Source organism: Tenacibaculum sp. SM2510, assembly GCF_057002845.1.
In genome coordinates, this window is the sequence record NZ_CP192703.1 from 173,015 (window position 1) to 403,700 (window position 230,686).

207 protein-coding genes, 2 tRNA genes, 2 other RNA genes, 2 pseudogenes and 1 riboswitch (1 of these 214 only partly in view) are annotated in these 230,686 nt (G+C 30.4%); of the genes and pseudogenes, 108 read left to right on the forward strand and 105 right to left on the reverse strand.

What is annotated here, in order from left to right; translation table 11 throughout:
• Together ACQ629_RS00695 and ACQ629_RS00700 are read left to right on the forward strand one after the other, a co-directional pair.
• Positions 1-655, forward strand: partial view of an AAA family ATPase gene (locus ACQ629_RS00695; RefSeq protein WP_483705966.1) — the 3' portion only. Its footprint begins 347 nt before the window's first position; the window shows 655 of its 1,002 coding nt (coding positions 348-1,002); its start codon lies beyond the left edge, outside the window; its stop codon occupies positions 653-655.
• Between the two features lie 2 nt (positions 656-657).
• On the forward strand, positions 658-1,989 hold the full coding sequence (locus tag ACQ629_RS00700; RefSeq protein ID WP_483707237.1) for a DUF58 domain-containing protein: 1,332 nt from the start codon (positions 658-660) through the stop codon (positions 1,987-1,989).
• A gap of 47 nt (positions 1,990-2,036) precedes the next feature.
• On the opposite strand, the gene ACQ629_RS00705 is transcribed toward ACQ629_RS00700, so the two are convergent.
• From ACQ629_RS00705 to ACQ629_RS00715, 3 genes are read right to left on the reverse strand one after another with little or no spacing between them, the layout of a single operon-like run.
• Positions 2,037-2,351, reverse strand: a complete 315-nt coding sequence (locus ACQ629_RS00705) for a CCC motif membrane protein (protein WP_483705968.1) — start codon at positions 2,349-2,351, stop codon at positions 2,037-2,039.
• An 18-nt stretch (positions 2,352-2,369) separates the two neighbouring features.
• Entirely contained in the window at positions 2,370-2,663 is a 294-nt protein-coding gene (locus ACQ629_RS00710; RefSeq protein WP_483705970.1) for a DUF2752 domain-containing protein, read from the reverse strand.
• 9 nt (positions 2,664-2,672) lie between these two features.
• Entirely contained in the window at positions 2,673-2,996 is a 324-nt protein-coding gene (locus ACQ629_RS00715) for a YbaB/EbfC family nucleoid-associated protein (protein WP_483705972.1), read from the reverse strand.
• Positions 2,997-3,072: 76 nt separating this feature from the next.
• Here ACQ629_RS00715 and ACQ629_RS00720 point away from each other — a divergent pair, with 76 nt between their 5' ends.
• From ACQ629_RS00720 to ACQ629_RS00730, 3 genes are all read left to right on the forward strand, one after another.
• Positions 3,073-5,235 (forward strand): S9 family peptidase, encoded by a 2,163-nt coding sequence (locus ACQ629_RS00720; protein WP_483705974.1) that lies wholly within the window; start codon positions 3,073-3,075, stop codon positions 5,233-5,235.
• Between the two features lie 115 nt (positions 5,236-5,350).
• Positions 5,351-6,349, forward strand: coding sequence for a cysteate synthase (gene capA, locus ACQ629_RS00725; protein WP_483705976.1), 999 nt, complete (start codon positions 5,351-5,353; stop codon positions 6,347-6,349).
• A gap of 19 nt (positions 6,350-6,368) precedes the next feature.
• Positions 6,369-7,046 (forward strand): class I SAM-dependent methyltransferase, encoded by a 678-nt coding sequence (locus ACQ629_RS00730; protein WP_483705978.1) that lies wholly within the window; start codon positions 6,369-6,371, stop codon positions 7,044-7,046.
• A 4-nt stretch (positions 7,047-7,050) separates the two neighbouring features.
• On the opposite strand, the gene ACQ629_RS00735 is transcribed toward ACQ629_RS00730, so the two are convergent.
• Together ACQ629_RS00735 and ACQ629_RS00740 are read right to left on the reverse strand one after the other, a co-directional pair.
• Entirely contained in the window at positions 7,051-8,124 is a 1,074-nt protein-coding gene (locus ACQ629_RS00735) for a serine hydrolase domain-containing protein (protein ID WP_483705980.1), read from the reverse strand.
• Positions 8,125-8,295: 171 nt separating this feature from the next.
• Positions 8,296-9,585, reverse strand: coding sequence for an exo-beta-N-acetylmuramidase NamZ family protein (locus ACQ629_RS00740; protein WP_483705982.1), 1,290 nt, complete (start codon positions 9,583-9,585; stop codon positions 8,296-8,298).
• Between the two features lie 139 nt (positions 9,586-9,724).
• Here ACQ629_RS00740 and ACQ629_RS00745 point away from each other — a divergent pair, with 139 nt between their 5' ends.
• Positions 9,725-10,960, forward strand: a complete 1,236-nt coding sequence (locus tag ACQ629_RS00745; RefSeq protein ID WP_483705984.1) for an ABC transporter permease — start codon at positions 9,725-9,727, stop codon at positions 10,958-10,960.
• 529 nt (positions 10,961-11,489) lie between these two features.
• Positions 11,490-12,851 (forward strand): pyridoxal-phosphate dependent enzyme, encoded by a 1,362-nt coding sequence (locus ACQ629_RS00750; protein ID WP_483705986.1) that lies wholly within the window; start codon positions 11,490-11,492, stop codon positions 12,849-12,851.
• 583 nt (positions 12,852-13,434) lie between these two features.
• Here the strand turns inward: ACQ629_RS00750 and lipA are convergent.
• The 4 genes from lipA to ACQ629_RS00770 form a co-directional block, all read right to left on the reverse strand.
• Positions 13,435-14,304, reverse strand: a complete 870-nt coding sequence (gene lipA, locus ACQ629_RS00755; protein ID WP_483705988.1) for a lipoyl synthase — start codon at positions 14,302-14,304, stop codon at positions 13,435-13,437.
• 40 nt (positions 14,305-14,344) lie between these two features.
• On the reverse strand, positions 14,345-15,565 hold the full coding sequence (locus tag ACQ629_RS00760; RefSeq protein WP_483705990.1) for an Nramp family divalent metal transporter: 1,221 nt from the start codon (positions 15,563-15,565) through the stop codon (positions 14,345-14,347).
• Between the two features lie 86 nt (positions 15,566-15,651).
• Positions 15,652-16,215 (reverse strand): RNA polymerase sigma factor, encoded by a 564-nt coding sequence (locus ACQ629_RS00765; RefSeq protein WP_483705992.1) that lies wholly within the window; start codon positions 16,213-16,215, stop codon positions 15,652-15,654.
• 108 nt (positions 16,216-16,323) lie between these two features.
• On the reverse strand, positions 16,324-16,530 hold the full coding sequence (locus tag ACQ629_RS00770) for a membrane or secreted protein (protein WP_483705994.1): 207 nt from the start codon (positions 16,528-16,530) through the stop codon (positions 16,324-16,326).
• Positions 16,531-16,716: 186 nt separating this feature from the next.
• Here ACQ629_RS00770 and ACQ629_RS00775 point away from each other — a divergent pair, with 186 nt between their 5' ends.
• From ACQ629_RS00775 to ACQ629_RS00795, 5 genes are read left to right on the forward strand one after another with little or no spacing between them, the layout of a single operon-like run.
• Positions 16,717-17,121: a sulfatase-like hydrolase/transferase gene (locus ACQ629_RS00775; RefSeq protein ID WP_483705996.1), complete on the forward strand. Its 405-nt coding sequence runs from the start codon at positions 16,717-16,719 to the stop codon at positions 17,119-17,121.
• Positions 17,012-17,893: a sulfatase-like hydrolase/transferase gene (locus ACQ629_RS00780; protein WP_483705998.1), complete on the forward strand. Its 882-nt coding sequence runs from the start codon at positions 17,012-17,014 to the stop codon at positions 17,891-17,893. The genes ACQ629_RS00775 and ACQ629_RS00780 overlap by 110 nt, the downstream gene beginning before the upstream one ends.
• Positions 17,894-17,922: 29 nt before the next feature.
• The gene (locus tag ACQ629_RS00785; protein ID WP_483706000.1) at positions 17,923-18,696 is read left to right on the forward strand and encodes a YHYH protein; all 774 of its coding nucleotides are present in this window, start codon (positions 17,923-17,925) and stop codon (positions 18,694-18,696) included.
• A gap of 4 nt (positions 18,697-18,700) precedes the next feature.
• Positions 18,701-19,309 carry a toxin-antitoxin system YwqK family antitoxin gene (locus tag ACQ629_RS00790; protein WP_483706002.1) on the forward strand — a complete coding sequence of 203 codons (609 nt, stop codon included), beginning with the start codon at positions 18,701-18,703 and terminating at the stop codon, positions 19,307-19,309.
• Entirely contained in the window at positions 19,293-19,982 is a 690-nt protein-coding gene (locus ACQ629_RS00795) for an SCO family protein (protein WP_483706004.1), read from the forward strand. Before ACQ629_RS00790 ends, ACQ629_RS00795 begins: the two co-directional genes overlap by 17 nt.
• On the opposite strand, the gene murB is transcribed toward ACQ629_RS00795, so the two are convergent.
• Entirely contained in the window at positions 19,979-20,986 is a 1,008-nt protein-coding gene (murB, locus tag ACQ629_RS00800; RefSeq protein WP_483706006.1) for a UDP-N-acetylmuramate dehydrogenase, read from the reverse strand. The genes ACQ629_RS00795 and murB overlap by 4 nt on opposite strands.
• A gap of 4 nt (positions 20,987-20,990) precedes the next feature.
• The gene (locus tag ACQ629_RS00805) at positions 20,991-22,181 is read right to left on the reverse strand and encodes a pyridoxal phosphate-dependent aminotransferase (protein ID WP_483706008.1); all 1,191 of its coding nucleotides are present in this window, start codon (positions 22,179-22,181) and stop codon (positions 20,991-20,993) included.
• A gap of 158 nt (positions 22,182-22,339) precedes the next feature.
• Here ACQ629_RS00805 and ACQ629_RS00810 point away from each other — a divergent pair, with 158 nt between their 5' ends.
• Positions 22,340-23,677: a retropepsin-like aspartic protease gene (locus ACQ629_RS00810; RefSeq protein ID WP_483706010.1), complete on the forward strand. Its 1,338-nt coding sequence runs from the start codon at positions 22,340-22,342 to the stop codon at positions 23,675-23,677.
• Positions 23,678-23,728: 51 nt separating this feature from the next.
• Here ACQ629_RS00810 and ACQ629_RS00815 read toward each other — a convergent pair whose 3' ends face one another.
• Positions 23,729-24,136: a DUF1573 domain-containing protein gene (locus ACQ629_RS00815; RefSeq protein WP_483706012.1), complete on the reverse strand. Its 408-nt coding sequence runs from the start codon at positions 24,134-24,136 to the stop codon at positions 23,729-23,731.
• A 185-nt stretch (positions 24,137-24,321) separates the two neighbouring features.
• On the opposite strand from ACQ629_RS00815, the gene ACQ629_RS00820 reads away from it, so the two are divergent.
• Positions 24,322-26,961 carry a valine--tRNA ligase gene (locus ACQ629_RS00820; RefSeq protein ID WP_483706014.1) on the forward strand — a complete coding sequence of 880 codons (2,640 nt, stop codon included), beginning with the start codon at positions 24,322-24,324 and terminating at the stop codon, positions 26,959-26,961.
• A 234-nt stretch (positions 26,962-27,195) separates the two neighbouring features.
• Positions 27,196-27,771, forward strand: coding sequence for a lysoplasmalogenase family protein (locus ACQ629_RS00825; RefSeq protein ID WP_483706016.1), 576 nt, complete (start codon positions 27,196-27,198; stop codon positions 27,769-27,771).
• Positions 27,772-27,808: 37 nt separating this feature from the next.
• On the opposite strand, the gene ACQ629_RS00830 is transcribed toward ACQ629_RS00825, so the two are convergent.
• From ACQ629_RS00830 to ACQ629_RS00845, 4 genes are all read right to left on the reverse strand, one after another.
• Complete coding sequence (locus ACQ629_RS00830; RefSeq protein ID WP_483706018.1) at positions 27,809-28,537, reverse strand: head GIN domain-containing protein; 729 nt, start codon at positions 28,535-28,537, stop codon at positions 27,809-27,811.
• 97 nt (positions 28,538-28,634) lie between these two features.
• Entirely contained in the window at positions 28,635-29,702 is a 1,068-nt protein-coding gene (locus ACQ629_RS00835) for a hypothetical protein (RefSeq protein WP_483706020.1), read from the reverse strand.
• Positions 29,689-30,219: a hypothetical protein gene (locus ACQ629_RS00840; protein WP_483706022.1), complete on the reverse strand. Its 531-nt coding sequence runs from the start codon at positions 30,217-30,219 to the stop codon at positions 29,689-29,691. Before ACQ629_RS00840 ends, ACQ629_RS00835 begins: the two co-directional genes overlap by 14 nt.
• The gene (locus ACQ629_RS00845; protein WP_483706024.1) at positions 30,209-30,775 is read right to left on the reverse strand and encodes an RNA polymerase sigma factor; all 567 of its coding nucleotides are present in this window, start codon (positions 30,773-30,775) and stop codon (positions 30,209-30,211) included. The genes ACQ629_RS00840 and ACQ629_RS00845 overlap by 11 nt, the downstream gene beginning before the upstream one ends.
• 197 nt (positions 30,776-30,972) lie before the next feature.
• Here ACQ629_RS00845 and ACQ629_RS00850 point away from each other — a divergent pair, with 197 nt between their 5' ends.
• From ACQ629_RS00850 to ACQ629_RS00880, 7 genes are all read left to right on the forward strand, one after another.
• Positions 30,973-31,830, forward strand: a complete 858-nt coding sequence (locus tag ACQ629_RS00850) for a hydroxymethylglutaryl-CoA lyase (RefSeq protein WP_483706026.1) — start codon at positions 30,973-30,975, stop codon at positions 31,828-31,830.
• A gap of 6 nt (positions 31,831-31,836) precedes the next feature.
• Entirely contained in the window at positions 31,837-32,640 is an 804-nt protein-coding gene (locus ACQ629_RS00855) for a hypothetical protein (RefSeq protein ID WP_483706028.1), read from the forward strand.
• Positions 32,641-32,673: 33 nt separating this feature from the next.
• A complete protein-coding gene (locus ACQ629_RS00860; protein WP_483706030.1) occupies positions 32,674-34,221 on the forward strand; it encodes a bifunctional metallophosphatase/5'-nucleotidase in 1,548 nt (515 codons plus the stop codon).
• Positions 34,222-34,370: 149 nt separating this feature from the next.
• Positions 34,371-35,537, forward strand: a complete 1,167-nt coding sequence (locus ACQ629_RS00865; RefSeq protein WP_483706032.1) for a hypothetical protein — start codon at positions 34,371-34,373, stop codon at positions 35,535-35,537.
• 104 nt (positions 35,538-35,641) lie between these two features.
• Positions 35,642-36,178 (forward strand): FMN-binding protein, encoded by a 537-nt coding sequence (locus tag ACQ629_RS00870; RefSeq protein ID WP_483706034.1) that lies wholly within the window; start codon positions 35,642-35,644, stop codon positions 36,176-36,178.
• Entirely contained in the window at positions 36,179-36,682 is a 504-nt protein-coding gene (locus ACQ629_RS00875; protein ID WP_483706036.1) for a hypothetical protein, read from the forward strand.
• A 45-nt stretch (positions 36,683-36,727) separates the two neighbouring features.
• Positions 36,728-37,309, forward strand: a complete 582-nt coding sequence (locus tag ACQ629_RS00880; RefSeq protein WP_483706038.1) for a methyltransferase domain-containing protein — start codon at positions 36,728-36,730, stop codon at positions 37,307-37,309.
• 15 nt (positions 37,310-37,324) lie between these two features.
• On the opposite strand, the gene ACQ629_RS00885 is transcribed toward ACQ629_RS00880, so the two are convergent.
• Positions 37,325-38,323, reverse strand: coding sequence for a metal-dependent hydrolase (locus ACQ629_RS00885; RefSeq protein WP_483706040.1), 999 nt, complete (start codon positions 38,321-38,323; stop codon positions 37,325-37,327).
• Positions 38,324-38,456: 133 nt separating this feature from the next.
• On the opposite strand from ACQ629_RS00885, the gene ACQ629_RS00890 reads away from it, so the two are divergent.
• The 9 genes from ACQ629_RS00890 to ACQ629_RS00930 all read left to right on the forward strand — a co-directional run bounded on the left by ACQ629_RS00890 (position 38,457) and on the right by ACQ629_RS00930 (position 52,161).
• Positions 38,457-39,764 (forward strand): TolC family protein, encoded by a 1,308-nt coding sequence (locus tag ACQ629_RS00890; RefSeq protein ID WP_483706042.1) that lies wholly within the window; start codon positions 38,457-38,459, stop codon positions 39,762-39,764.
• A 116-nt stretch (positions 39,765-39,880) separates the two neighbouring features.
• Positions 39,881-40,957, forward strand: coding sequence for an efflux RND transporter periplasmic adaptor subunit (locus tag ACQ629_RS00895; protein ID WP_483706044.1), 1,077 nt, complete (start codon positions 39,881-39,883; stop codon positions 40,955-40,957).
• 293 nt (positions 40,958-41,250) lie between these two features.
• Positions 41,251-44,445 (forward strand): efflux RND transporter permease subunit, encoded by a 3,195-nt coding sequence (locus ACQ629_RS00900; protein ID WP_483706046.1) that lies wholly within the window; start codon positions 41,251-41,253, stop codon positions 44,443-44,445.
• 15 nt (positions 44,446-44,460) lie between these two features.
• Positions 44,461-44,670: a YgaP family membrane protein gene (locus ACQ629_RS00905; RefSeq protein WP_483706048.1), complete on the forward strand. Its 210-nt coding sequence runs from the start codon at positions 44,461-44,463 to the stop codon at positions 44,668-44,670.
• Between the two features lie 224 nt (positions 44,671-44,894).
• On the forward strand, positions 44,895-46,370 hold the full coding sequence (guaB, locus tag ACQ629_RS00910) for an IMP dehydrogenase (protein ID WP_483706050.1): 1,476 nt from the start codon (positions 44,895-44,897) through the stop codon (positions 46,368-46,370).
• 136 nt (positions 46,371-46,506) lie between these two features.
• A complete protein-coding gene (locus ACQ629_RS00915) occupies positions 46,507-48,366 on the forward strand; it encodes a DNA topoisomerase IV subunit B (protein WP_483706052.1) in 1,860 nt (619 codons plus the stop codon).
• Between the two features lie 19 nt (positions 48,367-48,385).
• On the forward strand, positions 48,386-48,574 hold the full coding sequence (locus tag ACQ629_RS00920) for a hypothetical protein (RefSeq protein ID WP_483706054.1): 189 nt from the start codon (positions 48,386-48,388) through the stop codon (positions 48,572-48,574).
• A gap of 18 nt (positions 48,575-48,592) precedes the next feature.
• Entirely contained in the window at positions 48,593-51,307 is a 2,715-nt protein-coding gene (locus ACQ629_RS00925) for a DNA gyrase/topoisomerase IV subunit A (RefSeq protein WP_483706056.1), read from the forward strand.
• Entirely contained in the window at positions 51,307-52,161 is an 855-nt protein-coding gene (locus tag ACQ629_RS00930; RefSeq protein ID WP_483706058.1) for a mechanosensitive ion channel family protein, read from the forward strand. Before ACQ629_RS00925 ends, ACQ629_RS00930 begins: the two co-directional genes overlap by 1 nt.
• A gap of 114 nt (positions 52,162-52,275) precedes the next feature.
• Here the strand turns inward: ACQ629_RS00930 and ACQ629_RS00935 are convergent, their stop codons facing one another.
• Together ACQ629_RS00935 and ACQ629_RS00940 are read right to left on the reverse strand one after the other, a co-directional pair.
• A complete protein-coding gene (locus tag ACQ629_RS00935; protein ID WP_483706060.1) occupies positions 52,276-52,581 on the reverse strand; it encodes a DUF6787 family protein in 306 nt (101 codons plus the stop codon).
• 73 nt (positions 52,582-52,654) lie between these two features.
• On the reverse strand, positions 52,655-53,302 hold the full coding sequence (locus ACQ629_RS00940; RefSeq protein WP_483706062.1) for a DUF937 domain-containing protein: 648 nt from the start codon (positions 53,300-53,302) through the stop codon (positions 52,655-52,657).
• Between the two features lie 121 nt (positions 53,303-53,423).
• Between ACQ629_RS00940 and ACQ629_RS00945 the strand changes: the two genes are divergently transcribed.
• Complete coding sequence (locus tag ACQ629_RS00945) at positions 53,424-54,749, forward strand: dicarboxylate/amino acid:cation symporter (protein WP_483706064.1); 1,326 nt, start codon at positions 53,424-53,426, stop codon at positions 54,747-54,749.
• Between the two features lie 275 nt (positions 54,750-55,024).
• The gene (locus tag ACQ629_RS00950) at positions 55,025-55,864 is read left to right on the forward strand and encodes a sulfurtransferase (protein WP_483706066.1); all 840 of its coding nucleotides are present in this window, start codon (positions 55,025-55,027) and stop codon (positions 55,862-55,864) included.
• Between the two features lie 3 nt (positions 55,865-55,867).
• Here ACQ629_RS00950 and ACQ629_RS00955 read toward each other — a convergent pair whose 3' ends face one another.
• From ACQ629_RS00955 to ACQ629_RS00965, 3 genes are read right to left on the reverse strand one after another with little or no spacing between them, the layout of a single operon-like run.
• Positions 55,868-56,380: a DUF7935 family protein gene (locus ACQ629_RS00955; protein WP_483706068.1), complete on the reverse strand. Its 513-nt coding sequence runs from the start codon at positions 56,378-56,380 to the stop codon at positions 55,868-55,870.
• On the reverse strand, positions 56,370-57,083 hold the full coding sequence (locus ACQ629_RS00960; protein ID WP_483706070.1) for a DUF3307 domain-containing protein: 714 nt from the start codon (positions 57,081-57,083) through the stop codon (positions 56,370-56,372). The genes ACQ629_RS00955 and ACQ629_RS00960 overlap by 11 nt, the downstream gene beginning before the upstream one ends.
• A complete protein-coding gene (locus tag ACQ629_RS00965) occupies positions 57,080-57,694 on the reverse strand; it encodes a SatD family protein (protein WP_483706072.1) in 615 nt (204 codons plus the stop codon). The genes ACQ629_RS00960 and ACQ629_RS00965 overlap by 4 nt, the downstream gene beginning before the upstream one ends.
• A gap of 221 nt (positions 57,695-57,915) precedes the next feature.
• Between ACQ629_RS00965 and ACQ629_RS00970 the strand changes: the two genes are divergently transcribed.
• From ACQ629_RS00970 to ACQ629_RS00985, 4 genes are read left to right on the forward strand one after another with little or no spacing between them, the layout of a single operon-like run.
• Positions 57,916-60,249, forward strand: a complete 2,334-nt coding sequence (locus ACQ629_RS00970; RefSeq protein WP_483706074.1) for an ATP-dependent helicase — start codon at positions 57,916-57,918, stop codon at positions 60,247-60,249.
• 49 nt (positions 60,250-60,298) lie between these two features.
• Entirely contained in the window at positions 60,299-60,955 is a 657-nt protein-coding gene (locus tag ACQ629_RS00975) for a DUF4290 domain-containing protein (protein WP_483706076.1), read from the forward strand.
• Positions 60,956-62,269 (forward strand): UDP-N-acetylglucosamine 1-carboxyvinyltransferase, encoded by a 1,314-nt coding sequence (gene murA, locus ACQ629_RS00980; RefSeq protein ID WP_483706078.1) that lies wholly within the window; start codon positions 60,956-60,958, stop codon positions 62,267-62,269.
• A gap of 20 nt (positions 62,270-62,289) precedes the next feature.
• Positions 62,290-63,561 (forward strand): hypothetical protein, encoded by a 1,272-nt coding sequence (locus ACQ629_RS00985; protein WP_483706080.1) that lies wholly within the window; start codon positions 62,290-62,292, stop codon positions 63,559-63,561.
• A gap of 169 nt (positions 63,562-63,730) precedes the next feature.
• Here ACQ629_RS00985 and ACQ629_RS00990 read toward each other — a convergent pair whose 3' ends face one another.
• On the reverse strand, positions 63,731-63,925 hold the full coding sequence (locus ACQ629_RS00990; protein WP_483706082.1) for a hypothetical protein: 195 nt from the start codon (positions 63,923-63,925) through the stop codon (positions 63,731-63,733).
• A gap of 204 nt (positions 63,926-64,129) precedes the next feature.
• On the opposite strand from ACQ629_RS00990, the gene ACQ629_RS00995 reads away from it, so the two are divergent.
• From ACQ629_RS00995 to ACQ629_RS01025, 7 genes are all read left to right on the forward strand, one after another.
• Positions 64,130-64,681, forward strand: a complete 552-nt coding sequence (locus tag ACQ629_RS00995) for a nucleotide exchange factor GrpE (protein WP_483706084.1) — start codon at positions 64,130-64,132, stop codon at positions 64,679-64,681.
• Between the two features lie 101 nt (positions 64,682-64,782).
• Positions 64,783-65,916 carry a molecular chaperone DnaJ gene (gene dnaJ / locus ACQ629_RS01000; RefSeq protein WP_483706086.1) on the forward strand — a complete coding sequence of 378 codons (1,134 nt, stop codon included), beginning with the start codon at positions 64,783-64,785 and terminating at the stop codon, positions 65,914-65,916.
• Positions 65,917-66,148: 232 nt separating this feature from the next.
• An RNA gene (gene rnpB, locus ACQ629_RS01005) (RNase P RNA component class A) lies at positions 66,149-66,457 on the forward strand.
• Positions 66,458-66,780: 323 nt separating this feature from the next.
• On the forward strand, positions 66,781-69,558 hold the full coding sequence (locus ACQ629_RS01010; protein ID WP_483706088.1) for a bifunctional aconitate hydratase 2/2-methylisocitrate dehydratase: 2,778 nt from the start codon (positions 66,781-66,783) through the stop codon (positions 69,556-69,558).
• A 183-nt stretch (positions 69,559-69,741) separates the two neighbouring features.
• Positions 69,742-72,003, forward strand: coding sequence for an aconitate hydratase (locus ACQ629_RS01015; protein ID WP_483706090.1), 2,262 nt, complete (start codon positions 69,742-69,744; stop codon positions 72,001-72,003).
• Between the two features lie 64 nt (positions 72,004-72,067).
• On the forward strand, positions 72,068-72,751 hold the full coding sequence (locus ACQ629_RS01020) for a peptidoglycan DD-metalloendopeptidase family protein (RefSeq protein ID WP_483706093.1): 684 nt from the start codon (positions 72,068-72,070) through the stop codon (positions 72,749-72,751).
• Positions 72,741-73,208, forward strand: coding sequence for a DUF6495 family protein (locus ACQ629_RS01025; RefSeq protein WP_483706094.1), 468 nt, complete (start codon positions 72,741-72,743; stop codon positions 73,206-73,208). Before ACQ629_RS01020 ends, ACQ629_RS01025 begins: the two co-directional genes overlap by 11 nt.
• Here ACQ629_RS01025 and ACQ629_RS01030 read toward each other — a convergent pair.
• Positions 73,189-73,875, reverse strand: coding sequence for an SIR2 family NAD-dependent protein deacylase (locus ACQ629_RS01030; protein WP_483706095.1), 687 nt, complete (start codon positions 73,873-73,875; stop codon positions 73,189-73,191). The two genes, ACQ629_RS01025 and ACQ629_RS01030, sit on opposite strands and share 20 nt — an antisense overlap.
• A gap of 50 nt (positions 73,876-73,925) precedes the next feature.
• On the opposite strand from ACQ629_RS01030, the gene ACQ629_RS01035 reads away from it, so the two are divergent.
• Complete coding sequence (locus ACQ629_RS01035) at positions 73,926-74,600, forward strand: TrmH family RNA methyltransferase (RefSeq protein ID WP_483706096.1); 675 nt, start codon at positions 73,926-73,928, stop codon at positions 74,598-74,600.
• A gap of 130 nt (positions 74,601-74,730) precedes the next feature.
• Here the strand turns inward: ACQ629_RS01035 and ACQ629_RS01040 are convergent, their stop codons facing one another.
• Positions 74,731-77,040: a type IA DNA topoisomerase gene (locus ACQ629_RS01040; RefSeq protein ID WP_483706097.1), complete on the reverse strand. Its 2,310-nt coding sequence runs from the start codon at positions 77,038-77,040 to the stop codon at positions 74,731-74,733.
• Positions 77,041-77,152: 112 nt separating this feature from the next.
• Positions 77,153-78,238 (reverse strand): metallophosphoesterase, encoded by a 1,086-nt coding sequence (locus ACQ629_RS01045; protein ID WP_483706098.1) that lies wholly within the window; start codon positions 78,236-78,238, stop codon positions 77,153-77,155.
• Between the two features lie 461 nt (positions 78,239-78,699).
• Between ACQ629_RS01045 and ACQ629_RS01050 the strand changes: the two genes are divergently transcribed.
• Positions 78,700-79,767 (forward strand): methyltransferase, encoded by a 1,068-nt coding sequence (locus tag ACQ629_RS01050; protein ID WP_483706099.1) that lies wholly within the window; start codon positions 78,700-78,702, stop codon positions 79,765-79,767.
• Between the two features lie 104 nt (positions 79,768-79,871).
• Here ACQ629_RS01050 and ACQ629_RS01055 read toward each other — a convergent pair whose 3' ends face one another.
• The 4 genes from ACQ629_RS01055 to ACQ629_RS01070 form a co-directional block, all read right to left on the reverse strand.
• Positions 79,872-80,669: a TrmH family RNA methyltransferase gene (locus tag ACQ629_RS01055; RefSeq protein ID WP_483706100.1), complete on the reverse strand. Its 798-nt coding sequence runs from the start codon at positions 80,667-80,669 to the stop codon at positions 79,872-79,874.
• A 204-nt stretch (positions 80,670-80,873) separates the two neighbouring features.
• Positions 80,874-82,172 (reverse strand): amidohydrolase family protein, encoded by a 1,299-nt coding sequence (locus ACQ629_RS01060; RefSeq protein WP_483706101.1) that lies wholly within the window; start codon positions 82,170-82,172, stop codon positions 80,874-80,876.
• A 19-nt stretch (positions 82,173-82,191) separates the two neighbouring features.
• Positions 82,192-85,131 (reverse strand): amidohydrolase family protein, encoded by a 2,940-nt coding sequence (locus ACQ629_RS01065; protein WP_483706103.1) that lies wholly within the window; start codon positions 85,129-85,131, stop codon positions 82,192-82,194.
• Positions 85,132-85,208: 77 nt separating this feature from the next.
• Positions 85,209-86,267 carry a WD40/YVTN/BNR-like repeat-containing protein gene (locus tag ACQ629_RS01070; RefSeq protein ID WP_483706105.1) on the reverse strand — a complete coding sequence of 353 codons (1,059 nt, stop codon included), beginning with the start codon at positions 86,265-86,267 and terminating at the stop codon, positions 85,209-85,211.
• Positions 86,268-86,316: 49 nt separating this feature from the next.
• Here ACQ629_RS01070 and ACQ629_RS01075 point away from each other — a divergent pair, with 49 nt between their 5' ends.
• A complete protein-coding gene (locus ACQ629_RS01075) occupies positions 86,317-87,270 on the forward strand; it encodes a patatin-like phospholipase family protein (protein ID WP_483706107.1) in 954 nt (317 codons plus the stop codon).
• Between the two features lie 3 nt (positions 87,271-87,273).
• Positions 87,274-88,167: a DUF72 domain-containing protein gene (locus tag ACQ629_RS01080; protein ID WP_483706109.1), complete on the forward strand. Its 894-nt coding sequence runs from the start codon at positions 87,274-87,276 to the stop codon at positions 88,165-88,167.
• Between the two features lie 163 nt (positions 88,168-88,330).
• Here ACQ629_RS01080 and ACQ629_RS01085 read toward each other — a convergent pair whose 3' ends face one another.
• Both ACQ629_RS01085 and ACQ629_RS01090 read right to left on the reverse strand, forming a co-directional pair.
• Positions 88,331-88,903 carry an SMI1/KNR4 family protein gene (locus tag ACQ629_RS01085; protein WP_483706111.1) on the reverse strand — a complete coding sequence of 191 codons (573 nt, stop codon included), beginning with the start codon at positions 88,901-88,903 and terminating at the stop codon, positions 88,331-88,333.
• A gap of 211 nt (positions 88,904-89,114) precedes the next feature.
• The gene (locus ACQ629_RS01090; RefSeq protein ID WP_483706113.1) at positions 89,115-90,875 is read right to left on the reverse strand and encodes a DUF4209 domain-containing protein; all 1,761 of its coding nucleotides are present in this window, start codon (positions 90,873-90,875) and stop codon (positions 89,115-89,117) included.
• A 297-nt stretch (positions 90,876-91,172) separates the two neighbouring features.
• Between ACQ629_RS01090 and ACQ629_RS01095 the strand changes: the two are divergent.
• Positions 91,173-92,141 (forward strand): annotated as a pseudogene (locus ACQ629_RS01095) (IS110 family RNA-guided transposase).
• Between the two features lie 180 nt (positions 92,142-92,321).
• On the opposite strand, the gene ACQ629_RS01100 reads toward ACQ629_RS01095, so the two are convergent.
• The 9 genes from ACQ629_RS01100 to ACQ629_RS01140 form a co-directional block, all read right to left on the reverse strand.
• A complete protein-coding gene (locus tag ACQ629_RS01100) occupies positions 92,322-93,620 on the reverse strand; it encodes a hypothetical protein (RefSeq protein WP_483706115.1) in 1,299 nt (432 codons plus the stop codon).
• A gap of 589 nt (positions 93,621-94,209) precedes the next feature.
• Positions 94,210-94,599: a hypothetical protein gene (locus ACQ629_RS01105; RefSeq protein ID WP_483706117.1), complete on the reverse strand. Its 390-nt coding sequence runs from the start codon at positions 94,597-94,599 to the stop codon at positions 94,210-94,212.
• Positions 94,600-95,168: 569 nt separating this feature from the next.
• On the reverse strand, positions 95,169-98,249 hold the full coding sequence (locus ACQ629_RS01110) for an efflux RND transporter permease subunit (protein ID WP_483706119.1): 3,081 nt from the start codon (positions 98,247-98,249) through the stop codon (positions 95,169-95,171).
• A 12-nt stretch (positions 98,250-98,261) separates the two neighbouring features.
• A complete protein-coding gene (locus ACQ629_RS01115; RefSeq protein WP_483706121.1) occupies positions 98,262-99,746 on the reverse strand; it encodes an efflux RND transporter periplasmic adaptor subunit in 1,485 nt (494 codons plus the stop codon).
• A 9-nt stretch (positions 99,747-99,755) separates the two neighbouring features.
• Complete coding sequence (locus ACQ629_RS01120; RefSeq protein WP_483706123.1) at positions 99,756-100,283, reverse strand: hypothetical protein; 528 nt, start codon at positions 100,281-100,283, stop codon at positions 99,756-99,758.
• Positions 100,284-100,300: 17 nt separating this feature from the next.
• Positions 100,301-101,485 (reverse strand): TolC family protein, encoded by a 1,185-nt coding sequence (locus tag ACQ629_RS01125; RefSeq protein ID WP_483706125.1) that lies wholly within the window; start codon positions 101,483-101,485, stop codon positions 100,301-100,303.
• 72 nt (positions 101,486-101,557) lie between these two features.
• Positions 101,558-102,076, reverse strand: a complete 519-nt coding sequence (locus tag ACQ629_RS01130; RefSeq protein ID WP_483706127.1) for a hypothetical protein — start codon at positions 102,074-102,076, stop codon at positions 101,558-101,560.
• A 317-nt stretch (positions 102,077-102,393) separates the two neighbouring features.
• Positions 102,394-103,401: a hypothetical protein gene (locus ACQ629_RS01135; protein WP_483706128.1), complete on the reverse strand. Its 1,008-nt coding sequence runs from the start codon at positions 103,399-103,401 to the stop codon at positions 102,394-102,396.
• A gap of 541 nt (positions 103,402-103,942) precedes the next feature.
• Positions 103,943-105,397: a S41 family peptidase gene (locus ACQ629_RS01140; RefSeq protein WP_483706129.1), complete on the reverse strand. Its 1,455-nt coding sequence runs from the start codon at positions 105,395-105,397 to the stop codon at positions 103,943-103,945.
• Between the two features lie 159 nt (positions 105,398-105,556).
• Here ACQ629_RS01140 and ACQ629_RS01145 point away from each other — a divergent pair, with 159 nt between their 5' ends.
• The 8 genes from ACQ629_RS01145 to ACQ629_RS01180 all read left to right on the forward strand — a co-directional run bounded on the left by ACQ629_RS01145 (position 105,557) and on the right by ACQ629_RS01180 (position 112,570).
• Positions 105,557-106,066, forward strand: a complete 510-nt coding sequence (locus tag ACQ629_RS01145; RefSeq protein WP_483706130.1) for an RNA polymerase sigma factor — start codon at positions 105,557-105,559, stop codon at positions 106,064-106,066.
• Entirely contained in the window at positions 106,053-106,523 is a 471-nt protein-coding gene (locus ACQ629_RS01150) for a hypothetical protein (RefSeq protein ID WP_483706131.1), read from the forward strand. Before ACQ629_RS01145 ends, ACQ629_RS01150 begins: the two co-directional genes overlap by 14 nt.
• Positions 106,524-106,566: 43 nt before the next feature.
• Positions 106,567-107,091, forward strand: a complete 525-nt coding sequence (locus tag ACQ629_RS01155; RefSeq protein WP_483706132.1) for a DUF4252 domain-containing protein — start codon at positions 106,567-106,569, stop codon at positions 107,089-107,091.
• A 74-nt stretch (positions 107,092-107,165) separates the two neighbouring features.
• Positions 107,166-107,741, forward strand: coding sequence for a DUF4252 domain-containing protein (locus ACQ629_RS01160; protein ID WP_483706133.1), 576 nt, complete (start codon positions 107,166-107,168; stop codon positions 107,739-107,741).
• Positions 107,742-107,859: 118 nt separating this feature from the next.
• Positions 107,860-110,310 (forward strand): M1 family aminopeptidase, encoded by a 2,451-nt coding sequence (locus tag ACQ629_RS01165; protein WP_483706134.1) that lies wholly within the window; start codon positions 107,860-107,862, stop codon positions 110,308-110,310.
• Between the two features lie 59 nt (positions 110,311-110,369).
• The gene (locus tag ACQ629_RS01170; protein ID WP_483706135.1) at positions 110,370-111,548 is read left to right on the forward strand and encodes a hypothetical protein; all 1,179 of its coding nucleotides are present in this window, start codon (positions 110,370-110,372) and stop codon (positions 111,546-111,548) included.
• Positions 111,549-111,637: 89 nt separating this feature from the next.
• Positions 111,638-111,874, forward strand: coding sequence for a hypothetical protein (locus ACQ629_RS01175; protein ID WP_483706136.1), 237 nt, complete (start codon positions 111,638-111,640; stop codon positions 111,872-111,874).
• Between the two features lie 87 nt (positions 111,875-111,961).
• Positions 111,962-112,570, forward strand: coding sequence for an alpha-ketoglutarate-dependent dioxygenase AlkB family protein (locus ACQ629_RS01180; protein WP_483706137.1), 609 nt, complete (start codon positions 111,962-111,964; stop codon positions 112,568-112,570).
• A gap of 215 nt (positions 112,571-112,785) precedes the next feature.
• Here the strand turns inward: ACQ629_RS01180 and ACQ629_RS01185 are convergent, their stop codons facing one another.
• From ACQ629_RS01185 to ACQ629_RS01215, 7 genes are all read right to left on the reverse strand, one after another.
• Positions 112,786-113,448 (reverse strand): lysostaphin resistance A-like protein, encoded by a 663-nt coding sequence (locus tag ACQ629_RS01185; RefSeq protein WP_483706138.1) that lies wholly within the window; start codon positions 113,446-113,448, stop codon positions 112,786-112,788.
• 124 nt (positions 113,449-113,572) lie between these two features.
• Complete coding sequence (locus ACQ629_RS01190; RefSeq protein ID WP_483706139.1) at positions 113,573-114,409, reverse strand: LytR/AlgR family response regulator transcription factor; 837 nt, start codon at positions 114,407-114,409, stop codon at positions 113,573-113,575.
• A 144-nt stretch (positions 114,410-114,553) separates the two neighbouring features.
• Positions 114,554-115,669: an ABC transporter substrate-binding protein gene (locus tag ACQ629_RS01195; RefSeq protein WP_483706140.1), complete on the reverse strand. Its 1,116-nt coding sequence runs from the start codon at positions 115,667-115,669 to the stop codon at positions 114,554-114,556.
• A gap of 4 nt (positions 115,670-115,673) precedes the next feature.
• Positions 115,674-116,201 carry an alpha-ribazole phosphatase gene (cobC, locus tag ACQ629_RS01200; protein WP_483706141.1) on the reverse strand — a complete coding sequence of 176 codons (528 nt, stop codon included), beginning with the start codon at positions 116,199-116,201 and terminating at the stop codon, positions 115,674-115,676.
• The gene (locus ACQ629_RS01205) at positions 116,186-116,953 is read right to left on the reverse strand and encodes an adenosylcobinamide-GDP ribazoletransferase (protein WP_483706142.1); all 768 of its coding nucleotides are present in this window, start codon (positions 116,951-116,953) and stop codon (positions 116,186-116,188) included. The genes cobC and ACQ629_RS01205 overlap by 16 nt, the downstream gene beginning before the upstream one ends.
• Before the next feature lie 4 nt (positions 116,954-116,957).
• Entirely contained in the window at positions 116,958-117,998 is a 1,041-nt protein-coding gene (gene cobT, locus ACQ629_RS01210; protein WP_483706143.1) for a nicotinate-nucleotide--dimethylbenzimidazole phosphoribosyltransferase, read from the reverse strand.
• Positions 117,999-118,003: 5 nt separating this feature from the next.
• Positions 118,004-118,507 carry a bifunctional adenosylcobinamide kinase/adenosylcobinamide-phosphate guanylyltransferase gene (locus tag ACQ629_RS01215; protein WP_483706144.1) on the reverse strand — a complete coding sequence of 168 codons (504 nt, stop codon included), beginning with the start codon at positions 118,505-118,507 and terminating at the stop codon, positions 118,004-118,006.
• 98 nt (positions 118,508-118,605) lie between these two features.
• On the opposite strand from ACQ629_RS01215, the gene ACQ629_RS01220 reads away from it, so the two are divergent.
• The 3 genes from ACQ629_RS01220 to ACQ629_RS01230 all read left to right on the forward strand — a co-directional run bounded on the left by ACQ629_RS01220 (position 118,606) and on the right by ACQ629_RS01230 (position 122,734).
• Positions 118,606-119,544, forward strand: a complete 939-nt coding sequence (locus ACQ629_RS01220) for an ABC transporter substrate-binding protein (protein ID WP_483706145.1) — start codon at positions 118,606-118,608, stop codon at positions 119,542-119,544.
• 12 nt (positions 119,545-119,556) lie between these two features.
• Positions 119,557-119,755: riboswitch (cobalamin riboswitch) on the forward strand.
• Positions 119,756-119,787: 32 nt separating this feature from the next.
• Positions 119,788-121,659 carry a TonB-dependent receptor plug domain-containing protein gene (locus tag ACQ629_RS01225; RefSeq protein ID WP_483706146.1) on the forward strand — a complete coding sequence of 624 codons (1,872 nt, stop codon included), beginning with the start codon at positions 119,788-119,790 and terminating at the stop codon, positions 121,657-121,659.
• Positions 121,660-121,663: 4 nt separating this feature from the next.
• Entirely contained in the window at positions 121,664-122,734 is a 1,071-nt protein-coding gene (locus ACQ629_RS01230) for a YncE family protein (RefSeq protein ID WP_483706147.1), read from the forward strand.
• A gap of 124 nt (positions 122,735-122,858) precedes the next feature.
• On the opposite strand, the gene ACQ629_RS01235 is transcribed toward ACQ629_RS01230, so the two are convergent.
• A complete protein-coding gene (locus ACQ629_RS01235; RefSeq protein ID WP_483706148.1) occupies positions 122,859-123,272 on the reverse strand; it encodes a thiol-disulfide oxidoreductase DCC family protein in 414 nt (137 codons plus the stop codon).
• A 139-nt stretch (positions 123,273-123,411) separates the two neighbouring features.
• Here ACQ629_RS01235 and ACQ629_RS01240 point away from each other — a divergent pair, with 139 nt between their 5' ends.
• Genes ACQ629_RS01240 through ACQ629_RS01255 form a run of 4 tightly spaced genes read left to right on the forward strand, consistent with a single transcriptional unit; the run spans position 123,412 to position 127,704 of the window.
• Positions 123,412-124,101, forward strand: a complete 690-nt coding sequence (locus ACQ629_RS01240; RefSeq protein WP_483706149.1) for an ABC transporter ATP-binding protein — start codon at positions 123,412-123,414, stop codon at positions 124,099-124,101.
• Positions 124,102-124,103: 2 nt separating this feature from the next.
• Positions 124,104-125,333 carry an ABC transporter permease gene (locus tag ACQ629_RS01245; protein WP_483706150.1) on the forward strand — a complete coding sequence of 410 codons (1,230 nt, stop codon included), beginning with the start codon at positions 124,104-124,106 and terminating at the stop codon, positions 125,331-125,333.
• A 2-nt stretch (positions 125,334-125,335) separates the two neighbouring features.
• Positions 125,336-126,556: an ABC transporter permease gene (locus ACQ629_RS01250; protein ID WP_483706151.1), complete on the forward strand. Its 1,221-nt coding sequence runs from the start codon at positions 125,336-125,338 to the stop codon at positions 126,554-126,556.
• Between the two features lie 35 nt (positions 126,557-126,591).
• A complete protein-coding gene (locus ACQ629_RS01255) occupies positions 126,592-127,704 on the forward strand; it encodes an efflux RND transporter periplasmic adaptor subunit (protein WP_483706152.1) in 1,113 nt (370 codons plus the stop codon).
• A 69-nt stretch (positions 127,705-127,773) separates the two neighbouring features.
• Here ACQ629_RS01255 and gcvT read toward each other — a convergent pair whose 3' ends face one another.
• Positions 127,774-128,856: a glycine cleavage system aminomethyltransferase GcvT gene (gene gcvT, locus ACQ629_RS01260; RefSeq protein ID WP_483706153.1), complete on the reverse strand. Its 1,083-nt coding sequence runs from the start codon at positions 128,854-128,856 to the stop codon at positions 127,774-127,776.
• Between the two features lie 61 nt (positions 128,857-128,917).
• Positions 128,918-131,875 carry a hypothetical protein gene (locus tag ACQ629_RS01265; RefSeq protein ID WP_483706154.1) on the reverse strand — a complete coding sequence of 986 codons (2,958 nt, stop codon included), beginning with the start codon at positions 131,873-131,875 and terminating at the stop codon, positions 128,918-128,920.
• A gap of 198 nt (positions 131,876-132,073) precedes the next feature.
• On the opposite strand from ACQ629_RS01265, the gene ACQ629_RS01270 reads away from it, so the two are divergent.
• The 3 genes from ACQ629_RS01270 to ACQ629_RS01280 are packed head-to-tail and all read left to right on the forward strand — an operon-like array spanning position 132,074 to position 134,493.
• Entirely contained in the window at positions 132,074-133,699 is a 1,626-nt protein-coding gene (locus tag ACQ629_RS01270; RefSeq protein ID WP_483706155.1) for an aminopeptidase P N-terminal domain-containing protein, read from the forward strand.
• Positions 133,699-134,244 carry a TlpA family protein disulfide reductase gene (locus tag ACQ629_RS01275; RefSeq protein ID WP_483706156.1) on the forward strand — a complete coding sequence of 182 codons (546 nt, stop codon included), beginning with the start codon at positions 133,699-133,701 and terminating at the stop codon, positions 134,242-134,244. Before ACQ629_RS01270 ends, ACQ629_RS01275 begins: the two co-directional genes overlap by 1 nt.
• Positions 134,245-134,274: 30 nt before the next feature.
• A complete protein-coding gene (locus ACQ629_RS01280) occupies positions 134,275-134,493 on the forward strand; it encodes a VF530 family protein (RefSeq protein ID WP_218772605.1) in 219 nt (72 codons plus the stop codon).
• On the opposite strand, the gene ACQ629_RS01285 is transcribed toward ACQ629_RS01280, so the two are convergent.
• On the reverse strand, positions 134,486-135,343 hold the full coding sequence (locus tag ACQ629_RS01285) for an alpha/beta fold hydrolase (RefSeq protein WP_483706157.1): 858 nt from the start codon (positions 135,341-135,343) through the stop codon (positions 134,486-134,488). The two genes, ACQ629_RS01280 and ACQ629_RS01285, sit on opposite strands and share 8 nt — an antisense overlap.
• 168 nt (positions 135,344-135,511) lie before the next feature.
• Between ACQ629_RS01285 and priA the strand changes: the two genes are divergently transcribed.
• Positions 135,512-137,959: a replication restart helicase PriA gene (priA, locus tag ACQ629_RS01290; RefSeq protein ID WP_483706158.1), complete on the forward strand. Its 2,448-nt coding sequence runs from the start codon at positions 135,512-135,514 to the stop codon at positions 137,957-137,959.
• A 167-nt stretch (positions 137,960-138,126) separates the two neighbouring features.
• Here priA and ACQ629_RS01295 read toward each other — a convergent pair whose 3' ends face one another.
• Both ACQ629_RS01295 and ACQ629_RS01300 read right to left on the reverse strand, forming a co-directional pair.
• Entirely contained in the window at positions 138,127-139,155 is a 1,029-nt protein-coding gene (locus tag ACQ629_RS01295) for a hypothetical protein (protein WP_483706159.1), read from the reverse strand.
• A 457-nt stretch (positions 139,156-139,612) separates the two neighbouring features.
• A complete protein-coding gene (locus tag ACQ629_RS01300; protein WP_483706160.1) occupies positions 139,613-140,785 on the reverse strand; it encodes a metallophosphoesterase in 1,173 nt (390 codons plus the stop codon).
• A 205-nt stretch (positions 140,786-140,990) separates the two neighbouring features.
• On the opposite strand from ACQ629_RS01300, the gene ACQ629_RS01305 reads away from it, so the two are divergent.
• Together ACQ629_RS01305 and ACQ629_RS01310 are read left to right on the forward strand one after the other, a co-directional pair.
• A complete protein-coding gene (locus ACQ629_RS01305) occupies positions 140,991-141,803 on the forward strand; it encodes a sensor histidine kinase (RefSeq protein WP_483706161.1) in 813 nt (270 codons plus the stop codon).
• Positions 141,800-142,495: a LytR/AlgR family response regulator transcription factor gene (locus ACQ629_RS01310; protein ID WP_483706162.1), complete on the forward strand. Its 696-nt coding sequence runs from the start codon at positions 141,800-141,802 to the stop codon at positions 142,493-142,495. The genes ACQ629_RS01305 and ACQ629_RS01310 overlap by 4 nt, the downstream gene beginning before the upstream one ends.
• A 79-nt stretch (positions 142,496-142,574) precedes the next feature.
• On the opposite strand, the gene ACQ629_RS01315 is transcribed toward ACQ629_RS01310, so the two are convergent.
• From ACQ629_RS01315 to ruvX, 5 genes are all read right to left on the reverse strand, one after another.
• Positions 142,575-143,300, reverse strand: a complete 726-nt coding sequence (locus tag ACQ629_RS01315; RefSeq protein ID WP_483706163.1) for an SDR family NAD(P)-dependent oxidoreductase — start codon at positions 143,298-143,300, stop codon at positions 142,575-142,577.
• 464 nt (positions 143,301-143,764) lie between these two features.
• Entirely contained in the window at positions 143,765-144,544 is a 780-nt protein-coding gene (gene mazG, locus ACQ629_RS01320; RefSeq protein ID WP_483706164.1) for a nucleoside triphosphate pyrophosphohydrolase, read from the reverse strand.
• Positions 144,545-144,547: 3 nt separating this feature from the next.
• Positions 144,548-144,964, reverse strand: a complete 417-nt coding sequence (locus ACQ629_RS01325) for a DUF5606 family protein (RefSeq protein WP_483706165.1) — start codon at positions 144,962-144,964, stop codon at positions 144,548-144,550.
• 28 nt (positions 144,965-144,992) lie between these two features.
• Entirely contained in the window at positions 144,993-145,580 is a 588-nt protein-coding gene (gene def / locus ACQ629_RS01330; protein WP_483706166.1) for a peptide deformylase, read from the reverse strand.
• A gap of 54 nt (positions 145,581-145,634) precedes the next feature.
• Positions 145,635-146,045, reverse strand: coding sequence for a Holliday junction resolvase RuvX (gene ruvX / locus ACQ629_RS01335; RefSeq protein ID WP_483706167.1), 411 nt, complete (start codon positions 146,043-146,045; stop codon positions 145,635-145,637).
• A 117-nt stretch (positions 146,046-146,162) separates the two neighbouring features.
• On the opposite strand from ruvX, the gene ACQ629_RS01340 reads away from it, so the two are divergent.
• The 4 genes from ACQ629_RS01340 to ACQ629_RS01355 all read left to right on the forward strand — a co-directional run bounded on the left by ACQ629_RS01340 (position 146,163) and on the right by ACQ629_RS01355 (position 149,625).
• Positions 146,163-146,978: a 2,3,4,5-tetrahydropyridine-2,6-dicarboxylate N-succinyltransferase gene (locus ACQ629_RS01340; RefSeq protein WP_483706168.1), complete on the forward strand. Its 816-nt coding sequence runs from the start codon at positions 146,163-146,165 to the stop codon at positions 146,976-146,978.
• An 18-nt stretch (positions 146,979-146,996) separates the two neighbouring features.
• The gene (locus ACQ629_RS01345; protein WP_483706169.1) at positions 146,997-147,962 is read left to right on the forward strand and encodes a Stealth CR1 domain-containing protein; all 966 of its coding nucleotides are present in this window, start codon (positions 146,997-146,999) and stop codon (positions 147,960-147,962) included.
• Between the two features lie 87 nt (positions 147,963-148,049).
• Positions 148,050-149,063 carry a hypothetical protein gene (locus ACQ629_RS01350; protein ID WP_483706170.1) on the forward strand — a complete coding sequence of 338 codons (1,014 nt, stop codon included), beginning with the start codon at positions 148,050-148,052 and terminating at the stop codon, positions 149,061-149,063.
• A gap of 1 nt (position 149,064) precedes the next feature.
• Positions 149,065-149,625, forward strand: a complete 561-nt coding sequence (locus ACQ629_RS01355; protein WP_483706171.1) for an L-threonylcarbamoyladenylate synthase — start codon at positions 149,065-149,067, stop codon at positions 149,623-149,625.
• Position 149,626: 1 nt separating this feature from the next.
• Here the strand turns inward: ACQ629_RS01355 and pseI are convergent, their stop codons facing one another.
• The 5 genes from pseI to pseB are packed head-to-tail and all read right to left on the reverse strand — an operon-like array spanning position 149,627 to position 154,966.
• Complete coding sequence (gene pseI / locus ACQ629_RS01360; RefSeq protein ID WP_483706172.1) at positions 149,627-150,646, reverse strand: pseudaminic acid synthase; 1,020 nt, start codon at positions 150,644-150,646, stop codon at positions 149,627-149,629.
• A complete protein-coding gene (pseG, locus tag ACQ629_RS01365; RefSeq protein WP_483706173.1) occupies positions 150,643-152,103 on the reverse strand; it encodes a UDP-2,4-diacetamido-2,4,6-trideoxy-beta-L-altropyranose hydrolase in 1,461 nt (486 codons plus the stop codon). Before pseG ends, pseI begins: the two co-directional genes overlap by 4 nt.
• Positions 152,084-152,791 carry a pseudaminic acid cytidylyltransferase gene (gene pseF, locus ACQ629_RS01370; protein WP_483706174.1) on the reverse strand — a complete coding sequence of 236 codons (708 nt, stop codon included), beginning with the start codon at positions 152,789-152,791 and terminating at the stop codon, positions 152,084-152,086. Before pseF ends, pseG begins: the two co-directional genes overlap by 20 nt.
• Positions 152,784-153,932: a UDP-4-amino-4,6-dideoxy-N-acetyl-beta-L-altrosamine transaminase gene (pseC, locus tag ACQ629_RS01375; RefSeq protein WP_483706175.1), complete on the reverse strand. Its 1,149-nt coding sequence runs from the start codon at positions 153,930-153,932 to the stop codon at positions 152,784-152,786. Before pseC ends, pseF begins: the two co-directional genes overlap by 8 nt.
• A 2-nt stretch (positions 153,933-153,934) precedes the next feature.
• Positions 153,935-154,966: a UDP-N-acetylglucosamine 4,6-dehydratase (inverting) gene (pseB, locus tag ACQ629_RS01380; protein ID WP_483706176.1), complete on the reverse strand. Its 1,032-nt coding sequence runs from the start codon at positions 154,964-154,966 to the stop codon at positions 153,935-153,937.
• Positions 154,967-155,137: 171 nt separating this feature from the next.
• Between pseB and ACQ629_RS01385 the strand changes: the two genes are divergently transcribed.
• Positions 155,138-156,559 carry a CCA tRNA nucleotidyltransferase gene (locus ACQ629_RS01385; protein ID WP_483707141.1) on the forward strand — a complete coding sequence of 474 codons (1,422 nt, stop codon included), beginning with the start codon at positions 155,138-155,140 and terminating at the stop codon, positions 156,557-156,559.
• Positions 156,560-156,609: 50 nt separating this feature from the next.
• On the opposite strand, the gene ACQ629_RS01390 is transcribed toward ACQ629_RS01385, so the two are convergent.
• The 4 genes from ACQ629_RS01390 to ACQ629_RS01405 all read right to left on the reverse strand — a co-directional run bounded on the left by ACQ629_RS01390 (position 156,610) and on the right by ACQ629_RS01405 (position 161,742).
• A complete protein-coding gene (locus ACQ629_RS01390) occupies positions 156,610-158,442 on the reverse strand; it encodes an ABC transporter ATP-binding protein (protein ID WP_483706177.1) in 1,833 nt (610 codons plus the stop codon).
• Complete coding sequence (locus tag ACQ629_RS01395) at positions 158,443-160,152, reverse strand: phospho-sugar mutase (RefSeq protein WP_483706178.1); 1,710 nt, start codon at positions 160,150-160,152, stop codon at positions 158,443-158,445. It lies immediately after the preceding gene.
• A gap of 32 nt (positions 160,153-160,184) precedes the next feature.
• Positions 160,185-161,141 carry a glycosyltransferase family 2 protein gene (locus ACQ629_RS01400; RefSeq protein WP_483706179.1) on the reverse strand — a complete coding sequence of 319 codons (957 nt, stop codon included), beginning with the start codon at positions 161,139-161,141 and terminating at the stop codon, positions 160,185-160,187.
• A gap of 79 nt (positions 161,142-161,220) precedes the next feature.
• Positions 161,221-161,742, reverse strand: coding sequence for a DUF4199 domain-containing protein (locus tag ACQ629_RS01405; protein ID WP_483706180.1), 522 nt, complete (start codon positions 161,740-161,742; stop codon positions 161,221-161,223).
• 170 nt (positions 161,743-161,912) lie between these two features.
• Between ACQ629_RS01405 and ffs the strand changes: the two genes are divergently transcribed.
• Positions 161,913-162,011, forward strand: an RNA gene (gene ffs / locus ACQ629_RS01410) — signal recognition particle sRNA small type.
• Positions 162,012-162,108: 97 nt separating this feature from the next.
• Here the strand turns inward: ffs and xerA are convergent.
• Positions 162,109-163,026, reverse strand: a complete 918-nt coding sequence (gene xerA, locus ACQ629_RS01415) for a site-specific tyrosine recombinase/integron integrase (RefSeq protein ID WP_483706181.1) — start codon at positions 163,024-163,026, stop codon at positions 162,109-162,111.
• A 179-nt stretch (positions 163,027-163,205) separates the two neighbouring features.
• Here xerA and ACQ629_RS01420 point away from each other — a divergent pair, with 179 nt between their 5' ends.
• The 4 genes from ACQ629_RS01420 (at position 163,206) to aroQ (ending at position 165,655) form a co-directional block, all read left to right on the forward strand.
• Complete coding sequence (locus tag ACQ629_RS01420; RefSeq protein ID WP_483706182.1) at positions 163,206-163,727, forward strand: hypothetical protein; 522 nt, start codon at positions 163,206-163,208, stop codon at positions 163,725-163,727.
• A gap of 251 nt (positions 163,728-163,978) precedes the next feature.
• Entirely contained in the window at positions 163,979-164,479 is a 501-nt protein-coding gene (locus ACQ629_RS01425; RefSeq protein ID WP_483706183.1) for a hypothetical protein, read from the forward strand.
• A 129-nt stretch (positions 164,480-164,608) separates the two neighbouring features.
• Positions 164,609-165,139 (forward strand): DUF3575 domain-containing protein, encoded by a 531-nt coding sequence (locus ACQ629_RS01430; RefSeq protein ID WP_483706184.1) that lies wholly within the window; start codon positions 164,609-164,611, stop codon positions 165,137-165,139.
• Positions 165,140-165,238: 99 nt separating this feature from the next.
• Positions 165,239-165,655, forward strand: coding sequence for a type II 3-dehydroquinate dehydratase (gene aroQ / locus ACQ629_RS01435; RefSeq protein ID WP_483706185.1), 417 nt, complete (start codon positions 165,239-165,241; stop codon positions 165,653-165,655).
• On the opposite strand, the gene ACQ629_RS01440 is transcribed toward aroQ, so the two are convergent.
• Positions 165,632-166,735, reverse strand: coding sequence for a lipoprotein N-acyltransferase Lnb domain-containing protein (locus ACQ629_RS01440; RefSeq protein WP_483706186.1), 1,104 nt, complete (start codon positions 166,733-166,735; stop codon positions 165,632-165,634). The genes aroQ and ACQ629_RS01440 overlap by 24 nt on opposite strands.
• Positions 166,736-166,898: 163 nt before the next feature.
• Positions 166,899-167,876: a YheT family hydrolase gene (locus tag ACQ629_RS01445; RefSeq protein WP_483706187.1), complete on the reverse strand. Its 978-nt coding sequence runs from the start codon at positions 167,874-167,876 to the stop codon at positions 166,899-166,901.
• Positions 167,877-167,977: 101 nt separating this feature from the next.
• On the opposite strand from ACQ629_RS01445, the gene ACQ629_RS01450 reads away from it, so the two are divergent.
• Positions 167,978-168,712 (forward strand): CDP-alcohol phosphatidyltransferase family protein, encoded by a 735-nt coding sequence (locus ACQ629_RS01450; RefSeq protein ID WP_483706188.1) that lies wholly within the window; start codon positions 167,978-167,980, stop codon positions 168,710-168,712.
• A 66-nt stretch (positions 168,713-168,778) separates the two neighbouring features.
• Here the strand turns inward: ACQ629_RS01450 and lptB are convergent, their stop codons facing one another.
• The 4 genes from lptB to ACQ629_RS01470 all read right to left on the reverse strand — a co-directional run bounded on the left by lptB (position 168,779) and on the right by ACQ629_RS01470 (position 170,924).
• Positions 168,779-169,513, reverse strand: a complete 735-nt coding sequence (lptB, locus tag ACQ629_RS01455) for an LPS export ABC transporter ATP-binding protein (RefSeq protein WP_483706189.1) — start codon at positions 169,511-169,513, stop codon at positions 168,779-168,781.
• Between the two features lie 77 nt (positions 169,514-169,590).
• Positions 169,591-169,938, reverse strand: coding sequence for a carboxymuconolactone decarboxylase family protein (locus tag ACQ629_RS01460; RefSeq protein WP_483706190.1), 348 nt, complete (start codon positions 169,936-169,938; stop codon positions 169,591-169,593).
• Complete coding sequence (tatC, locus tag ACQ629_RS01465; protein WP_483706191.1) at positions 169,913-170,737, reverse strand: twin-arginine translocase subunit TatC; 825 nt, start codon at positions 170,735-170,737, stop codon at positions 169,913-169,915. Before tatC ends, ACQ629_RS01460 begins: the two co-directional genes overlap by 26 nt.
• A gap of 1 nt (position 170,738) precedes the next feature.
• On the reverse strand, positions 170,739-170,924 hold the full coding sequence (locus tag ACQ629_RS01470; protein ID WP_483706192.1) for a hypothetical protein: 186 nt from the start codon (positions 170,922-170,924) through the stop codon (positions 170,739-170,741).
• 142 nt (positions 170,925-171,066) lie between these two features.
• On the opposite strand from ACQ629_RS01470, the gene ACQ629_RS01475 reads away from it, so the two are divergent.
• Together ACQ629_RS01475 and ACQ629_RS01480 are read left to right on the forward strand one after the other, a co-directional pair.
• Positions 171,067-173,262: a RecQ family ATP-dependent DNA helicase gene (locus ACQ629_RS01475; RefSeq protein ID WP_483706193.1), complete on the forward strand. Its 2,196-nt coding sequence runs from the start codon at positions 171,067-171,069 to the stop codon at positions 173,260-173,262.
• Between the two features lie 12 nt (positions 173,263-173,274).
• Complete coding sequence (locus tag ACQ629_RS01480; protein WP_483706194.1) at positions 173,275-173,868, forward strand: YdeI/OmpD-associated family protein; 594 nt, start codon at positions 173,275-173,277, stop codon at positions 173,866-173,868.
• On the opposite strand, the gene ACQ629_RS01485 is transcribed toward ACQ629_RS01480, so the two are convergent.
• Genes ACQ629_RS01485 through porX form a run of 4 tightly spaced genes read right to left on the reverse strand, consistent with a single transcriptional unit; the run spans position 173,865 to position 177,477 of the window.
• On the reverse strand, positions 173,865-174,236 hold the full coding sequence (locus ACQ629_RS01485) for a DUF4258 domain-containing protein (protein WP_483706195.1): 372 nt from the start codon (positions 174,234-174,236) through the stop codon (positions 173,865-173,867). The two genes, ACQ629_RS01480 and ACQ629_RS01485, sit on opposite strands and share 4 nt — an antisense overlap.
• 39 nt (positions 174,237-174,275) lie before the next feature.
• Positions 174,276-175,472 (reverse strand): alanine dehydrogenase, encoded by a 1,197-nt coding sequence (locus ACQ629_RS01490; protein ID WP_483706196.1) that lies wholly within the window; start codon positions 175,470-175,472, stop codon positions 174,276-174,278.
• A gap of 5 nt (positions 175,473-175,477) precedes the next feature.
• On the reverse strand, positions 175,478-175,891 hold the full coding sequence (gene tsaE / locus ACQ629_RS01495) for a tRNA (adenosine(37)-N6)-threonylcarbamoyltransferase complex ATPase subunit type 1 TsaE (RefSeq protein WP_483706197.1): 414 nt from the start codon (positions 175,889-175,891) through the stop codon (positions 175,478-175,480).
• Between the two features lie 38 nt (positions 175,892-175,929).
• Positions 175,930-177,477, reverse strand: a complete 1,548-nt coding sequence (gene porX, locus ACQ629_RS01500; protein WP_483706198.1) for a T9SS response regulator signal transducer PorX — start codon at positions 177,475-177,477, stop codon at positions 175,930-175,932.
• A 150-nt stretch (positions 177,478-177,627) separates the two neighbouring features.
• Between porX and ACQ629_RS01505 the strand changes: the two genes are divergently transcribed.
• The 10 genes and pseudogenes from ACQ629_RS01505 to ACQ629_RS01550 all read left to right on the forward strand — a co-directional run.
• A complete protein-coding gene (locus ACQ629_RS01505; protein ID WP_483706199.1) occupies positions 177,628-178,866 on the forward strand; it encodes an HD domain-containing protein in 1,239 nt (412 codons plus the stop codon).
• Between the two features lie 56 nt (positions 178,867-178,922).
• Positions 178,923-179,963 (forward strand): UDP-3-O-(3-hydroxymyristoyl)glucosamine N-acyltransferase, encoded by a 1,041-nt coding sequence (gene lpxD / locus ACQ629_RS01510; RefSeq protein ID WP_483706200.1) that lies wholly within the window; start codon positions 178,923-178,925, stop codon positions 179,961-179,963.
• Positions 179,956-181,347 carry a bifunctional UDP-3-O-[3-hydroxymyristoyl] N-acetylglucosamine deacetylase/3-hydroxyacyl-ACP dehydratase gene (locus ACQ629_RS01515; RefSeq protein WP_483706201.1) on the forward strand — a complete coding sequence of 464 codons (1,392 nt, stop codon included), beginning with the start codon at positions 179,956-179,958 and terminating at the stop codon, positions 181,345-181,347. The genes lpxD and ACQ629_RS01515 overlap by 8 nt, the downstream gene beginning before the upstream one ends.
• Positions 181,348-181,351: 4 nt before the next feature.
• Positions 181,352-182,137, forward strand: a complete 786-nt coding sequence (gene lpxA, locus ACQ629_RS01520; protein ID WP_483706202.1) for an acyl-ACP--UDP-N-acetylglucosamine O-acyltransferase — start codon at positions 181,352-181,354, stop codon at positions 182,135-182,137.
• A 63-nt stretch (positions 182,138-182,200) separates the two neighbouring features.
• On the forward strand, positions 182,201-182,767 hold the full coding sequence (gene efp, locus ACQ629_RS01525) for an elongation factor P (RefSeq protein ID WP_315944901.1): 567 nt from the start codon (positions 182,201-182,203) through the stop codon (positions 182,765-182,767).
• A 36-nt stretch (positions 182,768-182,803) separates the two neighbouring features.
• Entirely contained in the window at positions 182,804-183,730 is a 927-nt protein-coding gene (locus ACQ629_RS01530; protein WP_483706203.1) for a UDP-3-O-(3-hydroxymyristoyl)glucosamine N-acyltransferase, read from the forward strand.
• Between the two features lie 65 nt (positions 183,731-183,795).
• Positions 183,796-184,674, forward strand: coding sequence for a succinate--CoA ligase subunit alpha (gene sucD, locus ACQ629_RS01535; protein WP_483706204.1), 879 nt, complete (start codon positions 183,796-183,798; stop codon positions 184,672-184,674).
• 115 nt (positions 184,675-184,789) lie between these two features.
• A complete protein-coding gene (gene fabG / locus ACQ629_RS01540; protein WP_483706205.1) occupies positions 184,790-185,536 on the forward strand; it encodes a 3-oxoacyl-[acyl-carrier-protein] reductase in 747 nt (248 codons plus the stop codon).
• 62 nt (positions 185,537-185,598) lie between these two features.
• Positions 185,599-186,315, forward strand: a complete 717-nt coding sequence (locus ACQ629_RS01545) for a hypothetical protein (protein ID WP_483706206.1) — start codon at positions 185,599-185,601, stop codon at positions 186,313-186,315.
• Between the two features lie 677 nt (positions 186,316-186,992).
• Positions 186,993-187,091: pseudogene (locus tag ACQ629_RS01550) on the forward strand (SDR family oxidoreductase); the annotation flags it as partial.
• A gap of 56 nt (positions 187,092-187,147) precedes the next feature.
• On the opposite strand, the gene ACQ629_RS01555 reads toward ACQ629_RS01550, so the two are convergent.
• The 3 genes from ACQ629_RS01555 to ACQ629_RS01565 form a co-directional block, all read right to left on the reverse strand.
• Complete coding sequence (locus ACQ629_RS01555; RefSeq protein ID WP_483706207.1) at positions 187,148-187,561, reverse strand: helix-turn-helix transcriptional regulator; 414 nt, start codon at positions 187,559-187,561, stop codon at positions 187,148-187,150.
• Positions 187,562-188,138: 577 nt separating this feature from the next.
• Entirely contained in the window at positions 188,139-189,467 is a 1,329-nt protein-coding gene (locus tag ACQ629_RS01560; RefSeq protein ID WP_483706208.1) for a sensor histidine kinase, read from the reverse strand.
• A 1-nt stretch (position 189,468) separates the two neighbouring features.
• On the reverse strand, positions 189,469-190,842 hold the full coding sequence (locus ACQ629_RS01565; protein WP_483706209.1) for a sigma-54-dependent transcriptional regulator: 1,374 nt from the start codon (positions 190,840-190,842) through the stop codon (positions 189,469-189,471).
• A 164-nt stretch (positions 190,843-191,006) separates the two neighbouring features.
• Between ACQ629_RS01565 and ACQ629_RS01570 the strand changes: the two genes are divergently transcribed.
• The 3 genes from ACQ629_RS01570 to ACQ629_RS01580 all read left to right on the forward strand — a co-directional run bounded on the left by ACQ629_RS01570 (position 191,007) and on the right by ACQ629_RS01580 (position 195,483).
• The gene (locus tag ACQ629_RS01570; protein ID WP_483706210.1) at positions 191,007-192,251 is read left to right on the forward strand and encodes an efflux RND transporter periplasmic adaptor subunit; all 1,245 of its coding nucleotides are present in this window, start codon (positions 191,007-191,009) and stop codon (positions 192,249-192,251) included.
• 86 nt (positions 192,252-192,337) lie between these two features.
• Entirely contained in the window at positions 192,338-193,039 is a 702-nt protein-coding gene (locus ACQ629_RS01575; protein ID WP_483706211.1) for an ABC transporter ATP-binding protein, read from the forward strand.
• Between the two features lie 17 nt (positions 193,040-193,056).
• On the forward strand, positions 193,057-195,483 hold the full coding sequence (locus ACQ629_RS01580; RefSeq protein ID WP_483706212.1) for an ABC transporter permease: 2,427 nt from the start codon (positions 193,057-193,059) through the stop codon (positions 195,481-195,483).
• A 480-nt stretch (positions 195,484-195,963) separates the two neighbouring features.
• Here ACQ629_RS01580 and ACQ629_RS01585 read toward each other — a convergent pair whose 3' ends face one another.
• The 5 genes from ACQ629_RS01585 to ACQ629_RS01605 all read right to left on the reverse strand — a co-directional run bounded on the left by ACQ629_RS01585 (position 195,964) and on the right by ACQ629_RS01605 (position 201,743).
• Complete coding sequence (locus ACQ629_RS01585; RefSeq protein ID WP_483706213.1) at positions 195,964-196,761, reverse strand: helix-turn-helix domain-containing protein; 798 nt, start codon at positions 196,759-196,761, stop codon at positions 195,964-195,966.
• 80 nt (positions 196,762-196,841) lie between these two features.
• On the reverse strand, positions 196,842-200,537 hold the full coding sequence (gene purL / locus ACQ629_RS01590; protein ID WP_483706214.1) for a phosphoribosylformylglycinamidine synthase: 3,696 nt from the start codon (positions 200,535-200,537) through the stop codon (positions 196,842-196,844).
• Positions 200,538-200,638: 101 nt separating this feature from the next.
• Positions 200,639-201,430, reverse strand: a complete 792-nt coding sequence (locus tag ACQ629_RS01595) for a carboxypeptidase-like regulatory domain-containing protein (RefSeq protein ID WP_483706215.1) — start codon at positions 201,428-201,430, stop codon at positions 200,639-200,641.
• A 118-nt stretch (positions 201,431-201,548) separates the two neighbouring features.
• Positions 201,549-201,632 (reverse strand) — tRNA-Leu (locus ACQ629_RS01600).
• 38 nt (positions 201,633-201,670) lie between these two features.
• Positions 201,671-201,743: transfer RNA gene (locus ACQ629_RS01605), tRNA-Lys, on the reverse strand.
• Positions 201,744-201,850: 107 nt separating this feature from the next.
• Between ACQ629_RS01605 and ACQ629_RS01610 the strand changes: the two genes are divergently transcribed.
• Entirely contained in the window at positions 201,851-202,369 is a 519-nt protein-coding gene (locus ACQ629_RS01610) for a shikimate kinase (protein WP_483706216.1), read from the forward strand.
• Here the strand turns inward: ACQ629_RS01610 and ACQ629_RS01615 are convergent.
• Positions 202,361-202,864 carry a phosphoribosyltransferase domain-containing protein gene (locus ACQ629_RS01615; RefSeq protein WP_275315561.1) on the reverse strand — a complete coding sequence of 168 codons (504 nt, stop codon included), beginning with the start codon at positions 202,862-202,864 and terminating at the stop codon, positions 202,361-202,363. The genes ACQ629_RS01610 and ACQ629_RS01615 overlap by 9 nt on opposite strands.
• A gap of 26 nt (positions 202,865-202,890) precedes the next feature.
• The gene (locus ACQ629_RS01620; protein ID WP_483706217.1) at positions 202,891-203,280 is read right to left on the reverse strand and encodes an RNA-binding S4 domain-containing protein; all 390 of its coding nucleotides are present in this window, start codon (positions 203,278-203,280) and stop codon (positions 202,891-202,893) included.
• A gap of 79 nt (positions 203,281-203,359) precedes the next feature.
• Between ACQ629_RS01620 and ACQ629_RS01625 the strand changes: the two genes are divergently transcribed.
• On the forward strand, positions 203,360-204,235 hold the full coding sequence (locus ACQ629_RS01625) for an FKBP-type peptidyl-prolyl cis-trans isomerase (protein WP_483706218.1): 876 nt from the start codon (positions 203,360-203,362) through the stop codon (positions 204,233-204,235).
• Between the two features lie 69 nt (positions 204,236-204,304).
• On the opposite strand, the gene ACQ629_RS01630 is transcribed toward ACQ629_RS01625, so the two are convergent.
• From ACQ629_RS01630 to clpB, 7 genes are all read right to left on the reverse strand, one after another.
• Entirely contained in the window at positions 204,305-204,919 is a 615-nt protein-coding gene (locus tag ACQ629_RS01630) for a porin family protein (protein ID WP_483706219.1), read from the reverse strand.
• 117 nt (positions 204,920-205,036) lie between these two features.
• Positions 205,037-205,987 (reverse strand): transketolase family protein, encoded by a 951-nt coding sequence (locus tag ACQ629_RS01635; protein WP_483706220.1) that lies wholly within the window; start codon positions 205,985-205,987, stop codon positions 205,037-205,039.
• A gap of 53 nt (positions 205,988-206,040) precedes the next feature.
• Positions 206,041-206,622 carry a Maf family nucleotide pyrophosphatase gene (locus ACQ629_RS01640; protein ID WP_483706221.1) on the reverse strand — a complete coding sequence of 194 codons (582 nt, stop codon included), beginning with the start codon at positions 206,620-206,622 and terminating at the stop codon, positions 206,041-206,043.
• The gene (locus ACQ629_RS01645; protein WP_483706222.1) at positions 206,612-207,508 is read right to left on the reverse strand and encodes a UbiA prenyltransferase family protein; all 897 of its coding nucleotides are present in this window, start codon (positions 207,506-207,508) and stop codon (positions 206,612-206,614) included. Before ACQ629_RS01645 ends, ACQ629_RS01640 begins: the two co-directional genes overlap by 11 nt.
• Positions 207,509-207,967 (reverse strand): SsrA-binding protein SmpB, encoded by a 459-nt coding sequence (gene smpB / locus ACQ629_RS01650; RefSeq protein WP_483706223.1) that lies wholly within the window; start codon positions 207,965-207,967, stop codon positions 207,509-207,511.
• A 58-nt stretch (positions 207,968-208,025) separates the two neighbouring features.
• Positions 208,026-208,538 carry a SixA phosphatase family protein gene (locus ACQ629_RS01655; protein ID WP_483706224.1) on the reverse strand — a complete coding sequence of 171 codons (513 nt, stop codon included), beginning with the start codon at positions 208,536-208,538 and terminating at the stop codon, positions 208,026-208,028.
• 89 nt (positions 208,539-208,627) lie between these two features.
• Positions 208,628-211,231, reverse strand: a complete 2,604-nt coding sequence (gene clpB, locus ACQ629_RS01660) for an ATP-dependent chaperone ClpB (protein WP_483706225.1) — start codon at positions 211,229-211,231, stop codon at positions 208,628-208,630.
• Positions 211,232-211,372: 141 nt separating this feature from the next.
• Between clpB and ytxJ the strand changes: the two genes are divergently transcribed.
• Both ytxJ and ACQ629_RS01670 read left to right on the forward strand, forming a co-directional pair.
• On the forward strand, positions 211,373-211,765 hold the full coding sequence (ytxJ, locus tag ACQ629_RS01665) for a bacillithiol system redox-active protein YtxJ (protein WP_483706226.1): 393 nt from the start codon (positions 211,373-211,375) through the stop codon (positions 211,763-211,765).
• Positions 211,766-211,845: 80 nt separating this feature from the next.
• Positions 211,846-213,402, forward strand: a complete 1,557-nt coding sequence (locus tag ACQ629_RS01670) for a DEAD/DEAH box helicase (RefSeq protein WP_483706227.1) — start codon at positions 211,846-211,848, stop codon at positions 213,400-213,402.
• A 70-nt stretch (positions 213,403-213,472) separates the two neighbouring features.
• Here the strand turns inward: ACQ629_RS01670 and fahA are convergent, their stop codons facing one another.
• Positions 213,473-214,753 (reverse strand): fumarylacetoacetase, encoded by a 1,281-nt coding sequence (gene fahA, locus ACQ629_RS01675; RefSeq protein WP_483706228.1) that lies wholly within the window; start codon positions 214,751-214,753, stop codon positions 213,473-213,475.
• Positions 214,754-214,954: 201 nt separating this feature from the next.
• Between fahA and glyA the strand changes: the two genes are divergently transcribed.
• Entirely contained in the window at positions 214,955-216,229 is a 1,275-nt protein-coding gene (glyA, locus tag ACQ629_RS01680) for a serine hydroxymethyltransferase (RefSeq protein ID WP_483706229.1), read from the forward strand.
• Positions 216,230-216,320: 91 nt separating this feature from the next.
• Here glyA and ACQ629_RS01685 read toward each other — a convergent pair whose 3' ends face one another.
• Positions 216,321-217,592, reverse strand: coding sequence for a DNA recombination protein RmuC (locus ACQ629_RS01685; RefSeq protein WP_483706230.1), 1,272 nt, complete (start codon positions 217,590-217,592; stop codon positions 216,321-216,323).
• A gap of 175 nt (positions 217,593-217,767) precedes the next feature.
• On the opposite strand from ACQ629_RS01685, the gene ACQ629_RS01690 reads away from it, so the two are divergent.
• From ACQ629_RS01690 to ACQ629_RS01710, 5 genes are all read left to right on the forward strand, one after another.
• Complete coding sequence (locus ACQ629_RS01690) at positions 217,768-218,319, forward strand: 1-acyl-sn-glycerol-3-phosphate acyltransferase (RefSeq protein WP_483706231.1); 552 nt, start codon at positions 217,768-217,770, stop codon at positions 218,317-218,319.
• 122 nt (positions 218,320-218,441) lie between these two features.
• Complete coding sequence (locus tag ACQ629_RS01695) at positions 218,442-219,776, forward strand: DEAD/DEAH box helicase (RefSeq protein ID WP_483706232.1); 1,335 nt, start codon at positions 218,442-218,444, stop codon at positions 219,774-219,776.
• A gap of 143 nt (positions 219,777-219,919) precedes the next feature.
• The gene (locus ACQ629_RS01700) at positions 219,920-220,111 is read left to right on the forward strand and encodes a cold-shock protein (RefSeq protein WP_218772531.1); all 192 of its coding nucleotides are present in this window, start codon (positions 219,920-219,922) and stop codon (positions 220,109-220,111) included.
• 253 nt (positions 220,112-220,364) lie between these two features.
• The gene (locus tag ACQ629_RS01705; protein ID WP_483706233.1) at positions 220,365-220,829 is read left to right on the forward strand and encodes a cold-shock protein; all 465 of its coding nucleotides are present in this window, start codon (positions 220,365-220,367) and stop codon (positions 220,827-220,829) included.
• Between the two features lie 333 nt (positions 220,830-221,162).
• Positions 221,163-222,698, forward strand: coding sequence for an SDR family NAD(P)-dependent oxidoreductase (locus ACQ629_RS01710; RefSeq protein WP_483706234.1), 1,536 nt, complete (start codon positions 221,163-221,165; stop codon positions 222,696-222,698).
• 62 nt (positions 222,699-222,760) lie between these two features.
• On the opposite strand, the gene ACQ629_RS01715 is transcribed toward ACQ629_RS01710, so the two are convergent.
• The 6 genes from ACQ629_RS01715 to ACQ629_RS01740 form a co-directional block, all read right to left on the reverse strand.
• Positions 222,761-223,567 (reverse strand): type 1 glutamine amidotransferase domain-containing protein, encoded by an 807-nt coding sequence (locus tag ACQ629_RS01715; RefSeq protein ID WP_483706235.1) that lies wholly within the window; start codon positions 223,565-223,567, stop codon positions 222,761-222,763.
• 11 nt (positions 223,568-223,578) lie between these two features.
• Positions 223,579-224,739 (reverse strand): iron-containing alcohol dehydrogenase, encoded by a 1,161-nt coding sequence (locus tag ACQ629_RS01720; RefSeq protein WP_483706236.1) that lies wholly within the window; start codon positions 224,737-224,739, stop codon positions 223,579-223,581.
• Between the two features lie 42 nt (positions 224,740-224,781).
• Entirely contained in the window at positions 224,782-225,414 is a 633-nt protein-coding gene (locus ACQ629_RS01725; RefSeq protein ID WP_483706237.1) for an NAD(P)H-dependent oxidoreductase, read from the reverse strand.
• Between the two features lie 6 nt (positions 225,415-225,420).
• Positions 225,421-226,083 carry an NAD(P)H-binding protein gene (locus ACQ629_RS01730; protein WP_483706238.1) on the reverse strand — a complete coding sequence of 221 codons (663 nt, stop codon included), beginning with the start codon at positions 226,081-226,083 and terminating at the stop codon, positions 225,421-225,423.
• A 1-nt stretch (position 226,084) separates the two neighbouring features.
• On the reverse strand, positions 226,085-226,669 hold the full coding sequence (locus ACQ629_RS01735; protein WP_483706239.1) for a TetR/AcrR family transcriptional regulator: 585 nt from the start codon (positions 226,667-226,669) through the stop codon (positions 226,085-226,087).
• Between the two features lie 446 nt (positions 226,670-227,115).
• Complete coding sequence (locus ACQ629_RS01740) at positions 227,116-227,727, reverse strand: DEAD/DEAH box helicase (RefSeq protein WP_483706240.1); 612 nt, start codon at positions 227,725-227,727, stop codon at positions 227,116-227,118.
• Between the two features lie 367 nt (positions 227,728-228,094).
• On the opposite strand from ACQ629_RS01740, the gene nfsB reads away from it, so the two are divergent.
• Positions 228,095-228,760, forward strand: coding sequence for an oxygen-insensitive NAD(P)H nitroreductase (gene nfsB / locus ACQ629_RS01745; RefSeq protein ID WP_483706241.1), 666 nt, complete (start codon positions 228,095-228,097; stop codon positions 228,758-228,760).
• A 240-nt stretch (positions 228,761-229,000) separates the two neighbouring features.
• The gene (locus tag ACQ629_RS01750) at positions 229,001-230,047 is read left to right on the forward strand and encodes a flavin monoamine oxidase family protein (RefSeq protein WP_483706242.1); all 1,047 of its coding nucleotides are present in this window, start codon (positions 229,001-229,003) and stop codon (positions 230,045-230,047) included.
• Between the two features lie 87 nt (positions 230,048-230,134).
• Here the strand turns inward: ACQ629_RS01750 and ACQ629_RS01755 are convergent, their stop codons facing one another.
• Positions 230,135-230,518 (reverse strand): winged helix-turn-helix transcriptional regulator, encoded by a 384-nt coding sequence (locus ACQ629_RS01755; protein ID WP_483706243.1) that lies wholly within the window; start codon positions 230,516-230,518, stop codon positions 230,135-230,137.
• Positions 230,519-230,686: the final 168 nt, after the last annotated feature.

The following is a 230,686-nucleotide window of genomic DNA, read 5'->3' on the forward strand; positions in this document are numbered from 1 at the left end:
TATCTTTTCAAATATTGTATTGATTGATGAGATAAACAGAGCGCCTGCAAAAACGCAAGCAGCCTTGTTTGAAGTGATGGAAGAAAAGCAAATTACGATGGATGGGGAACGTTATGTTATGAATCCGCCATTTATGGTTTTAGCAACTCAAAACCCGATAGAGCAGGAGGGAACTTATGCATTACCAGAAGCACAATTAGATCGTTTTTTATTCAAAATAAATGTTGGGTATCCGAATTTAGAAGAAGAAATTAAAATCATCACCGCTCATAATGACAGAAAAGGAGCATTGCCACAATCTAAAATTGAAGCAGTATTAACGGAAGCAGATTTATTAGAATACAGAAGCAAGGTTTTCGAGGTGTTGGTAGAAGAAAAAATTATAAAATACATTGCGCAATTAATTTCAAATACACGTAATAACGCTCATTTATATTTGGGAGGTTCACCAAGAGCAAGTATTGCTGTTTTAATGGCATCGAAAGCTTTTGCAGCAATTAACGGACGTGATTTTGTAATTCCTGAAGATGTAAAAAAGAGTATTCACCCAGTGTTGCGTCATAGGATTATGTTAACTCCCGAACGTGAAATGGAAGGGATGACAACAGACAAGGTTATCGATATAATTGTTCAATCAGTAGAAGTTCCGAGATAGTGATTAAATTTTTTAAATCCATATACATTCACAGTCGCTTTTTTAGTTATATAAGCGTGCTTTCGGCATTGTTTTTAGTATCGTTTTGGTTTCCTGTTATTTACAATGTAACATGGGTGTTGGTATGGTTGTTTTTAATAACGATGAGTATCGATATAGTTATTTTATATCGATTTAAAAACGGATTTTCATCAAAGCGCGTAGTTTCAGATAAATTATCAAATTCTGATGAAAATGAAATTGCAGTTACGTTAGAAAACAACTATCCTTTTCAGGTTTTTATTTCTTTGATTGATGAATTGCCAACGCAGTTTCAAAAGAGAGATTTCGATTACAAAACAACGTTGCAATCCGCAGAAAAATCAACCTTTACGTATAGTGTTCGCCCAGTAGAAAGAGGCGCTTATAAATTCGGAAATGTACATGTTTTTGTAGCATCAACCTTGCAACTATTTTCTAGAAGATATACTTTTTCAGACGATAAGGAAGTAAAAGTGTATCCGTCTTATATTCAGATGAAGAAATACGAGTTTTTGGCGATGCATAATAACTTAACGGAATTCGGAATGAAAAAAATCCGACGTATCGGTCAGACGATGGAATTTGAGCAAATTAAAAATTACATTCCTGGTGATGATGTGCGAAATGTAAACTGGAAAGCAACTGCTAAAAGAGGCGCCTTGATGGTAAACCAATATCAAGATGAAAAATCGCAACCTATTTATTCTATCATCGATTTAGGGCGTGTTATGAAAATGCCTTTCGAAGGATTGAGTTTATTAGATTATGCTATAAACTCGGCTTTAGCTTTTTCTAATATAGCATTATTAAAAAACGACAAAGCAGGAATGCTAACGTTTTCGAAGAGTGTAGAAAAAATTATAGCAGCGAGTAATAAAAAAACAAATTTATCGGTAATTAATGAAGAGTTGTACAATATTACAACCGACTTTACAGATGCTAATTTTGCTTTATTATATGCAACGATTAAAAGAAAAATTAACCAACGAAGTTTACTTATTTTATATACTAATTTCGAGCATATTTCAGCCTTAAAAAGACAGCTACCGTATTTAAAAGCAATCGCTAAAAAACATTTATTAGTTACGGTTTTCTTTGAAAATACAGAACTGGATAGTTTGATAAACGAAAATTCAGAAGATTTACAGAGTGTATATCACAAAACAATAGCTGAGAAATATGCATTTGAAAAACGTTTAATAGTAAAAGAATTAGAACGTAATAGTATTCATGCTATTTTAACCAAACCACAGCAATTATCGGTTAATGTGATTAATAAATACCTAGAGTTTAAGGCAAAAGGAATGATATAAAAAAAAGCGACCAATTTGGTCGCTTTTTTTATATAAGGCAGCTTTTATTAGGCTCCTTGTAATCCTTTATTGAATTGTTCCATTATAACATCCCAATCTGTAGTTGCTAAATTATAACCAGTCCAAACTAAATACACAGCATTAATAATTAACGCAACCATTGCAACAGTTTTAGCTGTTTTTATAGCCTTAGTTGTAGTAGCATTAAATTGATCAGGGTTTGCTTCAGCTTCCTTTAATTTATTGTTAGCCATAATAAAAGCAGGTGTTGCTAATAAAATACCTAAACCACCAACACAGCAACATAAGAAACTGATGACTGATAAAACGTAAATAGTAGTTGGTTTGAATTGTTTTTCCATAGTTTTTTTTAATAAAAGTTAAATTAGTTGATTCATTTTCACAAAGTAACTTATAACAATAATAAGCACATTAATAACAGCCAATATACTAATTATTTTTTGTGCACTTTTTACTTTGTAAAAGAAATTGATAATAATAAACCCAGCAAATAATAACAACGTATAAATAGCAGGATACATTTTAAAAGCGGCAATAAATTCGCCATGAATTAATAAACTTAAAGCACGTTGTATGCCACAACCTAAACAATCAACTCCGAAGAGCTTTTTATTTAAACAAGGCAACATATAATCTTCTAATTGTAAATACATGTTATTTATTTATTTAAACATATCCATTCCAGGAATATTTGGCATTCCGTCTTTGGCAGCAATTGCTAGTTCGTGTTCGTTAATATCACGCGCTCTTTTTAAAGCTTTATTTAATGTTAAAATTAAATAGTCTTCTAATTCTTCTTTATCTTCTAATAGAGATTCGTTAATCGAAATTGATTTTATTTCGCTATTAGCAGTTACTGTAATTTTTAAGTTTTCGTTGGCAGCAGCTTCATCAATTAAAACTGTGTTTAAGCGTTTTTTAGTTTCTTCTACTTTTTTTTGAGCATCTTTTAATTTACCCATCATTCCTGAAATATCTCCAAACATTTATCGTTATATTTTTTATTGATTACTAATCACAAAAATAGTATTTTCAAAAGAAAATTAACCAAACTAAATAAAAATGAAAAAATTAATGCTATCTGCTATAGCTTTTAGTCTTATTTTTGCTTCTTGCAAAAAACAAGAAATGAAGAAAGATATTATAGCTCCAGTTGCTGAAAAGCAAGCAACAACTTTAAAAAAACACGGAGACATACGTACTGATGATTATTTTTGGATGCGTTTAACAGATGCGCAAAAAAATGCGGATGTTAAAGACGAACAAACTCAAAAAGTATACGATTACTTAAATGCTGAGAACGCTTATTATGAAGAGCGTACCAAAGGAACAAAAGAGTTTCAGGAGCAGTTATTTGAAGAAATGAAAGGGCGTATAAAAGAAGATGACGAATCGGTACCTTATAAAAGCAACGGATATTTTTATATAACACGTTATGAAAAAGGACAACAATACCCTATTTATAGTCGTAAGAAGGATAACTTAGAGGCAGCGGAAGAAATTATGTTTAACGTAAATACCGAAGCTAAAGGATTCGATTATTTTCAGTTAGGCGGATTAAGTGTATCACTAGATAATACATTGGCAGCTTTTGCTACAGATACGGTAAGTCGTCGTCAGTATTTTATCAGAATTAAAAATTTAGATACAGGTAAGTTATATAAAGATATTATAGAAAATACTACAGGAGGAAGTGTTTGGGCAAACGATAATAAAACATTGTTTTATGCTAAAAAAGATCCTGTAACTTTAAGATCATCAAAAATATACAAGCATGTTTTAGGGTCGGATTCTGCGTTAGATGAATTAGTTTTTGAAGAAAAGGATGAAACTTTTGGTGCTTTTGTAACCAAAACTAAATCTAAAAAATATATTGTAGTAGGTTCTTACAGTACTGTTTCTACAGAATATCAGGTTTTAAATGCTGATAATCCGAAGGAAGAATTAAGAATGATTCAGCCTCGTGAGCGTGATTTAGAATATGATATTGCCCATTACGAAGATCATTTTTATATTAAAACCAATAAAGACGGAGCAACCAACTTTAAGTTGATGAAAACTCCTGAAGATAAAACAGAAAAAGAAAACTGGGTAGATGTAATTCCGCACAGAGAAGATACATTATTCGAAGATTTTTCAATTTTTAAAGACTATATCGTTTTAGAAGAAAGAAATAACGGGTTAAATAAAATTCGTATTAAACGTTGGGATAATACAGCAGATTATTATTTGCCTTTTGATGAAGAAACCTATTCGGCAGGTGTGTATGGAAACCCTGAATTTGATACCGATATTATTCGTTATTCATACAATTCGATGACGACTCCTAGTTCGGTGGTTGATTTTAATATGAAAGATCAATCAAAAGAAATTAAAAAAGAGCAAGAGGTTTTAGGAGGGAAGTTTGATAAGGACAATTATGTAAGTAAACGTATTTGGGTTACTGCTCGTGATGGTAAAAAAGTAGCATTATCAATCGTACATCATAAAGAAACGAAGTTAACAAAAGACACTCCGATATTACAATATGCATATGGTTCATACGGATATACTATTTCAGACGGATTCTCAACAACTCGTTTAAGTTTATTAGATAGAGGTTTCGTGTACGCTTTAGCACATATTAGAGGAAGTGAATACTTAGGACGTGAGTGGTATGAAGATGGAAAAATGTTAAACAAGAAAAATACATTTAACGATTTTGTTGATTGCTCGAAGTATTTAATTGATAAAGGGTATACATCTCCAGAACATTTATATGCCATGGGCGGATCTGCAGGTGGATTATTAATGGGAGCCATTGTTAATATGAATCCAGAATTGTACAACGGTATTATAGCAGCTGTACCATTTGTAGATGTAATTTCTACAATGATAGATGATACGATTCCGTTAACAACAGGTGAGTATGACGAATGGGGAAATCCGAACGACAAAGAATATTATGATTATATAAAATCATATTCTCCATACGATCAGGTAAAGGCTCAAAAATATCCGAATATGTTAATCACAACAGGTTTACACGATAGTCAAGTACAGTATTGGGAACCTGCAAAATGGATAGCGAAACTAAGAGATGTAAAAACAGATGATAATATGTTGTTTATGCATACTAATATGGAAGCTGGTCATGGAGGAGCATCTGGTAGATTTGATGCTTTAAAAGAAACAGCAGAAGAATATAGCTTCTTTTTAATGTTAGAAGGTAAGTTAGAAAAATAATTATATTTTTGCGCTCAATTGAGTGTAAGCGTCATTACAAGAGTAAAGAAGCAATCTCATAACTTAAGATTACTTCGTCATTTATTCTCGTAATGACGTTTTTTATTAGACAAAAATGGATAGAAATCAACATATTGCCAATAATATATTAGAATTAGTAGGTCAAACACCTTTAATTAAGTTAAATAGAATAACGAAAGATTTACCAGGTAGTTTTTACGCAAAAGTAGAAGCTTTTAACCCCGGGCAGTCTGCGAAAGACAGAATAGCATTGCATATTGTTGAAAATGCAGAAAAAAAGGGAATTCTTAAACCGGGTGATACTATTGTAGAAACCACTTCTGGTAATACAGGGTTTAGTTTAGCTATGATTGCTTTGGTAAAAGGTTACAAGTGTATTTTGGCTGTTAGTGATAAATCATCTCAAAATAAAATTGATGTTTTAAAAACAATGGGAGCAGAGGTGCATGTTTGCCCCGCTAACGTTGCAGCCGATGACGCTCGTTCGTATTATGAAGTAGCCAAAAGATTACACAAAGAGCATCCAGGTTCTATATACATCAATCAGTACTTTAATGAATTAAATATAGAAGCTCATTATAAAACTACAGGACCAGAAATTTGGAAACAAACTGAAGGTAAAGTCACTCATATGGTTGTGGCTAGTGGTACTGGAGGAACCATCTCTGGTACAGGACGTTTTTTAAAAGAAAAGAATAAAAATATTCAAATTTTAGGAGTAGATGCAATCGGATCGGTAATTAAAAAATACCATGAAACAGGAACGTTTGATGAAAATGAAATTGCACCATATAAAATTGAAGGACTAGGTAAAAATTTAGTGCCAGGAGCTACCGATTTTGACGTGGTTGATGTATATGAAAAAGTAGCAGATAAAGCTTCGGCATTGAAATCGCGAGAATTAGTGAAGGCAGAGGGTTTGTTTTGTGGGTATACATCTGGTGCAGTAATGCAAGCAACAGAGCAATATGCAGCTAAAGGTTTGTTTGATAATGATAGTTTTGTAGTCGTTATTTTACCGGATCACGGAATACGTTATATGGATAAAATTTATTCTGATAATTGGATGAAAGAGCAAGGGTTTTTGGAATAGTTTAATAGATACTTTATTTATGAATAATAAAGAAAAACCAAAAAATAATAATAAATCTCCTTGGCCAACTAAAAAGGCGATGGAGCAGGTTTATGAAATGAAACTTTGGGGTACCAATAGCACTGTTTTTTATTCTGGAGATGGTTCTCATCAATCTGATATTGTTATTCCTTATATAGATGCTGTAGCTTCATTTTTAAGTTCCTTTAAAGACCCAATAACAGTATGTGATTTGGGCTGTGGTGATTTTAATATTGGTAAACAATTAATACAATACGCTAAAAAATATATTGCTGTAGATATTGTATCAGATCTTATTGCTTACAATAAAGAAAGGTTTAAGGAAACTAATTTAGAATTTCAGTGTTTAGATATTGCGGTAGATAATTTACCATCTGTCGACTGTGTTATTGTAAGGCAAGTGTTACAGCATCTATCAAATAGTGAAGTGCAAAATGTTGTTAAAAGTCTGAGCAACTTTAAGTATGTTATTTTAACTGAACATCTACCAGAAGGAGATTTTATTCCGAATAAAGATATTATTTCAGGTCAGGGTATACGACTGAAAAAACAAAGTGGATTGAATTTACTAGAACCACCATTTAACTTTAAAGTAAAAGAAGAAAAAGAATTAGTAACTGTTGTTTTAGATAACAAAAAAGGTATTATAGTAACAAAGCTTTATCAAGTTTTTTAAGTCGTTATTTCACCACTAATTCAGCTATTTTTCTTGTAATCATTGTAGGTGAGTTACAAAGGCAATTTGTTAAAGCAATTACATAAACATCTAAATTAGGTACATAAACCCCCATCGATTTGAAACCCCAAATAGCACCTCCGTGTTCAAAAGTTTTATTATTATCTATAGTTTTTATATGCCATCCATAACCGTAATTAATATGCTCACCGTTATTTAATGTGTAATTTGTAAATGCTTTTTTCGTTGTTTCTTTGTTGATTAAAACATTGTTTTTAATTGCTTCTTGCCACTTGAACATATCGAGAACGGTAGACATTAAACCTCCGCCAGAATAAGCTAAACTAAGGTTGAAATCCATTCTATTTATATAAAAATCTTTCTTCTGGTACCCAGAAGCTCTTTTTTTAATTATTTCTTTTTGATTTGCATATTTAGAGGCAGTCATTTTTGCTTTTTTAAATATTTGTTCTTCAATAAAATTAGCATATGATTTACCCGTTATTTTTTCAATGATATAACCTAAGACCACATATCCTGAATTACTATATTTATATTTCTCTCCAGGAATAAAATCGATAGGCTCGTTTTTAGAGAAATTAATTAGCGCTGAAGGAGACATATTTTTTTGAGAAATAGCATTTATACCTTTAACCCTCGTATAATCTTTAATACCTGAGGTATGCGTTAGTAGATGATGTATCGTTATTTTATTTCCATTGGTAGGGTAATCAGGAATAAACTTAGTTATTTGGTCGGTTAAATTAAGTTTATTTTGTTCTAAGAGCATTAAGATAGCGATAGCAGTAAATTGTTTTGTGATTGAGCCAATTTTGAATACATTATCTGTTTTCATAGGTACATTAAGCTCTAAGTTTGCAAGACCAAATGCTTTTTTATATATTATATTTCCATTTTTAGAAATCAAGAAAACTGCCCCAGGAGTATTTGATGAATATTTAGCCTGTAACAAACTATCAATCGTAGTTAAGTTTTGGGCATTTACTATTGATTGAAAATTAAGAGATAAAATTGTAATTACAGTTAATACAGCCTTTAAATAAATTGATTTCTTCATTTTTTGTTATTTATAATTCTTATTTGCTCGTTGGACGAGAAATCAGGATTAGAGGTTACAAAAAACAGTTAATTCAACTTTATTTTTTTAAAATGCAAAGAGATTTTAAATACAGTGTTTATTTTAACTATTTGAAAACTGTAATATTACTTATGTTTAGAATAAAAAAAACTATTTGTAGATTAAGTATTTCGCTCTAATTATTTTAAATTTTTCAAGATCATTAGCCCAAGTAGCTTTAATTTCTTCTTCCGTAAAACCTTGTTCAATTTGTTGTTGTAGTTTTTCTGTACCCGCAAGATTGGTGAAAAAAGTATTAAAAAAAGATTCTTTATAAGGATAACCTTGTACATTTTTAAAACTACTATAATCTTTATAAAAAGTAAGAAGCCAATTTAAATCAAGTGTATTTAAACGTTCGTTTTTGGTTAAACTAAAACCGTAACAAACGTTGTTTTGGTGCTTCGGATATTTGCTTCCAAAATTTGGATTTGGCGTAAATGAAAAATCATTTTTTAAAGAGAATAAAGGTGAGCCAACAATTTGAAATTGCATTTCAGTTCCTCGGCCAACAGAAACATTTGTTCCCTCAAAAAAGCACAAACTAGGGTATAGGTTTATACTTTTATCATTCGGTAAATTTGGTGATGGTTTTATAGGTAAACTATATTGAGTGTTATGCGTGTAGTTATTTAAAGGAATAACCGTTAAATTACATTGAATTCCGTTTTTCAGCCATTTTTCACCATTAATCATTTGTCCGTATTCACCAATAGTCATTCCGTATACAACAGGTACAGGGTGCATACCCACAAAACTTTTATGTTTTGCTTCTAATATAGGTCCGTCTATATAATGCCCGTTAGGATTTGGTCTGTCGAGTAAAATAACTTCAATACCTTCTTCAGCACAAGCTTCCATAACGTAATGTAGTGAAGATATATACGTGTAAAAACGCGCACCAACATCTTGAATATCAAAAACCACCACATCAATATTTTTTAATTGCTCTGGCGAAGGTTTTTTATTCTTCCCATATAAAGAAATAATAGGTAATTGCGTTTTTGTGTCAATACCATCCACAACAGTTTCACCAGCGTCTGCTTTACCTCGAAAACCATGTTCTGGAGCAAAAACTTTTTTAACGTTGATGTTATTATACGAATGTAAATAATCTACTAAATGGTGTTGTACTAATTTACTTCCCATCACATTTGGCGATACTTCTGCTCTTTGTGATACGGTTAAAACAGATGTTTGATTGGTTACAATAGCAACACTCTTACCTTTTAACTTATTTAGATATAAATTTATTCTGTCGGCACCAATTTTTAAAGGAGTCTCTATTTTAGTAATTTCTTCAGTTTTTGTACTCGCTGATTTTTGCTGTTTAGCACATGCTGTAAATAGAAAACTAACTGTGAATAAAAATAAAATAAGGTAACTAAAATTGTTTTTCATCTAAAAAGAGTATTAAAATATAAAATTACCATTAAAAATCTTATTATAAGAAAAAGAGGAGATAATTTAAAATCAGGTGTTTCGTAATATCAGTTAAGTTATAATTAATTACTTTTGATACCGTTAAAAAAGAGAACTTTTGAATTTCGAACTATTTATAGCTAAACGAATCATTGCAGGTAAGGAATATAAAAGTAGTATTTCGTCGCCAATAATTAAAATTGCTACGATTGCTATTACTTTAGGTATTGCTATCATGTTAATAGCAGTATCAATAGCGGCTGGTTTTCAAAATAAAATAAGTGATAAAATGACCGGTTTTAAAGGTCATATTCAAATAGTAAATTACGACACCAATAATTCTGATATTTCTACAGTTCCTATAAGTATCAATCAAGAATTTTACCCTGAATTTAAAAATATAAGCGGTATCAAAAATGTTCAGGTTTTTGGTAATGTTGGCGGTATTATTAGAACACCAACCGATTTTGAGGCAATTGTTTTTAAAGGTGTTTCTTCTGATTATGATTTTACTTTTTTTAAAGAATATTTAACCCAAGGGCGATTACCAAACTTTAATCAAAACAGAAATAAAGAAATATTAATATCAGAATCTATTGCAAACCGGTTACATTTTAAATTAAACGACACCATACAAACCTTATTTAGCGCCGAAAAAAGTAGGTTAAAATACAAAATGCGTAAGCCAATTATTGTTGGAATTTACAATACAGGTTTCGAGCAGTTTGATAAAACAATGTTAATTGGTGATATTAGAGAAGTACGTCAAATTAATAGATGGAGTGATGATCAGATTGGCGGATTTGAAGTGTTAATTGATGATTTTAATCAACTAACAGCAAAAGGGAATGAAATATATAGCACGATAGGATCAACGTTAAATAGCACAACGATTGTAGAAAATTATCCTTTAATTTTCGAATGGATTAAACTTTTTGATAATAATGTGTGGTTTATTATCGGTATTATGATTTTAATAGCGGGTATTAACATGATAACAGCGCTGTTAGTTTTAATATTAGAGAGAGTACAAATGGTTGGTGTTTTAAAAGCCTTAGGAAGCGCTAGTTTTAGTATTCAGAAAATATTTTTGTACAATGCCTCTTATTTAATTTTAAAAGGATTGTTTTGGGGAAATTTAATAGGAATTTCAATTTTACTAATTCAAAAATACTTTAAAGTTATCAGCCTAGATCCCGAAACATATTCAGTAGCAACAATACCAGTTAGTATTAGTTTCTGGGCAATAATTTTATTAAGCCTAGGAACCCTTTTACTGTGTTTCTTAATGCTTATTATTCCGTCTTATATCATCACAAAAATACAGCCCTCAAAATCCATTAAGTTTGCTTAAAAACGATTTTTAATAGACGCATTTATTTTTAAATATTTTTTTAGAAGCTGTTTCCCGCTTTTCGCACTCGCTCTCTGCGAGGAGTTCAAACAAATGCTACAATCGGGGCTAAGTATATTTATGAAGTTATAGATAATTACTTCTCGATACAATTTTTCTTGCATCGAAATTACTCGAAGTGATAATAGGTAGGATAACTATATAATGCCTTAACAAAAAGACTCTTTTTACTTTGTATTATTTATAAATACTAATTTTTAAAGAAAGGTGTCTGTTCGAGTGTTTTTTTACAGCACTGTGAAATAAAAAAAATCGAGAACAATTTCTTATTTATAAACAAACCTAAGTAAATACGCTGCGTTAGTGATTGAATGGTCTGTTTGAGCTCTTTTTTATTTTTAGTTTGAGTTAATTTGTGAAGAATGAACAAATTTGTAAAGAGAACAAAACTAAAAAAAGCGAGTAATGAAAGCACGACACTTGTGGAACGCCCAAAAAGAAATTACCTTTGCAACTGTAAAATTAAGAAATGAAATACGCAAAAAACATATTAGAAACTATAGGTAACACGCCGTTAGTTCAGTTAAACTCTGTAACAAAAGAAATAGATGCTTTAGTTTTAGCTAAAGTAGAAACCTTTAACCCAGGAAACTCTATAAAAGATAGAATGGCGTTAAAAATGATTGAAGATGCAGAAGCAGACGGACGCTTAAAGCCAGGAGGAACTATTATTGAAGGAACTTCAGGTAATACAGGTATGGGATTGGCTTTAGCTGCAATTATAAAAGGTTACAAATGTATTTTTGTGCTTTCAGATAAACAATCTAAAGAAAAGATGGATATTTTACGTGCAGTAGGAGCTGAGGTTATTGTTTGTCCTACGGATGTAGAACCTACAGATCCTCGTTCGTATTATTCGGTTTCTAAACGTTTAGGATCAGAAACGCCTAACTCTTGGTATGTAAATCAATATGACAATCCAAGTAACGCATTAGCACATTACGAGCAAACGGGACCAGAAATTTGGGAACAAACTGAAGGTAAAATTACTCATTTAGTGGTTGGAGTAGGAACAGGAGGAACAATTTCTGGGACAGCTAAATATTTAAAAGAAAAAAATCCGAATGTTAAAGTTTGGGGTATCGATACTTATGGTTCTGTATTTAAAAAATACCATGAAACAGGTGTTTTTGATGAGAATGAAATTTATCCGTATATCACTGAAGGAATCGGAGAAGATATATTACCAAAAAATGTAGATTTTTCAGTAATCGATGGTTTTACAAAGGTTACAGATAAAGATGCAGCGGTTTATACTCGTAAAATAGCAAAAGAAGAAGGAATCTTTGTTGGTAACTCAGCAGGTTCGGCAATAAAAGGAATGTTGCAATTAAAAGATCATTTTAAGAAAGATGATGTAGTGGTTGTAATATTTCACGATCACGGAACTAGATATGTAGGAAAGATGTTTAATGATGATTGGATGCGTGAGCGTGGTTTCTTAGAAGAAAAAGAAGTTACTACAGCAAAAGATTTAATACAATCACATATTGATAAGCCTTTAATAACTGTGCAAACAGAAGAATTGGTTTCTCATGCTATTGAGAGAATGCGTGATTTTAAAATATCACAAATTCCGGTAAGTGATTCAAAAGGTATTGTAGGTTCTGTAGATGAATCAGTTTTATTACATGCTTATATAGAAAATAAAGAAATTGCAGATACACCTATAAAAGAAATAATGGGAGCAATGTATCCTATTGTAAAATTAACAGCTTCTGTAGATGAGGTTTCTAAGTTAATAACAAAAGAAAATCAAGCAGTATTAGTCGATTTAGGAAACAATAAACATCATATTATTACTAAGTACGATATTATAAATGCTATTTAATATTACGTTGTTATATAAAATTAAAAATCCCACTCATACGAGTGGGATTTTTGTTTTCAATTAATTCAAATAATTTACACAATGAAAACAGTTTACAAAGCTGTTTCCAAATCTTCTTTTACAAGTATTGTGCCATAAAGTGTTTTTCGTAATTTTTATAGCTAAACAATGCTATTTTTATTATTTGTTAACAGTTGGGTCTTTTATATTTGAGATATCTTTAAAAAGTAGATATTAAGGTGTTGATGTGTTGATAAAATTAACTAAATATTGATTTATCAGTAAGTAGCGTTGTGGTTGTTAGCTTAGATGTTGTTGAATAAAAAAGAAAATTCCCTAAAAGGAAGTAATAGTTGTAATAAAAAATTCATAAAAACAAAAATTCCATTCGTATGAATGGAATTTCATTAATCAATTAATTCAAATAATTTACACAATGAAAACAGTTTACAAGGCTCTTTTCATATACTTGTTTAATAAGTACGCTACAAAAGTAAATATAAAACTAAGTAAATTCTTTAAATTTTAAATATTTGACATTTTTTTAACTTTAAAAAGTTAAAATGTTAAGGAATCATTAAAATTAGCTAGCATGTTTGTGTGCTTTATAAGAAGAACGTACTAAAGGACCACTCTCTACATACATAAAGCCCATTTCTAAACCTAAAGTTTCATATTTTTTAAACTGTTCTGGTGTAATAAATTCCTTAAGAGGTAAATGTTTTTTACTTGGTTGTAAATATTGACCAATAGTAATAACATCTAAACCTACACCACGTAAATCTTTCATGGTTTGAATAACCTCCTCTTCAGTCTCGCCTAAACCTAGCATAATTCCAGATTTAGTACGCATTCCGTTATCTTTTAAATATTTTAAAACACCTAAACTTCTATCGTATTTTGCTTGTATACGAACTTCACGTGTTAATCTACGAACAGTTTCTACATTATGAGAAACTACTTCAGGAGCAACTTCTATAATTCGATCGATTTGCTTTTCGTTTCCTTGAAAATCAGGAATTAATGTTTCTAAAGTTGTATTCGGATTTGCTCTACGAATAGCATTTACGGTTTCTGCCCAAATAATAGAGCCACCATCTTTTAAATCGTCTCTATCTACCGATGTTAAAACAGCATGCTTAATACTCATTAATTTAATTGAGCGTGCTACTTTTTCAGGTTCGTCCCATTCAACAGTTTCTGGTCTACCGGTTTTTACACCACAAAAACCACAAGAACGCGTACAGATATTACCTAAAATCATAAAAGTAGCAGTTCCTTCTCCCCAACATTCTCCCATGTTTGGACAACTTCCACTAGCACAAATTGTATTCAATTTATACTTGTCTACTAAACTTCTTAATTCCGTATATTTCTTACCTACAGGTAATTTTACACGTAACCATTTTGGTTTTTTTACTCTTTCTGGTAATGTTACAGATTCGTTTGCCATTGTAATAAAAATTGAAAAGCAAATTTACGAAGAAAAAGCGTTATAAATTGACTAAAAACCAAATACTAAATCCTACTAAAAAAATGATTCCAACAATACTTAAGATACGTAAAGATAATTTTGGTTGATTTTTATTAGGAGTGTGTTTACTGGTAATAAGCATGTAATTTAAAATAGCATAAAAAGGTGCTGTTAAAAAAGATAAAACAGTGGCTATTTTAACTAAAAATCCCATATCTGCTAAAAAGTATTTTAGTATGATAAAAGTACCAACAGCTAAGAAAAGTAGCCAAAACCAGTAGTTGAGTTTGTTTTTTTTATCAAACAACAGGTTTGATGTTTTTGTCATGGCTCTTGGTGAGGCATCTAGAGTTGTTAAAGTGGTACTAAACATGGTTGTAAAGGCAGCAACACCTATAAATAAATAAGAATATTCACCTAAATTTTTAGTGTATAAGTTTATTAGTTGTGAAGCAAAAATAGTTCCTTTACTAGAGAAAGATTCTCCTGATTGATACATAACAAATGCGCCAAGCATCACAAAACAAACTCCTAAAAAGAATGTTGCAATGTAACCTACATTAAAATCGAAAATAGCATGTTTTGGTTTAATTTGCTCAAATGTTGTTTTACTTTTTTCTACAGTCCATAAAGAATGCCAAATAGAAATATCTAATGGAGCAGGCATCCATCCTAAAAAAGCAATTAAGAAGGTGATTTGTGCTGTTCCGCTTGGTACTATTTGTTGAAAGTTAAATCCTTTTTCGGTACTAAATAAAGCTACGTTTACTGCAATAATGGTGCTTATGATTAGTATAACTATAATATACTTTATTAAATTATCAAGTAATTTATATTTACCGATACCTAAAATAACAATACTAATAATCATTATTATTACAGACCATACTACAAGATCGTTGGTAAAACCAAAAATAGTAGACGCCAAACTCGCAGTTACAATTGTTACTGCTGCCTGAATGGTAAACATGGTAGCAAAATTTAAAATGTAATAACTAATTAAAACACTTTTACCTAATTTTTTATAACCATCTAAAAGAGTTTCTCCTGTAGCTGCGGCATAACGCGGGCCATATTGAAAGAAGGGGTATTTAAAAATGTTTACAATTAACAATGCCCAAAGTAATCCAAAACCAAAATCGGCACCAGCTCTTGTTGATTGCACTAAGTGAGACACACCTATAGCTGCACCAGCAAATAAAAACCCTGGTCCAAGTGTGTTTAAAATAGATTTTTTCATGTAAAGATGATGGGGATATTTGGGGTAAAAATCTTTTAGTAGAGATTATATCTTTTATATAATTTGAAAACTAAAATCATGGTAAGTTAAGATTTCTTTATTATTTCAGCTAATAATTTTTTAGCTCTCAGTAATTTAACCTTGACATTATTTATAGGTTCGCCTATTTTATCAGAGATTTCTTTATAACTAAGTTCTTGAAAAAAACGCAAATTTATAACTTCTTGATATTTTGGCTTTAACTTTTTAATATCTCTTAAAAGCTTCGCTAAATTCTGTTCGGTAATAATTTTATCTTCAGGAGAAGGAGCATTGTCTATAATTCGAAAAGCAGCTGCTTCTTGCTCTTTAGTTGTTTCTATTAAAAGAGATGATTTTTTCTTTCTTAAAAAATCAATATATACATTTTTAGAAATGGTTATTAGCCAAGTTTTAAATTCATACTCTTCTTTAAATGTGTTAATTTTATCAAAAGCTTTAGAAAAAGTACGAATAGTTATATCTTCAGCATCATTGTCATTTTTAATTTTTGACAATTGAAATTGATACACATAACTCCAGTAAGTATCTAACAAAAAATTAAAAGAAACTTGATTACCTTCTTTAGCTAACTGAATGTTTTTAAGTGTTTTTTCTTTATTTATTCCCAATTTATATATAGAAATTGTATTTTATAAATATAATGATTTAGGCGCATCAGTAAACAATTGTTATGTTCTAGCTGAAAAAGCTGTAAGGACAATAGTAGAATAATTTATTTAATCTATGTGATCAGGCTCAGCACAAGTATCAAACTGATCTGGTGTTTTTCCGCAAAATCCACATGCTTCACCGTTTTCATTTAACATAGGGTTTTGACTAGCACAAGTACCAGCAAACTCACCATCTTTTTTTGCCCAAATTTTTATAGCGATTCCTGCAAAAGCAAGAGCTAATAAACCGATAGTAACCAAAAATAGTTTCATTTTTCTCTAATTTAATAATGCAAAGATACGAACTTACTTTTTTAAGAAATTAATTTGTCATAGAATTATGTAGATTGATTTTTTCTAATTTCATAATATAATTTTCTTTAAGGTAGTTGATTTATAAAAAAAAAATCAATTTTAAACCATTTAAACTTTCCATAGTCTTAATAACAAACCAAATTTATGAAGTTAACTATCTCGAGTTTTATTTTAATTATTATAGTTTTATTTATTTCATGCGATAAAGATGTTGTTAATGAAGTAGATGAGCTTGTTGACTCAATAAATAATAAGCCAAATATTTTATTAATTATAGCTGATGATATGGGACTTGATGCAACCCCTGGTTATAATGTAGGTAGTATAAAACCTATAATGCCAAACCTTCAAAGTATGATTAATAATGGAATTAAATTTAATAATTTATGGTCGTACCCAACATGTACACCAACAAGATCAAGTATTTTAACAGGTAAATATGGTTTTAGAACAAATGGGAGTAGGGTATTATGCTGGTTTATTAAGTGGAGGAGTACAATCGTACACAAATTGGAATTTTACAGCAAACGGACAAACAACAAATTCTAGTGAGTATACAACTACTAAATTTACTGATTTAGCTATAGATTGGATAGATGAACAGGAAAAACCTTGGTTCTTATGGTTGGCTTATAATGCACCGCATAGTCCTTTTCATTTACCTCCTGCAAATTTGCACACACAATCATTACCATCAGATCAGGCAAGTATTGATGCAAATCCACAACCGTATTATATGGCTATGTTAGAAGCAATGGACACTGAAGTAGGAAGATTATTGAATTCAATGACTCAAGAAGAGAAAGATAATACTGTTATTATTTTTATTGGAGATAACGGCACACCTAATCAAGTAGTTCAAGAATATAGTAGTCAGCGAGCAAAAGGAAGTGTATATCAAGGAGGTGTAAATGTACCAATGATTGTATCTGGTAAAAATATAAATAGATTTAATCAATCAGAAGATGCTTTGTTAAATACAACTGATTTATTTGCTACAATTTCTGATATAGCAGGTACTGGTACAACTGAAGTAAACGATAGTAAAAGTTTTAAAGAATTATTTACGGAAGCTAATTCTAATTTTAGAGAATATACTTATACAGAAATAGGTGAAGACAACGGAACTGTAAATTACACAATTAGAAATGCAACCCATAAGTATATTAAATTTTCAGACGGTACAGAAGCCTTGTATAATTTAAGTTTAAACTCTTTAGAAAATCCAAACTTATTAAATCAAAATCAATTGCCATTAAGTAGTAGTGATGCTACTATAAAAGAAGAGTTAATAACAAAAGTGAATAACTTGAGAGAGTAAAATAAATAGTAATTTTTAAAACGATATATATGAGAAAAATTCAATCAATTAAAATAATCGTATTGTTAATAACGATATCAAGTGTACTTTATGCTTGTGGTTCTAACGATACAGTAGAAGATTTAGGTGATAGCACTTCAGGAGTAACTAATTATGATATTACATCAATTTTATCAAAATTTGATGGTATAGCTGCTGTTTCGTATTCAGTTTCGGGTACTACAGTAACATTTACAACAACTGATTTGCCAAACCATAAAAGTCCGTATTGGGATACCGGAAATGCATTGTATGAAGTTTATAACGGAACAAATGGTAGTTGGAATAAAAATACAGGATCAATTGGAGAACAAAACATTACGTTTACAATGCCTTTAAACCCTAAAGAAGCTACAAATAAAGCAGCAACACCAATGGGACCAATTGGTATATCAAGAAATGGAGTAGTGTTTTTTAATCAATATGCAGCAGGAGGAGCTCCTTTAACAGGAGAGATAAATTCTTTTGATCAGTATTTAGGGCATCCCGCAGGTACACAATATCATTACCATATTAAACCTACTTTCTTAACGGATACTTTTGGTGAAGATGCTTTTTTAGGTTTACTTTCAGACGGATTTCCTGTATATGGTTCTTTAGAAGATGGTAAAACAATTACAAATGATGATTTAGACGATTACCATGGTCATACTTCTGCAACGGTAGATTTTCCTAATGGAATATATCATTACCACATTACAAACGAAGACCCTTATTTAAATGGAAGCGGTTTTTATGGGACAGCAGGAAATGTAACAAGATAATTTCTTGAGAAATTCTATATTTTATACAATTACCATATTCGTTTTAGTTTCTTGTAATCTTAAAAATGAAAAGCAAGATGAAACTCCATTAATAAATGAGGTAACAATTCCGTTTATAAAAAAAAATATAAATAACACTGCTTTTAAACTTAAAAATGGAGTTTTACTTTTTGATGAAAAACCTTATTCAGGAACCGTTGATGAATATTATTCAAAAGGAAAATTAAAATCGACAGCTACATATTATGAAGGAAAAAAACAAGGTGTTTTTAAAGGATGGTATGTGAACGGAAATAAATGGTTCAAACGTTTTTATACAAATGGATTAAAGACAGGAATTCATAAAGGTTGGTTTGATAACGGAAAACCTATGTTTGAATATCATTTTAATACGAAAGGATTATATAACGGTAAAGTTAACGAATGGTATAAAAACGGAAACTTATTAAAAGAATTTCATTTTAAGGTAGGTAAGGAGGAAGGAAGCCAGAAAATGTGGCAACCAAACGGAAAAATAAAAGCAAATTTTGTAACCAAAGAAAGTGAACGATTTGGATTGATAGGATTAAAGAAATGTTATACAATACATACAAAAAATGAAGAATTTAAATAAAAAAACAAGTCATTTCGAGGGAAACGAAGCAATCTTTATCTTAGTAATCTTTACGCTAATTTTTACTTCTTGTAAAACAGAAAATAAAGTACATAAAGAAACAACATTGCCTTTTTTTAACTCGGCAGAATTTACACCAGAATGGATAACTGAAAGTTCTTCAGAATATAATAACATACATACAGTTCCTGATTTTAGTTTAATAAATCAAGAAGGAAAAATAATAACAAACAAAAACTACGAGGGTAAAATTTATGTAGCAGATTTTTTCTTTGCAACATGCCCTGGTATTTGTCCAGTTCTTGAAAAAAACATGAGTAAACTTCAAGAAAAATATAAAAATGATTCAGCCATTTTGTTGTTGTCACACACTGTTATGCCAATTAAAGATTCTGTTTCTGTTTTAAAAAAATATGCTTTAGATAATGAGATTGTCTCTGGTAAATGGAATTTAGTAACAGGAGGTAAAAAACATATTTATAACTTAGCAAGAAAAGGGTATTTTGCAGATGAAGATTTCGAGAAAACACAAAATGAAGATGCTTTTATTCATACCGAAAATTTTATATTGGTTGATAAAAAAGGAAGAATACGAGGTGTTTATAACGGAACTTTAGCTTTAGAAACAAAGAGGTTAATAAGACACATTGAAATATTAAAAAAAGAAAGTTAAATTACGTTTACTTCAATTTCTAAAATTATATTAAAAGTATTTAAAACAGTTTGTTGTATTTTTTGAGCTAATTCATAAATCTCTTTACCAGTTGCTTTTCCATAATTAACAAGTACTAGGGCTTGTTTTTCATGTACGCCGTAATCACCAAAACGTTTGCCTTTAAATCCGCATTGTTCAATTAACCAACCAGCAGGGACTTTTATTTCAGATTCAGAAATAATGTAACTAGGTATTGTAGAAAATTCTTTTTGAAGTTTTTCAAAATCAGCTTTAGAAATTACAGGGTTTTTAAAAAAACTTCCGCTGTTTCCAATTTTTTTAGGGTCAGGTAATTTACTTTGACGAATTTTTATTATTGCGTCAGAAATATTTTTTATTGTAGGGGTTTTAATATTGTTTAAAGCTAATTCAGCTTCAATAGCACCGTAAGAAAAATTAAGATTATGCTCGTTTTTTGTAAGTTTAAAACTCACTGCAGTAATAATGTATTTTCCTTTTTGGCTGTTTTTAAAAATAGAATTTCGATACCCAAATTCACATTCAATATTCGAAAACTCAATTAATTTTCCTGTTTGTATTTCAACAGCTTCTACACGCGTAATTGTATCTTTTACTTCTACGCCGTATGCGCCAATATTTTGAATAGGGCAAGTACCTACATTACCAGGAATTAGGGATAAGTTTTCAAGGCCTCCATAATTTTGAGAAACACACCACAATACAAAATCATGCCAATTTTCACCAGCATTTACTGTTAGGTAAACATCATTGTTGTTTTCTCTATCAATAGAAATTCCTTTCATATTAATATGTACAACGAGTTTATCAATATCTTTAGTAAGCAACATATTACTTCCGCCAGAAATTAAAAAAACATCTTTTTCAGTATTTAAAAGCTGTTGTAAATTGTAAAGAGAATCGATAGAAACAAAACGTTTGGCATTTGCATTAATACCAAACGTATTGTATTCTTTTAAAGATATGTTTTCTTGAATATTCAATAAACTATTTATTGTATTGCTCTAAAGCAATTTTTAAAATTTCTACTGACCGTTTTAAATCTGTTTTATTTAATACATAAGCGATACGAACTTGGTTTTTACCTTCTCCTTTGGTAGAATAAAATCCGCTTGCAGGCGCTACCATAATGGTTTCGTTATTATGATTAAAATCTTCTAATAACCATTGTGAAAACTTATCAGTATCAGCTACAGGTAATTCAGCAACACAGTAAAACGCACCTTTAGGATTGGCAACTTTTACTCCGTCGATTTTTTGAAGTTCATAAATTAAAGTATTTCTACGATCTTGATATTCTTCAATAACTTCATCAAAATAAATTTGTGGAGTTTCTAAAGCCGCTTCACTAGCTAATAAAGCATAAGTTGGTGGACTTAAACGTGCCTGAGCAAATTTAATAGCGGTGTTAATAAACTCTTCGTTTTTAGAAACGATGCAACCAATTCTTGCTCCACACATGCTGTAACGTTTAGAAACAGAATCGATCATAATAGCATTTTGCTCTAAGCCATCTAAAGACATTATCGAGTTATGTTTTACACCATCATACGTAAACTCACGATATACTTCATCAGCAATTAAAAACAAATCGTGTTTTAAAACAATTTGTTTTAATTTTTCGATTTCCTCTTTGCTATATAAGTATCCTGTAGGGTTTCCTGGATTACAAATTAAAATGGCTTTTGTTTTTGAAGTAATCAATTTCTCGAAATCATCAATAGCAGGTAAAGCAAAGTTGTTTTCTATTTTAGAAATTACAGGAACAACTGTTACTCCAGAAGCTGTAGAGAATCCGTTGTAATTGGCATAGAAAGGTTCAGGAATAATAATTTCATCACCTGGGTCTGTAATACTACCAATAGTAAATAATAAAGCTTCAGAACCACCAGTGGTAGCTACTATATTATTAGCTTTAACGTGTATATCGTTTTTAGCATAGTAATTAGCTAATTTAGTTCTGTATTCTTCAGAACCTTCAGAGCGTGCGTACGATAATACTTTAATAGTATTGTTTTTAACAGCATCAAGTGCAACTTGAGGTGTATTTATATCGGGTTGACCTATGTTTAAATGAAAAACCTTAGTTCCGTTTTTTTTAGCAGCTTCAGCAAAAGGCACCAATTTACGAATTGGTGATTGAGGCATAATGCTTCCTTTTTTAGAAATATGTGGCATTGTAAATAGAATTAGTTGTTTGAAAGGCAAATTTGCGAATTATTTTTCATTTAATAAACTTGTAGCCTATGAAAGTTAGAGGTTAAAAAAATCTTAAAAAAGTAAAACTGTAAACTGAAGATTGTATATTTAAAAAATAATAATCAATACGTTTCTATTTGAAAAAATATATACTTTATATTATAGCTTCTTTTTTTTGCACCTCTCTTTATTCACAAGATAAGTTTCAGTTTTTTGGAAAAAACAAAATCAAACAAGAATTATCATTTAAATTAATAAACAACTTAATTATTATCCCTTTAGAAATTAACGGCCATAAATTATCTTTTATTTTAGATACAGGAGTTAATAAAACTATTTTATTTAACCTGACAGAAAAAGATAGTGTTGGTTTAAAGAATGTTGAAAAAGTTTCGATAAGAGGTCTTGGAAATGGAGATCCTGTAGAGGCTTTGTTATCTAAAGGGAATAATTTTAAAGTTAAAAATATATTAAGCTCAAATCAGCAATTATATATTATTTTAAAAGATGCTTTTAATTTGTCTGCAAAAATGGGGACGACTATACATGGTATTATAGGCTATGACTTATTAAAAGATGTTATTGTTAAAATTAATTATAATAGTAAAAGAATTGTTTTTTTTAACCCGAAAACTTACAAAAAACCAAAATGTAAAAAATGTGAAGCTTTTCCGTTACAGTTTTATAGAAACAAACCATATATAGATGTTAAAGTAAGAATAGATACTGTTAATAATATAGAAACAGCTGTAAAGTTATTAATAGATACTGGAGGGAGTGATGCAATATGGTTATTTGAAGACACTAAAGAAGCTATTAAAACTCCCATAAAGCATTTTAAAGATATTTTAGGAGAAGGTATAAGCGGAACTATTTATGGGAATAGAACCAAAATACCACATATTTCTTTTGGTAAGTTTTTAATAGAAAAACCAACAGTATCTTTCTTAGACTCTACATCAACTTTTAATGCCCGACTATTTAAGGAACGAAATGGAAGTATAGGAGGTAATATTTTAAAACGATTTAAAATATGGATTGATTACCCGAATAAGACAATCATGCTAAAAAAGAATGCTTCATTAAAAGGTGGTTTTTATTATAATATGAGCGGTTTACATTTAGTTTATGATGGTCAGGAACTGGTAAAGGAAAAAGGACGCGTGAAAATGAAAGATTCTTATGGGAATAATCAATCAAATAAAAATAATGTTATCTCATTTGTAAATACTTATTATTATAGGTTTAAGCCTAAGTATAAGGTTGATAGGGTTGTTAAAGGTTCACCAGCAGAAATAGTAGGCCTTTTAAGAGGTGATATTATAAAATCTATAAACGGTAAAAAAGCGTATGAGTTTGAACTAAGTGAAATTCTGAATATTTTTCAAACAAAACCTAATCGGAAAATAAAGATAAAAGTAGAAAGATTGGGTGTTAATTTAAATTTCGAGTTCAGGTTAGAAAAAAGGATATAAAAAAAGCGTCAATTTAAAAATTGACGCTTTTTTTATATTTAAAAGGATAGATTATTCACTATCACTCATCATAGTTTTTGCTTTTGCAGGAGCTACATCTTTAGAAATAAAACCTTTAATTTTAAGCATTGTTCTAGATTTCTTAGCATTAGAGATTACAGTAATAGCTTTAGAAAAACCTCCAGCTCTTTTAGTGTCATAAGAAACCTCAATTTGTCCTTTTTGTCCTGGCATAATTGGAGCTTCAGGTTTTTTAGGAACTGTACATCCACAAGTAGACTTTATATCTTTAATAATTAAAGGGGCATCACCTATGTTGGTAAATTCAAATACACGTGTTCCTTCCGAACCAAGACCTACTTTACCGTAGTCTATAGTTTCAGTTTCAAATTTAAATTCTTGAGCGCTTACTGTTAATGTTATAAAACAAACAGCGATAATTGATAAAATTGTTTTCATAATTGATAAATTTAATTTAAGGGCTTAAACCACCACAAATTTAGGGTTATTTTATTAGTTCTAAAAAAATTGACATCTTATTTTCTGTACCTCAGAGATAGTTGTATTTTTGCTTAATTGAATTTCAAAAATAATGCCAAAAAGCACAAAGCTTACTAATTTGGTTATAAAGATATAAAAAACAGATGAATATTCCATCAAAATATAATTCTAAAGAAGTAGAAGGGAAGTGGTATGACTACTGGATGAAGCATAATTACTTTCATTCTGAAGTAGATGATAGAGAGCCATATACAATTGTAATTCCGCCACCAAACGTTACCGGAGTGTTGCATATGGGGCATATGTTGAACAACACAATTCAGGATGTATTAATCCGTCGTGCACGATTACAAGGTAAAAATGCTTGTTGGGTTCCAGGTACAGACCACGCATCTATTGCTACCGAAGCAAAGGTTGTAGCCAAGTTAAAAGAGCAAGGGATTGATAAAAACGATTTAACACGCGAAGAGTTTTTAGCGCATGCTTGGGAATGGAAAAACGAGTATGGAGGTATTATTCTAGATCAATTAAAAAAACTAGGAGCATCATGTGACTGGGAACGAACTGCTTTTACAATGGATCCGGCATTGTCTGAATCTGTAATTAAAGTTTTTGTTGATTTATACAATAAAGGATTGATTTACCGCGGGTATAGAATGGTAAATTGGGACCCTGAAGCTAAAACAACACTTTCTGATGAAGAAGTAATTCATATAGAACAGCAAGGAAACCTTTATTATTTAGAATATAAAATTGAAGGTTCAGAAGATAAATTAACGATTGCAACTACACGTCCTGAAACTATTTTTGGAGATACAGCTATTTGTATCAATCCAAACGATGAGCGTTTTACACATTTAAAAGGTAAAAAAGCAATTGTTCCGCTTTGCGGAAGAGTAATTCCGATTATTGAAGATGAGTATGTAGATGTTGAGTTCGGTACAGGTTGTTTAAAAGTGACACCTGCACATGACGAAAATGATAAAGTTCTTGGAGATAAGCATAAATTAGAGGTAATTGATATTTTTAATGATGATGCTTCTTTAAATTCTTTCGGATTACATTATAAAGGACAAGATCGTTTTGTAGCGCGTACAGCTGTTGTAAAAGAGTTAGAAGAAAAAGGGATTTTAGTGAAAACTGAAGTTCATACCAATAAAGTAGGAACATCAGAAAGAACGAAAGCTGTTATTGAACCAAGATTATCAGATCAATGGTTTTTAAAGATGGAAGATTTAGCAAAACCTGCTATTGAAGCTGTTTTAGGAGAAGATAGTGAGGTTACTTTATATCCGAAGAAATTCGAAAATACCTATCGTCATTGGATGGAAAATGTTCGTGATTGGAATATTTCACGTCAATTATGGTGGGGACAACAAATTCCTGCTTATTTCTATGGAGACGGAAAAGAAGATTTTGTAGTTGCAACAACTATTGAAGAAGCAGTAAAATTAGCACAAGACAGAACTAAGAATACTTCGCTGTCAGCGTCTGATTTAAGACAAGATGAAGATGCTTTAGACACTTGGTTTTCTTCTTGGTTATGGCCAATGAGTGTTTTTGACGGAATTAATAATCCAGAAAATGAAGAAATTAAATATTACTATCCAACAAACGATTTAGTTACGGGGCCAGATATTTTATTTTTCTGGGTTGCACGTATGATTGTTGCAGGTTATGAATATAAAGATGAGCGTCCGTTTGAGAATGTTTATCTAACAGGTTTAGTACGTGATAAACAACGTCGAAAAATGTCTAAATCATTAGGAAATTCACCTGATGCTTTAAAGTTGATTGAAGAGTACGGAGCCGACGGAGTAAGAGTAGGTTTATTATTAAGTTCTGCTGCTGGTAACGATTTAATGTTTGATGAAGACTTATGTCAGCAAGGAAAAGGGTTTTCTAATAAAATTTGGAATACTTTCCGTTTGATAAAAGGTTGGGAAATAGATGCTAGTTTAGCGCAACCAGAAACTGCCAAAATAGGTTTAGAATGGTACGAAGCTAAGTTTCAAAAAGCATTAGTAGAAATAGAAGATCATTTTTCTAAGTACCGTTTGTCGGATGCATTAATGGCTATTTATAAACTAATTACAGATGATTTTTCTTCATGGTTATTAGAAATCGTAAAACCAGGTTATCAACAACCAATTGATGCTAAAACTTATAATGAAGTAATACAGATATTAGAAAATAACCTGAAAATATTACATCCGTTTATGCCATTTTTAACAGAAGAAATTTGGCAACATATTACAGAAAGAACTCCAGAAGAGGCTTTAGTAATTGCTTTATATCCGAAGTTAGAAACTGTAAATGAAGATTTAGTTCAGAATTTTGATTTTGCAACAGAAATTATTTCGGGAATTAGAACGATAAGAAAAGATAAAAATATTTCGTTTAAAGAAGCTGTAGAATTATCGGTTGTAAATAATGAAAAATATACTACTGATTTTGATGCAATAATACAGAAGTTAACAAACGCTTCTATAATTAATTATGTAACTGATAAAGTTGAAGGAGCTGCTTCATTTAGGGTAAAATCGAATGAATATTTTGTGCCGATATCTTTAGAGAATATTGATGTAGAGGCTGAAATAATTAAGTTAAAAGCTGAGTTAAAAAGAGCTGAAGGATTTTTATTTGGAGTTCAGAAAAAATTATCTAATGAGCGTTTTGTGAGTAATGCGCCAGAGCAGGTAATTGTTGTAGAACGTAAAAAAGAATCGGATTCATTAGCGAAAATAAAAACGATTAAAGCAAGTTTGGCTAGTTTAAAATAATACCATATTTAATTTATTGACTATAAAAAAATCTGCTGTAAGCTTACAGCAGATTTTTTTATTTTTAAGCAGCATATAATTTTATAACACAGAATTCAAATTATTTTTTTATCTTTAAGAGGCTTAAAAATACATTTTATGAACTCCTCTTCATTTAAAATATATAACGGTATTTATTTTTTAGTCTGTGTATTATCATTATTATTTATAGATAATAATGAATCAATTATTGAAATGATTTTTAAAATATTTACAGTGGTACTAATTGCTTTTATGTATTTGACATATACCTCTAAAATTAATTATTGGTATTTGTTATTATTAATGTATTGTATTATTGCAGATACATTAATAATATTTGAGCAAGAATTTTTAAGAGGGGGAGTATTATTTGTAGTGTTTACAAGATTCACATATTTAATTATATTAAAAAAAACAATATTAAATGTAAAGTTAAAGCCTGCTTTGTTTTACTTAATACCCTGTGTATTATTGTTTGTTTTATTGTCTTACCTGCTCTCACTTTTTATTGAAAATGTACTGATATCTGTTTTCATAGTTTGTTTTTTAAATTTAACGGTTATAGGCTTATCTTTTTATAAGTATTTAAATAAAATGACAAGAGATAATTTATATTTTATGCTAGGTATTTTTTTAATTACTATTGCAGATTTTATAATAGTGTTTAATAAATATTTAGATTATCGATTATATTATGTAATTCTATATACGGTGATGTATTATGTGGCACGTTATTTAATCTGTATTGCAATGATTAATCAAAAAAAATATTCTCTTATGTCAAAATAAATATGTTGAAAAACCAATAATATACCGTGTTGTAAAATTAATTTTTATCAATCACATCACCAGAACCTATAGAGCTTGTGTCAATTTTTTTAGGTCTACCTTTATAATAAACGCTACCAGAACCAACAATACTGGCTTTTATTTTAGTAGACACAGTTGTTTGCACACTTCCAGAGCCGGCAATACTTGCTTTTAAGCTGTTTGTGTCTAATTCGTAAGCTTTTACGCTGCCAGACCCAGCAATAGAGCATTTAAAATTATCGGTATTCCCTTTTAATTTAATATTTCCTGAACCACCAATTGATGTCTTTATTGTATTTGCATCAACATTTGCAATGATATTCCCTGAACCACCTATGTTAAAAGCTACTTCATCAGATTTAATACGTTTTTTAACATTTATATTACCAGAACCACCTAAAGAAATAACATTAATATCTTTAAAAGGAATAGTAATAATTAAACGCTTGGTTGTTCTGATATTTATATTTTCTTTAAATTGAACTTTCAGCTTGCCGTTATTTACGATTGTTTCAATATAAGGAAGTAAGTTTTCTTCTCCTTCAATAGTAATTTTACCTTCTGTTCCGGCTACTAGATTAACCTCAAAAGAACCACCAACGAAAACTTTATCAAATTGATTAATTGACCTGGTTTTTGTGATAACATTTCCATTACCTCTAATTTTTTTAGAGTTCCACCAACTTTGTGCGTTTATGGTAAGAGAAAGGAAAATTATCAGACTTGTTATAAGTTGTTTTTTCATGTTGTTTGTTTTAAAGTTAGTGTTGTTTATTTTATTCTTGTAGATAAATATATCTAAGAAGAGTTTTTTTCAGAGTATAAATAATGTTTTTAATTATTTAATCTTTAAAAGAAACACTTCCATATTTAGATTTTATAACAATGGTAGCGTTAGCGTTACCTTTGCCATAAACACCTTCATAGTATTTTGAAGTATTTTTTTTAATACTTTTATATAGTTCTACTTTGTTTTCAGGATAATTAAACCCAGCATACCCTAAATCGATGGTGAATTTAAAATTAATATTGTTGTTTGTGCCTAATTTAATGCCTGCGTAACTAGCGTCGATTATAATTTCTTCAAAGTCTTTCATTATATTCTCAACTTTAATACCCCCAAACTCTGTATTAATTTTAAGTTTTTTTCTTAATGTTTTGATTTTTACACCAGCATAATCAGAACTACCCTGAATATTTTTAACATCATTTACCGAAATACTTCCATAATCACTATTAAAGTTTAGGTTATCAATATCTCCTATTTTTACTGTTGAATAATCAGCATTAACATTTAAAGATTCTGATTTTTCAACAATTAGTTTTGAGTAATCAATATTAATGCTACCAGATTTCATAAAATTAATTTCAGAACCTCCACAATAATCAAGGTTAATAGAATTTGAATCATTTAATAATTGATCAACATTTATGTTTCCATAATCACAATTTATGTTAGCTTTTCCTATCAGTTTATCTAATTCAATAGTGCCATATTTATTATTTAAATCAGCATTATTAGTTATAGGCATTTTTACAAAATAATTAATTTTATAATTAATATTATCATTACCCCCCCACAACCAATTAGATTTAGTGCTTTCGATTTTAGTACGTGCTTCTACTAAGTTTTTAGTAGCTTCAAAAAAAACGTTTATTGAGTTAAGTTTTTTATCAACGTTATTTAAATCATTTCCTTTTACTGTTATTTTAACCTCAATTTCAATACGATTTTCACTCCATGTAGTTACGTTTACGTTACCATACTTATTGTTAATATATAAGGTTGCATTTTTAGTAACGATAAAATCTTTGCTAATCGTTTTACTTTTTTCGTGTTTTTTTTTATCATTGGCCAACATTACAGTTGGTAACAGTATAAAAAGGAATATAAGTTTATATAATTTCATCATCTATGAGTTCTAGTTTTGCGGGATTTTTTTGGTGCTCTAATTGTAATAAGAGCCTTTCTAATACATTTAACCTTTGTTGGTAATTACCAATCATTTTTTGAATAACCTGACGCTTATTTTCATTCTTAGTTAATTCACTAATAAGTGATTTATAATGATCTTCTAGTTCTTCAATTTCATTTAAAGAATCTTCAATAATTGTTTCAGTTTCAATATTTCTATACTGCTCTAATTCTTTTAATTCTTGATTTATTGTTGAAACAAAAAAACTTTGCGCTTCAGCCATTTTAGGAGAAACATCAGCAAGATCATAACTGTTGTTTTGTTGATTATTACCAAGGTAAAACCCTAAGACAAGTACGATAGATGCCGCAATGCTTATCCAGAAAATAGTTGGTTTTTGCTGTTGTTTTTTCGAATTAAGTTTTCTTTGAAAACGATCTGAATGACCAGAATGGGGTTCGAATATATCGAAATCATTCTCATCAAAAAACTGATGCAGTTTATCCTCCATATATTTGTTTTTTATTAGTGTTGACGAGTAATACCTGCTTTAATTTCTTTTTTGCTCTTGATATTGTTGTACGTACATTTTCGTTTGTATAGTTTAATATTTCCGAAATTTCTTCATAATCATAACCTTCTATTAAATTTAAAGTTAATACAATTCGGTAATTTTCTTTTAAATTTTGTAAACTTTCCATTACTTGTTTTACGTTTAAAGAATTGTAATTAATAGGTGTTTCTTCAATTTCGTAATTAGGAATAACATCCATCTTAACTTCTTCGTACCTATTATTTTTCTTTAATTGCGTAAGGCTTTTATTTACTACAATTCTTTTCAACCAAGCACCAAAAGCAACTTCACCTTTAAAAGTATTTAATTTAGTAAAAGCGGTTAAAAAAGCTTCTTGAATTAAGTCTTCAGCTTCAAATTCGTCTTTTAAAATACGATATGCACTGTTATACATTGCTTTATAATAGGCATTGTACACTTGCATTTGCGCAGCGCCATCATTTTTTTTACAGCGTTCGATTAGTTGGTTGATATGTGTTTTTTTAGACTCCAAAGAAATCATTCTATACTAGAGACAATTTGGTTTTTGAATTGTGACAGTTATTTTGATAAAAGTAAAAATTTATTCTAAATAAGTTACCTTCATAAAGGTAATAATCTGTAATTAAGTAAATTATATTTTGTTTATTTTAATATGTTAAAGATTGAAGAGATTTAATAAAACGAATCAAAATATGTATATTTGGCATAATGATTGACAGTGTAAAAATTATAGAATGCCCGCGAGATGCAATGCAAGGAATCAAAAGTCATTTTATTCCCACAGAAGCAAAGGCAAAGTATATCAATTCACTATTAAAAGTAGGGTTTGATACTATAGATTTTGGAAGTTTTGTATCACCCAAAGCAATTCCTCAAATGAGAGATACTGCCGAGGTTTTATCAAAATTAGATTTATCAACAACAAGAAGTAAGTTATTATCAATTGTAGCAAATGTAAGAGGAGCGAACGATGCTTCTCAGTTTGAAGAGATAGATTATTTAGGGTATCCTTTTTCTATATCAGAAAACTTTCAAATGCGTAATACGCACAAAACAATTGAACAATCAATAGATACGTTAAAAGAAGTATTAGCGATAGCAAACAGAACTAATAAAGAAGTAGTAGCGTATTTATCAATGGGTTTTGGAAATCCGTATGGAGACCCATGGAGTGTTGAGATTGTAGGTGAGTGGACTGAGAAATTGTCTAATTTAGGCGTTAAAATCTTATCATTATCAGACACCGTTGGTAGCTCAACACCTAAGGATATTGATTATTTATTTTCAAACCTAATACCTAGTTACCCGCAAATAGAGTTTGGTGCTCATTTACATACTACACCAACAAAATGGCATGAAAAGGTAGACGCAGCTTTTAAAGCAGGATGCCATCGTTTTGATGGAGCCATTATGGGGTATGGAGGTTGCCCAATGGCAAAAGATGATTTAACGGGTAATATGCCAACTGAAAAATTATTATCTTATTTTACGGCAAATAAAGTAGCAACAAATATAAAACCAATGAGTTTTGAAAGTGCTTACAATAAAGCACTTGAAGTTTTTTAATAAAATATGAAGTTTAAAATTATCATACTTTTTTTATTTTTCGCATCACTTTGTCAATCACAAAATGATGAAAGAGTAGGAGTATGGCAAATTCGTAATGGAGGATTAATAAAAAACAGGTCTAATAAAAATGATTTAGCAAACGATTACTGGAAAGAGTTCTACAGAATTTTTCCAAAGGAGTTAACAACAAGGTTTGTTAGGCGAATTGTTTTAATGACCGATGGTATTGATGAGAAAACAGGTGCATTAGTATCTTTAAACTCTAGAAATGATAAATGGCAATTAGAAATAGATGTTAAAGATGTTAACTTAAAATCTAGAAATAAAAAAAGATTATATGAGTCTATTTATACAATGACTCATGAGTTTGGGCATTTATTAACGTTAAACAAAACACAAATAAGACCAACAGCAAAAGAGAAGCAAGAAGAAGGAGAGTTGTACTTAACTTTAGAAGGAGAAGCTTATAAAAGTAGCTATATTAATAGGTTTGTTAACTTATTTTGGAAAGGTACTTTATTAGATAACTGGGATGTTATTCAAAGAGATTACTGTTATACTGAAGCGAATTGTGTTGAGAAATTATATGATTTATATCAAAATAATTCATCAGAATTTTTAACTGATTATGCAGCTATAAGCCCTGAGGAGGATATTGTAGAAAGTTGGACAGCCTTTGTTTTACGATCTAAAATTAGAAATCCTAAAACGATTGCACATAAAAAAATTAATTTCTTTTATCAATTTCCAGAGTTGGTAGCATATCGAAAGATGATTAGGCAAAATACTCGTAAATATCTTCATTAGAATATGTAAATTTGTTTCATTAAAAAACACTCAATGAAACAAGTTAAAATTCTATTTACAATAACACTAACAATTTTTCTAGTTGGTTGTACTTCTAATAAAAACACAAAAACTGCTCATCAGTTTAATAAACAAGCAGGAAAAACATACTTTAATATACTTCAATTAAACGACGTTTACGAAATAGCACCTATTCAAGGAGGTAAGTTCGGCGGAATGGCTAGGGTAGAAACCGTACATCAAAACTTATTGAAAGAAAATAAAAATACCCTGCTTGTTATGGCAGGAGATTTTTTGAATCCTTCATTAATCGGAACCATGAAAGTTGATGGATCTCGAGTAAGAGGTAGGCAAATGGTTGAAGTAATGAATGCGATGAGTTTCGATCTCGTGGCGTTTGGTAATCATGAGCTAGACTTAAGTTATACTAGTTTACAAGAAAGACTAAATGAAAGTAATTTCGATTGGATTTCTTCAAATGTATTACATAATAAAGATGGAGAACACTCTTATTTCCATAAAATTCTTAAAGGGAAAAAAGAAAACCTTAAAGATTCTTTTATTAAAGAATTTAATAATGAAGATGGTACAAAATTAAAAGTAGGTTTTATAAGTGCTTGTATTCCGTCAAACCCGAAAGGTTATGTGTATTATGGAGATATGTATGAAGAAATACAAAGAGCTTATAATGAGATAAAAGATAATGTTGATGTTGTTATAGGTTTAACGCATTTAACATTAGAACAAGACAAAAAAGTAGCTGAAATGTTTCCTAATATTCCCTTAATAATGGGAGGGCATGAGCATACTAATACTTACGAGAATGTAGGAGATGTAACTATCGCAAAAGCAGATGCAAATGCAAAAACGGCTTACATTCATAGATTTGAATATGACCCAGTAACAAAGAAAGTGCAATTAAAATCGGAATTAAAAGAGATCAACGATCAAATTCCTATAGATAAAAATGTAGGAGCGGTTGTAACCAAGTGGCAGCAGGTTTTAAAGAATAAAATTCAAGATATTGTTCCGAACCCGTATGAAGTAATTTATAACTCAAAAACACCTTTAGACGCTACAGAAACAACCATACGAAGTACGCAGACTAATATGGGACAACTTATTACTAAAGCAATGAGTTTTGCCTATGAAAATAAAGTAGATTGTGCCTTAGTAAACGGAGGATCTGTTCGTATTGATGATGTATTAGAGGGAGAAGTAAATGTAGTAGATGTTTTTAGAGTTTTACCTTATGGTGGAGCAATTTTAAAGGTTGATATAAAAGGAAGTTTACTAAAAGATGTTTTAGAATATAGTATTAATGCCGCAGGTACTGGAGCTTATTTACAGCGTTACAATGCTAATAAAATAAACGATGATTGGCAAATAGCTAATCAACCTATAAAATTAGATAAAGTATATTCCGTTGCATTTTCAGATTATTTGTTAAGAGGGTTAGATATACCTGCTTTATCTGATAAAAACCCAGGCGTTATTTCTGTTTATAAACCAAAACCAACAGAATTAAGTTACGATATTAGAAAAGCTGTAATAAGCTACCTTAAAAGTATAAAACAATAACTTTTTGATTTTTAACTTATTAAGATTTATTGTAAATAACGTAACAAAGTTTATTTAAAATAAATCTTAATAAGCTTTGTTAGATTGATTAAGTCTTTTACATTTGCACCCGTAAAACAATTAATTATTTAAAGTTAATCTAAATAAAGATGAAAAAAGTATTTTTTGCAGTGTTATTAACTGCATCATTATTCGCAACAGCACAATCAGCCCCACAAGATAGTATTCCTACAAACCCACAAAGTCAACAAAATGCTGCACAGCGCCTTTTGTCTTCTAATTTAAGTCAAAAAGGATTAACTGTAGGTGGTTATGCTGAAACTCATTATAACAGAGCTACAGGACAAAATGCAAATTTAGATGTACACAGAGTTGTAGTATTATTTGGTTATAAATTTAACGAAAGAACACAGTTTATTACAGAATTAGAGTTTGAACACGTAAAAGAAGTATACGTAGAACAAGCTTTTATACAATATAGTTTAACAGACAATATTAACTTAAGAGCAGGTTTAATGCTAGTGCCAATGGGTATTGTAAACGAATACCATGAACCAACAACTTTTAACGGTGTTGAAAGACCTAGTATGGATAAATCGATTGTACCAAGTACTTGGAGAGAAATTGGTTTAGGACTTTCTGGTAGATGGGATGAAGCATCTTTGCGTTACCAAGCATATGTTTTTAACGGTTTTACTTCTGATAATGATGGTAAGTATTTAGGAGGTAGCAACGGATTTCGTAACGGACGCCAAAAAGGAGCTGAATCTATGATGAATAATGTAAATTTCTCAGGGAAATTAGATTATTACGGATTACCAGGTTTACGTTTAGGTTTATCAGGATACTTTGGTAGAACTCAATCTGAAAAAGCAATTGAAAATATTGATGGATCTGACGTAGGTATTGCAATGATTGGTTTAGATGCTCGTTATGCATACAAACGTTTTACTGCAAGAGGTCAGTTTATTCATGCTAATGTTACAGATAGTGAAGGCTATAATGCCTATTACGGTTCTGATTTAGGAAGCGCTTTACAAGGATGGTACTTAGAGACAGCCTATAATTTATTAGCCCAAGATAAAAAACAACAATTATTCGCATTTGCTCGTTACGAAGATTATAATACACATGCTTCTACTGAAGGTGGCTTAGCTAAAAATTTGGCTTATGATCGTGATGAATGGACGTTTGGATTAACGTATAAAGTAGCACCAGGTGCTGCATTTAAGGCAGATTACCAGTTTAAAAATAATGCAATTGACGGAAGTCAAACAATCAAACAATTAAACTTAGGGTTTGGTGTTTGGTTCTAATTAAAATTAAAAGTTTGTTATTATTTGTAGAGATCGAACCAAGTTTTTATAATTTGGTTCGGTTTTTGTTTTTTATTTAGACTAATTCTAATTATTTTTGCAGTATGAAAACTCGCACTTTATTACTTTTCTTATTTATAGTTACTTCATTAGGATTGCTATCTTTTAGTGTTCCTAAGAATTTACAGAAAAAAGTTGAAAAAGAAATTAAAAAAACATTTAATGTTGATGAGTTTTCGTTGAGTAAAGTAATTGTTCCAGAAGCGGTAAACAATAAATTAAAAGGTGAAATTTCTGAAGAAAATTTACTAAAGATTACAGTAGAGGATAAAGTTTTAGGATTTGCTTTTATTAATAAAGCACCTAGTAAAACAGATGAATTTGACTATTTAGTTTTATTAGACAAGGAATTAATCGTCATGAAAACGAAGATATTAATATATCGCGAGGATTATGGTGGCGAAATTGGTAGTAAGCGTTGGTTAAAGCAGTTTATAGGTAAAACATCAAAAGATACTTTGAAATACGAAAAAGATATTATAGCAATTTCAGGAGCAACAATTTCCGCTTCATCAATGACAATTGCAGTTAATACTTTTCTTCAAAATTTAGAAATCCTTCATCAAAATAAAGTGTTGTAAATGCAAATTCACGGCGTAATTCATCAGTTTCCGAAAGAAATAAAATTATTAATACTAGCTTTTGTTTGCACTTTAAGTATTGGTTTTTTTGGTGGAATATCATTTGTTAGAGATACGACAAATTCTAATCCAACGGGGATAGAAGAGCGTTATTTAGGTAACGAAGATGTTGAAGAGGCTACCACAATGAAATTTAAAAAATCAGCAGGAGAAATAAAAACAACAGTACACAATCATATTTTATCGCTTTCGGTAATTTTCTTTTTGTTGGCTATCATTGTATCAACAACAAGTATCAATAAAAAATTAAAATTATTTTTAATGATTGAACCCTTTATATCAATCATTTGTACTTTCGGAGGTATCTATTTAATGTGGACAGGTATTACTTGGATGAAATATATTATTATGATTTCTGGTTTATTGATGACGCTTTCATTCGGAATCTCTGTTTTAATGATCTTTAGTCAAGTGATATCAAATAGGAAGTTGACTTTAGAATAAAGTGTACAGAATCAGTTCTTATTTATAAAACTAGATATTCAATAAATGGATTTATCTGCGAATTTTTGGGGAAATAAATATAAGTCCAATAAGATTGGTTGGGATTTAGGTGCTATTTCTCCACCTTTAAAAGCTTTTTTTGATCAATTAGAAAACAAAGAATTAAAAATTTTAATTCCTGGAGGGGGAAATTCTTACGAAGCAGAATATCTTTTTAATAACGGATTTAAAAATATTTTTGTAGTTGATATTTCTAAGGAACCTTTAGATAACCTGAAGAAAAGAGTTCCGGTATTTCCTTTATCACAATTAATTAACGCTAATTTTTTTGATATAAATTTTACTTTTGATTTAATAATCGAACAAACTTTTTTTTGCGCCATAGATCCGAATTTACGTGTGAAATATGCTTCAAAAATGAATGATTTGCTTAATAAAAACGGAAAATTAGTCGGTTTGTTATTTGATGCAAAACTAAATGAAGATCATCCGCCTTTTGGGGGAAATAAAGAAGAATATTTATCTTACTTCAAGCCTTATTTCAATATAACTAAAATGGAGCCTTGCTATAATTCTTATCATAATAGAAAGGGTATGGAGTTGTTTGTAATACTCCAGAAAAAGTAGTTCTTAATACTATCTTTAATTTCCTTTTAAACGCATCCATAATTCTGATAGTAATTTTTTGCCATCTCTCTTATCTTTAGGTTCTTCTTTTAAAAGAATATTACCTAAGCGATCTTCAGTAATTTTATATTTAAAAACAAAGTTTTGAGAGTTTGGCTTCAAACTTAAAAGGCCAAATCGTAAGTCATTATAATAAAGGTTTTCATCCTTTTTTGTAATAGTATACCATCCTTCAGAAGTAGCAATCATTTGTTTTATTTTTTGATTATCAGCTAGGTTTCCTAATAAATGATGATTTTTAGGATAAGAATTAAAAGTAATAGGTTGTGTATCAAAAAATGAATAATTGGCTAGTAGATAAGCATTTTCTGTTTCTACGTTAGCACTCCAAAGAATGGTATTCATTGGTGAAGGTCTGGTGTCTAATTGTAAATAAGAGATGTTTTGAGCTTTTAGAGCAGTTTCAAATTGATTGAAAGCCATCCATTTTAAAAAAAATGTAAGCACTAAATAAGAGGAACTTACTACTAAGCCAATTGTATTATAAATGCGACGTTTTTTAGCTGTTCGTTTTTGCCTCATAGCTAATAGTAGAAAAACTAAAAAAGGAACCGTATAAAGCGGGTCGATAACAAATATGGTTTTAAATGCTAGTCGGATATCAAAAGGCCAAAAAAATTGTGTTCCCCAAGTAGTATGAGCATCTAAAATAGGATGTGTAACAAAAGCCCAAAAAAACAACCAAGACCAATTTTTAAAATTCTTGTATTTCTCATAGCGAGAAACCAACCAACCAAAAACAGGAGCGAAGAGCACAGAAAATAATATAGAATGTGTAAACCCACGATGGACAGAAAGTGCTGTTACTGTATCTGTAAAGTATGAAGTAAGTACATCTAAGTCAGGAACAGTTCCTGCAATTGCACCATAAAGAATGGCTTTGTTACCAATTTTTCTTCCTAGAACAGCTTGGCCTACAGCGGCACCTAATATTACTTGAGTAAGTGAATCCATATAGGTATCAAAAATAAGATATGTATATCAGAATATACCTTATACTTTCTTTAATCTAGTTTTTGTTAAGTAACCTTTGTTACTGCCAGAGGTTTTTTATCGACCTATTTTTGCAGTATCAAATAACATAGTAATGAAAAAAATAAATTTTTTAATACTTTCTTTTCTGTCATTGGTAACCTCAATACAAGCACAAGAGTTAGTGTCAATAACAAAAACGAAGGTTTTATTTAAGGTTTCTAAAAATAACGCAAGTATTAAGATAACTAAAGAAGAATTTAAGCAGGCAAAAGCAGATTATAGCCAGACTAACGCTTTGTTTTTGCCAAATATTACAGTAAGTCACACAGCTATGGTGACAACAAATCCATTAATGGCTTTTGGGGCTAAATTAAATCAGGAAATTTTAAAGCAAAACGATTTTAACCCTGCGTTATTAAACGATCCTTCTCAGATCGAAAATTTTACAACAAAGTTTTCAATTCAGCAACCATTACTAAATTTAGATGGCCTTTACCAACGAAAAGCGGCAAAATCTAAAATAGAAGCTATGTCTTTAAAAGTAGCTCGGACACAAGATTATTTAATATTTGAAGTAGAAAAAGCATACATGCAATTACAATTAGCTTATAAAGCAGTTACTGTTTTAGAAAAAGCATTAACAGCAGCAAATGCGAATCAAAAATTAGCAGATAATAGTTTTAAGCAAGGTTATTTGCAACGTGTAGATGTGTTGAATGTAGAAGTACGTGTAACAGAAGTTCAAAACCAATTACAAACAGCTAAAAGCAATGTGCAAAATGCGTCTAATTATTTGTCTTTCTTAATGAATGACAAAAGTTATGTAGTTTACATACCAACTGATGAATTAGTAGTTTCAACTTTTATAATAGAAGATAAAATGATTTCTAAAAACCGTGCAGATATTAAAGCGATGCAATTGGCAACAAAAGCTTTTGATGCAATGAATAAAGCAGATAAAATGGCTTTTTTACCAAGCTTGAATGCTTTTGCAAGTTATGAGTTGCATGACGACCAAATTTTTCAAGGTGATGCAAATGGTTATTTATTTGGAGCACAACTAAGCTGGGATATTTTTAAGGGGACTAAACGTTTTGGAAAAGCTCAAAAAAGTAAATCGAAATATGAGCAATCTATGTTAGAATACCAACAATATATCTCTAAAAGTAATTTAGAATTAAACAAAGTAAAACGTGCTTTTTTAGATGCTGAAAATAAATTGAAATTAACCTCTTTAGCATTAAAACAATCCGAAGAATCTTTACGTATTAGAACAAATAGATTTAGTGAAGGTTTAGAAAAAACTTCCGATTTATTAATGGCTGAAACAAAATATTCACAAAAACAATTAGAATATTATCAAACCATATTTGAATTCAATTATGCGCAAGCTTACTTGCAATTTTTAACTAAAGAATAAAATCTCTCGACTGCGCTCGAGGAGACAAAATACTGTCTGGTTTAGCGCAGTCGAGACCTAGATAAAAAACATCACACTGAGCGCAGTCGAAGTGTCTTAAATAAAAAATAACAACCATGAAAAAAACATATACAATCCTAACACTTTCTGTAGCGCTATTAGTAGCGAGTTGTGGTAGCGAAGACAAAAAACCAGTTGTAGATAATTCGCCAGCAATTAGCGTAAAAACGAGTCAAGTAGCAGTAAATGGGAATAGCCCTTTTTTATCTATAAGCGGTAAAATACAGGCTACTAATAGTGCAGATTTAAGTACTAGAATGATGGGTTACGTTAATAAAGTACATGTAAACATAGGAGACAAAGTGCGTAAAGGACAATTATTAGTTTCTATAAATAATAGTGATTTACAAGCCAAAAGAGCGCAAGTAAATGCCGGAATAACTGAAGCTAATGCTGCTTTAAGCAATGCTCAAAAAGATTACAACCGTTTTAAAAATTTGTTTGCAGACAAAAGTGCGTCTCAAAAAGAGATGGATGATATGACTGCGAATTACGAAATGGCAAAAGCTAGAGTAGAAGGAGCTAATCAAATGAAAAACGAAATAAATGCACAGTTTACTTATAGTAATATTACGGCGCCTTTTAGCGGAACAGTAACTAGTAAAAATGTAGAAGCTGGTAATATGGCTAATCCAGGTGTGTCATTAATAAGTATTGAAACATCAGGGGATTTTGAAGTGATGGCAATGGTTCCTGAAACTGAAATTTCTGCAATTAAAAAAGAAATTACAGTTGATGTATTGGTTAAATCGATTAATAAAACCTTAAAAGGAAAAGTAAAAGAAGTAAGCACTTCAGCTAAAAATACTGGAGGGCAATATTTAGTAAAAATAGATTTAGATAAAACAGAAGTTAATATTTTATCAGGGATGTTTACAACAGTTCAATTTCCTGTGGAAAGAAAAGCAACGTCATCAATGGTTTTAATACCAAATGAAGCTATTATAACAAACGGGCAATTATCCGGAGTCTATACCGTAAGCCAAAGCAATACAGCATTATTACGTTGGTTGCGTTTAGGTAGAACTTTTGGAGATCAAGTAGAAGTGTTATCTGGTTTAAATGCAGACGAAGCATTCATTGTTTCTGCGGAAGGTAAATTGTTTAATGGCGCGAAAGTTAGTCTTAAGTAGGCAGAATTAGGTTTACAGTTTTATTTAGAGGAAAGTGTGTATTTAAAGGAGATTGATTAATAATAGTGATGAATTGCGTTAGGGATAGAAACGACATCCTTTTTTATTTAATAAATAAAATGTCATTACGAGGAGTTCAACGACGTGGTAATCTTCCAATCGATTAAGAGATGGTCACGGTTAATAAAAAATTTACTTCGCAATGACAGATAAAAAAGATACAGTGGATAGCCTGTTAAAACGCCCAAAATATAAAAATTTCCACTGTCGTGGGAATAAAAAAAGTTAAAATAATGAAAGAAGGAATCGCAGGTAAAATAGCCAAAGTCTTTATGCAATCGAAGTTAACAATACTGTTGATGATTGTGTTTATGGTAGTTGGTGTATATAGTTCGTTTTTAATTCCGCGTGAAGAAGAGCCGCAGATTGATGTGCCTATGGCAGATATTTTTGTAGGCTACCCAGGTGCAAGTCCAACGGAAGTAGAATCGCGAGTGATTAAGCCATTAGAGCAATTAATTTCGAATATCAAAGGGGTGGAATACGTGTATTCTACGTCCATGAAAGAACAAGGAATGGTCATCGTGCAGTTTTATGTTGGCGAAGATATTGAGCGTTCTTTCGTTAAATTATACAATGAGATTAACAAGCACATGGATCAAATGCCAGCAGGTGTGACGTTTCCGTTAGTAAAAACCCGTGCGATTGACGATGTGCCAATGTTAGGTTTAACGTTGTGGAGTGAAAATTATGACGATTACCAATTAAACCAAATGGCTCAAGAATTGGAAGCCGAAATTAAGAAGATAAACGATGTGGCGATTACGCATAAAATTGGAGGTCGTGACCGTCAATTACGTGTGGTTTTAGATAAGGATAAATTGTCGGCTAGCGGATTGGGTTTCTTGTCGGTGTCTGAAATGATTAAAGCAAATAATAGTCAATTAAGTGCTGGTAGTTTTGATAAAAATGATACTGAGTTTTTGGTAAATACAGGTGCTTTTTTAGCTTCGGTTACAGATGTTGAAAATTTGGTGGTTGGTGTGCAACAGAATCAGCCTATTTATTTAAAGCAAGTAGCAAAAATTATTGATGGACCAGAAGTACCACAAAATTATGTGAGTTTAGGTTACGGAAAAGGAAGTGTGAAATCGGTTGATTATAAGTCGGAATATCCTGCAGTAACTATTTCGGTTGCGAAACGGAAAGGTGCAGATGCCATGAAAATTGCTGATGTAATTATTGATAAAGTAGATCATTTACGTAGTACTTTAATTCCGGATGATGTACATGTTGAGGTTACCAGAAATTATGGTGAAACAGCGTCTCATAAAGTATCGGAATTACTGTGGCATCTTATTGGGTCTATATTTGCGGTAACCCTTGTCGTAATGCTAGCTATGGGGTGGCGTGGTGGATTGGTCGTGTTTTTATCGGTGCCAATTACGTTTGCCTTAACGTTATTGAGTTATTATATGATGGATTATACGCTAAACCGAATTACCTTATTTGCTTTAGTGTTTGTAACAGGAATTGTGGTGGATGATTCCATTATTATTGCCGAAAACATGCATAGGCATTTTAAAATGAAACGTTTACCATTTAAAGACGCTGCTTTGTATGCGATTAATGAAGTTGGTAATCCAACTATTTTAGCAACATTTACGGTTATCGCATCTGTTTTACCTATGGCGTTTGTGTCTGGGTTAATGGGGCCATATATGGCGCCAATGCCAATAGGAGCGTCTATTGCTATGATATTGTCCTTATTTGTAGCCTTAACGATCACCCCTTATTTAGGGTATATTTTCTTAAGAGAAAAAGATAAAAAAGGAGCAGAAGAGAAACCAGAACAGGCTGTTGAAGACACGCTTATTTATAAGATTTATAACAAGTTTGAACGCCCGTTAATAGAAAATAAAAGAAAACGCTGGTTATTTTTGGGAGGAACTTTTGTAGTATTAATGGGAACCATGGTGTTGTTTTTTACGAATTCGGTGGCAGTAAAAATGTTACCATTTGATAACAAGAATGAGTTCCAAGTAGTTATTGATATGCCTGAAGGCACAACGCTAGAAAGAACAGGAGTTGTAGCACAAGAAGTGTCGCAATACTTAGCGACGCGACCAGAAGTGGTGAATTATCAAAATTATGTTGGTACATCTGCACCAATTACGTTTAACGGTTTGGTACGTCATTACGATTTACGAGGAGGAAGCAATATGGCAGATATCCAAGTGAATTTAATTGATAAAGGTGAACGTGATATACAAAGTCACGGAATTGCTAAAGTAATGCGTCCAGACATTCAGAAAATTGCAGCAAAGTATAACGCTAATATTAAATTGGTAGAAGTACCACCAGGACCTCCAGTATTGTCAACGATTGTTGCAGAAGTATATGGACCTGATTATAACGAGCAAATTAAAATTGCCAATGGCGTTCAAGAGATTTTAAAAAACACGGATGATGTAGTAGATATCGATTGGATGGTGGAAGCCGATCAAACGGAGTATCAATTTGATATAAACAAGGAAAAAGCCATGTTGTACGGTGTGGCACCACAACAAATTGCATATACTATGAATATGGCGTTGTCTAGCAGACCAATTACTAATTTATATGATGAAAACGCGGTTATTCAAGTAGGTTTGGTATTAACTTTAGATGAAAAGGAAAAATCTACTATTTCTGATATTTCACAATTAAAAGTAAGATCGAAACAAGGAAACATGGTGGCAATAGCTGATTTGGTAACGATTACAGAAACTGTTGCTGCAAAAAGTATTTATCGTAAAAATCAGAAACGTGTGGTTTATGTGATGGCAGATATGGCAGGAGAATTAGAAAGCCCTGCGTATGCTATTTTAGGAATGGAAGATAAACTAAAAGAAATTCCGTTACCAAAAGGGTATGAGTTAAACGAAATGTATTTAGGTCAGCCAGATTTTGAAGATAATTATACGGTAAAATGGGATGGAGAATGGCAAATTACTTTGGAGGTATTTAGAGATTTAGGAATTGCCTTTTTAGGAGCTATTATCTTGATTTATATTTTAATTGTTGGTTGGTTTCAAAACTTTAAAGCGCCAATCGTTATGATGGTTGCGATACCATTATCGTTAATCGGAATTATTTTAGGACACTGGATTATGGGCGCCTTTTTTACAGCGACTTCTTTTATTGGTATGATTGCTCTAGCAGGGATTATGGTTCGGAATTCGGTGTTATTGATTGATTTTATCAACTTAAGAACAGCAGAAGGTGTACCGCTGAAACAAGCGTGTATTGAATCAGGAGCAGTACGTACAACCCCAATTTTATTAACCGCAGGAACGGTTGTTATTGGTGCGTTTGTAATACTGTTTGATCCGATTTTTCAAGGATTGGCGATATCATTAATGGGGGGAACTATAGTGTCTACAGTATTAACTTTATTAGTTGTGCCTCTTGTATATTATATGATAGAAAAAAAGAATTATAAATAATAAAAATTAATTAAAATGTTAAATACATATTTTAGAGTAATTGTTGGAGTAATGGTATTATTAAGCGTGGTGCTTTCGGTTTATGTTAGTCCAAAATGGATGTGGTTTACGGTCTTTATAGGTGTAAATTTAATACAGTCTGCATTTACAAAATGGTGTTTATTAGAAACGATATTAGTAAAGTTAGGTGTCAGGAAAGAGGGTGCAGGTTGTGGTGTTAAATAACATTAGTTTTTTAATAACTATTTGTGTTTTTGATGAGTTTATATGTAATAATGCCGCATTTTTTTCGAAGAATGCGGCATTATTTATAGGAGTTTAATCTAATAAAATAAGAAGAAATAATTATTGCGTAAAATTACTTTGTTAACCTTAATTTAAAATTGAGTTGCCATTATTTATAGTATATTTGCACGTAATTAATTAACAACACACTAAATTAATTGCACATGCAAGCTCACCAATCAAAAATAGTAGGCGAAGGTTTAACGTACGATGACGTTTTATTAATACCAGCTTATTCAGAAATACTTCCAAGAGAAGTTTCTATTCAAACAAAATTTACAAAAAACATAACAATTAACGTTCCTATCGTTTCTGCAGCGATGGACACTGTTACCGAATCGGCAATGGCAATTGCTATGGCTAGAGAAGGAGGTATAGGTGTTTTACATAAAAACATGACTATCGAGCAACAGGCTCAAGAAGTTCGTAAGGTAAAACGTGCAGAAAGCGGTATGATTATCGATCCGGTTACGTTACCATTAACAGCCGTTGTTTTAGATGCTAAAATGTTAATGAAAGAACATAGTATTGGCGGAATTCCGGTTGTTGACGATAACGGAACTTTAAAAGGAATTGTAACTAATCGTGATTTGCGTTTCGAGCATAAAAATGATAGAGCTATTGTTGAGGTAATGACCAAGGAAAATTTGGTTACTGCAGCAGTAGGAACTTCATTAAAATCAGCTGAAAGTATTTTACAAGAAAATAAAATTGAAAAATTATTAATTGTAGACGATAATTATAAACTTTCAGGGTTAATTACTTTTAGAGATATTACAAAAGTTACTCAAAAACCAATAGCAAATAAAGATACTTACGGACGTTTACGTGTTGCAGCTGCATTAGGTGTTACTGCAGACGCTGTTGATAGAGCAGAAGCTTTAGTAAAAGCAGGTGTAGATGCGGTTATTATAGATACAGCACACGGACATACAAAAGGTGTGGTTACTGTTTTAAAAGAAGTAAAAGTAAAGTTTCCAGACTTAGATGTAATTGTTGGGAATATAGCAACGGCAGAGGCGGCTAAATATTTAGTGGAAGCTGGAGCTGATGCAGTAAAAGTTGGTATAGGACCGGGTTCTATTTGTACAACTCGTGTAGTTGCAGGTGTAGGTTTTCCTCAGTTTTCAGCAGTGTTAGAAGTTGCAGCAGCAATAAAAGGAAGCGGTATACCAGTAATTGCAGATGGAGGAATCCGTTATACAGGAGATATTCCGAAAGCGATTGCTGCAGGTGCAGATTGTGTTATGTTAGGATCTTTATTAGCAGGAACTAAAGAATCACCAGGTGAAACGATTATCTATGAAGGACGTAAGTTTAAGTCGTATAGAGGAATGGGATCTGTTGAAGCAATGAAAGAAGGTTCTAAAGATCGTTATTTTCAGGATGTTGAAGATGATATTAAAAAATTAGTACCAGAAGGTATTGTTGGTCGTGTGCCATATAAAGGAGATTTAGAAGAAAGTATTCATCAGTTTGTTGGTGGTTTACGAGCAGGTATGGGCTATTGTGGATCTAAAGATGTAGAAACTTTACAAAACACAGGTAAGTTTGTGCGTATTACTTCAAGCGGAATAAATGAAAGCCATCCTCATGATGTAGCAATTACAAAAGAAGCTCCGAATTATAGTAGAAGATAGAAATCACTGTCATTGCTAATGAAGTGAAGTAACTCAATAAATTTTAAACTCTGTTGAAAACTAATTCAACAGAGTTTTTTTGTTTTTTAAAGAGTAAATACTACTTTAGCAGAGACTTCAATTTCCTCAATTTTTTATGACTCAAGAAACAAAATACACCGAAGATAATATTCGCTCGCTCGATTGGAAAGAACACATTCGTATGCGACCGGGAATGTACATAGGTAAACTAGGTGATGGTTCGTCTGCCGACGACGGAATTTATATTTTGGTAAAAGAGGTTTTAGACAACTCTATTGACGAATATGTGATGGGAGCCGGTAAAACCATCGAAATTTCTATTCAAGGGAATAAAGTTATTGTTAGAGATTACGGTCGTGGTATTCCTTTAGGAAAAGTAGTTGATGTAGTTTCTAAAATGAATACGGGAGGAAAGTACGACTCTAAAGCATTTAAAAAATCGGTAGGTTTAAATGGTGTAGGTACCAAAGCCGTGAATGCGTTGTCTTCATTTTTCAGGGTAGAATCATCAAGAGATGGTAAATCTGCAGCAGCAGAATTTTCACAAGGTAATTTAACCGATCAAGAGTTTTTAGAAGAATCATCTCGTAGAAAAGGAACAAAAGTATCTTTTATACCTGATGAAGCTATTTTTAAAAATTATAAATTTAGAAACGAGTATGTTGCTAAAATGCTTAAAAACTATGTGTATTTAAACACAGGTTTAACGATTGTTTTTAACGGCGAAAAATATATATCAGAAAACGGATTAAAAGATTTATTGGAAGATAACAACAGTCAAGATGATATGTTGTATCCAATTATCCATTTAAAAGGAGATGATATAGAAGTTGCTATCACACACAGTAAAACACAATATTCAGAAGAATACCATTCGTTTGTAAATGGACAACATACTACGCAAGGAGGTACGCATCAAGCAGCATTTAGAGAAGCTATTGTAAAAACAATTCGTGAGTTTTACGGTAAGAATTTTGAAGCCTCAGATATTCGTAAATCAATTATTTCGGCAATTGCTATTAAAGTGATGGAGCCTATTTTTGAAAGTCAAACAAAAACAAAACTAGGATCTACTGAAATGGGAGACGGTTTACCAACCGTACGAACATATATAAATGATTTTTTAAAAACACAGTTAGATAATTACTTACATAAAAATGTAGAAACAGCAGATAAGCTACAACGTAAAATTATACAAGCAGAGAAAGAGCGTAAAGAATTATCGGGAATACGAAAGTTAGCTAAAGACAGAGCTAAGAAATCAAGTTTACATAATAAGAAATTGCGAGATTGTAGAGTCCATTTAGGAGACACAAAAAAAGACGCGTATCTAGAATCAACACTATTTATTACCGAGGGAGATTCAGCATCTGGATCTATCACAAAATCTAGAAATGTAAATACACAAGCAGTTTTTAGTTTAAAAGGGAAACCTTTAAATTCTTATGGATTAAGTAAGAAGATTGTATATGAAAACGAAGAGTTTAATTTATTACAAGCTGCTTTAAATATAGAAGAAGGTATACAAGACTTACGTTACAACAACATTGTAATTGCGACCGATGCTGATGTTGATGGTATGCATATTCGTTTATTATTAATAACGTTCTTTTTACAATTCTTTCCAGAGGTAATTAAAGAAGGTCATTTATATATTTTAGAAACTCCGTTGTTTAGAGTCCGTAATAAAAAAGATACCTATTACTGTTATTCAGAAGAGGAGAAACGAGAAGCGATAGAGAAGTTAAGAGGAAAACCAGAGATTACTCGATTTAAGGGATTAGGGGAAATTTCACCAAACGAGTTTGTACATTTTATTGGAGACGATATTCGTTTAGATCCTGTTATGTTAGATAAAGAAATGTCGATAGAGCAAATGCTGGAATTCTATATGGGGAAGAACACTCCAGACAGACAAAAGTTTATCATCGAGAATTTAAAAGTTGAATTAGATGTTATTGAAGATGAAGTTTAAAAAAAATATTTAAGTAAAAATGAATAAAGAAAGAAGAGCAAGAATATACTTAATTATAGCCTTTACAATTTTTTTTATCAATTTATTAAATGTTGATTTTAATAATTTAGCTTGGCAAATTAATAGCAAGCATTATATAAACATGTTAGTGGCAACAGTAGTTTTTGCTATCATTTTTATTCTCAATAAAAAAAACAATAACTCTTAAAAGAATACCCATTATTCAATGAGTGAAGAAAATAATAATTACGAGCACGACGAAGAGCTAAATCAACCAATTGAAAATACAGAGACGATAACGAAAGTTACCGGAATGTATAAAGAATGGTTTTTAGATTATGCTTCGTATGTAATTTTAGAAAGAGCTGTTCCGTCTTTAGAAGACGGATTAAAACCTGTACAGCGTAGAATAATGCATTCTATGAAAGATTTAGATGATGGGCGTTACAACAAGGTAGCGAACATTGTTGGGCATACCATGCAGTATCACCCACACGGAGATGCTTCTATAGCAGATGCAATGGTGCAAATTGGTCAGAAAGAGTTGCTGATTGATATGCAGGGTAACTGGGGTAATATCTTAACAGGTGACCGCGCAGCCGCTTCTCGTTATATAGAAGCTCGTTTATCAAAATTTGCTTTAGAAGTTGTTTTTAACCCTAAAACAACCGATTGGAAGCAATCGTATGATGGTAGAAGAAAAGAACCTATAGATTTACCGGTAAAGTTTCCTTTATTATTAGCACAAGGAGCAGAGGGAATTGCAGTAGGTTTATCAACAAAAATATTACCGCATAATTTTAATGAATTGATAGATGCTTCTATCAAATACTTAAAAGGAAAGAGTTTTACAATTGTGCCTGATTTTTTAACAGGTGGAATTGCAGATTTCACCAATTATAATGATGGTATAAGAGGAGGAAAGGTTCGTGTTAGAGCAAAAATTTCTCAATTAGATAAAAAGACCTTAGTAATTACTGAAATTCCGTTTGCTACGACTACTACAACTTTAATTGATAGTATTTTAAAAGCAAATGAAAAGGGGAAGATAAAGATTAAAAAAATTGAAGACAATACAGCTGCTAATGTAGAAATTTTAGTCCATTTGCCTGCGGGAATATCTCCAGATAAAACAATTGATGCATTATATGCATTTACGAATTGCGAAAATTCAATATCACCACTATCGTGTACTATTGAAGATAATAAACCTGTTTTTGTAGGAGTTTCAGAAATGTTAAAGCATTCTACAGATTTAACGGTTAAGTTGCTTAAAAGCGAATTAGAAATTCAATTAAATGAATTACAAGAGCAATGGCATTTTGCATCTTTAGAACGAATTTTTATTGAAAATAGAATCTACCGCGATATTGAAGAGGTAGAAACTTGGCAAGGTGTAATTGAGGCTATTGATAAAGGTTTGCAGCCTCATATTAAACATTTAAAAAGAGCAATAAACGAAGAAGATATTGTTCGTTTAACAGAAATTAGAATTAAGAAAATTTCTAAATTCGATATTGACAAAGCCAAACAGCATATTGAAGGTTTAGAAGAAAAAATAGCTGAGGTAAAGAATTACTTAGATAATTTAATAGAGTTTGCTATTAATTATTTTAAAAACCTAAAAACGAAGTACGGTAAAGGCCGTGAGCGTAAAACAGAAATCAGAATTTTTGATGATATCGTTGCTACGAAAGTAGTAATGCGAAACACTAAACTTTATGTGAATAGAGAAGAAGGTTTTGTAGGTACTTCACTTAAAAAAGATGAATACGTTACGGAGTGTGCTGATATTGATGATATCATCATTTTTAAAAGTGATGGTAAAATGATAGTTACCAAAGTGGCAGCTAAAACCTTTGTAGGTAAAGATATTATTCATATTGCAATCTTTAAAAAGAAAGACAGGCGTACTGTGTACAATATGATGTACAAAGATGGTGCAAAAGGGCCGAGTTATATGAAGCGTTTTAATGTAACTAGTGTAACACGCGATAAAGAGTACGATTTAACAGCAGGAAATAAAGATTCAAAAATGTTGTATTTCACAGCAAATCCGAATGGAGAAGCTGAAGTTGTAACCATAAATCTTCGTGCTGTTGGTAGTATTAAAAAATTAAAGTGGGATATTGATTTTTCGGATTTAGCTATAAAAGGGAGAGCAGTTCGTGGTAATCAAATAACCAAATTCGCCATTAGAAAAATTGATTTTAAATCAGCCGGAGTATCAACCTTAAAGCCTCGTAAAATATGGTTTGATGATGCCGTACAACGTTTAAATGTTGATAATAGAGGTGAATTGTTAGGGGAGTTTAGAGCAGAAGATAAAATTTTAATAGCAACACAATCAGGTAAGATTAAAGCGGTATCTCCAGATTTATCAATGCATTTTGAAAATGACATGATTGTGCTAGAAAAATGGAAGCCAAATAAACCAATTTCTGCTGTTTATTTTGATGGTGAAAAAGAACGTTATTATGTAAAACGTTTTTTAATTGAAGCCACAGATAAAGAAGAATTGTTTATTTCTGAAACAGAAAAATCGAAATTAGAGATTGTTTCTACTGATTATCGCCCAATGGCTGAGGTGTTATTTTCTAAACGGAGTTTGGATAAAATTGATATAAATTTTGAAGATTTCATCGCCATAAAAGGTATTAAAGCACAAGGAAATCAACTAACAACCGATAAAATTCGTACTGTTAATTTATTAGATTCATTACCATACGAAGAACCTGAAGAAGAAAAAGTTGAAGATATTGAAGTAAACGAAGAAGAGGAAATCACTGAAAAAAGTTTACCTTTAGATATTGAAGAAGTAGCTACCAAAGATTTTGTAAATTCTAAGGAAGATAAAGCAAAAAAAGCTTTAGAGCGCGCGCTTCAAAAAAAGAAAAAGCAAACAGAAGAGGATGATGATAGTCAAACTGCATTATTTTAATGGATAAGTTATTCAAATATCATTTTAACTTAGATTCTTTTTTTGGAACTTTAGGTTATATATTAGTCGTTGTTTTTGTTGCTTGGGTATTGTCTAGAATTGTACGTTATGTAATTGTTCAGATAATAAAACGTAGAAAAATAGATCGTTATGGTAAAACAAGTATTTTGTTTTTACGTAATTCAGTAAAATTTTTTCTAGGTCTTTTTGGTATCATCTATATTATTATGACGGTGCCTGCTTTTAGAAGTAAGGCAACTTTAATTTTTTCAGGAGCAGGTATATTGGCAGCAATCATTGGTTTTGCCGCACAAGCAGCTTTATCTAATTTAATAGCAGGAGCTTTTATTGTTATTTTCCGACCGTTTCGTGTAGGTGATTATATTAGGTTAGATGACACGAGAGTTGGTATTGTTGAAGATATTACATTGCGACATACAGTAATTAATAATTTTGAAAATAAACGATTAATTATACCAAATTCAGTAATAAGTACCGATTCTGTTTTAAACCATACTATTGAAGACTCACATGTATTAAGCTTTAATAATTTTAAATTAGGCCTAAAGGCGGATATAGATTTAGCCCGAAAAATTATTCAAGAAGAAGCAATTAAGCTTCCTACCGTTATTGATTTTAGAACACCAGAGCAGGTAATGATTGATACAAATCAAGTAGATGTTCGAGTAATAGATGTGTATACAGATCATATACATTTGAGGGCTTATGTTTGGTTGAATGAACCATTTCAAGAATTTAAAACCAAATGTGCTTTAAAAGAAGCAGTTCATAAACGCTTTTTGGCTGAAGGAGTAGCATTACCAATACCCATTTATAAAGTAGTAAAGGTGTAAACGATCTTTTAGCTATCTTTTTACTACGTATTTAATTTTCTTTAAATACAATTGTTATAAAAAGTAGCCAACTAAATATTTATAAAGTAGAGATTATTTTAATCGATTTAATTATTAGTCTTTAAAAAGAAAACCTAAACCTAAACGACTTAAAAATTTCTTTTCGAAAGCCCAAAAGAATTTAAACTGACCAAATAACCAACCAACAATAGGTAACGTAGTTTGGTAAATAGGAAAAATAAGTAAAATACGTAAAGGCCAATACAACCAAGGCGAAGTAGCATCAGTAGAAAGCCCAAAAAAAGCGGTAATAGGTTTTGCTACCCAAGAAGCAAACGAACCATTAATAGAAAATACGATTAGTACCGCAATTACATCCCAAGTAGTTTCTAAACCCCAACGTTGTTTTAGTTTTTCCATGGCGGCAAAAATAGTTAAAAGAAAAAGGGCAAACAAATGTTTGCCCTTTTTGATATTATAATCTTTTATAAAATTATTTTTTTCCAAAAAGACCACCTAGTAATCCACCTAATAAACCACCACCAGATTTTTTTTGATCGGCACCGCCTAAAACCATACCAGCAATATCATCAACAATACTTCCATCTCCATCGGCATCTAAAATTTGCTCTAAAAAACTTTGTTCTTTATCAGCAGAGCTACCACCAAGTAATCCGCCTAGCAACCCACCTAAATCGTTAGAATTGTTTATGTTGTCTTGTCGAGATTGCTTGCCTAGAACCCCCATTAAAATAGGAGCAGCCGTTTTTAAAATATCTGCAACAGCGTTAGAGTCCATTCCTGCTTTTTGTCCGATAATTTTTTCTACACCCTGTTGCTTATTTCCTAAAACGTGTTTTAAAATATTACCACCATCTTGTAAAACATCTGCATTTACACCGCCATTAAATAAGCCACCTAAATTATCTAAAATACTACCATCGTGCTTACTTAAAGCTCCCATTAACCCTTCAGCTCCTTGTGGAGATGTAGAGTTACGTTGCATTGCTTTCATTAGTACAGGTAAAGCCATGGTTAAAACACTACTTGTTTTGTTGGTGTCTTGTCCTGTAGAACCTGCTACACCTGATATGATTGATTTACCTAAGTCACTGTTTAATAAGTCTAAAATTCCTGCCATTTTAATATTGTTATAAGATTTGTAATTAGTTATCGGTAATTATGTCACAAGTTACGGATTAATGGTCATATTTTTTAAATATTTATTTTATCTTACAGCCTTAAAAATTTAAATCAATTAGATGAAAAAACTGGCGTTACATTGGAAAATTTTAATAGGAATGGTTCTAGGAATCTTATTTGGATTTTTAGCATTGCAATTTGGCTGGAATAGTTTTATAGAAAATTGGATAAAACCATTAGGAACTATTTTTGTGAAATTATTAAAATTAATAGCTGTACCGTTAATTGTAGCATCGTTAATAAAAGGAATTTCAGATTTAAAAGATATTTCTAAATTTAAAAGTATTGGTGTAAGAACCATGCTAATATATATAGGTACTACTGTAATTGCAATTACCATTGGTTTGGTATTGGTAAATGTAATTCAGCCTGGAGACGGAATATCACAAGATACAGTAGAAAAACTTACAAATACGTACGCAAAAAGTTCTGGTGTAACAGCTAAAATTTCTGAAGCAACAAGACAGCAGAGCAGTGGGCCATTACAGTTTGTTGTTGATATGGTACCAGATAACGCTGTAAGTGCGATGAGTAATAACAAAGCAATGTTGCAAGTAATATTTTTTACTATTTTCTTAGGAATATCAATGTTGTTAATAGGCGAAAAGAAAGCAAAACCTTTAAAGAAATTTTTCGATTCTTTAAACGAAGCGATTTTAAAAATGGTAGATCTTATAATGTTAATTTCTCCATTTGCCGTTTTTGCTTTGTTAGCAAATGTTGTAGTTACTTCTGGTGATCCAGATATTTTATTAGCGCTATTAAAATATGCAGGTGTTGTAGTTTTAGGCTTACTATTAATGATTGTGTTTTATGCTGTTTTAATAAGTGTTTATACAAAGAAAAATCCGTTTTGGGTTTTAAAACAATTAAGTCCAGCACAATTGTTAGCTTTTTCAACAAGTTCGAGTGCGGCAACGTTGCCTGTAACTATGGAGCGCGTGGAAGAACATATTGGTGTAGATAAAGAAGTATCTAGTTTTGTGTTGCCAGTAGGAGCAACTATAAATATGGACGGAACAAGTTTGTACCAAGCAGTAGCCGCTGTATTTGTAATGCAGGTTTTATGGCCAGAAGGTTTAGGTTTTGCAAATCAAATGGCAATTGTTTTAACGGCTTTATTAGCGTCTATTGGTAGTGCAGCTGTTCCTGGAGCAGGAATGGTAATGTTGGTTATTGTATTAGAATCTATTGGTTTTCCTAAAGATTTATATCCTGTGGCTTTAGCATTAATTTTTGCTGTAGACAGACCTTTAGATATGTTACGTACTACAATTAATGTTACTGGAGATGCAACTGTTTCTATGATTGTAGCAAAATCAGTAGGTAAATTACACGATCCTAAGCCTAAAAATTGGGATGATAATTACGATGATGTAAAATAAAAAATGAATGTAATTTTTGAGTTAAAAAAGACTTTAAGGGTGTCAGTTCGAGTGATTTTTGATAAAAAATAGTATCGAGAACTAATTTAGAAGTAACAACTTTAATTCTCGATACAAATTTTGCTCATTTCAATCGTAGAATTCACTCGAATTGATAAAAAAATCATCAAAAGTGAACAATAGAATAAAAACATCAATGTGTAATTTAACATTGATGTTTTTTAGGTTTAAAAGGAAGGCTTTAAGTTTATAAAATGATTTTTAAAAATAGATAAATGAAAATTACAATTCCGAGTTCGCTTGTTTGTGTTGATTGGTTATTTGAAAATGTAAAAGCAGATAATTTAATTATTTTAGATGCAAGTATAGCCAAAGTAGGAGCTCAAGAAAATAAAGAAGAAAGCAAGGATCAGATTATAAATACTGTTTTCTTCGATTTAAAAAATATTTTTTTAAATAAAAAAAGTGAGTTTCCTAATACGATTCCGACAGAAAAACATTTTGAAGAACAAGTGCAGCAACTGGGAATTAATAAAGATAGTTGCGTAATTATTTATGATGATTTAGGTGTGTATTCTTCCCCTAGAGCTTGGTGGTTGTTTAAACTGTTTGGTTTTGAAAACGTAGCTGTTTTAAACGGGGGATTACCAGCTTGGCAAAAAGCAGAATATTCAATAGAAACTTTGAAAACAAAACAATTAATAAAAGGTGATTTTAAGGCATATTTTAAAACTAACAGAATAAGTACTAAGGAAGAGGTTTTGGTAGCGTCAAGTAATAAGAAACATATTTTTGATGCGCGTTCAAAAGGACGTTTCTATGCAACATTGCCAGAACCTAGAAAAGGTTTAAGAGGTGGTCATATTCCGAATTCTAAAAGTTTACCACATTCCGACTTGCAGGTAGATGGTAAAATGAAATCTACAGAAAATTTGCAAGAAATTTTCTCAGTATTGAATCCTAAGAAAGAAGCCGTTATTTTTTCATGCGGATCAGGTATTACAGCATGTGTTTTAGCTTTAGGAAATGAGTTAGCAGGCAATACAAATTATTCCGTATATGATGGTTCATGGACGGAATGGGCGAGTACTTTAGCCTTGCCAGTTGAAAAATAGGGTTTAAATCAATTTTTTCACTTCTTGTTTTAAATATGCAATTGATGTTTGTGTAGGATTCTCATTCTGAGAATAATCAATTAATATACTTTCGCGTAAATCTTTTGCCGTTTTTGCTGTTTCTGATGTTTTACGAAGCTTAGCAATTATTGTTAATTTTGCAGCCACAATCGCTTTCCAACTGTCTTCCGATACATATAGTTGTTGCACCATATTGTGTTCGTATTCTTGTTCGATATTAGCAATTAATAATTGAACATAACTATTAGTATCCTCACTAATAGGAATTACTCTTACCAATAGTTTTGTAGGGTTTACACGCTCGCAAAACAAAAGTAGGCGCTCGTAAGCTTGTAGTTTAATAGGTAAGCTTTCACGTTTTTTATCAACTAAGGCATTAAATTTTTTTTCGTTGTTATCTTGTTTAATAAAAGCACCTAATATAAAATAAGCTACAAATCCTGTTACTAATGCTGGTAAAGCGTATGCTAATCCTTCAATAATTTTATCTTCCATAATGCGAATATACAAGTCCTGTTAAAATTGCCAATCCAAAACTTAATAAAGTTCCGATTAAAATGTATTCTGTTAGTTTTCTATCTTTTGCAGAAGTTAAATCACCAAAACGAAAAATTGATTTTGCAGCTAATAAAAAACCAACACCTGCCCATTGTCCAATAACAATGAATGTAAATATTAATAAACGTTCTAAAATTCCGATATATTTTCCTGCTTTAGCTAAAGATTCATCTTCTTTTTTTAGCTCTTTTTCAGGGCTCCATTGCGATATTATAGTTTGTATAATAATTGATGCTACAAAACTCACAAAAAGGAGACAAGATATAAGTAAAAGTACTTTTTGAGAAAAAAAGGAAGCTATGTTAAATTTATAAGGAGTATACCAGAAGGTTACCAATGCTAATACCAAAATATGCAAAAATTGATCTATAAAAAACAACCATGTTTTGTTCTTTTTGTTCTGTAAATATAATTTGCTTAAATCAATTAAATAGTGAGTTATGGTTATAAAAAGTACACCCAAAATATATTTAAAACTAAAACCAATGATTAATAATAAAAGTAATAAATGAACAGCAATATGTAAGTATAATTTTTTAGATTTAAATTTCTTTTTTTCTTTGTTTTTAATCCATTTATTTGGTTGAAAAATAAAATCACCTAAAAAATGGGCAATTATAAATTTTAAGAATAAGATCATAATGATGCTGTTTTTTGTTGAATTAATTCTCTATATCTTTTCTCTAAGTTAGTAATAGCATCGTAGCCGGCGCGTTTTTGTCGTTCGCTAATATTACTTTGTGTGATGCCTATTTTTTTTCCAATTTCACTTTGAGTTAATAACGGATTTTCTATTGATAGTTGAAATACTTCTGCTGAATTTTTTGTCCAACTATTCATAGTTAATAAAGCTAAATCTAAAGCTAGATTTAGTTCTTTATCTAACGCTAACCAAGGAGTTTTTATCGCAATTAATTGTTTTTTTACCAGGCTATCAAAAACTTCACCTGAATTGATATAAGCTTGGCCATTGGCCTGTGTAATATGTAAATTTTTAGAGTCTTTAGTTCCAATACCAATACCAACCCTAACATCAATATTGTCAATTTGTTTTAGATGAGATTTTAATAAAAAAGCAGCATAAAAAGCTTTCTCTACAGGCACTTCTAGTTGAAAACTATCACCTCTAAAAATTTCCCAGTTAGTAGGTTGTTTTCCGAATTTATTAAGAATAGTTTTTAGCTTTTCTAACCAAATGCTATTATCGGTTTTTCTAGATTTTACGATGTCTCCTGTTAAAATACTTGTCATTAAATTCTTGTTATAAGTTTTAAAAATACTTAAATATTTATAAGTAACCAAAATTATCTGCAAATAAGCAGATAATTTTATTTATCTGCTTATTTGCAGATATATTGTTTTATCCGTTTTTAAGCGAATAAAAATTGTGAATAAAAAAAAGGTTACATTCTTTATATAACCTAAAAGAATGGTTAAATTTCCGTTTTAAAAATTCTTTCAAATTTTTTCTATTGAATACTTACTTAGAGCAACTTAACGAACCACAAAGAGCAGCCGTTTTACAAAAAGATGGCCCAATGATAATTATTGCAGGAGCCGGATCGGGTAAAACAAGAGTTTTAACCTATCGGATAGCGCATTTAATGAAACAAGGAGTCGATTCGTTTAATATTTTATCGTTAACCTTTACAAATAAGGCAGCACGTGAAATGAAAATACGTATCGCAGGAGTTGTCGGTGATAACGAAGCGAAGAACTTATGGATGGGAACTTTTCACTCGGTTTTTGCTCGTATTTTACGATCGGAAGCAGATCGTTTAGGATTTCCTTCTAATTTTACAATTTATGATACACAAGATTCAGTACGGTTGATAACTTCGATTATCAAAGAAATGAATTTGGACAAGGAACGTTACAAACCAAAGCAGATTTTAAATAGAATTTCTTCATTTAAAAATAGCCTAATTACAGTTCGAGCATACTTTAATAATACTGATTTACAACAAGCAGATTTAGAAGCAAGCAGACCAAAAGTAGGTGACATTTATAAAGAATTTGTTGACAGATGTTTTAAAGCAGGAGCAATGGATTTTGATGATTTATTACTAAGAACGAATGAGTTGTTAAGTCGTTTCCCTGAAGTATTAGCAAAATACCAAAGTCGATTTAAATATATAATGGTAGATGAGTATCAAGATACAAATCATTCACAATATTTAATTGTTAGAGCTTTAGCAGATCGTTTTCAAAACATTTGTGTAGTTGGTGACGATTCGCAAAGTATTTATAGTTTCCGTGGAGCAAACATTAATAATATCTTGAATTTTCAAAAAGATTATTCAGATGTTAAAACCTTTAAACTAGAACAAAATTACCGATCTACAAGTAATATTGTAGAAGCAGCAAATAGTGTAATTGATAAAAATAAAACGAAGTTAGATAAAATTGTTTGGACAGCGAATGATGCTGGAGAAAGCATTAAGGTAATGCAAACCATATCTGAAGGAGAGGAAGGTCGTTTTGTGGCCCAATCTATATGGGATAATATGATGAATCACCAAATGACGCCCGATTCATTTGCTGTTTTATACAGAACAAACTCTCAATCTAGAGCAATGGAAGACGCATTGAGAAAAAAAGGCATTGCGTATAAAATTTATGGTGGACTTTCTTTTTATCAACGTAAAGAAATTAAAGATTTACTATCATATTTACGTTTGTTAATAAATCCGAAAGATGAAGAAGCTTTAAAGAGAGTTATCAATTATCCAGCACGAGGAATTGGCGCTACAACGATTGATAAGTTAACAATAGCAGCAAATCATTATAAAAAATCAATTTTTGAAATTTTATTGAATTTAGATAAAGTTGATTTAAAGATAAATTCAGGAACAAAAACGAAGCTAGAGAATTTTACTAGAATGATTCAGCGTTTTCAAATAGACGCTCAGAAAATGAACGCTTATGAGGTTGCCGATTTAGTTGTTAAACAAGCGCAATTAGTAAAAGATTTACAAAAAGATGGCACACCAGAAGGTGTAAATAAAGTTGAGAATGTTCAGGAATTATTAAACGGAATAAAAGATTTTATTACTGATAAAATTGAAACAGGAGAAGATGCTTCTTTAACTATTTTTTTAGAAGATGTAGCATTGGCAACTGATTTCGATTCAGAAGGGAAAGACGATACACCTAGCGTTTCATTTATGACTATTCACCAGTCAAAAGGGTTAGAATATTCACATGTTTATATTGTAGGTTTAGAAGAGAGTTTATTTCCTTCTGCTATGAGTATGAGTACTCGAAGTGAGCTTGAAGAAGAGCGTCGTTTGTTTTATGTAGCAATAACAAGAGCAGAAAAAGTAGCATATTTAACACATGCTAAAACGCGTTATCGTTGGGGGAAATTAATAGATTGCGAACCTAGTCGTTTTTTAGAAGAAATAGACGAGCAATATGTTGAAAATTTAGCTCCTAAAATACCCAAAGCATTAGCAAATAGATTTATAGATGCTAGTATCTTTGATGATGATGATTCGCCTAAGAAAATCCGTTTTCAAAAACCAATTCAAAAACAACGAAAAGAGTTTTTAGCAAAAAAAGAAAAACCTAACGTAGTACCGCCAAAAAGTAAAATGAAAAAGGTATCAGAAGTAAGTCCGATAATGAACTTATTTGAAGGTGATATTGTTGTTGGTAACTTTGTAGAACACAATCGTTTCGGAACAGGAGAAGTTGTTGCTTTAGAAGGAAAAGGACCCAATAAAAAAGCCGAAATTAAGTTTGGTACCGTAGGTAAAAAGAAATTATTATTACAATTCGCAAAATTAAAGGTAATCGGATAACTATGTAATTCGCAATAATTACCTATTTTGCATATATAAATACAGATAAATGACGTTTGATTTAGAGTACAATTCAGAAAGAGACCACTTAATAATTCCGGAATATGGAAGACATATACAAAAATTAATAAATCATTGCATCGCTTTAGAAACAAAAGAGGATAGAAATACAATGGCAAAGGCTATTGTTGATGTAATGGGGAATTTACAACCTCATTTACGCGATGTGCCAGATTTTAAGCACAAACTTTGGGATCAGTTGCATATAATTGCCGATTTTAAATTAGATGCCGATTCACCTTACGAAACTCCATCTAAAGAAGAGTTAACAGAGAAGCCAGAAAAGATGGATTACCCAAAATCTGCTTCAAGATATCGTTATTATGGTAACAATATTCAAACCATGATAAATATCGCATTAAATTGGGAAGAAGGCGATAAAAGAGAGGCTTTGGTATTTACTATTGCTAATCACATGAAAAAATGCTATTTAAATTGGAATAAAGATACGGTTGATGATGCTGTTATTTTTAAGCATTTATATGATTTATCTGATGAGAAAATTGATTTAAGAGAGACAACAGAGAAGTTAGCAGAAAGTAAAAATTTGTTAAGAAAACGTACTACTCAACAAGGAAAAACAAATCATAAAAGTTCTCCTAAAGCAAAAACGAATTACAGTAACAATAAACACAGAAAAAAATAAATGGCATCATTTAAAATTGAAGGAGGTCACAAACTTAGCGGCGTAATAACACCTCAAGGAGCAAAAAACGAAGCACTACAAATTATATGTGCAGTATTATTAACTGCCGAAAAAGTAGTAATTAATAATATTCCGGATATTATTGATGTAAACAAGTTAATTTTTATTTTAGGAGAATTAGGTGTTAAAGTAGAAAAATTAGGAAGTAATTCATATAGTTTTCAAGCAGATGATATAAACCTACAATATTTAGAATCACCTGAATTTAAAAGAGACGGAAGTTCATTAAGAGGATCAATAATGATTGTTGGACCTTTATTAGCACGTTTCGGAAAAGGATATATTCCACGTCCGGGGGGCGATAAAATTGGTCGTCGTCGTTTAGATACGCACTTTGAAGGTTTCATTAATTTAGGAGCCAAATTCCGTTATAATAAAGAAGAATATTTTTACGGTGTTGAAGCTGAAAATGGCTTAGTAGGTACCGATATGCTTTTAGACGAAGCTTCGGTAACAGGAACTGCCAATATTATTATGGCTGCAGTTTTAGCGAAAGGAACGACAACAATATACAATGCAGCCTGCGAACCATATATTCAACAATTATCTAAAATGTTGAATTCGATGGGTGCTAAAATTACAGGAGTAGGCTCTAATTTATTAACTATTGAGGGAGTAACATCTTTAGGAGGATGTGAGCATAGTGTGTTACCGGACATGATTGAAATTGGTAGTTGGATTGGTGTGGCAGCAATGACACGATCTGAATTAACAATTAAAGATGTTAGTTGGAAAAACTTAGGACAAATACCAAGTGTGTTTCGTAAACTAGGAATTCAGTTAGAGAAAAAAGGAGATGATATTTATATTCCGGCACAAGATAGTTATGAGATTCAAAATTATATTGACGGATCTGTTTTAACAGTAGCAGATGCACCTTGGCCAGGATTTACACCAGATTTGTTGAGTATTGTATTAGTTATTGCAACACAAGCAAAAGGAACGGTATTAATCCACCAAAAAATGTTTGAAAGTCGTTTATTTTTTGTTGATAAATTAATTGATATGGGCGCTAAAGTAATTTTATGCGATCCGCATAGAGCAACAGTAATTGGCCATGATTTTAAATCGATGTTAAAGGCAACAAAAATGACTTCACCAGACATTCGCGCAGGAATCTCTTTATTAATAGCAGCTTTATCAGCAAAAGGAACCAGTATTATTAATAATATTGAACAAATTGATAGAGGATATGAAAACATAGAAGCTCGTTTAAAATCTATCGGAGCTAAAATTGAAAGAATAGAAGATTAATAAAATTAAAAAGTAAAAAAATGAAACAGGCCAAGAGTTTATTGTTTTTAATATCGCTACTTGCTTTTTCGAATGTTTTCTCTCAAAATACATTGTTTAAACCAAAGAAGTTTGAGTTGACGTTTAATCAACCAGAAATTTATAAAAACTTAAAAACATTTAGTTATGAAATCCAAGATGATGGAGCTTATTGGAATCATGAGTATAAAGAAGATGAAAAGAAACCTGAAAACTATTTAGATTTTTCAACATTGCAATCTCTAACAGATGGTTTAAAAATTAAAGGACTTAAATCTGTAAAAAAAAATGGTGATATTCAGATAGTTGTTGGTTTTATGGGAGCTCAACTTGAATTTGTAGAAAAAGGTATACAACTTCGAGGTACAATGAATCTTATGGTTATGATAGATGGTAATAAAATGGTTCATAATGAAACTAGAAGAATACAATCTATTGTAATTGATTCTGGAAAATATCCGACAGGAAATAGGTTTTATAGAAATAAAATTAAAGCTATGATATTAACAAATGAAGTACAAGGTTATATCGATAGTCAAATTGGATTACTATTTACAGGTAAGTCTGAAATAGATTTATATTTTGGAGTGTTTAGAAAAGCAAAAAAAGGAAAAGCAAAGGAGTTTAATGATATTTCTAAGCCGCTAATAGAAGAAATTAAAAAAACTAAATCTCCAGAAATTATAGATAAATCTATTGCATATTGGAAAGAACAATTAGATATTGATTATGGTAAAAAACTAAAGTCAAAGAGAAAGTTAAAAGTAATTTACAATAATTTAGCTACAGCTAGTATTTTAAAAGGAGATTTTGAAAAGGCAACTGGATACTCAAAGATAGCTAAAAAGCATTCAGGTTTTTTTGACGTTTTTAATGAAGGATATAAAGATTATGCAAAGAAACTAAAGTATGTAGAAGGAAATATAAACCCCAAAAAACACACTGTAACAAAAGAAGGAAAATTTGCATATGAAATAGAAATTAATGAAGAAGGAAGCTATGATCTTGGTAAAGAAACAACAGCCTTTTCAAAGGTGTTTTTACAAAGGTTTATTTTAATTTCTAACCCTAATTCAGGTATTATGTCTTTAGATGCAGGAGAAAGTCCAACGGCCAAAATTTTTATTGATGGAAAATTAAAATATATCTATAACAGTAACAGTAAACATTCTATAAAACTTAAAAATGGTAAAACTATTGTTTTTAAATTAATTAATGGGAAATATATACCATATGTTACAGTTAATGGAGTTGAAGAAGGGAGATTATTTTAAATTTTATAGAATATAAATAGGTTAAAAAAATCCTCTCAATTTGATGTTTTTTTTATTGTTAGATTATTTAAGTAATCAAAATAAATAGAAGATTAATAAAAGAAGTTAGTTTAAATAAAAAAACAGCAACTTAATCAGTTGCTGTTTTTATTTTTAAGATATCATATTATTATATCTCTTGGTCGCAAGTGTATACTTGTGGACAAGCAATCATTTTATGACAGTAAAAAGGACCTGTTACACGTCCTGCACAATCACAACCACATTGGCTAGGATCTGCTGAAGAGATACCACCTGTTAAGTTTTTTTGTTCTTGTCTAGTTAAAATTGTAGCACCAGTAATACTTAATAAATTGTTTTTCATAATGAGGGACTTAAATGTTAATATTTTATTTCCATAAATATAAGTATTATAATTGTTTAAAAAAAGTATAACTATTTAATATATTTAAATTTTTAAAAAAAAAGTTTAATATGAAGGCTATATTTAGTGTCAACATGACACGATTTTTTTATTGGCAATATTATTGATAAAATTATGCTGAAGAATTTAAAGAAACGATTTACAATGAGTAAAGATCAATATACAAAAGAAGACGAATTAAAAGATGCTATAGACAATGCACCTTTAGAGGAAACACAAGAAGTAGAAGAGGTTGTAGAGAAGGTAGAACCAACTACCGAAGAGTTACTTCAAACAGAAAAAGACAAACATTTACGTTTGTTTGCTGAGTTTGAAAACTATAAAAAGCGTACTTCTAAAGAACGTATGGAGCTTTATAAAACTGCGGGACAGGAAGTAATGACAGTTTTACTGCCAATTTTAGATGATTTTGAACGTGCTTTGACACATGCTGATGATGATAAAGAAGCAGAAGAACTACGCAAAGGGGTATTATTAATTTATCAAAAAATGGTAAAAACTCTAGAGCAAAAAGGATTAACTTCAATTGAAGTAAAGCAAGGTGATGTCTTTGATGCGGAAGTGCACCAGGCAATTACACAAATACCAGCACCTTCAGATGATTTAAAAGGAAAAATTATTGACTGTATAGAAACAGGGTATAAGTTAGGAGATAAAATTATTCGTCATCCAAAAGTAGTGGTTGCACAAGCATAGAAGTGTTACTACTTTTATTTTCAAAGCAATAGCTTTGTGTAGGTATAAGAATAATTTTAAAAAATTGCTTTATTTATTAGGCAATTATAGAATAGAATAAAATGGCAAAACAAGATTACTACGAAGTATTAGGTATTTCAAAATCGGCATCACAAGCAGAGATAAAAAAAGGATATCGTAAAATGGCTATAAAATATCATCCAGATAAAAATCCAGATGATAAAACTGCCGAAGAAAAATTTAAGTTATGTGCCGAGGCATATGAAATACTTAGTGATGACAATAAAAAAGCACGTTACGATCAATATGGTCATGCAGCTTTTGATGGTCCACAAGGCGGCGGTGGCGGTTTTGGCGGTGGCGGAATGAATATGGATGACATATTCAGCCAATTCGGAGATATCTTTGGTAGTGGCGGAGGCGGCTTTGGCGGTTTCGGTGGCGGAGGAGGTCAACGACAAGCCAGGGTTAAAGGATCTAATATGCGAATTCGAGTAAAACTTACTTTAGAAGAAATTGCAAACGGAGTAGAAAAGAAGGTTAAAGTTCGTCGAAAAGTTCAGGCAGACGGTGTTACCTATAAAACGTGTACAACGTGTAATGGTAGTGGGCAGCAAATGCGAGTAACTAATACAATTTTAGGTAGAATGCAAACAGCAACTACTTGTGGTACGTGTCAAGGAGCGGGAGAAATGCTTAACAGCAAGCCAAGCGGTTCAGATGCGCAAGGTTTAATTGTTAAAGAAGAAACTGTTTCAATAAATATTCCAGAAGGAGTTACAGAAGGAGTTCAATTAAAAGTAGGAGGCAAAGGAAACGAAGCTCCAGGTAAAAACTCTATTCCTGGAGATTTATTAGTTTTAATTGAAGAGATTCAGCATGAAACTTTAAAGAGAGAAGGAAGTAACATCCATTACGATTTATATATTAATTTTTCTGAAGCAGTTTTAGGAGTTTCTAAAGAGGTTGAAACGGTAACAGGAAAAGTAAAAATAAAGATAGATGCAGGAACCCAATCGGGTAAGATTTTAAGATTAAAAGGAAAAGGATTGCCTAGTATTGAACGTTATGGTACAGGTGATTTTTTAATACACATTAATGTATGGACGCCTCAAGAATTAACAAAAGAGCAACGTAGTTTTTTTGATAAAATGGTAGCCGATGAGAATTTTAGTCCAAGACCACAGAAATCAGATAAATCGTTTTTTGAAAAAGTAAAAGACATGTTTTCTTAGACTTTTTTTATTCTTAATAATTTAAAAAACCACTCAAATTTTGAGTGGTTTTTTTGTAAAGATTAAAATTTCATTGATTTTTAATAAAAATGTTTTTTTAAGTTAAAAAACTGTAGTATATTTGTACTCGTTTAGAAGACGTTCTAAACACTTTTTCTTTTTCATAGCAATTTTCCCACTCAATTTATTGAGTGGGTTTTTTTATGAAAGTAGTAAATTTTATAAAAATATTTAAGTAGACCGTCTTATCGACTTATATTTAGTATAAGTAGGAAAGTCTGGACACCATAGAGTAGCATAGCGGATAACGTCCGTCCGGTGTAAACCGAGGACAAGTGCAGCAGAAAGTATGTACAGGTAATGCTGTAGTGAAACCAGGTAAACTCTATGCGGTGCAATGTCATGTACATTAGAGCTCGAGCGCTACTCGCGCGATTCTAAGGGGTAGGCAGATTGATTTTACGAGTAATTGTAAAACTAGAGAAATGATAAGAACCTTATTTATAAGGAACAGAATCCAGCTTATAGGTCTACTTTTTTATTTTTATTAAATATAATCATATATATATCAACTTTTAAATGACTTTAAATTGTTAATTATGTAAAAAATTAACAATTACACTTCTTTTTTTTATTAATTTATCTATTTATATTACTTTCTGTTAGTTTTTATTTAGTATTTGATCTAGTTTAGTGATTATTTTTTAAAATAGAGTTGAAAACAGTACTTTTGCACAATGAAAATTACATAATTTTGCTTATGATATTAATATTATCAAAGATATTTGTACCAAAATCGGTTAGAGAATAGGTATAATCAAATAATTGTAATTAGGTGTTTAATGTTTTAAAAAAACCTCTAGAATGAGTATTTATAAAGAGTATATAAAAGAGATAGAAGACAGGAAAATTCAAGAACTTCATCCAAAACCAATTGATGGAGCTGAATTATTAAGCCAAATTATTGAGCAAATAAAAGATTTAGATAATGAATTTAGAGAAGATTCTCTTAATTTTTTCATCTATAATGTTTTACCAGGTACTACAAGTGCAGCAGGTGTGAAAGCGCAATTTTTAAAGGAAATCATTTTAGGAGAATCAATAGTAAAAGAAATTACACCAACTTTTGCTTTCGAACAGTTATCTCACATGAAAGGAGGTCCTTCTGTAAATGTTTTATTAGATCTTGCTTTAGGAAATGATAAAGCTTTAGCAAAACAAGCTGCGGAAGTTCTTAAAACTCAAGTTTTTCTTTACGAAGCAGATACTACTCGTTTAGAAGAGGCTTTTAAATTAGGTAATACTATTGCAAAAGAACTTATTGAAAGTTATGCAAAAGCTGAGTTTTTCACAAAATTACCAGAAATAGATGAGAAAATAGAGGTTGTTACTTTTATCGCAGGAGTAGGTGATATTTCAACAGATTTATTATCTCCAGGAGGTGATGCACACTCGCGTTCAGATAGAGAATTACATGGTCAGTGTTTATTTGAACATAATAAAGAACAACAAAACGAATTAAAAGCAGTACAAGCACAACATCCTGATAAAAGGGTGATGTTAATTGCTGAAAAAGGAACAATGGGTGTTGGCTCTTCAAGAATGTCTGGAGTAAACAACGTAGCATTATGGACCGGTATTAAATCGAGTCCTTATGTACCATTTATTAATATAGCGCCAGCAATTGCAGGTACAAACGGAATATCTCCAATTTTCTTAACAACTGTTGGGGTAACTGGTGGTATTGGGTTAGACCTTAAAAACTGGGTGCAACAAAAAGATGCAGAGGGAAACACAATTCGCGATGAAAACGGAGATCCAGTATTAAAAGAAGAATATTCTGTAGCAACAGGAACAGTACTTACTATTAATACAAAAGAGAAAAAATTATATAACGGAGATAAGGAGTTAAAAGATATTTCTGCAGCATTTACACCCCAAAAAATGGAGTTTATGAAAGCGGGAGGTTCTTATGCTGTTGTTTTCGGTAAAAAATTACAAACTTTTGCTTCAAAAGTATTAAATATTGATGTTGTACCAGTTTATGCACCATCTAAAGAAATTACTATTGAAGGACAAGGATTAACTGCTGTTGAAAAAATATTCAATAAAAATGCAGTTGGTACAACTCCAGGAAAAACGCTTCATGCTGGTTCAGATGTTCGTGTAGAAGTTAATATTGTAGGTTCTCAAGATACTACAGGTTTAATGACTTCTCAAGAATTAGAAATGATGGCTGCAACCGTTATTTCACCAATAGTAGATGGTGCATACCAATCTGGTTGCCATACCGCTTCTGTTTGGGATGATAAGTCGAAAGCGAATATTCCAAGATTAATGAGTTTTATGAACGACTTTGGTTTAATTACTGGTCGTGATCCTAAAGGGAAATATTTCCCTATGACAGATGTTATCCATAAAGTCTTAAACGATCTTACAGTAGGAGATTGGGACATTATTATTGGTGGAGATTCTCATACTCGTATGTCTAAAGGTGTTGCTTTTGGTGCCGATTCAGGAACCGTTGCCTTAGCATTAGCTACAGGTGAGGCAAGTATGCCAATTCCAGAGTCAGTTAAAGTTACTTTTAAAGGACAAATGAAATCTTATATGGATTTCCGAGATGTAGTACACGCTACACAATCTCAAATGTTAAAGCAGTTTGGTGGCGAAAACGTTTTCCAAGGAAGAATTATTGAAGTTCATATTGGAACATTGACAGCCGATGAAGCCTTTACATTTACAGATTGGACTGCAGAAATGAAAGCAAAAGCATCTATCTGTATTTCTGAAGATGATACTTTAATAGAATCATTAGAGATTGCAAAGGGTCGTATCCAAATCATGATTGATAAAGGAATGGACAATGCGAAGCAAGTACTTAAAGGTCTTGTTGATAAAGCAGAAACTAGAATTGTAGAGCTTAAAACAGGTATTAAGCCATCTTTAAGACCAGATGCAAATGCTAAATACCATGCAGAAGTTATTATTGATTTAGATGAAATTGCTGAACCAATGATTGCAGATCCAGATGTAAATAACGACGATGTTTCTAAACGTTATACACATGATAACATTAGACCATTATCTTACTACGGCGGAACTAAAAAAGTAGATTTAGGTTTCGTAGGTTCTTGTATGGTTCACAAAGGAGATATGAAAATATTAGCTCAAATGTTAAAAAACATTGAAGCACAACATGGTAAAGTAGAATTTAAAGCACCTTTAGTAGTGGCACCTCCAACATATAATATTGTAGATGAGTTAAAAGCTGAAGGAGACTGGGAAGTATTACAAAAATACTCAGGTTTCGAATTTGATGATAATGCACCTAAAGGATTGGCACGTACAAAGTATGAAAACATGTTGTACTTAGAGCGTCCTGGTTGTAATTTATGTATGGGTAACCAAGAAAAAGCAGCTCCAGGAGATACAGTTATGGCAACATCAACACGTTTATTTCAAGGTAGAGTTGTAAAAGATTCTGGTGAGAAAAAAGGAGAATCTTTACTATCATCAACTCCCGTAGTAGTTCTATCTACAATTTTAGGAAGAACTCCAACTATGGCAGAATATGAAGCTGCAGTAGATGGTATTGTTTTAACGAAGTTTAAGCCTTCTACAAAACAGTTAGTTAGATAAATATAAACTTATTATATATTATTAAAAGCCTGAATCATATATTCAGGCTTTTTTTATTGTCTTAATTAAGATATTGTAAGAGATATAAAAAACTTATTTTAGAATCAATCTATAATATGGTAACTACTTTTAAAATTACGCTGTATTTTGTATATTACAGGAGTAAATTTTTAAAAAAAAAGTATGGCATTTGATATAGAAATGATAAAGAAGGTTTATGCTACAATGGTTGAACGTGTAGATAAAGCTAAAGTAATTGTAGGGAAACCCTTAACACTTTCAGAAAAGATTTTATATTCTCATCTTTGGGATGAAACTTCTAATAAAGCATTTCAAAGAGGTAAAGATTATGTTGATTTTGCACCAGATAGAATTGCGTGTCAAGATGCTACAGCACAAATGGCTTTATTACAATTTATGCAAGCAGGAAAGCCAAAAGTAGCTGTGCCAACAACGGTACACTGTGATCATTTGATTCAAGCAAAACAAGGTGCACTATTAGATTTAAAACGAGCAAACAAAACAAGTAGTGAAGTTTTTGATTTTTTAGCGTCAGTTTCTAATAAATATGGTATTGGTTTCTGGAAACCAGGAGCAGGAATTATTCATCAGGTTGTTTTAGAAAATTATGCCTTTCCTGGAGGTATGATGATCGGAACCGATTCTCATACAGTGAATGCTGGTGGGCTAGGAATGGTAGCTATTGGTGTAGGTGGAGCAGATGCAGTAGATGTGATGGCAGGAATGGCTTGGGAGCTTAAATTCCCGAAACTTATAGGAATAAAATTAACAGGTAGCTTAAACGGCTGGACTTCTGCTAAAGATGTTATCCTTAAAGTTGCTGGAATTCTTACTGTAAAAGGAGGTACAGGAGCTATTGTAGAGTATTTTGGAGAAGGAGCAAGGAACTTATCTTGTACGGGTAAAGGGACTATTTGTAATATGGGAGCTGAGATTGGTGCTACTACTTCTACTTTTGGTTATGATGAGTCTATGGAGCGTTATTTACGTGCTACCGATAGAAGTGATGTTGCTGATGAAGCTAATAAAGTAAAAAAATATTTAACGGGTGATGATGAAGTATATCAAAATCCTGAAAAATATTTTGATCAAGTTATTGAAATTGATTTAAATACATTACGTCCACATTTAAATGGACCTTTTACACCAGACTTAGCAACGCCTGTTGGTGAGTTAGGAGCAAAAGCAAAAGAGCATGGTTGGCCAATTAAAGTAGATTGGGGACTTATAGGTTCTTGTACAAATTCTTCTTATGAAGATTTAACTAGAGCTGCATCCATCGCAAAACAAGCGGTAGACAAAAAAATCAAACCTCAATCTGATTTTGGAATCAACCCTGGTTCTGAACAAATTCGTTTTACAGCTGAACGTGATGGTGTTTTAAAAATATTTGAAGATTTAAATGCCACGATTTTTACCAATGCCTGTGGGCCATGTATTGGTCAATGGGACAGAAGTGATAGAAAAGGTGAAGAAAAAAATACAATTGTACATTCATTTAATAGAAACTTTTCTAAGCGTGCCGATGGAAATCCAAATACGCATGCATTTGTGGGGTCGCCAGAAATGGTGGCAGCTATTGCAATTTCAGGGCGTTTAGATTTCGACCCAATGAATGATACTTTGATTAATGAAGATGGTGAAGAAATAAAATTAGATGAACCAAAAGGTATTGAGTTACCACCTTTAGGGTTTGATGTTATAGATTCTGGTTATGAAGAGCCTTTAAAAGACGGAAGTGGAGTAAATATTTCAGTAAATCCAACCTCTGAACGTTTGCAATTATTAACTCCATTTACTCCATTAGGAAATAATATAAAGGGAGCTAAACTATTAATTAAAGCGTTTGGTAAATGTACAACAGATCATATTTCTATGGCCGGACCTTGGTTGCGTTATAGAGGACATTTAGATAATATTTCTAACAATTGTTTAATTGGTGCGGTAAATGCTTTTGGTAAAAAAACAAATTTTATTAAAAACCAATTAAATGGTGAATTTGGCGGAGTACCTGATGTAGCTCGTAAATATAAAGCCGCAGGAATACACACAATTGTTGTTGGTGATCATAATTATGGTGAAGGTTCTTCGAGAGAACATGCAGCTATGGAGCCACGTCATTTAGGTGTTGCAGCAGTTATTGTAAAATCTTTTGCGCGTATTCATGAAACAAATCTTAAAAAACAAGGTATGTTAGGTTTAACGTTTGCTAATGAGGCTGACTATGATTTAATTCAAGAAGATGATACTTTTAATTTTGTTGATTTAAACGCATTTTCTCCGGGTAAACCATTAACAATTGAAGTTGTTCATGCTGACGGTTCTAAAGATGTAATTATTGCAAATCACACGTATAATCAAGGGCAAATAGAATGGTATAATGAAGGTTCTGCTTTGAATTTAATTAACAAGCAAAACGCATAATTATATAATAGTATTAATATAAAAGAACTCCAGGTTTTTATCTGGAGTTCTTTATTTTTGTAATATGAAAGATTTACTTAAACAGTTATCAGAAAAACCTTTAAAAGTAATAGATGCATCAATTACTTTTAAAGAATATATTCCGATATCAATTTCATCAGAAAATAAGCAATTAAATTTTGATGTATCATCATCATTAGAATGGGAAATATACATAACAAACTATTTAAAAGAGAAAAAAGCAAAAGTTGCTTTTGGAGGATACTTAGAAAAAAGAGATATTTATAACAGAAGTGAATATTTCACCAAACAATCTAAAGAAAATCAACGAAATATTCATTTAGGTATCGATTTATGGTGTGATGCTAATACAGCTGTTTTAGCTGTTTTAGATGGTGAGGTTCATAGCTTTAAAAATAATACAAATCATGGTGATTACGGACCAACAATAATTTTAAAGCACACTATCGATAATGGCGTTTTTTACTCGCTTTATGGTCATTTATCAGAAGATTCACTTAACAACTTAAGTGTTGGAGATAAAGTATCACATGGTGAAAAAATAGCAGTGTTAGGTGATAACTCAGTAAACGGAGACTATGCTCCTCATTTACATTTTCAACTGATAATCGATATGGAAGGTAACCTAGGGGATTATCCGGGAGTATCTTCAGAAAAGACGCTTAATTTTTACAAGGAAAATTGCCCAAACCCTAATTTATTATTAAAATTGCCAAATGAAGTATAGACAACTTACCAAAGAACAATTTGAAGGATTACATGAAGAATTCGCTCTTTTTTTAGCCTCACAAAGTATCGATGCAAAAGAATGGAAAGAATTAAAAGAAGAAAAACCACAAGTAGCTGAAGATGAAATGAATGTTTTTAGTGATGTTGTTTGGGATGATGTGCTTACTAAAACAGCACATTTAGAACATTTTTCTCCAAAAGTGGTAAACTTATTTAAATGTGATGAAGAAGAAATTCATCGTATTGTTATTAAAATTGATAAAGAAATAAATTTATTGGAACAAGAAGGTTTTGAATGGTTGATGAAAAATCCAAATGACGAAAAAATAGAGTTTTTTACAGGAACCAAAAAATACGAACAAGAAAGAAATACCGAAGTTTTCGATTTGATAGAAAAAGGAAGTACCATTTCTAAAGGCGAGCTATTTGACTATTTTAGCAAGTTAACATCGTAAGTAACTTTTCAGTTCCTAAACTAGCAACGTCTTTAATAATTGTTAAATTACTAAAGGCGTTTTTGTTTACAACAGGTTTTGGATCTATAAAATAAATAGGTGTTTTACCTGAAATATAATCAATTAAACTAGCCGCAGGGTATACTTGCATAGAAGTACCAATAATTACTAAAATATCAGCTTTTAAAGTAATTTCAATCGCTTTGTCAAGCATTGGCACATCTTCGCCAAACCAAACAATATGCGGTCTTAATTGCGATTTTTCTTCACAAATATCACCTAAAATAATATCTTTTGTACAGTTATAAATTAAACTTTCATTAGTCGTACTTCTTGCTTTTAACAATTCGCCGTGTAAATGTAAAACGTTGGTACTTTTAGAACGTTCATGCAAATCGTCTACATTCTGAGTAATAATATCAACATGATAATTTTCTTCTAATTTTACAAGATTGTAATGTGCTTTATTAGGCGAAACAGCAAGTAATTGTCTTCTTCGTTGATTGTAAAAATCGAGTACTAATTCAGGGTTTTTATGAAAACCTTCAGGTGTAGCAACTTCGTAAATATCATGACCTTCCCACAAACCATCATCATCTCTAAAGGTTTTTATTCCGCTTTCGGCACTAATTCCAGCACCAGTTAATATTACGATTCGTTTTTTCATCAGTAAAAGTTTTACCCCTTAAAAATATGAAATTTTAGTATGTTTGTGCTATGATTGACGAAGGATTATTTGCGTATTTAGAAGGTTTTATCACAGATAAAAGAAAAGAAACATTTACGAGAGTATTAAATGAGCGAACGCGTCATTTTGCGGTTGTTTTAGAAGATATTTACCAACCTCATAATGCAAGTGCGGTTGTGAGAAGTTGCGATATTTTTGGAGTGCAAGATGTATATGCGATTGAAAACAAATTTACCAATAAAGTTTCTCGTCATGTAGCAAAAGGAAGTCAAAAATGGTTAAATATTAACCGTTTTAAAGAAGATGGCGATAATACCAAAGCTTGTTTAGAAGATTTACGAGCGAAAGGGTATCAGATAATTGGTACTACGCCACATACCGATTCTTGTGTTTTAGCTGATTTTGATGTTACTAAAAAATCTGCCTTTGTTTTTGGGGCTGAAAAAGACGGAATTTCTGATTACATAAAAGAAGAAGCCGACGGGTTTTTAAAAATTCCGATGGTTGGTTTTACCGAAAGTTTAAATATATCGGTTGCCGCTGCAATTACTTTAAACGATGTAACTTCCCGATTGCGAAAAACATCAGTAAATTGGCAATTAAGCGCGGAGGAGAAAAGAGTTTTATATTTTGAGTGGATAAAAAACACGATTAAGAATCCTGATAAATTAATTGAATATTATCATAAAGAGCTTCGTAAATAATTATATCCTTCAACCTGATTTTTTTCATGTTCTTATAATAGAGTGTGCGTCATTGCGAATAAAATGAAGCAATCTTACTGTAGAGAAAAGAGATTACTTCGTTCATTCTTCTCTCGTAATGACAGTTAATTTATTTAGAACTAATAATTTTTAATACCAACTCTTTAGTCAGTTTTTGTCCGTTGGCTATTTTTTTGATATTGTCAAACGTAAAAACAAAATCACAACCATTTTTATAATTAGAACATCCATAGGCAGATTTTCCTTTTAAAACTGTTCCTTTTTTACATTTCGGACAAGTTATTGTTTCAGAAACTTCAGTTGTTCTCGACTGCGCTCGAACTGATGTTTGTTTTTGTTCTAGTTTTAAATTGAAATTATCATCAAAACGAACCAAGCCTTCAACTTTATCGTTGCCGTGTTTAAAACCTTTTAAATTAGTAGTACATCCTTTGTCAATCAAACGAATTAATTGATTCTCAGATATTTTTTTATCCATAAATTCGAACGGTAATTTAAAATCACATCCGCTTTTATAGCCAGAACATCCGTAGGCGCTACTTCCTTTTAATAACTGTCCGTTTTTACATTTCGGACACTTTTTAGCTACTACTGATTTTTTCTTAGGCGTTGCCTTTTTCGGTTTTGGTTTCGGAGCTTCATTTTCTGAAGACAGCCGTTTTGTTTTGGTGCTAGAACGCACTTCGTACACCAATTCATCTACCATTTTTTTCATGTTGTTGATGAAAGTTCCGGCATTAAATTCCCCTCGTTCAATTTCTTTTAAACGCTTTTCCCAGCGACCGGTTAATTCGGCAGATTTTAGTAATTCATTGTCAATTAAATCAATTAAATCGATTCCTGTCTGTGTAGGAATCACTAATTTTTTTTGACGTTCGATATATTTTCTTCTAAATAAAGTTTCTATTATACTAGCACGAGTAGACGGACGACCAATTCCGTTTTCTTTCATTAATTCACGCATTTCATCATCATCAACCTGTTTACCTGCAGTTTCCATAGCACGTAATAAACTTGCTTCGGTATAATTACGTGGCGGTTTGGTTTCTTTTTCTAAAAAGCTAGGTTCGTGTGGTCCTTTTTCACCTTTTACAAAAGTAGGTAAGGTGTTTGCTTCTGTTTTTTTAGTATCGTTTCCGTGCTCAAAAACAACACGCCATCCTTTAGATACTATTTCTTTTCCGCTTGTTTTAAAAGCTATTTTATCAACTTCACCAATTACCGAAGTGTTAGAAACATCACTTTCTGGATAAAAAACAGCAATAAAACGACGTGTAATAATATCATACACTTGTTGCTGATTATACTGCAAGTTATTCTGAATTCCAGTAGGAATAATGGCGTGGTGATCGGTAACTTTTTTATCGTCAAAAACCTTTTTAGATTTTTTTATTTTTTCTCCTAACAACGGTTTTGTTAACTGACTATAATTGGTCAGTTTGCCTAAAATACCTGCTATTTTCGGGTATACATCATTGGGTAAAAAAGTGGTATCAACCCTTGGATATGTAACAACTTTCATTTCGTAAAGTTTCTGCACCATTTTTAAGGTTTCATCCGCAGAAAAACCGAATTTATTATTACAATATACTTGTAAGCCTGTTAAATCGAATAATTTAGGAGCGTATTCTTTTCCTTTCTTTTTGGTAACCGAAGTAATTTCGAAATCACTTTCTTTTACTTTATCAGCAAAAACCTGACCTTCTTCTTTCTTTAAAAAACGTCCTTCTTCATAGCTAAAAAGCGTATCGCGATATAAAGTTTGCAGCTCCCAATAAGGATGTGGCTTAAAATGCTTAATTTCGTTAAAACGATTTACCAACATGGCTAGGGTAGGAGTTTGCACTCTACCGACGGATAACACTTGCTTATAACCACCGAATTTAACGGTATATAATCGCGTTGCATTTAAGCCTAATAGCCAATCGCCAATGGCACGAGAAAAACCTGCGTAATATAAATTATCGTATTGCTCGGCGGGTTTTAAATTATTAAAACCTTCTCTAATAGCTTCTTCGGTTAGGGAAGAAATCCATAATCGTTGTACTTCTCCTTTGTAATTTGCTTGGTTTATAACCCAACGTTGTATGAGTTCTCCTTCTGTACCAGCATCCCCACAGTTTATAACAACATCAGCTCTGTCAAATAACGATTTAACGATATTGAATTGTTTTTGAATACCACCATCGTTGGTTACTTTGGTATTAAACCGTTCGGGAAGCATGGGTAAGTTGTTTAAATCCCAACTTTTCCAATGCGGTTTGTAATCTTTAGGTTCTAAAAGTGTACATAAATGTCCGAAAGTATAGGTAACCGCATAACCATTACCTTCGAAATAACCATCTCGTTTGGTATTGGCTCCTAATATATTAGCAATTTCTCTTGCTACACTTGGCTTTTCGGCGATACAGACTTTCATTAATGCTATTTAGAAACTCGAAATTACTAAAATATTTATGAATGTTGAATAATGATTTTGATTTGTTTTAATGAATAATTTAGCTTAGCTAAAAAATATACATTAACAAATACTATTTGTGTTTTTTGTAGTCAGCATCCTTTTTCTTTAATCGTATTTTTTTTCCATCTAAGGTTCCTCTGAAATATTTATTATTTTTTATTAATAAAATTTCTCCATATTTTCCTTTTTTAATACTAGAATCTACTCCGAAAATTTTATTATTAAATAACTGAACTACTTTTTCATTTGAGCAATGCCCCACAACTATATGTTTAGAATCTACCTTTTTTAATATATCATTTACATCTGTATCCTTTAAATTATCATTGAAATAACCACGGTACCACATTAAACTTTTCTTACCATAATATGTACTGTAAAAACTTGTCGCTTTCATTTCAGCTTTTGTTCTCTCAAGAGATTTTCTCATAATATTGTTTATTTCTTCAATATTAAAATCACTTTGATTTAAAAAATGTTTAGAAATACCACCATGTGCAAAAACATTATTATTTATTTTTATAATAGTTGGTTTTGAGCGTAGCCATTTACCAATTATCGTTTTATTACTATATAATTCATCATAGTTTAAGTTTAGTAATTTTGAAGTTTGTTTATATTTTTCACTAATGTATCTTAAATCTTTATGAAGAATCATAAATTCATGATTACCTAATAAAAAATGCACATTTCCACCTTTAATTTTTGCTTGATTTTCAAGTTTATAAACTAGCCAAAGCATTTCATTAACTTTATCTCCTCTGTCAAAAATATCACCAACAATTACTAAATGACCTTTACCAAAGTTCCAATTTAATTTTTTGTCAATTATTTTATTGTTTTTTAATATTTCAATAGCTAAGTCATATTGCCCGTGAATATCGCTTAATGCGGCAATTTTTTTTACTTTACTAAATATAGATTTTTTTGGATGAAATATGGTGTCATAAGTATCTGGAGCTATTTTTTTAGAAGAAACATTATTATTTGTTATATTTTTTCGAATTAACTCATTTTTTTCTATAAAAATATATGGACCATCTGAAAATTTAGAAAGCTCATTTTTAGGACTATTTTTTATCTTTTTATTCTCTTGACTATAAACAGAAAAAGTAAAAACGAATAATAGTATTATATATAGTGTGTTTTTAAGCATTGCTTTTGTTTTAATAATTTATAATCAATGATTAGCTAAATTATTAAAAACTTCTTTATAAGCTACTTCGGTAAAGAAAGAATCGCTAATAATTTTTAGTCCTTATTTTTTAGTCCTTATTTTAATTAATATAGCATTCTCGTAATAGTGTATAATAAAGTACCTTTGGCGAAGTCTTATTTAACTTTTGGTAACACTTCAATAACTGGCCAACTAGTGGGTTTTTTTATTAATAAAGATCATCTAGGTAGCTCAATTTTTGTTGTTAGAGTACAGTTATAAAAGTGTAATTTATAAAGCAAATTATGTAAACTAAAGTACATAGTAATCTGTTTTAAATAAAAGAAAAGATAAGCATTTATGACCAACATTAATTATTAATGTAAGCTATAATTTGTACTTATCATTAGGTATTATTTTTCGCATCACATTTTATAATTACAATAAAAGAAAACTAAATTATGATTACAGATATAGAAATAAATAAACCAACACCTATTGCAGTTGATAAAAATATAAAACCATACAAAGGTGGTACTAATATTAGAACTACCATTGAAACTCTAGAAGCTGGTAAATATATATTGGTTACTGATTTTTATAGTAACGGAATTACATTTCTTCAGGAGATACATAAATATCTTCAAAAAAAACTACCTAACAAAACTTTTCAAGAGCAACGTGAGTATCGTGCGGAATATCAAAAGCTTTCAAATCGTGTTTTGATAGAGGTGGCTGATCATAAATTGGTTGTTAGAAAATCGCCTTCAATAGGTTGGTTAGAAAAATTTTATCCAGATAACACAAATTTTCTACTTACATTTCCTCAAATACAAGGACTTAATAGTGCTTGGCAGTGGAATTTAAAAGGAATTTCTATTCCTGTATTGCGAAATAAAGTACATCCTTATTACGGAACATATTTTCCTACTCGTTTCGAACATTTAGATGTTTTTGATAAATGGTTATCAAAATACCAAGGGGCAAAAAAATCGGCAATTGATGTTGGTATTGGCTGTGGTGTACTTTCTTTTCAGATGATAAAGCATGGTTTTCAGAAGGTTTTTGGTACGGATACGAATCCGAATGCGATTGTTGGATTGTCAGAATTTATGAGAGATACAAAGTTGTCTCGAAAGATCGAATTAGATTTCGGACATCTTTTGGGTAAGTTTAATAAACAAACAGAATTGATTGTTTTTAACCCGCCTTGGTTGCCAGAAACTCACGATTCCGCAGCTATTGATAAAGCTATTTATTACAATGATACTTTGTTTCCTGATTTTTTTGAAGAAGCAAAAAAAAGATTGTTGCCTGAAGGAAAAATAGTGCTTATATTTTCGAATATCGCACAAATTACAAAAGTAACTGAAGAACATCCAATAAAGAAAGAACTTGCTGAAGGAGGAAGGTTTCAATTAGAGAAATGTTATACAAAATCAGTGAAAAAGGCTTCTGAAAAAACAAAACGCGATCAACACTGGCGTGCTTTAGAAGAAGTAGAACTTTGGGTGCTAACGAATAAGTAAATTAGTTATTAAAAAATATATTTTAATAAAGAAGCGCGATTATCATTTGTTTGATAATCGCGCTTCTTTATTTTCGTTTGGTTTAAAAAACACAAAGTATTCTCTTAAACTTTAAACTCTCGTTGTCTTTTGGCTTCGAAAGTTAAAATGGCAGCGGCTACAGAAACGTTCATCGAATCTATTTGACCTTGCATTGGTATATTTATGTTTTGCGTTGCTTTGTCTCTCCAAACTGGTGTTAATCCGGTTGCTTCGGTTCCTACAACTAAAGCAGTTGGTTTGGTATAATCGTTTTTATGATACTCGTTAGAATTTTGAAGCGTAGCACTGTAAATATTAATTTTATGCTGTTCTAAAAAATTAATAATTTCTTCGGATGTTCCTATACCAATCTGATTGGTAAAAAGACAACCAACACTAGAGCGTACAATATTTGGATTAAATAAATCGGTTTTCGGATTTGCTATAAAAACAGCATCTACATTTGCGGCATCAGCAGTACGAAGCATGGCACCAATATTACCAGGCTTTTCAATGCCTTCTAAAACTAAAACAAGTGGAGTAGTGGTATTAAATTGAATCGCTTTTAAATTAAAGGCTTTAGATTTAACTACAGCAACCACACCTTCGGTAGTATCTCGATAGGCTATTTTTTGATAAATTTCTTTGGTGATTTCTATACAGTTTGTAGTATGTTTTAACAGCTTATCTAAATTTTCGTTAGAGAACATATTCGGAACAAATAAAATAGTTTCTATTTCATAACCACCGCCAACAACTAAAGATATTTCACGTTGCCCTTCAACTAAAAACAATCCTTTCTTTTTTCGCTCGCGAGATTTATCTTGAAGTTTCAATAAATCTTTAATAAAAGGATTCTGTATACTGCTAATCTGTTTCATAAATACAAAAATACCCAATTAAGGGTATTTTTGATAGTATTTATAATACAATTTATAATTGAATTAAAAAGCTGTTGTAATATTGATATATAACGTCGTTACGAGAAATTTTTAATTTCGAAGTACTCTTAAAATTAGGAGCCCATAACTTAAAGATTCTTTCGCGTTGCTCGGAATGATGTTTCTTACAATACTAATTTTTTATTATTGATTTTTATATTTATTAGAATAACGTTTCCAAAGTTTTGTTTGGTGCGATTCTAAGCTAATTTTTCGACCCTGTATAAAAGCTTCATTTAAAATATTTGTTCGCATATCTAAAGCATCACCTTCAGAAATAAATAAGGTAGCATCTTTACCAACTTCTAAAGTACCAACTTTATCATCAATACCTAAAATTTTTGCATTGTTTTGGGTAATTAACTGTAAAGCTTTTTCTTTTCCTAATCCGTAAGCAGCGTATGTACCTGCGTAAAACGGAATGTTACGAGCGCTCATACGTTCCATATCACCTTCCATACCTAAACCAATTAAAATACCAGCGTCTGATAATATTTTAGCAGCACGATAAGGTAAATCATAATCTTCATCTTCGGCACTAGGTAAACGGTGTGCGCGTTCTAAAATTACCGGAATATTATTTTCTTTTAATAAATCAGCAACCTTTTCAGCTTCTTGTCCGTGAACAATTACTAAGTTATTGATACCTACCTTTTTTAAAGTAGTAACGGCATCAGTAATCGCTTTTTGACCACTAACATGCACAAACATTTTTTGAGATCCGTTTAAAACTCCTTGTAATGCTTCGTAAGGTAAAATCTTAGCAGTTTTATCACTTGCTAAATAGGCTTTTGCATTATTGATATAGCTAGTTATTTGAGCTATGTTTTTTGCATAATCTTTATTTGGTTTTAATCCAGGTTCTTCACCTAACCACCAACGACCGTTGCTAAAATTACTTGGCCAGTTCATATGTATACCGTCGTCTGTTTTTAAAGCAGCATCTTCCCAGTTCCAAGCATCAAATTGTACTACAGATGATGTTCCTGAAATAACACCACCACGTGGCGTAATTTGCGCCATTAAAACTCCGTTTGGTCGCATAGATTCGATTACTTTACTTTCGGTGTTATAAGCAATAATACTACGAATATGTGGTAGCATACTACCAACTTCATCAAAATCTCTTGTAGCTCTTACGGCATCTATTTCTGCCAAGCCTAAAGAAGTGTTTGCAGCAATAAACCCAGGATATACATGTTTTCCTTTCGCGTTAATTATTGTTCCTCTTCTAGCAATTTTCATCATTGCACTACCAACGAAAGCAATTTTACCCTCAGAGAACATAATTAATGAGTTTTCGATAACTTTTCCGTTTCCTAAATGAGCGGTAGCACCCTCAATACTATAATCTTGCGTTTGTTTGGGAGCTGGTGTTTGTTGTGCAAGCATATTTCCTAAGAATAAGAAACAAACCAAACTATATATTATTTTAAATTTCATGTTTATTATTTTTAAGTTCTTATTCTGTATCACAGTGAAATAATTTTTTAGCTTTCTTAACAGGAGCTTGTGTTTTAGCGCCTTTTAATTTTTCTTTTAGCATCATATTAATCAGTTTCGAGCGCTCAGTTTTTATAACTGCACGTTTTTCTTTATCCTTTTTAATATCAAAATAAAGCGTACCATCAATAATGGTATTTTCTGCTTTAGAATAAATTGATAACGGATTACCGCTCCATAAAACAACATCAGCATCTTTACCAACTTTAATACTACCAGTACGGTCGTTTAAGTGTAATAATTTAGCAGGATTTATGGTAACTGTTGCCCAAGCTTCTTGTTCAGATAAACCACCATATTTAATTAATTTAGCAGCTTCTTGATTTAAACGACGAGACATTTCTGCATCATCAGAATTTATAGCAACCGTAATACCTTGGTTGTGCATAATTGCAGCATTGTAAGGAATTGCATCGTTTACTTCGTATTTATACGCCCACCAATCTGCAAATGTAGAACCACCAGCACCGTGTGCTTTCATTTTATCAGCAACTTTATAACCTTCTAAAATATGTGTAAAAGTGTTGATGTTAAAATTGAACTTTTCAGCAACTTTCATTAGCATATTAATTTCAGACTGAACATATGAGTGACACGAAATAAAACGTTTTTTATTAATAATTTCAGCCAACGTTTCTAACTCAATATCTTTACGATATGGTTGTCCGTTTTTCTTTTTAGTATCATATTCTTTTGCTCTTTGAAAATAATCGATATATACTTGTTCAACTCCCATACGTGTTTGTGGAAAACGAACTGTTTGAGAATCTCCCCAGTTAGATTGTTTTACATTTTCACCTAAAGCAAATTTGATAAACTTCGGGGTGTTTTTATAAATCATTCCGTCAGCTTCTTCTCCCCATTTTAATTTGATAATTGCAGAGCGACCACCAATTGGATTTGCAGAGCCGTGTAAAATCTGAATAGAAGTAACTCCACCAGCAATGTTTCTGTAAATATTAATATCATCAGGATCTACAACATCTTCAATCGTTACTTCGGCAGTAGAGTTGTGACCAGATTCGTTTACAGCAGAAGTTGCAATATGCGAATGTTCGTCAATAATACCTGCAGTTAAGAATTTACCAGTTCCATCGATAGTTTTTGCATCACGATTTGAAAGGTTTTTTCCTATTTTAGAAATTTTACCATCTTTAATTAAAACATCGGTATTTGTTAAAACTTCGTTGTTTTCTGAAGTCCAAACTGTTGCGTTTTTAATTAAAATAGTTTCTTGTTGTGGTTTTGTGTAATTTCCAAATCCTATGTTCGGATAAGAAACAGCAACTACAGTAGTCTCTTTTTCTTCTTTCTTTTCTTCTTTCTTTTCTTCTTTTTTAGAATTGAAAGTAGCGATCCAATTAGTTTCGTTTCCGCTATTATTAATAGCGGTACCGTTTAAGTTTTTGTTTTCAACAAAGCCTGACAAACGAGAAAAATTATCACCATCTCTTAAAGTAATTTTCACCCAATTATCTATAAATGAAAATTTAGAACTAATTTTTTTAGCATCCTTTTTTATAGTCGCTTTTTGCTTAGTTCCTTTTCCGCTGATAGACATTTTATATGTTTCGCCATTTACAGTTAAAGTATATTCACCAGAAAGATCTTTAATAGTAATGTCATTTACAACGTTTTTATCTCCTTGTACCCAGTTTTCGTAAAGCGTTGTGTTTTTATCAAAAATATCACCAGAGGTAATTAAAAAGTTAGCATGGCTACCTTTATTTAAGTTTCCAATTTTATCGTTTTGTAAAATTTTAGCAGGAATACTAGTTAAAGCTTCTAAAGCTGTTGTCTTATCTAAACCAAACTTTATAGCCTTTTGTAAGTTAGCCGTAAAGTCTTTTGCTTTTTTTAATTTGTAAGTCGTTAATGCAAAAGGAACATTGTTTTTAGCAAGTGTTGCAGGGTTTGCAGGCTCTTGATTCCATTTACGCATATCGCTTAATGCAATTTTATCAGCTAAAAAAGCATTACTTACATCGTATGCTTTTCTGAAGTTGATAGGAATAATAAAAGTAGCGTTGGTGTTTTTAATAGCATTGATACGTTCGTATTCGTTACCACCACCTACAATTGTATACTGAATTCCGAATTCATCACCTACTTTATCTGCACGTAAATCATCTAAATAATTACCTGCTCTGAATATTTGAGGAAGCTCTTTTTTATCATTTAAAGCTTGTAAAGCTAAATCAGTATTTTCAATATTTCCTTTAGCATGCCAAGCGGCATCTAAATACGTTTGTCTTAATAACGCCATAGCTCCCATACGCGATGTAGGGTAAGACTGACGTGTTTTATTACTTTTACTAAAAGAAAGGTAATTAGCAGATTGCTTATTTAAAATACGATACGCATCAGAAGTTGCAGGGTTTAAAGCTACTAAAACTCCGTTACCTTGCATAATACCATCTTCTAAATGTGTATTTACAGCACCAAAACCTAAGTTTAATAACTCTTTAGCTTTTTTAGTATCGAATTTAAAATCGTTAAAAGAATTTACGTCAGGTCTAATATGATCGTTCCAATAATATCCTTTTCTGTTAGCATCGTATTGTGGTCCTTGTCCGCGAGCACCTTCTCTTTTAGGTGCTTTTATTCCAAAATCAGAATACACATCAATAAAAGAAGGGTAAATAGTTTTACCATTTAAATTAACGGTTTCAGTCCCTTTAGGAATAGCTATTGATTTACCTATTTCTAAAACTTTACCGTCTTTAATAAGTAGCGTTCCTTTTTTTATAATGTTGGTTGGACTTACATAAATTTTTGCATTTGTAAATGCATATAATTTATTTTTTGATGTTTTAACTCCCGTGTTACTTGGAAAGTATTCTTGTGCGTGCACTATTGATACACAAAGAAATAAGAGTAGAATGAGTATTTTTTTCATTGATGAATTAAGTTGATTTATGTGATAAAGGTATTTATTTAATAATGAGTAAATACCGTTTTAACAAATAATTAAGATTACTTTAAGACTAGTTTTCCAATTTTTTGATCGCCAGACAACCATGCAGTATTTTTATCAACAAAGGTAATAGCGTAATAAGAATCATTACTTACCTCGACCCAAGTATGTCCGCCATCGTTAGAAAATGAAATTCCGGTTTTACCCACAGCAAAAATTTCTTTACCATTAGTATCAGGTACAAATTGCACACAACTTTTATAGTTAGGGTTTTGATTATCCGCAACTAATGTCCATGTTTTTCCACCATCGGCTGTTATTGCTTTGTTGGCACAATTATCGTTTGGTTTTGCATAGCTACCGCCAATGGCGATTCCGTTATTTTCATCGTAAAAATCGATAGAATAAATTCCTTGTGGCCCGTCACCTTGAATTATAGGTGTGTTATAAATTTGCCAAGTTTGTCCAAAATCAGTAGATTTTAAAATTCTTGTTTTAGTTCCTCCAGAAGCAATCCAAACGGTATTATTTATAATTTTTATGTTGGTATTACTTGCGGCAAAAAAAGCTTCACCTTCTTCAAAAACAGGTAAGTTCTCACAAGATAATTTGTTCCAGGTATTTCCACCATCCAAAGTTAAAATAATAGAAGCACAATTTTCGGTAGGATCACCAACTGCGATTCCGTGTTTACCATCTGCAAAGAATTTCATGCTATCATAAAAGACCTTTTCATGAACTTCTTTATAAACTAAAGAGGTTTGTTTTTTAGAGTTATTTACTTTGTAAAGTAATGCAGGATTGCCAATACTTAGCGCAAAAACATCAGTTCCGTTAAAAGCAATACTTCTAAAATTAGGAATAATGGTGTCGTTTTCTTTAATATCGATAAAAGAGTTTTCACTCCATTTTTCTCCGTTACTTTTTGTAAAACCAGTTTCTCCGTTGGAGGCGGCATAATACAAACTAGTTTTATTTATCGGATAAATAGCTCTAATACTAGCGCTATCTCTTTTAAACTCGGTAATATTTATTTTTTTTATTGTCCTTGATTGGTATTCTTTTTTGCAAGAAAAAGAAATAAAACCGACTATAATTAAAAGTGGAAAGTGTTTCATTTTTTTGATATTTTTACAAAACTAAAAATAGCTAAATCAAATCAATTTTATGAAGAAAGCATTGGTAATTTCTGGAGGAGGAAGTAAAGGAGCATTTGCGGGTGGTGTTGTTGAGTTTTTGATGAAAGAGAAGAAAAACGATTATGATTTATTTTTAGGAACCTCTACAGGAAGTTTAATGGTTTCTCATTTAGCTTTAAAAAAGCTAGATTCATTAAAAGAATTATATACCAATGTAAATCAAAACTCTATTTTTAGTAACAGTCCTTTTAAAATTACAAAAGTTCATGGAGAAAAAGTAATTTCTATTCGTCATATAAATACTTTTTGGAATTTTTTAAACGGTAGTAAAACTTTTGGTGAGAGTAAAAATTTGCGAAAACTTATAAAGAAGAATATTACGCTAGAAATGTATAATGAAATTCGAAAAAACAACAAAGAAGTTGTTGTAACGGTTTCTAATTTAACGGCAAATCAAATAGAATATAAAGCTATATCTGAGTGTAGTTATGATGATTTTTGTGATTGGATTTGGGGTTCGTGTAACTACGTGCCTTTTATGAGTTTATTAGAAAAAAACAATTGCCAATATGCAGATGGAGGTTTTGGTAGTTTAGTACCTATTAGAGAAGCAATTTTACGTGGCGCTAAAGAAATAGATGCTATTATTCTAGAAACGGAGGTTACGCAAATTAATAGAATGCATGCTAAAAATCCGTTTTCGTTAATGTTAGATGTTTTTGATTTTATGCTCGAAAATGTAGAAAGACATAATATTACCATAGGTAAATTATCAGCAAAACATCATGACGTGAAGCTTAATTTATATTACACCCCAACCGTTTTAACGACCAATTCATTGGTTTTTGATAAAGAAAAGATGAAAAAATGGTGGACATCTGGTTATTTACACGCAAAAAGGCTAGATGATGAAAAAATGAGTCAGTTTAGACCAGAAATGGTAAATAATCAAGAAATTGAAGAAGGTTTAGAAAATGCATAGTTTATGAAATTCGGAAAAGGAGAGCGGCCAGAGTTAATAGATTTTTCATTGCCAAGTACTCACGAGAGAACAATAAAATTATTAAACTCTTTTGACGATGTAGATAAGCCGAATGTATATGTAGGTTGTGCTAAATGGAATAAAGCCGATTTAAAAGGTTTTTACCCGAAGGGAACAAAAGATGAATTAGCATATTATTCAAAACAGTTTAATTCAATTGAATTAAATGCTACATTTTACCGACTTTTCTCTGTAGAACAGTTTGAAAAGTGGAAATTAAAAACACCTAAAGGATTTAAGTTTTTTCCGAAGCTAACACAAGATATAAGTCATTTTAAACGCTTACAAGGAACCCAAGATTTTGTAAACTTATTTTTAGATAATTCAGCACATTTACAAGATAGGCTAGGAACTATTTTTTTACAAATGCATGCTGATTTTGGACCAGAAAACTTTAATGCACTTAAAAATTTTGTAATTAGTTGGCCTAAAGCAATATCACTAGCGATAGAAGTTCGGCATGAAGAATGGTTTTCAAACATCACAGTTTTTGATGAGTTAACCAAATTATTAGAAGAATATAATATCGCAAATATATTAGTTGATACTGCTGGTAGGCGAGATATGTTGCATATGCGATTAACAAATAACGAAGCTTTTATACGATTTGTAGGAGCAAATCATCCGTCGGATTATGAACGTTTAGATGCTTGGGTTTATCGCTTAAAAGAGTGGAGTGATTTAGGATTAAAAAACATACACTTTTTTATTCATCAGAATATAGAAGTAGAATCGCCTTTGTTAGCAGCTTATTTTATTAAAAAATTAAACAAAGAATTAGGAACAGATTTAAAAGTTCCGAATGAAAATATGCAACAACAAATGAGCTTGTTGTAAAGTGAAAAATTCAGCTTTAAAGCTGAGTTTTTTATTGGTTTTAATTAGTTACTTTAAATTGATGTATGATTAACTCTGCAAGTACGCACCAAAATGAAAACCTACAAGAATTTTCAGAATTAGGCTAGACCTAGCAATGGATTATATGCTTTGTTGGTAATAGTTATTTTTCAATTAATTTTTCTACAATGAATTTTTTCTTCCAGCCAGAAATTTTCTCTGAAATATCAAAATACTTGTTGAATTTCTCAATTTGAGTTTCCTTATAAAATTGGTTTAATTTTCCAATGAATTGAGAAAGGCTTGGTGCAATTACAGGTCTATCATTGTCTCCTTTCCAATATTCAATTAGTTGTCCTTTTTCTTCAGTAAAAATCCCTTTTAAGTCATAACAAATATAACTTCCACCACCATTAGAAAATACAGGAAGCCAATTTTCATTCCACCAATTTTCTACTTCAAAGTCATATCCTATCATTTCTGTAAATTCTTGATTTCCTGACAATACATACTCTAAAGGTTCAAACATAGAATTGTTAACAAATGCCTCATAGCAATCTTGACTTTGTCCATTTTTCCACAAATAAAGTTCCTTTAAGTCAGGTGGAATAATTTTATTATATTCTTTTTCTAATTCAGATATTTCTTCTTCAGATAAAGGTTTTTGAAGTTTACTATAATATTCAGGTCGTTTTGCTTTTAAATTTTTGTCTAATTTATCTATTTCAAGTTTCATATAATTTATATCATTAAAACAGTTCAAAAATAAAATTGAGAATGTAATTATAAAAAGGCGTTTCATTTAATTATTGCCAACGGTTTAGGGTATGAGAAATTGTGGTATTGAAACCGTAATTTTCCGATGTTTAAATTTAAGTTTTTTATATTTTAGAATTTCTCTATTTTATTGAATTTAGCAATTTTTTATACCCTTTGTTAGCTGCAGGTTATTTTTCTTCGAAGGTATATTTTCCTAATCGTAGAATACAGAAAAATACCAAGAAAGCTGCTTGCAAATTATAATCTGAAAATTGTAGAAATGAATGAGCTACATTATTTCTCAAATTTTTCCCTTTTTTTGTAAAAGTAAATTTAAAGAGTTCAATATCTTTTTCTGAAAAATATTCTTTAGTAATTGAATTTTCTAATAATTCCTCCAGTAATTGCTCCTGTAATACACCTTTCTTTTCCGTTGTACTATTTCCGTTCGATAATCTTATAAAATCTCTTAATGCTCCTTCAAATTTAAGAGTTAATGAATCAATACTTAAAATGAAATTGTTCACTTTGTTTGTATTTGTTAATACGGATAATTCAAATTGAGAAAATAGATTGTGAATACCCGGAGCTAACATTGTCAGCCAACTTACATTTTTGTCTAATTCATTTTCGGCAATTGTTCTCTTAAATTTCAGACCATACCAAGTGTGTTCTTCTAAATATGAATATATTTTATAATAATTTAATTTACCAGATATTGTACCGTCAATAAACACTTTTAAAAATAAACTATAAACTTGAATATTATGAGAAATAATATAATTTTTTAAAATTTCATTATCTAGTTTTTCAGATTCATTTAAGTTTTTGAAATTACTATTTATATCAAAAGAACGTGTGCTAAATAAATTAAAAACAGAATTTTTTATAGATTTTTCAGATATATTGTAATTCTTAACAGGATCAACTAACAACTCCTCATTTACAGAAAAGAAAGCAAGAATTGATTCAGTTTGAAGTTTAAGAATTGTTGCAGATTTTGAATTGAGAAAATCATTGAATAATTCCATTTTCTCCCCATCTAATTCAACACTCACTTTTCCTAATTTGACCTTTTGTTTTAATCTGTTATACTCTATTAAAACTTGTTCACATTCATCTTTTTTCCCTGCTTTTCTTAAAAAACTAGCTTTAACTCCTAAAGTAGTAGTTTTTATAAAGTCGTTATCATTTGTATGTTGAGCTAAAATTAAATCTTCATTATTTGCAAGTAACTCATAAATCAAATTTGTTGGTTTTTGAAGTCTATTGTATAGCTTTATTGCAATTTCTAAATTGTATTTATTATCAGAGTAGGAAGTCGGGTTTTCATTTTCAATCCATTCAGGTATGTTTTCTGCTATTTGTTTAAGTTCATCCGATTCAAGTATGTTATTTTCTAAAATAGCTGTTAAAACACGACCTTTTAACCAATTTGGTAAATCTTTTAAAAGAATAAGAGTAGTTTCCTTTGATTTTTGAATACCAAGTTTTGTTTTTTTAGATAAATATAGGATAGCAGAAAAAATAATTGGTAATTCGTTCGCTTCTTTAGGTATTATTCTGTTGATTACTAAAATGTAATTTTCTATTGCGATTAAAACATATTTGTTATGTTTTGTTTCTTTCCAAAGTATATGTGCATACCTTGATTTTAACCAAATGTTTGATGTTGTTTTTAAACGGTTTTCTAAATATGTGATTTCGTTTATTTCATAATTGACTTTCTGAATTTCTCCGTTTATTCCAGTAATTTGAGAGTTGAAAAAGAGTTGTCCATTGTTTAGATTGTAATTAAGAATTTTTCGTTCGGTTATAACTTTCTTTTTCCAATCTCCATCTATTTTGTCTATGTGTTGGATTTCCTTTTGAATATTCCAAATATTCAAATGTTCTAAATTTTCAAGTGAATTATAAAACTCGGTTACTTCCTTAGGTATTTCACTCATAATTTTCGTTGTCGACTTGCAGCTAACGTGTTTGTATAAGCTTTGTTGCGTTGGTTTAGCAGTAAAGTTTATACTGCTTAAGTTAGCAATTTAATAAAAAGGTTAAATTTAAGAGTTATAAATCAGAAAGAATAAAAGAGAGAATTAAGGTTAATATATACGGTGAAGCATTGACTTCGACAACATTGATAATCCTCTCTCTTTTCTACTAAAAATCACGTTCAGTTCTGTGAGACCTAGATCTCGTTTTCAAGTTGTTGTGAGTCAAGTAGATTATTCTTTCATAAAACAGTTCTTATGAATAAATATAAGGAAATTTTTGGAGTTGACATTAGCAAAGACGTATTTGATGTTTATGGAAGCAAAAAGGGGCATAATCAATTTAAAAATAATGCGTCAGGTTTTAGATCTTTTCTAAAAAGTCTTCCTAAAGAATCATTAGTAATAATGGAAGCAACAGGTTATTATCATTACAGGTTAGCGTAGTTTTTATACAAAGAAAAGCAAGTAGTTTCGGTTGTAAATCCTTTATCAGTAAAGCGTTTTATACAGATGAAATTAGCGAAAGTAAAAACGGATAAGAGTGATGCGAAAGCGATTTGTGAGTATGGTAAAATTAATGAAGTTCCTTTATATACAGCTCTGACAGATGTTCAAAGTGAGTGTTTACAGCTTTTCAGATGGTTAGATGCTTTGATAAAGAAAAGAACAGCTACTAAGAATAAGATTCATGGAGAGCAAGTTTTAGGAGTTCCATCAAAGTTTGTTTATCGCTCTTTAAATAGGGTAAAAAAATACTTAGATAAAGAAATTTTAGGTATAGAAGACAAATTACTTTCTTTAGTAAAACAAGATGAAAAGCATCAATTAACATTGTTGCAGAGTATTCCAGGAATAGGAATGAAAACAGCTTTGTTTTTAATTGTGGTTACCGATGGCTTTAAGAAATTCGAAAGCGCATCACAACTCTGTAGTTATGTTGGTATCACACCTACAATACGAGAGTCGGGGAGTAGTGTAAGAGGTCGAAGTCGAATAAGTAAAGTAGGTAATAGAAAATTACGGAATCTTTTGTTTCTCTGTTCCTTTAATGCATGTAAACATAATAAAGCATGTAGAGATATTTATGAGCGTATTGTAAACAAAGGAAAGAGTAAAAAACTAGCATTAATAGCAGTTTCTAATAAGTTAATAAAACAAAGTTTTGCAATAGCAAAATCGGGTTTACCTTACGATGAAAAGTACATTTCTGTATTACCTAAATAAGTAGTTATTATACAGGAAATAAAAACTCAAAATACCAAGTAGTAGCATTTTGAGTCTAGAATAATATTGCGTAAAATTAATGAAGAAAAGGTTTGTTTTTTACCTCAGTTCTTTGTTAGCTTTAGTTTTCTCTTACAATTGTGATATTTAAAAAATATAAATTTTTATTTCAGTTAATTGTTATTTAACAGTAGCAATTCCACTAATAATTAGTTTCACTGAATTGTCAGTTTTTATTATGTCAATATCTTTAGGTCTTAAAAATGTTATATTATTATTATCAATAACTGTCCCATTTTTAGTATAAAGTTTTGAAAAATAACTGATTCCTCGAACCCCAAAACTGTTATAATTATCTCCATTTTCATCTATTGCATAAATAAACCATTCTTTGCTGTTATCCAAAGAGCCACATACATAGATTATATTATTGTGTATTGTCAAATCTCCATACAATACATCACTACCTTGTAAATATTTTGTATGAATACCATCTCCTGCGAATTGGTTATCTCTTTGACCATTAAGTTCCAATTTCACAATCATAAAATGATTATTTCCTATTGAACCACTTACATAAATTCCGCTTTCAGCTACATTTAATGATTTTGGAACGAAGATACCACATGAAGGAATGATTTTAGTAAAACCTTCGTTGCCAAAACTAGTATCAATAGACAAGTCAAGATTATATCTAATAATAGTAAATCCTTTAAAATTTATTCCATCTTCATTCGTTTTATCATTAACTAAAAGTAGATATATTTTATTGTTATGTATTTTAATTATTGGGTCTGAATAATTCTTTAATGAATTATCAGAATTTATATTTCCCCAACCATTCATATCCATGCTATTTAGGTTAATTGATAAGCCATCTTCATATGATTCAGTTACATAATATATTTTAGTAGTATTATTTATTATAGATTTTACTCTAGTGTTTTTATTTTCCAAATTAAAAAAGATACCTCCTTCTCTAAAATTGTTATCTTGAAATCCTTTACTGTTTTTTTTGTAAAACATTGGGTAGAAGTAATTTTTACCACTATAATTAATTTTCCCAGACCCCGTAATTAATGTTCCTGATATTGAATTTGTTTCTATATATGTTGAACTAAAAGTTTCATTTATCCTAAAATAATCAAGTCTTGGACTTATTATATCAAATCCCAATCCTCCATTATAATTAGTTTCATCTAATTTCCCATCAGGTCTAATTTTGTAAATTACTGGAGATGGGACTCCACTTCCTACAAGATGTATAAAATTATCATTAGAAATATTTGCGTAGACATTAGGTATATTAATATCCTTAGTATTACCTAGATTTAGGTATAAGTTATAACCAGGAGAATTAAAATTATAATCGGGTTCTCCATTTAGTAGTATACTAGCAATAAAAGGTTGATTCTTATTCTGAGCGAATGATTGACTCATTATTGCTATGAATAATAAGGATGTAAGAATATTTTTCATGATTTATTTTAATTAAAGTTAACTCCTTTTTATGCGTTACTTTATTCCTTTTATCTATTGTTTTGAGAGTATAAAAGGTAGTTCTTTTTCTTTTTATAAAAATAGCACTATTCTATAAAGCATCAAGTAAAATTGTAATAAATTCTAAAGAGTATGGATTATTTAATAATGTTATGTAATCGTGGAGTAGTAATGTAAAGAAGGTTTTTCGTTAATTTTATCATCATTAATTAAATTTTAATGCACAGATAAGTGTTTAACAAATAACGAAGCTTTTATAAGATTTGTAGGAGCAAATCATCTTTCGAATTGTAAACGTTTACGTGCTTGGGTCTATCGCTTAAAAGAGTGGAGCTGTTTAGGATTAAAAAACATACACTTTTTTATTCATCAGAATATAGAGGTGGAATCGCCTTTGTTAGCAGCTTATTTTATTAAAAAATTAAACAAAGAATTAGGAACAGAATTAAAAGTTCCGAATGAAAATATGCAACAACAAATGAGTTTTTTATTGGTGAAAATATTTTATTTTAAATTGACATATATATTAAAAAACCCGTGTTAACTATAGCCATTGTTGTAAGTAGTTTTAATCTATTTTTTTATATTTTAAAGATGGACCATCACAAGCAATCCATGTACTTGTAAATATATTTTTAGATTGAAAAAACACTTCTTCTTTTAAATTTGAAGAGCAAGAACCAATAATTTCACTTTTATTATTATAAGTAAATTCTAAGTATTTTCCATCAGATAGCTCAAGAATATTATATGTTCCAATAGCATTTGTTGTTACTCCATCAGTATCTCTTGACTTTTTAAAAGTTCCATCAGTATTTATTTGATAGGTTTCTTGCCATTCCATTTCACTATCTGCTGATTCAGAATTTTGATTATTACTTGTCATTTTTATAAGTTTCCAACTTCCAGTAATTTTATTTTCCGATTCACTGCAAGAGAATAATATTCCGATTATCATTAAAAATAAAATTTGTTTTTTCATAATATCATTTGTTTTTATGTAGTAGATGTGTATTATCTTGTTTGGTTGCTTCAAATTACTTACAACGTTTTATATATAAAATGTCGTAGCGTGTAAAAAAGACGCTAATTTTTCGGATTATACACGAGCTGAATTTTTATATTTTATGTTTATTTTTTAATTTCTAAATATACAAAAATAAAAATTTAGCGGACTTAATAAATAAGCAAAAAACCCTCATATAGCCCTTAATATCTATGTTTCATATACGCCTTAAGTTAGCTATTGGTCTATTTCGTTTTGCTTTTTAATTCCGATATTTTCTTTTTAGTTTGGATTGAGCGTTGGCAAGACATACTCTTTTGTAATTTTGGAGAAGTGTGGGTTGGTGCGAATTGCAAACGTGTATGGCTTTTAGCGTTGGCTTGTTTTAAGATAAATATTGTCCGAAAAGCTATTTTCTGCGAATTCGAGAATATCCCAAAAAGAAATAACTCTTTAAAAAAAATGGCTGAGTAAATTATACACAGCCATTTCAAAATCAAATTATAGTTTTCTAAAGATTATTATCGTTTACGAATTACCAATTGATACACACAAGGAATTACTACCAAATTCAATATCGTTGCAGATAATAAACCTCCTAAAATAACTACAGCCATTGGGCTTTGTATTTCACTTCCTGGTTCTCCGCCTTTCAATGCCAATGGTATTAAAGCCAAACCTGTTGTTAAGGCTGTCATTAAAATTGGATTTAATCTGTCTAACGCTCCTGTTTTGATTAATAGAAATCCTTTCATTCCTTCTTTTCTCAAATCTTCGTAACGTGAGACTAATAAGATTCCGTTTCGAGTGGCTATTCCAAACAAACTAATAAAACCAATTGTTGCTGCAATACTAATGATGCCTGATGTAAAATATACAATCAAGATTCCACCAATTAATGCCAATGGTAGATTGATTAATACTACAAAAGCCAATTTCACATCTTTAAACTCGTAATAAAGCAAAAGAAAAATGATAGCTATGGCTATGAAGGCTGTTGCTAAAAGTAATTGAGAAGCTTTTGATTCGCTTTCAAATTGCCCGCCATATTGCACACGATAGCCTTCTGGCATATTCACGTTGTTAGCAACAACTTCCTTTATTTCCTCTACAGCACCTCGTAAGTCCCTGCCTTGAACATTAGCAGCTACAACAATCTTTCGTTGTACATCTTCGCGATTAATCGTATTTGGACTGCTCACAGAAGCTATCATTGCTAATTCACCCAAAGTGGTTTGACCTCCATTTGGTAAACTAATTAAGGTGGTTCTAATATTTTCAATATTATCTCTAAATGGTTTTTCATAGCGAACTACCAAATCAAAATACTGCTGACCTTCATAAATCTCACCTGCTTCTTCGCCTGCAAACGCAATATCTACTTGCTCCATTAGATTACCAACTGTCATTCCATACGCTGAAAGAATTTGGCGTTTTGGTTTGATACGAATTTGTGGTACTTCGATTTGTTGGTCTACCGCAACATCTGCCAATCCATCAATATCCTTGATGTTTCGCTCTACACTTTTACCAACTTCAAATAAACGTTGTAAGTCTGAACCAAATATTTTAATAGCAATATTCGCTCGTGTACCCGAAAGCATATGGTCAATTCGGTGTGCAATAGGTTGTCCCAAAGTAATATTTACACCTGGCGCAATACTCAATTTGTTTCGGACTTCTTCAAAAAATTCTTCTTTGGTTTTGTCTTTCAGAACAAAAGGTACATCAATTTCGGAAGCATTTACACCTTGTGCGTGTTCGTCTAATTCGGCACGACCTTGTCTGCGCGTAACAACTTCCACTTCGGGTAAATCCAATAAGATTGCCTCTATTAATTTTCCTGTTTTGTTACTTTCTTCTAAAGACATTGCTGGTGGACCCACTACACTAATTACCAAAGATCCTTCATTAAATTCTGGCAGGAAACTTCTTCCCAATTGTGTTAAAACCAAAAGGCTTATGATAAAGGCAATAACAGTTGTGCCAATAATAGTTTTCGGAATTTTAGTAGCACTTTCCAATAGGTTTCCATAATGTTTCTGTAACCAACGTTCCACACGTGTGCCTTCTGCTTGCTCATTCAATAACTTTTCGTTGTTTAATAAATAAGAACATAAAATAGGTGTTACAGTTACAGCAACAATCAACGATGTTAAAACAGAAGTAACGAATGCAATACCTAACGGTTGCAACAAGCGACCTTCCATTCCACTTAAAAAAAATAGTGGAATAAAAGACACAATAATAATTAAGGTTGCTATAATAATAGAGCTTCGTATTTCTACCGAAGCATCACGCACAACGGTTATCGTTGATTCGCGTTCTTCTTTCGGTTTTCTTATATTTTCACGCAAGCGTTTATAAACATTTTCCACATCAATAATGGCATCATCCACTAAAGCACCAATCGCAATTGCCATACCTCCTAAACTCATTGTATTAATAGTATAACCCAACCATTTCAAAATGATGATGGATACCAATAATGAAATAGGAATCGCTAATAAGGATATTAGGGTTGTTCTCCAATTCATTAAAAAGATGAAAAGAATTATCATTACAAAGAATGCACCTTCCAACAAGGTTTGATTTAAGTTGCTAATGGAAGCATCAATAAAATCGGATTGTCTAAAAATGTGATTTTTGATGTTAACACCTTTTGGTAAGGTTGTTTGTAAATCGGCAATCGCTTCATCCAAACGGTCTGTTAATTCCAATGTGTTAACATCGGGTTGTTTAGAGATGGTTAGAATCACCGCAGGATTTGCGTTTAAAGAACCATCACCAATTTTATCGGCAGCTCCAATTTTAACTGTTGCTACGTCCTTAATTTTTATGGTTTGTCCATTAACTTGTTTTAAAACTGCTTCCTGCAAATCTTCTAAAGCATACGCTCTACCGCTACCTTTAATGATGTATTGATTACCATATTGATTAATCACACCACCAGGTGCATTTTTGTTGGCTTCTTTTACTTGTTCTACCAATTCTGAAAGACTTACATCGTAATGCTTCATCTTTTCAGGATTCGCAAATACTTGGTATTGTTTGTAATCGCCACCAATGACCACCACATTTGCAATACCACCAATCGCTTTTATACGTGGGCGAATTGTCCAATCGGACAACGTTCTTAATTCCATTGCTGACAAACTATCAGATGTTACACCCAACAGCATTATTTCGCCCATAATGGATGAAATAGGTGCCATTGTTGGTGCTCCAATTCCTTCGGGTAAATTTTCTCTTACCATCGGAATACGTTCACTAACAATTTGTCTTGCTCGATAAATATCGGTTCCCCATTCAAATTCTATCCAAACAATGGAAATTCCAGCTGCTGATGACGAACGGATTCGTCTCACATTTGGCGAGCCATTTAAGGCTGTTTCCAGTTGATATGTCACTAATTTTTCTACTTCTTCAGACTCCATTCCGTGAGCTTCGGTAAGAATAGTTACCGTTGGTGCTGTAAGGTCTGGGAATACATCTACGTTCATTGTTCGTGCATAATACACGCCCAATACACTCAATGCAACCGCTCCCAATAGAATGAGTAATCTATTTTGAAGTGAAATTGATAATATTTTGTTTAACATTTCTCTTCGTTTTTAATGTTCGTGACCGTGAGCAGGTGTTGAGCCTGACATTGAAGCCATTTTAACTTGGTAAGCTCCTTTTGTGACAACCACTTCGCCTACTTCCAAACCTTGTAGAATTTCTACATTCTTTCCATTTCGTTTTCCAATTTTCACAGTTCTTCTTTCAAAACCCTCGCCCGAAAGTTGCACGATAACGGAATAACTACCATAATCTTCCAATAAGGCATTAACAGGAATCATAGTATTTTGGGTTGCGTCTCCCATCGCTATTTGAACTGGCGTTAGACTTCCCTCTGGCATATCGACTTCAGCATTTACTTGAGCAAAAACAGATATAAGCGGGTTTTCTCGTTCTACATCCTTACCGATAGAAAGGATTTTACCTTCTGCATCAGTTACGTTTTTCCATTCTCCGTCTTTAGTTTGAAACCATATTCCTTGTACATTCTCCATTGTTAGTCCGTAATTAGGTGCTAATTGGGTTTTTAATACTTTGGATTGATGTGTACCAATAGATATCAATGCAACACCTTGCTCTACATAATCGCCATTAGAAACTATAATAGACTTAATGAAACCATCAAAAGGCGCACGAATTTGTTTGCTTCCACCCGAAACTCCAGATGTTATGGATTGGTAATTGGATTTTGCTATTGAATAATTGCTTTCTACTTTTTCAAAATCGGACTTTGGAATAATTTTAGAATTGTACAATTCCTTTTTACGTTCGTATTCAGATTTTGCCTGTTCAAAACTGGAACGTGCATTTGCTATTTCCGTACTCAAATTGTTAGACGCCAAGCCTTGACTGTTTAAACTCATCAATAACTGACCTTGTTTTACTGCTGTACCTTCCGTGAGGTTATTGACTTTAAAATCGACTACACCATTGGATTTTGCTACCAAGGATTTAACCGAACCAAGCGATGGCATCCAAACACCAGAGGTGTTGATTACATCATAAATTTTACCTGAAACTACAGGTGCTGTTTGAAAGTCGATTTTCCAAGCTTGCTCTTTTAAGAACGAAATTCCAGCATCTTCACTTGCTGCGCCTAACGCATTAATAGCATCTTCTTTTGAGGCATAAACAATAATGTCGTGAACAATTAGTGTATCGCTAAATGTGGGCGTTTTAATATCAAATATCAACTTGAAATTACCTGCTTCTTTAGGTTGTAGTGATGGTGAAAAAATGCCAGGTGATGATGGTGATTCCGCAGTATTACGAATACCATTATCTCCTTTAATTAAGCTTACCGTAACCTCGCCCTCACGAACAGGCTTATGTTTATCTAACACAGTAAAATGTGCAGCAAAACGACTGTTTTCTCCAACAACTAAAGCTGGAAACTCAACAAATAATTCAGTTTTATCTGTCCACAATGTTATACTTTTTGCAGGAATAGATTCTACTTCGGAAGCAGTACTATCCTTTTTTTGATTTCCGCAGGACATTAAAAGCATTGCGGATAATAAGATTATATATTTCATAATATGATATTATTGAATTACACCTATGATGTTGTAATTTCCTTTAGTAGTTAAGGTTATAGTGATGTCTTTTGTACTTGTGTTTTTCCAATACCAACCGTGAGAACCATTATAAGGAATCGTTAATTTACCTTTTGCAGCGTCTGAAGTACCATTAGCATAGCTTTCAAAATAGCCTTTAGGATAACTGTCTTTATCTTCTGGGTCTCCGTGAAAGTCGTAACGTAGAGGTGCATCAGCATTCCACTCATATTTTAACTTTTCATATTGGTTTATCTTAAATTTATACTCTAAAGCTTTATTAGATTTAACAACGATTGTTGCAGTATTACTTTGGTCATTAGCTACACTATTTTCTGCTTTATTTTCTGATGTTCCATTGACATTAAATTCTTCTTGATTACCAACTTCTTTTTTCTGATCTCCATCTACTACTTGTTCTTGTGTAGTTTCTGTTTTTGTATTAGTGTCTTTACAAGAGGTTACGGTTATCATTAGACCTATTGTTATTGCTGCTACTATTTTTGAAATTTTCATTTTTTATGTTTATGGTGTTATAATTGATGTTTTAATAATTGCGTTTGAAGCAATTGTAGCTCCTTTTCCATTTGCAGCATTCTATCTTTTGCTGTTCGGTAAAACTGAAGCTCGAGATAATAATCCATAAAAGAATACTCGCCCAATTGATATGCCTTAAACAGTAATTGCTCACTATCTAAATTGCCCATTGTTGTTTGATACTCATTGAGTTTTTCGAGCATCAATTCGTATCGAGTATAGGTTTCTTGGAATTCTGCGTAAAGCGAAGTTGTGATTACTTCGGTGTTAGATTGCTGATACTCATAATTTGCTTCGGCAGCTTTTATCTTGTTTTTGCTGCTCCAAAGTGGAATTGAAATACCACCAAAAAAACCAGAATAGTTACTTCCGCTGACTCCTTGATAATTATAACCAAGTGCCAAATTGGGCAACACCTTTTTTTTCTCCAATTTTATTTTTTGAAGCGAAGTTTCTTCATTGGTTTTCAATTTTTGCAATTGAGGGTCTTTTGTCAATTTATCTTGCCAAATATTTTCAATTGTTCCAATTTCAATAGGTAAAACAATTTGTGATGAAATGCCATCAATAGAATTTCCACCGTTCAAAACTTTGAGTTTGGACATTTGAATCTGGATATCGCTTTCTATCTGTTTAACTACAAATTGCTCTTGAATCCAAGCAATTTTCGCCTTATTCAAATCTAAAATACCTACTTGTTCTTTGGCAAAAAGCTCTTTAATTTGGTCGAAAATCTGCTTGCTCTGTATTTTTCTTTCGGTTTCAATCGTTTTTTGTTTTTGTAAAAAAACGAGTTCTAAAAGAATGCCCTTTGCTTGCAATAAGACTTCTTGTCTTTTTATCGAATAGGCTGACACTAACTGTTGCGATTTAGATTCGTTCCATTTGCCACGTGCACCATAAACCGAAGGAAACTCAAATGATTGTGAAATTTCATATTCGGTATAATCTCCTGTTATATTATCGCCAAAAGGCATATAATATCCAGATAGCTGTGGGTCGGGCAAATTGTTAGTGCTCTTGTTTTCGAGTTGCTGACTTTCAATAAAGGATTGATAGCCTTTTAGCTCTGTATTATTCTGTTCTATTTCGTTTAGCAGTTCCTCTATATTTTTAGTTTGTGAGAAACCAGTAACAAAGAACAGGCATCCGCAAATTGCGAACACGATGTGTTTATTCATTGTTTGAAGTTTTAGGTTTAATCTGAATTTTTAAGATGGAATATTACGCAGAGGTAAAGTATTCCTTAACGATTAACCTAAAGATGGTGGACCTCGTGAGTCGAGGGTAGAAAGATAAGTATTGAAGTATGTATTGGGTGGATGATACACCTTAACTTTTTCAGATTCATCATCATAGTTTATAGAAATGCTATAACGATTAAGAAAAATAGATGTTTTTACATCCTTCTTAACATTGATTTGTTTGACACTACTTTCGTGAGTTACTATTATTTCATTAGCAACTACAGAATGTATGTGTGCTTCCAAAAATAAATCTAAAAGCCCTTTTTTAGAACTTTCTTTTTCTGGAACATCGTGGTTATGACTATGACTGTCACTATTTGAAACAGTATTATGTGAGTGCTCAACTTTGTGTTGATGATGTAAATGAGGTAAAACCTGATGCAAAAGCATTAGGCTGAATATGCCTAAAAAGAAAAGTGCTTTTATGTGATTATATTTTTGCATCGTTTGCAAATGTAATAATTTATAATTTGGTTTTTTTTGGTTTGTTTTCTCAATGTTAGTTATTTCGGTGTGAGGTTGCAAGAAACAGCTCTTTTGTTTTTTAAGGTGTTGACTTTTTTAGCGTTGGGAAAAAATAAATGTGCTGTTTACGAAGTGGTCTTTTTCAGACGAATTTTCAATGGTATTTCGATTTTTTTTCAGCCTGTGGTCAATGGCTCAGCTATGGTTAGTGCGGATTTCAGAAAACTGAACTTTTAAACTAGAACTTAGCCAAAACTTTTTATTTTGTTATATCTTTTTTGTTCTAAAGCCAAATCAAAAAGATTTGACGGACTTGGTTGAAAGCTCTAACCTTTGGATTAAGCACCAAACCCCGTATTAATTATAGCCATTATTAGCTACAGTTGGTTTTCAAGTTTTTCCTTAACGATAAATAAAGGAGAGGCAATCGCATTAATATATTGATTATTACCATTTCGATTCCCATTAATTGAAAGTTGAATTGGACTTGCTTCACTTTGTATCGCATTTACGCTAAAAGTTTCTGTTTCAGGATTATATTTAAAATATGGTGCTCCTGAGGAACCAAATCTGAAATATCCTTTGAGTAGGTATCTTGTACCCTCAAAAAATATAGGACTACCAATTCTATCAGGCATAATTGAATGTTGATCTAATATTCCTTCAATTCTTGATTCATTTATCATTCTGCCCAAATTCGTTCCACTCGGAGAACCTTGTAAGCAATACAATGAAGAACTCATTGGTGCTAAATCATTTGATATTGTCGCTGAAGGTATTTTATCAATGATACTTTGGTCTGTATTAACAATTTTATATAATGCAATATCTGAAGAATAATATGCTTCAACTAGTTCCAATTCAACTAAAAATGTATACGCATTTATTGAAGGTTCATGAAAAAAGTGAGCACGAGGAAATAATTGAGTAAGGGCAGCATCATTATAAAATTGATTATTCTTAAAGTTAATAATCATAAATGGTTTACAAATATCGTTTGCGTATAGTGAAACCCACCTAGTATCAAAATTTATTCTTTTTAATGCAGTAATAACTAATTGGATGTCCTTTTTATCTGGGATATTAATGTATCTTTTATTCGTTTGAGAGTCTAAAATAAAACAACGATTTAATAATAGTTGTTCATCAGGTATACAATGCGCAATGACTTCATTTTGAAATTTGTTTTCGCTAATTGACTGGAAAATTTGAGCTTCAGGTTTAAGGTTATGTGCAACACTCAAGACGAATCCATTTCCAATATGAAATGCTGAAATGTTGTTGTGAAATGCTTTTCTATTTGTTTCACTATTATTATGAATTGACATAATACGAAACAATGGAGAGGTCTGTTCCCCTATAAGTTCTAAAATTTTTTCTTCCATAGGTAATAATTGTAGCTAACTCCTTTTTATGCATTACTTTTATCTCTTATTTTCAGAGTATAAAAGGCACTTTTTTTCCTTTTCTATAAAAATAGTACTATTCTATAAAGCATCAAATAAAATCGTAATAAATAAATTCAAAAGAGTACGCGTTATTTGATTAAGAATGCTACAGATGTGTTTAATAAATAACGAAGCGTTTATAAAATCTGTAGGAGTAAATGATCTGTCGGGTTACGAACGTTTATATGCTTGGGCGTATATCTTAAAAGAGTGGAGGGTTTTAGTATTAAAAAATAAACACTTTTTATGCATCAAAATATAGAATAGGAATCACCTTTATTAGCCCTTATTTTATTAAAAAATTAAACTAAGAATTAGGAACAGATTTAAAAGTTTAGAATGAAAATATGCTACAACAAATGAGCTTGTTGTAAAATAAAAATATAGCTTTAAAGCTGGATTTTTCAATTATTTAAAAACTTATAATAATATATGTTAAGAAGAGAACCTGAAACAAGTTCAGGTTGACGAAGTTGATTTATTTTAAATCGATATACATATTGTTATAATCACTGTATTTCATGTTAGAATTCCACTGCGGCGTAAAGTTGGTATTTCTTTTTTTAGTTGAAGAAACTCCTTTAGCACCTGTGGTAATATATTGAATAGCTCTTTCTAATAAAGGTTCGGTAGCATCACCGATAACACCCAAATTACCTGGATCTTCTTCCATTATAACTTCAGGAATAAATCCTTCAGGTTTGTTTTCTCCATCTACATTCTGAATTTCTAAAACAATTGGTTGCATTGCCCATGCATGATTGGTTTTAAAATTAGGCCCATTTCTTCTAAAATTATCAGAATCGTATAAAGTAATAGAACCTACATGTTTCCCGTAAGTTTGTACGCCTATTAATTTTACATCAATATAAGGAGAAAGCGCATTTATAATTAATTCTGATGCTGAAGCAGTATTTTCAGAAACAATAAAATATATGGTGTTTAAATTTAAACTGTTAATAGCTTCATCTAAAACTACATTACCATTACTATCTTTATTTAAAATTTTATCTGTAAAATTATTGATTAAAAATTCTGGGTTTATTGCAGCTAACACTTTGCTATTCCATACTTCTTTGGCATATAATTGGTCTTTAAACCGACCAGTAACCATGCTTCCTAAATATACAGCCGATTGTACAGAACCACCGCCATTGTAACGTAAATCGATTACTAAATCGGTAATAAGAGGTGATTTAAATTTGGCAAATTCAGCATTTAATTCACCATCAAAATCACGAGAAAATTGGTTGTACATTATATAACCAATGGTATTGCTACCATCAACAATTACTTTTGCTTCTTTTATAGGGTTTTCGGTTATTACAGCTCTAGTTAATGAGATGGTTGTTCCGTTACTAACAGGGTTCCCAGCATTGTAATCGGCCAATCCTACAGTAAAAGAATCTGCACTAAATAACGAATTTACATTTGCTCTTGTTAAAGAGGTTCCGTTTACTTCAGTAATTAGCATTCCTCTAACAACACCTTTCGTTTCTGCATCAGAATTTTTTACCACATCGTATACATACACATAATAATTATTAGAACCGTCAGCAAAATCGGCTCCTTTAACTTTCATTCCTGTTGTTTGGCGCGTACCTTCAAAAGATTCTTCTAAAGCTATGTAATCATCAACAATCCACGAATAAGTTCTGTTCGGGTTTTTTGGATACTCGTTAGGTAAAAACAATAAGTTATTAAATAAGTTATCCGGACTTCCTGCCTCAGATAAATAACTATATAATTCTTGATCATTATTAAAACGCCTGTCCGATAAATCAGGAACGTCACTCTGCCATAAATAATAAGCGTTTAATCCTTTCCAAACAAAATTTTGAATTTGCACATCATTAGGAGTATCATCTTTACTACTACAAGATGCTATTGATAATAGTAATAAAAAAATAAAAGAGGCTTTAAGTATTTTCATAAGGAATATATTAGCTATAATATCAACGCAATTTAATGAATAATATTATTTTTTTAGATTTTGATGTAACAAACTTATAACTACCTCGTCGTAGTTATGTAAACCTGATAGTTAAGACGGTGTTTTAATACTAAGTTTACAAAACTAACTAACTAAACAATGAATCAATCAGACTTTTTAAAAGTTGTGCTACCATTTAAAGACAAGGTCTTTCGTTTAGCAAAAAGACTTTTAGTTTCTAGAGAAGAAGCTGAAGATGCTACACAAGAACTGTTTTTTAAATTATGGAGAAACAAAGAGAAACTGTCAGACTATAAAAATGTAGAAGCATTTGCAATGACAATGACAAAAAATTATTGTTACGATCGTTTAAAATCGAAACAGGCAAGTAATTTAACATTGGTTCATAGTAATTATAAGGAAAAAGATACGTCTTTAGATAAGAAAGTAGAATATAATGATAGTGTAAGTTTAGTACACAAATTGATTGATAAATTGCCAGAACAACAAAAAACAATTATTCAATTAAGAGATATAGAGCAATATGATTTTGATGAGATATGTAAAATGGTAGAGATGAAACCAACTGCTGTTAGAGTAGCCTTATCGAGAGCAAGAAAGACAATTAGAGAAGAATTAATAAAAAAACACAACTATGGAGTTAGCTAACATAGATAAATTAGTAGAAAAATACCTAAACGCAGAAACTACTTTGCAAGAAGAGAAAATACTACAAGAGTATTTTACGTCGCCTAACGTGGCGCCGCATTTGCAAGAGTACAGTATGTTATTTGGTTATTTTAAACAAAGTAAAGACGAAACCTTTACCAAAACCATTCAGTTAAAACCTGAGAAACCTAAGAAGAACTGGAAATGGTTACCGGTAGCAGCGTCAGTAGTCTTACTATTTAGTGTATTTGTAGGCAATGAAAAGTACCAAGAACATCAGCAAAGAAAAAAGTTTGCGCAAGTAACAGAAGCGTTGCAACTACTTTCAGTCAATTTAAACAAAGGAAACGACGCATTATATGCGGTTTCAAACAACTTAAACAAAGGAACTGATGCTTTACAATACTTAAACACTTACGAGAAAACAGTAAATAAAGTAATAAACACAGTAAATTAATAACAAAAAAAGTAAAACCAAGTACTTAATAAATAAGATAATCATGAAAAATATAATTATAATATTCGCATTCGTATTCACAGTAAACTTAAGTTTCGGACAATCAATTTTTGATAAGTTAGAAGATATAGACGATGTTTCATCAGTAGTTGTAAACAAAGACGCTTTTGAAATGTTATCAAAATTCAATGTAGGTTCTGGAGATAATGAAGCTGTTGAAGTTTTTAATATGATAAAAGAGTTAAATGAGTTAAAAATATTTACAACAGAAAATGCTAGTGTTGCTTCGCAAATGGAAAACATGGTAAAATCTGCCGTAAGTAAAAGTAACTTAACTGAATTAATGCGTATTAAAGACAAAGATTCTAGAGTGAAAATTTACGTTAAAACAACAAAAAACAAAGATTTTGTTAGTGAAGTTTTAATGTTTGTAAAGGATAAAGGCTCTAAAAAAGGAGGGCCAGAATCGGTAATTGTGTCTTTAACAGGAACTATCGATATTAATAAAATGTCGAAATTAGCAGAAACATTTGCAAAAGATAATAAAGTTAAAGTTAGTAGTAAGTAATACTTTCTTTAAAATAGGGTTAAGAGATAAACTTTTAACCCTATTTTTTAATCCATTTAAAAACAAACTTCAAAATGAAAAAATTATTTATATATTCATTATTAGTATTATCATTTGTAACAATTTCATGTAAAAAGGAAGCTTCATTACAAAGTTATTTAGTAGACAGTCAAGATAAAAAAGGATTTATATCCTTAGATGTTCCAGCGAGTATACTACAGTTAAGTATGGATAAAGCATCCGAAGAAGATAAAAAAGCATTTGAAAGTATTCGTAAAGTAAACTTAACAGGTTTACCTTATAAAGATACTGATGAAGCAACGTATGAAGAAGAAAAAGGAAAGTTAAAAAATATATTAAAAAGCTCTGATTATAAAAAGTTAATCAACTTTAAAAAAGATGGTATGCATGCTACAATCTATTATTCAGGAGAAACAGATGCAATTGATGAAATTATTGTTTTTGGTTATGGTAAAGAAATGGGAGTAGGTATTGCGCGTATTTTAGGTGATAATATGAACCCAGGTAAGATTATGCAAATGATGGAGAATGCAAAAGTAGACGAAGGGAATTTAGATTTAGGTAAATTTAAATCTCTTTTAGGTGATAATATACCAATGAAAAAACAAAAACAAGTTACTGAAGAGTAATCAACAGAAGTTTCAGAATAAAAGCCATCAATTTATTGATGGCTTTTTCTTTTTAACTAGTCATTAACAAGCCTCCCAATAGATTTTCTTATTTTTGATGTTTAAACGAAAATATTTTATGAAGTTTCAAAAACTCCTTACCCTTATAGTTGCTTTTTTTACACTAGCATTGTTTTCTCAATCAGGTAATACATATAGAGGAGAAAAAGATAAAATTCACGATTTAATTCACACAAAATTAAAGGTTGATTTTAACTTTAAAGAGCAAGAGTTAAATGGGGAAGCATGGTTAACAGTAAAACCTCATTTTTATGAAACGGATAAGATAACTTTAGATGCTAAAGCGATGATTATTCATGAAATAACAATGAACGCTAAAGCATTAGAATACAATTATGATAATTTTAATTTGATTATCGATTTGCCTCGTACATACAAGCGAAATGAAGAGTTTACTCTTTATATAAAATATACTGCACGCCCAGAAAAAGTACAACAAAAAGGAAGTGCTGCCATTACATCAGCTAAAGGATTGTATTTTATTAATCCAACAAGGTTGGATAAAAATAAACCAACACAAGTTTGGACACAAGGAGAAACTGAAGCAAGTAGTTGCTGGTTTCCAACAATAGATTCTCCTAATCAGAAAACATCACAAGAAATTTATATTACTGTTCCTACTAAATACGTAACGCTTTCTAACGGTAAGTTAGAAAACCAAACGACTAATACAAACGGTACAAGAACCGATTATTGGAATTTTACACAAAAACATGCCCCGTATTTATTTTTTATGGGAGTAGGAGAGTTTGAGGTTGTTAAAGACACCTATAAGAATATTCCTGTAAATTATTATGTAGAAAAAGAATATGCCCCTTATGCAAAAGATATTTTTGGTAAAACGCCAGAAATGTTAGCATTTTTCTCTAAAATTACTGGAATAGAATATCCTTGGAATAAATATGCTCAAATTGTAGGTCGTGATTACGTAAGTGGCGCGATGGAAAATACTACAGCCGTAATTCACGGTGAAAAAGCGTATCAAATGCCAGGGCAATTAATTGATGAAAACATACAAGAAAATACAATTGCTCACGAAGCTTTTCATCATTGGTTTGGAGATTTAGTAACTGCAGAAAGTTGGAGTAATTTAACGGTAAATGAAAGTTTTGCAAATTATAGTGAATATTTATGGCGTGAATATAAGTATGGGAAAAACGATGCAGATGCTCATTTGTTAGAAGATGTTGAAGGGTATAAAAACGGACAAAATTTTAATAAACATTTAGTGCGTTTTAACTACCAAGATAAAGAAGATATGTTTGATGCGGTTAGTTATAACAAAGGTGGCGCAATTTTACATATGTTGCGAAATTATTTAGGAGATGACGCTTTTTATGCAGGTTTAAACAACTATTTAATTACAAATAAATACGGTACAGGAGAAGCGCATAAATTACGATTAGCTTTTGAAGAAGTAAGCGGAAAGGATTTAAATTGGTTTTTTAATCAATGGTATTTTAATAGTGGGCATCCGCAGTTAGAAATATCTTATGATTTTAATAAGTTAAGAAAAACGGTTACCGTAAACATTATTCAAAATCAGGAAAACGAATTTAAATTTCCTTTTGCTATAGATATTTTTGAAGGTAGTAAACCTACAAGATATAATATTTTTGTAGAAAGTAAAGAAGTATCTTTTACTTTTCCGTTTACAAAACAACCAGATTTAATTCAGGTAAATGCTAACGGTGTTTTGCTATGTGACGTAATTGAAAATAAAATATTGAGTGATTATATTCATCAATTAAAATATGCAGACAGTTATATGCATAAAAAAGAAGCTTTGTTAGAAATAGCAAAAAGGCAGCAAGACGAAACAAAAGCTTTTGATGCGGTTGCCAATGCAATGAATGATGAGTTTTATAAAATTAGAATCTTAGCCTTAGAAAACATCAATTTGGTAAACAAGAATTCTAAAAAAAGAGAAATAGAAGCAATAAAGCAAATTGCAAACAACGATTCTAAAACACTTGTACAAGCAGCAGCTATAGAAACCTTAGGTAAATTGACAGATCCTGAGTTAAAATCGGTTTTTGAGAAAGGTTTAACAAGTAAGTCATATGCTGTTTTAGGAAAGTCGTTAGTAGGAATGTATTATGTAGATAAAACGTTGGCTATTGCAAAATCTAAAACTTTACCTGATGCAGTAAAAAAGATTATTGCAACACCTTTAACACGTATTTATTTAGAAGAAAATGATGATGATGAGCTAACCTTTATAGCAAGCAATGTAATGTCGGGTATGTACTTAAGTCAAAATAAAAAAATACAAACCTTGTATAAAAAAGCATACGAGAAAATAGCCAAAAGTAATAATACCGCAGCTATTAAAAACTTAGCAGATGATATTGTTTCGAAAGGAATTCAATACAAGCAATATAATTTTGATAAAGTAGGTATAAACTTGTTACGCCAAGTAGTACAAAAACAAAAAACAGAAAACCAGCCGAATAAAAATAAAAACATTGAAATTGTTAAAATTGCAATGGCAAAATTACTAGAGTAAATAGATTAAAAATAAATATATTGGCATTATAATTGTCTACTCTAACGAAACTGAAACTTATGAAAAAAATTACCCTACTATTAACTTTTATATTCTTTGTAACAATTTCTTGCAGTAGTATTAAAACGACTGAAAAAGCAATAAATACAGGCAATTATGATAAGGCAATATCTTTATCTGTTAAAAACTTAGCTAAAAATAAGTTTAAAGAAAAAAATCAGCCATATGTTGTAATGCTTCATAATGCATTTAAAAAAGCAAGTGATAGAGATTTGTCAAAAATTTCTTTTTTAGAAAAAGAAAACAATCCTGAAAACTTAAAAACTATTTACGATTTATATTATCGTTTAAATAACAGGCAAGAGAAGATAAAACCGTTGTTACCTTTAAAAAACGTGAATTTTAAATTCACGAATTATGATAATGATATTCTTCAAACGAAAGAAAAATATTCTAATTATTTATATAAAAGTGGAGTTGCTTCTTTAAAAAAAGGAACACAGAATAAAATGAATTATAGAAAATCTTATAATCAGTTAAAGCATTTAGATAAGATTAATTCGAATTATAAAAATACAAGAAAACTACTTGAAGAAGCGCATGTTAAAGGAACCGATTATGTTTTTTTATCCGTAAGTAATGAAACTAATCAAATAATACCAAGAAGGCTAGAAAATGATTTGTTAGCGATGGATACTTATGGTTTAAATGATTTATGGACGGTGTATCACTCAAGAAAAAACAAACAAATTAAGTACGATTTTGATTTAGAGTTAAACCTCAGAAGAATTGATATTTCTCCTGAACAGGTTCATGAAAAAGAAATTATAAAAGAAAAACAGCTAAAAGACGGCTTTAAATATTTAAAAAATAATAAAGGTGTTTATGTTAAAGATAGTTTAGGAAATAAAATTAAGGTAGATAAATTTAAGAAGATTAGATGCCAATTGTATCGTTTTACCCAATCTAAAAGTAGCAAAGTGATGGGCGTTGTTAAGTTTTATAATAATTCAACCGATCAATTAATAGAGAGTTTTCCTATTGAAAGCGAATTTATTTTTGAACATAGTTATGCTAATTATGATGGTGATAGAAGAGCTTTAGATACCTCTTTTCTTAGTTTAACAAAACTTAAATCGGTAGATTTTCCTTCAAATGAACAAATGGTTTATGATACTGGAAGAGACTTAAAAGAAAGACTCAAAAATATTATTACAAAGAATAAATTTAGAAATTAATTTTTTGTAATAATATAATATTGAGGCTGTTATTCTTGTAATTAATTTAATTTGTTTAAGTTTACAGCTCATCCCTAATACTATTTATTATGAAAATTACACTTTTAATTATTGGTTTTACTTTAATGTTAGGCTCAGTGCCTTCAGATGGAACTATATTAGAATCAAAAAACAAAAAAATTACTATTTGTCATATTCCTCCAGGAAATCCAAGTAATGTTCATACAATAACCATTAGTAAAAATGCATTAAAAGCTCATTTAGCTCATGGTGATTTTTTTGGAAATTGTGATGGTTTAGGAGGAGGAAGTGGTGGTGGAATTTAAGGAAACAGAACAAGGTTCTTAAATAAAAAAATAGATATTCACCAAAAAACTCCTGCTTTAAGCAGGAGTTTTTTATTTTTATAATCGATGGATTTATTCTCACAATTTAACGATTCACCTCAAAATTTACTTCCCAAAGATGGAACAGTAAATTACTACGGAATAGTTTTATCTAACGTAAAAGCGGATACTTATTATAATGCTCTATTAAATACTATAGAATGGAAAAATGATGAAGCTATTATATTCGGAAAACAAATTTTCACAAAAAGAAAGGTAGCTTGGTATGGCGAAAAACATTTTGAATACTCTTATTCAAACAGTACAAAAACGGCATTGCTTTTTACGAAAGAATTGTTAGAATTAAAAGAATTGATAGAAAATGAAACAAACGAAACCTACAATTCTTGCTTATTAAATTTATACCACGACGGATCTGAAGGAATGGCTTGGCATAGTGATGGTGAAAAGGATTTAAAAGAACAAGGCGCTATTGCTTCTTTAAGCTTAGGAGCCGAGCGCAAGTTTGGTTTTAAACATAAAGAAACCAAAGAAACGGTTTATAAAGTGTTAGAACATGGTTCATTATTGGTGATGAAAGATGAAACACAAACGCATTGGTTACACCGTTTGCCACCAACAAAAAAAATATACCGCCCACGAATTAATTTAACTTTTAGAACTATTGATAAATAGGTTTAGCTAACGGCTTGGCTATAGAAACTAATAGAGTTAAAGGTAGTGAGCTTGCAATTAAGCAGTTTCTTCCCTATTCTTATAGCCATTGTTAGCTACTATGGTTTTGTAGACTAAGTGCTAAACTATTTTTTTTCTTAGATATTTAGTCCGTAACGAGTACAAAAAGAAGGTCCCTTTTTATTATATAATTAAGTTGTTATTACTAAGTATCGCTATGCTAAACCAAAGTAAATACAAACTAAGGCAAGGGTATCAAAAAAACCGTGTACTGCAATAACAAACCACAAATCGTACGTACGTAAGTAGAATATCAGTGCTAAGAGGCCTCCAACAGTTCCTGCAACAATTTGTCCTGTAATTCCTTGATAGCTGTGCATAAAGCCAAAGAAGCAGGCAAGTAAAATGATATTAAGTGCAATACTGATTTTAGTTTTTCCAAAGAATTTTACAAATTGTTGCATAAAATAACCACGAAATATAATTTCTTCTCCAAACCCTGCAGTAGCCCATACTATTAATAAAGCAATTAAACAGGCAGGAAGATTTCCTCTCAATTCCTCAAAACTTGAATAATCTATAGGGACTCCTGTAAGTTTTGTAACTCCTGGAACTAATACAAAGACATAAAAAGAAAAGAGTCCTAGCGCAACTAATGGAGCAAGTACGAAGATGTTCTTAAAAGTGAATTTTTTATGTTGAAATCCAAGTGCGGAAAATGGTTTTCCTTTGTATTCTATATAATTAGCTATAATGATTAATATAGAAATTATGATGTTTTCTATGTAATTTATTCTGATTGGTCCAAACCATATAAAAAAGATGATTGCAATGGTTATTAATGGAATTAATGTTTGTCGTAAGTTAATCTTGTTCATTGTTTTTTGATTTTAAATTCTAAACGAAATAATGAACAAAATCACTGAAAACCTCTTTAAATACCAATTTTTTTACTGAATGGTTGTAAATTATAACTGAATAGTCGGTAATTTTTGTAGTCTTTTATTGAAACCAATTCATAAATGCTTTTCGCTTGTAACGACTGATATTGATTTGAGTAATAGTATCGTTTTTAATGGATGCTTTTAAGTGAATACGTAACTTACCATTTTCAATCTTTTCAATTTGCTCTACCGCATCTTTGTGAATAATAATTTGCCGATTGACTCTAAAAAATAATTGATCATTTATTTTTTCATCGAGCTCATTTAGTGTAAAATCGGTGTTAATTGTAGTACCATCATTCTGAACAGTATATACAATTTTGTTTTCACTGTAAAAGCCTGCAATATTTTGATAAGTTAGTTTCTTTATTTTCGTACCGCTTTCAATAGTAATTTCAGCCTCTTTTAAAGATATCTTATATAAATCGTATAGGTCTTGTGCATATAATACACCTATGAGACTAAAACTCAATAATAAAGTAATAAGCAAACCAATTATTAAATAATAAAACTCAACTTGTCCACCTGTAATTTCACCTATAATAAGGTTTATAGGAATATACATGATTGTAACATATCCCAGCGTAGAAGCCAAAAACCAGATAATTGAGACAATTTCTACCTTTTTAGAGAAGTGTTTCTTCTTGTAAAATTTAAAATTGATATCCGCTATAATTCCAATGAGAACACATAAAATAATAGTTGATAGAAAACCTTCTATGGGGAATCTATACGATTCACTACCAAGAAAATTCTCTCGCGTTGCTAAATGGTTTACAGCTAAAGAGAAAATTGTTAATACAATTGCTTTTTGAAGCCAACGCCATGTTGTACTACCGATAAATGTACGCCATAATATTTTTACGTTATTTTTGTTGGGTTGTGTAGTACTCATGAATTAGAAACTCTTTTTTTGTTGGGACATGTTTGGGTTAGAACACTTTTATTAGCGCTAACTTCAATGATATGATTCCGTTTTAATGATTTATATCAGCATTTAGGGAAGTTATCAGATTTTGCATTAAGAATCAAACCAAACTTATTTCATTTTTTCGAAAAAGGTTAATTTATAGTTAGGTAATGCTTTAGGGTTGGTAATTTTTATCATATCTTTTAATACTAAATCAGGTCTAATAGGGGCTAGCTCAAAATAAATAAGTCCGCCTGTTTTTCCTTTTTTAGTACCAATAGTGTAAATATTATCAGCATGTAAAGCGTCAAACTCTTTATAATGTTTGTTAGCCGTTACTATTTGTTCTTTTGTTTCGTACAAACCACAACCTATCCAATAATCAGCTTTTTTTCCTTTATCTAAAACACTTTCAAAACTTAATTGTAAACTACCAGTTCCTTTTGTTTCTTTCCAAAAATAGTTTAAATGAGCATCTTTAAAAAATGTAGCAATAAAACTATCGCCGCCAGGTACATTCCACACATCTTTAAACATGCTACCAGATAAAACGGTTGGTGATTCTGTGCTTTTTTTAGCTATTTCTGTAGCTTCTAAATATCCTTTTTCAATACTATTAAAAACACTGTCAGCTTCTTTTTCTTTGTTAAGAAGTGCTCCAAAAAACTTAATCCATTCTGCTCTTCCTAACGGAGTTTCTTCAAGCCATTCGCCATTAAAAATAACAGGTATTCCTGCTTTTTTTATATTTCCATATAATTTACTATTGGGGTGTAATGAAAAACCAACAACCAGTTCAGGTTGTAAATCCATTAGTTTTTCAGTATTCATATCTTGTTCAGACCCTAGTTCAACTATTTTACCTTCTTCAATTCTTTTTCTAGTTTTTTCTGAAGAAATATATTTAGCATGAGGAAAACCAACTAATTTATTTTCGCTATTTAAAAGCTCTAACATTGGTATGTGCGTTGTGCTTGTAACTACTAACGTATTTACCGGAACTTTAATTTCGTTTTTAGCAATATCTGTTTTATTAGTAAGTGTAAATTCAAACTGCTTTGTAGAGTTTTGAAATACTTTTTTAATGATTAATTTTTTTATGCCATTTTCAGAAACAATATCAAAACCTTTAGCATATTTAATCGGGCTTTGAGTTGTAACTAATTTTTGAGTATCTTTTTTTTCTGAACTTTTACATTGAATAAAAAAAAGAGCAACGAGAATAAGTAATAAATAATGTTTCATTTGGTTAAAGTGTAAATTTTATAATATGTCCGTAATTGAGTTTTAAATCGAAAGAGTTTTCTAAAGAACCTTTATTTATGTAGGACCATAAACTTCTAATAACACCTGCGTGAGTAACAATAACAATGCGTTCTTTATTTAATTTTTTAAGTTCTTTTAAAAACTGAACTGTTCTGGTATGTAAATCGATGTAAGATTCGCCATTAGTAGCAGCAATATTCACAAAGTCATTCATCCAAATATCTAGTTCTTGTTTGTTAATATCGTTCCATTTTTTAAGTTCCCAATCTCCAAAATCGAGTTCTTTTAAGCGGTCATCATAAATAATGGTCTCAGAAAGTTGTTCTGCTAATAATTTGCAACGTTGCAGCGGACTCGAATAATAAATAGTTTCAGTATTATTCACGGGAACTTCTTTTAAAATAGGTTGTAACTCTTTTAAAAAAGTATTGGCAACGCCAATATCAGCTTGTCCATAGCAAATTCCTTTTTGAATATCGGGGGTTGTATGTCTAACTAAAATAATTTCCATATAGCAAGTAATGATAAATAAAATATAACTTCTGAAGCTTGTTGTAAGGCACCAGCACAATCGCCAGTTTGCCCGCCAATCCATTTTTTAAATAAACGGCTCATATATAAATAAATTAGTAACAACGGAATTAAAACTCCAAAAACTCTAATATCTTGAAAGAAAATAAGAGGTATTATTCCGAAAAAACCAGAAATCACCAACGCTTTTGTACTCATTTTTTGCGTTGTAGGTTTCACTTTAGCGGTATCAATATCTCTTACATATTCATGCGTATATAATAAAATAGTTGCCATAAATCGGCTAATAGCATGCCCCGAAATAAGTATTAGAGGAATGTTGTTTAAATTATTATGTAACTCGTTTAAGCTCGTTATTTTTAAGGATAATATGGCTATTATTCCCACAACGCCATAGGTTCCTAAACGAGAATCTTTCATGATGGTTAATATTTTTTCTTTCGTCCAACCACCACCAAATCCATCGCAAACATCAGCAAAACCATCTTCATGAAAAGCACCTGTAGTCCAAATAGAAGCAATACAACTTAAAATAATAGCGATTAAAGGATTAAAAATAAAAGAAGCTCCGTAAAAAACAACTGCCGAAATTGTACCTATAAGAATACCTACTAATGAAAAATAGCGACTACTTTTATTTAAAATTTCAGGAGAATGATTTACCCATTTTGGACAAGGAATTCTGGTAAAAAATAAAACTGCGGTTAAAAAATAATGGATTTTATTTTTCATAATTTTAAGCTTCAGATATATTAGCACTTTTAAAAGTTGCCATTTCATTTAAAAAACTAACAGCGGCTTTTACAATAGGAAAAGCAATGGCGCTACCGGTACCTTCGCCTAAACGTAAACCGATATTTAATAAAGGTTTTGCATTTAAAAAAGACAGCATTTTTTCATGACCTTGCTCGCCAGAGGTATGGCAGAAAATACAATAATCAACTACGTTTTTATTAATAGCCTGCGCGGCTAATAAAGCAGCAGTAACAATAAACCCATCAATTAAAATTGTCATTTTTAAAGTTGCGGCTTCTAACATTGCACCACACATCATTACAATTTCAAAACCGCCATAAGAAGCTAAGGCGTCTAAAGGCTTTTTAATGTTTTTTTGATGCAAATTAATTACTTCTTTTAATATTTTGGCTTTTTTAAGAACACCTTCATCATTTAAACCAGTTCCTTTACCAACACAATTTGCAATGGGAGTATTTGTAAAATGACTCATTAAAAGAGCTGCAGATGACGTGTTACCAATACCCATTTCACCAAAACCAATGATATTTGTGCCTTGGTTGAATAAGCTTTTAACTAGTTGTTTTCCTTTTTCTAAAGCCAACAAACAATCGCTTGTTGTCATTGCTTTTTCAACACTATAATCTTTTGTACCTTTTGCTATTTTGGCATTTATTAATTTTGAGTTTTTATCAAAATCACCGTTAACACCTGCATCAACAATTGTCAAATCAATATTATTTTGATTACAAAAAGCATTAATAGCAGCTCCGTTATTCAAAAAATTTAATACCATTTGTTGGGTTACTTCCTGCGGATAAGGACTCACAGGATTCGAATTTACAATTCCATGATCTCCAGCAAAAACAACAATACTAGGTTTTGATAAAATAGGAGAGAGGCTGTTTTGAATTTGACCGATTTGCAAAGCAATCGTTTCTAAAACTCCTAACGATCCTATAGGTTTTGTTTTAAAATCTATTTTATCTTGAAGTGCTTCTTTAATAGCAGTTGAGAGTGGTGTTATATCAGTAAAATACATGTATCTTATTTTAAAATTAAAGGTAAACCAGAAACCATAAAAGTGGCTTTGTTAGCTTTTTTTGCAATGTATTGGTTTGTCCAACCTTGTAACTCTGTAAATTTTCTACCAATTTCAGTATCGGCATGCAAGCCCATACCTATTTCGTTAGAAATAATGATAATTGTTGCATCTAATTCAATCAATTTATCAATTTCATTTTTAGCCAATGTTAAACTTTGTTGTACATCATTTTTAGTATCAACATAAAAATTGGTAAGCCATAAAGTAACACAGTCAATAACAACGGTTGCTTTTTTAGGAATTACGGTACTAATGTTTTTTTCTTCTTCAATAGTTGTCCAACGTTCATCTCTATCAGAAATATGTCTGTCTACACGGTCTTTAAAATCAGCATCCCAAATTCTTGAAGTAGCCAAATAAAAAGGAGTATCAGATAAAGACTCAGCTAATTGTTGTGCGTAACTACTTTTTCCTGAGCGTTCTCCGCCAGTTACATAATACATCATATTAAAGAAATAAATTGAAAGCAAAGATTAGAAAGATTTTTTAGAAAAAGATAATAATAATAGAGAACTATGTATTTTAGCCGTTCAAACTAATTTATATGAAAGTTTCCTCGTTTATGCCCGCAGTAACCCAAATGATTTATGATATGGGATTACAAGAATATTTAGAAGGTGTTACATTTGAGTGCCCTGCAATTGCTTTAGAAGAAAAAAAAGTAGCAGTGCGTTATAAATTAGAAGGACAAACATTAACGAGTGAAGAAATTAATACAATTTTTTCTAAAACAAAGACAGAAGGTGGAACATTATACTATGTTGATGAACCTGCCTTAGAAAGTATAGCGCCCGATATTATTTTTACGCAAGATGTTTGTGACGTTTGCCAGATAGATACCGAATCGGTAGCAAAATCGGCCTATAAACTAGCTAAAGTTCCTGAGTTAATTTCTATTACGCCAAACTCATTAGAAGATGTTTTTAATAATGCTTTAACCATTGCAAAAGCAATGAATAAAGAAGATATTGGTGTTAATTATGTAAAGCAACTTAAGGAACGTATTTACAAAATTGTAGATACGCAAAGAGCTAATAGATTAGAAGCTAAAAGCGTAATGTTATTAGAATGGATTGATCCTTTATTTAATTGTGGTCATTGGATTCCTCATCAAATTGGTTATGCTGGTGGTATTGATTTATTATCACATCCGTCAGGAGATAGTATTGTAATATCTTGGGATAAAATAGTAAAATACGATCCTGAAATATTAATTATAGCTCCTTGTGGTTATGGTATAGAAAGAACAATGGAAGACATGCGTTTTTTAGAAGAAAAACCAGCATGGAACTCTTTAAGAGCAGTGAAAAATAAAAAAGTATTTATTGCTGATTTTGCAATGTTTACGCAATCGTCTGCCAGTACTTTGGTTGATGGTGTTGAGTGTTTATCTGCAATGATACATCCTGATTCTTTTAAAGTGTCAGAAAAACTTAAAGATAAGTTTTCTATCTATAATGATTTATTGGTATTAGATTCTTAAATAAATACCATACATTTGTGCAAAATTTAAGGTTTTGATGTTAAAAGTAATTAACATCAAATTAAAAGGGAATTTGGTTAAATACCAAAGCTGTTCCCGCAACTGTAAGCTATAAAGCTTGTAATTACTCTTTAAGTCACTGTTTATTTATAAATGGGAAGACCAATTACAAGACGCAAGCCAGGAGACCTGCCTAGATTTTAATTAATTCAAACTTTCGGGATAAAGGTTTTTAGGATATTTATGAAGAAACAGCTACTTTTTACATTCTTTTTTATTGTTGCTTTTTGCTCATTTGCTCAAAATGATCCCATTTCTAATATACTAGAAGAGGTTATTGTTATTGCTGATAAAAAATTAGTTAAAAACTCTAAAGGTTATAAAATACAAACATTAAACGATTCTATTATTACAAAAAATGTAGAGTCGTTCAGTTCTTTATTACGATTCAATTCACCAATTTATATTCGAGAATACGGAGCAGGAGGAACAAGTTCTGCTAGTTTTAGAGGTACAAGTTCATCTAACACAGCAGTTATATGGAATGGTATAAATATTAACTCGGTAAACAATGGTCAAACTGGTTTTAACTCATTAACAGTTAATTTAGTTGATGCGATTGATATTAGAAGTGGTGGAGGAAGTATAGAATATGGGTCTGGTGCAGTTGGCGGAACAATTCATTTAAATGATCATTTAAAATATAAAGAAAAAAGAACTATTAAAAATCAGATTGTAGCTAGTATTGGTAGTTTTAGTACCTATAATAGCTTGTATAAATTTAATCTGTCAACTAAGAAAATTGCTTTAAAATTTGGCGTTTCTTACAACGAATCTGAAAACGATTATAAATTGTTAGGAACCGATTTTAAAAACGCCAACGGTGCCTACGATAACCTAAATTTAAGTATTGGGTTTGGTTATAAATTTTCTGATTATTCGCAATTAAAATTTTATAGTACCAATTATTCAGGGCAACGTTTGTTTTCGGGAGAATTACCTGACCCAAGAGGTGCTAATGAAAAGTATAAAGATTTTAATAATAGAAATTTATTAAGTTATAATTACAATACTGCTATTTATAATCATGAATTAAAAGTGGCATTCTTAACACAAGAATATCAGTATTTTGATAATAAAAATTCTGATGATTATTCTTTTGGTAAATCAAAAAGATATCTAATTAATTATAACTTCGGATATAAAATACCATCCATAAAAGCAAAAATAAGTTCTTATTCAGAATATGAAACTGTTTTTGGAAGTACCGATGAAATACAAGAAAAAAATAGAAAACAATTCTCTCAATCTATAATTTATAATCAGAATATTTATAATAAAGTATTTTTTGATGCCAAAATCAGAAAAGACTTTAATTCAGATTATGATGTTCCTTACAGTTTTGCATTCGGACTTAAAGCAAATACATTTAAAAATACTTTTGTAAGACTAAATGGATCAAAAAACTATAGAGTTCCTACTTACAACGATTTATATTGGCCTGGGCAAGGAAACTTAAATTTAATACCAGAAACAGCATTGCAAGGTGAGTTTGGTGTTGGTTTTAAAAATAGTAAGATAAAAACTGATGTAGGTATTTTTTACATTGCTGCCAAAGACAAAATAGTTTGGATACCGAATGGTAATCCTGACAGACCAGGGGTTTGGTCGCCAATTAATGTATCAGAAGTAGAAAATAAAGGAGCAGAATTTACCTTGTCGTATAATAATAATTTTAATCAGCATTTTGTAAATCTTAACTTTAATTATAGTTATGTGGAAGCTAAAAATAAAAAAACGAATACTTTTTTACTTTTTACACCAAAACATCTTTTAAACGGAAGTTTAGGGTATTCGTATAAAAAATTCAGTTTTTTTTATCAGCAGTTATTTACGGGAATGTCTTTTACTACTGAAAGTAATTCTAAAAATTTTACAATTCCGCATTTTTTTGTAGCCAATATAGGTGGTGATTATAAAATTTTAAATCAACAAAAACAACAATTGTCTATTGGTTTTAAGGTGAATAACCTTTTTAATAAATTGTATATCACGCAACCTAGAAGACCAATGCCAAATAGAAATTTTAATATAAACATAAACTATAAATTTTAAAATGATGAAAATTAATAAATTACTTACACTTGTAGCTTTGGGAGGTATTCTTTTTACTTCATGTAGCGAAGATAATACACCAGATTTACCAAAAGGAGATTACGACAAAGGTATTTTAATAAGTGGTGAGGGTAGTGGAGCAGGTACAGGATCTATATCTTATGTTTCAGATGATTTAATAATAAATGAAAGTTTAATATATAAAAAAGTTAACAACGGTGAATTAGGAATTTATTTACAGTCAATGGCTTTTGATAACGACAGAGCTTTTATTGTGGTAGATAATCAAAATACAATTACGGCTGTTGATAGGTTTACTTTTGAAAAAGTAGGAACTTTAACAGAAAACTTAGATGCACCAAGATACATGGCTGTAGCAAAAAACAAAGGTTATGTTACAAATTGGGGAACTACAGGAGCTTTTGTTGCTGTTTATGATATGAACGATTATAGCTTCATCAAAAAAATAGCTATAAGTAGTGGTCCTGAAAGAATTTTAGAAAGAAACGGAAAATTATATGTTTCACATAAAGGAGGATTTGGAACTAACAATGTTATTTCGGTAATAGATATAGCTACAGATGAAGTAGGAGAGATTGAAGTAAATGATAATCCAGATGAAATGTTTTTTGATAATTCAGGAAATTTAGTTGTTCTATGTGAAGGAGCAGTGCTTTATGATGCAAGTTGGAATGTTATAGGAGATACTACAAGTAGTATATCTAAAATTAATGTTAATACAAAAGAAGTAAGTGAGTTAAGTTTTACCGAAGGAACGCATCCTTCTTTAATGGTATACGAAAACGGAGACATTTACTATAGTATTAGTAATAAAGTTTTCAAAATGAATGCTTCAGATACTAGTTTACCTAGCACTGAATTTTTAACAATTGCTTTATTTGAAACTGGATATTCTTCTTTTTATGGTATGGAAGTAGAAGATAATAAGTTTTATGCTTTAAGTACAAGATTTTCTGATGTGAGCGAATTAAAAATATACAACTTAAGTGATAAAGCAGAAATAAAAACAGTAGAAGCACCCGTAGGAGCTTCTAAAATTTATTTTAATAACTAGATAGAAGCCCCCCAACTATTAACTAGTTTTTAATATTGATACAAAGAGAAAAAGGGGAGAATTGCAAAGTAAATAGTGAAAAGAAAAAGAAGAGAAAATCCTACCTTAATTGGTGGGATTTTTTTTATAAGAATTTGTCGCTAATATTTTTAGAAGGAATCATACATGCATCCTTCTTGCCAAACCAACGGTACCTATTTTTAGCGATGAAATCATAGACTATATTTCGTATGCCTTCAGGTATAAATAAGAAAACTTGTGTAAGTTTCCAAAAACCACCAAACTTATTCATAATTTTTAAAGCAGCAGTAGCTTTAATCTCGTAAGAAATATTTGGTGCGTATAAAATAATAGTATCTACTTTTAAAGTATCTATACCCAAGTGATTTGTTATTTTTTTTCCAATATCAGATTGTATAGAAGCAAACACAAAGCTGTTTTTTTTATCATAACGAATAATTCTTAACACCGCTTTATTGCAAAAATTACATATTCCGTCAAATAAAATTATCTCCTTATCCTTTGGTAAATCAATCATTTAATGCTTTTTATTTAGATTATTACAAAAATATAAATAAAAAATGTAACATTATTAAACAATAAGCGTCTAGTAATAAAGTAAATAAAGGCTTTAGGGTAAAACAACCTTTATTTTAATATAACAATTAACTAATACTATGATTCGAATAGAAAACCTACACAAATCCTATCCAATAGGTAAAGATTCACTTCATGTTTTAAAAGGATTAGATTTACATATTAAAGAAGGTGAATTTGTTTCGATTATGGGGTCTTCTGGATCAGGGAAATCAACTTTATTAAATATTGTAGGTTTATTAGATACACATGATGAAGGTAATTATTATTTAAACGGAGAATTAATTGAAAATTTAAATGAGAAAAAAGCAGCCATCCTACGTAATAAGTTCTTGGGGTTCATCTTTCAATCATTTAATTTAATATCGTACAAAACAGCATTAGAAAATGTTGCTTTGCCTTTATATTACAAAGGAGTTGCTAGAAAAGAACGTTTAGAAATAGCATTAAACTACCTTGATAAAGTAGGTTTAAAAGATTGGGCACACCATTTACCAAACGAACTTTCGGGTGGTCAAAAACAACGTGTTGCAATCGCTAGAGCATTAGTAACGAAACCAAAAGTAGTGTTAGCAGATGAGCCAACGGGAGCATTAGATTCTTCTACTACAGATTCTGTAATGGGTTTATTACAAGAAATTAATGATGAAGGAATGACTGTTTTTGTAATTACACATGAAGAAGAAGTTGCCGAACAAACCAACAGAATTGTACGTTTAAAAGATGGTGTTATTATAAGTGATGAATACACCAAAGCAAAAGCAATTTAATTATGTTTGATTTAGATACTTGGAGAGAAATATTTCAAAGCATAAGTAAAAACAAACTACGATCTATATTATCTGGTTTTACAGTGTCTTTTGCTATTTTACTATTCACCTTACTTTTTGGTATTGGTAACGGACTTCAAAATACCTTTAAAGATCAGTTTGCAAAAGATGCTATCAATTCAATTTACATCAGTTCAAACAGCACAACCAAAGCTTACAAAGGACATCAAGTTGGACGAAGAATTCAATTTAAAAATGATGATTTTGAGTTTTTGAAAGAAGAATATTCTGATAAAATTCAAATGATAAGTCCGCGTATACAAAGAGGCTCAAAAGTTGTTTATAAAACAGAAGAAGATGATTATACAATAAGAGGCGTATACCCACAATATGATATATTAGAGTCAGCAGAGGTAACAGAAGGACGTTTTTTAAATTTTAGAGATCTAAAAGAAAAATCTAAAGTAATTGTTATCGGCCGTATGGTTGAAAAAGATTTATTCGGTCAATTAAGTGCTTTTGGTAAGCAGTTAAATATCGGCGGAATTATGTATAAAGTCATCGGTGTTTTTTCTGATCCCGGGGGCGATAGTGATGAGCGCTATATTTATATGCCATTTACTACCATGCAACAAATTTATGGTAATAACGACCATATTGGTGACTTCGGATTAACATACAACCCTAAATTAAGTATTGATGAAGCCATTGCGTTTGGAAACAAAATGCTTCGTGAATTAAAGAAGAAACACGAAATAGATCCGAACGATCAAAGAGGAATTAGAGTAAATAATTACGCATCGGATAACAAAGAGGTATCTAGTATGATGGTTGGTTTGGGTATTTTAATCTTAATAATCGGTTTAGGAACTTTAATAGCAGGCGTTGTAGGTATTAGTAATATTATGGTATATGTTGTAAAAGAACGTACTAAGGAATTAGGAATTAGAAAAGCCATAGGAGCACAGCCAAAATCGATCATTACGATGATTATGTTAGAATCAATTTTAATAACCGCTTTAGCTGGCTATTTAGGATTGGTAATAGGAGTTGGTATTTTAGAACTCGTAGGTCCAAGTTTAGAAAAATACTTTATTTTAAATCCAGGTGTATCACAGCCTGTAGTAATAGGAGCAACCATAACATTGATATTAGCAGGAGTGATTGCAGGTTATTTACCAGCAAAAAAAGCAGCACAAATTAAACCAATAGTAGCCTTAAGAGCAGATTAATTATGAAATTTCTATTTGATAAAGATGTATGGCAAGAAATTTACGAAAGTATTCGTAAAAATAAAACCAGAACTGCAATTACAATTTTTGGAGCCTTTTGGGGAATTTTACTTTTAGTAGGATTGTTAGGAGCTGCCAAAGGAATTGAAAACGGTTTTAACAGTATGTTTGGTGATTTTGCAACCAACAGTGTTTTTATGGCTGGTGGTAGAACTTCAAAAGCTTTTAAAGGTTTTCAAGAAGGTAGGCAAATACAACTAACCACAAGCGATGTTGAAAAAATTAAAACCGAAGTTAAAGGAATAGAATTTGTAGTGCCAAGAAACGCTACCGGGGGTTTGGTCGTAAACGGATTAAAAACAGCAAACCTTACTATTTTTGGAGATTATCCACTATTAGATAAAGTGCAGAAGAAAAACTTAATTGAAGGTCGTTTTATCAATCAAAATGATATTAACGAAAACAAAAAAGTTTGTGTAATTAGCGACGATGTTTACGAGCAGTTATTTGATAAGGATGAAGAAGCTTTAGGTACTTATTTAAAAGTAAACAATATTGGTTATAAAGTTATAGGAGTATATAAACCAGGTAGAATAGGAGGGAGAGGTAACACTGTACATATTCCCTTTAGTACTTTCCGTTTAGTTTATAACTCAGGGAATAAGTTTCAATGGATGATGGTAACCGGTAAAGCAGGTTTTGATATCGAGCAAGTTGAAATTGATATAAAAGGATTATTAAAAAGTATTCACAAAATTCACCCTGATGATAGTAGGGCTTTTAACGGCTTTAATTTAGGAAAAGAAATAGCCAAAGTAACAGGTTTTTTAACAGGAATGCAGTTTTTAACTTGGTTCGTGGGTATTGCAACGCTAATTGCAGGAGTATTTGCTATTGGTAATATTTTATTAATTACAGTTAAAGAGCGTACGAAAGAAATTGGTATTCGAAGAGCATTAGGTGCAACACCTATTATGATTCGTCAACAAATTATATTAGAATCAATTTTCTTAACCTTATTAGCAGGATCACTAGGTATCATTGCAGGGGGATTAATTTTGATGCTAATAGATGCTTTTGATATATTAACAAACCCAACAGTGAATATACCTATTGTATTAATTGCATATGCAGTTTTAATAATACTTGGTACATTTATAGGGTTTATACCCGCATACATGGCTACAATTATACAACCAATTGAAGCATTAAGAGAAGAATAAAAAGAATCAATTAACAAGAATATAAATAGATAAAAATGAAAAAAATAATCATCTTTGGCGGAATAGCGTTAGCATTAGTACTAGTGTTAATATGGTTTGGAAAGAAGAACAGCGCTTCTCCAATAGAATATAAAACAGAAAAAGCTTTTAAAGCAACAATTGTTAAAAAGAGTGTTGCTACAGGTAAAGTAGTTCCTTTAGAAGAGGTTGAGATTAAACCTCAAATAGCAGGTATTATTGATAAAATTGCCGTTGTAGAAGGAGCGATTGTAAAAGCTGGTGATTTAATAGCAACCGTAAGGGTAGTACCAAATGTAGCCTCATTAAACAGAGCAAATGGTGTTGTTAAAAATGCGAAATTATCATTTAATAACGCTAAAAATCAGTTCGACAGAGACAAAAGTCTTTTTAACAAAGGAGTAATTTCTCGTCAGCAGTTTGAAAATTCTGAATTAAGTTTTAACAATTCAAAACAAAACTTAGCAAATGCACAATCAGATATGGATATCATTAAAAAAGGTACCACATCAGGTTTAGGAAGTGCAGCTAACACAAGTATTAGAGCTACTACTAATGGTATGATTGTTGAAATTCCTGTTAAAAAAGGATATCAAGTAACACAAACGAACGATTTTAACGCCGGTACTACGATTGCTCGTATTGCAGATATGACTAAAATGATTTTTGAAGGTCAGGTTGATGAATCAGAAGTTGGTAAATTAGTAAAAGGAACAAAAATTGAAGTAGCTTTAGGTGCTATTGAAGATAAAAAATTTCCAGCAGTATTAAACTTTATCGCTCCAAAAGGAACAGATGAAGGAGGAGCTGTTCAGTTTAAAATTAAAGCAGATGTAACTTTAGATGACTCTCACTTTATTAGGGCGGGTTATAGTGCAAATGCTGAAATTGTTTTAGCAAGAAGAGACAGTGTTTTATCTATTAAAGAAGCATTATTACAATTCGACAGAAAAACAGAGAAGCCATATGTTGAAATTAAAACTGGTGATCAGGAATATGAAAAGAGAGATGTTAAATTAGGATTGTCTGACGGAGTAAATGTTGAAATTTTAGAAGGTGTTACAGCAACCGATGAAATAAAAATATGGAATAAAGTTTCTAAAGATGAAGCTAAAAAGAGAAATAATTAATATTAATTAGTTCTTATACGTAAAAAAGCAACTCATTTGAGTTGCTTTTTTATGCTATATATTTAAAAATTACCCTTTGTAAAAAGGTAATTTAACCACCTTTGCAGGGATTTGTTTTTTACGCACCTGAATAAAAATTTCAGAATCTACTTTAGAAAGCTCTTTGGTTACATATCCTAACCCAATTCCTATTCCTAAAGAAGGACTCATTGTACCAGAAGTAACTCTACCAATATTGTTTCCATCAGCATCAACTATTTCATAATCATGACGAGGCACACCACGTTCTGTTAATTCAAAGGCTACTAATTTTTTAGTAACACCAGCTTCTTTTTGTGCTTTTAAAGCTTCAGCATTTACAAAGTCTTTGGTAAACTTTGTAATCCAACCTAAACCAGCTTCTAAAGGAGATGTAGTATCATCAATATCATTACCGTATAAACAATATCCCATTTCTAAACGTAAAGTATCACGAGCCGCTAAACCAATAGGTTTAATATCCCATTTAGCACCAGCTTCAAAAACTTTTTTCCAAAGTTGTTCAACATCTTTGTTTTTAACGTAAATCTCAAATCCGCCAGAACCTGTATAACCTGTTGCAGATACAACTACATCTGGTATTCCTGCAAAATCAGTAATTTCAAAAGTGTAAAACTTAATAGTAGATAAGTTTACAGAGGTTAACGATTGCATTGCTTCAACGGCTTTTGGACCTTGAATCGCTAATAAAGACCAATCATCTGATCTATCTTCCATATCAACTTTTAAATCGTTGTGTTTAGAAATCCAGTTCCAATCTTTTTCAATATTAGAGGCATTTACAACCAGCATATATTCATTTTCAGAAATCATATAAATGATTAAATCATCTACAATTCCTCCATCAGCATTTGGCATACAGCTATATTGCGCTTTTCCAGGTACTAATTTAGAGGCATCATTAGACGCTATTTTCTGGATTAAAGCCAAGGCATTTTCTCCTTTTAAGAAAAACTCTCCCATATGACTTACATCAAAAACACCCACACCTTTTCTAACAGTTTCGTGTTCTATATTTATACCTTCGTATTGTACAGGCATGTTATAACCAGCAAACGGAACTAATTTAGCTCCTAAAGCCTCGTGAATATGTGTTAATGCAGTATTTTTCATTTTAAATTGATTTGTTTTAATGAAACCAAAAGTATTGAAAAATGTGTAGTTTTTTACGTAATTATAATCTTTTTAAATATTCTGATAGCGGAATGTCAAAAGAAAAACCAAATAGGTGGTTTTTAAATACCTGTCCTTCCATTGGTAATGAGGCATTAATATTAAAATCTAAAGAATTAAAAAAAGTAAGACCTATTGCTGCGCCTATATTTGAGGTATTATAGCCTTTACCAGAAGTATCTGCAATTTTATACATTATCCCTGAAACATAAGGGAAAACATATATATCTGAAACTAATGCTTTTCTTTTAACATTATGAAATAGTTTATCTTGATATAAAGGGCTTCTATTAAAATTCCATAGTTTATATTTAACACCTATCTTTTCTGATGCCGTGTTAAAACTATTATAAGGTTTGCCATTGTTATCTATTAAATTTCCATTCGGTGCCCAATTTTGATTCAAACCAACTGTGGCATAAAAACTCCAATTACTAGTTTCATTTTGATATTTTTCTAATAAGTGAGTTAATACAGAAGCAACATCTATTTCTATCGAATTATTATCTAAGTCTACAATGGCATATTCTCTTAAAGAATTTATCAAATCAGGAATCAGTTTTTTTTCTCCGTTGGCATTTCTAAACAGATATTCATAATCATTCATTGTTTTTAACAAATAGGTAAAAGTTTCTGCTTTGTCTAATTCTTTGATGTTACCAATAAACTTTAAAAAATTTAATACATTATTAATATTCTTTGATGATAAAATTTTTTCATTACTCTTTATTTTTTTTATCATTAAAGAAGTTAAACTAAAATCAATACTTTTAATAATTTTCTTAAAATCAGCACTATTAGTTAACTTATTTGATAATACCAGTAATTCTGCTAAAAAATCTTTATCAAGTATATTTATGATATTTATATTATCTATATTTTTTTTAAAAGAACGATCTATAAAGACAGTGTATAGTTTTTTCAATGATTTTAGCTCATTTGAAGTAAGCACTATGTTTTCTTTCGGGCTCAAGTTAATAGTATCTATTTTTTCCTTTATAAAATTAAAAAGTTTTTCGGGAGGTAAATTATGAATATCGGTTAGATCGGTTTTTTTAATGAAATTTTTAAGTTTTATTAGATTTTCTTTAAATAAGCCATCTTTGGGATAGCTAAATTTAGCTTTTGTCGTGTTTTTCAGAGTATTATTGCGAAGCTTTAGATGATACTCTGATAGTAAGTCATAGGCTTTGGATTTATCAGTTAATATTTCTTTTAAATTATAAAGGTTTAAAAGGTCATAGTCTTTTTCTTTAATAGTTTTAATAAAAGTAATAAGTTCCTGATCATCGTTTATAAGGTGCTTATATAAAGCACTAATTCCTTGAGATAACTTGTATATATTTCTTGCCTTCTTATAATTTTCATCCAAGTCTTTACAGGTAGTCGTAAAAAAGGTAGTATTAAACAATGCAGAATGAGCTGATAGTAAATCTCCTATAAATTTTTGATGATTTTTATAACTTTTCAAATCATTAAAGGTCATTTCTGCTATATTTTGGGCATCCTTAATGTCTTCTACATAAAAAAAATTCTTTGCTTTTTGAAAGAACATAGATGATTTTTGAAGGGATGTCAAATCAATCGTGTTTTTTTCAATTGTGGTTAAAAAAATATCGAGAACTTCTTTTTCAAATATAATAGAATCATTGGAGGTTTTTTTAGCTGATAATAGCGCAGAAACAAGTTTGTTTTCTTCTTGAAAAGATTGTAGTAAACTATAAAATAAGTCTTGTTTCGTAAATTTATATATAGAATCATCTTTTAAGTGATTTATCATATTAATTTCGCCAATAATATTGAACTTAATATTGTTGGAAACGTTAGTTATTTTTGCTCTTTCTTCATTTATTTCTTTTACGGTATTGTTAAATTGTTCTAAATTAGCGGTTTTTTTTAAAATTAATTGCTGTAATGCTTCGAGGGCTATTTTGTAATCATTTTTTTGAGTATTGTTAAAAATTAAATCTGCACTATTTTTTGAATAGATGTTTAAACTTTCATATTCCTTTATAATCTCTTCCATATCCATTGTTAAAGAGCTAAACTGAATACCGCTTTTGCTAGTTATGTCTTTTAAAAGATTACTGTTTTTTATTATTTTTTTTATAGTATAATACACTTTTAGAATGGAAATTATTTTTCTTACGTTCACTTCTTTATTAAAAAAAGCAGGAACTTCGGTGTTCTTTATGAGCAAGGATTTAAAAGCGGCAGTATACTGATCGATGTTTTTTATTGCAGCAATTTTACTAAAATCGATAAGTTTTTCGTAAGAAAAAAGTTCGGCTAAAAAGTTAGCCTTTTCTGATTTTAAAGAAGAATTATAGATTTCAAAATGTTCATAATAATTGAAATTATTTAGTAAACCAAGTTCTTTGATTTGAGGAATTTCAGAACATATTGTTAATATTGTTTTTATGATATGATTTCTAACAGAAGCATTACTATTTTTTTCTAGATTAACATTTATATTTTCTAATTCAATAGTTATGGTGTCATTGAGGTTCTCAATTGTTTTTATATTCAGAATTTTTTCTCCTTCATCAAAAAAGTATTTAAAGAGATTTTCTTCAGATTTTAAAAATAACTTTGTACTACCTAATACAAAAAGATAATTTGTCGTTTCTTCTAAAATACGTTTGGTCATCACTTTGTGATTCTTTTCTTGAAAAATAATGGTGGTAATACGTTCAATATAAAATTGAGAATAATCATCAAGTTCAGAACTTCCGATGTACTCATAAATCATTCTTTTTATACCCTCACGAACAATCTCTTTTTGCTTTTCAGCAATAATTTTAGCGATGAGTTCAACATCTAAAGTTCCTTTGTGAAAAGCGACGTTATCTAAACCGGCCGATAAAGTAGGAGCTTGACCGCTAGACTGTGCGATAAGTTGAAAAGAAAGTAATAGACATAGTAGTAAATTAATAAATAAAGTTGTAATCTTTTTCATAATAGTTAGGTTAGTCGGTTAGCGCCTTAAATATAAGGTATATTAATTTGGTAGTCAATTATTTACAGGTGCGTGTGTGAATGTTTTTTAATCAAAATAAATAGAATCAATAAAAAAATCATACCCTAAAAATTCGTTAAAATTTTCTTTTTCTACAGGAAGAAGCATACATTTGAGTGGCTATAAAACCCTAACAAAATGTTTAAAAAAACACTACTCGTTTGTTTACTAGGAGTATTAAGTGAGGTTACTGCACAAACACCAACAGATTATTTATCTACAGGTTTTCATAAAAATAGAAGAGAGATCTTACGCTCTAAAATGCCTAAGAATTCAGTAGCAATGGTCTTTGCAAATCCGATACGTAATAGAGCAAATGATGTAGATTATGTTTTTCATCAAGATCCTAGTTTTTATTATTTAACAGGATATCGTGAGCCAAACGCGGTTTTAGTATTGTTTTCAGATAATCAGAAAGATAGTTCAGGTACTTTATACAATGAAATTTTATATGTTCAAAAAAATGACCCAAGAGCAGAAATGTGGAATGGTAAGCGTTTAGGTATTGAAGGAGCAAAAACAGAACTTGGCTTTAAAGTAGCTAAAAATGCAGAAGACTTTATTTCAGATAAATTAAATTTCAAAAGTTTTGATAAAATTTACATAGAGAAGTTCAAAGATGATTATCGAAATTCTGAAAGAGATAAAGGAGAAATTTATGATTTAGTAAACGGATTTAAAAAGCTTTCTGGTTATAAGAATAATATAGTTAAGGACCCAAATATTGAGCATATTCATAAGGCTATAGCAAATGTTCCTGACGCGAAATTAGAAGAGATGGCTAAGGAGTTATCTAAAAGCTTAGAAAGTTATCCAGAGTATAAAAAAGACCCTATGATAAACGATTATATAACTGCTACAAATGATGGGTTAAGAAAAGAGCTAAAACAAAGAATGAAATTGAACCTTAATAAAAGAGAAACGAATATAGATCTTAAGTTTTTACCAACTAAATTAGCAGAAATGCGTGAAGTTAAAACAACTGAAGAATTAAAATTATTAACTAAAGCAATTCGTATTTCTGCTATTGGTCAAGTAGAAATGATGAAAGCAATGCAACCTAATATGTCTGAAACAGAAATTCAAGGGATTCATGAGTTTGTATATAAAAAATACGGCGCTGAATATGAAGGATATCCATCAATAGTTGGAGCAGGAAATAATGGTTGTATTTTACATTATATAGAAAATAGTAAAACGAAAGTAAACGATGAATTAGTGTTAATGGATTTAGGAGCAGAATATCGAGGATATACTGCGGATGTAACAAGGACGATTCCTGCAAATGGTAAGTTTTCTACTGAACAAAAAGCAATTTATAATATTGTTTTAAAAGCACAAGATGCTGCAATCGCAGTTTCAAAAGCAGGCAATCAGTTTTGGCAACTAGGTGAAGAAGCTAAAAAAGTAATCAATAAAGGACTGTTAGATTTAAGAATTATTAAAACATTAGATGCAAAGCACAACTATTTTCCTCACGGTACTTCACATCATATTGGGTTAGATGTACATGATCCAGGAACTTATGGGAAGTTTCAAAAAAACATGGTTATTACTGTAGAACCTGGTATTTATATTCCTGAAGGAAGTAACTGTGATAAAAAATGGTGGGGAATTGCAGTTCGTATAGAAGATGATATTTTAATCACAGATGCTGCGCCTGTGAATTTATCAAAAGAAGCACCTAGAACAATTGAGAGTATCGAAAAAATGATGGCTAAAAAAAGTGTGTTAAATGATTTTGTGTTACCTAATTTAGATTAATGAAATTTACAAAAAAAACAATTTCTAATATTGTATTTGTAGTTATAATTGGTTTGCTATTATATCCGCCAACGAAAGTATATTTTATACGATTAATTTCTTTTTCACCAAGTACAATTGATGTTGAAGAAAGGGAATCTTTAAAAAGTTATAACTGGAATTTAAAAGGTTTAAATACTCATAATATTGATTTCAATGAAACAAAAGGCAAAGTAGTTTTCATAAATTTTTGGGCAACATGGTGTCCGCCCTGTATAGCCGAAATGCCAAGTGTTCAAAGTTTATATGATGATTATAAAGATCGTGTAGCATTTATTTTTGTGAGTAATGAAGATTGGAGTACAATCGGTAATTTTTATAAACTAAAAGGATATAATTTACCAACCTACAATAAGTTAAGTAACATACCAGAACAATTAAAAAGTAAATCGATACCTGCTACTTTTATTATTGATAAAAAAGGTAACATTGTTACTGATAAAAAAGGACCAGCAGATTGGAATAGTACTAAAGTTAGAGAATTATTAGACGAATTAATCAAGTAGAAACTTTACTTTTGTCATTTTAAACATACTATGAGTCAAGAACAACCAAATAATCCGCTTCACGGAATAAAGTTAGCCACCATGCTAGAAGAATTATACTTAGAATATGGTTGGGAAGAGTTAGGTGAAATTTTAAAGATTAATGCTTTTAAAAATAATCCTACTTACAAATCTGGGTTAAAGTTTTTAAGAACTACTCCTTGGGCAAGAACGAAAGTAGAAGCGTTGTATTTAGAGTATATTAGTTAGATTTTAACACCAATTCACTCCATTCTTTCGGATTTTCTAGCATAGGGAAGTGTCCTGAGTTGTGTAACCAAAATAATGTATTGTTAGGTATTTCTTTACACAGCAACTCAGCAATTTTTTTTACTGCAATCGGATCGTGGGTTGCCCACACAATTTTTGTTTCAATATTAGTTTGTGTTAAAGCACCAATCCAACGATGCCAAAAATAATAACGTTCGTTTATATAATTACTTAATAAGTGAATCACATTCCGCCCATCATTATAATTAATTTGAAACCACATTTCGTTTAACTCGGTTTTAGAAACTTTAGATTTATCAAAATAAATATTTCTGATATTTCGATTAAAAAGAGCTTGATTTACCAATTTAGTAACCCATTTTCCAGTAATTTTATTCTTTAGTAATTTCTGAATCGTTCTTAGTTTAGCCAACTCAACATGCATGCTTCCATTGCATAAAATCAATTTATCTATGGTAATATTTACTTGATTCATATTGGTGCGCGCAATAATTTCGGTAGCAATACTTGTGCCGTAATCGTGTGCTAATAAAGTAACATTTTGCAAACCCAGTTTTTCCCATAAGAGTAAAGCAGTATCTGCTTGCTCAATTAATGAATAAGAATAATCTAAAGGTTTATCCGAAAAGCCAAACCCTAAATGATCGTGAATAATAACGCTATAATGCTTTGTTAAATATGGTAATGCTTTATAATAATCGAAAGAAGAAGTAGGATATCCGTGTAAAATAACCAAGGTGTTTTCATGATTACCTTCATCAATCATAAAAATATTTCGATTATTTATTTTTATAATTTTACCTTTCGATTTCCATGCAGATGAAGTCATAATTATATATTTTTCTGTTTACAATGTAGTGATTTTTGCGTAGTTTTGAATTTGTCCGTTTGAGTAAAATTTACTTGAACAGATAAGAGAAAATTAAAATTATATAGAGAACTGAATAAAAAACTTCTCGATATAATTTTATTCATTTCAATCATAAAATCACTCGAAGTGACACCATATTTCATCGACGTCATATTACCAATTCCGTTAAAAAAAACATTTACATATTCGATAAATGAGGCAGAGTTTTCATTCCTTAAAAAAGGAATGCGAGTAGCTGTTTCTTTTGGTAAAAGTAAAATTTATACAGCACTGGTGTTTAACATTCATCAAAATGCACCAGAATTATACGAGGCAAAAGACATTCATCAAATTTTAGATGAAAAACCTATTGTAACTGAGCGTCAATTAAAACATTGGGAATGGATTTCTGGTTATTATATGTGTTCTTTAGGAGATGTTTACAGAGCTGCGTTGCCATCGGCTTTTTTGTTAGAAAGTGAAACGATTATTTATAAAAACGAAACTTTTACTGATGAAACAAGTTTAACAGATTCAGAGTTTTTAATTTTTGAAGCATTACAGCATCATTCGCAAATAACCATTCATCAAGTAGCAGATATTTTAGGTAAGAAAACAGTTTTGCCAATTATCGATGGATTAATAAACAAAGAAGCCGCTTTTATTAAAGAAGAAATTTACGAAACCTACAAACCGAAATTGGTAAAGTATGTTCGTTTAAATTCGAAATACACCTCAAACGAAGCTTTGCAGAGTTTGTTAGAAGAGCTTTCTAGAGCAAAAAAACAACGAGAAGCGGTATTGACTTATTTTCAATTATCAGTTTCTAAAAAACCAATAAAGAGTAAGGAATTAGAAGACAAATCGGGTACTTCATCCGCAGTTTTAAAAGCATTGGTGGATAAAGAAATTTTCGAGTTTTATGAAATTCAAACAGATCGAATTAATTTTAACGGAGATACCAATGAAATAAAAGATTTAAATGAATTTCAGCAGCAATCTTTTAATGAAATAAAAACCTCTTTTGAAACTCAGAATGTAACGTTATTACACGGAGTTACCGGTTCTGGAAAAACAGAAATATATGTTAAACTGATAAAAGAGGTTATTGCAGAAGGCAAGCAAGTATTGTTTTTATTACCCGAAATAGCTTTAACAACACAAATAATTACGCGTTTACAACGTTATTTTGGAAGCTTTATATCAGTATTTCACTCAAAATATTCTATGAATGAACGGGTAGAAGTTTGGAATAATGTGTTAGAAAACAAACCCAAAGCGCAAATTATTTTAGGAGCTCGTTCTTCAGGTTTTTTACCTTTTTCTAACTTAGGGTTAATCGTTGTTGATGAAGAACATGAAACATCTTACAAACAATTTGAACCTTCACCACGTTATAATGCACGTGACGCAGCAGTAGTTTTAGGGCATTTACATAAAGCAAAAGTATTGTTAGGTTCTGCTACGCCGTCTTTAGAGAGTTATTATAACGCGCAGCAGAATAAGTATGGTTTTGTGGAGTTAACAAGGCGTTTTGGAAATATTCAATTGCCAAAAATTGAGCTGATTGATGTAAAAGAAAAACATCGAAAAAAGGAAATGAAAGGTCATTTCTCTGATCGATTGTTAAAAATGATTACGGAGGCGTTAGAAGAAAAAGAACAAGTAATTTTATTTCAAAACCGACGTGGATTTTCACCTGTTGTAGAGTGTACAACGTGTGGTGTTTCTCCCGAATGTCCAAATTGTGATGTTAGTTTAACGTTTCATAAATTCCGACGTGAATTAAAATGTCATTACTGCCACTATCAACGTTCAATGCCAAATAGTTGCGGTGCTTGTGGTAGCGCAACACTCGACACGAAAGGTTTTGGAACCGAACAAATAGAATTAGAATTAAAAGAACTTTTTCCGAAGTATAAAATCGGAAGAATGGATTTAGACACTACGCGTGGTAAATATGGATATCAAAAAATAATTGGTGCTTTTGAAGCGCAGGAAATTGATATTTTGGTAGGAACACAAATGTTATCAAAAGGGTTAGATTTTGAAAACGTATCGTTAGTAGGTGTTTTAAGTGCCGATTCGATGTTAAATTTTCCGGATTTTAGAGCGCATGAAAGAGCTTATCAATTAATGGTACAAGTATCAGGTAGGGCAGGACGAAGTAAAAAACAAGGTAAGGTGGCGATACAAACTTATAATCCGTATCATCAAATATTACAGCAGGTTTCTACTACAAACTATGCTGAGATGTATAAGGAACAACTACAAGAACGTTGGCAATTTCAATACCCGCCATATTTTCGATTGATAAAAATCACCTTAAAGCATAAGGATTATAATCGTGTAGAAAATGGTGTGAATTGGCTGGCAAAATCATTGCAAATTGTTTTTCAAGAAAACGTATTAGGACCAACGGCACCAGCAGTTTCTAGAGTTCGTAACTTATATATTAAGAATTTAATTATAAAAATTCCGCCAAAACAATCGTTAGCAAAAACAAAAGAACAACTGCAAAAGGTGAGAAATACATTTGAAGGTATAAAAGACTTTAGACCTATCCGATTTATTATTGATGTAGATGCTTATTAAAAATTAGGCTAACTTCGCATTTATGGTTATTACGGGAGCTAAAATTACTGACTTTGCAATTAAGTACTTAGCCGAATCAAAAGGTTTAGTAGATTTTATAAAAAAAACTAAACTATGTATTAAATACTAAAACCCGAATTAATTAAAGCCTTTGTTAGCATTAGTTTTTACATTTCCCATACTCTCTTTCTAAAATAATATTCATTTACACCTTCACCAACACAGTAATCACGATTACTTCTTTCAATCATAAATTTTTTTAAACCTCCATATGGCATTTCAGTTCTTTGTTCACCTCGATATTCAATTCTAGAGTTTTGATAACTGAACATATCACTTCTGTTGATAAGAATTACACCTTCTTCAATTCTAAATCCTTCAAATAGATAGGTTCTTATTTGGTCACAAATGTAATTTAATGCACGAGTAAGTTCTAATACCAAATCTATGATTAATCCTAGATGATAATCATAATGCTCAAGAGCTTTAATTTCTGTTTGCTGACAATAAGCATTTTCATCATTATAAAACTGTTCTCTCTGATAGTTTTTGTAAAATTTCTTTATAGAATATCCATTTGGGTTTTCATCAGGGAATTCTGAGTATAGTCTGATTAAATCATTTAATATGTTTTTAAAATTTATAAGAGATGATTCTAAAGGTAAATACCTTTGAGGCCAAACTCTTGAAACTATGTAGTCAGGTACTTGTTTTAAAGTGTCAAATTCTTCTTTAGGAAAAGCTTCCCACATTCCAAGCATATAAGAAGTCCAATTAGTCCAAGTATCTAAGTTTGTTAATTCTATAAATTTTTGAATATATGTTGCATATAATTCGTCATCTCTAGTTTTTTGTCTGTCTGTAGATAGGTTTTTCTTTACCCAAAACTCGTGTGTTTTTTTGTACTTGTGTAACTTTTCAACTGTATATTCAACTTCTTGGTCATCAATAATTTTATGATGAACACTACAAAGTAAGATTAAGTTATCATACTTGTCTCTTTTTTCTTCTTTGAGAGGATGTTTACCTCTAGGGCCATTAATTTTTTTTGCAACTATGTGAGCTTCTTGACCAATAATAGAAGGGTCATCTGTTGAAGTTTCATCAATCACCAATTCTTTTTTACAATCAGGAAAAGCACACATATTTCCTGACCTTCCCCAAATTAATTTATGTGTTTTTAGTGATATACTCATAATTGGTGTTAACTTATTTGTGGATATGAATCCGTTTTAATGATTTAAATTCAACGTTAACGAAAGGTAGTCGAATTTAGCCTAAGAATCAAGCTAGATTATTCTTCAAAAACTTCAAAAACCCTTAATATATCCTTATAGATTTTTTGTTTTGAGCAGCTATAGCTATTACAATATGTTTTGGCCCGTATAACTCAAATCGACAAAGCTTTCTCAAAAAAATCGATATTTCATGTAAATAGTATGTTGAATAAAAATATGAACCTCAATAAATATAGTTATGACAAAGAATAAAGTTTTGAGAATTATTTCCTTTTAGAATTAGAAATACAATACCAAGTCTAAAAAAATAACGGTAATTCCTATCAAAATAAAAATATTATTGTAGCAATTACCGTAACAAAAATAACGGTATATTTTTTTTCTAATATTTTATAAATTTGTTCTTTCGTTGCATTTATATCTCTTTCTTTTCTCCATTTTTAAGAACTCTATAATATTTATTCCCTTTAATAAGTAAGCCTTCCGATTCTTGATAAGGCCAATGTTTTTTATAATCTTTGGGGTGTTTAACATCAATTCCTATAACTTTTCCGTTGTATTGTCTGTTTATTTTTGATTGTAATGTATGGCCAACAATTACAGCTTTAGCATTAAATTTATTTAAGCCTTTTTCAACTTCTTCTTGTGTTAAATTATCTTTGTGATAACCTCTATACCAACAAACACCTGTTTTGTTTGAGGTAAGTAATTGTTCAATATTTTTTTCCTTTTTAGGATAGTATGGTTTGTAGTAACTACTTCTTATCAATTCGTTTATTGCATTTAAACTTAATTTAGAATCTGCTATTTCCGGATGAATTCCTCCGTGAACAAACAGGTTTCCATTTATAATTTCTACGGTGTTTTTACTTGCCATCCATTTGCCTAAAAATGAATTTTGATTATACAATTCGCTTTGAAATTTTCCTAAAAAAGCACTTACAGCAAGATATTTGTCTGCTGCTACCTTATAATTTCCTTGCATATTTTTTAGTTCGTGATTTCCTATAATAAAATGCACATACCCTCCTTGTTTTGTAGCATCTTGTTCTAATTTATAAATAAACCATAGTACTTGTGTTACAGACCAACCTCTATCCACAAAATCACCAACCAATACTAAATGACCTTTTCCAAATGTCCAGTTTAAGTTTTCATCAATTATCTTACTGTTTATTAGAAAATCTCGAAATGTTTTATAGCTACCCTCAATATCTGAAATGGCAATAATAGGATTATCATCATTATAAGTGGTTTTTGGGGTTTTAATATCTGAATTTATTTTAAAATCAAAACTTGTAGAATCAATTTGAAAATAACTTTTTGCTATAATTTCAGAATTAATTGAATATTCCTTTTTATCAACATAAAACCCATCATCTTTATTTCCTTTAACATACTTTACATCTAGAATACTATCATTTTTGTAAAAAACATAAGGACCTTCATTCCCTATATTATACATTAAAGGATGATCTCCATAATGTAAACTTGCTCCGTGATATAAGCCAAAAAAAACGGCTATTACTCCTAATGTTAATAGGGTAGATATAATGTGTTTTAAATACCTTAATACTCTTTTTTTCATTTTTGTTTAGTTTTAAACTTTAAACAAACATAATTAAGGAGTCTTCTTTACTAAATTTAATGTGATAAACAGCTATTTTTCGGGGATACAAACCTTTCAAGTTCATTTGAAGTTATTTCGTTGTATAGAAGATTAATTTCAACCCTATTTAGCGGTTGTTTGTCAACTTTTTTGCGAGGGATATATTTTCGCCTAATTTTGCAATATGATATTGAGCACAAACAAACATAAATGGTTGCTAATAACGCTAATTGCAACAGGTGTTATTCCTATATTAATTACAGCATTTGAAATAATTATTACAGGTAAAGAATCGGTAGTTTTTTTAGAAAATTATAACCCAATAATAGGAGTTGCTATTACTACTTATTATCTAATATTACTAGGTTTAGGTATTTTTTGGTTTACAAAACAACTGATCTCTATTGTTAAATTAAAAAACGAGAAAGCAAAAACTGAATTAATGCTTTTAAAAAGTCAAGTAAACCCACATTTCTTTTTTAATATGCTTAATAACTTATATGGTTTAGTAGGTAAAGAGCCTAAAAAAGGACAAGAATTGATATTAAAACTATCAGATATGATGCGTTATAGTATTTATAAAGGCGAAAAAGAAACCGTTACACTAAAAGAAGAAGTTGATTATTTAATAAACTATATTGAGCTTCATAAAATGAGATATCAAAAGAAAATTGACATTAGTTTTAATAGCCATATAGAAGAAGATTACAAAGTGATGCCTTTACTATTTATTATTCTTTTAGAAAATGCTTTTAAACACGGAGTAGAGCGTTTACGAGATAGTGCTTATGTGAATATTAATATGATTGTTATTAATGATGAGATACAATTTACTGTAGAAAATAATTTTGATAGTTCTGAAGATGTTGAAACTTCTGGAATTGGTTTAAAAAATTTAAAAAGAAGATTGGCGCTGGTTTATCCAAATAAACACAGGTTGTCTTTTTCAACTATAGAAAATGTATATAAAGTAGAATTAAGATTGAACACGCTATGATTAAATATTTAATTATTGATGATGAATATATAGCCCACGATATTATTAAAGATTATTGTGATTTATTGCCTAATATGCAGTTGATGAAAAATTGCTACGACGGATTAGAAGCATTTGAATATTTGAATAAGAATGAAGTTGATTTGATTTTTTTAGATTTAAACATGCCAAAACTAAAAGGGTTTGATTTTCTAAAAACGCTAAAAAGTCCACCAAAAGTAATTGTAACTACTGCATATAAAGAATTTGCATTTGAAGGCTATGAACTTAACATTTCAGATTACTTGTTAAAACCATTTAGTTTTGAACGTTTTTTAAAGGCAATTAACAAAACTTTTAGTTCTCCAACAACACAGGTTTCTGTTTTACCTGAAAGTAATACCATATCGAAACGTATTTTTTTACGAAGTAATAAAAAATATACACAAATAGAAATTGATGCTGTTTTATTTATTGAAGCGTCCGGAAATTACACCAAAGTGATTACTATATTAGAGACAATTACTATTCGTGAAAAAATATCAACGGTTTTGGAACTATTACCAAAAGAAGATTTTTTACAAGTTCATAAATCATTTGTAGTTGCTCACAAACATATTAAAAGTATTGAAGGAAATAGGATGTTTGTAAATGATCACATTATTCCTATTGGAAAAATTTTTAAAATAAATGTTGTTCAATTATTAAAGTAAATTTCTTTTCATTCTTTCAGTTGATAATTTTAATCTTTTATATGAGTCTTTTTATTTTAAAAACAGATTAAATTATTTCTCAAAAACTTCTAATATCAACGATATCTCCGTTTTCTAATCGATTTTCAAGATCAATCTTATAAATAGAGTTAGCCACGAAATCAGGTGTATATAATTCATTGTTTTCTTTTAAATCAACAAAACGTTGTAAACTATTAAAATTAGCTTTATTTGTACTCCTAATTTCAGATTGCATATTGGTGTCTACAATACCTGGATAAATAGCATTACATTTTACACCATTCTCTAATTCAGATTGTTCTGTAGCAATAGCTTTGGTCATCATGTCTATTGCAGCTTTCGATGTACAATAAATAGCCCAACCTTGATAAGCACTTTTTGCGGCTCCGGATGAAATATTAATGATTTGTTTTTTACAACTTAACTGTTTTGTTAGTTTGATAAATAAACCAGACAATATAAGCGGGGTAGTGGTATTTAGCTGAATTGTTTTAGAAATATCGTTAGGGTTTATATTTTCTAGATTTGATATTTCACCTAAACGACCTGCATTATTAATTAAAGTAATTGAGTCAATTTTAGAGTTAAGAATTTCATTTAAAAGAGCATTAAAAGTATTTTCTGTTTTTTTAAGGTAAGATAAATCTATAGTAATATTAGTGACATTTTCTAAACCAGAAGATGTTCTAGCTAAAGAGAATACTTTGTAGTTTTCGCCAGCGTATTTTTTAGCTAATGCTTTTCCGATTCCTTTACTACCGCCTGTAATAATAATTATATCCATAAAGTAAAAGTACAAAATGATACGTCATTACGAGGAATAATGACGAAGTAATCTTTTTACTAAGAAAATTAAAAAGTAGTTTAAGATAGGTGTTTTTTGTTGGTTTAGAGATTGCTTGACTATGTTCGTAATAACGAATTTTATACGTTATTATGAGGAAGAATAACGAAGTAATTTTTCACATCAAAAGATTAAAAAGTAGTTTAAGGCAGGTGTTTTTTGTTGGTTTAGAGATTGCTTCACTATGTTCGCAATGACGATTTTTATACGTCATTACGAGAAAGAATGACGAAGTAATCTTTTACTAGTGGCAGATTAAAAGTTTGTTATTTTGTTTATTGATATAGAGATTGCTTCACTATGTTCGCAATGACGAGTTCTATACGTAATTACTAGGAAGAATGACGAAGTAATCTTTTTTAGAATTAAAATTAGTTCTCGACTTCGCTAGAACTGACAAAGTGTTATCTAAAAAATTCTTTCGAATTTTCCCAATGAACATCCATTTCGCCTAAAGTCATGTCTGAAAGTTCTTTGCCTTCTTTTTTTGCTGCGGCTTCTAAGTACTGAAAACGATTGATGAATTTCTTATTCGTCTTTTCTAAAGCATTTTCAGGATTTACTTTAATAAAACGTGCGTAGTTAATCATAGAAAATAACACATCTCCAAATTCCTTTTCGATGTTTTCTTTATTTCCAGCTTTAATTTCTTCGTTTAGTTCGGTAATTTCTTCTTGTACCTTTTCCCAAACTTGTTGTGGTTCTTCCCAATCAAAACCAACACCGGCAACTTTTTCTTGAATACGGCTTGCTTTTACCAGCGCAGGTAAACTTTTAGGAACACCTTCTAAAACCGAAGTTTTACCTTCTTTTAATTTTAATTTTTCCCAATTCTGTTTTACTTCTTCTTCATCTTTAACTACAACATCACCATAAATATGTGGATGGCGGTGAATTAATTTATCAGAAATAGCATTGGCAACATCCGCAATATCAAAAGCCTTTTTTTCGCTTCCTATTTTAGCATAAAAGACGATGTGTAATAACACATCGCCTAATTCTTTTTTTATTTCTTGTAAATCATTGTCTAGAATAGCATCTCCTAGCTCGTAAGTTTCTTCAATCGTTAAGTGACGTAAACTTTCTAAGGTTTGTTTTTTATCCCACGGACACTTCTCACGAAGTTCATCCATAATATCTAACAAACGGTTAAAGGCGTCTAATTGCTGCTTACGAGTATTCATGATCTATTTTTCTTCGGTAGTTGCTACTTTATCCAAAGAACTGAAATCAAATTCAGATTTCGCTAAAGTATTATACCATTGAATTACTTTTTTAATGTTAGAGGCGTATACACGTTCTTCATCGTAACCTGGTAAAATTTCACTAAAATAAGTAGTTAATTTAGCATTGCTTTCTTTATGAGAAATACCTTCTTTACCATCTTCTTTAGTTGCCATACTTTTAAGAACTTTAGCTAAAGGCACTTCTTCTTCGTAGGTATAAATAGCAATGTTTTCTAATAAACTTACATTGTGTGTAGCTGTAATAGGAAAACGCTTACCATCTACAATAGATCTTACGATAACTCCTGTTTTTGTTTGAGATAAGATTTGAAATAATCCTGGTTTACCAGTAACTGCAATAATTTTGTTAAATTCCATATTATAATATTTTTATGTCTTAGGTAGACTATTTTCTTTTGGCATTAGGAAAACGCATTCTGTATCCTGCTTCTACTTTTCCTTTTGATATGTTTTCTAATTTCTTTTTGATTAATCTCTTCTTTAATGAAGAAAGTTTATCTGTAAACAATATACCATCAATATGGTCATATTCGTGCTGAAAAACACGAGCAGCTAAACCGCCTAAAACCTCCGTATGTTTTTCGAAATTTTCATCTTGATATTCAATCGTAATTGTTTCTTGACGAAAAACATCTTCACGAACATCAGGAATACTCAAACAACCTTCGTTAAAAGCCCATTCATCGCCTTCTTCTTTAATTATTTTAGCGTTTATAAAAACACGATTAAAGGTTTCTAAAACTTTTCGGTCTTCTTCTGACAAATCTTCATCATCTGCAAAAGGAGAAGCATCAATTAAGAACAAACGAATGTCTTTTCCTATTTGCGGAGCAGCTAAACCTACACCTTGTGCATTGTACATTGTTTCTTTCATATCGGCAATTAGTTTTTCTAACTGCGGATACTCTTTATCGATTTCTTTTCCTACTTTACGTAATACGGGATCTCCGTAAGCAACAATGGGTAAAATCATGTTTTTAATTTTTTTTGGGAATGCGAAAATACAAAGAATCGGTTGTCTATAAAATTATTTGTTGTACAAATACGACTGTAAAATGATTGTAGCGCTTATTTCGTCTACTAAAGCTTTATTTTGACGTTGTTTTTTATTCAAGCCGCTATCAATCATAGTTTGAAAAGCCATTTTAGAAGTAAAACGCTCATCTTCTCTTTTTATTGAAATATTAGGGATAGCTTTTGCTAACTTCTGTAAAAAAGGCACAATCAAGGCTTCACTTTCACTATCCGAATTATCCATTTGTTTTGGCTTTCCGATAATTAATAACTCAACATTTTCTTTTTTAATATATTCTTTTAAAAAAGGAATTAACTCTTTCGTGCTAATAGTTGTTAATCCTGAAGCAATAATTTGTAATTCATCAGTAACAGCAATACCTGTTCTTTTTTTTCCGAAATCTATGGCTAAAACTCTTCCCAAATTAGTTTGTTTTTATGCAAAAATACAGATTTTAAACATGCTACAAGCATCTGTTTAAAAAATGTATCTTCGCATTATATTGAATTAGAGATTTTATATTTGTAGAAAATTATAGAAATGACAGAATTACAAGATATTATAGAAAAAGCATGGGATAATCGTGATTTATTAAAAGAAGAAAACACGATTAATGCAATTAGAAAAGTTGTTGATTTATTAGATGCGGGCGAGTTACGTGTAGCAGAACCAACAGACAATGGATGGCAGGTAAACGAATGGGTTAAAAAAGCAGTAGTTTTATATTTTCCTATTCAAAAAATGGAAACTTTAGAAGCTGGTATTTTCGAATATCATGATAAAATTCCGTTAAAAAGAAATTATAAAGAAAAAGGTATACGTGTTGTGCCAAATGCAGTTGCACGTCACGGAGCTTATATATCATCAGGAACTATTTTAATGCCAAGTTATGTAAACATTGGTGCTTATGTTGATGAAGGAACGATGGTGGATACATGGGCAACAGTAGGTTCTTGTGCTCAAATAGGTAAAAATGTACATTTATCTGGTGGAGTAGGTATTGGTGGTGTTTTAGAACCATTACAAGCGGCACCGGTAATTATAGAAGACGGAGCGTTTATTGGTTCCCGTTGTATTGTTGTTGAAGGAGTTAGAGTAGAAAAAGAAGCTGTTTTAGGCGCCAATGTTGTATTAACAATGAGTACTAAGATTATAGATGTTACAGGCGATGTGCCAGTTGAAACAAAAGGAGTAGTTCCTGCCCGATCTGTAGTAATACCAGGTAGTTATACAAAGAAATTTGCTGCAGGTGAATACCAAGTGCCTTGTGCTTTAATAATAGGTAAACGTAAAGAAAGCACCAATAAAAAAACTTCGTTAAATGATGCTCTTAGAGAGTATGATGTAGCGGTATAAAAAAACAAAATTCCGAAAATGGATATAGATGTTGTAATGCTTTGGGTTGACAGCTCTGATGATAATTGGAGAAGAAAAATTAATAAATTTTTAGATAAAAAAATTGACTGGAATAATAAAAAAGAATCTACAAGATATAATTCAATAAATGAAATAGAAATTGCTATAACCTCTGTTATTAAGCATGCTTCCTATGTTCGAAATATTTTTTTAGTAACAGATAATCAAAAGCCAAAAAAATTTGAGAAATTAAAAGATAAAGCTGAAAAAAAAAATATTAATTTAATTTTAATTGATCACAAAGATATTTTTAAACATAATGAAGAGTATTTACCTACATTTAACTGCCTTGCAATAGAAGCATTAATATATAAAATACCTGAATTATCAGAGTATTTTGTGTATTTTAATGATGATTTCTTTTTAATTAACCCTACAAAACCAAGTGATTTTTTTATTAAAAACAGGCCTGTTTTAAGAGGGAAGTGGTTGGAATATGATGAAAATAGATGGATTACAAATTTAATGCATTCTAGAAAAAGAAAAAGAATTTTTTGTCACCGATTTGGAAAACAAGATACAGCTAAATTATTAGGGTTTGATAAATACTATGATTTTCATCATACACCACATCCAATTAGAAAATCTACTATAAAATCTTTTTTCGAAAATGATTCGAATTTATTAGAAAACAATTTAAAACATAAATTCAGACATAAAAGTCAAATTTTATTACAAGGATTGGCAAATCATTTAGAAATTAAAGCAAAAACATGTGTTTTAAAGAGTGACTTATCTTTGGTTTATACACATAAGTATAGTTGGTTTAGTATATTAAAAAAAGTACTTAAATCAGAATTAAGAGCTGAAAAAGAGTTGTTTTTATGTTTACAAAGTTTAGAGACTGTTAGTAAACGTAAATTTAAATTTTTATTAAAGTGGATAGATAAAAAATTAGATTCTAACTTTGTACAAGAACTTTAAAAAAGGGAGTAGATGTTAAAAACATATTAAAAATGTGTTAATATTACTATTTAGTAAATCAACAGAAAATAAAATCTAATTCATAGAATGAAATCTATTTTTTTTATATGTATGCCACTTGAAATGTTAGGAGCAATCGAAGCAAGGCAACAATTAGGAATAACTGATACTTTATTAATTATTAAGTCTGATAGAAGGCAAGATAAAACTATAAATTTTTTAATTAAGAAATCAGGAGGTTGGAATAATATTATAAGAACTAAAAAAAAGACTTCCTATGGTTTTTCTTGGCTTAAATTAATTAAGAAATTAAAAAAAGAAAAATATGAAAACATATTTACTCGTGCGTTTCCAATAGCTTCCTATTTTGTAAGTAATTTAAATTATGATAAATTATACCTTTTAGACGATGGTGCAGCAACTATTGCTATTGCGAAGGAGTATAAAAATATTGGGAATTTAACTAAACGCTTTTCATTATTTAAAGGAAAAAATAGAGTTGGATTTAAATATAATATAATTGAAAAAATTTATGCTTACAATAACATAAAAATTAAGACTAATGTAACAGATGCTATTTTCTTTACCTTTTATAATTTACCAAACTATGAAAAATACGATTATGTCCAAAATAATTTTACTTGGTTAAATTCATTAAAAAACAATTCAACAAAAGAGGTAAATAATAAAGTATATCTTATTGGTACAAATGTTATAAATGCTAAAATTATACTTTTTAAAGATTATGTTATTACGTTAAAAAAAATTTCAGAATTCTATAAAAATAAAGAGTTGGTATATATTCCTCACAGGAGGGAAAATATAAAGGATTTGAATTTTTTTAAAAAAGAACTTAATTTTAAAATTCGTAAAAATGAATTTAATGTAGAGTTAGATTTTTTGTTAAATAATGAATATCCAATGTACATTACTGGGACGATTAGTACAGCTTTAATTACTTTAAATAATATATATAAAGAATCGATAATTGATTTTTTTAATTTCGATGATACTAAAGTTATTAAAAATAAAAAGAAAGCTATCAAAGACATTTATAAGTATCAAAAAAAACATATAAATTTTAAACAGTTAGATTATTAACTTGAAAGAGATTGTAAAGAATACTGTCGTTGTTTTAAAAGAAGGAAAAACAATTTTATACCCAACAGATACTGTTTGGGGAATTGGTTGTGATGCAACAGATTTTGATGCTGTTAAGAAAATATATAAAATAAAGAAAAGAGAAGAGACTAAGAGTTTAATTATTTTGGTCGATTCTATTGAAATGTTAAATGAATATGTTACCGATATTCCAAAAAAAGTAATTATTCTTTTAAACCAAATAGATAAACCAACAACAATAATATATAATAATCCAAAAGGATTAGCGAGTAATACTATAGCAATAGACAATACTATTGCAATTAGAGTAGTTAAAAATAAATTTTGTCAGTCTTTGATTAAAGAATTTGGTAAGCCCATTGTATCTACTTCAGCAAATGTTAGCGGAGAAGTGACCCCGAAATCTTTTAATTATATTTCTGATGAAATAAAAAAAAACGTAGACTACATAGTTAGAATAAATGAAGAGGGTTTAAATAATAAGCCATCTACCATTTTAAAAATTATGGAAGACGGCGTTATAGTTACATTGAGGGAATAAATTATTGAAAATAGTCTTTTTTAAGAGCTGTTCCTTTTTCAAAATTATTATTGAATTTTTTCCCTAAAACAGCATTATAATGTTTTGGATGTAAGCCAAAGCCAGGTCTTATAGAACGAATATTATCTTCGGTAATACTATCACCATTTTTAACATCTGTTGTAATATATAATGAACGTGAAAATTCTCTTCCACTTTTCATTTTATCTGTTAATTGATAACTAATTACACCGCTTGCTTTTTCTGCCGCTCTAACCGAGCTTACCATTTGTGTAAAATCTGCTTCGTCTAAAGAAAACGATGCATCTGGACCGCCAATTTCTTTATTTAAAATAAAATGCTTTTCTATTACAGTAGCTCCTAATGTAACCGCAACTACAGGAGTAACTATTCCCATTGTGTGATCTGAAAGTCCAGATTTCACATTAAAACGTTCTTTTAAATCCTTAATCATAACCAAATTAGCTTCTTCAATAGGAGCAGGGTAAGAAGAGGTACATTTTAATAAAGTAATATCATTATTTCCTACATTTCTACACGTATCAATAGCTAATTGAATGTCTTCATCAGTAGCGATTCCTGTAGATATTATAATAGGTTTCATTGTTTTTGCACAATATTCTATTAAAGGAATATCTGTAATTTCAAACGAAGCTATTTTATAAATCGGATTATCTAAAGATTCTAATAAATCTACTGCCGTTTTATCAAAAGGAGAAGAAAAAACAATAAGACCTTCTTCTCTAGCAATTGCATATAAGTCTTTAAACCATTCCCAAGGAGTATGTGCTTGTTGGTATAAATCATGTAAAAACATTCCGTCCCAAATGGTTCCCTGTTTTAATTTGAAATCTTCTTTTTTAGAATCTAAAGTGATGGTGTCTGCAGTGTAAGTTTGGAATTTAATAGCATCAGCACCAGTTCTTTTCGCTGCTCTAATAGTTTCTATAGCAATTTCTTTACTTCCGTTATGGTTTGCTGAGAGTTCAGCAATTATAAAACATCTATCTGTTGGAATCATATTTTCTCTAATTTATATATATAACTGTCTATCTCGTTAAATGACTCTTCTTTATAAAGTTGATAACCAGCTTTTTTGAAAGATTTAACAGAAGGAGTATTTTCTTTTTTTATGTAAGCTAGAATAGGTTTTTCAAATTCATGAAAATATTCCTTAGCTGCTTTTATTAAAAATAAAGGAGCCAATTTCCGCCCTCTAAACTCTTTAGCAATTGTAATACCTACAACAGTATGGTGTTCTTCTCTTTCATATCGTACCATTCCAGCCGGAATAGAATTATATTCAATGATATAAAATAAAGCTTTTTCATTTTTTATTTTAGAAGTAAACCATCTTTGATGTTTTTCTAATATTACAGGTTTAGAATCATAAGAGTTTTTTCTTACTATAGGATCATTTGACCAGTTATAAACTTGTAACATATCAGTTTTTAACGCTTTTCTAATCGATAGATGAGCATAATTTAATAATTGGAGAAAACGATTGCTAATTTGACAGTCAAATAATTCTTGTTGAACTTTTAAAGAAGAATTGTATTCCTTTAGACTTGTCATTTTTTGAATTGATTCAAAGAAATCTTGAATGCTATAATTTGAAAAATCCCCACAACCATATATTGCTCCTTTTTCTAAAAAAGAATTGTATATGTTTAGCTGATTTTTTACAAAATAACCCGATAAAATAGGCATTTGAATAGCACACAATTCATATAGAGTTGTACTAGCAGGGGCAATGGCTAAATTACATTGTTCCATAACAGATACAATTTCTTTTTCTTGTAAGTTTTGGTGAATATAAATATTAGAATTTTTTTCTTGTAATTCAAATATATGTTTGTGCTTATAAGCTCCACCTAATAGAATATGTATTTTTTTAAATTTAGAAAAAAGAAGTAACGCTTTTGTCGCTTTATAACTTAAATCAAACATATCAGCACCTCCAAAACAAACAAAAACGGTGTCTATATTATATATTAATCTTTTCTTTCTTGTAGCTTCTAAAAAAGAAGGTCTTAATATGGCGTATTGAGTTCCTAAAGCGAGTAAACTATAATATTGGGCAGTATAATTTTCTTCTTGTAATCCTTCAGAATGATTAACAATAATATCTGCGTATTGATGATTTGTGATTAAATCATCGATATACATAATAGTGTAGCCCAAGGATTTTAATTTTTTCTGGTAATCTTGTGTAAATTGATAACCATCTATAATTATAATATATTCATTAGAACTATAATTTGTTGACAACCATTTAGGTTCATCAATTAAATCGATATTATTAGAAATTGATTCAACTGGATAATCATCAGGAATTACTTTTAAGGTGGAGTCTTTTCTAGTAATAAAAATATAATCAGTAGTTTTTTTATAGATTTCTACTATTGCAAATAGTCTATATAAATGCCCTAATCCAATTTCTGAATTTCCATCTGCTCTAAAAAGAAGTTTTTTCATCATTTTGAATTTTGTATTTTAATTCAGCGAGTTTCCAATCTGTTTCTGTATCAATATCTTGAGCTTGTAATTCATTAATTTCTATAATACCAGAGTTATCGGTCCAAATTTTTTTCTTTTCTAAAACTATTTTAGGTCTAAAAAAATAGAACTGACCAGCATCTTGATACGCAGTTTCCAGATCTTGAGATCTAGCATTTAAATGCTCTGGTTGAAATAAAGCCATTTTTCCATTATTATTAATCATTTTAATTGCTCGCTGAATAGGAAAACCAAAACGGATTACTGGAAAAACAGTGTCAAATTCATTATTAATTAATTTTTGATAAGCTTTTAATAGTAAATTACTTGTAATAAAAGGAGCAGTGGCATATATGCAACTAGCAACTTCTATATTAGATCCTTTATTACTATACCAGTTTAAAACTTCTTGAATAACATCAAATGTCGTTGCAAAATCATCAGAATTTTTTTGACTTCTTAAAAATGGAATTACAGCTCCGTATTGCTTAGCTATTTTTGCAATATCAGAATCATCAGTAGAAACAATAACTTCATCAAATAAATTACTATTTATAGCCGCTTCTATTGAATACGCAATAATAGGTTTTCCTAAAAAAGGTTTTATGTTTTTTTTAGGAATTCGTTTACTTCCACCTCGTGCGGGTATAATAGCAATTCTAGTCATTAATAAATTCCAAAACTTTATTGATTACAAATTGTTGTTCCTCTTCAGTTAAACTAGGGAACATAGGTAAACTAATACATTTTGAATAATAATCTTCAGCATTAGATAAATCTGCATTACTATAGCCTATTTTTTGATAATAAGGTAGTTTGTGTACAGGTATATAATGTATTTGAGCAAAAATAGTATGACTTCTTAAATAATCATATAACCCTTTTCTATTCTCAACTTCGATAATAAATAAGTGGTGTGCATTATAAGTTCCTTGCGGTAAATCTTGAAACTTTATCTTCCCTTGAAAAGCATTTTTATAAGTATTCGAAATTTTATTTCTTTTTAGAACACCTGTATTATTTTTGGACAACTGTGTTATTCCTAATGCAGATTGAAAATCGGTTAATCTATAATTAAAACCTAGCTCTTGCATTTCATAAAACCAATCCCCATGATTTTCTTTCATGTTTTCTTTGGTAATTCCATGGGTTCTAAGAAGTGATAGTTTTTTATAAATTTCTTCAGAGTTAGTAGTTAACATTCCTCCTTCACCACAAGCAATATGTTTTACAGGATGAAATGAAAAAACGCCAATGTCTGCATAGTTTCCATTACCACAGTGTTGTTTTTTATTATTAGAGTCTGTAAAATAACCTCCAGGTGCATGACAAGCATCTTCAATAATCCATAAATTATGTTCATCAGCTAGTTTCTTAAACGCTTCTAAATTAATAGGCAACCCCGCAAAATCAACAGGAATAATTCCTTTAAAAAAACCTTTAGGTTTACTTTCTATTAATTTATGAACACTTTCGATTGATAATAAATAGGTATTTGGGTCAATATCTGCAAACCAAACTTCGCCTTTAGCAAAACGAACACAATTAGCAGATGCAGCGAAAGTAATTGGTGTTGTTATAACACGATCTCCTTCTTGTAATCCCATTGCTAAAACTGATAAATGTAAACCAGAAGTAGCGTTATTTACTGCTAATGCATATTTAGAGCCTACGTAAGCTGCAAATTTATCTTCGAATTCTTTAACTTTTGGGCCTTGAGTTAAAAAATCTGCTTGTAAGGTTTCTACAACAGCAGCAATATCATCTTTCTCTATACTTTGTCGTCCGTAAGGAATATTAAATGCCATTTTTATATTTCGAAATTAGGATCTACATGCTCTTTAACTAATAATCTTAAACTTTCTACAGTTTCCCATTCAGTATTATTATTTGAATCGTAAGAAAAACCTTTGGGTACTAGACTCCCATTAAAAGCTTTTTGATATTCTTCTATAGTATAAGTTGAATACGGAGAGCTTTGTGGTAATATAGCATAATATTTCCCTAAATCTAGCGTAGTAAATGAATCTGAAGAAGTAATCATTTCTTCATGCAATTTCTCACCGGGTCTAATACCTACTGTTTTCTGTTCTAATTCTGGTGCAATAGCAGTTGCTACATCTACAATGTTGTAAGATGGTATTTTAGGAATAAAAACTTCACCTCCCCATGCTTTTTCGATAGCATAAAAAACCATTTCACAACCGTCTTCCAGTGATATATTAAACCGTGTCATACTCCTATCTGTAATAGGTAAAAAAGACGCGCCTCCTTTTTTCTTATTTAAGAAAAAAGGCATCACAGAACCATTAGACCCCATTACATTTCCATATCTAACTACAGAAAATTTAATATCTCTTTTTCCTTTAATATTATTAGCAGCTATAAATAATTTATCAGAAGTTAACTTTGTAGCTCCGTATAAGTTTATAGGTGCGGCGGCTTTATCAGTAGATAAAGCAACTACATTTTTAACACCACATCTTAATGCAGCATCAATAACGTTTTCAGCACCATTTATATTTGTTTTGATACATTCCATTGGGTTGTATTCAGCCAAATGAACATGTTTCATAGCTGCAGCATGAATTACAATGTCAATATCTTCAAAAGCACTTTCTAACCTTTTAACATCTCTTACATCACCAATAAAATAACGAATTTGAGGATACTCGGTTTCAGGAAATTCTTGAGCCATTTGAAAATGTTTTTGCTCATCTCTTGATAAAATTACAAGACGTTTTAGGTCAGGAAATCTACTTAAAATTAATTTAGTAAACATTTTACCAAAAGAGCCTGTACCACCAGTGATTAATATAGATTGATTATTTAAGTTTAGCATAAAATTGTTTATTCAAAATGTAATTATGATAGTCGGTAAAAATACATAATTTATAACTTTTATAAGTTATAAATTAAGAAATAGCAAAATCAATTTTTGTATACTATAAAATTTGGTAAATTTGCATTCGAAAACTTGTTAACTATAACAAGTAAGCTAAGTGAAAATGAAATGCAAGAACAATATTTTAAAGAAGCAATTTCTGCTGAAATATTTCAATATATAAGTAAAGCAACCGAAGAATTACAACTAGATAGTTATGTGATTGGTGGTTTTGTACGAGATTTTATTTTACAAAGAGGTACCGCAAAAGACATTGATGTAGTAGCGGTTGGTAGCGGAATTGAGTTAGCAGAAAAAGTAGCTTCTCTATTACCAAACAAACCAAAAGTTCAGGTTTTTAAGACATACGGAACAGCAATGTTGCGTTATAAAGATGTTGAAATAGAGTTTGTAGGCGCTCGTAGAGAATCTTATACAGAAGATAGTAGAAATCCGGAAGTAATACCGGGCACACTTAAAGACGATCAAAACAGGCGTGATTTTACTATAAATGCTTTGGCTTTGAGCTTAAATAAAGAATCTTTTGGTTTATTGTTAGATCCTTTTGACGGAATGTCAGATTTAGAGGCTAAAATAATTAAAACTCCTTTAGATCCTGATATTACCTATTCTGATGATCCACTTCGTATGATGCGTGCTATTCGATTTGCTTCACAATTAAAATTTATAATTGAAGCCGAATCTTTAAGCGCCATTGCTAAGAATGCAAAAAGAATCGATATTATTACCAAAGAACGAATAATTGTTGAATTAAATAAAATACTTGAATCATCTAAACCTTCTGTAGGTTTTTTATTACTAGAACAAACTGGGTTATTAGAAAGAATTATTCCTGAATTAACCGCTTTAAAAGGCGTAGAAGAATTAGAAGGGCAGAAGCATAAAGATAATTTTTATCACACTTTAGAAGTTGTTGATAATATATCAGAAAACACTCAAGATGTTTGGTTACGTTGGGCTGCCTTATTACACGATATTGGTAAAGCACCAACGAAGCGATATCATAAAAAGCAAGGTTGGACATTTCATGCACATGAATTTGTTGGCTCTAAAATGGTTTTTAAATTATTTAAGCGCTTAAAAATGCCATTGAATAACAAAATGAAATTTGTTCAAAAAATGGTAATGTTAAGTTCAAGGCCTATTGTTTTAGCAAGTGATGTAACAGATTCGGCTGTAAGAAGGTTAGTTTTTGATGCAGGAGAAGATGTTGATAGTTTAATGACCTTATGTGAGGCAGATATCACTACTAAAAACCCTAAAAAATTTAATCGTTACCATAAAAACTTCGAACTTGTTCGAGAAAAAATTAAAGAAGTAGAAGAGCGAGATAAAGTTCGTAATTTTCAACCTCCAATTACTGGAGAAGAAATTATGAAAGAGTTTAATTTAACTCCATGTAGAGAGATAGGTCAGATTAAAGAAGCAATAAAAGAAGCTATTTTAGAAGGTGAAATTCCTAATGAACACAAAGCTTGTTATCAATATATGATAGAGAAAGGTAAGAAGTTAGGTTTAGAAAATAATTAAGAAGTTATAAATAAAAAAAAGGGAAGTTTTTAAAAACTTCCCTTTTTTGTTTATGTTAATGATTGCATAGTAACAAGTTTAAAATATTCACCTTTTTCAGCAAGTAATTCTTCATGTTTACCTTGTTCTACAATCCTTCCTTTTTTCATTACAACAATTTCATCTGCATTTTGAATAGTCGATAAACGGTGTGCGATAATTAATGAAGTTCTGTTTTTCATCATCTTTTCTAAAGCAACTTGAACTAATTGCTCTGATTCTGTATCTAAAGCAGAAGTAGCTTCATCTAAAATCATGATAGGAGGGTTTTTTAAAACAGCCCTAGCAATTGCTATTCTTTGTTGTTGCCCCCCAGATAAAGAGCTACCACGATCTCCTATTATTGTATTATATTTTAAAGGTAGATTTTCTATAAATTCAGAAGCATTTGCTATTAAGGCAGCTTCTTCAATTTCTTTTTCTGTAGCAGAAGGTTTACTTAATTTTATATTATTAGCAATAGTATCATTAAACAAGGTAGAGTCTTGAGCAACAATGCCTGTTAAACCCCTTAAAGATTTTTTAGAAATATTTTTTATATTATTCCCGTCTATAAGAATATCACCTTTATTAACATCGTAAAAACGAGTAATTAGGTTTGCAAGTGTAGATTTTCCACTTCCAGATTGCCCAACCAAGGCAACTGTTTTACCTTTAGGTATTGTTAATGAAAAATTCTCTAATACATAAGAGTTCTCATACATAAAAGAGATATTCTTAAATTCAATCGTATTATTAAAATCAGTTAATTCTTTAGCGTTATCAATATCTATTAATTCATTTTCAGTATCTATAACTTCAAATATTCTTTGTGCCGCAGCATTTCCTATTTTAATATTATTATTAGCTTTCGCCATAGCCTTAGCTGGCGTGAGTATATTATATGCAGCAGCCATAAATCCGATAAAAGTACCTCCCAATAATGTTTCATCAATCAAAACCATTTTACCACCATACCAAAGAAGGCCAGCAATAGTAATTACACCTAAAAATTCGCTCATAGGACTTGCCAGCGTTTCTTTTTTACTCATTTTATTAGACAATAATCGAATGTCTTCCGTTTGAGTATTAAATTTTGAAGAAAATAATTGTTCGGCGTTAAATGCTTTGATAATTTTTAAACCTGAAATACTTTCTTCTAGAATACTTAAAAGACCACCAATTTTTTGAGAAATTTCTCCAGATTGTTGTTTTATTTTTTTACTTATAAATGAGATAGCTAAACCAGAAATAGGAATGAAAGTAAAAATAAAAATAGATAATTCCCAGCTTGTTGAAATCATAAAAAATAATGTAAAAACAATATTTAATGGTTCTCTAATAAAAGTTATAATCAAATTAAGGTATGAGTTGTTAATTGTATTAACATCATTAGTGCTACGTGCTATAATATCTCCTTTGTTTTGATTTGAGAAAAAAGCCAATGGAAGCGTTATTATTTTATTGTAAATAATTGTTCTTAGGTCTTTTAATACATTGTTTTTTAGAAAAACCATTGCTAATTGCCCCAGGTATCCAAACAAATTCTTTAGCAAGAAAACCGCAACTACAGCTATTACTACATATAGTAATGTTGTTTCTTGTCCATAATTTTCATTAGTATAAGTAACGTAATAATTTAATAAATCACTTAAATAGTCTTTGTTTAATGATTCACTAAAACCTTTATAAATGGGTTTTAAATATACTTTAGGCGTTTCTCCAAATAATATATTTAAAGTAGGCATTAATATAACGTATGAAAGCGTAGTAAATAAAGCATAAAAAACATTAAGAATAATGCTTAATATTCCTAATGATTTATAGGGTTTTGCGTATTTAAAAAAACGTTTTAAATAATTCATTTACAAGTTTAATTCTTTTATAATTCGTTGAATTTTTTCATCTAGTGCTTTTTCAATAGTTACAGCGTTTTCAACTGCGTCTAATTTTGATTTTACACTAAAATAAAACTTAATCTTTGGTTCTGTTCCACTTGGGCGAGCTGCCATTTTAGTTCCATCTGTAGTTTGATAAATCAATACATTAGATTTCGGAATATCCATAACCGTTTCTTCGCCTGTTATTAAATTCTTTTTTATAGATGATTGATAATCGTATAAAAACTCCACTTTAGCATTGTCTATTTCAGTAAACGGATTCTTACGTAAATCAACCATCATTTGTTTGATTTGTTGCGCACCGTTCATTCCTTTTTTAACAATAGAAATTAAGTGTTCTTTATAAAAATGATGACGTGTATATAATGCCAACAATTCTTCATAAAAAGAACTATTATTTACTTTTGCATTTGATGCTATTTCACAAGCCAGTAGGGCAGAGGTAACCGCATCTTTATCGCGAACAAAATCACCCACCATATAACCAAAACTTTCTTCACCACCACCAATAAAATCTAACTCAGGGTAGTCTTTAATCATTTTAGCAATCCACTTAAAGCCAGTTAATCCAACTTTGGTTTCAACGCCGTAAGAAGTAGCAATTTCGTTTACTAAATTCGTAGAAACGATGGTAGAACCTACAAATTGTTTTCCGTTTAACTTGCCATTATTTTTCCAATCATTAATTAAAAAATCGGTCATCATACTCATGGTCTGATTTCCGTTTAATAATTTCATGTCACCTTCTAAATCACGCACAGCAATACCAATTCTATCAGAATCAGGATCTGTTCCTAAAACGATATCCGCATCAACTTCATTCGCTAAATCAACTGCCATTTTTAAGGCTTCTGGTTCTTCAGGGTTTGGCGATTTTACCGTTGGGAAACTTCCGTTAGGCTCCGCTTGTTCTTCTACAATATGAACTTGTGTATAACCAGCACGTTTTAAAACTTCAGGAATTAATTTTATAGCCGTTCCGTGTAAATTCGTAAAAACTATTTTTAAATCCTCACGTCCTTTTACATTAAATGTTCCGTTTTTAATCGATGCTTGCCAAAAAGCTTCATCAACTTCGTTACCAATTGTAGAAATTAAATTTTCATTGGCATTAAAATTAACATCGGTATATGCTAATGAATTTACTTCATCAATAATACCTGTATCTTGTGGCGGTACAATTTGTCCTCCGTCAGACCAATATACTTTATAACCGTTATATTCTGGCGGATTATGAGATGCCGTTAATACAATACCAACATCGCAACCTAAATGATTTACGGCAAATGATAACTCGGGAGTAGGGCGTAGGTCTTCAAAAAGAAATACCTTAATATTATTTGCTGAAAATACATTAGCAACTACTTTAGCGAGCCACTTGCTATCGTGACGGCAATCATAACCAATTGCCACTTTTATTTCTTTATTAGGATAGGTTTGATGTAAGTAATTACTTAAACCTTGTGTTGCTTTACCTAAGGTATATTTGTTAATTCGGTTGACTCCTGCGCCAACAATTCCACGCATTCCACCAGTACCGAACTCTAAATTTTTATAAAATCGATCTGCTAAATCATCAGAATTAGTATCGATTAGTTGTTGAATTTCTTTTCTAGTTCCTGAATCGAATGTATCAGATAACCATAATTGTGCTTTGTTTAAAATCTCTTCCATATGTCAAATTAAAACGTACAAAGATACGCGTTTTAAAAATTTATTTTTTCTTTAATAGTGTAGTGCTTTTGTTGCGGATTACTTTTAATAATCAACTCTCCTAAAAAGCCTGCTAGGAACAATAAGGTTCCTAAAATCATAGAAGTTAAAGCAATATAAAACCAAGGATTATTGGTTACCAGAATGGTTTTTATATCTACTGATAAGCGGTATATTTTCATTACTCCGATAAAAAAAGCACTAAAAAAGCCAAATATAAACATTAAGCTTCCCCAAAGACCAAAAAAATGCATTGGTCGCTTTCCGAACTTTGATAAAAATGAAATGGTAATTAAATCTAAAAATCCGTTTACAAAACGATCTATTCCAAATTTAGTGACACCATATTTTCGAGCTTGATGTTTTACTACTTTTTCACCAATATTATTAAAACCTTCGTTTTTTGCTAAAACAGGAATGTAACGGTGCATTTCGCCACTTACTTTTACTGTTTTTATTACTTCGTTTTTATAGGCTTTTAATCCGCAGTTAAAATCATTTAATTCTAAGCCAGATGTTTTACGAGCTGCCCAATTAAATAGTTTAGAAGGTATGTTTTTGGTTACTACATTGTCGTAACGTTTCTTTTTCCATCCAGAAATTAAATCGAAATTTTCGGCAATAATTAAATCGTATAATTCAGGTATTTCATCAGGGCTGTCTTGTAAATCGGCATCCATAGTAATAACAACATTTCCTTTTGCTAAACCAAAACCAGCATCTAAAGCTTGCGATTTACCATAGTTACGTTGAAAACGAATTCCTTTTACGGCCTTGTTTTCTGCTGATAATTGCTCAATTACTTGCCAAGAAGTATCGGTACTACCATCATCAATAAAAATAATTTCATATAAATAAGTATTGGATAGCATAACTTTTGCAATCCAATTGTGTAATTCTAGTAAAGATTCATCTTCGTTAAGAAGTGGTATTACTACCGATATATCCATAGTATTTGGTAAGAAAATTAAAAAGGTAAAGTTACAAAGTCTTTAGTGAACTTTATAACTTTACCTTTTTAAAGTATTCTTAATATTGCTCTTCTTCTGTTTTTTTCATAATAGCACCTGTTATTGCTGAAAATATAAAACCAAAGAAAGCTGACATAACTATAGTAACTGGAATAGTAATAGCAGGACCTCCAAATTTTTTAGCCATTTCTTCTGAGGCCTCAATTTGTTCGTCGTTCATACCAGCATCCATCCATGCTTGTTTTTGAATTTCCATTACTTGATCTTGAAATCCTGGTTCTATAAAATTTGTAAAAATCAAAGTATAAATAACAGTTATAACAGCACTAAAAGCAGCAATTCCTACACCAACTTTTAACGCTTGTCCGAAACTTAAAAAACCTCCATTATCTGCTTTAAATTTTTTAATACCTAAAACAATTAAAGTAATCATGGCTACAAACCCTAAAATACCAGTTAACCAACCTAATGTAATTAAGTTCCCTGTTGCATAAAAGACTAAATGAATAAATACTCCGATTAAACCTAAGTATAATCCATAATTTAAAATAATGTTTTTACTGTTAGCTTGATTTTCCATGTTTGTGTAATTGATTTTTAGTTAGTTTAACAAATATATTCTTTTGTTTTGGAATCGAGTTCTTATAAAAAAGATTCCCAACAATGTATTAGTATTCAAAGAGTTAAAAATGTTACAAAAAAAAGCGTTTTTTTTCATTGTTTTTATCAAAAAAGTCTGTAAATTTGCAACGGCAAGTCCTACACAACTAGCTCCCTTTGAACCCCCCAGGGCGGGAACGCAGCAAGGGTATTAGGTTGTAGCAGTGTGATGTAGGTAGCTTGCCTTTTTTTATGCCCTTTATTTTTTAAATAAAGGGCATAATTATTTTTAGGTATTCCTGCTTTTTACAGCGTTTATTATACGAATGCAAAAAAACGATTCTATTTATTGATCATTTATATTAATATCACTTCTTGGGTGATGTAATTCCACAACTTCTTTTAAATAACTGGTATCTAAATGCACATAAATTTCGGTAGTTGTAATGCTTTCATGCCCTAAGAGTTGTTGTATAACTCGTAAGTCTGCACCATTTTTTAATAAGTAGGTAGCAAAAGAGTGGCGTAAAGTATGCGGACCAATACTTTTTTTAAGATTGGTTTTAATAGCCAATTCTTTTAATATAATAAAAATCATTTGTCGCGTTAATCGTTTACCACGTCTGTTTAAAAAAACAATATCCTCTTCTTCTTTCTTCGGATTAATTTTAGGACGAATCTCATCTATATAAAAATTTAAACGATTGATTGTAGTGTGATGTATGGGTACAAAACGGAATTTATTTCCTTTTCCTAAAACACGGATGTAACCATCATCAAAAAACAAATCGGATAGTTGTAAGTTGATTAATTCGCTTACACGCAAACCACAACTAAAAATAGTTTCGATAATTGTTTTGTTTCTTTCGCCCTGCGGATGACTTAAATCGATCGCAGCAATTAAGTTATCAACTTCTTCTTTTTCTAGAGTATCAGGAAGTTTACGCGTAATATTCGGACTCTCAATTAAATCGGTAGGATTGTCTTGGCGATACTCTTCAAAAATTAAATAATCAAAGAAACTTCGCAAACCAGAAATTAAACGTGCCTGACTTTTTGGATTGATACTTTTACTAGCTTCATATATAAACTCCTGAATAATATCCGACGTTACATATATAGGTAAACTTTTGTTTTTAAGCACATCAAGAAACGAAACTAGTTTTTTTACGTCTCTAGAATAACTATCTATAGAATTTTTAGAAAGCCCTCTTTCTATTTTTAAATAGTTTGTGTAATCAGATGTTGCTTGTTGCCAGTTCATTAGTTTTTCTTAATGAGCTATTATATTTTGCTGTAAAATTAGTAAACAAAAAATTAAAAATAAGCATTTAAAAACTATATAATTACATTACTAAACTAGATAAATTGATTTTTTTTAAAAATATATTGTCTGTTTTAAAAAAAAGATAGATTTGTTACTCAAATTAAAAACATAAAATTATGAAAAAAGTATTATTACTTATTGCTATGGTTGCTGCAGGGTTTACAGCGAATGCACAAGATGGTCAAACAGCTAAAGGGAAATGGTTAGTAGAAGGTAACACAGGTTTTGGTTCATCAGCTCATTCAGCAGGAACAGGGTTCATGTTAAGCTCTATTGATACTCCAGCTGGCTCTCAAACAATTTGGAATTTAGGAGCTGAAGCAGGTTATTTCATTATGGATGATTTAGCTGTAAAGTTAGGTTTAGGTTATGGTGATTTCGGAGGTGTAGATGGTCAGTTTTCTTACAAAGTTGGAGCTAAATACTATATTAATAGTGTGATTCCTGTTCAAGTTGATTATACTGGTGCTTCTCAAGGTGATTTTAACTCATCTTTCCTAGGTTTACAGGCAGGTTATGCTATCTTTTTAGGAGATATGGTAAGTGTTGAGCCTGGATTAAGATATAACTTAGGTTTAGGAGATTCAGAAGATTTAAATGTATTTGAACTTAACATTGGGTTTGCATTGCATTTCTAATATATTATTAGCAATTAAAAAGGGAAGCATATGCTTCCCTTTTTTTGAGCTTATAATTTATAATATGCTAGTTTATTTTAATATTTATAAAATATTACAACGATTAATTATTAGTAACAAAAACAAATTGAGATAGTTATAATAAATCAGCGTATTTTGAGGTTAAATTTTTCAAAAAAAAAGGGCAAAAAATAAAAATTAGACTATTTTTGTCCCTTTAAAAATTTATAAAAAAATAAACTTAAAAGATTATGAAAAAAGTATTATTAGTAATTGCAATGGTAGCTGCAGGATTTACAGCTAACGCACAAGAAGGAGTATTAAACGTTGGTGGTACTATTGGTTTACCAGTAGGTGATGCTAGTGAAGCGAACGTTTCAGGAGCTATTGAAGCTAACTATTTATTTACTGTTTCTGAAGGATTTAAAGTAGGACCGTCTGTGTCTTATTTACATTTTCAAGCAGAGGGAGCTGATGCTGCTTTTTTACCTTTAGCTGTAGCTGGTCGTTATGATGTATCTGAAAAGTTCGTAGTTGGTGCTGATTTAGGTTACGGTATTGGAGTAAGACCTTCTGAATCAAATGATGGTGGGTTTTATTATCGTGCTCTTGTAGGTTATAAAGTAACAGAGGAAATTACATTACACCTAGATTATTCTGCTGCTACTTTAAGTCAAAGTATTGGAACTATTGATGTAACTTCTACTTTAGGAACTATTGGATTAGGAGGAACTTATTCTTTTTCTTTATAGTAAGAAATTACGCTTTAAAGTGAATATAAAAAGTACTATTATAGAAATATAATAGTACTTTTTTTTTAAAATAGTTGTGTGAAATAAAAATAAGTTTATTTTTGCCCCTGAAAAATTAATATATAAATTATGAAAAAATTATTATTAGCAATTGCTATGGTTGCTGCAGGATTTACCGCAAATGCACAGGAAAATGTTTTAAAAGTTAACCCTTTATCTTTAGCCTTTGGTTCTTTTGAAGTTGGTTATGAAAGAGTTGTATCAGAATCTAGTTCTGTTGAATTAGCGGTTGCTTATTCAAGTTTAAAAGTAAATACATCAGGAGGGCAATCAGATGCTAAAGCAACTGGTTTTGGAGTAGAAGGAAAGTACAAATTCTTTTTTGGAGATGAAACTCCAAGAGGATGGTATGCTGCACCTGTAGTAAGTTATTCTAATACATCTTTAGATTCAGAAGGAGAAAAAGGAGACTTTTCTTTCTTTGGTGGTGGAGCTGTAGCTGGATATCAATGGATATTTGGTGGATCAGATTCAGGTTTTGCTTTAGATTTAAGTTTGGGTGCTCAATATGTATCTGTTTCTACAAGTGGGAATATTTCTTCAACAAGTATTGAAGGATTTTTACCAAAATTAGGTTTATCATTAGGATACGCTTGGTAGATTTTAAAATATAATAAATGAGAAAGGGAAGCATATTGCTTCCCTTTTTTTTATGCTTAAAATTTAAGCAGCCTATTTTTTATTTCATAAATTTGAAACATGAGAAAATTAATTATTATTAACGGACCAAACTTGAACTTGTTAGGTAAACGTGAACCTGAAATTTATGGTTCAAATTCTTTTGAAGATTTTTTTAAAGAGTTGCAAAAAAAGTATAAATCAGTAGAGTTGTCTTATTATCAATCGAATATAGAAGGTAATATTATTAATAAACTACATGAAGTAGGTTTTAATTATGATGGTGTTATTTTAAATGCAGCCGCTTATACACATACATCTATTGGTATTGCTGATGCTGTAAAAGGTATTGAAACTCCGGTTATAGAAGTACATATTTCTAACGTGCATGCTCGCGAAGATTTTCGTCATGTAAGTTATATTGCACCAAATGCAAAAGGAGTCATTACAGGTTTTGGTTTACAAAGTTATGAATTAGCGATTCAGAGTTTTTTGTAAAAACCAATATCTAACTCCTAGTAAGGTTAATAAAGGAATTAAGGTAATAGAGAATAACTGAGTAGCTGTAATCCAAATAATAGTTGCTATTACTAAAAATGCGAGTAAAACTAAGCAGTATTTCGCAATCCATTTAGGTATATTTTTCTTTATTAAAAAGAAAGCAATAAGTAAGTTTGGTAAAAACGCCCATAAAAAATTAAAGTTATTAGGAGCGGTAGTGTGGTTGGTAAAAAACCATAAGTAAAAAATTAAAAATCCTATGATTCCTGTTATAAAAAACAAGGTGAAATCTAACCATCTAGTTCTTTTTTTGTTTTTGTAATCTTTATAGGTGATAAATAACCCAAATAAGGATATTAGTAAGAGTATTAAAAACGGACTAATAGCATCACTTTTTAATTCTTTCTCATCAAAATCAAATAAAATAGTTGTTTTTGACACTAAATTCACTTTTTTTCCGTCTCTTAAAACTTTAGAATAATTTAAAGCTTCAAAAACATAATCAGGTAAATATAAATACTCGCTTGCAGTAGCAACTTTATCTAACCGACTCCCTAAAGCAACGTTAATACCTAAACTTCCCCAAGTATTTGGGTGAATTTCTATGTTCATTAATTGTCTTAACGATAAATTTTCAGAAACAAAATCATCTTGAAAAATTAAATTAGCTCCTAAAACTTCTTTTATAATATCACGAGGTTTGGTAGCACAATTATCAAAATAAGGATCGTATAAATAACCTGCATTTTTAGGAAGTACATTTGTTTCTAGAATAGTAAAAAATTCATTCTTCTGGTTTTGAGTTAAGTTTAAAACTTGTTCTTTAACCCAACGTTTATCTTGTTGACTACTTTTTAAAGCTAAATAAAACGGATATTTAACTAATTTGTATTTCATGTATCCTTTTGTAAAATCAACATAAAAAGTAGGATTGTCAAAGTCGAAAATACCGTAATTATAAATTAAATCTAGTTGTGCAGCAGGGTCTTTAACACGTATTGCGGTATGCCCAAACTTTTCATATAAAACCTCACCAGGGCCAGATGTAATAATACTAATATGCGAAAATTCAGACAAGCTTTTTGTAGTAATTATTTGCGAAAAAATAGTGTTTGTACAAAGTAATAATAGAAGTATTGTGGTGATTTTTTTTATCATAACTTGAATCTGAAAAGTAATTATTAGTAGTACAAATATCTTAATAAAGATTAAAGAAATACTATTTATCAAGGGTGTTTTTTTAAGAAGAAATACCTAAGTTTTCTTTTATAAATTTAACAATATTATTTTCTAACCACCTGCAATCAGCATCATTAAATGAACTTATAAAACCAACATGCCCTCCGTAATTTGGAGTTAATAAATGAAAAATAGTTGAGTTTTTAGCTTCATCAAAAGGGTAACATTCTTTAGATAAAAAACTGTCATCTAATGAGTTTATTAATAAAGAAGGTACTTTTATCTTGGGTATATATGGTTTAGCACTTGCTTTTGTCCAATAATCTTCAGAGCTTTTAAATCCGAAGACAGGCACTGTGTATTGTTTTTCTAAATGACGAAACTTTGTTGCTTTGAATAATAGCGTTTTATTTAAATTAAATTCGGGAAACTTTTCTGCTTTTTCAAGCATTTTAAGTTTTATAGATTTTATAAATTCGTTTAAATAAATTTTGTTTTTTAGTTTCAATAATTCCGCTTGTGAACTTGTTAAATCAATAGGAACAGAAACCGCAATTCCGCCTTTAACTTCAGTAGGAATATCATTGTATTCACCTAAATATTTTAAAGTTAAATTTCCACCAAGACTAAAACCTACAATAATTATATTTTCGTAATTATAATTGGCTGTAAGGTGTTTAATAATAAAATCTACATCGTCTGTTTTTCCGCTATGATAGGTTTCTAATAAGAGGTTATCTTCACCACTACAACTGCGTAGGTTCATACAAACAGTGTCAAAACCAGCTTTATTTAAGTGATTGGAGGTTGTAATCATATAATTAGAATGCGCACTTCCTTCTAAACCATGAATTAATAGGACTAATGTTTTAGAACCGATACAAGAAAAATCTAAATCTATAAAATCGGCATCCCAAGTGGTAATTCTTTTTCGTTGATACTTAATAGCATCCTTCATAAACAAAGGGCGATACATTGTATTAAAATGAGCACTTTTAAATGGAAGACTCGGATTAAAATTAGTAGTAAGAATAGGCATGGTTTTCGTTTTATAGCAAGGATTACAAATATGATAAAAAAATAGTAAAATGTAAAACTGATAAAATGATTTCTTATTTTCGCTTTAAATATTAAAAATCGATGAAAAAACATATTCCGAACTTATTAACTTTAGGAAATTTACTAAGCGGTACAATTGCCATAATTTTTGCTCTTAAAGGTGATTTTATAGGAACAGCTGTTTTGGTAACTGCAGGAATTATATTTGATTTTTTTGATGGTTTTGTAGCTAGAATGTTAAATGTACAAGGCGAATTAGGTAAGCAATTAGATAGCTTGGCTGATATGGTAACAAGTGGAGTAGTGCCAGGTATTGTAATGTTGCAGCTTTTAATAAATGCTATAGATTTAGATGCTTCGGCTTACTTTGGAATTGATACTTATGGAGCTACAGGAAGTAACCTACCTTATTTAGGTTTATTATTAACTTTAGGAGCATGTTATAGATTGGCTAATTTTAATATTGATACAAGACAGTCTGATTCTTTTATAGGTTTACCAACACCTGCAATGACATTATTGGTGATTTCTTTGCCGTTAATAGTTGAGTTTTCTAATCAATCTTTTTTTGTTGATTTAATAGCGAATCAATATTTTTTGATAGCAGTAACAGTATTACTAACTTTTTTAATGAATGCTGAAATACCGTTATTTGCTTTAAAATTTAAAAATTTCGGATTTAAAGAAAACGCATTAAAATACATCTTTTTAGCATTGTCTATTATATTTTTAATAGTTATTAAGTTTGTAGCAGTGCCTTTAATAATATTATTATACGTAGGGTTATCAATATTTAATAATTTAAAGAAAGCGTAATTTATATTTAAATATAGAACAATAAAAAAGGAGCTTTTAAGCTCCTTTTTTTTATAAGTTTTTATGTTAAAATTTTTTCTTTTTTAGTTCGAAATCTTTACCAAGATAAACGCGACGTACAGTTTCGTCTTCTGCTAATTCTTCGGGAGTTCCTTCTTTTAAAATACTTCCGTTATACATTAAGTAAGTTCTATCAGTAATTGCTAATGTAGCTTGCACATCATGGTCGGTAATTAAAATACCAATGTTTTTCGTTTTAAGCTTAGCTACAATTCCCTGAATATCTTCTACGGCAATAGGATCTACACCCGCAAAAGGTTCATCTAATAAAATAAACTTCGGATCCGACGCTAAACAACGTGCTATTTCTGTTCTACGACGTTCACCACCAGAAAGTAAATCTCCACGGTTTTTACGAACATGATCTAAACTAAATTCATCAATTAATTCTTCTAAGCGTTTCTTTCTTTCTGATTTAGATCTGTCAGTAAATTCTAAAACCGACATGATATTATCTTCTACAGATAATTTTCTAAAAACAGAAGCTTCTTGCGCTAAATACCCAATTCCTTTTTGAGCACGTTTGTACATTGCATCGTCAGTAATTTCTTGATCATCTAAATAAATATTACCAAAATTTGGTTTTACCATTCCAACAATCATATAAAAGGAAGTTGTTTTTCCGGCTCCGTTCGGACCTAATAAACCAATGATTTCTCCTTGTTCTACTTCTAACGAAATACCTTTTACAACCTTTCTACTGCCGTAAAGCTTTTGTATGTTATCTGCTCTTAATTTCATTGATTATTAATTGCTTTTTTTGATAAATGATTGTACTAAAATACAGAAAAACTATAAATTGATAGCTTAATAATATGTTAACTATTTTGTTCTAATGATTCCCAAAATTCAACGGCACGTCGTAAATGCGGAATTAAAATGGTTCCACCAACTAGCGTAGCAATACCCATAGTTTCCATCATTTCTTCTTTGGTTACTCCGTTTTTATGAGCAGTTTCTAAATGATATGCAATACAATCATCGCAACGTAAAACTGCAGACGCTACTAAACCTAGTAACTCTTTAGTTTTTGTTGGTAAATGACCTTCTTTAAATGCGTTTGTATCTAAATTAAAAATACGTTTGATAATTTTATTATCACCAGCTAAAATTTTATCATTCATTTTAGCACGGTAGTCGTTAAACTCTTGGACTTTTTGAGACATTCTTTTTATTTTGTTTTTTTAAGACATATTGTGATACATAAATGCTAATTTCATATAGTATCATTATTGGTACCGAAACAATTACTTGACTAGCAACGTCTGGTGGTGTTATAATTGCAGATAATACTAAAACAACAACTAATGCGTGTTTACGATATTTGCGTAAAAACTCGGGTGTTATCAATCCTATTTTAGTAAGGAAAAAGATAACTACGGGTAGTTCGAAAAAGATAGCTACACCTAACAATGTGTTTGTTATTAAACTGATATATGCACCTAATTTAAAATTTTTAACAATAGAACCTCCAATAGAAAAGTTATAAAAGAAAAATATTGACATTGGTAAAATAACGTAATAACTAAAAAGTATTCCTAAGAAGAAAAGGAAAGAAGAAGTGAAAATAAATCCTCTTGATTTTTTTCTTTCGCTACTATGCAATCCAGGAGCTATAAATCGCCAAAACTCCCATAATATATAAGGAAAAGAAACAATAAAACCCAAAATTAATGAAGACCAAATTCCTGTCATTAATTCTTCTGTAGGGTTCAATACTTGTAACTCTCGTGCAAACTCAATATTACAAAAACTACTATCTATACCGATTGCTGTAAATACGTTACAAAAAAACTGATAAGTAGTAAAGTCTGGTTTTAAATGCGCCAATAAAAACTCATCAAAAATAAAATTTATATTAGCAAAAACGATTATGGCTACCAGAAAAATAGCCGCAAAACTTCTAACCAAATGCCACCTTAATTCTTCAAGATGGTCTAAAAAAGACATTTCTTTTACAGCCATATTAAAATATACCTTCTTTAATTAAATCATGTAAATAAGTTTGCTTATCGCTACTATTTAGGTTGAAAATAAAATTTACAGCTTCAATAAACGAACTATCTAATAATTTTGCTAAATTAGCAATAGCATTACTTTCTAAAAGTATGGTTTCTTTTGCTGTTGAGAGAATTGCGTTTGCGTCTTTCAAATTAAAAAAGTTTTTAGTAATTTATAGAGTGTAAAAATAAGAATATTTAAGAAGAAAACTTTTTAATAAAAATAAAATTTACTTAGTTAGTATAAAGTTTTTTTGTAAATTGGTTTGCATTTTTAATTTTTGATATTAGGAGATGAATATAGAGCAGTCGGAGTTATATGGATCATTAAAAAAAATATTTGGTTTTAACCAATTTAAAGGTCTACAGGAAAAAGTTGTAAAAAGTATTTTAAACAACGAAAATACATTTGTAATAATGCCTACTGGTGGAGGAAAATCTCTTTGTTATCAGTTACCAGCATTAATGAAAGAAGGCACAGCAATAGTTGTTTCTCCTTTAATCGCTTTGATGAAAAATCAAGTAGATGCTATTAGAGGTATTTCAGAAGAGCACGGAATTGCCCATGTACTAAACTCTTCATTAAACAAATCGGAAGTAGCACAAGTAAAATCGGATATCGAAAATGGAATAACAAAACTTTTATATGTTGCACCTGAATCTTTGGTAAAAGAAGAGTATGCTGAGTTTTTAAGAAACCAAACAATCTCTTTTGTTGCAATTGATGAAGCTCATTGTATTTCTGAATGGGGTCATGATTTTAGACCTGAGTACAGAAATTTACGTACAATTATCAAACAAATTGATAACGTACCTATTATTGGTTTAACAGCTACAGCTACCGAAAAAGTACAGGAAGATATTCTTAAAACTTTAGGAATGAGTGATGCAAATGTGTTTAAAGCATCATTTAATAGGCCTAATTTATTTTATGAAGTACGACCAAAGACAAAAGATATTGAAAAAGACATTATTCGTTTTATAAAACAACGAATTGGTAAAACAGGAATTATATACTGTTTAAGTCGCAAAAAAGTAGAAGAAATAGCACAAGTTTTACAGGTAAATGGTATTAATGCACTTCCTTATCATGCCGGATTAGATGCCAAAAAAAGAGCAAGACATCAAGATATGTTTTTGATGGAAGATTGCGATGTTATTGTTGCTACCATTGCTTTCGGAATGGGAATTGATAAGCCAGATGTTCGTTATGTTATTCACCATGATATTCCTAAAAGTTTAGAAAGTTATTACCAAGAAACCGGTCGTGCAGGTCGTGATGGAGGAGAAGGGTATTGTTTAACTTTTTACTCATATAAAGACATAGAAAAACTAGAGAAGTTTATGGCAAATAAACCTGTTGCAGAGCAGGAAGTTGGTCATGCATTACTGCAAGAAGTTGTTGGTTATGCAGAAACGTCTATGAACAGACGTAAATATATATTACATTATTTTGGGGAAGAGTTTGATGCTGTAACCGGAGAAGGGGCTGAGTTGGATGATAATATGCGAACGCCTAAAAAACGTCATGAAGCAAAAGATGAAGTAAAAACATTATTATCTGTAATTAGAGATACTAATGAAATGTATAAACCTAAAGAGGTTGTAAACACTATAATAGGTGCGCAAAATGCATTATTAAAATCACATAAAACAACAGCACAACCTTTTTTCGGAATCGGAAAAGATAAAATTAATCATTATTGGATGGCATTAATTCGTCAGGTATTGGTGGTAGATTTAATCAAGAAAGAAATTGAGCAATACGGTGTTTTAAAGTTAACGGAAAAAGGAAAGGAATTTATAAAAAATCCAACCTCTTTTATGATGACTGAAAATCATGTATATGCTACAGATGATGCAGGAATAATTATAGCAAACACAAAGTCAACTGGTGGTGTTGATGCTAAATTAGTGGGCATGTTAAAAGATTTACGTAAAAGTGTAGGTAAACGTTTAGGTGTACCACCTTTTGCTGTTTTTCAAGACCCTTCGTTAGATGACATGGCTTTAAAATACCCAATTACACTAGAAGAATTATCTAAAGTGCATGGTGTAGGAGAAGGGAAATCTAAGAAATTCGGTAAAGATTTTGTGAAACTTATCTCAAGCTATGTAGCAGAGAATGATATTATGCGCCCTGATGATTTAATCGTTAAGAGTATAGGTGTAAATTCTGGATTAAAGCTTTTTATTATTCAGAATACAGATAGAAAATTACCTTTAGAGGATATTTCTAAATCAAAAGGATTAAGCATGGCAGAGTTGTTAAAAGAAATGGAAGCAATTGTGTTTTCAGGTACTAAATTAAATATAGATTATGCCGTTGAAGATTTGCTGGATGAAGATCAGCAGGAAGAAATACATGATTATTTTATGGAATCTGAAACTGATAAGATTCAAGAAGCATTAGATGAGTTTGATGGTGATTACGACGAAGATGAATTGCGCTTAATGCGTATTAAATTTACAAGTGAAATAGCAAATTAAAATAGTACATTTATGAATACCAAAGTGCTAGATTATATTACAGATAAAAATAAATGGACGCAAGAGTTAAAGCTCTTGCGTTCTGTTTTATTAGAATTACCATTAGAAGAAACTATAAAATGGGGAGCACCTGTTTATGTTTATAAAAATAAAAACATTATAGGATTATCTGCGTTTAAAAATTATTGCGGACTTTGGTTTTTTCAAGGAGTGTTTTTAAATGATGATAAAAAAGTATTGGTAAACGCTCAAGAAGAAAAAACACATGCAATGCGTCAATGGCGGTTTTGTGCATTGAATGAGATTGATGTCGTTTTAGTTAAAGAGTATATTTTAGAAGCTATACTAAACTCTGAAAAAGGAAAAGAATTAAAACCGGTTAAAAACACTAAACCTTTAATAATTCCAACCGAACTGCAATTAGCATTAGATAATAATGAAGTTTTAAAGGAAAGTTTTACTCAGTTTTCACTTAGTAAAAAAAGAGAATACGCAAATTATATCTCGGAAGCAAAGAGAGATACAACCAAGCATAAAAGACTAGAGAAAATTATCCCTATGATTATAAAACGATTAGGACTTAACGATAAGTATAAAAACTGCTAGTTTATTGTAATTTGATCAATAGTTGTGGTAGAATCACACCTAACAACATATAAATCGATATGTTTTAAACTGTCTTTACCTGTAATAAAATATTCAGGACAAGGTTTTATACGTGATTTACTTTTTCCGAAATCAACATCTCCATTTTTTAAAATTGCAGATATGGTTGCAGTATCAATAGCCGAATTTGTTAAAAGTTGTTTTGCTGTATCAGAAAATAATCTTTTTCTAATTCGAATTGTTTTTAAGGTACGAGCGTCCATTCCGTAATCAAAAGAAACATCTTTACCTTTCCAAATAAATAATACAATTAAAGAACCGAAACCTAATCCGATTGCATAATAGCCAAAACGTTTTAAAAATTGCATAGTAAAATTTTGTGATCGCAAAAGTAAGTAAAAAACAGCTTATAAAATTAATAAATTAATATCTCTATAAGGTAAGTCAAACCAATCGGCTACCGTTTTATTTGTTAGGATTCCGTGATAAAAATACATTCCGTTACGCAAGCTTCTATCAAAACGAGCAGCATTTTCAAATCCGCCTTCCTCTGCAATATTTAATAAGTATGGTGTAAATATATTACTAATAGAAACTGATGCTGTACGTGCATATCGTGAAGGAATGTTTGGTACACAATAATGAATCACACCATGTTGTGTAAAGGTAGGCTTACTATGTGTAGTAACTTTAGAGGTTTCGAAACATCCACCACGATCAATACTAACATCAACAATAACAGCACCATCTTTCATTTGTTCAATCATACCTTCTGTAACAATTACAGGAGAACGATCTTTACCTCTCATAGCACCAATTACAACGTCACAACGCATTAAAGCTTTTGTTAATGTTTTAGGCTGAACGGTAGAGGTGTAAACAGGTGATTGTACACAATGTTGTAATTTTCTAAGCTTTGTAATAGAATTATCAAAAACCTTTACACGAGCTCCTAATCCGATAGCAGAGCGTGCAGCGAATTCACCAACAGTACCAGCTCCTAATATTACTACATCACTTGGTGGCACACCACCAATATTACCTAATAATAACCCGTTACCACCATTAGAGGTTGTCATTAATTCGGCAGCAATGTGCATAGATGCAATCCCTGCAATTTCACTTAATGATTTTACGATTGGATATACCCCGTGTTCATCTTTTATATAATCAAAAGCAACTGCAGTAATTCGCTTACTAGCTAGTGCTTCAAAATATTTTTTATCTTGAGTTTTTAGTTGTAACGCAGAAATTAAAACCGTTTGTGGATTTAACATTTTAATTTCATCTAAAGAAGGTGGTGCAACTTTTAAAACAATAGTGCATCCAAAAGCTTCTTTGGTATTGTAAGCTATTTTAGCGCCTGCATCAGAATATTCTTTATCACTATAATTAGCACCATCACCAGCACCAGTTTCAATAACAACTCTATGACCATTTTCTACTAAAGCAGAAACAGCATCGGGAGATAAACTAATACGTTTTTCTTCAAAGTGTGTTTCTTTGGGTAAACCTATAAATAATTCGCCTTTTTGTTTTTTTATTTCAAGCATTTCAGGTTGTGGCATTAATTGCTCTTTGGTAAAAGGCGAAATAGAACTCATTATAACTAGTTGTTTGTTAGTTGAATATTACGTTGACCGTTGTCTAAAAGATTAATTTTTACAGTAACAGCATCTAAAGGTAGTAAATTTTTAACATTTTCTGGCCATTCAATTAGGCACCAGTTGCTGCTATATAAATAATCCTCAACGCCCATATCGTAAGCTTCTTCTTCATGCTCGATTCTATAAAAATCAAAATGATAAACAATATCACTACTGGTTGTTTGATACTCGTTTACTAGAGAAAAAGTAGGGGAGTGCGCTACATCTTCAACACCTAAAACTTTGCATATTTCTTTTATTAAAGTTGTTTTACCAACACCCATATCACCATAAAAAAGCAATACTTTATTCTGAACCTTATTTACAATGTCTTCAGCTGTTTGGGTTAATTCGTTTAAAGAATAATTTTTGTTCATAGCAAGCAAAAATAGAAAACTATAATATGTTTATGAAATTATTTAGGGCTATAAATAGCACAAGGAATAATTATTTCTTCTAACGATACGCCACCATGTTGATAAGTGTTTTTAAAGTACTTTACAAAATGATTATAATTATTAGGATAGGCAAAAAACAAATCTTCTTTGGCAAAAATAAACGGACTGTTTATAGCTACACTCGGTAAAAATATATCTTTCGGGTTCTTAACCGCAAACACATCTTTATCTTCATAACTTAAACTTCTACCTGTTTTGTAACGTAAATTAGAACTGATATTTTTGTCACCAACTACTTTTGTTGGGTTTTTAGCATTAATAGTACCATGATCGGTAGTAATAATTAGTTTTTGACCTAATTTCTGTGCTTTCTGAATAATATCATATAAAGGTGAGTTTTTAAACCAACTAACAGACAACGATCTATATGCCTTATCATCACCAGCAAGCTCTTTAATAACTTCCATTTCGGTTTTAGCGTGCGATAACATGTCTACAAAATTATAAACAACTACTGTTAAATCGTTTTGCTTTGTACCGTTATAGTTATCGGCTAATTCTTTACCACTTCTAAGTGATACAATTTTATAATATTCGTGTTTAATGTTTAATTTTAATCTTTTTATTTGAGCATCTAAAAAATCGGGTTCAAATAAATTTTTTCCACCCTCATCGGTATCGTTTCGCCAAAATTCGGGATGTTTTTTTTCCATTTCAGAAGGCATCAATCCAGAAAAAATAGCATTACGGGCATATTGTGTTGCAGTAGGTAAAATACTATAATAGGAATGTTCTTCTTCTTTTTTATAATAATTATTGATAAAAGGCTCTAAAACACGATATTGATCGTAACGAAGATTATCAATAACAACCAATAAAACTCCTTGCTCTTTTGATAGCGTAGGGACTACATAGTCTTTAAATAAAGTGTGCGAAAAAGTAGGCTTATCATCATTCGTAAGCCAATTTTGATAATTTTTTTTGATGAATTTAAAAAACTGAGAATTTGCTTCTGATTTCTGAGATTCTAAAATCTCTAGCATTCCGGTATCATTAATATTCTCTAACTCTAATTCCCAATGCACTAGTTTTTTGTATAATTCTGTCCATTCTTCATAAGAGTTGACCATAGCTAAGTCCATCGATATTTTTCTGAACTCTTGTTGGTAATTTGAAGTGGTTTTTTCAGATATTAAACGAGAATGATCTAAGTTTTTCTTTAAACTTAATAATATCTGATTCGGATTTACAGGTTTTATTAAATAATCGGCTATTTTAGATCCAATAGCTTCTTCCATTATATATTCTTCTTCACTTTTGGTAATCATCACCACAGGAAGATTTGCGTTTTTTTGTTTGATGGCAGCCAGCGTTTCTAAACCAGTGATTCCTGGCATATTTTCATCTAAAAAAACAATATCAAAATTTTGTTCATCAACCAAATCTATCGCATCAGCACCATTTGTAGAAGTAGTTACACTATAGTTTTTTTTCTCTAAAAATAAAATGTGTGGTTTTAATAAATCTATTTCATCATCAACCCAAAGTATATCTATATTTCTCATCATAATATTCATGTCTTTATACTAAATTAACGCTCTTAAACGTATTTGTTGTATATCTAAAAGCTAAAAATACGTTAATAAAGCTTTTGTTAATTTGGTTTTGTAGATAAATTATGATTCTTTTGTTTAAAATTGAAATATTAAGATATTTTGAACAGTCAGAAAACGAACAAATTAAAGATTATAAACGATCCTATTTACGGATTTATAACCATCCCCAATTCTTTAATATTTGATATTATTGAGCATCCATATTTTCAACGATTAAGAAGGGTGGCACAAATGGGGTTGTCTAGTATGGTGTATCCGGGAGCCAATCATACCCGCTTTCATCATGCAATAGGGTGTATGCACTTAATGCAAAAAGCCGTATATATATTAAGGAATAAAAATGTAGCAATTTCAAATGAAGAAGCAAATGCTTTATATGTAGCAATTTTATTGCATGATATTGGTCACGGAGCTTTTTCTCACGCCCTAGAACATAGTATTGTAAATGGAGTTTCACATGAAGAAATTTCGTTAAAATTCATGAGAGTTTTAAATGACGAATTTGATGGACAATTAAGTTTGGCTATTCAAATTTTTGAAGGAAAATATCACAGAGAATTTTTATATCAGTTAATATCTAGTCAATTAGATATTGATCGATTAGATTATTTAAAAAGAGATAGTTTTTACACAGGTGTTACGGAAGGGAATATTTCATCGGATCGTTTAATCGCAATGATGAATGTTGTAAATGATGAGTTAGTAATTGAGCAAAAAGGAATATATTCTGTCGAAAAATTTATTATTGCTCGTCGTTTAATGTATTGGCAAGTTTATTTACATAAAACAGGTTTAGTCGCTGAAAACACCCTGGTAAACGTGCTGAAAAGGGCGAAAGAATTGGCTACAAAAGGTGTTAATGTGCCAGCAAGTAGTGCTTTGAAATATTTTTTATACAATCCGATTACCGAAAGTAATTTCAGCAATAAAACATTAAAAATATTTTCAGAACTAGATGATTACGATGTAATGTCGGCAATAAAAGAATGGGTGCATCACGAAGATTTTGTGCTTTCTTCTTTAGCAAAAATGCTAATTCATAGAAATCTTTTAAAGATTGAAATACAGGATGAACCTTTTACAGAAAAGTATAAAAATGAAATTTATAAAAAGATATCAGAAAACAACGGCATAGATAAAGAAGATTTAAATTACTTTGTTTTATCAAACAAAATTAAACATCAGGCTTATAACACCAATAAGCCTATTAAAATTTATACAAAAAAAGGCAAGTTAAAAGACATAGCTAAAGCTTCTGATCAATTAAATTTAAAGGCTTTATCTAAACCTGTTATTAAATACTATTTATGTTATCCTAAAAAAACAAGCTTAATTTAATTGTTAAGTAATTCTAACAAGGGGTAATTAAACAAAAATAATTACTTTTGCATCCAATGAAATTTACAGCAGAACAAATAGCAGCCATATTAGAAGGGGAAATTGTAGGTAATCCTAAAGCAGAGGTTTCTAAACTTTCTAAGATAGAAGAAGGAACAGAAGGTTCTCTTACTTTTTTATCTAACCCAAAGTATAATTCATATATATATTCTACTAAGGCAAGTATAGCAATAGTAAATAAAAATTTTGAGTTAGAAAATGAAATAACCACTACTTTAATAAAGGTTGATAATGCATATGCTTCATTTTCTAAATTATTAGAATTTTATAATGAAGTAAAAAATAATAAGCAAGGACGTGAGAATCCACATTTCATAGCTGATTCTGCAATTGTAGGAGAAAATGAATACATTGGAGCTTTTGCGTATATTGGAGAAAATGTTGTTTTAGGAGAAAATGTAAAGATTTATCCAAATTCTTATATTGGAGATAATACAAAAATAGGAGATAACACTACTATTTATGCAGGAGTAAAAATTTATTCTGAAACAGAAATAGGAGCGAATTGTAAAATTCATTCAGGAAGTGTTATTGGTTCAGATGGTTTTGGGTTTGCACCTACAGAGAGTGGTGAATTTAAAACGATACCCCAAATAGGAAACGTTATTATTGATGATAATGTAGATATAGGAGCAAATTCTACTATAGATAGAGCCACATTAGGCTCAACTATTATTAAAAAAGGGGTGAAGTTAGACAATCAAATACAGGTTGCTCACAATGTTGAAATAGGTGAAAATACCGTAATTGCATCTCAAACAGGTATAGCCGGTTCTTCGAAAATTGGTGAAAACTGTATGGTTGGTGGCCAAGTAGGTATTGTAGGTCATATTACTATTGGTAATAACGTAAGAATACAAGCACAATCAGGAGTAGGCAAGAGTATAAAAGATAATGATGTAGTTCAAGGAACACCAGCATTTGGATATTCAAATTATAGTAAATCATATGTTTACTTTAAAAACTTACCAAAGCTTGCATCAACAATACATAAAATTGAAAAAGAGTTTAATGCTCAAAAAATAAAAAATGAGTAAGCAACAAAAAACAATACAAAACGAAATTACGTTATCTGGTGTAGGATTGCATACAGGAAACGAAGTAACAATGGTATTTAAACCAGCTCCAATAAATCACGGATTTGCATTTGTAAGAGTTGATTTAGAAGGTTCCCCAATTATTCAAGCAAAAGCAGAGTTTGTAACCAATACTCAAAGAGGAACAAATATTGAGAATAAAGGTGTGCAAATTCAAACATCAGAGCATGTTTTAGCAGCAGCCGTAGGTTTAGATATCGATAATTTAATTATTGAGATTGATGCTTCAGAGCCTCCTATTATGGATGGTTCTTCAAAGTTTTTTATCAAGGCATTAGAAGAAGCAGTAATTGTAGAGCAAGACGCACCGATTGAAGAGTATATTGTAAAAGAAATTATTTCTTATAAAGATGAAGCTACAGGGAGTGAAATTATCTTAATGCCTTCTGATGAGTACCAAGTAACTGCAATGGTTGATTTTGGAACTAAAATCTTAGGAACTCAAAATGCAACTTTAGATAAAATTTCAGATTTTAAAGAACATATTTCAGCAGCAAGAACTTTTAGTTTTTTACATGAAATTGAAATGTTATTAGAGCATAATCTTATTAAAGGTGGTGATTTAAATAATGCCATTGTATATGTTGATAAAGAATTGTCTGCCAGTACTACTGAAAAATTAAAGAAAGCTTTTAATAAAAAAGATATAAAAATACAGTCTAACGGTATTTTAGACAATCTAGAACTGCATTGGGCTAACGAAGCAGCTCGTCATAAACTATTAGATGTAATTGGTGATTTAGCATTAGTTGGTACTCGAATAAGAGGTAAAGTTATTGCAAATAAACCAGGGCATTTAGTAAACACATTATTTGCTAAAAAATTAGCAAAAATAATTAAGCAAGAGAAACGTAATAACGTTCCTAAATATGATTTAAACCTTCCGCCATTAATGGATATTCATCAAATAATGGAAGTTTTACCTCACAGACCACCATTTTTATTGATTGATAGAATTTTAGAGCTATCAGATAAACATGTGGTAGGAATGAAAAATGTAACAATGAACGAAAATTTCTTTGTTGGCCATTTTCCAGGAGCACCAGTAATGCCAGGTGTTTTACAAGTAGAAGCAATGGCACAATGTGGAGGTGTATTAGTATTAAATACGGTGCCTGACCCAGAAAATTATTTAACTTATTTCATGAAAATGAATAATGTTAAGTTTAAACAAAAAGTATTGCCAGGAGATACGTTAACTTTTAAATGTGAGTTGATAACACCTATTAGAAGAGGTATTTGTCATATGCAAGCCTATGCTTATGCAAACGGTAAAGTAGTAGCAGAAGCAGAATTAATGGCACAAATAGCAAAAAAACAATAGTTTTATGAATCAACCACTTGCATACGTACATCCACAAGCTAAAATTGCTCGAAATGTTGTGATAGAACCTTTTACAACCATACACTCTAATGTAGAAATTGGTTCAGGAACCTGGATAGGATCTAATGTTACTATTATGGAAGGAGCTCGTATCGGTAAAAATTGTAGAATTTTCCCAGGTGCAGTTATTTCTGCCATTCCTCAAGATTTAAAATTTGATGATGAAGAAACAACAGTTGTAATTGGCGACAATGTTACCATAAGAGAATGTGTTACAATAAACAGAGGTACTTCAGATAGAATGAAAACTGTGATTGGAGACAATTGTTTAATAATGGCATATTGCCATATTGCACATGATTGTTTTGTAGGAGAAAACTGTATTTTTTCAAATAACACCACTTTAGCAGGTCACGTAACTGTTGGTGACAATGTCGTATTAGCAGGTATGGTTGCAGTACACCAATTTGCTTCAGTAGGTAACCATGCTTTTGTAACCGGAGGGTCTTTGGTTCGTAAAGATGTACCACCTTTTGTAAAAGCAGCTCGTGAACCATTATCATACGTTGGTATTAATTCAGTAGGTTTACGTAGAAGAGGATATAGCACAGAGAAAATCAGAGAAATTCAAGATATATATAGAATTTTATTTCAGCAAAATTTTAATAATTCACAAGCGATTGATATAATTGAAGCAGAAATGGAGGCAACTTCAGAGCGTGATGAAGTTATACAGTTTATAAAAGATTCGCATCGTGGAATTATGAAAGGATATTTTAAATCAAATTAAGCATAAAATTAAATAGTTGAAAAAATTAGTAAATAATTACTTCAACATAAAATAAATTATAGAATGGCTACAACATCAGATATTAAAAACGGATTATGCATGAGATACAACAACGATATTTATAAAGTTGTTGAATTTTTACATGTTAAACCAGGAAAAGGACCTGCTTTTGTAAGAACAAAATTAAAAAGTGTAACAAACGGTAAAGTAGTTGATAATACATTCCCATCAGGAAGAAAAATTGATGATGTTAGGGTTGAAACACATAAATTTCAATATTTATATAAAGAAGGGGAAACTTTTCATTTTATGAATCAAGAAGACTATACTCAAATTACATTAGAAAAAAGCGCATTAGATTCGCCAGATTTAATGAAAGAAGGAGAAGTGGTAACTATTATTATTAATTCTGAAGACGACATGCCTTTATCTGTAGATATGCCTGCAAGTGTTATTTTAGAAGTTACGCATACAGAACCAGGAGTAAAAGGAAACACAGCAACAAATGCAACAAAACCAGCAACAATGGAATCTGGAGCAATTGTAAATGTGCCGCTATTTATTAATGAAGGGGATAAAATTAAAGTAGAAACAACCAAAGGAACGTACCAAGAAAGAGTTAAAGAATAAAACGATTCCCGCTAAAGCGGGAATTTCTTTTTTACAATGAAATTTAAGCAAACACAAACCTTAGAACAAATAGCAGCCTTATTAAAGGTTGATTTTGTTGGGGATAAAAATTTTCCAGTAAAAGGAATTAATGAAATACATGTTGTAGAGCAAGGTGATATTGTTTTTGTAGATCACCCTAAATATTACGATAAAGCATTAAATTCGGCAGCAACAACTATTTTAATAAACAAAGAAGTAGCGTGTCCTGAAGGAAAATCTTTATTAATTTCTGACGATCCTTTTCGTGATTTTAATAAAATCACCAAATATTTTAATCCGTTTATAGCATCAAAAGAAAGTATTTCTAATAGTGCAATTGTAGGTGAAGGAACAATTATTCAACCAAATGTTTTTATAGGAGATAATGTTTCTATCGGTAAAAACTGTGTAATTCATCCTAATGTAACTATTTATAGTAATTCAGTTATTGGTAATAACGTAACTATACATGCAAATACTGTTTTAGGAGCTGATGCTTTTTATTATAAAAACAGACCCGAAGGATTTGATAAACTAATTTCAGGAGGAAGAGTAGTTTTGAAAGATAATGTAGATTTAGGAGCTTCTTGTACTATTGATAAAGGAGTAACAGGAGATACTACAATTGGCGCAGGAACAAAAATCGATAATCAAGTGCATGTTGGCCATGATACGGTTATCGGTAAAAAATGTTTAATTGCATCTCAAACAGGTATTGCAGGTTGTGTTATTATTGAAGATGAAGTAACAATTTGGGGACAAGTAGGAACCAATAGCGGAATAACTATTGGTAAAGGTGCTGTTATTCTTGGGCAAACAGGAGTTACAAAATCTGTAGCAGGAGGAAAATCGTATTTTGGTACACCAATTTCAGAATCAAGAGAAAAGTTAAAAGAGTTAGCAGGAATTAAACAATTTCTGAGAGAACAAAAAAAGAAATAAAAGTTTCACAAATCAATTACAAAAAACTATTTTTGTGATGCTTAAAATTAAATAAAAATAGACCAATGAGTGTTTTAGTAAATAAAGATTCAAAAATTATAGTTCAAGGATTTACAGGTAGTGAAGGTACTTTTCACGCTGGTCAAATGATCGATTACGGTACAAATGTCGTAGGAGGTGTAACACCAGGTAAAGGAGGTCAAGAGCATATCGGTAAACCAGTTTTTAATACAGTTGATGAAGCTGTGCAAAAAGTAGGAGCAGATACTTCTATTATTTTTGTACCACCAGCATTTGCTGCTGATGCTATTATGGAATCTGCTGAAGCAGGAATTAAAGTAATTATTTGTATTACTGAAGGAATTCCTACTGCTGATATGGTAAAAGTTAAATCTTATATAGATCAATTAGAAGGTTGTACTTTAGTTGGACCTAACTGTCCTGGAGTAATTACTCCAGATGAAGCTAAAGTTGGTATTATGCCAGGATTTATCTTCAAAAAAGGTAAAGTAGGTATCGTTTCTAAATCTGGAACATTAACATATGAAGCTGCTGATCAGGTTGTAAAACAAGGATTTGGTATTACTACTGCAATTGGTATTGGTGGAGATCCAATTATTGGAACTACAACAAAAGAAGCTGTTGAGTTATTAATGAATGATGATGAAACTGAAGCAATCGTTATGATTGGTGAAATCGGTGGAAACTTAGAAGCGGAAGCTGCTCGTTGGATTAAAGCTGACGGTAACCGTAAGCCAGTTATTGGTTTTATCGCAGGGCAAACTGCACCAGCTGGTAGAACAATGGGGCATGCAGGTGCAATTGTAGGTGGTGACGATGATACTGCTCAAGCGAAAATGAAGATTTTAGCAGAAAACGGAGTTCACGTTGTTGAATCTCCAGCTAAAATTGGTGAAATGGTAGCAAAAGTGTTATCTAAATAATTTATCGATAATAAGCTGTTAAAGGTTTAGATTATATTTCTTAAAAATCCTGTTAAAGAGTATTCTTTAGCAGGATTTTTCTTTTTATATTTGACTTATTAAAAACAACTAATAAATGAAACTTTTAGAAAATAAAACAGCAATAATTACTGGAGCAACAAGAGGAATCGGAAGAGGAATTGCTTTAGAATTTGCAAATCAAGGGTGTAACATTGCATTTACTTATAGTTCATCTGTTGAAGCAGCAACTGCTTTAGAAAATGAATTAACAGATTTAGGTGTAAAAGCAAAAGGATACCAATCAAATGCAGCAGATTTTGATGCGGCGCAAGAATTAGCAAAAAACGTTTTAGAAGAATTTAAAACGATTGATGTATTAGTAAATAACGCTGGTATTACGAAAGATAATTTGTTAATGCGTATTTCAGAAACAGATTTTGATAAAGTAATTGAAGTAAATTTAAAATCGGTTTTTAATTTAACAAAAGCAGTAATTCGTCCGATGATGAAACAACGTGCAGGTTCTATTATAAACATGAGTTCTGTAGTTGGATTAAAAGGTAATGCAGGTCAGGCGAATTATGCAGCATCAAAAGCTGGAATTTTAGGATTCTCTAAATCTGTAGCATTAGAGTTAGGTTCAAGAAATATTAGAAGTAACGTAGTTGCTCCTGGATTTATTGAAACTGAAATGACTGCAAAATTAGATGAAAAAGTAGTTGAAGGATGGCGTAATGAAATTCCTTTAAAAAGAGGTGGATCACCAAAAGACATTGCAAATGCTTGTGTGTTTTTAGCTTCTGATATGAGTTCTTATATTACAGGGCAAACTTTATCTGTAGATGGAGGGATGTTAACATAATTTTTTCTAAAATAGAATTTTAATGTATATTGAGGTACTAATTTAAAAAAAAATAAAATTCTATGAAAAATTTAATTAAGCCAATTGCAATTGCTATTACAATGACATTTGCAATAATATTTATTGGATGTTCTGAAAATGAAAATCTATTACAAGATGAAACGTTAACTGAAATCTCTACAAAAAAAGATTTAGTTAAAAGTGCTAGAGCTGCTTGTGATAATATTTTAAAAGTATCTACTTCTGGTAACAAAATAACTTATTCATATCCTATTTCTGGGTTTTCTAATCCTATATTTAAATGGACAGTAAAATCTGGTAGTATGAGTATTGATGGCATTAGTACAAATCAAACTGTAGAAGTTAGTTTTGATGTAGATAATTTTACAGGAGGTGAGCTTGAAGTAGATGTTTATGAACATAGCGACCCTACTGGTATTCATTGTGGGGATATACTTACTTTATCAGAAAGAGATTGTCCCAATCCATGTGCAGGAATCTCTGGAACAATTATAGAAGATATTGATGCTTGTTTTCCAGCTTCTCATCCATATGGGAGATATCATTTAAACTATGCAGGTGATAATGATGATGTTACTTGGTCAGTAGATTATGGAACAGTTACATCTCAATCAGGAGCTTCTCAAGTTCATGTAGCTGCTGCAAGTTTAGATCCATTTACTTTAACCGCTACTATTAGTAATGATGGAGGTTGTGTGAAACAGATAAGTAAAGTTTTTTATCCTTGTGACGCAGGAAGTGGAGGTTTTGGGAAATAAATTTTTAGAATATAATAAATTCAAAAAATCCTATATCAATTTAAATTGATATAGGATTTTTATTTTAGGGATTTGTGCTTATAAAAAGAACATTCATTACAGCGAAATTACTAAACTCATTTAAGGTAAATTTTAGGAAGAGAATTCAGAACATAATTATTAATGGTTATATAATTAAATATAAAAAATATCAACGTAATTATTGCTACATTATATTAGTTAAGTCTTTAGAGTAAAAATATATAAGGCCTCATTTTTTTGTAATCTTCAAAGGTTCCAGCATCATATAGAACTAAAATATTTTTAATTTCATTGAAGAAATTTATTCTCTTTTTAGAATTTCCTAAAATTGCGTATTTGTATTATTTATAGGTTCCTCTTCGAATATAGTATTTATAGAAAATAGAGAAGGAGCTTCTTGTTCTTCTTTTATGTTTGCTATTAGTCTTTGAACAATAGCATTTTTTATTTTGTAGGAAAATATTTTTGATTATATAAAAACCTATAGAAATAGACTTTGAAAATTTAGCTATCATTTTTATAAAAAAATATAAGCAGGGCTTTATTTTTACTGATAGTAGATTAGATACAGTAAATCATGGTGCTTATATTTTATAGGGAAAAAGTAGAAGATATTAAATAATTATAAGTAATTATTTCCTTTAAGAGGAGGATGACCAAAAGATATTGCAAATGCTTGCGTGTTTTTAGCTTCTGATATGAGTTCTTATATTACAGGACAAACTTTATCTGTAGATGGAGGAATGTTAACATAGTAACATAGATTATAAAAATATAAAAAAAAGCAGCAATTTAAAATTGCTGCTTTTTTTTATTGGTTAAACTCTTCAAAACTTCCGTCAGTATATAAAAGAACTACTTTTCGTAGTTTTTTAGTACTTCCTGAGAATTGCGTATTTGAATTAATTACAGGTTCTTCTTCGGATATCGTATTTTTAGAAAATAGAGAAGGTGCTTCTTTTTCGTCTTTAATATTAACTGTTGATTTTTCAATAGCGATTTCTTTTTCTTTTTTAGGAAAATACCCTTCATTATATAATAACCAATACAAATCAACTTCTGGGAATTTATCAACCACTTTCATAACAAAATCTAAACTAGGTTTATTTCTACCCGACAATAGGTGCGATATGCTAGAGCGTGGTACTTCTATAGTATCAGCAAAAGTTGACGATGTTAAATTATAGTGAGCAATTATTTCTTTTAAACGAGTAAGTAAATCCATAGATAGGTTACAATTGTAAATTACATATATGAACTGTAAAGATACACAATTGTAAATTAAGGTGAAAATTTAATAAAACAACTTAACAACGTTATTTACGCTTTATTAAAACTCTAGGTAAACAGTAGTAAATAACTAAAATACAGTTATTTATGGTTTGGTTATAGAGGTTTTCAATAGTTTCCGTGAATTAGGCCATTGTTACTAAAGTAACATACTAAATACACTTGTAAATATACAACTTTGATTAAGTGGTTGTTTACATATGTAAATACGTGTTTGTTAATGTAAAAGATGGATATTTACTAACTAATAAATAGAGTTATAGCTCTTGAAAATCCATAATTACGTATTTTTTAAGAGGTTTAATAAAGAGTTATGCTATATATACAAATACTATACATTAATTAACAGATAAACTACTTCATTTAAGATATATATACCTAAAATAGTGTGATAATGGCTTTCGTTTATAATTACAATTGTAAATAGGTTTAATATATGCTAGTATATTTATAAATACTTGTTGGATTATTTAAACTTGAATGTCAATAAATAACTAATTTACAATTGTAAATTACATGATATTTCTAAAAGTTAACTTAAAACAAGTCTCATTTGTATGTGATACAAACCGAATTGTTCCGTTGTGAGCTTCCATAATACTTTTACTTAAAGTTAAGCCAATTCCAGAACCGTCTTTTCGGGTTGTAAAATATGGAATAAAGATGTTGTCTTTAATATCATTAGAAATACCAATACCGTTATCTATAACAGATAAGTTTATTCGGTTACTCTCTTGATGCAATTTAATTGTGATTTTTGGATTTTCAATAGCCACTAAAGCATACAAACAATTAGATAGTAAATTTATAAGTACTTGTTCTATTTGTTGCTTATCAGCATTAATAATTATCTTTTTATAAACATCGAATTCTATATGTATTTTTTTAGATAAAAATTCTTGTTGAAAAAGTGCTAAAGTATTTTCAATAATTTTAGTAAGATCTACATTTACTTTTTGCGGCAAAGGTAATTCTGCCAACTTTCTGTAAGTATCTACAAAAGAAGTTAAATGGTATGAACGACGTTTAATTATTTGCAATCCTTTCGATAACTCTTGCATTGTTTCTTCATCGGTTTGATCTTCTTGTAAAAGAGAATCTAAATTTTCAGCTAAACTACTAATAGGAGTAATGGTATTAATTATTTCGTGAGACATTACATTCATTAATTTATACCAAGCTTCTTTTTCTTTTTTATCAATTAATTGCTGAATCGTTTCTAATGAAATAATTAAATACTCATATTGATTGGTTTGTGTAACCGAGGTTTTTAAGAAAAAACTTTCTTTTATATCGTTTACATCAATACTAATAGTATGTTTAACTTCTTCCCATTTAGATATAAAGTTAACAAGGTTACCTAGTTTACCTTTCAGTAAACTCCAATTATAAAACTTAGGTATTTTTAAAAATTTGGTAAACGCTTTATTAATTTGAAATACTTCAATTTGTAGATTCGTGTCTTTTCTTAAAATAAGAACACCTGTACTTAAACTTTCTATAATATTGGTAAGAATTAACGCTTCTGAAGTTTTTAAAAGACTTTTCTTTCGGTTTTTTTCTAATAATAAAGCAGTTTTGTTGTGTAACGGATTCTCTCTTTTTTTAGTTGAAAAAGTATTTGAATAATCATCATGTAATAAACAGTCTATCGATTTTTCGATATCAGAAAACAGTTTTTTTAAATAATCAAAAAATAAAAATAGTTGAAAAATAAACAAAAAAGAAAACCCTATAGTGTTAATTGAGTATCCGTTTAAATAGGTGAAAAAAATTAGAATTCCGTTTACTATTAATAGTAAAACTCTAAAGAGAATATGAATAAATTGAGGTTTTCCCATTTTATAATTGATGTTTTTCTAAGCGTCTATATAGTGCAGCACGGGTTAAACCTAAATCTTTTGCGGCACGAGAAATATTACCTTGATGCTTTTGTAAAGCTTGTTCTATTAACAACTTTTCAGTTTCTTCTAAGTTTAAACTATTAGCCAATGTAGCTTCTAGTTTTTTAGTTGAAAAATGTAAATCTTCTAATTGAATTTCAGTGTTATCTGTTATAATTACTGCACGTTCTACAATATGTTCTATTTCTCTAATATTTCCAGGCCAATGATATTTTTTTAAACCAGAGATAGCTTGTGAAGTAAAGCCTATTATTTTTTTTCGGTATTTTTGGTTTAGTTTCTTCAAAAAATGATTCGCAAGTAACTCAACATCACCAACACGATCTCGAAGCGGCGGCAAGTTTAATTCGATGGTATTTATTCTAAACAACAAATCCTGACGAAACAATTGCTCTTCTACCATTTTATGAACATTAGCATTTGTAGCACAAATAATGCGTACATCAATAGGGCGTTCTTTACCTTCACCTAAACGTGTTATTTTTCTGTTCTGAACAACAGTTAATAATTTAGATTGTAAATGGAGTGGGAGGTTACCTATTTCATCTAAAAAAATAGTACCGCCTTTTGCTAATTCAAATCTACCAATAGTATCTTTATGAGCATCTGTAAAAGCTCCTTTAGCATAACCAAATAACTCACTTTCAAATAAATTTTCATTTAAAGAACCTAAATCGACATGAATAAAAGGATGGTTTTTTCTTTCGGATTTTAAATGTATTTCTTTTGCAAACACGTATTTACCTGTTCCGTTTTCACCTAAAATTAAAATAGTAGCATCTGTAGGCGCTACTTTTTGCGCCAAGCCAACAGCCGATTTCATTGCTAGCGAAGTACCAATAATATGTTCTGTTTGTTGATGAAAATCTTTATCGTTTAATTTCTGAACTGTTTCTAACTGTGTTGTTTTTCGTTTAGAACGCGATAATTCTATTCCTGAATTTACAATTCCGTATAACTTCTCGGTGTTCCAAGGTTTTAATATAAAATCAGTAGCTCCTTTTTTAATAGCATCAACAGCTAAATTAACACTACCAAAAGCTGTCATTAAAAGCACGGTAGTTTCCGGGCTAACTTCTTTAATATGCTTTAGCCAATACAAACCTTCTTTACCATCTTCATAACCAATACGGTAATTCATGTCTAACAAAACAACATCTATATGGGTTGAAGAAGTTAAATGATTACTTATTTTCTTCGGATTATTAGCTATTATAATTTCGGTAAAATATTTCTTTAAACTTATTCTGGCAGAAAATAAAATGTCATCATCATCATCTACTATCAATATGGTTGCTTCTTTTTTTCTCATATTACATAGTTAGTCAATTGTTTGAATATGAACAAAAAAATGTTCGTTTTTGAACACATATAAAACTAATAAAAAACACAAATACTTAATTATTAGTGTTTTAATCATGTGTTCTCTAATGGCATATTTATGGACTTAACTATGCCAAACGAAGACAAATTATAATGGATAAGCAGCTACAAACTAAAAATAAAACAACTAAAAAGATGCTATTATGGGGAATTCCAATCGTCTTATTAATGAGTGTTATTTTAATGAATTTAACACGTAAAAAACAAGTTAACATTAATAAAGATAATTTAAGTATTAGAGAAGTTACTCGAGGAGATTTTGAAGATGTAATTTTATTTAATAGTACAGTTGAGCCAAAAACTTCTGTTTTAGTAAATGTTATTCAGGGTGGCTCTGTTTCTGAAGTTTTTGTAGAAAGTGGACAAATGATTAAAAAAGGAACGCCTTTATTAAAAGTCTACAATCCGAATGCTGAGTTAAATTATTTAACGCAAGAAACTGCAATGATCGAGCAAATTAATAATTTAAGAAATTTACGTGTAAGTATTAAAAATCAGCAATTGAGTTTAGATCAGCAATTATTGAGTATTAATAATGATTTTAGAAATGCAAAACGCCAATACGATTTAGATAAGAAATTATTTGAGAAAGGAGTTATAGCAAAAAATGATTATGAAAAATCGGCTCAAGAACACTCATATCAAAAAGAGAGAAATGGCGTAATTAAAAAAAGTGTTTCAGAAGAAAAAAGGAGCAGATATTTACAATTATTAAGTATAAATTCATCATTAAATAATATGGAGAAAAGCTTAGAGTTGTTACGAAAAAATAAAGAAAACTTTACTGTAAAAGCGCCTGTAGATGGTTTGTTATCTTCTTTTAATCCAATATTAGGAGAAAATTATAATCAAGGACAGCCAATCGGGAAAATGGATGTTTTAGATGGTTATAAATTAGTAGCAAATGTAGATGAATACTATATTTCTAAACTTAAAAAAGGAATTAAAGGAAGTGTTTCTGTAAATACTGAAAACTATAAAATAGCCATATCAAAAATTTATCCTGAAGTTAAAGGCGGACAATTTAAAGTAGAATTATTATTTGAAAAAGATACTTTATCAAATAACATAAAAAGAGGTATGTCTTTAAAAAGTAAAGTATTTTTATCAAGTAGAACAAAAGCTATATTAATACCTAAAGGATTGTTTTATCAAAGTACTAACGGTAAATGGGTTTTTGTTTTAGACTCGGATAATAAAGCAGTAAAAAGAAACATTAAAATTGGTAGAGAAAATCCTTTTTATTACGAGGTTATAGAAGGTTTAAAGGAGGGAGATAAAGTAATTACTTCTAGCTATGATGATTTTCAGAAAATGGAAGAGGTAAATATAGATTAGAGTTTAAAAGTTGCAAAGTAATAAAGTTAATGTCATTTCGAGCGCAGTCGAGAACTATTAAGTAATAAATTTAAAGACATATTATAATGATAAAAATAACAGATTTAGTAAAGGCATATAGAACAGAAGAAGTAGAAACAACAGCTTTAAACAAGTTGAGTTTAGAAGTTAAAAAAGGAGAATTTGTTTCAATTATGGGAGCATCGGGTTGTGGTAAATCAACTTTATTAAACATTATTGGTTTGTTAGATGCTTCAAATGAAGGGAGCTACTTATTTGATGAAACAGAAGTGGCAAAGTTTAATGAAAAAGAACGTGCTGGTTTAAGAAAATCTAATATTGGTTTTGTTTTTCAGAATTTTAATCTAATTGATGAGTTAACGGTATATGAAAATGTAGAACTTCCTTTAATTTATAATAAGGTAAAAGCATCAGAAAGAAAAGTTAGAGTTACAGAAATTTTAGAACGAATTGGTATTGCTCATAGAGTAAAACATTTTCCTTTACAATTATCTGGTGGTCAGCAACAAAGAGTAGCGGTAGCTAGAGCTTTAGTTACGAACCCTAAATTAATTTTAGCCGATGAACCAACAGGTAATTTAGATAGTAAAAGCGGTAATGATGTAATGGAATTATTAACTGAATTGCATACTTCAGGAGCTACAATTGTTATGGTTACACACTCATCTTATGATGCACAGTTTTCATCAAGAATAATTACTTTAAAGGATGGAGAGGTTATTTCTCAAAACGACAATATTCATAAAGTAGATGTTTTAATCAACTAATTTTAAAAATAAAATTTATGTTACAAATTTGGTTTAAAATATTTTTTAGAAATCAGCAAAAAAACGGGTTAAACACACTTATTAATATAAGTGGATTAACACTTGGTTTGGCTGGTTTGCTAATCGTTTTATTGTATTTAAATGAAGAAAAGAGTTATAATCAATGGAATCCTAATAAAGATGAAGTTTACAGGGTAAACCTTAATCGCCCAACATCTGGTGAAGTTTGGTTTACGGCAAATGCAGGAATGTATTTAACCTATCCAAAAGACTTGCCAGAAGTAACTGAGGCTTTAATGGTAAATCCTTTTTATAGAAGTAAAGTTGTACAATACAAAGATGGCTTTGAGTTTAACGACAAAACGATCTCTACTGAACCTCAGTTTTTTAATTTTTTTCCTTTTGAAATTTTAGAAGGTTCAACTCAAAAATTTGCGGAAACAAGAAATAATATTGCCATTTCAGCAGCATATGCAGAACGCATTTTTAAAGGAGAAAAAGCTGTTGGAAACACTGTTAAAATAGATGGAGATAATTACATAGTTGCTTGTGTTTATAATATTCCTAAAAACTCACACCAAGAACCAGATTTGTTAATGCAATTTAGTGAAGATTTTGAGGTGCATTGGGGTAATCATAACAACGAAATGTTCTGTAGAATAACAGAAGGAACAGATTTAGTGGCTTTAAAACAAAAAATGGATGCCATTATAATTGATAAAGCTTATAAAGAAGATATAGAAGAAGATGGACTTACCATAGCAGAATTTGAGAAGCGTTATGGTTTTCCAACAGTACTTTTAGATAAATTAGATACCTTGTATTTGCACAATACTGCAAAAAGAGCTGGCCCTAGCGGAACAGGAAATTACCAATTATTAATGGTATTATTGGGACTGTCTATTTTGTTAATTGTAATCTCTTGTGTAAACTTTATCAATTTATCTATCGCTTCTGGAAGTCAAAGATCAAAAGAAGTTGGAGTGAAGAAAACATTGGGTTTATTAAAAAAACAATTATTATTTCAATATGTATTTGAAATTGTTTTTCAAGGCTTGATCTCGTTTATTTGTGCTTTAATAATTGTTGAATTAGCATTGCCATTTTTTAATGAATTTGTAGAAAAAGAGATTTCAATTTTACATACAAACTCCTTAATAACATTATTTGTAACTGCTCTTTTAATTTCATTTTTTGTTGGAAGTATTCCTGCAATCTATTTATCGAATTTTAAGGCAATCGAAGTTTTAAAAGGAAGTATTTCAAAAAGCAAAAAAGGGAATTTAGCAAGAAATATAATGCTTGGTCTTCAGTTTTTAATATCAGGTTTTTTTATTATTAGTATGCTAATTGTTGGAGGTCAAATTAATTATATGATGCAAAAAGATCTTGGTTTTGATAAAGAACAAGTCTTATCTGTAAATGTTTATAGTATGCCAGATAAGTATAAAAAGTATAAACTAACCCAAGAAGTTTTATCAAAAAATGAAAATATTATAGATGTTACAACAAGTATGTTTGTGCCTGGAGATGGATGGGTAAGCGGTACTTCATTAAGGCATCCTATAAATGATAAAAGTTATAATTCAGCATCAAATTTAGTGGCTTACAATTATTTAGACTTTGCAAAAATTAAATTAGTAGAAGGTAGAGGTTTTTCTAAAGAAATTACATCTGACAGTATTAACAAAATTATTATAAACGAAACAGCTGCAAAAGAGTTAGGTATTTACAATAAGCCTTTAGGAGAAAAATTAACTTTAGGCTGGTTAAGTGATGATGATTCTACTAATAATTTTGAAGTAATTGGTATGGTAAAAGATTATCACTTTGATGGTTTTGATAAAGAAATTGCGCCAATGTTTTTTGTTCTTTGGGATCGATTTGATTTTACACATAGATGGATTCCTGCAATTCAATTTAAAATAAAAGCAAATAATATAGATAAAACAATAACAGAAATTGAAAAATTTTGGAAGATGAATGTAGATGCCAAATACCCGTTTTCGTATGAGTTTTTAGATAAGAAATTTGCTAAAACCTATGATAAATACAAAAAGCAGCAAAAAATGTTTTTAGTGCTTTCTATTTTAGTTATTTTAATTTCTTTACTAGGTTTATTTGCTTTGGCAACATTAACAATTCAACAAAGATTAAAAGAAGTTGCTATTCGAAAAACATTAGGTGCATCTGTAAAAGAAATAATGTTTCAGTTGCTAAAAAATTTCTTAAAAATTGTACTAATTTCTTCTGTAATATTAATTCCTATCGCGTATTATTTTATACAAAATTGGTTGCAAAATTTTGCATATAGAATAGATATGCCAATACTGCCATATATTTTAACACCAATTATTTTAATTATATTAGTATTCTCTGTGGTTGGTTTTAAAGCATACAAGGCAACTAAAATTGATTTAATTAAATATTTAAAATTCGAATAACATTATAATTGTAAATTATAACTTCTTTTAAAAATTTCATTAATAGGTATAAAAATTTAGATAAGATATGAGGAATCAGAAGTAACTATTGATTCTGTTAATATAGATACAGCTACCGTAATAAAAAAAGAAGTTGTTAGTAAAAAAAGGCTTATAGTACTAGTAAATTATAGCAGATAATTTAAAATCTAAAAAAAGAAGAAGACATGTTTTTAATATGTCTTCTAACTTTTATCTAAACTTATTAATCTAACCCTTCAAAATTATTATTAATAATATTATGAATATACAATTTATAAAACAAACCCTTTGTAACATTTGTTACAAAGGGTTTGTTTTTGTAAATAATCAACAAAAAAAGGGCTAAATTAATTTAGCCCTTTTTTCTAGCCTTATATATTTCCCCCAAAATATATAAAGCTTGTGTGTATAGCATAAATTTAATGATAAATTTATAGTATATATTGTAAATAATCGCATTTATAAGTATTTTGAATATGCTTTTATTAATGGGTATTCTTTTTTAAAATACTCTTTAGGCGATTCTGACATGAATAATTTAAAATCTTTAGTAAAGTGTGAATGATCATAATAATTATACATATAAATAAGGTCATTTATATCAATATTTTTACTTTCATACTCCCGCATCAATTTTATAAAACGTGTTAATCTTATGTATTTTCCAGGAGTGAGACCTATAATTTTTTTGAATTTTGTTTCTAGAGATTTTTGTGAAAGTGAAATTATTTTTAACAAATCTACCACTTGTAACATTCCTTCTTTTTCTAATATATATGTAATAGCTACATCTATTTTTTTAACTGCTTTATCAATATACAAATCTAAATTATCAATAATTTTTATAAAATCATTACTTAGTTTTTCAATATTGTTTTTTATAAATAAAGGATCAAGTTGATCACACAGTTTTTTATTTAAATCTTGTAATTGAGTGTGTTTATTAGTAAGTAAAGATACGTCTGTGCCTAGTATTTTATACAAAGCTGTTGGATGAAGGTTAATACCAATATTGTATCCTTTTAAACTTACTGAAAAATTGTATATAGAATCATATTGCCCCACTATAACTGTTTTATCTATATCAGTATGTTTACCGTTATGCGTAATTGTTTGTTTCTCTCCCGAAATATAAGCAAGAGCAGGAAAACCTGTAGGTATAATTATAGATTTAAATGATGGTGTTGCAAAAGAAATACTAAACATATTATTCACTAATCCTCTTTTATCCTTTTTATCAAAAAATAAATACTCCATGCTTTTTTTGATAAATATATAAAAAAAGGTGCTTACATTTAAGTAAACACCTTTTAGTTGTTTTATTTTTAAAAAAATAATTATTTAGAACTTACAATCCATTTTCGTGCATTCACAAAAGCTTCTAACCAAGGTGAGACTTCATCTTCTCTGTTTTCTGGATAATTAGCCCAGTTCCACTGAAAAGTAGAACGTTCAATATGAGGCATTGTTACTAAATGTCTTCCTGATTTATCAGATAACATTGCTGTATTAAAATCAGATCCATTAGGATTATTAGGGTAGCCTTCATATCCATATTTAGCTACAATATTATAATTCTCTTCTGCTTCAGGTAAGTTAAATTTTCCTTCACCATGAGAAATCCAAACTCCTAATTCAGTTCCTGCTAAAGATGATAACATCACTGAATTGTTTTCTTGAATTTTAACAGATGTAAAAGAACTTTCGTGCTTTTTAGAATCGTTATGTACTAATTTACCATGTACTTTATGATCTGGATTTATTAGATCTAACTCCATCCATAATTGAGCTCCGTTACATATCCCTACAGATAAAGTATCTTCACGTTTAAAGAAATTCTTTAAAGCAGTTTTTGCTTTTTCGTTGTATTTAAAAGCACCAGCCCAACCTTTAGCAGAACCTAAAACATCAGAATTAGAAAAACCACCAACAGCTCCAATAAACTGAATATCTTCTAACGTTTCACGCCCCGAAATTAAATCGGTCATATGTACATCTTTTACATCAAAACCAGCTAAATACATAGCATTTGCCATTTCTCGCTCAGAATTAGATCCTTTTTCACGAATAATTGCCGCTTTTGGACGAGAAGATTGCTTCGTTTTACTCGCAATAACGTCTGCCAATTTACCTGTAAAGTGAGTAGGGAAGGTGTATTGTAAAGGTTGCTTTTTGTAGTTGTCAAAACGGTTTTTCGCTAAACCATTAGCCGTTTGCCTTTTATCTAATAAATAAGATGTTTTATACCAAACATCTCTCATTTCAGTAACATCAAAAGAGAAGCTGTCTTCGTTGTTTTTAATCGTTACTTTTCCTGAATTATTTGCCGTTCCAATAGTAAAGAATTCAATATTATTTTCTGATAAAATAGATTCTACTGAAGCATCAGCTTGAAAAACAATTCCGCTATTTTCAGAGAATAATACTTTAATAGAATCTTCTTCATTTAAAGCAAAAATATTAAAATCGGCACCCAAATTAACATCAGCAAAACACATTTCTAATAAAGTTGTAATCAATCCACCAGAAGCAACATCGTGCCCTGCAGAAATTTTATCAGCTTTAATTAAATCTTGAATCGTATTAAAAGTGTTTTTTACAAAAGCTGAATTTTTTACATCCGGAGCTTCATTACCAATGGTGTTTAAAACTTGGTTAAAAGAACTTCCTCCTAATTTAAATTCATCTTGAGAAATATTGATATAATAAATATTTCCGCCATCAACTTTTAAAAGAGGCTCAACAACTTTAGTTATTTCACTACAGTTACCGGCAGCAGAAATAATAACAGTTCCTGGAGAAATTACTTCTCCGTCTTTATACTTCTGTTTCATTGATAAAGAATCTTTCCCTGTCGGAACATTGATTCCTAAATCAATAGAAAACTCTGAAATAGCTTTAACGGCTTTGTATAAACGAGCATCTTCACCTTCATTTTTACAAGGCCACATCCAATTTGCTGATAAAGAAACCGAAGCTAAATTATCTTTTAAAGGTGCCCAAATAAGGTTGGTTAAAGATTCGGTAATAGAGTTTCTACTTCCTGCTTCTGGGTGAATTAAACCAGAAATAGGCGAGTGGCCAATAGAAGTAGCAACGCCTTCTTTCCCCTTATAATCTAGTGCCATAACACCTACATTATTTAACGGAATTTGTAACGGACCAACACATTGTTGTTTGGCAACTTTACCACCAACACAACGATCTACTTTGTTGGTTAACCAATCTTTACAAGCTACAGCCTCAAGCTGTAAAACTTGTTCTAAATAGATTTGTAAATTTTTAGTTTTATATCTTGAGTTCTTGTAATTTCTTACAATTGTTTTATCGGTCAAAACAGTTTTAGGAGAAGAACCAAACATATCTTCTAAAGCTAAATCCATTGGTTTTTCACCAGTAGTTTCAGACTCAAAAGTAAAACGATCGTTTCCTGTAACTTCTCCAACAGTATATATTGGAGAACGCTCACGCTCTGCAATTTTCTGTAAAGTATCTATATGTTTTTCGGCAATTACTAATCCCATACGTTCTTGAGATTCGTTTCCTATAATTTCTTTTGCTGATAAAGTAGGATCTCCAACAGGTAATTTATCTAGATTGATTTTACCACCTGTATCTTCTACTAATTCTGATAAACAATTTAAATGTCCACCAGCACCATGATCATGAATAGAAACAATAAAATTCTCTTCACTTTCTACCATTCCACGAACAGCATTTGCTGCACGTTTTTGCATTTCTGGATTAGAACGCTGTACTGCGTTTAATTCGATTCCACTAGCAAATTCTCCTGTATCTGCAGATGAAACCGCAGCGCCTCCCATACCAATTCGATAATTTTCACCACCAAGAATTACAATTTTATCGCCTTCTTGTGGCGTATCTTTTAATGCCTGATCTGCTTTTCCGTAGCCAATTCCACCAGCTTGCATAATCACTTTATCAAAACCTAATTTTCTAGGTTTTGCATCGCTAGAAGCAGCATTTTCTTCATGCTCGAAAGTTAAAACAGAACCCGTAATTAATGGTTGTCCGAACTTGTTTCCAAAATCAGATGCTCCATTAGATGCTTTTATTAAAATATCCATCGGAGTTTGGTACAACCAATCTCTAGCTTTAAATTTATTTTCCCAATATCTGTTTTCTTCCAGTCTAGAATAAGAAGTCATATAAACTGCCGTACCCGCTAAAGGTAAAGAACCTTTTCCGCCAGCAAGTCTATCTCTAATTTCTCCTCCAGAACCTGTTGCAGCACCATTAAAAGGCTCAACTGTTGTTGGGAAATTATGAGTTTCTGCTTTTATTGAAATTACAGAATCAAATTCTTTTTTTTCGTAAAAATCTGGTTTGTCTGCTGTTTTCGGAGCAAATTGCTCTACACGCGGTCCTTTTACAAAAGCAACATTATCTTTATATGCCGAAACAATATCGTTAGGAAATTGTTTAGATGTTTCTTTTATTAATTTGAATAGGGAAGTAGGCATCTCTTCGCCATCTATAACAAAAGTTCCGTTAAATATTTTATGACGACAGTGCTCTGAGTTTACTTGGCTAAAACCAAAAACTTCAGAATCTGTTAATTTTCGCCCTATTTTAGTAGCTAAATTTTCTAAATATTCAATCTCTTCAGAACTTAAAGCTAAACCTTCTTGTTGATTATAAGCAGCAATGTCCTCTATATTTAAAATAGGTTCAGGTTGAATATCAATCGTAAAAATATCTTGATTTAAACCGTTATATTTTTGAGAAATCATTGGGTCGAAATCAGAAAAACCTTCTGAAACCACTTCAAATTCTTCTATTCTGATAATATCAGAAATACCCATATTTTGTGTTATTTCTACAGCATTGGTACTCCAAGGTGTAATCATAGCGGCACGTGGACCAACAAAAAAGACGTCGAGAGACGTCGTATTTATTTTAGGTTGGTTGCCAAATAACCAGGTAAGTTTTGAAATAGTTTCGGTAGATAATTCTTTTGTTGTTTGAACAGCAAATATTTTACTGTTAACGTTTCCAAAGAAATGAATCATTGTATTGTCGTATTTGTGTATGTTGTTAAAGCTGTAAATTTACTTATTTAGAATGAAATAAAAGCATAAAAAAAGCAGCAATTTCTTGCTGCTTTTTTTATTTAATTTCTATTTTCAGGTATTCTGTTTATTTCTATTTTACCTTTCTTTTGTGTCTTGTAATTTTCGTAACAATTTAGCACAGCTTCAATCATTTGAAGATCACTTGCTTTTTTTATGAAATATTCAGAATAATTACAATCTGTAAGTAACTTGTTTAATTCCTGTCTATCCATTTCTAGATATTCCATCATTACTTCTCTATCAAACTTACCGGCAAGCATTTTACGTAAATCGTCTTCTTTTTTTAACTTCTTAAGCTTTTTAAGTTGCTTTGGTTTTTTTCCGAAAAGATTGTAAACCAAGTCAACAGGATTTAATAATTTAGCTATCGGAGATGATATTTTTTGCGGCTTACCAATTTCATAAGTTTGTGGTAATCCGTTAATATGAATTCTGGTAAAACGATCTTTTGGAACTTGTTTAACATCAACTTCTAAAACACCTATAAGTTCTGTCGATTTAATTACAACTTCTTTAACTTCTTCAGGTTTCTCTCTTAATGAAATGACAACTTCATTTCCTTTTAAAAGATCATTTGTTACTTTTAATTTTATAGAAGAAAACCCAATGAACGAAACTAAAACAGTATCGTTTGCTTTTGATGTTAATTCGAAAATTCCTTTTTCGTTTGTAATTGTACCAGTAACAGCGTTTAAATTTAAAATATGTGCAGCACTTAATGGTTTTTGAGTATCAGCGTCAATAACTTGACCTTTTAATTTTTGACTTTGAGAGTAACTAATGCTTGATACAAGTATTAGTACTGAAAGAAATAAGTATATTTTTTGCATGATGCAATAATAAGAATTATTGATATGAAAACTAGTTAATTAATTGTGAAATGAATACCACAAACTTCATATAAAAAGAAAAACTATAAATATTTTAAAATATTTATAGTTTTGAGTGTGCACATAGCGGGAGTCGAACCCGCACATCCTTACGGACACAAGCCCCTCAAGCCTGCGCGTCTACCAATTCCGCCATACGTGCGTAAACTAAAAAAGTTAAGCAGATGCTTAACTTTTTTGTGACCGGGCTGGGGCTCGAACCCAGGACCCTCTCCTTAAAAGGGAGATGCTCTACCAACTGAGCTACCAGGTCATTGCTTCCTTCCGAAAGCGGTTGCAAATATACAACTGTTCTTTAAATCTAAAAAACTTTTTTATGATATTTTTTACGGATATTTGTAACAGCTTAATTATTAGTTTATGAAAATAGTATTAGTAGGGTATATGACGAGTGGTAAATCTACAATTGGTAGATTATTGGCAGAAAAAAAGAACTTTTCTTTTATTGATTTGGATAATTATATAGAAGAAAAAGAGAAGTTATCAGTATCAGAAATCTTTAGTACAAAAGGTGAAATCTACTTCAGAAAACAAGAGCACCTATATTTAAAAGAGATTTTAATGTTGAAAAGTGATGTTATTATAGCAGTAGGTGGTGGTACACCTTGTTATGCAGGTAATATGGATGTTATAAAAGAGTCTATAAATACTGTTGCTGTTTATTTAAAAGCAAGTATCACTACAATTGCAACAAGGTTAACAACGGAGAAAAGTCAAAGACCTTTAGTTGCTAGACTAAAAAACGATGAGTTAGCAGAATTTGTAGCGAAACACTTATTTGAAAGAAGTTATTTTTATAATCAATCAAATTACAAAGTAACCGTAGATGATAAAAAAACGGATATGATTGTTACAGAATTAAATGCTTTATTACGTTAAATAAACAAGCGTTTTGTTTTTATTAAATTCAACCACTACATGCTCTTTAATAGAGGTAGAGAGTGAAATACCTTTAAAATCTGCTTTTACAGGATATTTTTTATGATTTCTATTTACCAGCACAGCTGTTTTAAAGCGCTTTAAAGGAACCTCTAAAAAATGTTTTACAGCATATATTAATGTGGTACCTGAGTTTAAAACATCGTCAACCAAAACCAAAGACTTGTTTTTATACTCATCTTTAGTTAAAGAAGTTGTTATTGCCTTAATAGGATTTTTTTTATCAATAAAAACCTTACACAACTGAATTTTTAAAGGTGAAATTTCTGATAAAATTGTATATATTTTTTCAGCAAATAAATAGCCGTTATCAACGATTCCAGCAATTATAATTTCTTTTTCGTTGCTATTACTCTCGTAAATTTGAAAAGCAATACGACGAATTTTTTGTTCAACTTCTAAATTATCTAGTATAATATTATCAGATACTGTCATGCTATTTATTTTAAATGCTAAATATATTACAAATTAATGTCATTTTCTTCAGAATCGACACTATAATCATCGATATCTCTACGGTCTTTTTTAGTAGGTCTTCCAGCACCTTTTTTACGATAATAATCTTTAGAATATTTTAACAAAGCATTTTTCTCAAATTCTTCTTTAGGAGTTAAATCTTTTCTGTATAAATCAACCAATTTAGCACCAACTCGACTTGAAGGTATGTCTAAAACCTTTATTTTATAATTAATTTGATTTTTACGAATAGTTATTTCTTCATTTCCGAATATCTCTTTAGACGGTTTTAAGTTAGTTCCATTAATTTTAATATGTCCTTTTTTACATGTATCTGTAGCGATACTACGTGTTTTAAAAAAGCGGATACACCACAAATATTTATCTATTCTCATATAAAAAGTTAAATTATATCTTTTTGTTTTTTACAAAGGTATAAAAATGGTAAATTGCAGGTTAAAATTTCAGAATTAAATGATAAAATTTAAACACTTATTTTACACTGTTGCTGTTGCTGCAGTTTTATATTCTTGTGGAAGCGATAATAACAACTCTTTTGTTGATAATTTTGATCACGAAGCACAAGCTGTTATTGATAATGATTCATTGGTTAAGTTTTTAAAAAATAATTATTATAACATTGACATAGACTCAGTTAAGGTTATCGATGATAATCAGGTTTCTTTGTTTGATGATGCTAAATTAGTAACTAAAGAGGTTACAGAAAGTGATATTAATTATACATTATATTATTATGTGAAAAATATAGGAGAACCAAATGTAGATAAAGGGTTTCCGACAGTAATGGACTCAGTATATGTTAAATATAGAGGGCAAACTATTTTAAACAATAATAATTTAAGCGATGATTTTGACAAGAACACAATATGGCTATCTTTAAATCGAGTTATACGAGGTTGGACTTACAGTTTTGTTCATTTTAAAGGTGGTAATAATGTAACTCAAGATGGAGAAGAGATAAATTTTGATAAAGGAGGTAAAGGGATTTTATTTATCCCTTCAGGTTTAGCTTATAGAAATGTAGCAAGACCAGGAATTACTGCTAATTCAAATTTAATGTTTACTTTTGAATTATGGGATTTCGTAGAAGGTACTGATGATGACCAAGATAATATTTCTTCTATAAATGAGGATATTGATGGTGACGGTGACCCAAGGAACGATGATACTGATGGAGACGGAAGAGCTGATTATTTAGATGTAGATGATGATGGTGATGGGAAACTAACGAAAGATGAAGATGCAAATGGAGATGGAGACCCTAGGAATGATTTTAGTGACCCTAAAAAACCAACGGTTCCAGATTATTTAAATAGAGATATTAGATAAAATATTTAAGTATATTATATAAAAAACCCGAAGCTTAAAAGCTTCGGGTTTTTTATGCTTATTTTAGAATTAAAATCTATAAGAAAGCCCTAAAATTATTTGGTTCACGCGAGTATCAAAATTTACATCTCCTACATTAGAATCTGCAAACTTAGCTTCTGTATCAGATAAAGCTCTTTCCCAGCGAACATCAAAACCTAATTTACCTAATTCAATACCAGCACCTAATTGTAATCCTACAGAGAATCCATCAGAATTTACTTGCTTTAAATCATCTATGTTAAAATCGGAATCTAAAATATACTGAAAAGATGGCCCCGCAAAAACATGTGCTACTTTTAAAAATTTCATACCAACTAAAACAGGAATATCAATTTTTTGAAATTCATAGGTGGTAGTTTTATTTTGAATACTTCCTGTATTTTGCTTGTAAATTACTTTGTTACTTAACTGTGTATACACTAATTCTGGTCTTATGTACAGACCTGTTAACGGAAGGTTAAAGCGCAACCACATACCTGCGTGAAAGCCCGCCTTACTTTCTGCTCCTTCAAAAACATCGTCTTTTACATTTGAAAATGAATCAGAATTGTAATTTATTCCTCCTTTTATTCCCCCTTGTATTTGACTATGTGTTAGTTGTATTCCTATAAATAGGAATGTTATTAGAATTACTTTTCTCATATTTATTGATTTTTAATTTACTATTAAAACTTATTAATTTAAAAATTATTGGGTTAGGTAAAAGAAAAAGCATCATTTTTTTATAAATGATGCTTTAATATTATAAGTAAAAAAAAATTATTTTCTAGAAATAACCTTTTTTACAGCTTCTATTATTGCTTTATCATTTAAACCATACTTTTCCATTAATTGATCAGGAGTTGCTGATTCACCAAAACTATCGTTTACGGCTACGAATTCTTGTGGAGTAGGAGTGTTGGTCGTTAAGCACCGTGCTACGCTTTCACCCAAACCTCCGTATTTATTATGTTCTTCCGCTGTTACAATACATCCAGTTTTTGAGATAGATTTTAATATAATATCTTCATCTAAGGGTTTAATTGTGTGTATATTTATTACTTCAGCTGAAATACCTTTTTGTTCTAATTGCTCAGCTGCTTGTAATGCTTCCCAAACTAAATGACCTGTAGCAACGATTGTTACATCACTTCCTTCAGTTAATTTTATACCTTTTCCTATTTCAAAAGACTCATCAGTCATAAAAACGGGTACTTTTGGTCTTCCAAAACGTAAATACACAGGTCCTTCATAATCTGCAATAGCAAGGGTTGCTGCTTTAGTTTGACTATAGTCACAGGTATTAATAACGGTCATACCAGGAAGCATTTTCATTAACCCAATATCTTCTAAAATTTGGTGTGTAGCTCCGTCTTCACCCAAAGTTAAACCGGCATGTGATGCACATATTTTTACGTTTTTATCTGAATACGCTACAGATTGACGAATTTGATCGTATACACGACCTGTAGAGAAGTTTGCGAAAGTTCCTGTAAAGGGAATTTTACCTCCGATGGTTAAACCAGCAGCAATTCCTATCATGTTAGCTTCAGCAATTCCTATTTGAAAGAAACGCTCTGGATGATTGTCTTTAAAGTCTCCCATTTTTAAAGATCCTGTTAAGTCTGCACATAGTGCAACTACATTAGGATTTGTTTTTCCTAATTCAGTTAAACCATCACCAAACCCAGATCGGGTATCTTTTTTTTCGGTATATGTATATTTTTTCATTACTATATATTGTGTTGTAGGTGTCAAAAATAATCTTTTAAAAAAAAGTAAACTTACAAATTTGATAATTCTTTATAAAGTTTATGAACAGGAAATCCCATTACATTAAAATAACTTCCTTCAATTTTAGTAATTGCTATTTTACCAATCCATTCTTGAATTCCGTATGCTCCAGCCTTATCAAAAGGTTTATAAGTATTTATATAATAAGCTATTTCTTCATCTGTTAATTGCTTAAAGGTAACAGTTGTGGTATCGTTTATTATTTTTTTAAATTTTTTATTGGTAATGCATATCGAAGTAATAACTTTATGTGTATTGCTTGATAGTTCTTTTAACATTTTAAAAGCCTCTGCATAATCTTTAGGTTTACCAAGTGCTTTGTTATTAGACCAAACAATAGTGTCTGAAGTTATTAAAAGATCCTTGTCAGATATATCATCTTTAAAAGGTTTCGATTTTAAATCAGAAAGAAAATCGGTAATTTCATGTTCCTTTAAATGAAGAGGATAAATTTCATCTATTTCTTTTGTTTTTATTACAAAAGGTACATTTAAATCTTTTATTAACTCTTGTCTTCTTGGTGAATTTGAAGCTAAAATTATATTGTAGTTTGCTAATTTTTTAGATAACATGTTTATATAAATAAGCTATTACGACTATACCTAGAATACCAAAAAAGTGAAAAAAATTCATTTTTTTTAAAAAGAGTTCAAGTTCACTGTTTGTTGCTGCTTTTGTTAAGACAGATATTAAGTAAATTTTAGGAAGCCAATTAGATATGATAATTGTAAAGAATAAGTATTTTATTCTAATAAAATATAAGGCTAGAAAAAAAATCAAAAAAGTAGATGTAAACAATATGAATAACGCTATTTTTTTTGCTCTTTTTCTGCCTAAAAGAATTGGTAATGTTTTATGTTTTTTTAAATTATCTTTATTTATATTTATTATACCTGTTATAATTTCTTCAATTAACGTACTTAAAAAGGATAATAGTAAATAGGCGACTATGATAAATTGAAGTTCAAAAAATAAACCCCATTGTTTCATTGTAAGATCAATAGGTTCATCTAACCATAAAAGAAAAAGTATAGTTAACGGAATTGTAAAAGATTTTACTAGGTAACGAGTAAATGAATTTTCATTAGAATGTTTAGAATAGAAGAATACTGTAGAAGAAATTATAAAAAAAACAAAAGAAAAATATAGATTATTAATTTTAAAAGAAAAAAAGAGTCCTAAAGAAACAGCTATAAAAACAAGAATTAATGAAATGGTTTTTATTTGATATAACTTTTTTGTTTTTAAATTAGAATTATGGTAATAGTAGGTTAATAAGTAGTTAGAGCAGTATAAAAGGATACAAAATGTTGTAAATATGCCTACATCTAAAAAAGATAACCTCGTTTCATAACCAAAACCGAATAAAAAACAGAATTTAGCTAAAAAAATAACAAAAGAAAAATACAATAATCTTTTCCACTCAATGATATTTAATACAGCACTAAAAACAGTCATTTAATTAAAATCTTTTTTAATTCTTGCTAAATCTCTTTTACTATCTCTATCTTTCATTGTCTGACGCTTATCGTGCGTCTTTTTACCTCTAGCTAGTGCAATATCTAATTTAGCCCAACCATTATTATTTATAAAAAGTTTTAAAGGTACAATCGTATTTCCTTTGGCTTCAACTTCTCTTTCTAATTTTTTTAACTCGTTTTTGTTTAATAACAAACGACGCTCACTCGTTGTTTTATGATTGAAGTGATTACCAAAAGAATATTCTTCAATATACATATTGATAATAAAAAGTTCTCCTTGCTCATTAAATTCACAAAAACTTTCAGTTATTCTAGCTTTACTAAGTCGTATCGACTTTATCTCTGTACCTGTAAGTTGAATTCCGGCAGTATATTTATCTATAATCTCGTATTCAAAACGAGCTTTTTTATTTTGTATGTTAATCTTTTTCTGCATCAGCTGTTGTTCATATATTGTAATAACAAATATAAAGTATTAGTTTGTTTTTTACCGACTAATCAACCGTTATCTTCTTGATAGATGTTGTTTTGTTTCTGAATGATTTTTTGAATGAAACTATAAATAAACTTGCGTTGTCATTATCATCCATAGATTTATAAACTTCTGATTTTATAATTTTATTTGCAAACTGTGGAGTAGTGTTACTATGACCAACAATTAAAACTGTTTTTCCTGTCGTTTCTTTTTCAAAACCTTTAGAAAACATATTGCTAGGATCGTAATTTATAATATCTAGTTTCTTGCTATCTGCTGTAGGTTTTGCAGTTTGCATGGTTCTATTATACTTTGTAGAATACACTGCATTTAAATTGATATCTTTAAAGTATGCAGCCCATTTTTTAGCACGTTCTTTTCCTTTCTCATTCAAATCAGGATTCTTGTTAGACTTATCTGTTCTATCTTTTTCTGCATGGCGAATTAAGTAATAAGTTGTGCTGGTTTCTTCTAGTGCACAAGATGTTAATGAGCTAAGAATAACAGTAAGGATTAAAAGATATTTTTTCATGATAAATTATTTATGGTGCGAATATAATTAAAAATAAAAAGCGGTGTTTTTTCAAACACCGCTTATCATCAACTATAAAAAACTAATTACTAATTTTCTATTAAATCAGATTGATTTCTGAAAACTAGCTCATTATCAAAAGCATCTAATAAAATAATGCTATCTGTAGTTACATTTCCTGCTAAAATCTCTTTAGATAATTGATTCAATACTTCCTTTTGAATTACCCGTTTTACAGGTCTTGCTCCAAATTCAGGCTGATATCCTTTAACAGCTAAATAGGCAATAGCTTCATCTGTTGCATCAAAAGTGATGTTTTGTTGTGCGATCATTTTTTTAACATTATTTAATTGAATTTTTACAATTTGCATAATATTATCTTTAGATAATGGTGTAAACAAAGTTATATCATCAATTCTGTTGATAAATTCAGGCCGAACAGTTTGTTTTAGTAAACCTAAAACTTCTGTTTTTGCTAATTCCATTGTGGTGTAAATATCACCTTTAAAATTATCAAATTTTTCTTGAATAATATGGCTCCCCATATTAGAAGTCATTATAATAATGGTGTTTTTAAAATCTGCTACACGACCTTTATTGTCAGTTAACCTTCCTTCATCTAATACTTGCAACAACACGTTAAAAGTATCTGGATGTGCTTTTTCAATCTCATCTAATAAAACAACAGAATATGGCTTTCTACGAACAGCTTCAGTTAACTGACCACCTTCATCATAACCAACATAACCAGGAGGTGCACCAACTAAACGACTTACAGAATGACGCTCTTGATATTCGCTCATATCTATTCTTGTCATAGCATTTTCATCGTCAAATAAATAACTAGCCAATGCTTTTGCAAGTTCAGTTTTACCAACACCGGTAGTTCCTAAAAACAAGAAACTCCCTATTGGTTTATTCGGATTTTGTAACCCTGCTCTAGAGCGACGAACCGCATCAGCAACAGCTTCAATAGCCTCTTCTTGTCCAACAACACGTTTGTGTAACTCATCTTCTAACTTTAATAGTTTCTCTCGCTCTGATTGTAGCATTTTAGTAACGGGAACACCTGTCCACTTTGCTACAACTTCAGCAATATCATCATAAGTAACTTCTTCTTTTATTAAAGCATTTTCACTTTGACTTTCTAATATTTCTTGTTGTGTTTCAAGCAATACTTGTGCTTCTTTTATTTTACCATAACGCAATTCTGCCACCTTACCATAATCTCCATTTCGCTCTGCTTTATCAGCTTCTAATTTATAGTTTTCAATATCAGTTTTTAATTGCTGAACAGCATCTACAACTGCTTTTTCTGATTGCCATTTCGCATTTATTTCGTTGCGTTCTTCTTTAAAATTAGCAACATCAGCATTTAATGATTTTAATTTAACTTCATCATTTTCGCGTTTAATAGCTTCTATTTCAATCTCTAACTGCATTATTTTACGGTCTAAAACATCTAAATTCTCTGGTTTAGAGTTTATTTCCATTCGTAATTTCGCAGCAGCTTCATCCATTAAATCAATCGCTTTATCTGGTAAGAATCGATTGGTAATATAACGTTGAGATAATTCTATAGCACCAATAATAGCTTCATCTTTAATACGTACTTTATGGTGTGTTTCGTATTTGTCTTTAATTCCTCGCAAAATAGAAATAGCGCTTTCTGTATCTGGTTCATCAACCATAACTTTCTGAAAACGACGCTCTAATGCTTTGTCTTTTTCAAAATATTTTTGATATTCATCTAGGGTTGTGGCACCAATTGCACGTAATTCACCACGAGCCAAAGCAGGTTTTAAAATATTAGCAGCATCCATTGCACCTTGTCCGCCACCAGCACCAACTAAAGTGTGAATTTCATCAATAAATAAAACAATGTCACCTTCGGATGTTGTTACTTCCTTTACGACAGATTTTAAGCGTTCTTCAAATTCTCCTTTAAATTTTGCACCTGCAATTAAGGCTCCCATATCTAAAGAATAAATAATTTTATTTTTTAAATTTTCAGGAACATCACCACGAATAATTCGATGTGCTAAACCTTCGGCAATTGCTGTTTTACCAGTTCCTGGTTCACCTACTAAAATGGGGTTATTTTTTGTTCTACGCGATAATATCTGTAATAAACGACGAATCTCTTCGTCACGGCCAATTACAGGATCTAGTTTACCGTCTTGTGCTAATTTATTTAAGTTGTTTGCAAATTTATTTAAGGAGTTATAGGTTTCTTCTGCACTTTGAGAAGTAACTCTTTCTCCGTTTCTTAATTCTTCAATAGCTGCTTTTAAACTCTTTTCGGTAGCCCCTTGGTCTTTTAAAACTTGAGAGATTTGACTTTTAGATTTAAAAATAGCTAAAATTAAATGTTCTATAGAAACATACTCATCATTCATTTTTTTTGCAATGATAGCTGCTTCATTTAGTGTTTTATTTGCTTCACGAGAAAGCATTAAATCACCTCCCGAAACCTTAGAAAAGCTTTCTAACTGTTTTTCTAAAATTTGTTGAACAACATTAATATTAATGTTGAGTTTCTTTAGTATAAATGGTAACACATTTTCATCAACCGTAAATAAGGCTTTAAAAATATGCTCATTTTCTATTTGTTGATTACCATTACTTTGTGCTAATTGTTGCGCTTGTTGTATGGTTTCTTGTGATTTTATTGTATAATTGTTTACATTCATACGTTGTTATAATCAAAATAAGTACCAAAGTAAAAGAAACTCTTTTATAGGTCATTTTGTCTGAAATAGATAATTTTAGCTGACTTTTTGACCGAATGAAAGGTTTTTTAGTTTGTAACGACAGATATTAAAAATATAAAAATGGGGATATTAAATACAATATTTGGAAATAAAGAAGAGAAAGAACAAAAGCAGGAATCTTTTATTAAATGGATTCCGTTAACATCTATAGAGCAGCTGAAAGAAATTAAGTCTCAATCAAAAAAAGAACCTGTAGCTATTTTTAAACACTCAACAAGATGCGGTATAAGTAGTATGGTAATTAAGCGATTTGTTAGTAGTTTTGACGAGCATTTAAAAGATTTTAAAATCTATTATTTAGATTTATTATCGTACCGAGAAATATCTAGCGAAATAGGGTATGAGTTTCAAATTTTACACGAATCTCCTCAGTTGTTAGTTATTAAAAAAGGGGTAGTCGTTGCACATGCTTCTCATTATGATATTGCTCAAATCGATTTAAGAAACTTCTAAAATAGTTCCTGTTTTTAACAGAACTTCTTTAAATACGTCGTATTTTTGCTTTTTACAAAAAAGCACAAAAAAGCACTAAATTGAGCAACGATATTACAACTATACAAGAAACTAAAGGAAAAAGTTTATACGATTATCAAAAAGAAGCATTGTTCAAAATTTTTAAAAGTTTTGAAAATGCCCCTGAGAATTATCACTTATTATATCAATTACCAACAGGAGGAGGTAAGACTGTAATTTTCTCAGAAATTACACGTCAGTTTATAAAGCATTACAATAAAAAGGTGTTAATAATGACACACCGTATTGAATTATGCAAGCAAACAGCTAAAATGCTTGGAGAATTTGGTGTTGGTAATAAAATTATTGATAGTAAGGCCGATTTAGAAGATCAAGATAAGTATGATTGCTTTGTTGCAATGGTTGAAACATTAAACAATCGTTTAAATGACGATATGTTAGATATTTCAGATGTTGGTTTGGTTATTATTGATGAAGCTCACTATAACTCGTTTACTAAATTATTTAAGTTTTTCGACAAGTCATTCGTATTAGGTGTTACAGCGACACCTTTAAGTTCGAATATTAAACTACCAATGAAAGACAATTATGATGATTTAATTGCTGGCGAAAGTATTGGTACTTTAATACAACAAGAATATTTAGCAAGAGCTAATGTTTTTTCATATAATGTAGGCTTAACATCTTTAGAAATAGGGGCAAACGGAGATTACACCGTAAAATCTTCTGAAGATTTATATACCAATACAGATATGTTATCGAAGCTTTTACAAGCTTATGAAGAACGTGCAAAAGGAACGAAAACGTTAATTTTTAATAACGGAATTAACACATCGCTTCACGTATATGATACTTTTAAAAAAGCGGGATATCCTATTGCTCATTTAGATAACACGAATACAAAAAAGGAACGTGATTTTATCTTAAAATGGTTTCATAAAACACCAAATGCAATAATTACTTCTGTAAGTATTTTAACCACAGGTTTTGATGAACCTACGGTAAAATCGATTATTTTAAACAGAGCAACTAAATCATTAACGCTTTATTACCAAATGATTGGTAGGGGATCTCGTATCTTAAAAGGAAAAAATGATTTTAATGTAATAGATTTAGGTAATAACTTTCATCGTTTTGGACCTTGGGGAGCTGATTTAGATTGGCACAAAATGTTTAGAGCTCCTAATTTTTATCTAGATAATTTATTATCTGATGAAGATATAGAAAATGAGTTTAGATATGAATTGCCTTCTGATGTTAGAGAAGAATTTTCTAAATCAGAAGATATATTTTTTGATGTTAAAAAAGTATATATTGATACGATACAGGCTGGTCAATCATCTAAAAAAGTATTAGAGAAATCAATCGATCACCATGCAAAAATTTGTGTAGAAAACAGTGAAGATGTTTTTGATGCTTTGATCTTAGCTAAAAAATTAGGTGGAGAGATAGATGATAGAATTCACAGATACTCTAAATGTATTTGTAAAAGCACGCACAATTTCATTGACTGGTTACAAGATGATTATAGAAAGAAATTAAACTCTCATTTACGTTCTAATTTCGATGAAATATATGAAGATATTTTTGGTCATCCACCACCAGAAGAAGAGTAAAAAACAGATATAAAAAAAGCCATTTCAAACGAAATGGCTTTTTTATACTTAATAGTTATCTCTTTTTTTATTATTCGATAGCAGGTAATATTTTACCAGTACATTCACCAAAACCAATACGAACTTCATCGTTTTGAGAGTATCCTCTCATAATAACCGTATCATGATCGTTGATAAATTTACGTTCAGAACCATCGTTCATTTTTATTGGGTTTTGACCTCTCCAAGTTAATTCTAACATAGAACCAAAACTATCTTTTGTAGGACCAGAAATTGTACCAGAACCCATCATGTCACCAGCATTTATAGGACATCCGTTTACCGTATGGTGCGCTAATTGTTGCGCCATTGTCCAATACATATACTTAAAGTTCGAGTTACAAACTACCGTTTCTTCTTTTCCTTCTGGTTGAATAGCCATTTGTAAATTAATATCTAAACTATCTTTACCTTCTTTCTTTAAATATGGTAAAGGTTCGTGTACTTGTTTAGGATTATCTACTCTAAAAGGCTCTAAAGCATCTAAAGTTACAATCCAAGGAGAAATAGTTGAAGCGAAACTTTTACCTAAGAAAGGTCCTAAAGGTACATATTCCCAAGCCTGAATATCACGAGCAGACCAGTCATTAAATAAAACCAATCCAAAAATATATTCATCAGCATCTTCAATCGGAATTCTATCTCCTAAATCATTGGCTACAGTTGTGATAAACGCCATTTCTAATTCAAAATCTAATAATTTTGTAGGTCCGAAATTAGGAGTATCACTTCCTTCGCTAGGGCGCTGTTGTCCTATAGGACGACGTACTGGTGTTCCTGAAGGAATAATAGAAGAACTCCTACCATGGTAGCCAATAGGTATATGAAGCCAGTTTGGTAATAACGCATTTTCAGGATCACGAAACAAAGAACCAACATTGGTGGCGTGTTCTTTACTCGCATAGAAATCAGTATAATCTCCAACAGATACAGGAAGTTGCATTTCAACATCTTCCATTCTAAAAATAATCTTGTCTTTATGATCTGCATTGTCACGTAACTTGCCATTAGTAACATCGAAAACATCAGCAATTCTATTACGTACTAAACGCCAGGTTTTACGACCATCTGCAATAAAATCATTTAATGTGTCTTGTAAAAAAATATCATCAGTTAAAGGAATTCCTTCAAAATAGCCTAACTGATGTAAGGCACCTAAATCAATAGCAAAATCACCAATTCTTGTACCAATAGTTATAATATCGTCTTTAGTAAGGAATACACCGAAAGGAATATTTTGAATAGGAAAATCTGAGTCTTTATTAATCGTTAACCAAGATTTTCTGTTAGGATTATTTGCTGTTATTTTCATTGAAGTAGTTGTGTTTAATTTTATATCAAACCTACATCTTTTTTCAATTAAAACCAATGAGAGAGTAAAAAAAAAGTTTCTAAACCTTAAATCAGCTTAATATATAAAGAAGCCTAATTATGTTTAAAATTTAGATGAGAATAGGTTAAAACATCATTAATAAAATTAGTACATTTGATACCTTATTTAACAACACACAAGATGCAAAAAGATCATCAAATATTCGATTTAATTCAAGAAGAGAAAGAACGTCAGCTAAATGGTTTAGAATTGATTGCTTCTGAAAACTTTGTAAGCGAACAGGTAATGCAAGCTCAAGGTTCTATTTTAACTAATAAATATGCCGAAGGATATCCCGGAAAACGTTATTACGGTGGATGTGAAGTGGTAGATATTGTAGAGCAAATTGCAATTGATAGAGCTAAAGAATTATTTGGCGCTGAATATGTAAATGTACAACCACACTCTGGTTCACAAGCAAATACAGCTGTTTTTGCTGCTTGTTTAAATCCTGGAGATACTATTTTAGGATTCGATTTATCTCATGGAGGACATTTAACCCATGGATCTCCTGTAAATTTTTCAGGTAAATTATACAATCCTGTTTTTTATGGTGTAGATAAAACTACTGGGAAAATTGATTATAAGCATTTAGAGCAACAAGCAAAAGAACACAAACCAAAATTAATTATCGCAGGTGCTTCGGCATATTCTCGCGATATGGATTTTGAAAAATTTAGAGAGATTGCGGATAGTGTTGGTGCTATTTTAATGGCAGATATTTCTCATCCGGCAGGTTTAATTGCAAAAGGAATTTTATCTGACCCGTTACCACATTGTCATATAGTTACTACAACAACGCACAAGACGTTACGTGGGCCACGTGGGGGAATGATTATGATTGGTAAAGATTTTGAAAATCCGTTTGGATTAAAATTAAAATCAGGAAAATTAAAGAAAATGTCAACATTGATTAATTCTGCAGTTTTTCCAGGAAATCAGGGTGGACCACTAGAACACGTTATTGCTGCTAAAGCAATTGCTTTTGGTGAAGCATTGACTGATGAGTTTTTAGAATATCAATTACAGGTAAAAGAAAACGCAAGTGCAATGGCAAAAGCTTTTGTTGCTAAAGGATACGATATTATTTCTGGTGGAACAGACAATCATTGTATGTTAATTGATTTACGTAATAAAAACCTTACAGGTAAAGAAGGAGAAGATACTTTAGGGAAAGCCGATATTACAGTAAATAAAAACATGGTTCCTTTCGATACTCAAAGTCCGTTTGTAACTTCAGGTATTCGTGTTGGTACAGCAGCTGTAACTACTCGTGGTTTGGTTGAAGAGGATATGCAAACTGTTGTAGATTTAATTGACGAAGCTTTAATGAATGTAGGAAACGATGATGTTTTAAAACAAGTAGGAGAGAAGGTATATGATTTAATGCACGATAAAAGATTATTCGTAATGTAAACCACGAAGTGGTTATTAGATATAAAAAAGTCCATCTAAATTTAGATGGACTTTTTTATGAATTATTTTTCAAAAAGCGTGAGTCGTTTTCTTATTCATTCTCCTGCGCTCTTTCAATTATATTTTCGGGCAATGCTTTTTTAGCTTTCGCACCCATTTTTTTCAGTTTTTCGACACTAGTTATAAGATTACCCCGACCATCTACTAACTTATTCATTGCAGCATTATAATCCTCTTTAGAAGCATCTATTTTTTTTCCTATCCCGATTAAATCTTGTAACAACCCGTCAAATTTATCATATAAAGCACCTGCTTGTCTAGCTATTTCTAGCGCATTTCGTTGTTGTTTTTCGTTATTCCACATGGTATCAATTGTACGTAAAGTGGCTAATAACGTAGTTGGTGTAACAATAACAATATTCTTTTCAAATGCTTTGTTATACAGCGAATTATCTTGATTTAAAGCAATAGCAAATGCCGGTTCAATAGGTATAAAAAGCAGTACAAAATCAGGAGATTCAATCTTGTAAATATCTTCATATTTTTTTTCGGATAGCTGAGTTACATGTCGTTTTAAAGAATTTATGTGTGCTGTTAAAAAACGTTCTTTCTCTATATTATCGTCCGTATTTATATATAGCTCATAAGCGGTTAGTGAAACTTTAGAGTCGACAATCATTTTTTTATTATCAGGTAAATGAATCACCACATCTGGTAATACACGTTTGCCTTCATCGTTTGTAAAAGACTGTTGCACAAAATATTCTCTGTCTTTTTCTAAACCAGATTTTTCTAAAACACGTTCTAAAACTAATTCACCCCAGTTTCCTTGAATTTTATTATCGCCTTTTAAGGCTTTTGTTAAGTTAATAGTTTCTTTACTCATTTGTAAATTCATCTCTTTTAAACCAATAATTTGCTGACGTAAAGCTGAATGATAATCAATACTTTCCTTATGCGTTTTATCTACTTTATCTTCAAAGGTTTTTATTTTTTCTTGAAGTGGGTTTAAGATATTTTTAATATTTTCTTTATTCTGTTCTGTAAATTTACTCGATTTCTCATCTAAAATTTTATTTGCCAAATTTTCAAATTCTTTGGTAAATTTATCTTGTAGTTTTTCTACTTCATCTTTGTTATCATTCAGTTTTATTTGAAGGTTTTTTAATTCCTCATTTTTTCTGGCTAATTCAATATTTAAGAATTCTTTTTCTCTACGAATTTCTTCAGTTTCTTTCGCTTTATCAGTTAAACGGTTGTGTATTTCAGATTTTTGAGTTTCTAAATTAGAAGCATTCATTTGTTGCGTTGCTATTTTTTTTTCTAAATCTGTAATCAGTTGTTTAACCTTTAATTTTGACAAAAGGTAACAGATAACAAAGCCAAAAATTAAGGTACACAAGGCAACAATGCCAATTAAAAGAGAAGTATCCATTAGAATTTCGTAAGTTTATATACTAACAAATATAACGCAAGATTGGCTAATTTTGTTTGAATTTCATATAGAAAATCGTAGTTTTGAACTTTACAACTAATAGATGATATCTAAATTTATATTCACAAAAATTTTAGGATGGAAGTTTGACGGAGAATTCCCGAAAAAACTTAAAAAGTACGTATTAATAGGAGCACCGCACACTAGTTGGGAAGACTTCTATGTAGGTTTATTCTCTAGAAACATCACAGTAACTAAACTTAATTTTGTAGGAAAAAAATCATTATTTAAACCTCCTTTTGGCTTTTTCTTTAAAGCTTTAGGCGGCGCTCCAATAGACAGAACTAAAAGTGCAAATGTTGTAGATGCAATTATTGACGTTTTTAACTCAAAAAAAGAATTTAGACTAGCAATTTCTCCTGAAGGAACAAGGCAATATGTAGATAAATGGAAAACAGGTTTTTATTATATAGCTAAAGGTGCTAATGTGCCAATTGTTATGCTTGGTTTCGATTTTGAAAATAAGCAAGTAAAATTATCAAAACCCTTTTATGTAACGGATGATATAAAAGCCGATTTTGCTCATTTTTATGCCTTTTATAAAGATATTAAAGGTGCAAAACCTGAATTATTTAATAACAAAAACCTGCTTTAATAGTAGGTTTTTTATCTTTACAAATAGTACTATTTGTAAGTAGTTATTAGAATGAAAGGAATAAGAATATTAATTTATCGTATTTCTTATAAGTGTGATTATCTTTGCATAAAAAATATTTTATGCCAAAACAGTTTTCAGATTTAGGAATTAATACAGAATTACAACAGAGTTTAGCCAAATTACAAATTTCTGTACCAACAGACGTACAAGAAAAGGCGATTCCTGTTATACTAAATCAAAAAGAAGATGTAGTTGTATTGGCAAAAACAGGAACAGGTAAAACTGCTTCTTTTGGTTTACCTTTATTGCAATTAATTGATGTAAATTCTTCTAAAGTACAAGCAATTGTATTAGCACCTACGAGAGAATTAGGACAACAGATATATAATAATCTTATGTCATTTTCTGCTAACAGTCCAGAAGTATCAATCGCAGCAATTTGCGGAGGAATACCTATTAAACCACAAATAGAACGTTTACAATCTGATACACATATTGTAGTTGCCACCCCAGGTCGTTTGGCTGATTTAATAAAAAGAAACGCTATAGATGTTAAGCATATCACGCATTTTATTTTAGATGAAGCAGATGAAATGGTGAGCGCTTTAAAAGAAGGCTTGGATAGTATTATTAAAGAAATTCCGAAATCGAGAAGAACATTATTGTTTACAGCTACAATGCCAGGAACGATAAAGCAATTGGTTCAAAATTATATGTCTAAACATGTAGTTCACATTGAGGCTGACATGGCAACAGTTGGTCATCAAGGCATCGATCATCAATATGTTGTGGTAGAACCAATTGAGAAATTAGAAGTTTTACTTCATTTTTTAAATTCAAAAATAGGTCAGCGAGGTATTATTTTTTGTAAAACTAAAGCAGCTGTTAATAAATTGGCTAAAAATTTAGCTATAAATAAATTTTCTTCAGGTGCCATTCATGGTAGTTTAACTCAAGGAATTCGTGATCGAATTATGGGACAATTTAGAGAAGGACATATCGATATATTAGTTGCTACCGACTTAGCAGCTCGTGGTATTGATGTAAAAGAAGTTTCTTATGTTGTAAATTATCATTTACCAGATACTTATGATGCCTACGTACATAGAAGTGGTAGAACGGCTAGGGCAGGAGCAACCGGACTTTCGTTAACGATATTACAAGAGGAAGAAGTAAAAGATATTGCAGATTTTGAAAAGGAATTAGGTATTAGTTTTAAACCATTTAAAAAGGCAGATGCTAAAAGCATTGAAGAAAATAATGGCTTAATTTGGGCAAATAAAATATTTAAAACTAAGCCTAACCGTGCAGTTTCAGAAGATTTTAAAGCAAAAATAAAAACAATTTTTCATCATTTAACAAAAGATGAATTGGTAGATAAAGTATTGGCAAATTATTTAGCACAGTCAAACACTGTAAATACTAAGGTCGAAAAAGATAAAAAAAGAAAATAGCAAGATGGTTTTAAAAGAGTGATGACTTGTTTAAAGTACAAGATTTATTATTTTATAAAAATAAATCAATTAATATGTATTTTATAAAAAATATGGCACCATCTTTGCAAACAGATAAGTATTATAAATTTAATTACATTACAATGAGTAAAGGAATAGTAAAGTTTTTCAATGACACTAAAGGATTTGGTTTCATCACTGAAGAAGGAGTAACAAAAGATCATTTCGTACACGTTTCAGGTTTAATCGATGAAATTCGCGAAGGAGACGAAGTTGAATTTGATTTAGAAGAAGGAAACAAAGGGCCAAATGCGGTTAACGTAAAAGTTATCTAAAAAATATACTTTAAGTTTTAAAAGTCCATCATTCTTTGATGGACTTTTTCTATTCTTATAAAGTAAATTAGAAGCATTAAATTTTCTTTTAGATTAAAGTTCAGAAGAAATTTTAATCAAAAAAAAATCAAAAAAATCAAAAAAATTACGTAATTTAGGATTATATTGGGGCGGTTATGATAATTCCCAAAGAAAGGTACTTATCTATACTCTAAATTACAACTAGTTTTATAATTATATATTAATTAATCTTATGGCAAAATCTCAGCAATCATTTAATAAGAATGAAAAAGAGAAAAAGCGTTTAAAAAAACGTGACGATAAAAAAAAGAAAATGGATGCCCGAAAGGCTGATATAAGGGAAAATGGACCAACTGGAATTGAATTTGCATATACAGATGCTTATGGAAATTTAAGCTCTACACCTCCTGATCCTGATCAAGTAATAGAAGAAATCAGTTTAGAAGACATTCAAGTAAGTGTTCCTAAAACTTTAGAAGGTGATAGAGAAGCTTTTGATCCTGTTAGAAAAGGAACTGTTTCTTTTTTCGATTCATCTAAAGGATTCGGTTTTATTATCGATTCTGCAGATCAAGAAAAATATTTTACACACGTAAGTGGTATTATTGATGAAATTTCTGAAAATGATAAAGTAAGTTTCGAACTTGAAAAAGGGATGAAAGGTATGAATGCCGTAAAAGTAACATTGGTTAAATAATCAATACTTAGTTTTACCCATCGTAGTACTATAACTCTTTATATTATTATTTTAAAGACTATATAAAATGAGATTTACCAGTATATGGTAAATCTCATTTTTTTGGTTTTATAACTATTAAATAGCTGTTTTGAAGTGTTTTTTATTCTCTAATAGATAAAATAAATTCATTTAAAAAAGGTAATTTCGCGCCCAGATATAGAATGTATATGAATATTCGTTTTAATTCATAACTAAATATCGGAGTGTAATTCTGAATTTATTTTCAGAATCATAATTTTATAATAAAGAGTATACTAAAACTTCTAAAATAAAAAATAAACAGTTTCGTTTATGAGTGAAGAAAAATCGAATGTAGACATTGCATCTTGTATTAGTACATTGCAGCAACTATTAAAGGATACGAATCAACTTTTTGAATTACCTGAAGCGCAAAGAGTAGCCTTATTTAAGGCTGCGGGAGAATTAACTAGGCCAAATCGTGCAGAGTTTGAGCGCCGAAGAAAAGATGCTAAAAAAGCAACGAAACGTAAAATGATTGCGAAAGATACACACGCAAGAAAAACTACAGGAATTCGTTCTGCTCGTGAAGCAGCTTTATTTGTGGCGCCTAAATTATTAGGAGCAGCTGCCATAAATGAAGATACTTTAGAATTAGAATCGTCAAGAAACTGCTACGTTTGTAAAACTGTTTTCACTAAATTACATCACTTTTATGATACGATGTGTAAAGATTGTGGTGATTTAAACTATGCAAAACGCTTTCAAACAACTGATTTAAAAGATCAAGTAGCAGTAATTACAGGTTCGCGTTTAAAAATTGGTTATCATATAACTTTAATGTTATTACGTTCAGGAGCAACTGTTGTTGCTACTACACGTTTTCCGGCAGATTCTGCCATTCGTTTCTCTAAAGAAGAAGATTATAAAGATTGGAGTGATCGTTTGCATATACACGGTCTTGATTTACGACATATACCTAGTGTAGAAATTTTTTGTAATTATATAGAACAAAAATACGATCGATTAGATATTTTAATAAACAATGCAGCTCAAACAGTAAGAAGACCGTCAGGGTTTTATTTCCATTTAATGGAAAATGAAAAATTACCAGTTGATAAACTTCCGAAGTTAGCACAAAGATTATTAAAAGATCATGAAAGTTGTTTAGAAGAATTATCGAGTTTAAGTGTTGGCCCTTCTAAAACTGATAAAAACAACGTGTTGCCTGTTACTTGGCACGGACCAGAACCAGGAATAGGGTTGCGTAATTCGGCAGAATTATCTCAAATACCGTATAGTTTTGACAATTCTTTGCAAACATCAGAAGTTTTTCCTGAAGGACAATTAGATGCTGATTTACAACAAGTAGATTTAAGAAAAACCAATAGTTGGCGTTTAAGATTGGGCGAAATAGAAACTACAGAAATGGTAGAGGTACAGTTAGTAAACGCTGTTGCTCCTTTTGTTTTATGTAATCGTTTGTCTAACCTAATGATGAAAGAAAACACAGGTAAGAAGCATATTATTAACGTTACTGCTATGGAAGGGAAGTTCCATCGATTTAAAAAAATAGATAGACATCCGCATACCAACATGGCAAAAGCAGCTTTAAATATGTTAACACATACTTCAGCTTCAACATTTGCAAAGTCAGGTATCTATATGAATGCAGTAGATACAGGTTGGGTTACAGATGAAGATCCTGCTGAATTATCTAAAAAGAAAGTTGAAGTTCATGATTTTCAACCACCATTAGATATTGTTGATGGTGCTGCTAGAGTTATGGATCCGCTGATTGACGGAATTAATACTGGTAAACATTGGTCTGGAAAATTTTTAAAAGATTATTTCCCTATCGATTGGTAAAATATTTTCATAAAAAAAGGCTGTCATTTAAATGACAGCCTTTTTTAAGCACTTAATTTAAATTATTTTAAACTTTGTAATAATTTTTCTGCAACTAATTCAGAAGATGCTGGATTTTGACCTGTAATTAAGTTACCGTCTTGAATTACATAAGCAGCCCAATCATCTTTTTTAGAGTATATCCCTCCGTTTTTGCTTAACATATCTTCCACTAAGAAAGGAACAACATCTGTTAATCCAACAGCAGCTTCTTCAGTATTTGTAAAACCTGTTACTTTTTTACCGTTTACTAAAAAAGTACCATCTGCATTTTTAACATTTTTTAAAGCTGCAGGTGCGTGGCATACAAATGCTACTGGCTTAGCTTGACTATTAAACTTTTCTATCAAAGCAATAGATGTTGTATCAGTCGCTAAATCCCATAACGGCCCGTGACCACCAGGATAAAATACTGCATCAAAATCGTCTGCATTAATATCAGATAATTTGTTTGTATTAGCAATTCTAGCTTTAGCCTCATCATCTTTGTTAAAACGATCTGTAGCTTCTGTAGCTGCATCAGGAGAATCACTACTTGGATCTATTGGAGCAGCTCCTCCTTTTGGTGTAGCAATGGTAATTGTAGCACCTTTATCTAATAATGTATAATATGGATTTGCAAATTCTTCAACCCAAAAACCTGTTTTCTTTCCTGTATCTCCTAATTTATCGTGAGATGTTAATACAAATAATATATTCATTTTTTTATCTTTTTTAAGTGATGTTATTTCTTTTGAGGCTTCTTTAGAAGAAGTGTCTTTTTTTGTTTCTTTACAACTCGATGCTGTAATAATTGTAAGCGTTAACGCTAATGTTTGTAGTATTTTCATTTTTTATAAATTTAATAAGCCATTTTAACTATTTCACTTACTTTGTCTGGTGATAAAGATTGGTGTTCACCTAATCCTAACCAACCACGGTCTGTAAAGCGCTGTGCTATTTTTTCTGCTGTACCTTCATAGTCTTTTGTATAGTCAGATAATTTAGTATCAATACCTAATTCATGGAAAAAAGCAACTGTTTTTTCTATAGCAGCATTTGCTTTTTCATCAATATTACCTTCCGTTATATTCCAAACACGTTCACCATATTGTGCTAATTTTTCTTTTTTAGCTTCAAAATTAAATTTATAATGGCTTGGTGCAATTACAGCTAATGTACGAGCATGATCAATACCAAATAAAGCAGTTAATTCATGACCAATAGCGTGTACCGCCCAATCAGTAGGAACTCCTTTTTGAATTAATCCGTTTAAAGCCATCGTACAAGACCACATAAAGTTTGAAGCAGCTTTATAATCAGTAGGATCTTTTAAAACCTTCGGAGCAACTTCAATTAGTGTTTGTAAGATACTTTCAGAAAAACGATCTTGTAACAAAGCATCTACAGGATAGGTCATATATTGCTCTAAAACATGTGTAAAAGCATCTGTTAAACCATTTGCTAATTGACGCTGTGGAATAGACGTAATAACTTGAGGATCTAGCACAGAAAACTCAGGAAATAAACCAGGACCTCCCATAGATAATTTCTCTTTGGTTTCTTTTCTTGTAATTACAGCACCAGAATTCATTTCTGATCCTGTTGCAGGTAATGTTAAAACAGTACCAAATGGCATTCCGTTTTCGGTTCTAATATTTTTTGTTAAAATATCCCAAGGTGTTTCGCCTTCATAAACAGCTGCCGCAGATAAAAATTTAGTTCCGTCAATAACAGAACCACCACCAACAGCTAATAAATAAGTGATTTTTTCGTTTTTAATTACCTGTAAAGCTTCCAGTAATTTTGCATACTCTGGGTTAGCAGGAATTCCTCCAAATTCAACTACAGTAACGTTTGATAACGCAGCTTTTACTTGATCGTAAACTCCGTTTTTCTTAATACTCCCACCTCCATAAAGTAATAATACTTTTGCATTACTTGGTATTTGTTTTTGGATTTCTTTTATCGTGTCCTTTCCAAAAATAATTTTGGTTGGATTTTTAAATTCAAAATTGTTCATTTTTTTCTTTTTTTAAATTGATGATTTTTTATCGAATACTTATTATTCGATTACAGTAACTAAATCTGCCATAGGTTTTCTAACCTTTACCAAGTTAACTAACCAATCTTCATTTTCTTTTCTATAACCTAATGGTAATAAAACAGCACTACGCAAACCTTTTTCACGTAAACCTAAAATTTTATCTACTGCATCTGGCTCAAAACCTTCTAAAGGTGTTGCATCTACACCTTCATAAGCTGCAGCTATAATAGCATGAGAAAAGGCAATATATGCTTGTTTAGCAGCGTGATTAAAGTTTTCCTCGGCATCTTTTTGTGGATACATACCTAACAACATTTGACGGTAGTTTTCCCAACCTTCATTCTTAAAACCGCGAATTTCATTTGTTAAATCGAACATATAATTTATTCTGTCTTCGGTATAAGTATCCCAGGCAGCAAAAACTAATAAATGAGAACAGTCTGTAATTACAGATTGATTCCATGCAATTGGTCTTATTTGTTCTTTTATTTCTTGATTTTTAACTACAAAAATCTCAAAAGGTTGTAATCCGCTTGATGTTGCAGCTAAACGTGCAGCTTCTAAAATGCGTTCTATTTTATCTTCTGCTACTTTTTCGCCGTTCATTGCTTTAGCAGCATATCTCCAATTTAATTTATCTAATAATTCCATTTTTTTTTATTTTTTAGAAAGGTTTATTATTTCGTTTGAAGTAATGATTACTTCGGTGTGATTTTTATTATTTGCTAACTGTACCATTGCTTGGGCAATATTATCAGCATCGATTATTTTATAATTCTTTAATTTACCTATAAATAATGGTTGTATAATTTTAAAAACACTTAAGCCTATTTGCTCTAATATTCTGCGTTCTTTTCGTTTGCCACCAATTAAAGAAGGTCTTAAAATAACAGTTTTTTCTATACCTTGAAGTAAAACATCATTTTCCATTTCTCCTTTTGTCTTATTATAAAACACACTACTTTTTTTATTTGCGCCCATTGCGGAAACCACTAAAAAAGTAGTAATTTTATTTTCTTTTGACAGTTTAGCAGCTGTTACAGGAATACCATAGTCTATCTTTTTATATAAATTCTTATCTGGCGTTTTTTTTGCAGTTGTACCAATACAACAAAACACTTCATCCGCAGTAAAATCAGCTTTAAAATCTTCTAATTTTAAAAGATCACCTATATACTGAGTTACTTTTGTGGGTAATCCATCAATTTTTGACCTTGAAAAGAGCTTAACGCTATCATAACGATCATCATTGATTAATTTTTCCAATAAACTTGAACCAGTTAGCCCGGTTGCACCTAATATAATGGCTGTTTTTTTCATGTTATTTACATACTTTTATACTATTCCAAGCCGATTGATAGGCTTCTTCAATATGTGTTTTATCTAATGTAAATACCCCACGTTTTTGAGAAATCATTAAGAATGATAATGGGTTTATAGCGTATGCATACAATATATAATCAGACATTGGTTTTATTATTCCTTCATTTTTGCCACGATTCCATAAGTCGAGTAGGGGCTGTAGGTGTTTTATACCTTCTTGTCTACTTAATTCATCAATCATAGGTGTATTGTCACATTGTGCTAAAAACATTGCATTTTCTGACTCTTTTAATTTAAAATCGGCAATACGTTTCCAAATAATTTCAAATCCGAGTTCTACAGAAACTTTTTCGTCATAGGTTGCAAAAGCATAATCAGTATATTTGGTTTTAACATCTATATATGTTTGATTTACCAAATCTTGCTTGTTTTCAAAATATAAATAGATAGTAGCTGGAGATACATTTGCCATTTTGGCTATTTTACTCATCGGCGTTGCATGAAAGCCATTGTTATTCACCAACTCAATTGTTGCTTTAACAAGTGCATTTCTTTTATCTATGCTTTTTTGAAGTTTTGCCATTATTTGTTTAATTCAATTTTAAAACCCAATATGATTAGAATTTTCTCTTAATCTTAGTAGACCTTGGTTTATATCATTTTAACAGTACAAAGATAATAAAAAAGAATGAACGTTCATTTTCTATGCATAGTAATTATTTATAGTGCTATAAATAAACGAACAAAGTGTTAATTAAACCTTTATTAAGGTATAATTAACACTGTTAAAAAAAATCGGAAATCAAGTAATGTTATTTATTTTTGGATAATAGATGTAAGGTATTTGTATAAAATAGTATGCAATGGCTTGAATGTTATATTAAATATAATTTTTTAGAGATATGCGTTTTTTAGTTGATTGATTTATAAAAAAAGAACCTATTTGAAAAGCATCTAAAAATTATTAAACGAACATCTTATTTAATATTAATTAAGAGTAAAATACTTGGCTATAAATAATGTAGCTTCTTAAACAGTAACTGTTTTGGCGTATTGCATAAAATAAGACTCTAAGCGCTTTAAGATGGGAGGCATTTTTTCTGAATATATTACAAATTGACATTTATTTAAACTCTGAGTAATTGACATAAGAGCTGTATATGATGCATTATTAACCAAAAAATCAGCATCATGTATACTAAATATTTTTAATTGCGAAGTACTTAAACCTTCTAATAAAAGTAACTTGTTTACAATTTTAGGAGTAGCGATTAGCACATCTATGCCTTCAAATATTTCCGATTTTAATACATCAATATGTAACTTTTCATCACCTAAATATACTCGTAATTCATGATATCTAGTATATTTTAAAAAGGCATTATATACCTCAGTTGCCTTTTCATTATTTTCTACTAAAACGACTGCTCTTGGTGCAGTACCAACGGCTTCGAATTTTAATTTCTGTAATGTTGTTAGTACAAGTGTTGTTGTTTTTCCGCTACCTTCTGGAGCTGTACAATAACTATTAGCACCACTTTTTATGACAGGAATACTTGCTTTCTGAAATGCAGTAGGTGTTGTTATTTCAAGAGATTCTAATTTCTCTTTTATATCAGAATGTAATTTTTTAAAAGGCATAGGAAATAAAAAGGATAACTAATTTGGTTAGTATTTTTAAAACAGCAAATATACAATTAAATAGAGGTGATTATATTTTGATTTAAATATAATTGAAGGATAAAAAAACAGGCATATATTTAGTAATCATATATGAAGCTTCATTAAAGCACTCTTTACTATTAATTTCATTTTGTTGAGTTTTCTTTAAAACAGATCTTTTTTACCCATTTCATTCTTCATAATACTTTAAATTAGTAAAAAAAAGCATTTAATTAATAAACAGTAGTTTTTTGATACTATACTTCTTGACCGTTATTGTGAACTACAATTACTATACATATTTTTGTAACTATAAAGATGATAGTATAACTTAAGAATATATAAAATGAATTTAAAAGAAACATTAGATTGGAGATACACAACTAAAGAATTTGACCCAATCCAAAAAATATCTGATGCAGATATGGTGCAAATAAAAAATTTATTAAGGATGAGTCCTTCAAGTGTAAATTTACAACCTTGGCACTTTATTATTGCGGAAACCAAAGAAGGTAAAGAACGAATTGCAAAAGGAACACAAGGCTTTTTTCATTTTAATGAACCAAAAGTGGTAAACGCTTCTGCTGTAGTATTATTTTGTTCTAGAACAAGTGAAGGAACAGGTGATGCTTACTTTAAATACCTTTTAGAGGTACAAGATAAAGATGGAAGATTTCCAAATGAAGATATAAAAAACGGAATGTATGGAGGAATGAATGCTTTTGCAGATATTCATAAATACGATTTAAAAGACTATCAGCATTGGATGGAAAAACAAGTATACCTTAACATAGGTAACTTTTTATTAGGTGTAGCTAGCTTAAAAATTGATGCGACTCCAATGGAAGGAATTGATGTAAAAGCTTTAGATGAAGAATTTGGGTTAAGAGAAAAAGGTTTCACTTCATTAGTAGCTGTTTCTTTAGGTTATAGAACTAAATCTGATTTTAATTCTACTGATAAAACACCAAAATCTAGACTACCAGAAAGTGAAATTATCACTATATTATAATCAACAATAAGTATTAATCTTTTTAGGAAGTGTTTAAACCGAGAAAAACAAAATATCAATTAATAGAATATTACTTAAAATGAATTTACAAAGACGATAATTTTATATGTAGATATTACAAATTCGTGTATACTTGCCTGTGTAAATTGGTTGGTGTTTTCTAGTGAAACACAATAAATTTGATGTTAACAAAAAAAGCTATTGTATTTTTACGATAGCTTTTTTGCTTAAATAGTATAAATGAAAGAACGAATTATAATTATAGGAGGTGGGTTAAGCGGATTAACGTTGGCTTACTTATTATCAAAACAAGGAAAAGAATCTAAAGTTTTAGAAGCCTCTAATCGATTGGGTGGAAGAATTCAAACCGTAAAAGGAGCATTAGAAACCCCTTTAGAGTTGGGAGCAACTTGGTTTTCGGATATGCACCAGAATTTATTGTCGCTTATAAATGAATTGGGTTTAGAAAAATACAAACAATTTTCGAAAGGTACTTCGCTGTTTCAAACCAAATCATTTGAACCACCACAACAGTTTTATGTTCCCGAATCTGAAAGCCCTTCTTACCGTTTAAAAGACGGAACACAAAACCTAATTGATACATTAACGAAAAAATTGCCTTCTGAAAATATAAGTTTGAATACGAAAGTTGTAAGTATTTCTGAATCGAATAATGAAATAATTATTGGTATTTCTAACGGAGAAAAACTTCATGCAGATAAAGTTATACTATGCCTACCTCCTCAATTAATAGCTTCTAAAATTCAGTTTTCACTACAATTATCGGACGCCGTTTCAGAAATTTTACCTACCGTTCAAACTTGGATGGCAGGTGCTGTAAAATTTGTTTTAGAATATGAAGCTCCTTTTTGGAAAAATAAAGGGTATTCTGGAATGTTGTATAGCCACTCAGGAATTGTTTCTGAAATGTATGACCATACGAATTTCGAAGAAAATAAATTTGGTTTTACAGGCTTTTTGAATGGTAGTTCTGTGTCTTATTCTAAAGAAGTAAGAAAAGAATTTGTTTTGAAGCAATTAGCAGAACTTTTTGGAGAGGAAGCATCAAATCCTATACATTATTTTGATAAAATTTGGACAGATGAATTTGTGTTAAGCGGAAACCAGATTATACAAAGACCACATCAAAACAACGGACATTCTTTATTACAAAATAGTTATATGAATGGAAAATTATTATTTTCAGGAACGGAAACAGCAACAGAATTTGGAGGTTATATGGAAGGTGCTGTTATTGCTGCTTTGAGAATAGTCGAAAAGTTGTAATATAATTAAGACGTTTTTATTATGGTTATTCAAAGAGTAATCAGAATTTTTGAAACTTAACAAGTAAACATAATTTACAACACTTAATTATTCCTCAAAAATAAATTGGCCTTTCGTCTCAGCAGCATGTAATCCCCATTCAATAATTAGGTTTAAAATGGGTATGAGTGTTTGTCCAAATTCGGTAAGTGTGTATTCTACTTTTAAAGGTGGTTTTTTAGTAAAAACTTTTCTATTTACAATATCACTAGCCTCTAACTGTTTTAGCTGTAAACTCAATGTGCGTTCGGTAATACCAGGAATTTCTTTTCGTAATTCGTTATAACGTTTTTTCTTATCAATTAAATGAGTTAGTATCACACTTTTCCATTTTCCGCCAATCAATTCCATTGCAGCACTTGTTGGGCAAAAAAATATTTTATCATTAATTTTAATCTTTGGCCTTTTTCCAAACAACTCTTTTCTGTCCATTTTTATAGTAATTATTATTTGCAAAGTTATTCTACATTGATTTAGCAAGCAACTATATTCTTTATAGTGAAAATATTTATGATATTTATAGAGCAATTAATGCTCTATAAATAGAGTTACATCAGGTTTCTTATATTTATTACACGTAAAATTTTGATAAAACTATAT

What these genes read in the sequence shown, in the direction of transcription:
- ACQ629_RS00705 (WP_483705968.1), bottom strand. Translation starts at nt 2,351, where the DNA reads ATGGAAAAACAATTCAAACCAACTACTATTTACGTTTTATCAGTCATC.
- ACQ629_RS00710 (WP_483705970.1), bottom strand. Translation starts at nt 2,663, where the DNA reads ATGTATTTACAATTAGAAGATTATATGTTGCCTTGTTTAAATAAAAAG.
- ACQ629_RS00715 (WP_483705972.1), bottom strand. Translation starts at nt 2,996, where the DNA reads ATGTTTGGAGATATTTCAGGAATGATGGGTAAATTAAAAGATGCTCAA.
- ACQ629_RS00720 (WP_483705974.1), top strand. Translation starts at nt 3,073, where the DNA reads ATGAAAAAATTAATGCTATCTGCTATAGCTTTTAGTCTTATTTTTGCT.
- capA (WP_483705976.1), top strand. Translation starts at nt 5,351, where the DNA reads ATGGATAGAAATCAACATATTGCCAATAATATATTAGAATTAGTAGGT.
- ACQ629_RS00730 (WP_483705978.1), top strand. Translation starts at nt 6,369, where the DNA reads ATGAATAATAAAGAAAAACCAAAAAATAATAATAAATCTCCTTGGCCA.
- ACQ629_RS00735 (WP_483705980.1), bottom strand. Translation starts at nt 8,124, where the DNA reads ATGAAGAAATCAATTTATTTAAAGGCTGTATTAACTGTAATTACAATT.
- ACQ629_RS00740 (WP_483705982.1), bottom strand. Translation starts at nt 9,585, where the DNA reads ATGAAAAACAATTTTAGTTACCTTATTTTATTTTTATTCACAGTTAGT.
- ACQ629_RS00750 (WP_483705986.1), top strand. Translation starts at nt 11,490, where the DNA reads ATGAAATACGCAAAAAACATATTAGAAACTATAGGTAACACGCCGTTA.
- lipA (WP_483705988.1), bottom strand. Translation starts at nt 14,304, where the DNA reads ATGGCAAACGAATCTGTAACATTACCAGAAAGAGTAAAAAAACCAAAA.
- ACQ629_RS00760 (WP_483705990.1), bottom strand. Translation starts at nt 15,565, where the DNA reads ATGAAAAAATCTATTTTAAACACACTTGGACCAGGGTTTTTATTTGCT.
- ACQ629_RS00770 (WP_483705994.1), bottom strand. Translation starts at nt 16,530, where the DNA reads ATGAAACTATTTTTGGTTACTATCGGTTTATTAGCTCTTGCTTTTGCA.
- ACQ629_RS00775 (WP_483705996.1), top strand. Translation starts at nt 16,717, where the DNA reads ATGAAGTTAACTATCTCGAGTTTTATTTTAATTATTATAGTTTTATTT.
- ACQ629_RS00780 (WP_483705998.1), top strand. Translation starts at nt 17,012, where the DNA reads ATGGTTTTAGAACAAATGGGAGTAGGGTATTATGCTGGTTTATTAAGT.
- ACQ629_RS00785 (WP_483706000.1), top strand. Translation starts at nt 17,923, where the DNA reads ATGAGAAAAATTCAATCAATTAAAATAATCGTATTGTTAATAACGATA.
- ACQ629_RS00795 (WP_483706004.1), top strand. Translation starts at nt 19,293, where the DNA reads ATGAAGAATTTAAATAAAAAAACAAGTCATTTCGAGGGAAACGAAGCA.
- ACQ629_RS00805 (WP_483706008.1), bottom strand. Translation starts at nt 22,181, where the DNA reads ATGCCACATATTTCTAAAAAAGGAAGCATTATGCCTCAATCACCAATT.
- ACQ629_RS00815 (WP_483706012.1), bottom strand. Translation starts at nt 24,136, where the DNA reads ATGAAAACAATTTTATCAATTATCGCTGTTTGTTTTATAACATTAACA.
- ACQ629_RS00820 (WP_483706014.1), top strand. Translation starts at nt 24,322, where the DNA reads ATGAATATTCCATCAAAATATAATTCTAAAGAAGTAGAAGGGAAGTGG.
- ACQ629_RS00825 (WP_483706016.1), top strand. Translation starts at nt 27,196, where the DNA reads ATGATTTTTAAAATATTTACAGTGGTACTAATTGCTTTTATGTATTTG.
- ACQ629_RS00830 (WP_483706018.1), bottom strand. Translation starts at nt 28,537, where the DNA reads ATGAAAAAACAACTTATAACAAGTCTGATAATTTTCCTTTCTCTTACC.
- ACQ629_RS00835 (WP_483706020.1), bottom strand. Translation starts at nt 29,702, where the DNA reads ATGAAATTATATAAACTTATATTCCTTTTTATACTGTTACCAACTGTA.
- ACQ629_RS00840 (WP_483706022.1), bottom strand. Translation starts at nt 30,219, where the DNA reads ATGGAGGATAAACTGCATCAGTTTTTTGATGAGAATGATTTCGATATA.
- ACQ629_RS00850 (WP_483706026.1), top strand. Translation starts at nt 30,973, where the DNA reads ATGATTGACAGTGTAAAAATTATAGAATGCCCGCGAGATGCAATGCAA.
- ACQ629_RS00855 (WP_483706028.1), top strand. Translation starts at nt 31,837, where the DNA reads ATGAAGTTTAAAATTATCATACTTTTTTTATTTTTCGCATCACTTTGT.
- ACQ629_RS00860 (WP_483706030.1), top strand. Translation starts at nt 32,674, where the DNA reads ATGAAACAAGTTAAAATTCTATTTACAATAACACTAACAATTTTTCTA.
- ACQ629_RS00865 (WP_483706032.1), top strand. Translation starts at nt 34,371, where the DNA reads ATGAAAAAAGTATTTTTTGCAGTGTTATTAACTGCATCATTATTCGCA.
- ACQ629_RS00870 (WP_483706034.1), top strand. Translation starts at nt 35,642, where the DNA reads ATGAAAACTCGCACTTTATTACTTTTCTTATTTATAGTTACTTCATTA.
- ACQ629_RS00875 (WP_483706036.1), top strand. Translation starts at nt 36,179, where the DNA reads ATGCAAATTCACGGCGTAATTCATCAGTTTCCGAAAGAAATAAAATTA.
- ACQ629_RS00880 (WP_483706038.1), top strand. Translation starts at nt 36,728, where the DNA reads ATGGATTTATCTGCGAATTTTTGGGGAAATAAATATAAGTCCAATAAG.
- ACQ629_RS00885 (WP_483706040.1), bottom strand. Translation starts at nt 38,323, where the DNA reads ATGGATTCACTTACTCAAGTAATATTAGGTGCCGCTGTAGGCCAAGCT.
- ACQ629_RS00890 (WP_483706042.1), top strand. Translation starts at nt 38,457, where the DNA reads ATGAAAAAAATAAATTTTTTAATACTTTCTTTTCTGTCATTGGTAACC.
- ACQ629_RS00895 (WP_483706044.1), top strand. Translation starts at nt 39,881, where the DNA reads ATGAAAAAAACATATACAATCCTAACACTTTCTGTAGCGCTATTAGTA.
- ACQ629_RS00900 (WP_483706046.1), top strand. Translation starts at nt 41,251, where the DNA reads ATGAAAGAAGGAATCGCAGGTAAAATAGCCAAAGTCTTTATGCAATCG.
- ACQ629_RS00905 (WP_483706048.1), top strand. Translation starts at nt 44,461, where the DNA reads ATGTTAAATACATATTTTAGAGTAATTGTTGGAGTAATGGTATTATTA.
- guaB (WP_483706050.1), top strand. Translation starts at nt 44,895, where the DNA reads ATGCAAGCTCACCAATCAAAAATAGTAGGCGAAGGTTTAACGTACGAT.
- ACQ629_RS00915 (WP_483706052.1), top strand. Translation starts at nt 46,507, where the DNA reads ATGACTCAAGAAACAAAATACACCGAAGATAATATTCGCTCGCTCGAT.
- ACQ629_RS00920 (WP_483706054.1), top strand. Translation starts at nt 48,386, where the DNA reads ATGAATAAAGAAAGAAGAGCAAGAATATACTTAATTATAGCCTTTACA.
- ACQ629_RS00925 (WP_483706056.1), top strand. Translation starts at nt 48,593, where the DNA reads ATGAGTGAAGAAAATAATAATTACGAGCACGACGAAGAGCTAAATCAA.
- ACQ629_RS00930 (WP_483706058.1), top strand. Translation starts at nt 51,307, where the DNA reads ATGGATAAGTTATTCAAATATCATTTTAACTTAGATTCTTTTTTTGGA.
- ACQ629_RS00935 (WP_483706060.1), bottom strand. Translation starts at nt 52,581, where the DNA reads ATGGAAAAACTAAAACAACGTTGGGGTTTAGAAACTACTTGGGATGTA.
- ACQ629_RS00940 (WP_483706062.1), bottom strand. Translation starts at nt 53,302, where the DNA reads ATGGCAGGAATTTTAGACTTATTAAACAGTGACTTAGGTAAATCAATC.
- ACQ629_RS00945 (WP_483706064.1), top strand. Translation starts at nt 53,424, where the DNA reads ATGAAAAAACTGGCGTTACATTGGAAAATTTTAATAGGAATGGTTCTA.
- ACQ629_RS00950 (WP_483706066.1), top strand. Translation starts at nt 55,025, where the DNA reads ATGAAAATTACAATTCCGAGTTCGCTTGTTTGTGTTGATTGGTTATTT.
- ACQ629_RS00955 (WP_483706068.1), bottom strand. Translation starts at nt 56,380, where the DNA reads ATGGAAGATAAAATTATTGAAGGATTAGCATACGCTTTACCAGCATTA.
- ACQ629_RS00960 (WP_483706070.1), bottom strand. Translation starts at nt 57,083, where the DNA reads ATGATCTTATTCTTAAAATTTATAATTGCCCATTTTTTAGGTGATTTT.
- ACQ629_RS00965 (WP_483706072.1), bottom strand. Translation starts at nt 57,694, where the DNA reads ATGACAAGTATTTTAACAGGAGACATCGTAAAATCTAGAAAAACCGAT.
- ACQ629_RS00975 (WP_483706076.1), top strand. Translation starts at nt 60,299, where the DNA reads ATGACGTTTGATTTAGAGTACAATTCAGAAAGAGACCACTTAATAATT.
- murA (WP_483706078.1), top strand. Translation starts at nt 60,956, where the DNA reads ATGGCATCATTTAAAATTGAAGGAGGTCACAAACTTAGCGGCGTAATA.
- ACQ629_RS00985 (WP_483706080.1), top strand. Translation starts at nt 62,290, where the DNA reads ATGAAACAGGCCAAGAGTTTATTGTTTTTAATATCGCTACTTGCTTTT.
- ACQ629_RS00990 (WP_483706082.1), bottom strand. Translation starts at nt 63,925, where the DNA reads ATGAAAAACAATTTATTAAGTATTACTGGTGCTACAATTTTAACTAGA.
- ACQ629_RS00995 (WP_483706084.1), top strand. Translation starts at nt 64,130, where the DNA reads ATGAGTAAAGATCAATATACAAAAGAAGACGAATTAAAAGATGCTATA.
- dnaJ (WP_483706086.1), top strand. Translation starts at nt 64,783, where the DNA reads ATGGCAAAACAAGATTACTACGAAGTATTAGGTATTTCAAAATCGGCA.
- ACQ629_RS01010 (WP_483706088.1), top strand. Translation starts at nt 66,781, where the DNA reads ATGAGTATTTATAAAGAGTATATAAAAGAGATAGAAGACAGGAAAATT.
- ACQ629_RS01015 (WP_483706090.1), top strand. Translation starts at nt 69,742, where the DNA reads ATGGCATTTGATATAGAAATGATAAAGAAGGTTTATGCTACAATGGTT.
- ACQ629_RS01020 (WP_483706093.1), top strand. Translation starts at nt 72,068, where the DNA reads ATGAAAGATTTACTTAAACAGTTATCAGAAAAACCTTTAAAAGTAATA.
- ACQ629_RS01025 (WP_483706094.1), top strand. Translation starts at nt 72,741, where the DNA reads ATGAAGTATAGACAACTTACCAAAGAACAATTTGAAGGATTACATGAA.
- ACQ629_RS01030 (WP_483706095.1), bottom strand. Translation starts at nt 73,875, where the DNA reads ATGAAAAAACGAATCGTAATATTAACTGGTGCTGGAATTAGTGCCGAA.
- ACQ629_RS01035 (WP_483706096.1), top strand. Translation starts at nt 73,926, where the DNA reads ATGATTGACGAAGGATTATTTGCGTATTTAGAAGGTTTTATCACAGAT.
- ACQ629_RS01040 (WP_483706097.1), bottom strand. Translation starts at nt 77,040, where the DNA reads ATGAAAGTCTGTATCGCCGAAAAGCCAAGTGTAGCAAGAGAAATTGCT.
- ACQ629_RS01045 (WP_483706098.1), bottom strand. Translation starts at nt 78,238, where the DNA reads ATGCTTAAAAACACACTATATATAATACTATTATTCGTTTTTACTTTT.
- ACQ629_RS01050 (WP_483706099.1), top strand. Translation starts at nt 78,700, where the DNA reads ATGATTACAGATATAGAAATAAATAAACCAACACCTATTGCAGTTGAT.
- ACQ629_RS01055 (WP_483706100.1), bottom strand. Translation starts at nt 80,669, where the DNA reads ATGAAACAGATTAGCAGTATACAGAATCCTTTTATTAAAGATTTATTG.
- ACQ629_RS01060 (WP_483706101.1), bottom strand. Translation starts at nt 82,172, where the DNA reads ATGAAATTTAAAATAATATATAGTTTGGTTTGTTTCTTATTCTTAGGA.
- ACQ629_RS01065 (WP_483706103.1), bottom strand. Translation starts at nt 85,131, where the DNA reads ATGAAAAAAATACTCATTCTACTCTTATTTCTTTGTGTATCAATAGTG.
- ACQ629_RS01070 (WP_483706105.1), bottom strand. Translation starts at nt 86,267, where the DNA reads ATGAAACACTTTCCACTTTTAATTATAGTCGGTTTTATTTCTTTTTCT.
- ACQ629_RS01075 (WP_483706107.1), top strand. Translation starts at nt 86,317, where the DNA reads ATGAAGAAAGCATTGGTAATTTCTGGAGGAGGAAGTAAAGGAGCATTT.
- ACQ629_RS01080 (WP_483706109.1), top strand. Translation starts at nt 87,274, where the DNA reads ATGAAATTCGGAAAAGGAGAGCGGCCAGAGTTAATAGATTTTTCATTG.
- ACQ629_RS01085 (WP_483706111.1), bottom strand. Translation starts at nt 88,903, where the DNA reads ATGAAACTTGAAATAGATAAATTAGACAAAAATTTAAAAGCAAAACGA.
- ACQ629_RS01090 (WP_483706113.1), bottom strand. Translation starts at nt 90,875, where the DNA reads ATGAGTGAAATACCTAAGGAAGTAACCGAGTTTTATAATTCACTTGAA.
- ACQ629_RS01100 (WP_483706115.1), bottom strand. Translation starts at nt 93,620, where the DNA reads ATGAAAAATATTCTTACATCCTTATTATTCATAGCAATAATGAGTCAA.
- ACQ629_RS01105 (WP_483706117.1), bottom strand. Translation starts at nt 94,599, where the DNA reads ATGATAATCGGAATATTATTCTCTTGCAGTGAATCGGAAAATAAAATT.
- ACQ629_RS01110 (WP_483706119.1), bottom strand. Translation starts at nt 98,249, where the DNA reads ATGTTAAACAAAATATTATCAATTTCACTTCAAAATAGATTACTCATT.
- ACQ629_RS01115 (WP_483706121.1), bottom strand. Translation starts at nt 99,746, where the DNA reads ATGAAATATATAATCTTATTATCCGCAATGCTTTTAATGTCCTGCGGA.
- ACQ629_RS01120 (WP_483706123.1), bottom strand. Translation starts at nt 100,283, where the DNA reads ATGAAAATTTCAAAAATAGTAGCAGCAATAACAATAGGTCTAATGATA.
- ACQ629_RS01125 (WP_483706125.1), bottom strand. Translation starts at nt 101,485, where the DNA reads ATGAATAAACACATCGTGTTCGCAATTTGCGGATGCCTGTTCTTTGTT.
- ACQ629_RS01135 (WP_483706128.1), bottom strand. Translation starts at nt 103,401, where the DNA reads ATGGAAGAAAAAATTTTAGAACTTATAGGGGAACAGACCTCTCCATTG.
- ACQ629_RS01140 (WP_483706129.1), bottom strand. Translation starts at nt 105,397, where the DNA reads ATGAAAATACTTAAAGCCTCTTTTATTTTTTTATTACTATTATCAATA.
- ACQ629_RS01145 (WP_483706130.1), top strand. Translation starts at nt 105,557, where the DNA reads ATGAATCAATCAGACTTTTTAAAAGTTGTGCTACCATTTAAAGACAAG.
- ACQ629_RS01150 (WP_483706131.1), top strand. Translation starts at nt 106,053, where the DNA reads ATGGAGTTAGCTAACATAGATAAATTAGTAGAAAAATACCTAAACGCA.
- ACQ629_RS01155 (WP_483706132.1), top strand. Translation starts at nt 106,567, where the DNA reads ATGAAAAATATAATTATAATATTCGCATTCGTATTCACAGTAAACTTA.
- ACQ629_RS01160 (WP_483706133.1), top strand. Translation starts at nt 107,166, where the DNA reads ATGAAAAAATTATTTATATATTCATTATTAGTATTATCATTTGTAACA.
- ACQ629_RS01165 (WP_483706134.1), top strand. Translation starts at nt 107,860, where the DNA reads ATGAAGTTTCAAAAACTCCTTACCCTTATAGTTGCTTTTTTTACACTA.
- ACQ629_RS01170 (WP_483706135.1), top strand. Translation starts at nt 110,370, where the DNA reads ATGAAAAAAATTACCCTACTATTAACTTTTATATTCTTTGTAACAATT.
- ACQ629_RS01175 (WP_483706136.1), top strand. Translation starts at nt 111,638, where the DNA reads ATGAAAATTACACTTTTAATTATTGGTTTTACTTTAATGTTAGGCTCA.
- ACQ629_RS01180 (WP_483706137.1), top strand. Translation starts at nt 111,962, where the DNA reads ATGGATTTATTCTCACAATTTAACGATTCACCTCAAAATTTACTTCCC.
- ACQ629_RS01185 (WP_483706138.1), bottom strand. Translation starts at nt 113,448, where the DNA reads ATGAACAAGATTAACTTACGACAAACATTAATTCCATTAATAACCATT.
- ACQ629_RS01190 (WP_483706139.1), bottom strand. Translation starts at nt 114,409, where the DNA reads ATGAGTACTACACAACCCAACAAAAATAACGTAAAAATATTATGGCGT.
- ACQ629_RS01195 (WP_483706140.1), bottom strand. Translation starts at nt 115,669, where the DNA reads ATGAAACATTATTTATTACTTATTCTCGTTGCTCTTTTTTTTATTCAA.
- cobC (WP_483706141.1), bottom strand. Translation starts at nt 116,201, where the DNA reads ATGGAAATTATTTTAGTTAGACATACAACCCCCGATATTCAAAAAGGA.
- ACQ629_RS01205 (WP_483706142.1), bottom strand. Translation starts at nt 116,953, where the DNA reads ATGAAAAATAAAATCCATTATTTTTTAACCGCAGTTTTATTTTTTACC.
- cobT (WP_483706143.1), bottom strand. Translation starts at nt 117,998, where the DNA reads ATGTATTTTACTGATATAACACCACTCTCAACTGCTATTAAAGAAGCA.
- ACQ629_RS01215 (WP_483706144.1), bottom strand. Translation starts at nt 118,507, where the DNA reads ATGATGTATTATGTAACTGGCGGAGAACGCTCAGGAAAAAGTAGTTAC.
- ACQ629_RS01220 (WP_483706145.1), top strand. Translation starts at nt 118,606, where the DNA reads ATGAAAGTTTCCTCGTTTATGCCCGCAGTAACCCAAATGATTTATGAT.
- ACQ629_RS01225 (WP_483706146.1), top strand. Translation starts at nt 119,788, where the DNA reads ATGAAGAAACAGCTACTTTTTACATTCTTTTTTATTGTTGCTTTTTGC.
- ACQ629_RS01230 (WP_483706147.1), top strand. Translation starts at nt 121,664, where the DNA reads ATGAAAATTAATAAATTACTTACACTTGTAGCTTTGGGAGGTATTCTT.
- ACQ629_RS01235 (WP_483706148.1), bottom strand. Translation starts at nt 123,272, where the DNA reads ATGATTGATTTACCAAAGGATAAGGAGATAATTTTATTTGACGGAATA.
- ACQ629_RS01240 (WP_483706149.1), top strand. Translation starts at nt 123,412, where the DNA reads ATGATTCGAATAGAAAACCTACACAAATCCTATCCAATAGGTAAAGAT.
- ACQ629_RS01245 (WP_483706150.1), top strand. Translation starts at nt 124,104, where the DNA reads ATGTTTGATTTAGATACTTGGAGAGAAATATTTCAAAGCATAAGTAAA.
- ACQ629_RS01250 (WP_483706151.1), top strand. Translation starts at nt 125,336, where the DNA reads ATGAAATTTCTATTTGATAAAGATGTATGGCAAGAAATTTACGAAAGT.
- ACQ629_RS01255 (WP_483706152.1), top strand. Translation starts at nt 126,592, where the DNA reads ATGAAAAAAATAATCATCTTTGGCGGAATAGCGTTAGCATTAGTACTA.
- gcvT (WP_483706153.1), bottom strand. Translation starts at nt 128,856, where the DNA reads ATGAAAAATACTGCATTAACACATATTCACGAGGCTTTAGGAGCTAAA.
- ACQ629_RS01265 (WP_483706154.1), bottom strand. Translation starts at nt 131,875, where the DNA reads ATGAAAAAGATTACAACTTTATTTATTAATTTACTACTATGTCTATTA.
- ACQ629_RS01270 (WP_483706155.1), top strand. Translation starts at nt 132,074, where the DNA reads ATGTTTAAAAAAACACTACTCGTTTGTTTACTAGGAGTATTAAGTGAG.
- ACQ629_RS01275 (WP_483706156.1), top strand. Translation starts at nt 133,699, where the DNA reads ATGAAATTTACAAAAAAAACAATTTCTAATATTGTATTTGTAGTTATA.
- ACQ629_RS01280 (WP_218772605.1), top strand. Translation starts at nt 134,275, where the DNA reads ATGAGTCAAGAACAACCAAATAATCCGCTTCACGGAATAAAGTTAGCC.
- ACQ629_RS01285 (WP_483706157.1), bottom strand. Translation starts at nt 135,343, where the DNA reads ATGACTTCATCTGCATGGAAATCGAAAGGTAAAATTATAAAAATAAAT.
- ACQ629_RS01295 (WP_483706159.1), bottom strand. Translation starts at nt 139,155, where the DNA reads ATGAGTATATCACTAAAAACACATAAATTAATTTGGGGAAGGTCAGGA.
- ACQ629_RS01300 (WP_483706160.1), bottom strand. Translation starts at nt 140,785, where the DNA reads ATGAAAAAAAGAGTATTAAGGTATTTAAAACACATTATATCTACCCTA.
- ACQ629_RS01305 (WP_483706161.1), top strand. Translation starts at nt 140,991, where the DNA reads ATGATATTGAGCACAAACAAACATAAATGGTTGCTAATAACGCTAATT.
- ACQ629_RS01310 (WP_483706162.1), top strand. Translation starts at nt 141,800, where the DNA reads ATGATTAAATATTTAATTATTGATGATGAATATATAGCCCACGATATT.
- ACQ629_RS01315 (WP_483706163.1), bottom strand. Translation starts at nt 143,300, where the DNA reads ATGGATATAATTATTATTACAGGCGGTAGTAAAGGAATCGGAAAAGCA.
- mazG (WP_483706164.1), bottom strand. Translation starts at nt 144,544, where the DNA reads ATGAATACTCGTAAGCAGCAATTAGACGCCTTTAACCGTTTGTTAGAT.
- ACQ629_RS01325 (WP_483706165.1), bottom strand. Translation starts at nt 144,964, where the DNA reads ATGGAATTTAACAAAATTATTGCAGTTACTGGTAAACCAGGATTATTT.
- def (WP_483706166.1), bottom strand. Translation starts at nt 145,580, where the DNA reads ATGATTTTACCCATTGTTGCTTACGGAGATCCCGTATTACGTAAAGTA.
- ACQ629_RS01340 (WP_483706168.1), top strand. Translation starts at nt 146,163, where the DNA reads ATGACAGAATTACAAGATATTATAGAAAAAGCATGGGATAATCGTGAT.
- ACQ629_RS01345 (WP_483706169.1), top strand. Translation starts at nt 146,997, where the DNA reads ATGGATATAGATGTTGTAATGCTTTGGGTTGACAGCTCTGATGATAAT.
- ACQ629_RS01350 (WP_483706170.1), top strand. Translation starts at nt 148,050, where the DNA reads ATGAAATCTATTTTTTTTATATGTATGCCACTTGAAATGTTAGGAGCA.
- pseI (WP_483706172.1), bottom strand. Translation starts at nt 150,646, where the DNA reads ATGATTCCAACAGATAGATGTTTTATAATTGCTGAACTCTCAGCAAAC.
- pseG (WP_483706173.1), bottom strand. Translation starts at nt 152,103, where the DNA reads ATGAAAAAACTTCTTTTTAGAGCAGATGGAAATTCAGAAATTGGATTA.
- pseF (WP_483706174.1), bottom strand. Translation starts at nt 152,791, where the DNA reads ATGACTAGAATTGCTATTATACCCGCACGAGGTGGAAGTAAACGAATT.
- pseC (WP_483706175.1), bottom strand. Translation starts at nt 153,932, where the DNA reads ATGGCATTTAATATTCCTTACGGACGACAAAGTATAGAGAAAGATGAT.
- pseB (WP_483706176.1), bottom strand. Translation starts at nt 154,966, where the DNA reads ATGCTAAACTTAAATAATCAATCTATATTAATCACTGGTGGTACAGGC.
- ACQ629_RS01385 (WP_483707141.1), top strand. Translation starts at nt 155,138, where the DNA reads ATGCAAGAACAATATTTTAAAGAAGCAATTTCTGCTGAAATATTTCAA.
- ACQ629_RS01390 (WP_483706177.1), bottom strand. Translation starts at nt 158,442, where the DNA reads ATGAATTATTTAAAACGTTTTTTTAAATACGCAAAACCCTATAAATCA.
- ACQ629_RS01395 (WP_483706178.1), bottom strand. Translation starts at nt 160,152, where the DNA reads ATGGAAGAGATTTTAAACAAAGCACAATTATGGTTATCTGATACATTC.
- ACQ629_RS01400 (WP_483706179.1), bottom strand. Translation starts at nt 161,141, where the DNA reads ATGGATATATCGGTAGTAATACCACTTCTTAACGAAGATGAATCTTTA.
- ACQ629_RS01405 (WP_483706180.1), bottom strand. Translation starts at nt 161,742, where the DNA reads ATGGAAAATCAAGCTAACAGTAAAAACATTATTTTAAATTATGGATTA.
- xerA (WP_483706181.1), bottom strand. Translation starts at nt 163,026, where the DNA reads ATGAACTGGCAACAAGCAACATCTGATTACACAAACTATTTAAAAATA.
- ACQ629_RS01420 (WP_483706182.1), top strand. Translation starts at nt 163,206, where the DNA reads ATGAAAAAAGTATTATTACTTATTGCTATGGTTGCTGCAGGGTTTACA.
- ACQ629_RS01425 (WP_483706183.1), top strand. Translation starts at nt 163,979, where the DNA reads ATGAAAAAAGTATTATTAGTAATTGCAATGGTAGCTGCAGGATTTACA.
- ACQ629_RS01430 (WP_483706184.1), top strand. Translation starts at nt 164,609, where the DNA reads ATGAAAAAATTATTATTAGCAATTGCTATGGTTGCTGCAGGATTTACC.
- aroQ (WP_483706185.1), top strand. Translation starts at nt 165,239, where the DNA reads ATGAGAAAATTAATTATTATTAACGGACCAAACTTGAACTTGTTAGGT.
- ACQ629_RS01445 (WP_483706187.1), bottom strand. Translation starts at nt 167,876, where the DNA reads ATGCCTATTCTTACTACTAATTTTAATCCGAGTCTTCCATTTAAAAGT.
- ACQ629_RS01450 (WP_483706188.1), top strand. Translation starts at nt 167,978, where the DNA reads ATGAAAAAACATATTCCGAACTTATTAACTTTAGGAAATTTACTAAGC.
- lptB (WP_483706189.1), bottom strand. Translation starts at nt 169,513, where the DNA reads ATGAAATTAAGAGCAGATAACATACAAAAGCTTTACGGCAGTAGAAAG.
- ACQ629_RS01460 (WP_483706190.1), bottom strand. Translation starts at nt 169,938, where the DNA reads ATGTCTCAAAAAGTCCAAGAGTTTAACGACTACCGTGCTAAAATGAAT.
- tatC (WP_483706191.1), bottom strand. Translation starts at nt 170,737, where the DNA reads ATGGCTGTAAAAGAAATGTCTTTTTTAGACCATCTTGAAGAATTAAGG.
- ACQ629_RS01475 (WP_483706193.1), top strand. Translation starts at nt 171,067, where the DNA reads ATGAATATAGAGCAGTCGGAGTTATATGGATCATTAAAAAAAATATTT.
- ACQ629_RS01480 (WP_483706194.1), top strand. Translation starts at nt 173,275, where the DNA reads ATGAATACCAAAGTGCTAGATTATATTACAGATAAAAATAAATGGACG.
- ACQ629_RS01485 (WP_483706195.1), bottom strand. Translation starts at nt 174,236, where the DNA reads ATGCAATTTTTAAAACGTTTTGGCTATTATGCAATCGGATTAGGTTTC.
- ACQ629_RS01490 (WP_483706196.1), bottom strand. Translation starts at nt 175,472, where the DNA reads ATGAGTTCTATTTCGCCTTTTACCAAAGAGCAATTAATGCCACAACCT.
- tsaE (WP_483706197.1), bottom strand. Translation starts at nt 175,891, where the DNA reads ATGAACAAAAATTATTCTTTAAACGAATTAACCCAAACAGCTGAAGAC.
- porX (WP_483706198.1), bottom strand. Translation starts at nt 177,477, where the DNA reads ATGAGAAATATAGATATACTTTGGGTTGATGATGAAATAGATTTATTA.
- lpxD (WP_483706200.1), top strand. Translation starts at nt 178,923, where the DNA reads ATGAAATTTACAGCAGAACAAATAGCAGCCATATTAGAAGGGGAAATT.
- ACQ629_RS01515 (WP_483706201.1), top strand. Translation starts at nt 179,956, where the DNA reads ATGAGTAAGCAACAAAAAACAATACAAAACGAAATTACGTTATCTGGT.
- lpxA (WP_483706202.1), top strand. Translation starts at nt 181,352, where the DNA reads ATGAATCAACCACTTGCATACGTACATCCACAAGCTAAAATTGCTCGA.
- efp (WP_315944901.1), top strand. Translation starts at nt 182,201, where the DNA reads ATGGCTACAACATCAGATATTAAAAACGGATTATGCATGAGATACAAC.
- ACQ629_RS01530 (WP_483706203.1), top strand. Translation starts at nt 182,804, where the DNA reads ATGAAATTTAAGCAAACACAAACCTTAGAACAAATAGCAGCCTTATTA.
- sucD (WP_483706204.1), top strand. Translation starts at nt 183,796, where the DNA reads ATGAGTGTTTTAGTAAATAAAGATTCAAAAATTATAGTTCAAGGATTT.
- fabG (WP_483706205.1), top strand. Translation starts at nt 184,790, where the DNA reads ATGAAACTTTTAGAAAATAAAACAGCAATAATTACTGGAGCAACAAGA.
- ACQ629_RS01545 (WP_483706206.1), top strand. Translation starts at nt 185,599, where the DNA reads ATGAAAAATTTAATTAAGCCAATTGCAATTGCTATTACAATGACATTT.
- ACQ629_RS01555 (WP_483706207.1), bottom strand. Translation starts at nt 187,561, where the DNA reads ATGGATTTACTTACTCGTTTAAAAGAAATAATTGCTCACTATAATTTA.
- ACQ629_RS01560 (WP_483706208.1), bottom strand. Translation starts at nt 189,467, where the DNA reads ATGGGAAAACCTCAATTTATTCATATTCTCTTTAGAGTTTTACTATTA.
- ACQ629_RS01565 (WP_483706209.1), bottom strand. Translation starts at nt 190,842, where the DNA reads ATGAGAAAAAAAGAAGCAACCATATTGATAGTAGATGATGATGATGAC.
- ACQ629_RS01570 (WP_483706210.1), top strand. Translation starts at nt 191,007, where the DNA reads ATGGATAAGCAGCTACAAACTAAAAATAAAACAACTAAAAAGATGCTA.
- ACQ629_RS01575 (WP_483706211.1), top strand. Translation starts at nt 192,338, where the DNA reads ATGATAAAAATAACAGATTTAGTAAAGGCATATAGAACAGAAGAAGTA.
- ACQ629_RS01580 (WP_483706212.1), top strand. Translation starts at nt 193,057, where the DNA reads ATGTTACAAATTTGGTTTAAAATATTTTTTAGAAATCAGCAAAAAAAC.
- ACQ629_RS01585 (WP_483706213.1), bottom strand. Translation starts at nt 196,761, where the DNA reads ATGGAGTATTTATTTTTTGATAAAAAGGATAAAAGAGGATTAGTGAAT.
- purL (WP_483706214.1), bottom strand. Translation starts at nt 200,537, where the DNA reads ATGATTCATTTCTTTGGAAACGTTAACAGTAAAATATTTGCTGTTCAA.
- ACQ629_RS01595 (WP_483706215.1), bottom strand. Translation starts at nt 201,430, where the DNA reads ATGCAAAAAATATACTTATTTCTTTCAGTACTAATACTTGTATCAAGC.
- ACQ629_RS01610 (WP_483706216.1), top strand. Translation starts at nt 201,851, where the DNA reads ATGAAAATAGTATTAGTAGGGTATATGACGAGTGGTAAATCTACAATT.
- ACQ629_RS01615 (WP_275315561.1), bottom strand. Translation starts at nt 202,864, where the DNA reads ATGACAGTATCTGATAATATTATACTAGATAATTTAGAAGTTGAACAA.
- ACQ629_RS01620 (WP_483706217.1), bottom strand. Translation starts at nt 203,280, where the DNA reads ATGAGAATAGATAAATATTTGTGGTGTATCCGCTTTTTTAAAACACGT.
- ACQ629_RS01625 (WP_483706218.1), top strand. Translation starts at nt 203,360, where the DNA reads ATGATAAAATTTAAACACTTATTTTACACTGTTGCTGTTGCTGCAGTT.
- ACQ629_RS01630 (WP_483706219.1), bottom strand. Translation starts at nt 204,919, where the DNA reads ATGAGAAAAGTAATTCTAATAACATTCCTATTTATAGGAATACAACTA.
- ACQ629_RS01635 (WP_483706220.1), bottom strand. Translation starts at nt 205,987, where the DNA reads ATGAAAAAATATACATATACCGAAAAAAAAGATACCCGATCTGGGTTT.
- ACQ629_RS01640 (WP_483706221.1), bottom strand. Translation starts at nt 206,622, where the DNA reads ATGTTATCTAAAAAATTAGCAAACTACAATATAATTTTAGCTTCAAAT.
- ACQ629_RS01645 (WP_483706222.1), bottom strand. Translation starts at nt 207,508, where the DNA reads ATGACTGTTTTTAGTGCTGTATTAAATATCATTGAGTGGAAAAGATTA.
- smpB (WP_483706223.1), bottom strand. Translation starts at nt 207,967, where the DNA reads ATGCAGAAAAAGATTAACATACAAAATAAAAAAGCTCGTTTTGAATAC.
- ACQ629_RS01655 (WP_483706224.1), bottom strand. Translation starts at nt 208,538, where the DNA reads ATGAAAAAATATCTTTTAATCCTTACTGTTATTCTTAGCTCATTAACA.
- clpB (WP_483706225.1), bottom strand. Translation starts at nt 211,231, where the DNA reads ATGAATGTAAACAATTATACAATAAAATCACAAGAAACCATACAACAA.
- ytxJ (WP_483706226.1), top strand. Translation starts at nt 211,373, where the DNA reads ATGGGGATATTAAATACAATATTTGGAAATAAAGAAGAGAAAGAACAA.
- fahA (WP_483706228.1), bottom strand. Translation starts at nt 214,753, where the DNA reads ATGAAAATAACAGCAAATAATCCTAACAGAAAATCTTGGTTAACGATT.
- glyA (WP_483706229.1), top strand. Translation starts at nt 214,955, where the DNA reads ATGCAAAAAGATCATCAAATATTCGATTTAATTCAAGAAGAGAAAGAA.
- ACQ629_RS01690 (WP_483706231.1), top strand. Translation starts at nt 217,768, where the DNA reads ATGATATCTAAATTTATATTCACAAAAATTTTAGGATGGAAGTTTGAC.
- ACQ629_RS01695 (WP_483706232.1), top strand. Translation starts at nt 218,442, where the DNA reads ATGCCAAAACAGTTTTCAGATTTAGGAATTAATACAGAATTACAACAG.
- ACQ629_RS01700 (WP_218772531.1), top strand. Translation starts at nt 219,920, where the DNA reads ATGAGTAAAGGAATAGTAAAGTTTTTCAATGACACTAAAGGATTTGGT.
- ACQ629_RS01705 (WP_483706233.1), top strand. Translation starts at nt 220,365, where the DNA reads ATGGCAAAATCTCAGCAATCATTTAATAAGAATGAAAAAGAGAAAAAG.
- ACQ629_RS01710 (WP_483706234.1), top strand. Translation starts at nt 221,163, where the DNA reads ATGAGTGAAGAAAAATCGAATGTAGACATTGCATCTTGTATTAGTACA.
- ACQ629_RS01715 (WP_483706235.1), bottom strand. Translation starts at nt 223,567, where the DNA reads ATGAAAATACTACAAACATTAGCGTTAACGCTTACAATTATTACAGCA.
- ACQ629_RS01720 (WP_483706236.1), bottom strand. Translation starts at nt 224,739, where the DNA reads ATGAACAATTTTGAATTTAAAAATCCAACCAAAATTATTTTTGGAAAG.
- ACQ629_RS01725 (WP_483706237.1), bottom strand. Translation starts at nt 225,414, where the DNA reads ATGGAATTATTAGATAAATTAAATTGGAGATATGCTGCTAAAGCAATG.
- ACQ629_RS01730 (WP_483706238.1), bottom strand. Translation starts at nt 226,083, where the DNA reads ATGAAAAAAACAGCCATTATATTAGGTGCAACCGGGCTAACTGGTTCA.
- ACQ629_RS01735 (WP_483706239.1), bottom strand. Translation starts at nt 226,669, where the DNA reads ATGGCAAAACTTCAAAAAAGCATAGATAAAAGAAATGCACTTGTTAAA.
- ACQ629_RS01740 (WP_483706240.1), bottom strand. Translation starts at nt 227,727, where the DNA reads ATGCCTTTTAAAAAATTACATTCTGATATAAAAGAGAAATTAGAATCT.
- nfsB (WP_483706241.1), top strand. Translation starts at nt 228,095, where the DNA reads ATGAATTTAAAAGAAACATTAGATTGGAGATACACAACTAAAGAATTT.
- ACQ629_RS01750 (WP_483706242.1), top strand. Translation starts at nt 229,001, where the DNA reads ATGAAAGAACGAATTATAATTATAGGAGGTGGGTTAAGCGGATTAACG.
- ACQ629_RS01755 (WP_483706243.1), bottom strand. Translation starts at nt 230,518, where the DNA reads ATGGACAGAAAAGAGTTGTTTGGAAAAAGGCCAAAGATTAAAATTAAT.